The organism is Verrucomicrobiia bacterium, assembly GCA_019634635.1.
In the GTDB taxonomy this organism is placed as follows: Bacteria; Verrucomicrobiota; Verrucomicrobiia; order Limisphaerales; family UBA9464; genus UBA9464.
Genome location: JAHCBB010000004.1, coordinates 1 through 230,686, shown reverse-complemented (window position 1 = coordinate 230,686; position 230,686 = coordinate 1). Strand labels below are relative to the sequence as shown.

At 66.2% G+C, this 230,686-nt stretch carries 169 protein-coding genes, 1 tRNA gene and 2 pseudogenes (1 of these 172 cut by a window edge); 81 read left to right on the top strand and 91 right to left on the bottom strand.

Annotated features, from left to right (window positions below):
• The 5 genes in view from KF791_04605 to phnA are tightly spaced (at most 20 nt apart) and all read left to right on the top strand, a layout consistent with a single transcriptional unit that may run on beyond the window.
• Positions 1–128, top strand: partial view of an FtsX-like permease family protein gene (locus tag KF791_04605; GenBank protein ID MBX3731858.1) — the end only. 1,024 nt of this gene lie to the left of the window's left edge; the window shows 128 of its 1,152 coding nt (coding positions 1,025–1,152); the start codon falls outside the window, past its left edge; the stop codon is at positions 126–128.
• 4 nt (positions 129–132) lie between these two features.
• The gene (locus tag KF791_04600; protein MBX3731857.1) at positions 133–813 is read left to right on the top strand and encodes an ABC transporter ATP-binding protein; all 681 of its coding nucleotides are present in this window, start codon (positions 133–135) and stop codon (positions 811–813) included.
• Positions 810–2,240, top strand: a complete 1,431-nt coding sequence (locus KF791_04595; protein ID MBX3731856.1) for a PQQ-like beta-propeller repeat protein — start codon at positions 810–812, stop codon at positions 2,238–2,240. The genes KF791_04600 and KF791_04595 overlap by 4 nt, the downstream gene beginning before the upstream one ends.
• Positions 2,241–2,252: 12 nt before the next feature.
• Complete coding sequence (locus KF791_04590; GenBank protein MBX3731855.1) at positions 2,253–5,195, top strand: PQQ-binding-like beta-propeller repeat protein; 2,943 nt, start codon at positions 2,253–2,255, stop codon at positions 5,193–5,195.
• Positions 5,196–5,215: 20 nt separating this feature from the next.
• A complete protein-coding gene (gene phnA, locus KF791_04585) occupies positions 5,216–6,475 on the top strand; it encodes a phosphonoacetate hydrolase (protein ID MBX3731854.1) in 1,260 nt (419 codons plus the stop codon).
• Positions 6,476–6,482: 7 nt separating this feature from the next.
• On the opposite strand, the gene KF791_04580 is transcribed toward phnA, so the two are convergent.
• From KF791_04580 to hisN, 5 genes are all read right to left on the bottom strand, one after another.
• Positions 6,483–7,895 (bottom strand): HAMP domain-containing histidine kinase, encoded by a 1,413-nt coding sequence (locus KF791_04580; GenBank protein ID MBX3731853.1) that lies wholly within the window; start codon positions 7,893–7,895, stop codon positions 6,483–6,485.
• A gap of 109 nt (positions 7,896–8,004) precedes the next feature.
• Positions 8,005–9,156, bottom strand: a complete 1,152-nt coding sequence (locus KF791_04575) for a hypothetical protein (GenBank protein MBX3731852.1) — start codon at positions 9,154–9,156, stop codon at positions 8,005–8,007.
• A gap of 158 nt (positions 9,157–9,314) precedes the next feature.
• A complete protein-coding gene (locus KF791_04570) occupies positions 9,315–9,779 on the bottom strand; it encodes a hypothetical protein (GenBank protein ID MBX3731851.1) in 465 nt (154 codons plus the stop codon).
• A 187-nt stretch (positions 9,780–9,966) separates the two neighbouring features.
• Complete coding sequence (locus tag KF791_04565; protein MBX3731850.1) at positions 9,967–11,484, bottom strand: sigma-54-dependent Fis family transcriptional regulator; 1,518 nt, start codon at positions 11,482–11,484, stop codon at positions 9,967–9,969.
• A 289-nt stretch (positions 11,485–11,773) separates the two neighbouring features.
• Complete coding sequence (gene hisN, locus KF791_04560; GenBank protein ID MBX3731849.1) at positions 11,774–12,544, bottom strand: histidinol-phosphatase; 771 nt, start codon at positions 12,542–12,544, stop codon at positions 11,774–11,776.
• A gap of 129 nt (positions 12,545–12,673) precedes the next feature.
• Between hisN and KF791_04555 the strand changes: the two genes are divergently transcribed.
• The 6 genes from KF791_04555 to KF791_04530 all read left to right on the top strand — a co-directional run bounded on the left by KF791_04555 (position 12,674) and on the right by KF791_04530 (position 20,872).
• Positions 12,674–16,327 carry a DEAD/DEAH box helicase gene (locus tag KF791_04555; protein MBX3731848.1) on the top strand — a complete coding sequence of 1,218 codons (3,654 nt, stop codon included), beginning with the start codon at positions 12,674–12,676 and terminating at the stop codon, positions 16,325–16,327.
• Between the two features lie 124 nt (positions 16,328–16,451).
• Positions 16,452–17,219, top strand: a complete 768-nt coding sequence (locus tag KF791_04550; protein ID MBX3731847.1) for an OmpA family protein — start codon at positions 16,452–16,454, stop codon at positions 17,217–17,219.
• A gap of 292 nt (positions 17,220–17,511) precedes the next feature.
• Positions 17,512–18,975 carry a transcription termination factor Rho gene (gene rho / locus KF791_04545; protein ID MBX3731846.1) on the top strand — a complete coding sequence of 488 codons (1,464 nt, stop codon included), beginning with the start codon at positions 17,512–17,514 and terminating at the stop codon, positions 18,973–18,975.
• 328 nt (positions 18,976–19,303) lie between these two features.
• Positions 19,304–20,149, top strand: a complete 846-nt coding sequence (locus KF791_04540) for an SPFH domain-containing protein (GenBank protein ID MBX3731845.1) — start codon at positions 19,304–19,306, stop codon at positions 20,147–20,149.
• Between the two features lie 7 nt (positions 20,150–20,156).
• Positions 20,157–20,675, top strand: a complete 519-nt coding sequence (locus tag KF791_04535; GenBank protein ID MBX3731844.1) for a hypothetical protein — start codon at positions 20,157–20,159, stop codon at positions 20,673–20,675.
• Complete coding sequence (locus KF791_04530) at positions 20,675–20,872, top strand: hypothetical protein (GenBank protein ID MBX3731843.1); 198 nt, start codon at positions 20,675–20,677, stop codon at positions 20,870–20,872. Before KF791_04535 ends, KF791_04530 begins: the two co-directional genes overlap by 1 nt.
• Positions 20,873–20,902: 30 nt before the next feature.
• On the opposite strand, the gene KF791_04525 is transcribed toward KF791_04530, so the two are convergent.
• The 5 genes from KF791_04525 to KF791_04505 all read right to left on the bottom strand — a co-directional run bounded on the left by KF791_04525 (position 20,903) and on the right by KF791_04505 (position 27,759).
• Positions 20,903–22,498 carry an arylsulfatase gene (locus tag KF791_04525; GenBank protein MBX3731842.1) on the bottom strand — a complete coding sequence of 532 codons (1,596 nt, stop codon included), beginning with the start codon at positions 22,496–22,498 and terminating at the stop codon, positions 20,903–20,905.
• Positions 22,498–23,745, bottom strand: coding sequence for a hypothetical protein (locus tag KF791_04520; protein MBX3731841.1), 1,248 nt, complete (start codon positions 23,743–23,745; stop codon positions 22,498–22,500). The genes KF791_04525 and KF791_04520 overlap by 1 nt, the downstream gene beginning before the upstream one ends.
• Before the next feature lie 14 nt (positions 23,746–23,759).
• A complete protein-coding gene (locus KF791_04515) occupies positions 23,760–27,044 on the bottom strand; it encodes a PAS domain S-box protein (protein ID MBX3731840.1) in 3,285 nt (1,094 codons plus the stop codon).
• Positions 27,045–27,157: 113 nt separating this feature from the next.
• Positions 27,158–27,541 carry a hypothetical protein gene (locus KF791_04510; GenBank protein ID MBX3731839.1) on the bottom strand — a complete coding sequence of 128 codons (384 nt, stop codon included), beginning with the start codon at positions 27,539–27,541 and terminating at the stop codon, positions 27,158–27,160.
• Positions 27,514–27,759, bottom strand: a complete 246-nt coding sequence (locus tag KF791_04505; protein ID MBX3731838.1) for a hypothetical protein — start codon at positions 27,757–27,759, stop codon at positions 27,514–27,516. Before KF791_04505 ends, KF791_04510 begins: the two co-directional genes overlap by 28 nt.
• Before the next feature lie 538 nt (positions 27,760–28,297).
• On the opposite strand from KF791_04505, the gene KF791_04500 reads away from it, so the two are divergent.
• The 4 genes from KF791_04500 (at position 28,298) to KF791_04485 (ending at position 32,910) form a co-directional block, all read left to right on the top strand.
• Positions 28,298–28,474: a hypothetical protein gene (locus KF791_04500; protein MBX3731837.1), complete on the top strand. Its 177-nt coding sequence runs from the start codon at positions 28,298–28,300 to the stop codon at positions 28,472–28,474.
• 343 nt (positions 28,475–28,817) lie between these two features.
• The gene (locus KF791_04495; protein ID MBX3731836.1) at positions 28,818–29,369 is read left to right on the top strand and encodes a hypothetical protein; all 552 of its coding nucleotides are present in this window, start codon (positions 28,818–28,820) and stop codon (positions 29,367–29,369) included.
• A gap of 157 nt (positions 29,370–29,526) precedes the next feature.
• Positions 29,527–30,324, top strand: coding sequence for a hypothetical protein (locus tag KF791_04490; GenBank protein ID MBX3731835.1), 798 nt, complete (start codon positions 29,527–29,529; stop codon positions 30,322–30,324).
• 129 nt (positions 30,325–30,453) lie between these two features.
• The gene (locus KF791_04485; protein ID MBX3731834.1) at positions 30,454–32,910 is read left to right on the top strand and encodes an ankyrin repeat domain-containing protein; all 2,457 of its coding nucleotides are present in this window, start codon (positions 30,454–30,456) and stop codon (positions 32,908–32,910) included.
• An 88-nt stretch (positions 32,911–32,998) separates the two neighbouring features.
• Here the strand turns inward: KF791_04485 and KF791_04480 are convergent, their stop codons facing one another.
• Complete coding sequence (locus KF791_04480; GenBank protein ID MBX3731833.1) at positions 32,999–36,343, bottom strand: transketolase; 3,345 nt, start codon at positions 36,341–36,343, stop codon at positions 32,999–33,001.
• Between the two features lie 1,189 nt (positions 36,344–37,532).
• On the opposite strand from KF791_04480, the gene KF791_04475 reads away from it, so the two are divergent.
• From KF791_04475 to KF791_04440, 8 genes are all read left to right on the top strand, one after another.
• Complete coding sequence (locus tag KF791_04475) at positions 37,533–38,066, top strand: sigma-70 family RNA polymerase sigma factor (protein ID MBX3731832.1); 534 nt, start codon at positions 37,533–37,535, stop codon at positions 38,064–38,066.
• Positions 38,063–39,514 carry a FecR domain-containing protein gene (locus KF791_04470; GenBank protein ID MBX3731831.1) on the top strand — a complete coding sequence of 484 codons (1,452 nt, stop codon included), beginning with the start codon at positions 38,063–38,065 and terminating at the stop codon, positions 39,512–39,514. The genes KF791_04475 and KF791_04470 overlap by 4 nt, the downstream gene beginning before the upstream one ends.
• Before the next feature lie 94 nt (positions 39,515–39,608).
• Positions 39,609–42,731, top strand: coding sequence for a hypothetical protein (locus KF791_04465; protein ID MBX3731830.1), 3,123 nt, complete (start codon positions 39,609–39,611; stop codon positions 42,729–42,731).
• Between the two features lie 31 nt (positions 42,732–42,762).
• On the top strand, positions 42,763–43,569 hold the full coding sequence (locus KF791_04460) for a prepilin-type N-terminal cleavage/methylation domain-containing protein (protein ID MBX3731829.1): 807 nt from the start codon (positions 42,763–42,765) through the stop codon (positions 43,567–43,569).
• Between the two features lie 107 nt (positions 43,570–43,676).
• Positions 43,677–46,940: a PSD1 domain-containing protein gene (locus tag KF791_04455; GenBank protein MBX3731828.1), complete on the top strand. Its 3,264-nt coding sequence runs from the start codon at positions 43,677–43,679 to the stop codon at positions 46,938–46,940.
• 12 nt (positions 46,941–46,952) lie between these two features.
• A complete protein-coding gene (locus tag KF791_04450) occupies positions 46,953–48,434 on the top strand; it encodes a DUF1501 domain-containing protein (GenBank protein MBX3731827.1) in 1,482 nt (493 codons plus the stop codon).
• 466 nt (positions 48,435–48,900) lie between these two features.
• Entirely contained in the window at positions 48,901–49,140 is a 240-nt protein-coding gene (locus tag KF791_04445) for a hypothetical protein (protein ID MBX3731826.1), read from the top strand.
• A complete protein-coding gene (locus tag KF791_04440) occupies positions 49,121–49,543 on the top strand; it encodes a PIN domain-containing protein (GenBank protein MBX3731825.1) in 423 nt (140 codons plus the stop codon). Before KF791_04445 ends, KF791_04440 begins: the two co-directional genes overlap by 20 nt.
• Positions 49,544–49,675: 132 nt before the next feature.
• Here KF791_04440 and KF791_04435 read toward each other — a convergent pair whose 3' ends face one another.
• The 24 genes and pseudogenes from KF791_04435 to KF791_04320 all read right to left on the bottom strand — a co-directional run bounded on the left by KF791_04435 (position 49,676) and on the right by KF791_04320 (position 85,742).
• The gene (locus KF791_04435) at positions 49,676–50,461 is read right to left on the bottom strand and encodes a delta-60 repeat domain-containing protein (protein MBX3731824.1); all 786 of its coding nucleotides are present in this window, start codon (positions 50,459–50,461) and stop codon (positions 49,676–49,678) included.
• 213 nt (positions 50,462–50,674) lie between these two features.
• A complete protein-coding gene (locus tag KF791_04430; GenBank protein MBX3731823.1) occupies positions 50,675–51,169 on the bottom strand; it encodes a winged helix-turn-helix domain-containing protein in 495 nt (164 codons plus the stop codon).
• 152 nt (positions 51,170–51,321) lie between these two features.
• On the bottom strand, positions 51,322–52,764 hold the full coding sequence (locus tag KF791_04425) for a DUF1254 domain-containing protein (protein ID MBX3731822.1): 1,443 nt from the start codon (positions 52,762–52,764) through the stop codon (positions 51,322–51,324).
• A gap of 84 nt (positions 52,765–52,848) precedes the next feature.
• Positions 52,849–53,261 (bottom strand): annotated as a pseudogene (locus KF791_04420) (DUF1214 domain-containing protein).
• A gap of 117 nt (positions 53,262–53,378) precedes the next feature.
• On the bottom strand, positions 53,379–55,958 hold the full coding sequence (locus KF791_04415; protein ID MBX3731821.1) for an arylsulfatase: 2,580 nt from the start codon (positions 55,956–55,958) through the stop codon (positions 53,379–53,381).
• Positions 55,959–55,998: 40 nt separating this feature from the next.
• Positions 55,999–56,766 (bottom strand): neuromedin U, encoded by a 768-nt coding sequence (locus KF791_04410; GenBank protein MBX3731820.1) that lies wholly within the window; start codon positions 56,764–56,766, stop codon positions 55,999–56,001.
• A 148-nt stretch (positions 56,767–56,914) separates the two neighbouring features.
• A complete protein-coding gene (locus KF791_04405) occupies positions 56,915–57,592 on the bottom strand; it encodes a hypothetical protein (GenBank protein MBX3731819.1) in 678 nt (225 codons plus the stop codon).
• 469 nt (positions 57,593–58,061) lie between these two features.
• On the bottom strand, positions 58,062–58,382 hold the full coding sequence (locus KF791_04400) for a response regulator (protein MBX3731818.1): 321 nt from the start codon (positions 58,380–58,382) through the stop codon (positions 58,062–58,064).
• A 205-nt stretch (positions 58,383–58,587) separates the two neighbouring features.
• Positions 58,588–59,208, bottom strand: coding sequence for a response regulator transcription factor (locus tag KF791_04395; protein ID MBX3731817.1), 621 nt, complete (start codon positions 59,206–59,208; stop codon positions 58,588–58,590).
• A gap of 14 nt (positions 59,209–59,222) precedes the next feature.
• Positions 59,223–62,486, bottom strand: a complete 3,264-nt coding sequence (locus KF791_04390; GenBank protein ID MBX3731816.1) for a hypothetical protein — start codon at positions 62,484–62,486, stop codon at positions 59,223–59,225.
• A 122-nt stretch (positions 62,487–62,608) separates the two neighbouring features.
• Positions 62,609–69,832, bottom strand: a complete 7,224-nt coding sequence (locus KF791_04385) for a S8 family serine peptidase (GenBank protein ID MBX3731815.1) — start codon at positions 69,830–69,832, stop codon at positions 62,609–62,611.
• 24 nt (positions 69,833–69,856) lie between these two features.
• A complete protein-coding gene (locus KF791_04380; GenBank protein ID MBX3731814.1) occupies positions 69,857–74,203 on the bottom strand; it encodes a hypothetical protein in 4,347 nt (1,448 codons plus the stop codon).
• Positions 74,200–75,198, bottom strand: coding sequence for a prepilin-type N-terminal cleavage/methylation domain-containing protein (locus KF791_04375; GenBank protein MBX3731813.1), 999 nt, complete (start codon positions 75,196–75,198; stop codon positions 74,200–74,202). Before KF791_04375 ends, KF791_04380 begins: the two co-directional genes overlap by 4 nt.
• Positions 75,199–75,206: 8 nt before the next feature.
• Positions 75,207–76,172 (bottom strand): hypothetical protein, encoded by a 966-nt coding sequence (locus KF791_04370; GenBank protein ID MBX3731812.1) that lies wholly within the window; start codon positions 76,170–76,172, stop codon positions 75,207–75,209.
• Positions 76,169–77,104: a prepilin-type N-terminal cleavage/methylation domain-containing protein gene (locus KF791_04365; protein ID MBX3731811.1), complete on the bottom strand. Its 936-nt coding sequence runs from the start codon at positions 77,102–77,104 to the stop codon at positions 76,169–76,171. Before KF791_04365 ends, KF791_04370 begins: the two co-directional genes overlap by 4 nt.
• Before the next feature lie 736 nt (positions 77,105–77,840).
• Positions 77,841–77,948 (bottom strand): annotated as a pseudogene (locus KF791_04360) (prepilin-type N-terminal cleavage/methylation domain-containing protein).
• A gap of 11 nt (positions 77,949–77,959) precedes the next feature.
• Positions 77,960–78,721 (bottom strand): type II secretion system protein, encoded by a 762-nt coding sequence (locus tag KF791_04355; GenBank protein MBX3731810.1) that lies wholly within the window; start codon positions 78,719–78,721, stop codon positions 77,960–77,962.
• 27 nt (positions 78,722–78,748) lie between these two features.
• Positions 78,749–79,030: a hypothetical protein gene (locus KF791_04350; GenBank protein ID MBX3731809.1), complete on the bottom strand. Its 282-nt coding sequence runs from the start codon at positions 79,028–79,030 to the stop codon at positions 78,749–78,751.
• Complete coding sequence (locus KF791_04345) at positions 79,030–79,317, bottom strand: hypothetical protein (GenBank protein ID MBX3731808.1); 288 nt, start codon at positions 79,315–79,317, stop codon at positions 79,030–79,032. Before KF791_04345 ends, KF791_04350 begins: the two co-directional genes overlap by 1 nt.
• Before the next feature lie 135 nt (positions 79,318–79,452).
• A complete protein-coding gene (locus KF791_04340) occupies positions 79,453–80,814 on the bottom strand; it encodes a type II secretion system F family protein (protein ID MBX3731807.1) in 1,362 nt (453 codons plus the stop codon).
• Between the two features lie 21 nt (positions 80,815–80,835).
• Positions 80,836–82,536: a Flp pilus assembly complex ATPase component TadA gene (tadA, locus tag KF791_04335; protein MBX3731806.1), complete on the bottom strand. Its 1,701-nt coding sequence runs from the start codon at positions 82,534–82,536 to the stop codon at positions 80,836–80,838.
• Between the two features lie 3 nt (positions 82,537–82,539).
• Positions 82,540–83,649, bottom strand: coding sequence for a type IV pilus twitching motility protein PilT (locus tag KF791_04330; GenBank protein ID MBX3731805.1), 1,110 nt, complete (start codon positions 83,647–83,649; stop codon positions 82,540–82,542).
• Positions 83,650–83,725: 76 nt separating this feature from the next.
• On the bottom strand, positions 83,726–85,447 hold the full coding sequence (gene tadA / locus KF791_04325) for a Flp pilus assembly complex ATPase component TadA (GenBank protein MBX3731804.1): 1,722 nt from the start codon (positions 85,445–85,447) through the stop codon (positions 83,726–83,728).
• A 79-nt stretch (positions 85,448–85,526) separates the two neighbouring features.
• On the bottom strand, positions 85,527–85,742 hold the full coding sequence (locus KF791_04320) for a hypothetical protein (GenBank protein MBX3731803.1): 216 nt from the start codon (positions 85,740–85,742) through the stop codon (positions 85,527–85,529).
• 182 nt (positions 85,743–85,924) lie between these two features.
• On the opposite strand from KF791_04320, the gene KF791_04315 reads away from it, so the two are divergent.
• The 5 genes from KF791_04315 to KF791_04295 all read left to right on the top strand — a co-directional run bounded on the left by KF791_04315 (position 85,925) and on the right by KF791_04295 (position 91,940).
• Entirely contained in the window at positions 85,925–87,073 is a 1,149-nt protein-coding gene (locus tag KF791_04315) for a hypothetical protein (GenBank protein MBX3731802.1), read from the top strand.
• A gap of 34 nt (positions 87,074–87,107) precedes the next feature.
• Positions 87,108–89,174, top strand: a complete 2,067-nt coding sequence (locus tag KF791_04310) for a PQQ-binding-like beta-propeller repeat protein (protein MBX3731801.1) — start codon at positions 87,108–87,110, stop codon at positions 89,172–89,174.
• A gap of 52 nt (positions 89,175–89,226) precedes the next feature.
• Positions 89,227–89,967, top strand: coding sequence for a protein-tyrosine-phosphatase (locus KF791_04305; GenBank protein ID MBX3731800.1), 741 nt, complete (start codon positions 89,227–89,229; stop codon positions 89,965–89,967).
• 94 nt (positions 89,968–90,061) lie between these two features.
• Positions 90,062–90,790: a DUF2490 domain-containing protein gene (locus KF791_04300; GenBank protein ID MBX3731799.1), complete on the top strand. Its 729-nt coding sequence runs from the start codon at positions 90,062–90,064 to the stop codon at positions 90,788–90,790.
• 154 nt (positions 90,791–90,944) lie between these two features.
• The gene (locus tag KF791_04295; protein ID MBX3731798.1) at positions 90,945–91,940 is read left to right on the top strand and encodes a helix-turn-helix transcriptional regulator; all 996 of its coding nucleotides are present in this window, start codon (positions 90,945–90,947) and stop codon (positions 91,938–91,940) included.
• Here KF791_04295 and KF791_04290 read toward each other — a convergent pair.
• From KF791_04290 to KF791_04280, 3 genes are read right to left on the bottom strand one after another with little or no spacing between them, the layout of a single operon-like run.
• Complete coding sequence (locus tag KF791_04290) at positions 91,923–92,606, bottom strand: M50 family metallopeptidase (GenBank protein ID MBX3731797.1); 684 nt, start codon at positions 92,604–92,606, stop codon at positions 91,923–91,925. The two genes, KF791_04295 and KF791_04290, sit on opposite strands and share 18 nt — an antisense overlap.
• Before the next feature lie 39 nt (positions 92,607–92,645).
• Positions 92,646–93,233 (bottom strand): hypothetical protein, encoded by a 588-nt coding sequence (locus KF791_04285; protein ID MBX3731796.1) that lies wholly within the window; start codon positions 93,231–93,233, stop codon positions 92,646–92,648.
• A gap of 59 nt (positions 93,234–93,292) precedes the next feature.
• A complete protein-coding gene (locus tag KF791_04280) occupies positions 93,293–94,117 on the bottom strand; it encodes a YdcF family protein (protein ID MBX3731795.1) in 825 nt (274 codons plus the stop codon).
• Positions 94,118–94,308: 191 nt separating this feature from the next.
• On the opposite strand from KF791_04280, the gene gcvP reads away from it, so the two are divergent.
• The 5 genes from gcvP (at position 94,309) to KF791_04255 (ending at position 102,780) form a co-directional block, all read left to right on the top strand.
• On the top strand, positions 94,309–97,191 hold the full coding sequence (gcvP, locus tag KF791_04275; GenBank protein MBX3731794.1) for an aminomethyl-transferring glycine dehydrogenase: 2,883 nt from the start codon (positions 94,309–94,311) through the stop codon (positions 97,189–97,191).
• A 121-nt stretch (positions 97,192–97,312) separates the two neighbouring features.
• The gene (locus KF791_04270) at positions 97,313–100,144 is read left to right on the top strand and encodes a tetratricopeptide repeat protein (protein MBX3731793.1); all 2,832 of its coding nucleotides are present in this window, start codon (positions 97,313–97,315) and stop codon (positions 100,142–100,144) included.
• Between the two features lie 43 nt (positions 100,145–100,187).
• On the top strand, positions 100,188–101,351 hold the full coding sequence (locus tag KF791_04265) for a glycosyltransferase family 4 protein (protein ID MBX3731792.1): 1,164 nt from the start codon (positions 100,188–100,190) through the stop codon (positions 101,349–101,351).
• Between the two features lie 11 nt (positions 101,352–101,362).
• Positions 101,363–102,346 (top strand): undecaprenyl/decaprenyl-phosphate alpha-N-acetylglucosaminyl 1-phosphate transferase, encoded by a 984-nt coding sequence (locus KF791_04260; GenBank protein ID MBX3731791.1) that lies wholly within the window; start codon positions 101,363–101,365, stop codon positions 102,344–102,346.
• Positions 102,343–102,780 (top strand): cupin domain-containing protein, encoded by a 438-nt coding sequence (locus KF791_04255; protein MBX3731790.1) that lies wholly within the window; start codon positions 102,343–102,345, stop codon positions 102,778–102,780. Before KF791_04260 ends, KF791_04255 begins: the two co-directional genes overlap by 4 nt.
• A gap of 46 nt (positions 102,781–102,826) precedes the next feature.
• On the opposite strand, the gene KF791_04250 is transcribed toward KF791_04255, so the two are convergent.
• From KF791_04250 to bioB, 3 genes are all read right to left on the bottom strand, one after another.
• Complete coding sequence (locus KF791_04250) at positions 102,827–104,074, bottom strand: PQQ-like beta-propeller repeat protein (protein ID MBX3731789.1); 1,248 nt, start codon at positions 104,072–104,074, stop codon at positions 102,827–102,829.
• 180 nt (positions 104,075–104,254) lie between these two features.
• Positions 104,255–105,196, bottom strand: coding sequence for a cobalamin-binding protein (locus KF791_04245; protein ID MBX3731788.1), 942 nt, complete (start codon positions 105,194–105,196; stop codon positions 104,255–104,257).
• A 153-nt stretch (positions 105,197–105,349) separates the two neighbouring features.
• Positions 105,350–106,522 carry a biotin synthase BioB gene (bioB, locus tag KF791_04240; protein ID MBX3731787.1) on the bottom strand — a complete coding sequence of 391 codons (1,173 nt, stop codon included), beginning with the start codon at positions 106,520–106,522 and terminating at the stop codon, positions 105,350–105,352.
• Positions 106,523–106,531: 9 nt separating this feature from the next.
• Between bioB and KF791_04235 the strand changes: the two genes are divergently transcribed.
• The gene (locus KF791_04235; GenBank protein MBX3731786.1) at positions 106,532–107,314 is read left to right on the top strand and encodes a M14 family metallocarboxypeptidase; all 783 of its coding nucleotides are present in this window, start codon (positions 106,532–106,534) and stop codon (positions 107,312–107,314) included.
• Here KF791_04235 and KF791_04230 read toward each other — a convergent pair.
• Both KF791_04230 and KF791_04225 read right to left on the bottom strand, forming a co-directional pair.
• Complete coding sequence (locus tag KF791_04230; GenBank protein MBX3731785.1) at positions 107,311–108,582, bottom strand: MFS transporter; 1,272 nt, start codon at positions 108,580–108,582, stop codon at positions 107,311–107,313. The genes KF791_04235 and KF791_04230 overlap by 4 nt on opposite strands.
• Entirely contained in the window at positions 108,579–109,484 is a 906-nt protein-coding gene (locus tag KF791_04225; GenBank protein MBX3731784.1) for a dihydrodipicolinate synthase family protein, read from the bottom strand. The genes KF791_04230 and KF791_04225 overlap by 4 nt, the downstream gene beginning before the upstream one ends.
• Before the next feature lie 192 nt (positions 109,485–109,676).
• On the opposite strand from KF791_04225, the gene KF791_04220 reads away from it, so the two are divergent.
• Complete coding sequence (locus tag KF791_04220; GenBank protein MBX3731783.1) at positions 109,677–112,553, top strand: PQQ-dependent sugar dehydrogenase; 2,877 nt, start codon at positions 109,677–109,679, stop codon at positions 112,551–112,553.
• 230 nt (positions 112,554–112,783) lie between these two features.
• On the opposite strand, the gene KF791_04215 is transcribed toward KF791_04220, so the two are convergent.
• Complete coding sequence (locus tag KF791_04215) at positions 112,784–113,317, bottom strand: DUF5069 domain-containing protein (GenBank protein MBX3731782.1); 534 nt, start codon at positions 113,315–113,317, stop codon at positions 112,784–112,786.
• Positions 113,318–113,499: 182 nt separating this feature from the next.
• On the opposite strand from KF791_04215, the gene KF791_04210 reads away from it, so the two are divergent.
• The 3 genes from KF791_04210 to KF791_04200 all read left to right on the top strand — a co-directional run bounded on the left by KF791_04210 (position 113,500) and on the right by KF791_04200 (position 115,975).
• Positions 113,500–114,216, top strand: coding sequence for a DUF1275 domain-containing protein (locus KF791_04210; protein MBX3731781.1), 717 nt, complete (start codon positions 113,500–113,502; stop codon positions 114,214–114,216).
• Positions 114,188–114,646: a Rid family detoxifying hydrolase gene (locus KF791_04205; protein ID MBX3731780.1), complete on the top strand. Its 459-nt coding sequence runs from the start codon at positions 114,188–114,190 to the stop codon at positions 114,644–114,646. The genes KF791_04210 and KF791_04205 overlap by 29 nt, the downstream gene beginning before the upstream one ends.
• Positions 114,647–114,709: 63 nt before the next feature.
• Positions 114,710–115,975, top strand: coding sequence for an MFS transporter (locus KF791_04200; protein MBX3731779.1), 1,266 nt, complete (start codon positions 114,710–114,712; stop codon positions 115,973–115,975).
• Positions 115,976–116,085: 110 nt separating this feature from the next.
• Here KF791_04200 and KF791_04195 read toward each other — a convergent pair whose 3' ends face one another.
• The 3 genes from KF791_04195 to KF791_04185 form a co-directional block, all read right to left on the bottom strand.
• Entirely contained in the window at positions 116,086–116,595 is a 510-nt protein-coding gene (locus KF791_04195; GenBank protein MBX3731778.1) for a hypothetical protein, read from the bottom strand.
• Complete coding sequence (gene lepB, locus KF791_04190) at positions 116,592–117,110, bottom strand: signal peptidase I (protein MBX3731777.1); 519 nt, start codon at positions 117,108–117,110, stop codon at positions 116,592–116,594. The genes KF791_04195 and lepB overlap by 4 nt, the downstream gene beginning before the upstream one ends.
• A 359-nt stretch (positions 117,111–117,469) precedes the next feature.
• Entirely contained in the window at positions 117,470–119,005 is a 1,536-nt protein-coding gene (locus KF791_04185; protein ID MBX3731776.1) for an arylsulfatase, read from the bottom strand.
• Positions 119,006–119,144: 139 nt separating this feature from the next.
• Between KF791_04185 and KF791_04180 the strand changes: the two genes are divergently transcribed.
• Positions 119,145–119,660 carry a sulfite exporter TauE/SafE family protein gene (locus KF791_04180; GenBank protein MBX3731775.1) on the top strand — a complete coding sequence of 172 codons (516 nt, stop codon included), beginning with the start codon at positions 119,145–119,147 and terminating at the stop codon, positions 119,658–119,660.
• Here the strand turns inward: KF791_04180 and KF791_04175 are convergent.
• Entirely contained in the window at positions 119,599–120,387 is a 789-nt protein-coding gene (locus KF791_04175) for a LamB/YcsF family protein (GenBank protein ID MBX3731774.1), read from the bottom strand. The two genes, KF791_04180 and KF791_04175, sit on opposite strands and share 62 nt — an antisense overlap.
• Before the next feature lie 122 nt (positions 120,388–120,509).
• Between KF791_04175 and KF791_04170 the strand changes: the two genes are divergently transcribed.
• The 4 genes from KF791_04170 to shc all read left to right on the top strand — a co-directional run bounded on the left by KF791_04170 (position 120,510) and on the right by shc (position 125,239).
• Entirely contained in the window at positions 120,510–121,979 is a 1,470-nt protein-coding gene (locus tag KF791_04170; GenBank protein MBX3731773.1) for a hypothetical protein, read from the top strand.
• Positions 121,980–121,983: 4 nt separating this feature from the next.
• Positions 121,984–122,757, top strand: a complete 774-nt coding sequence (locus KF791_04165; protein MBX3731772.1) for a pyridoxine 5'-phosphate synthase — start codon at positions 121,984–121,986, stop codon at positions 122,755–122,757.
• The gene (acpS, locus tag KF791_04160; GenBank protein MBX3731771.1) at positions 122,754–123,131 is read left to right on the top strand and encodes a holo-ACP synthase; all 378 of its coding nucleotides are present in this window, start codon (positions 122,754–122,756) and stop codon (positions 123,129–123,131) included. Before KF791_04165 ends, acpS begins: the two co-directional genes overlap by 4 nt.
• Positions 123,132–123,244: 113 nt before the next feature.
• Positions 123,245–125,239, top strand: a complete 1,995-nt coding sequence (gene shc, locus KF791_04155; GenBank protein ID MBX3731770.1) for a squalene--hopene cyclase — start codon at positions 123,245–123,247, stop codon at positions 125,237–125,239.
• A 19-nt stretch (positions 125,240–125,258) separates the two neighbouring features.
• Here the strand turns inward: shc and KF791_04150 are convergent, their stop codons facing one another.
• The 4 genes from KF791_04150 to KF791_04135 are packed head-to-tail and all read right to left on the bottom strand — an operon-like array spanning position 125,259 to position 127,990.
• Entirely contained in the window at positions 125,259–126,080 is an 822-nt protein-coding gene (locus KF791_04150; GenBank protein ID MBX3731769.1) for a prepilin-type N-terminal cleavage/methylation domain-containing protein, read from the bottom strand.
• Between the two features lie 56 nt (positions 126,081–126,136).
• Positions 126,137–126,781, bottom strand: coding sequence for a thiamine phosphate synthase (gene thiE / locus KF791_04145; protein MBX3731768.1), 645 nt, complete (start codon positions 126,779–126,781; stop codon positions 126,137–126,139).
• Positions 126,782–126,794: 13 nt separating this feature from the next.
• On the bottom strand, positions 126,795–127,658 hold the full coding sequence (locus KF791_04140) for a type II secretion system protein (GenBank protein MBX3731767.1): 864 nt from the start codon (positions 127,656–127,658) through the stop codon (positions 126,795–126,797).
• Between the two features lie 11 nt (positions 127,659–127,669).
• Positions 127,670–127,990, bottom strand: coding sequence for a tetratricopeptide repeat protein (locus KF791_04135; protein MBX3731766.1), 321 nt, complete (start codon positions 127,988–127,990; stop codon positions 127,670–127,672).
• 217 nt (positions 127,991–128,207) lie between these two features.
• On the opposite strand from KF791_04135, the gene gatA reads away from it, so the two are divergent.
• The gene (gene gatA, locus KF791_04130; GenBank protein MBX3731765.1) at positions 128,208–129,686 is read left to right on the top strand and encodes an Asp-tRNA(Asn)/Glu-tRNA(Gln) amidotransferase subunit GatA; all 1,479 of its coding nucleotides are present in this window, start codon (positions 128,208–128,210) and stop codon (positions 129,684–129,686) included.
• A gap of 6 nt (positions 129,687–129,692) precedes the next feature.
• Here gatA and KF791_04125 read toward each other — a convergent pair whose 3' ends face one another.
• Entirely contained in the window at positions 129,693–131,234 is a 1,542-nt protein-coding gene (locus KF791_04125; GenBank protein MBX3731764.1) for a PQQ-binding-like beta-propeller repeat protein, read from the bottom strand.
• Positions 131,235–131,338: 104 nt separating this feature from the next.
• Here KF791_04125 and KF791_04120 point away from each other — a divergent pair, with 104 nt between their 5' ends.
• Entirely contained in the window at positions 131,339–132,586 is a 1,248-nt protein-coding gene (locus KF791_04120; GenBank protein ID MBX3731763.1) for a Na+ dependent nucleoside transporter domain protein, read from the top strand.
• 370 nt (positions 132,587–132,956) lie between these two features.
• Here the strand turns inward: KF791_04120 and KF791_04115 are convergent, their stop codons facing one another.
• Both KF791_04115 and KF791_04110 read right to left on the bottom strand, forming a co-directional pair.
• Positions 132,957–133,325, bottom strand: coding sequence for a hypothetical protein (locus KF791_04115; protein MBX3731762.1), 369 nt, complete (start codon positions 133,323–133,325; stop codon positions 132,957–132,959).
• A 30-nt stretch (positions 133,326–133,355) separates the two neighbouring features.
• The gene (locus KF791_04110; protein ID MBX3731761.1) at positions 133,356–133,514 is read right to left on the bottom strand and encodes a hypothetical protein; all 159 of its coding nucleotides are present in this window, start codon (positions 133,512–133,514) and stop codon (positions 133,356–133,358) included.
• A 314-nt stretch (positions 133,515–133,828) separates the two neighbouring features.
• Between KF791_04110 and KF791_04105 the strand changes: the two genes are divergently transcribed.
• The 3 genes from KF791_04105 (at position 133,829) to KF791_04095 (ending at position 135,607) form a co-directional block, all read left to right on the top strand.
• Entirely contained in the window at positions 133,829–134,023 is a 195-nt protein-coding gene (locus KF791_04105) for a hypothetical protein (GenBank protein MBX3731760.1), read from the top strand.
• Between the two features lie 119 nt (positions 134,024–134,142).
• Complete coding sequence (locus tag KF791_04100; protein ID MBX3731759.1) at positions 134,143–134,445, top strand: hypothetical protein; 303 nt, start codon at positions 134,143–134,145, stop codon at positions 134,443–134,445.
• A gap of 262 nt (positions 134,446–134,707) precedes the next feature.
• A complete protein-coding gene (locus tag KF791_04095; protein ID MBX3731758.1) occupies positions 134,708–135,607 on the top strand; it encodes a DUF1559 domain-containing protein in 900 nt (299 codons plus the stop codon).
• Positions 135,608–136,499: 892 nt separating this feature from the next.
• Here the strand turns inward: KF791_04095 and KF791_04090 are convergent.
• From KF791_04090 to KF791_04080, 3 genes are all read right to left on the bottom strand, one after another.
• Complete coding sequence (locus KF791_04090; protein ID MBX3731757.1) at positions 136,500–137,873, bottom strand: hypothetical protein; 1,374 nt, start codon at positions 137,871–137,873, stop codon at positions 136,500–136,502.
• Between the two features lie 362 nt (positions 137,874–138,235).
• Positions 138,236–138,970 carry a prepilin-type N-terminal cleavage/methylation domain-containing protein gene (locus KF791_04085; GenBank protein MBX3731756.1) on the bottom strand — a complete coding sequence of 245 codons (735 nt, stop codon included), beginning with the start codon at positions 138,968–138,970 and terminating at the stop codon, positions 138,236–138,238.
• Positions 138,967–140,664, bottom strand: a complete 1,698-nt coding sequence (locus KF791_04080) for an immunoglobulin domain-containing protein (protein ID MBX3731755.1) — start codon at positions 140,662–140,664, stop codon at positions 138,967–138,969. Before KF791_04080 ends, KF791_04085 begins: the two co-directional genes overlap by 4 nt.
• Before the next feature lie 202 nt (positions 140,665–140,866).
• Here KF791_04080 and KF791_04075 point away from each other — a divergent pair, with 202 nt between their 5' ends.
• Positions 140,867–141,109: a hypothetical protein gene (locus KF791_04075; protein ID MBX3731754.1), complete on the top strand. Its 243-nt coding sequence runs from the start codon at positions 140,867–140,869 to the stop codon at positions 141,107–141,109.
• A gap of 512 nt (positions 141,110–141,621) precedes the next feature.
• Here KF791_04075 and KF791_04070 read toward each other — a convergent pair.
• From KF791_04070 to KF791_04060, 3 genes are all read right to left on the bottom strand, one after another.
• Positions 141,622–143,004 (bottom strand): ClC family H(+)/Cl(-) exchange transporter, encoded by a 1,383-nt coding sequence (locus KF791_04070; protein ID MBX3731753.1) that lies wholly within the window; start codon positions 143,002–143,004, stop codon positions 141,622–141,624.
• Positions 143,005–143,085: 81 nt separating this feature from the next.
• Positions 143,086–143,955 (bottom strand): pantoate--beta-alanine ligase, encoded by an 870-nt coding sequence (panC, locus tag KF791_04065; GenBank protein ID MBX3731752.1) that lies wholly within the window; start codon positions 143,953–143,955, stop codon positions 143,086–143,088.
• Between the two features lie 67 nt (positions 143,956–144,022).
• Positions 144,023–147,220, bottom strand: a complete 3,198-nt coding sequence (locus KF791_04060; protein MBX3731751.1) for a hypothetical protein — start codon at positions 147,218–147,220, stop codon at positions 144,023–144,025.
• Between the two features lie 586 nt (positions 147,221–147,806).
• On the opposite strand from KF791_04060, the gene KF791_04055 reads away from it, so the two are divergent.
• From KF791_04055 to KF791_04045, 3 genes are all read left to right on the top strand, one after another.
• Positions 147,807–148,850: a substrate-binding domain-containing protein gene (locus tag KF791_04055; protein MBX3731750.1), complete on the top strand. Its 1,044-nt coding sequence runs from the start codon at positions 147,807–147,809 to the stop codon at positions 148,848–148,850.
• A 33-nt stretch (positions 148,851–148,883) separates the two neighbouring features.
• On the top strand, positions 148,884–150,407 hold the full coding sequence (locus tag KF791_04050) for a sugar ABC transporter ATP-binding protein (GenBank protein MBX3731749.1): 1,524 nt from the start codon (positions 148,884–148,886) through the stop codon (positions 150,405–150,407).
• Between the two features lie 109 nt (positions 150,408–150,516).
• Entirely contained in the window at positions 150,517–151,602 is a 1,086-nt protein-coding gene (locus KF791_04045) for an ATPase (protein MBX3731748.1), read from the top strand.
• A 13-nt stretch (positions 151,603–151,615) separates the two neighbouring features.
• On the opposite strand, the gene KF791_04040 is transcribed toward KF791_04045, so the two are convergent.
• Positions 151,616–151,999, bottom strand: coding sequence for a hypothetical protein (locus KF791_04040; GenBank protein ID MBX3731747.1), 384 nt, complete (start codon positions 151,997–151,999; stop codon positions 151,616–151,618).
• Between the two features lie 14 nt (positions 152,000–152,013).
• The gene (locus tag KF791_04035) at positions 152,014–152,823 is read right to left on the bottom strand and encodes an SDR family oxidoreductase (GenBank protein MBX3731746.1); all 810 of its coding nucleotides are present in this window, start codon (positions 152,821–152,823) and stop codon (positions 152,014–152,016) included.
• Positions 152,824–153,003: 180 nt separating this feature from the next.
• Here KF791_04035 and KF791_04030 point away from each other — a divergent pair, with 180 nt between their 5' ends.
• On the top strand, positions 153,004–154,293 hold the full coding sequence (locus KF791_04030; protein MBX3731745.1) for a sodium/glutamate symporter: 1,290 nt from the start codon (positions 153,004–153,006) through the stop codon (positions 154,291–154,293).
• Between the two features lie 23 nt (positions 154,294–154,316).
• Here the strand turns inward: KF791_04030 and KF791_04025 are convergent, their stop codons facing one another.
• A complete protein-coding gene (locus KF791_04025) occupies positions 154,317–155,366 on the bottom strand; it encodes an alcohol dehydrogenase catalytic domain-containing protein (protein ID MBX3731744.1) in 1,050 nt (349 codons plus the stop codon).
• Between the two features lie 65 nt (positions 155,367–155,431).
• Between KF791_04025 and KF791_04020 the strand changes: the two genes are divergently transcribed.
• The 5 genes from KF791_04020 (at position 155,432) to KF791_04000 (ending at position 161,677) form a co-directional block, all read left to right on the top strand.
• Entirely contained in the window at positions 155,432–156,127 is a 696-nt protein-coding gene (locus KF791_04020) for a DedA family protein (protein MBX3731743.1), read from the top strand.
• A gap of 61 nt (positions 156,128–156,188) precedes the next feature.
• The gene (locus KF791_04015) at positions 156,189–157,439 is read left to right on the top strand and encodes an efflux RND transporter periplasmic adaptor subunit (protein ID MBX3731742.1); all 1,251 of its coding nucleotides are present in this window, start codon (positions 156,189–156,191) and stop codon (positions 157,437–157,439) included.
• A 6-nt stretch (positions 157,440–157,445) separates the two neighbouring features.
• The gene (locus KF791_04010; GenBank protein ID MBX3731741.1) at positions 157,446–160,625 is read left to right on the top strand and encodes an efflux RND transporter permease subunit; all 3,180 of its coding nucleotides are present in this window, start codon (positions 157,446–157,448) and stop codon (positions 160,623–160,625) included.
• Positions 160,626–160,632: 7 nt separating this feature from the next.
• On the top strand, positions 160,633–161,379 hold the full coding sequence (locus tag KF791_04005; GenBank protein MBX3731740.1) for a lipoate--protein ligase family protein: 747 nt from the start codon (positions 160,633–160,635) through the stop codon (positions 161,377–161,379).
• On the top strand, positions 161,366–161,677 hold the full coding sequence (locus KF791_04000) for a hypothetical protein (GenBank protein ID MBX3731739.1): 312 nt from the start codon (positions 161,366–161,368) through the stop codon (positions 161,675–161,677). The genes KF791_04005 and KF791_04000 overlap by 14 nt, the downstream gene beginning before the upstream one ends.
• 152 nt (positions 161,678–161,829) lie before the next feature.
• Here KF791_04000 and KF791_03995 read toward each other — a convergent pair whose 3' ends face one another.
• The 8 genes from KF791_03995 to rplA all read right to left on the bottom strand — a co-directional run bounded on the left by KF791_03995 (position 161,830) and on the right by rplA (position 175,450).
• The gene (locus KF791_03995) at positions 161,830–164,151 is read right to left on the bottom strand and encodes a serine/threonine protein kinase (GenBank protein MBX3731738.1); all 2,322 of its coding nucleotides are present in this window, start codon (positions 164,149–164,151) and stop codon (positions 161,830–161,832) included.
• Between the two features lie 63 nt (positions 164,152–164,214).
• Complete coding sequence (locus KF791_03990; GenBank protein MBX3731737.1) at positions 164,215–164,769, bottom strand: RNA polymerase subunit sigma; 555 nt, start codon at positions 164,767–164,769, stop codon at positions 164,215–164,217.
• A 344-nt stretch (positions 164,770–165,113) separates the two neighbouring features.
• Positions 165,114–165,206 (bottom strand) — tRNA-Ser (locus KF791_03985).
• A 134-nt stretch (positions 165,207–165,340) separates the two neighbouring features.
• A complete protein-coding gene (rpoC, locus tag KF791_03980; GenBank protein MBX3731736.1) occupies positions 165,341–169,483 on the bottom strand; it encodes a DNA-directed RNA polymerase subunit beta' in 4,143 nt (1,380 codons plus the stop codon).
• 37 nt (positions 169,484–169,520) lie between these two features.
• Positions 169,521–173,441 carry a DNA-directed RNA polymerase subunit beta gene (gene rpoB / locus KF791_03975; protein MBX3731735.1) on the bottom strand — a complete coding sequence of 1,307 codons (3,921 nt, stop codon included), beginning with the start codon at positions 173,439–173,441 and terminating at the stop codon, positions 169,521–169,523.
• A 232-nt stretch (positions 173,442–173,673) separates the two neighbouring features.
• Positions 173,674–174,066 carry a 50S ribosomal protein L7/L12 gene (gene rplL, locus KF791_03970; GenBank protein MBX3731734.1) on the bottom strand — a complete coding sequence of 131 codons (393 nt, stop codon included), beginning with the start codon at positions 174,064–174,066 and terminating at the stop codon, positions 173,674–173,676.
• A gap of 151 nt (positions 174,067–174,217) precedes the next feature.
• On the bottom strand, positions 174,218–174,739 hold the full coding sequence (gene rplJ, locus KF791_03965; protein MBX3731733.1) for a 50S ribosomal protein L10: 522 nt from the start codon (positions 174,737–174,739) through the stop codon (positions 174,218–174,220).
• A 15-nt stretch (positions 174,740–174,754) separates the two neighbouring features.
• Complete coding sequence (gene rplA, locus KF791_03960) at positions 174,755–175,450, bottom strand: 50S ribosomal protein L1 (protein ID MBX3731732.1); 696 nt, start codon at positions 175,448–175,450, stop codon at positions 174,755–174,757.
• Positions 175,451–175,676: 226 nt separating this feature from the next.
• On the opposite strand from rplA, the gene KF791_03955 reads away from it, so the two are divergent.
• The 6 genes from KF791_03955 to KF791_03930 all read left to right on the top strand — a co-directional run bounded on the left by KF791_03955 (position 175,677) and on the right by KF791_03930 (position 184,476).
• Positions 175,677–176,156 carry a hypothetical protein gene (locus tag KF791_03955; GenBank protein ID MBX3731731.1) on the top strand — a complete coding sequence of 160 codons (480 nt, stop codon included), beginning with the start codon at positions 175,677–175,679 and terminating at the stop codon, positions 176,154–176,156.
• Between the two features lie 150 nt (positions 176,157–176,306).
• Positions 176,307–178,460, top strand: a complete 2,154-nt coding sequence (locus KF791_03950; GenBank protein MBX3731730.1) for a hypothetical protein — start codon at positions 176,307–176,309, stop codon at positions 178,458–178,460.
• 23 nt (positions 178,461–178,483) lie between these two features.
• Positions 178,484–179,434 carry an ABC transporter ATP-binding protein gene (locus KF791_03945; protein MBX3731729.1) on the top strand — a complete coding sequence of 317 codons (951 nt, stop codon included), beginning with the start codon at positions 178,484–178,486 and terminating at the stop codon, positions 179,432–179,434.
• A gap of 21 nt (positions 179,435–179,455) precedes the next feature.
• Positions 179,456–181,132, top strand: a complete 1,677-nt coding sequence (locus KF791_03940; GenBank protein ID MBX3731728.1) for a hypothetical protein — start codon at positions 179,456–179,458, stop codon at positions 181,130–181,132.
• An 18-nt stretch (positions 181,133–181,150) separates the two neighbouring features.
• Positions 181,151–182,845: an ABC transporter permease subunit gene (locus tag KF791_03935; protein ID MBX3731727.1), complete on the top strand. Its 1,695-nt coding sequence runs from the start codon at positions 181,151–181,153 to the stop codon at positions 182,843–182,845.
• On the top strand, positions 182,842–184,476 hold the full coding sequence (locus KF791_03930) for an ABC transporter permease (GenBank protein MBX3731726.1): 1,635 nt from the start codon (positions 182,842–182,844) through the stop codon (positions 184,474–184,476). Before KF791_03935 ends, KF791_03930 begins: the two co-directional genes overlap by 4 nt.
• A gap of 13 nt (positions 184,477–184,489) precedes the next feature.
• On the opposite strand, the gene xylB is transcribed toward KF791_03930, so the two are convergent.
• The 4 genes from xylB to gltB form a co-directional block, all read right to left on the bottom strand.
• Positions 184,490–186,037 carry a xylulokinase gene (xylB, locus tag KF791_03925; protein ID MBX3731725.1) on the bottom strand — a complete coding sequence of 516 codons (1,548 nt, stop codon included), beginning with the start codon at positions 186,035–186,037 and terminating at the stop codon, positions 184,490–184,492.
• A gap of 102 nt (positions 186,038–186,139) precedes the next feature.
• Positions 186,140–186,994, bottom strand: coding sequence for a bifunctional DNA-formamidopyrimidine glycosylase/DNA-(apurinic or apyrimidinic site) lyase (gene mutM / locus KF791_03920; GenBank protein MBX3731724.1), 855 nt, complete (start codon positions 186,992–186,994; stop codon positions 186,140–186,142).
• Positions 186,995–187,020: 26 nt separating this feature from the next.
• Positions 187,021–187,314, bottom strand: a complete 294-nt coding sequence (locus KF791_03915) for a hypothetical protein (protein ID MBX3731723.1) — start codon at positions 187,312–187,314, stop codon at positions 187,021–187,023.
• Positions 187,315–187,377: 63 nt separating this feature from the next.
• Positions 187,378–191,946 (bottom strand): glutamate synthase large subunit, encoded by a 4,569-nt coding sequence (gene gltB / locus KF791_03910; GenBank protein ID MBX3731722.1) that lies wholly within the window; start codon positions 191,944–191,946, stop codon positions 187,378–187,380.
• Between the two features lie 237 nt (positions 191,947–192,183).
• Here gltB and KF791_03905 point away from each other — a divergent pair, with 237 nt between their 5' ends.
• The gene (locus tag KF791_03905; protein MBX3731721.1) at positions 192,184–192,972 is read left to right on the top strand and encodes a 16S rRNA (uracil(1498)-N(3))-methyltransferase; all 789 of its coding nucleotides are present in this window, start codon (positions 192,184–192,186) and stop codon (positions 192,970–192,972) included.
• An 11-nt stretch (positions 192,973–192,983) separates the two neighbouring features.
• On the opposite strand, the gene KF791_03900 is transcribed toward KF791_03905, so the two are convergent.
• Both KF791_03900 and KF791_03895 read right to left on the bottom strand, forming a co-directional pair.
• Positions 192,984–194,141, bottom strand: coding sequence for a deoxyguanosinetriphosphate triphosphohydrolase (locus KF791_03900; GenBank protein ID MBX3731720.1), 1,158 nt, complete (start codon positions 194,139–194,141; stop codon positions 192,984–192,986).
• 212 nt (positions 194,142–194,353) lie between these two features.
• A complete protein-coding gene (locus tag KF791_03895; GenBank protein ID MBX3731719.1) occupies positions 194,354–194,788 on the bottom strand; it encodes a VOC family protein in 435 nt (144 codons plus the stop codon).
• Between the two features lie 323 nt (positions 194,789–195,111).
• On the opposite strand from KF791_03895, the gene KF791_03890 reads away from it, so the two are divergent.
• Positions 195,112–196,371: a DUF2130 domain-containing protein gene (locus KF791_03890; GenBank protein ID MBX3731718.1), complete on the top strand. Its 1,260-nt coding sequence runs from the start codon at positions 195,112–195,114 to the stop codon at positions 196,369–196,371.
• 198 nt (positions 196,372–196,569) lie between these two features.
• Here the strand turns inward: KF791_03890 and KF791_03885 are convergent, their stop codons facing one another.
• Both KF791_03885 and KF791_03880 read right to left on the bottom strand, forming a co-directional pair.
• Positions 196,570–198,222, bottom strand: a complete 1,653-nt coding sequence (locus tag KF791_03885; GenBank protein MBX3731717.1) for a M48 family metalloprotease — start codon at positions 198,220–198,222, stop codon at positions 196,570–196,572.
• Positions 198,219–198,602 (bottom strand): BlaI/MecI/CopY family transcriptional regulator, encoded by a 384-nt coding sequence (locus tag KF791_03880; protein ID MBX3731716.1) that lies wholly within the window; start codon positions 198,600–198,602, stop codon positions 198,219–198,221. The genes KF791_03885 and KF791_03880 overlap by 4 nt, the downstream gene beginning before the upstream one ends.
• A gap of 208 nt (positions 198,603–198,810) precedes the next feature.
• On the opposite strand from KF791_03880, the gene KF791_03875 reads away from it, so the two are divergent.
• A complete protein-coding gene (locus KF791_03875; GenBank protein MBX3731715.1) occupies positions 198,811–199,647 on the top strand; it encodes an HAD family hydrolase in 837 nt (278 codons plus the stop codon).
• A gap of 28 nt (positions 199,648–199,675) precedes the next feature.
• Complete coding sequence (locus KF791_03870; GenBank protein ID MBX3731714.1) at positions 199,676–200,779, top strand: hypothetical protein; 1,104 nt, start codon at positions 199,676–199,678, stop codon at positions 200,777–200,779.
• A 26-nt stretch (positions 200,780–200,805) separates the two neighbouring features.
• Here the strand turns inward: KF791_03870 and KF791_03865 are convergent, their stop codons facing one another.
• The 3 genes from KF791_03865 to KF791_03855 form a co-directional block, all read right to left on the bottom strand.
• Positions 200,806–202,197, bottom strand: a complete 1,392-nt coding sequence (locus KF791_03865; protein MBX3731713.1) for a PQQ-dependent sugar dehydrogenase — start codon at positions 202,195–202,197, stop codon at positions 200,806–200,808.
• Between the two features lie 618 nt (positions 202,198–202,815).
• Positions 202,816–203,670, bottom strand: coding sequence for a prepilin-type N-terminal cleavage/methylation domain-containing protein (locus tag KF791_03860; GenBank protein ID MBX3731712.1), 855 nt, complete (start codon positions 203,668–203,670; stop codon positions 202,816–202,818).
• A gap of 127 nt (positions 203,671–203,797) precedes the next feature.
• Complete coding sequence (locus KF791_03855; protein MBX3731711.1) at positions 203,798–204,319, bottom strand: hypothetical protein; 522 nt, start codon at positions 204,317–204,319, stop codon at positions 203,798–203,800.
• A gap of 273 nt (positions 204,320–204,592) precedes the next feature.
• On the opposite strand from KF791_03855, the gene KF791_03850 reads away from it, so the two are divergent.
• From KF791_03850 to KF791_03830, 5 genes are read left to right on the top strand one after another with little or no spacing between them, the layout of a single operon-like run.
• A complete protein-coding gene (locus KF791_03850) occupies positions 204,593–205,006 on the top strand; it encodes a VOC family protein (protein MBX3731710.1) in 414 nt (137 codons plus the stop codon).
• Positions 205,007–205,024: 18 nt separating this feature from the next.
• Positions 205,025–205,873, top strand: coding sequence for a dihydropteroate synthase (folP, locus tag KF791_03845; protein MBX3731709.1), 849 nt, complete (start codon positions 205,025–205,027; stop codon positions 205,871–205,873).
• The gene (cdaA, locus tag KF791_03840) at positions 205,870–206,700 is read left to right on the top strand and encodes a diadenylate cyclase CdaA (protein ID MBX3731708.1); all 831 of its coding nucleotides are present in this window, start codon (positions 205,870–205,872) and stop codon (positions 206,698–206,700) included. The genes folP and cdaA overlap by 4 nt, the downstream gene beginning before the upstream one ends.
• A 1-nt stretch (position 206,701) precedes the next feature.
• On the top strand, positions 206,702–207,124 hold the full coding sequence (locus tag KF791_03835) for a hypothetical protein (GenBank protein ID MBX3731707.1): 423 nt from the start codon (positions 206,702–206,704) through the stop codon (positions 207,122–207,124).
• Positions 207,121–208,512, top strand: coding sequence for a phosphoglucosamine mutase (locus tag KF791_03830; protein MBX3731706.1), 1,392 nt, complete (start codon positions 207,121–207,123; stop codon positions 208,510–208,512). Before KF791_03835 ends, KF791_03830 begins: the two co-directional genes overlap by 4 nt.
• 36 nt (positions 208,513–208,548) lie before the next feature.
• On the opposite strand, the gene KF791_03825 is transcribed toward KF791_03830, so the two are convergent.
• The 3 genes from KF791_03825 to KF791_03815 all read right to left on the bottom strand — a co-directional run bounded on the left by KF791_03825 (position 208,549) and on the right by KF791_03815 (position 212,515).
• Positions 208,549–210,066 (bottom strand): TolC family protein, encoded by a 1,518-nt coding sequence (locus KF791_03825; GenBank protein MBX3731705.1) that lies wholly within the window; start codon positions 210,064–210,066, stop codon positions 208,549–208,551.
• Positions 210,067–210,177: 111 nt separating this feature from the next.
• Entirely contained in the window at positions 210,178–211,500 is a 1,323-nt protein-coding gene (locus KF791_03820) for an FAD-dependent oxidoreductase (GenBank protein MBX3731704.1), read from the bottom strand.
• 28 nt (positions 211,501–211,528) lie between these two features.
• Positions 211,529–212,515, bottom strand: coding sequence for an acyl-CoA desaturase (locus tag KF791_03815; protein MBX3731703.1), 987 nt, complete (start codon positions 212,513–212,515; stop codon positions 211,529–211,531).
• Between the two features lie 1,148 nt (positions 212,516–213,663).
• On the opposite strand from KF791_03815, the gene KF791_03810 reads away from it, so the two are divergent.
• From KF791_03810 to recO, 3 genes are read left to right on the top strand one after another with little or no spacing between them, the layout of a single operon-like run.
• Positions 213,664–214,659 (top strand): PhoH family protein, encoded by a 996-nt coding sequence (locus tag KF791_03810; protein ID MBX3731702.1) that lies wholly within the window; start codon positions 213,664–213,666, stop codon positions 214,657–214,659.
• Positions 214,660–214,663: 4 nt separating this feature from the next.
• On the top strand, positions 214,664–215,131 hold the full coding sequence (gene ybeY, locus KF791_03805) for an rRNA maturation RNase YbeY (GenBank protein MBX3731701.1): 468 nt from the start codon (positions 214,664–214,666) through the stop codon (positions 215,129–215,131).
• Complete coding sequence (gene recO / locus KF791_03800; protein MBX3731700.1) at positions 215,128–215,796, top strand: DNA repair protein RecO; 669 nt, start codon at positions 215,128–215,130, stop codon at positions 215,794–215,796. Before ybeY ends, recO begins: the two co-directional genes overlap by 4 nt.
• A gap of 34 nt (positions 215,797–215,830) precedes the next feature.
• Here the strand turns inward: recO and KF791_03795 are convergent, their stop codons facing one another.
• Both KF791_03795 and KF791_03790 read right to left on the bottom strand, forming a co-directional pair.
• Positions 215,831–218,044 carry a bifunctional rhamnulose-1-phosphate aldolase/short-chain dehydrogenase gene (locus KF791_03795; GenBank protein ID MBX3731699.1) on the bottom strand — a complete coding sequence of 738 codons (2,214 nt, stop codon included), beginning with the start codon at positions 218,042–218,044 and terminating at the stop codon, positions 215,831–215,833.
• Between the two features lie 418 nt (positions 218,045–218,462).
• Positions 218,463–219,869 carry a hypothetical protein gene (locus tag KF791_03790; protein ID MBX3731698.1) on the bottom strand — a complete coding sequence of 469 codons (1,407 nt, stop codon included), beginning with the start codon at positions 219,867–219,869 and terminating at the stop codon, positions 218,463–218,465.
• 148 nt (positions 219,870–220,017) lie between these two features.
• Between KF791_03790 and bamD the strand changes: the two genes are divergently transcribed.
• The 3 genes from bamD to KF791_03775 all read left to right on the top strand — a co-directional run bounded on the left by bamD (position 220,018) and on the right by KF791_03775 (position 222,971).
• Entirely contained in the window at positions 220,018–221,121 is a 1,104-nt protein-coding gene (bamD, locus tag KF791_03785; GenBank protein ID MBX3731697.1) for an outer membrane protein assembly factor BamD, read from the top strand.
• Positions 221,122–221,207: 86 nt separating this feature from the next.
• On the top strand, positions 221,208–221,696 hold the full coding sequence (locus KF791_03780) for a hypothetical protein (protein ID MBX3731696.1): 489 nt from the start codon (positions 221,208–221,210) through the stop codon (positions 221,694–221,696).
• 15 nt (positions 221,697–221,711) lie between these two features.
• Positions 221,712–222,971, top strand: a complete 1,260-nt coding sequence (locus KF791_03775; GenBank protein MBX3731695.1) for a PQQ-binding-like beta-propeller repeat protein — start codon at positions 221,712–221,714, stop codon at positions 222,969–222,971.
• A 29-nt stretch (positions 222,972–223,000) separates the two neighbouring features.
• On the opposite strand, the gene KF791_03770 is transcribed toward KF791_03775, so the two are convergent.
• Together KF791_03770 and KF791_03765 are read right to left on the bottom strand one after the other, a co-directional pair.
• Positions 223,001–224,893 carry an ABC-F family ATP-binding cassette domain-containing protein gene (locus KF791_03770; GenBank protein ID MBX3731694.1) on the bottom strand — a complete coding sequence of 631 codons (1,893 nt, stop codon included), beginning with the start codon at positions 224,891–224,893 and terminating at the stop codon, positions 223,001–223,003.
• Between the two features lie 6 nt (positions 224,894–224,899).
• A complete protein-coding gene (locus KF791_03765; protein MBX3731693.1) occupies positions 224,900–226,156 on the bottom strand; it encodes a hypothetical protein in 1,257 nt (418 codons plus the stop codon).
• Between the two features lie 304 nt (positions 226,157–226,460).
• Between KF791_03765 and KF791_03760 the strand changes: the two genes are divergently transcribed.
• Both KF791_03760 and KF791_03755 read left to right on the top strand, forming a co-directional pair.
• The gene (locus KF791_03760) at positions 226,461–227,825 is read left to right on the top strand and encodes a PQQ-binding-like beta-propeller repeat protein (protein MBX3731692.1); all 1,365 of its coding nucleotides are present in this window, start codon (positions 226,461–226,463) and stop codon (positions 227,823–227,825) included.
• A gap of 134 nt (positions 227,826–227,959) precedes the next feature.
• Complete coding sequence (locus tag KF791_03755) at positions 227,960–229,714, top strand: PQQ-dependent sugar dehydrogenase (protein ID MBX3731691.1); 1,755 nt, start codon at positions 227,960–227,962, stop codon at positions 229,712–229,714.
• Positions 229,715–230,068: 354 nt separating this feature from the next.
• Here KF791_03755 and KF791_03750 read toward each other — a convergent pair.
• Positions 230,069–230,686: DUF4276 family protein (locus KF791_03750; protein ID MBX3731690.1), on the bottom strand; the 618-nt coding region annotated here is incomplete at its 5' end.

Here is a 230,686-nt window from a genome sequence, read left to right as displayed (position 1 = left end):
TGGCACCCGATCCGGTCCTGATGGTCTGCATCGTTGTCCTGACGCCATGCGTCGCGGCGATCGCTGCGGTGTTTCCCGCCCTGCTGGCGGTGGCCCAGGATCCTGCGGAGTGCCTTCGAGCCGACTAGCCCGATGATCTCCTGCTCGCGATTGACCCGTGAATTCCGCGGCCCGGCCGGACCGGTTCGGGCCCTCGATGATGTGATGCTGGCTTGCGAACGCGGCGAGTCGCTCGTCATCCATGGCGCCAGCGGCTCCGGCAAGAGCACGCTGCTGCTGACCCTGGGCGGCCTGTTGCGACCGGATTCGGGGACGGTCGTGCTGAACGGCCAGGACCTGTATGCTCTGGACGGGCGTAAACGGGCGTTGGTTCGCGGACGCCAGATCGGATTCGTGTTTCAGCTTTTCCACCTTGTTCCCTACCTCAGCGTGCTGGAGAACGTCATGGAGGGGGGGACTGATCCTGGCGAGGCTTCACTGCGCCGACGGGCCTCCGCCCTGCTGGAGGAACTCGGCCTTGCCAACCGGAGCGCCCACCGGCCGTCCGAGCTGAGTGCCGGTGAGAAGCAGCGCACCGCGCTGGCGCGCGCCCTGGTCAAATCGCCGGCCGTCATCCTCGCCGACGAGCCGTCGGGGAACCTGGATCCCGACAACGCCGCCATGGTGTTCCGCCGGCTGGAGGCGTTCCGGGCGGCCGGGGGCACGGTGCTCACCGCGACCCATGGCCACGAGGCCGACGCCTTCGCGACCCGTATTTTCCAAATGAAGGGCGGCCGTCTCATGGCGGCCGACGCCAACGCCGTGATTGCATGACACCGCCCGCCACCCATCGCGCCGCACGCCTGCTGCCACTCCTCGCAATTCTCGCCTTCCGGCTCCCGGCCACGGACTGGCCAACGTACCGGGGCGACTATGCCCGCAGCGGCGTCAGCCCGGACCCGTTGCCGGCCACCCTGGACGAAGCGTGGGTCTGGCGCTCCCCCCAGCCGCCCCGTCCGGCGTGGCAGGGGGAAGCCAAGTGGGATGGCTGGAACAAGGTCTTCGACCTCAAGGCGCGCCAAACCTTCGACCACGCCTTCCATGCCGTGGTCGCCGGCGACCGCGTTGTGTTCGGATCCTCGGCCGACGACCAGGTGCGCTGTCTGGACGCCCGGACCGGACGCGAGCTGTGGACCTGCTTCACCGAGGCACCCGTGCGCCTGGCGCCAACGATTCACGACGGGAAGGTCTATGCGGGTTCCGATGACGGCCATGTGTACTGCCTCGACCTCGCCGATGGACGGCTGCTCTGGAGGGTGCTCGTGGCGCCGGAGGACCGGCGGATCCCGGGCAACGGCCGCCTGATCTCGACCTGGCCGGTGCGGACCTCGGTGGTCGTGCAGGACGGCCTGCTGTACACGACGGCCGGCATGTTCCCCTCCGAGGGCGTTCATCTGGTGGCGCTGGACGCCGCAACAGGCGCCGAACGGTGGCGTCAGGTCCAGACCGACCTCCCCGCCCAGGGCTACCTGCTGGCCTCCCGCACGCGGTTGTACGTGCCGGCCGGACGTGACAACCCGGCGATTTGCGACCTGAGTGACGGGCGAAGGATTCGTGTCGTCGAGGGTGCCGGGGGCACCTACGCGCTGTTGACGGGGGATCTGCTGGTGTTCGGACCCGGCAAGACCGGGCAGCTGGGAGCCGTCGAGGAGGGCCAGAGCGATCAACTGGCCACCTTCCAGGGAAATCACATGATTGTGACCGCGGACCGCTCCTACCTTCATTCGGACACCGAGCTGAGCGCCCTCGATCGTGCCCGCTATCTGGCCATGGCACGGGAGCGGAAGGCGTTGTCCACGCGTCAGTCGGAAATCACCAAACAGCTTCGCAAGCTTGGGAATGCCCCGGCCGCGGCCGCCGAGCGCGACCGGTTGAAGGAGGACCTCGCCGGCATCGGACGGGAGATTGACGCGCGGACGGCCGCGATGGAGTCGTGCATCTTGTGGAAGATCCCCTGCCGCTGGCCGGTTTCTCTGGTGCTGGCGGGCGAAACGCTGGTGGCCGGTGGTGAAACCGAGGTGGCGGCATTCCAGGTCTCGGACGGCAAGCGCCTCTGGATCCAGCCGATGGCGGGTACCGTCCACGGCATCGCCGCGGCCGAGGGCGCCCTGTACGTGAGCACCGACGCCGGCACCATCCATTGCCTCCGCGCCCCGTCGCAACGCGCCGACGTTCAGACCTCTGCTTCCCAACGCCCCTGACACGGTCTCCCCATGACATCCCTGGTCCCCTCCCCTCCCCGCCACACGCGGCCGTCTGCCTCGCGAGCCCCGGGCCTGCTGTTTTCCGCCGTCCTCGCCCTTTTGCTCCTCGTCCCCGCAAGGGCTGCCACCCCGGAGCCGGGACTGCTGGCCCGATGGCGGTTCAGTCCGGAGTGGAAGCAGGGTACCGACCTCAAGGCCATGACGGGCGGTCCGGGAATCCGCCTGACCGGCCCGATGCGTTTCACCGCGGACCCGCCGCCCGGCCGCCTCGAACTGGCAGGAACCGAACCCGACTTGGTGATCGCTCCGGACGCCTCACGGGCAATGTTGCCGGCGGAAGACTTCACCATCGAAGTCTGGGTCCGGGTGGACGAGCCGGTGGCGTCCGGGGGGATCGTCGGACTCCTGAATGACGACGGCGAACCACCGATCGGTTGGCGACTCGGCCATCGGGACCGCCAGTTTACATTCGTCCTGGGGATGCCGGGACTTCGACAACCGGTGGAGTTGACGGCGCCCAGCCCCTTCGATCTCCGCCGCTGGTATCAACTGGCAGCCACCCGGTCCGGCACCGATCTGCGCCTGTGGATCAATGGCGTCCCCGTCGCCACCGCCGTCGTTCCCGAGGGCAGGCTGCACTACCCTCCCGAGACCCCCTTCGAGGTGGGTGTCCGCCGGCGGGACACAGAGGTCGCTCGCCTGCGGGGCGCCCTTCACGAGATTTCCCTGTTTCAACGGGCGCTCACGCCGGACGAGCTGGGGGAACGCAGCCGCAGACGTCTGCCGGCATTCCCGGAACCCGCGCCACCCGCGCAATTGTTGCGGTTTGCCTATGGGCCTTTCGCAGACTGGCGCGACCGCCATACGGTCCTCGTCACCTGGGAGACCGACACGCCGATGCCCACCCGCTTCGAGCTCGAGAACGCCGGGACCGCCCGGTTTGAGGTCGGATCGGAGGTTCCCGTCAAGCGCCACGAGGCGCTGCTGACCGGACTTCAGCGCGACCGCGAATACCACTACCGCATCAATGCCCCGGACGCCTCCGGCATCCCGGTGCGGTCCCGACGCTATCTCCTGGACACCAGCTTCCATTACGCCCTCCCGGAATTCCCACCGTCCGCCGGTGCGAGCCCGGATGCCGGTGGCGTCTCCGCGGATGCGGAATGGATCCTGGATCAGACCGGAATCCGCGATGGGTATTGTCTCGTCGTTGGTGCCGTGGACGGCCGCCTCGCCGCGGCGCTTGCGGCGCAGAGCCACCTTCAAGTGGTCGTCGTGGATCCATCCGCCGACCGGATCGCGCGGGTCCGCCGCGAGCTCTCGGCGTCCGGGGCCTACGGCGTCCGGGTCAGCGCCCAGGTCATCCCCGGAGACTCCCTTCCCTTTGGAGAGCTGTTTGCCAATCTCATCGTCTCCGAAGCGGCACTGGCGACCGGCGAGCCCCCCCCGCTGCCAGCCGCGGAACTGCATCGCGTGCTGCGTCCGCAGGGCGGCACGCTGCTGGTCGGGTCGCGCGCGCCGCGGGAGACGGCGTGGAAGGCCTGGCGGGAGGCGGCCGCGAATGTCGCATCGCTGGACCAGCCACGGCCGGGCTGGGTGGCGATCCGCCGCGACCCACTGCCGGGGGCGGGCGAATGGAGTCATCAGTACGGCAGTGCGGACAACACCTCGACCAGCCTCGATGAACTCGTGGACGGGGACCTGCGGGTCGCCTGGTGGGGGAATCCCGGGCCGCGTCCGATGCCCGACCGTGGCAACCGGAATCCGGCGCCGCTCAGCGTGGGCGGACGGCTGTTCATCCAGGGCGACCGGATTCTGTTCGGCCTCGACGCCTACAACGGCACCATCCTGTGGTCGCTGTTCGCGCCCGAAGTCCGCCGCGCGAACGTGACCCGCGATTGCAGCAACATGGCGGCTGCGGGCGACCGGCTTTATGTGGCCCACGGCCGCTGGTGTCTGGCGCTGGACGGACAGTCGGGGGAACGCGTCCAGCGCTTCGCCGTCACGGGCGACGGCACGGAGGCCCGCCACGATTGGGGCTATGTGGCCGCGGTCGCCGGCCATCTGGTGGGCAGCCGGCAGCTCCGGGATGCCAACTACCTCGGGGATGACGGGGAGTGGTATGAAGACTTCGACACCCAGCAGACCAGCCGCGTGACCAGCGATCAGATCTTCTCGACGGATCCGGTGGGCGGGGCCCGTCGTTGGACGCACTCCGGGGGGGCCATCCTGAACTCCACCATCACCATCGCCGACGGCATGGTGCTGTTCCTTGAAAGCCGGGATCCCGCGGCGGTGGCCCAGGCGGGTGCCCGGCTCCCGCACGAGCGCCTCACGGACCAGGTGCTGGTGGCGCTCGATCTGGAGACCGGAAAACCGCTTTGGGAAAAGTCACACGATTTTGGGGCCTGCGAGTTCATGACGTACCTGGTGTACAGCCAGGGCACGGCGGTGGTCACCGGCACGGACCAGAACAAGAACTTCCACACGTTTGCCTTTGCCGCACCCTCCCCAGGACGCACCGGCGGCGACGACCTGGATTCCGCGATCCCCGGGCGCCTGCTGTGGGCGGATGCCCACAAGGAGGACAAGGGACACCACAGCGGCCACCTGCAGCATCCGCTGGTGATTGACGACGTGTTCTACTCCGACCAGCGGGCCTTCGATTTGCGGAGCGGCAGGCTGTTGCGCACGGACCTTCCCGAGCGTCGTGGCTGCGGGGTGATGTCGGCCTCGCGCCGGGCGGTGTTTTTCCGCCACTATTTCCACGGCGTCTGGGACCTCGCCTCCGACCGCCGTTCGCAGTTCTCGGGGATCCGAACCGGCTGCTGGCTCGGGTTGATCCCCGCCGGGGGCCTCCTGCTGGCCCCTGAGAGCAGCGCCGGCTGCTCCTGCACCCACGCGATCCAGACCTCGGTCGGCTTCCTGCCGCGCGCCATGTCGCGCCGCTAGGCCCCTTTTCCCTTCAAAACATGCCCGCCTGTTCCCGCACTCCCTTCACCGTCAACCACCGCACCTACACCCCCCCGGGCCGCCCGGCGGTCGCCATCTGTCTGGATGGTTCCGCGGACGAATATCTCGACGCCGCGATGGTGCGCGGCCGGATGCCCCATCTCGCCCGGATGAGCAGCCATGGCTGGCGCGGTTTCGCCCGTGGGGCGATGCCCAGCTTCACCAATGTCAACAACACCTCCATCGTCACCGGTGTGCCGCCTTCGGTGCACGGCATTGGTGGCAATTTCTTCTACGACGCCGCCCGGGATGCCGAAGTGATGATGAACTCCGCGTCCTTTCTCCGGGCGGACACCCTGTTTCCCGCCGCCCAGCATGCCGGCCGGCGGGTGGCGGTCGTCACGGCCAAGGAAAAGCTCCGCGACATTTTTGCCCACGGACTGATCGCCGAAGGCGGCATCGCTTTTTCCTCGGAGAAGGCGGGGCAGGCGCGGCCGGAGACGCACGGCATCGGCGATGTGGAGGGGCTGGTGGGGGAGACGCCGGCCATCTACAGCGGCGAGGCCTCCCTCTATGTGCTCCGTGCGGGCGTGCGGCTCCTGGCGGCCGGGCGCGCCGACCTGCTGTACCTGTCCACCACCGACTACATGCAGCACAAATATGCACCGGAGGACCCGGAGGTGCTCGCCTTCTATGCGGCGATTGATGAAGAACTCGGCGCGCTGCTCGCCAACGACGCCATCGTGGCCCTCACGGCCGACCACGGCATGAACGCCAAGCAGCTTCCGGACGGCTCTCCCAACGTCGTCTACCTCGAATCGGAGCTGACAGCGCATTTCGGTCCCGGATTCCGCGTCATCCTCCCGATCACCGATCCGTACGTGGTGCACCACGGCGCCCTCGGCTCCTTCGCGCAAGTGCACCTTCCGCCCAATACCAGCGCGGAGCGGACCGTGGAGATCCATGGCTGGTTGCAGGCGCGCGAGGGGATCACCGAGGTGCATCCCAGGGCGGTGGCCGCCCGCCTGATGGAACTTCCAGCCGACCGCATAGGCGACCTTGTGGTGTGCGCGGGGCGCCACGTCGTGCTGGGGCGGACTCCGGCCCACCATGACCTCAAGGCGCTCGAGGGTGGCCTGCGCTCGCATGGTGGCCGCTATGAGGAAATGGTGCCGCTGGTCTTGAGTGAACCCCTCACCGCCCGGCACCGTGCGCTGGCGCAGGGTGATCCGCGGAACTTCGATCTCTTCGACTTCCTCCTCAACGGCACCGCCGGCTGACGGAACCTCAACCCAGGCCTGCCGGAAGGACCCGGACCGGCGCCTCGGAGGACGCTCCGGTCGTCATCCGGGAGTCCATTGCCCCCCGGGGCATCCGGAGCATGAACTCGGTTCCCAGCGAACCCGACTCGACCAGTTCCAGTTGCGCGGCCAGGCAGCGTGCCAGCTGCTGGCTGAGCGCCAGGCCCAGGCCGGTGCCGCCCTCCTTCGTCGTGGCCACCGGGCTGAACAGATTCCGCCGGACACGTTCCGGCAGGCCTGTGCCCTCGTCCCGAACCCGGAACACAAGATCCCCGGACTCCTCATCGGCTCGAACGCGAACACAACCCCCCTCCGCGCAGGCCTGGACAGCGTTGCGCACGAGATTCTCGAGGATGAGGAGGGCGATGTTGGCGTCCCGGTTGGGCAGCGGACGGACGGCATTGCAGGCGATCGCCAGCGTCACCGAGGCCTCCCGTGCATATGGCCGCTCGCGACGCGCCAGCTGGTCCAGCACCTCCCGGGGGGCGATCTCGTACTGGATCATCCCGGACTCCTCCCGCAGCACCCCCGTGACCGCGTCAATCATCGCACGCATCCGCTGCGCCGTCTGAGCCGCCTCCGACCAGTCACCCATCGTCTCGGCCGATGCCGGATCGGATGCGGACGCCACGAACTGTTGCAGGCCAGCCAGGGGATTCTTCAGCCCGTGGATCAGGTGCGCGGTTACGGCTCCCACCGCCGCGGTCTTGGCGGCAAGCGTCAGCTCCCGATTGGCGCCCACCAGATGACGCTGGGTCTCGACCAGCCGGTGAAACACGAATGCCAGGGCCACCGTCATGGCGGCTCCGGCCAGCAGGAAGGCCGTGAGTGCCTGCCAGCCCAGGGTGCGATCCAGGGCGGCGTACTCCTTGGCCAGGTCGGAACCATCCAGGACAAACCGCGCATACCCGACGAGGGGTCCCTGTCGCGGAGGCACCCGAAGCAGCACCTCCAACACCGGTTCATCGCCTCCAATGCGCCCGGCCAGCAGGGCGGCCAGCGAGTCGGTTTCCAGCTCGGAGGATTTTCCGAAACGGCTCACGGGCTCCCCGTCCGCCAGGGAGGGCAGCACCGAAGGCGGCAGGTCCGGCTCATCTCCAAACAGGCTGAGCGCCGCGATGAAGAATCCGTTGGTGTCATGAAGACTGATGGAACGGATGCCGGGGATGTCGGGCTGATCGGCGGCCTCCAGGAGCGCCACCAGATCGTCGGACGTCGCAGAGCTCGCCGTCAGAAACCGCTCATTGAGCAGGCCGGACACCAGGGCCACATCGCGACGCGCCAGTTGCGCCCGGAACTCGGAGCGGAGGAAGCCGTGGGTGAGGAGGACCGCTCCGGCGAGCAGCCCGAGCGCCAGCACGATGCCCGCCACCGGCAGCGACCGCGATGACAGCGCCACCTTCAGCCACCCCCTCCATGGCTCAGGGGGACGGCGGCACCGCCTCCGTCCCGGTACCGGGCAACATCTGCAATTTCCCGTGGTGGACCCATCATTCCGGGACACCCACCTAGAACTCGAATTCGAATCCCGTGGACGCGACTTTCGCGTTGTAGGTGTCTTGGGGAATGTTGGCGACGGAGTCGTCCCAGGTAAAGCGAACGAGCCACCGGATTCTCCGGTTCACCTCAAATCCCATCTCCAGCCCCAGGTTGTATTCCTGGCGCTCGCGCAGATCGGTCTCCTCGGGTGCCTTCGTCTGTTCAATGTAGTCGTACCACTGGACTCCGCCCTCGACCATCACGCGCCAACGTCCCCGGCGGAACTGGACCGATCCACCCACCCGGTAGCGGTTGTAGTCGTAGTAGCCGAGTCCGTTGTCCCGCGCCGCGATGAACCCGCTGAACACGGTGGTGCGCCACTGGCGGTCCCTGCCCCAGAAATGCTGCCAGCGGCCGTTCACGCTGTTGTATCGGAGCCGCTCCAGGGTCCCAGGGATGATCTCCCCCCCCGGAGTCAGCAGTGGCGAGCTGTCATATGGCCTCCAAACCCACGAATACCCGAGCGACACGGTGGAGTCCCGCCCGAGCTGTCGCGTCAGGAGCAACTGGGATCCGACCTCAAAGAATCCGTCGGCCGGCTCGGAAAACCCCTGCCGCATCAACGGAACCTCCAGGGTCAGCACCCAGTTGGTCCCCAGCCGCGCGGAAAACTCCGGGCGCAGGATCACGGTCTGTCCGGTCACCTGGGCGGTGCCGACGCCGGTGTCGAAGTTCGACAGGTCCAGAACCTGGTTGAGATACATCCATGTGAGATTGCCACCGGCACTCCACCAGGTGGGGGATTCGTGCTCGAACCGGAACTGCGACAGGAAGTTCTGCTGACCCGGGACCTCCTCGACGTTGAAGTAGCGCCGGTCGTCGCCGCTGAGGAACACATACACGCTGTTGTTGTCGGTGGGGGCCCGGATCAGCATCAGGTCGCCACCGTACTCGAAAAACGGCGCGGGCTGCCGGAACTCCTCAAGGTAGGCCAGTGACGGATTGCTGTTGAAGCCGCCGGAGGTCCGGATGGAGAGGGAGGCGTCCCAAAGACCGAAGGGCGACATTTCCGCCATCTGCACCGGGAACTTGAACTCGCCGGCGTTTGCCGACAGCAACCCGGACACCGGCACGCAGACCAGCGCGAGCACCGAGGGTCGGATCCTGAGTTTGCGGCTCAATCGGAAGGAAGGCGCCGAACTCTGCGGAGCCCTTCCCCCGGGTGTCAAACAAACCGGGCCGGACCTCCAGACGACCCCAACGACGCGTCCGGGCTACGACGGCCGCCACCCGGTCGGCCAACTCGCAGGGAGACAGAGGATTACCCCGCAAGGATTCCTCAGCGACCGCCGCGCAGGCGCCCCCCACGCTCGGTCAGGCCGTCGTCAATGGGACGCGAATTGCCGATGCTCTTCTGCAACTCCTTGATCCGTTCCTTCAGTTCGGCACGCAACTGGCGGGTCTGCTGGAGAAATTCAGCGCGATTCTCCTTCAACTGTTCCTTGAGGCGGTCCCGCTCCCCCTGGGTGGCGGTCTCCGCCCGCTTTGAGATCTCCTTTTGACGTTCCACATAGGACTGCGCCCGGCTTTTGAACTCGGCCGCAAGTCCCTTGACCGTTTCCGGCAACTCCACGTCGGTGGGCAGGCGGATCTCGGGAATGTCCTGTTTTCCGGGCGCCTCCGCCGCCGCCACCCGGGCCTCCGGCTTGCCTGCAGCCGGCACGGCATCCGCAGCGTGCAACGCACGGGCGGCCAGCAGCCCCACAACCAACAAGGCCGTTTTCAAGTGCGCGACAAGCTTCATGTTTTCCCGACCATCCTCCGACCGGGAAGATGGATGTTGGGAACGACCGTGAACGATCATCCGGAATTCAATGGAGCTTGCGCGGTGCCAAGATTCGATGGACCGGCCCTTTTGTTATCCAACCCAATAAATCTGAGGAGTTTCCGGGCACGAACCGTCCAACTCAGGCGTTGGGGCTCCCCAAAAATCAGGGTGAAGCACCTCGATTCGCCTCCGGCTGGGGAACTGCCCCCATTTCGTCCACGGACCGTGACTCTCCCGCCTTGGTGCCGTCCTTCCAGCCCCCCAGCCGGTAACGCAAATAGTCCCTCGAAACCCCCAGCTTCCGCGCCGCCTTGGAGACGTTGCCCTGTGTTTCGGCAAGTGCATGCTCGATCAGGCGGAGAATGGCCTCCTCCAGGGAGAACCCCGACTCCGGGAACCGGTACGACACGTTGAACCAGTCCGCGGCCGGCGCGCTTGCGTCTGCGGACGCCGCCATCCCCCCGGAACGACTCTCGGGCGGATGCCCGACGGCGCCGATCAGTTGATCCAGGTTCAGCCCATCGCCGTCCTCGAACACCAGTGCCCGCTCCAGTTCATGCGCCAGCTCCCTCACATTTCCGGGCCACCCGTAACCCATCACCCGGCGCCGCCCCAGGTCGGAGAGGCCGCGTGTTGGCAGCCGGTGCCGGCGGCTCAGACGCGCCAGAAGCGCATCGGCCAGCTCAAGAATGTCCTCTCCACGGTCGCGCAGCGGCGTCAGGACCACGCGGAACAGGTCGAGGCGGTGGAAGAGATCTTCGCGAAACCGTCCCTCACGGACCAGTTCCCGGAGGTCGCGGTTCACCGCGGCGATCACCCGCACGTCCACCGGAATGTCGCGATTCCCCCCCACGCGCCGGACCCGACGATCTTCCAGGACCGTGAGCAACTTGGCCTGCAACGGGAGGCTCAACGAGGCCATCTCGTCGAGAAACAGGGTCCCGCCGTTGGCCGCTTCAAAGAGTCCCATCCGGGCGCTCCGGGCGTCGGTGAACGCCCCCTTTTCGTGACCAAACAATTCCGACTCGGCCAGACTCTCGGGGATGGCGGCACAATTGGCCTCGATCAGCGGCGCAGAGGTCCGCGGACCCTGCCCATGGATCCACCGGGCAATCGTGGTCTTGCCGGTCCCGGTTTCTCCCTGGATCAACACCGGTGACGGGGTGGCCCCACCCTCGTGCAGGCGCCGATCGGCGGTGAGGATCCGTTGGAGCTGTCCTTCGAGCCCCGCCAACGAGGCCCCGAAGAAAAACGAGGAGATCGGGGCATCCGCCCGCCGGTGCTCCGCCGCCCGGACCGCCTGGCGCTGCTGCCGCGCACGCGCCAGACTCAGGGCCAGGGCTTCGGGTTCGAAGGGCTTGGTGAGGTAATCCAGGGCGCCCAGCTTCATGGCCGCCACGGCCCCCTCGACCGCCCCCATGGCGGTCATCATGATGACCCCGGTTCCGGAGCCAAAAACCCCCTCCCCCAGCAGGTCGGTTCCGGAGCCATCCGGCAGATTCACGTCCACCAGCGCGAAGTCGAACCCCAAGTCCCGCACCAGCTGGCGCGCCGACGCCACCGAGTCCGCCTGGGCCACGTCGGCACCCAGGCGCTCCAGCGTGGCTGCGATATGCCGCCGCAGCAGCGGCTCGTCATCCACAACCAGGATGTGGAAACCGGTCAGTGCGTCCGAAGGCATCGGCGGATCGTGCCGGGAGCCCGGCGCATTGGCGAGCCGGATGCACACAACCCTGCGTCGCCTTCGGACGGAACCGCTGGTGTGGCCGGAGGCCGGCCGGGTGCGATTGCTTCCAGCCGCGGTGCCACACCACTGTCGCGCCAGAAACCCGGCTTGATATGGGTTGCCGCTCCGCAACGTTTGGGCACCCACATCGCGAAGACGACGATTGAACACCTGCAACCCGCTGCTCAAAATGGACTGAAATTCTCGGGCAAGGCCGGACGCTTCAGCGATGCGCACCCGGAAGTCAGGGATTGAGCATCCGGATGACCTCCCCGTGCAGACCGGGGGCACAGGCGACGGCGGAAAGCGGACCCTCTCCGAGAACCGGGCCACCCTGCCAGTTGGTGATCTTCCCGCCGGCTCCCTCGATGCAGGGGATCAGCGGGAGCAGGTCCCAGGCGTTCATGACCGGGTCCACCATGATGTCCGCCCAACCCGCGGCAACCAGCAGATAGCCATAGCCGTCGCCAAATGTCCGGTAGAGCGCCGTGCGATCGGCAAGGGTGGCGAACGCGGCGCCGTTCTGGTAGCGCGCCGGGAACGCCGGGTCGGTGGTCAGCAGGGTCGCCTCGGAAAGGGTGCCGGTGGTGCGAACGCGCACCGGACGCCCGTTGAGCGTCGTGGAGCGTCCGTCTCCAATCATCAACTGACGCAGCACCGGCTGCTGGATGGCCCCCAACACCGGACGCCCCCGGTGCACGAGTCCGATCAGGGTCACAAAGAGCGGCACTGCCGTGACAAACGACCGGGTGCCATCAATGGGATCGAGAACCCAGACGAACTCCGCATCCTCCCGCACCGTGCCGAACTCCTCCCCGATGATCCCGTGGTCCGGGAAGCGTTGCTCGATGATCTCGCGCATCACGTGTTCCGCACCCCGGTCGGCCTGCGTGACGGGTGAGGCGTCAGACTTGAGCTCGACCCCGAGGTCCAGCCGGCCAAAATACGGCAAAATGACCTCGCTGCTGGCGGCGGCGAGGTCCCGGATGCAGGCAAGGTACGGCTCCAAATTCATTGGCACCAAGCCAACCAGCACGCGATCCCAATGCCCAGTCCGGATCCCGGCCCCGTGGCGCCCGCCGGCAACCCCTCCGACCCGCGGCTTGTTTAACCCCGACCCCATTGGCTAGGGTGGCCCCCTGACATGGAACCTGGAGACTTCGCCGGCTTTGACCCTGCAGCGGCGCAGCAGTTCCTGAGGGAGCTGCCGCCGGAGACCCGCCGGCGCGGCGAGCAGCTGCATGCCGACGGCATCGTTCAGGACCTCCGGTGTGTGCGTCCCGGCGAGGAGTACGTGGCCGACATCCAGGACGGCACCCTCCTCCAAACCACGCTGTCCTTCGACCGCGACACCGCAGCCTGGTGGGAAGCCTGCTCCTGTACCGCGGGCGGCGGATGCGAACATGCCGCCGGCATGATGCTGTCGCTGCTGGCGGAACACAGCGCGACGTCCGCCCGCTCGCTGAGTGCAGGCCGCAAGAGGCGACGAACGGAGGAGCGCCCGACAGCCTCCGGGGTGTTGTCACGTCACGTTGCCGAAGCCCTCGACCGTGCCCTCTCCCGGGCGGAGTCCGACTTCGTGCGCAAGGTCGAGGAGCGGTTTGCCCAACTGCGTGAAAAGCCGACCCTCACCGGGGACGATCTGGTCGCGCTCGGCATCCGCGCCACGGGCAACACCTGGGAGAAGCTGGACCTCTGGTCGTCGCCGCCCCGGGACGAACTGGAGTTCTGGCGCCACCTCGCCCTCGCCGCCGAGGAACGTGAACTGCCCTGGCCCGAATTCCTTCGGCCGGTCACCGACCTCACCGAACTGCGGGCCAGGGTCCAGGCCTGGCGCCGCAACCGCGACGTCGAACGTTGGAGAACGCTGCTCGGCAACCTGCAACTGGGCCCTGCCGAGGACGCGCGATCCGCCGACGAAGTCGAGCTGCGGTTGCGCTTGACCGAGTCCGAGGGGTTGATCGAATTCCGGAAGCCGGGAGCCCTCGAGTGGACCCCGATCAAACCCGGCAAATTCCGGGACTTTGACGAGAAGCACGGCGATCAGCTCGCCCCGGAAGTGGCACTGCTCTGGCAACCCCTCGCCCAGCGCGCCCGGTATGGCCATCCAGTCAATCTGGTGTACCACGACCAGCAGACCCGCCGCCTGCTGAACCGGCTCCTGCGGATGCCCGCCCTCGAACGTTTCCTGACCGGCACGGATGGGGGTCCGCTGGTGCGTCCGGAGGCACCCCTGCGATGGCAGTTGGATTCCGCAGTGGACGAGCGGGACGACTACCAGCTACGACTCGTGCAGCCGGACGGGGCACCCGCGCCAAGGATCCTGGGAGTGCTGCCGGGCCGGCCGACACTGTATCTGACCTCCGATGCCGTCTGGGCCGGTCCTCCCGTCGAGGACCACGTGCTCGACCCGGCGGCGGTGACCCTGATCCCCGCCCCCTCGCTGGAGACCGCACCGGGCGTCCGATTCCTGCACTATCTCGGGGTGCCACTGCCCGCCCGGCTTGCGGGCCGGGTGGAAACCGTGTCGCTGGAGCCGGTCATCCAGGGGGAGCTGCGAGCGATCGCCTTCGGCAACGACACCGAGTACGCGGTGATGGATGCGCTGGGCCTGGCACCGGACGCCCACTACACCGAGCGGTGGAACGGCACCGCCTGGCTGGAGGTCAAACCCGCCGAAAGCGGCGCCGATCCCGCGTCCGCCGCGAGACCCCAGACTGCGGAGCGTCTGGTCACCTTTGAACGCAACCGCCTGGCCGAGGTGCCGCGACTGATGGAGGCGGGTGGATTCAAATGGGATTTCGCGCGACAGCGCTGGCTCCTGCGGATCACCGCACGGTTTCCCGAGCAGTTCATGGCCTGGAAGGACCTGGTGCCGGAAAGCGTGCGGCTCGATCTGCGGGGCGAACTCGGATCCTTCTCGCAGGCCACCGTGGCGGGGCGTGTCCGGCTCGACGTGGCGGAAGCCGGGATGGATTGGTTCGACCTCAAGGTGGTCCTCGAGGTCACCGACACCCAGCTGACATCCGAGGAGGTGAAGGTGCTCCTGGATGCCCGCGGAAAATGGGTCCGCCTCGGAACCAAGGGATGGCGCAAGCTGGAGTTCAAGCTCTCGCCGGAGGAGGACCTGCAACTGGCGCGCCTCGGCATCAATCCCCACGAACTGACGAGCGAACCGCAGCGCTTCCACACGCTCCAGCTCGCCGATGCCGCCGCGCGATCCTTCGTCACCCCGGAAAAATACGAACTCATCCGACGCCGCGCGGCGGAAATCCAGGCCCGCGTCACCCCCGAGGTGCCCGTTGCCCTGCACGCCGAGCTGCGTCCCTACCAGCGGGAGGGCTTCCACTTCCTCTGCTACCTCGCGACCAACGGATTCGGCGGCATCCTGGCCGATGACATGGGGCTGGGCAAGACGCTGCAAACACTCGCCTGGCTGACCTGGCTGCGCTCCGGGGAAGCCGGGGAGACGATCTCCGCCGAACCGCCCGTTCCCGCTCCAGCCCGGGCCGGCGGCCGTCGCCGGCCAGGCGCCCCGGGCCCGGCAACTGCCGCATCCCAAGCCGCAGGCAACGCGGGGCCGGTGCTGGTGGTGTGTCCAAAATCCGTGACCGACAACTGGCGGGCGGAAACCGCCAGGTTCGCGCCGCACCTGCGCGTCAGCGTCTGGCGCAGCGAGCAGGTCAAGGACCTGGCAGCACTGGTGACCCAGGCCGACATCCACATCATCAACTACAACCAGCTCCGAATGCTCGGCGAGGACCTGGGCCGCATCGCCTTCCACGCCGTGATTCTGGACGAGGGCCAGTACATCAAGAACCCCTCGAGCATCACCGCACAAATCGCACGCGGCCTGCGGGCACGGCACCGTCTGGTCCTCTCGGGCACCCCGATCGAAAACCGCCTTCTGGACCTGTGGAGCCTCATGAGTTTTGCGATGCCTGGAGCCCTGGGGAGCCGGTCGGATTTTGCACGCCTGTTCGACACCAAGGGCGACACACTGACCCGCCAGCGACTGGCCGCCCGTGTGCGCCCGTTCCTGCTGCGGCGCACCAAAGCCCAGGTGGCCCGCGATCTGCCGGACCGCATCGAGGAGGACCTGTTCTGCGAACTCGAGGGGGAACAGCGAACCCTCTACCGCGCGGAGCTGAAACGGGCGCAGGCCATGCTGCTGCGGGTGACCACGCCGGCCGCGCTGGCCAAACACCGTTTCAACTTCCTCACCTCCCTGCTCCGGCTGCGCCAGATCTGCTGCCATCCGCGTCTGGCCAAGCCCGACTCCGAGGCCGAGAGCGCCAAGACGGAGGCCCTGCTGGAAACGCTGGAGCCCCTCATGGAGGAGGGGCAGAAGGTCCTCGTGTTCTCCCAGTTCGTTGAGATGCTGGATCTGCTCCGTGAGGCCATCGCGGCGCGGGGCTGGAGCACCTACTACCTGGTGGGCGGGACGGAAAAGCGCGGGGATCTGGTCCGGCAGTTTCAGGCGCACGACGGCGCCGCCGTCTTCCTCATCTCGCTGAAGGCCGGCGGCTTCGGACTCAACCTGACCGCGGCGAGCTACGTGGTTCTGTTCGACCCCTGGTGGAACCCGGCGGTGGAGGCCCAGGCCATTGACCGCAGCCATCGCATCGGTCAGGCGCAAAAGGTCATCGCCTACCGCCTGCTCATCAAGGATTCGGTTGAGGAGAAGATCCGGGCCCTGCAACGCCAGAAATCACGCCTCGCCGGCGACATCCTGGGCGAGGAGACCTTCGCGCAGAACCTGACGCTGGATGACCTCCAATTCCTGCTGACCGACTGACCCGGCGACCGGGTCGGGCTCCCGGCACGCGCGTCATCCCGCGCGATGCGCCCGTGGCGCCACGCCCGTCAGAAGTCGGGGAAGGTTCCTTGACCGCGCGGCCCGGGACGATTCCATCCCCGGCATGCCAAGAAGCACTTGGATCATTGCCGCGTTCCTCTCGGTGATCGCCGTGGCTGCGGTGGGCGTCCTGCAGCTGCGCAACGCCGCGGCGGCCCGCCAGCGCGCCGAGGAGTCCGCAAAGGTGGCCCGGCAGGAGTTCGCCGCAGCCGAGGAGGCCCGCGCCCTCCAGGCCGCGGAGCTCCAGGTCGCGCAATCCCGGGTCGCTGAACTGGAGGAGGCCGTCGCGAAGGTCGAGCAGGCGCAGTCCGGCCTCGAGCAACAGCTTCGCACGGAACTGGAGTCCCGTGAGATCACGATCTCCGAGCTGCGGGGACGCCTCACGGTCAACATCCTGGACCGGGTGCTCTTCGACTCGGGCGAAGCCCGCCTCAAGCCCGAGGGCGAAGCGGTGCTGCGAAAGGTCGCAGAAGTGCTCACCCAGTTTCCGGAACGTGCCGTTCAGGTGGTCGGCCATACCGACACGGCGCCCATCCGGGGTCGCACCGCGGAAGGGTATGCGGACAACTGGTCCCTTTCAGCCGGACGCGCGGTCGCGGCGGTCCGCTTTCTTTCGGAGTCCGCCGGTGTGAGCCCGAAGCGACTGAGCGCCGTGGGATGCGGGGAATTCCATCCCGTGGACACCAACGACACGGTGGAGGGACGGGCACGCAACCGCCGGATTGCGGTGGTGGTGCTCCCCCAGGAATTTGCGGCGCCCGACGTCCGGGAAACACCAGTCCCTCCTCCGGCCGACACCATTCCGCATCCCGCGCAGACGCCGGAGTTTTGAACGGAGCGCCATCGGGGATGGATTCGCGGGCGACGGATCCCTCCGCCGCATCTTCCGGCAAAAATGCCCTTGCGCCCGCGACCCCGCGGTTCATTTTGCTCCTGCACCAAGGCCGGGCTCCCCCCCGGCTCCGCACGTCTCCCTCTTTTTGGTCCGCGCGGCCTCCGTCGAATTCCGTGGGTACGGAAACGGAACCGCCAGACGTTCCACCATTTTTCAACACATGCCTCGTGCCACCAAAGATCCGTCGGCTCCCAAAAAGCCACGGACTCCACGAAAGAAACCAAGCCTGATGGACAGCGACGATGAGACGCCCAAGGCGGTCTCTCCCGCCGCCGAAACGGAAATCGGGGTTCCCGGCCCGCTGGCGCCACTGGCGCCGCCCGCCTTTTCCAGCCGGACCCCGGCACCGGGATCCGAATCCTCCGGACCCGCTCCCGGCGACGATGCGGAACCTGAAGCGGCGCCACCCGCGGCGTTTTTCGAACCCAGGACCCTGCAGTTGCACCAGCTGCAGCCGATGCCGATCACCCGGCTCAGCGAGCTGGCGAAGGAGTTCGGCATCGAGAATTACGGCACGCTCAAGCGGCAGGAGATCATCTTCCAGATCGTCCAACGTAATTTGCAGGCCGGCGGGACCATCTACACCCGGGGCACCCTGGAAGTCATGCCCGAGGGATTCGGCTTCCTCCGGTCCGCCGCGTTCAACTACCTGCCCTGCCCCGAAGACATCTATGTCTCGCCCTCGCAGATCCGCCGGTTCGATCTTCAGAGCGGCGACGACATCGAGGGCCAGGTTCGCCCCCCCAAGGACAAGGAAAAATTCTACGCGCTGCTCCGCGTTGAGAAGGTTGCCGGCAACGACCCCGACGTCGCCAAGGAGAAGACCCTCTTCGAGAACCTGACACCGCTGTTCCCGAACCAGCGCGTCATCCTTGAAACCACCGGTGAGGAGCTCAACACCCGGGTCGTGGACCTCGTCTGCCCCGTCGGCAAAGGCACCCGGGGCCTCATCGTAGCCCCCCCCCGCACGGGCAAGACCGTGCTGATGCAGAAACTGGCCAATGCCGTCCTCAAAAACAGTCCCGACATCTACCTGATCATCCTGCTCATTGACGAGCGCCCGGAGGAGGTCACAGACATGGAGCGCACGTGCCGGGGCGCCGAGGTGGTCAGCTCCACCTTTGACGAACCACCGGAGCGTCACGTCCAGGTCGCCGAGATGGTCATCGAAAAGGCCAAGCGCATGGTCGAACACAAGCGGGATGTCATGATCCTTCTGGATTCCATCACGCGCCTGGCCCGCGCCTACAACACCGTCCAGCCCCACTCGGGCAAGATTCTGTCCGGTGGTGTGGATGCCAACGCCCTCCACAAGCCCAAGCGCTTCTTCGGCGCGGCGCGAAACATCGAGGAGGGCGGATCGCTGACCATCATGGCGACGGCGCTCGTGGACACCGGCAGCCGCATGGATGAGGTGATCTTTGAGGAGTTCAAGGGCACCGGAAACATGGAGATCCACCTCGACCGCGCCTTGGTGGACCGGCGGATCTTCCCGACGATCAACATCGAGCGTTCCGGAACCCGCAAGGAGGAGCTGCTGTATCACCCCGACGAGTACTCGCGCATCGCCGTGCTGCGGCGGGCGCTGGTCGGCGTTCCTCCCGTCGAGGCCATGGACCTCCTGCTGACGAAGCTCAAAAAGACGCCGAACAACATCATGTTCCTGCTCTCCATGGGCGCCCAGGCCCGGTAGGCGGCCGGCTGCGCCGCGGGCCCGGTGCGACGTCACCGCCCCTCCCCGGAGCCCCGCTCCCTCGCCATCCACCCGGCCGGTTCGCCAACGCCGGGTGGATGGTCCTTTGCAGGTCCACCGGCATTCCACACGCCGGAATTGGACCCACCCCCGAAATCGGCGCCTCCAAATTTGTACACCAGCCAGGAATCGCTTGACGCCTACTTTGATTTCTGTTTGATATCACTTAAATATTTAAACGAAATCTAAACGATTCAAGACCATGAACCCCGAACTCCCTGCCCCATCCAACGAGGAAACTCCCGGCCGCGCGGTTTCCGGCTGGCCCATGTTGTTGCTGAACCTGGCCTTCATGGGGGGGGCAATCGCCCTGATTGTCCGGGCCATCATCGGGGCCAACCGGGACGAATCCTTTGTCGCGCTCCTTGTGATCGGATTACTGGGTCTGGCCCTCACCATCGTTGTCTGGGCCGGCTTTTTCACCCTGCAACCCAACGAGTCCAGAGTTCTGATTCTCTTTGGAGCCTACCGCGGAACCATCCGTCGCAGCGGGTTCCACTGGACCAATCCCTTCTATTCCCGGCACGCAAAGATCTCCCTGCGCCGGCGCAACCTGAACGGCGAGCGCCTCAAGGTGAACGACAAGCGGGGCAATCCGATTGAAATCGCAGCCGTCGTGGTCTGGAGGGTGCGCGACACCGCCCAGGCGGCCTTTGATGTGCAGGACTACGAGAACTACGTGGAAGTCCAGAGCGAATCCGCCGTGCGACATCTGGCCTCCCGCTACGCGTACGACCACGGCGAGGACGATGAATTCACCCTCCGCGCCGGCGGCGACGAGGTGAACGCGGCACTGACCGGGGAGTTGCAGGAGCGGCTGGCGCTGGCCGGCGTCCAGGTGGACGAGGCGCGCATCACCCACCTGGCCTACGCGCCGGAAATCGCCCAGGCCATGCTGCGCCGCCAGCAGGCCGAGGCCGTGATCGCTGCCCGGACAAAAATCGTGCAGGGCGCCGTCAGCATGGTCGAAATGGCGCTGAACGAACTCGGAGCCCGCGGCGTGGTGACGCTCGATCCCGAACGCAGGGCTTCCATGGTCAGCAACCTGCTCGTCGTGCTGTGCGGTGAGGCCGAGGTGAGCCCGGTCATCAACACCGGCACCCTCTATCACTGAGGCGGCGATGAAACGCTCCGCCTACGCAGCCCCCTGGGGACGCCGGGTCTGGTGGATCACGCTCGGCATGGTGGCCTTCGCCTCGACCGCGGCGGTGGCCCTGCCCCTGCTGGCCGGCCGTCCCGGAAATCGTGCCGCGCTCCTGCTGCCCGCCGCGGCCCCCTTCCTGATCGTCGCCGGCACCTCCCTGTTCGCCATCCGGCGATACGAAGTCTCCGACGACACCTTGATCGTCGTCCGCAGTTTCTGGGTCAACCAACTCCCGCTGGCCGGACTCGAAAGCCTCGCGGCGGACCCCAAGGCCTGCAAGGGAGCGTGGAAAACCATGGGGAACGACGGTCTCTTCGCCATGCACGGGCGCTTTCGCAGCCGGCGCCTCGGATCCTTTCAGGCGTTCGTCACCAATCCTGAAAATGGCGTGATCCTCCGGTGGTCCAACCGCACCGTCGTGGTCTCCCCGGAGCATCCAGCCCGGTTCGTCGTTGACATCGAACGCCGGCTTCGGCGCCTGAAGGAGGGCCGCTGATGGCCGCCGAGCCCCGCAAGGCATTCCTGTTGCGCATGGATCCCGGACTCTGGTCAGAGCTCGAGGCCTGGGCTCAGGAGGAGCTTCGATCAGTCAACGGCCAGATTGAGTTCGTTCTCAGGGATGCCGTCCTCCGCCGGAGGGCACGGCGTGGGTCGGAGGAGGGCGATCCACCGGATTTCGGCACGGTCCGGTGAAGGCCCCGCCTGGGTGGATCCAATCCCGGCTCACGGGGACCCGCGCGCCGCGCGGATGAAGGACTCGCGGAGTTCTGTCCACCGGGCGTCGAGGTCGCGGACCCGCCCCGGATCACGCACCGCCAGGTTCACCACCTCCCCACGGTCCACGGCAAGATCGTACAATTCCCACGGAACCCCTTCCCCCGAGGCCACAATCTTCCAGTCGCCAAGCCGCAGGGCCCGGTTCCCTTCATGTTGCCACCACAAAGGCTCGGGGCGATGACCGATGTCCGCCTTCAACTGCCCGATCAGGCTCCGGCCCGGACGCCGCGCCACCCCTTCGTCCACCCCTGCCGCTGCCTCTGACACTCCCGCCAACTCGAGGAGCGTGGGAACCACATCAATCACGTGCCCCGATCCACGCCGCAGTTCGCCCCTCCCCGGAATGCCCGCCGGCCAGCTGGCAATGAGCGGGGTCGCAATGCCCCCCTCATGAACCCAGGTCTTGTGCCGGCGAAACGGTGTGTTGGCGACGCCAGACCAGCCCGGTCCAAGGCAAAGATACGATCCCACAGATCCAGGCACGGCGGCCGGATCATGTCCGGCACCACGCACCATCAGCTCCGCGGAGGCCCCGTTGTCCGACAGAAACAACACAAGGGTATTGTCCCCCACCCCCAAGCGGTTCAGGAGCGCCATGAGCCGTCCGATCTCGAGGTCCATCCGCTCAATCATGGCGGCATGGATCGCCATCTTCTTCGCTTGAAACGCACGCTGTTGCGGTGACAGGGCGGTCCAGGGGATCGGAAGCCGGACCTCGGCCGCTCCGAGGGAGGCCAGGGACTCCGAAAAGTCATAAGGCGGCCCGATTCCTGCCTCCACTTCAGGAGGCTCGTGACCCACCAGACCGAGATCGCGGATCCGACGGGCCCGCGCCGCACGCAAGACGTCCCAGCCGGGTCCATAGCGATCCTGCACCCGGACGATATCCTCCGACGGCGCCTGCAGGGGAAAGTGAGGTGCCATGAAGGCCAGATACGCAAAGAAGGGTTGCCCCGGATGGCCGGTCACGTGGTCCTCCAGATACGTCGCCAGCCGGTCCACGATCGCCGTGGTGGTGTAGTAGCTCCGGCCCGGTTCAACCGGGGGCAACGGCCGGTCATCTTCGAAACGGATCAGCGGACCGAAGTAACGGTCATGATCCTCGATGCGGTACGAGCGGTCGAACCCGCCATCCCGGGAGCCACCATCGAGGTGCCACTTGCCGGCATGATAAGAGCGGTATCCGGCAGGACGCAAAAGCACGGGCAACAGGGGCGCCCAGGTGGGCCGCACCCCGCCGGGCCCGCTCCGAACTCCGGGAACGGTGTCCCGCCGGATCTGTTGGGCGTAATACCCGGTCAGCAGCGCCGCCCTCGACGGCCAGCACCGCGACGTGTTGTAAAATTGCGTGAATCGCAGCCCGCGCGCCGCCAGGGCGTCCAGATGGGGTGTCAGAATCTCCCCCCCGTAACAGCCGGTGTCCGAAAACCCGAGGTCGTCAGCCAGGATCAGCAGGATGTTGGGACGCGGCGACGCAGCCGCCAGGAACGAAGGCTCACCAGCCAGCGTCCACAGCACGATCATCGCCGTCAGCACCCGCATCACGGTTGGCTCCGTTCCGGCTCCCTGAGTTGCGCTCGTCCCCCCCGATGCCCGGCGTCATCAAGATCCACTTGGTCACTCCCCTCCGCGAGTTGCCGCTCCAGCCAGGGAGCCAGTTCCCTGGACCACAGCAGGGCATGCTCCCTCAATCCCGCTGCGGAAAAATGCACCCCCTGGCCGCCCGAATCCCGAAACGCGCCGGTCAACGCATCGGTGTCGGGACCCGCAATCGCCAACCCGTCATCGCAAATGACCCGCTGCGCCGCACGAATGTCCTCGGACCCGGGATCGTCCGGCGAATGATAGCTGGCCCGCGCCACAAACCACGGCACCCGCCAGCCCGCATCGTTTCGAGATTCAACGATGAGCTTCCGAAGATGCTCCAGGTAGTCCGCCCCGGCCAGGGTGCACGACGGGTCGGCCTGATTGGCGTCCGACTCCCCCTGATGCCACAGCACGGCACGGATTCCGAGGGGACCCGCCGTGCGGAGGCGTCCGGCCAGCACCTGATACAGGGCGCCATCCGATTCCCACAAGCCGTCTGCCCGTTGTCGCACGCGGGCCTTGACGGTCGGAGGATTCAAAAACCGGCGGTCCACAGGCAGCCACTCACGGACGCTGGTGCCACCCGCAGCGAGGGCGATCCAGCCGACGGGCACCCCGAAATGCTCGACCAGCAAATCGCCCAACGGCGGCAGGAAGCTGCCCCCGTTCCCGCTGGCACCCGGCTGGGGGTCCCAGGCCGGCCGCCACGTCCGTCCGTCATACGTTGCGACAAGCCCCGTGCGGGGTTGCAGCCGTTCCTCGCCATGATTGGCTGCGTTGGACTGTCCCGCCACGAGGAACACCTCGCCCACAGCCACATGTTCCACCCGGGCCACCGCCACCGCGGATGCCTCCCCGTCCCGGCGCACCCGGACTTCCAGCCCATACCAACCACCCGCCGGCGCCTCGAGGGATCCATGAAAGGTCCGCTGACCCGCCGTCAGCGGGGTCAAGAGTTGCCAGTCACCTCCCCCGGGCGCGCCCCGCAAGCGGGTCTCCACCACACCGGCATCCAACCCCGTCCCCAACGTGCCCGCCACTCGAATGGTTCCCGAGGCGCGCCGGACCCGCTGGTGAACCTGATAGTCCAACGGCGCCTCGAGGCGGACGCCCCCGGACGGTTCCGCCCATGTCCCCGCGGGCACCCCAAGGGACACCAGGACCCAGCGCAGGATCCTGGGGAGGCGAAGGGATCGTTTCATGGGGCACCATCCGCTCATCGGGACTTCTCCGCTTCCAGCGCCGCGACCAGTTCACGGGCGGACGCTTCAATCGCCTCCACGCCTGCCTGCCATTCGCCGCCCCTGCCTTGGGCAACCTCGGATTCCAAGTGGGCGCACAACGCCGCCAGGCGGCGCCCGCCGATGTTTCCGGCGATGCCCTTCAGGGTGTGCGCGGCGGCAAGCACCGCGGTAAAATCTCCCACGACCGCAGCCGACCGCAGGGCGTCCAGCCTCGGCCCGAGATCCGAGACAAACAAATCCACAAGCTCCGTCACCGGATCGGGCTGGCCGGGGGTCCGCAGCGGACGAAACCGGTCGAGCAGGGATGGATCGAGCACCGGCTCGGCGGGCTCGGGAACTTCGCCCGTCGCTGCCACTGGCGCCGGGGCACCATCGCGGGCACCTCGGGCCCGATGCAACGCCGCCCGCAGCAGTCCCTCATCCAGAGGCTTGGTGAGGAAATCGTCCATGCCGCAGGCCAGGCACCGCTCCCGGTCGCCGGCCATGGCATTGGCCGTGAGCGCCACGACATACAAAGGTCGGCCATTGCCCAACTCTCCGGCGCCTTCCAATCGTCTCAACTGGCGGGTCGTCTCATACCCATCGAGTTCCGGCATCTGGCAATCCATCAGCACCACGTCATAGTTCTCCCTGCGAACCGCCTCCAGGACCTGCCGACCATCGCCCGCCAGGTCCGTCACCTGCCCCAGCTTCTTCAACAGGCCGACGGCGACCTTCTGATTGACGAGATTGTCCTCCGCCAGCAGCACCCGAAGCGGCCGTTCCGCCCCGGCGCGCCCGGCCACCGCGGAGACGGTCCGCTCCTCGGATATCGCCAGCACATCCTCACCCCGAAGCAGCCGCCCGACCACCTCCCGGAGCCGGGCCTGCCGCACCGGTCGTGCCAGCGCTCCGGCACATCCAACAGCACGCAGCAATCCAGGATCGAGGCGCTGTCCGACGGGTGACATCAGAATCACCCTCAGGCCCTCAAGTCCGGGGCGCATGTGGGCGTCATGGACGAAGGTCAGGCCGTCCATGTCCGGCAGCTGAAGGTCGGCCAGCACGGCCACGTAGGGATCGCCGGCCGCGTGGGCCGACTCCAGGAGCAGCAGCGCCTCGTGGCCCGACGCCACCGCGTCGGCCCGGAAGCCGAAGCCCAACAAATCATATTGGAGCGACTCACGGGTGGCCGCATGCTCATCGGCCACCAGGAACCGGGGCGGGCCGCCGGTGGTCGCCGCCAGGGGGAGGCCCGCCGGAGGGGCCGCCGCCTCGACAATCCCCACCCGGACGCTGAAGCGGAAGCAGGATCCCCGGCCCTCCGCGCTTTCGAATCCGATGCGCCCCCCCATCCGCTCCACCAGTTGCTTGCTGATGGACAGGCCCAGTCCCGTGCCCCCGAATCGTCGGGTGGTGGACATGTCGGCCTGCTCGAAGGCCCCGAAGATCGTGCGCTTGGCGTGCTCGGGAATCCCGATGCCGGTATCGCGGATCGCCACCTCCAGCGTGACCTGGTCGCCCTCGCGGGACACCTCTTCGACGCGCACGGTCACCTCGCCCTGGAGGGTAAACTTGATCGCGTTGCCCAGGAGGTTGGTGAGGATCTGACGGAAGCGCGCCGAATCCCCCCGCACCTTGGCGGGCAGCCGGTGGTCCACCCACACCGCGAAGTCCAGTCCCTTGTGGTACGCACGCTCCGCGAGCAGCTCGGCAACATCCTCCACGGTCTCCCGCAAGGGAAAGTCTTCGGTCTGCAGCGAGATCTTTCCGGCCTCGATTTTCGAGAAGTCGAGCACATCATTGATGATCGTCAGCAGCGCCTCCGCGCTGTGCTGCACGGTCTCGGCATACTCGCGCTGTTCCGGCGTGAGGGGCGTCTCCAGGAGCGCCCGGGTCATGCCGATGATGCCGTTCATCGGCGTGCGAATCTCGTGGCTGGTGTTGGCCAGGAAGCGCGACTTGGCCTGCGCGCTCTGGAGGGCCGCGTCCCGCGCCGCTGCCAGCTCCGTGTTGGCCCGGCTCAGCTCCTCCTCGGCGCGCTTCCGGGCGGTGACATCCTCAACCGTCCCTTCGTAGCAGACCACGCGGCCCAGGGCGTCCCGCACCGCGCGGGCGTTCTCGGAAATCCAGATGATGCTGCCGTCCCGCCGGAAGATCTGGCTCTCGAAGCCGTCCAGCCGGTCCGAGCGCTGCAGGGCCTCCACAAACTGCTGCCGCCGGCCCGCCTGCAGGTAGAGTTCCCGGCCGATGTTGCGCCGGGACCGGATGAGCTCCTGCGGGGAATCAAAGCCATAGATCCGGGCGAGGGCCTGATTGGCACGGATGTACTGCCCATCGGGCGTCGTCTGGAAGATTCCCTCACCCGCGTTCTCCACGATGCTCCGGTAGTTGCTCTCGGCCTCGGCGAGCTTCTCCGCGGTGCGTTTCTCCCGGGTGACATCCCAGAAGATGCCCTGCAGTCCGACCGGCTGGCCCGCCGCGTCGAGGATGGGCGTCTTGATGACATGCACCCAGTGGGTCTCGCCGTCGGGCGTCACATGCGCCTCGGTGGTCTCGAAGGGCTCCCCGCTCGCCAGCACCCGCCGGTCATCCGCCTGGTATTGGGCGGCCAGTTCCTTGGGAAACAGGTCAAAATCCGTGCGTCCGATGATCTCCTCCACCGGTTTTTTCAATGTCGCGGCAAACCGCTTGTTGACGAAGGTGAAGCGGCCGTTGAGGTCCTTGCGCAGGATGTTCTGGGGCAGGCTCTCCACCAGCGCCTGATAGAAGGCCTCGGTCCGCCGCAGGGCCGCCTCCATGCGCCGCTGGGATTCCTCGGCGGAGGCCACCGAGGAGGCATGCTCCCGGTACTCCAATTGCAGCCGCACCTGGCGCGCAATGGTCTGCATGGCCGCCCGCTGGCTGGTCGTCAGCCGCCGTGGGGACCGGTCGAGCAGCACCAAGGCCCCAAGACCATCATTGACCGTGGATTCCAGGGGCAGCAGGGCCACCCATCGAAATCCGGTTCCCGTCAGCTCCGTTGGCTCGCGCACCTCCTGCCACTGACCGCTGTCCAGAAGCCGACGGCAAAGTCCGAGCAGCGCACCCTCATGCTCCTGCGAGAGACCATATTGCCCCTCGATCCGCAGTCCATCCTCCCCGGAAAGCACCACCAGGGAACCGGTCGCCAGCACCACCTGGGCCGCCAGATTGGCCAGGTCGTTCATCGGCCCGCCGGAAGGGCCCTCAAGTGCTCCGGCCGCGCCATCCATCAGCCGACTCTTTGCGGCGGGCATTCGGGTGTCAATCCACCCGGACCTCGATTTCCGAGGAGGGGTTCAGGACAAAAACCACGAAGTGGAGTGAAAAGTTCATGGATTGTTGATTGGGGGGATCGCCAGCGGTCCGGTCACCGGGATCCGGCACGGGCGCGGGCCCGCCGGCATCGGAGGAAATCGGCGATGAGCCGGACATGAAGAAGGTCCTTGCTGCGTCCAATGGCGCGCTTGCTTTGGACAATACGGCGGAGGTCCAACACATCCACCGACGCCCCCCGGAGCGTCATGGAATGGGTGTGCCGCCGTTCCGAAGCGAAGGGCCCAAGTCCGGTCACCCGATAAACGAAATTCACCGGTGTGCCGTCCGGGAGATAGACCACGGTGTTCGCTGCGATCGTGGCGCCCGCCTGCACCGCGATGTTCTGCACCCGCAGGTACTGGCGGGGCGGCAGATTGATCCAGAGGTCAATGTCCACCGTCGAGCCCATCACCCCTTGGGCGATCGCGGCCGACATGCCGATGAGGACGCATTCGACGCCTTCCCGTTGAAGGGCTTCCAGAAGCCGTTGGAACGTATCTGCTTCTCCCAGAGCGCCCACCGTTCCTCCGGAGTGGCCGCCAATCCGAGCGCGTGAAGGGACTTTTCCCCCTCGTCGAGGCCGCGCAGCGCGCGCAGGACGCGGGCGGCGCGAAGCGGCAGGGGATCGTTCGGACTTGAGCGGCTTCTTGCCATCGGGTACGGCCCAATCCTAGGAGGACCTCCCCGGCATGCAACGCCGCCGATCAACTCCGCCACTCCCAATCCACCGCAAATCCAGCGGGCGGGGCCGGAGTCCCACCGGTTCCGCCCCCCGCCCGCAATCCTTCTCAAATCGCAAATAGCGTGACAGGTGCATCACCGGCCAAAATTAGTGTTGACTACCTTGAACATTAGTGAAACAACGTCCCCATGGTTCGGACCCCGAAGACAACCCTCTCTCGAACAGTGCTGGGTACGCTCCTGCTCTGGGCGACGCACCTTGGATCGTACGTGTGGGGACAAAACCGCCCGATGACGCACTACTGGGTCAAGGCAACCGGTACCAACGGGGGGGGGGGAATGAATGTGACGCAAAGGTCTTCAGCCTGTCCGATCTCAACTGCAAATTGAGGCCCACGACGCAGTGCGGTGCCACTCCGGCGGAGGTAAGCGATCCACCCGACATTACATTCCCATTCCCGATGCGCCGATTGGGGCGGGAGAACCTCCGGTAACCCCAATCGCCACGGAAGTGACGGATCAGGGACTCCACCTCTCCTGGTCGCCCGGCGTGGCCACCTGGACCCTGGAGTCCACCGCAGAGCTGTCCGAAAACCCGGTCTCGGCACCCGTTCTCGCGGCGACCGGCTACGAGGCGCTGCTGGAAATCCCCGGGACCAGCCGGCATTTTCGCCTGAGAAAGCCTTGAAGTGAGGACTCGCGCCCATCGTCGCCGAACCGTCCGGGAAGGCCCCGTAACCGGGGCTTGGCGGCCACCGGCCATATCGGGTCCGAGGGTCGCATCGCCCGGAAACGCCGGACGTCGAGGATGGAGTGTCGGGATGATCCTGCTGTCTGCAATGCTACCCCTCCTGAAAGGATACTCCTTCGACTACGCCCCACCAATTTTGGAGTCCAGTCAGGAGGCCTCATTAGATTTTGGTGGTGAAGAACGAGTGTTTCACTATAGCATTATATCTCAACTGATTGACCCATTCGGCCAACCATATTATCGGATATCTTTGGTGTTTGCAAGCGAGGGGAGTGGGCGAGTGCTTCGATCGGAACCAAGTCGGATACAGTTCTCGGACGAGGAGGAAGCGTCTGCGTCCAGTCAGGAATATCGCCCCGCGGGCGGTGCCAGCCTCCTCGGGCTCGGCGGCTATGATGCCATCGACGCTCCAGATGGTTGGTTCTACAGCGACAGATTTCAGGGAACTGGGCTGGATTGGTGGCGCCGGTTCACGGAGGTCCTGATTGGCCTGCGATTCCGACTGGACGACGGCGTCCATCATGGCTGGATACGGTTTTCGCGGGCCGACACCCACTTCACCACGGTGTTTCAGCCGCGGGAGTACGACTGGAATCCCATTCCCGATGCGCCCATCGGCGCAGGACAACCTCCGGTGATTCCCATCGCCACAGAAGTGACGGATCAGGGGCTCCACCTCTCCTGGTCCCCCAGCGTGGCCACCTGGACCCTGGAGTCCACTGCAGAGTTGTCCGAAAACCCGGTCTGGGTACCCGTCCCCGAGGCGACCGGCTACGAGGCGCTGCTGGAAATCCCCGAGACCAGCCGGTATTTTCGCCTGAGAAAGCCTTGAGGTGAAGATTCGAGCCCATCGCCGCGGCAGCCAGGCCGGGGAATTCCATCACCGGGATCGGGAGCATGACAGCTTGTATTGCTCCGAGGGTGGCAAAGCGTTCAAGGGTGAAATTCCGCCGCACAGGGCGTTTACCCTCATCGAACTCCTGGTCGTCATGGCGGTGATTGCCATCCTGGCCGGGTTGCTCCTGCCCGCCTTGGGGCGCGCGAAGGAGCGCGCCCAAAGCGCTGGCTGCCTCAATCACCTGCGACAGTTGCAGATCGGGTTTCACCTGTATGCAGACGACAACGCCGACCAGCTCAGCCCGTCTGAGATTCATGCCGCTTTCCTGGACTTGCCGCGCTGGGTGGCGGGAACCATGTCCGCAACCAACCCCCGCGACCTGACGGAGTTGACCAACCGCCAGATCCTGATCGCGCCCGGGCCGGGGCACATCGGCCCCTATGTGCCTTCTGCGGATGTCTTTCACTGCCCCGGTGACCGCAGCCGGACCAACCTGCTCCTTCCACGGGGTCCGCCCCGGGTGCGCAGCTACTCCATGAACAACTACGTGGTCGGAGCCGACGGGGTGGGATTCGTCGTTGGAGGAGGGTTCCACTACTCGCCCACGGCCTTCCTCAAATGGTCGGACTTCAATCGGACGTCACCGGGTCACACCTGGATTTTCATTGATGAACACGAACTGACCATTAACACCGGCGCCTTTGGCACCCAATGGATGATGGGGCCAGGTTGGAAGTGGTCCGGACACTGGCCAGCCCGGCGTCACGGGGGCCGCGGTGCCTTGAGCTTTGCCGACGGACATGGCGAACTGCCCCGATGGCGTGAACCGACCACCGGACCGCCGGTCAAGACCTGGGAGCAGGCCTTCGAAAGTGGATTCGAAACGGGCAACCGCGACTATGCCTGGCTCTGGGAGCGCACCAATGGCCCGTGGCCGTTCCCGGAGTGACCTGCGGGTCCGTGTCTGGAAGTTGACCCTTCCTGCGCCCTCGGCTTCCATCGGGCGAACCTCGTCCGTGATCACCCAAGGTCGAAGCGATCGTGGCCTGTCCTCCCCGACCCTCATCCTCCTGCGTCCATGAACTCACTCATCGCAATCGCACTGATCGGCTGGCTCGCCGGTGGCTCGCTTCTGGCGGCGGGACCGGGGCCGGACGGAACTGTCCTTTTTCAAGCCATCCGGGAGGGTGATTCCAGGGCCGTCCGGAAATTGCTAAAGGCCGGGGCGGATCTTCAATCGCGCGACGAAGCCGGCGACACGCCGCTCATGGCCGCCGCCCTGCATGCGGACACCGGCCTCCTGGAACGGCTCCTCCGGGCGGGCGCCAAGGTGAACGCGACGAACCAGGCCGGGGCCACGGCCTTGATGCGCGCCGCGACGTTCCGGGACAAGGCGCGCCTGCTCCTCGGGGCCGGAGCCGACCCGGGCGCGCGTTCCGCCATGGGCAACACCGTGCTCATCCTTGCCGCGCGCCAACCCGGCAACGCCGCCACCGTGAAGCGGTTGCTCGACCGGGGCGCGGACGTGAACGCGACGAATGCGTTCGGCGCCACCGCGCTCATGGCCGCCGTCGCGGCGGAGGACCTGACCATGGCGCGCCTGCTGCTCGACCACGGTGCGGAGGTCAACGCCGTGCCGGCCATGAATGAGGATGGCTTCCTCTGGGGCGGCGGCCGCACGGCGCTCGGCTGGGCTGCGTTCCGCGGCCACGAACCGCTCGTCAAACTCCTCCTCCGACACGGCGCGCGGACAGACGTCCCGGCCATGGCGGGCACTCCCCTGACGCAAGCCGGCTGGGCGGGACACGCGGGGGTCGCGCGGCTCCTGCTGGATGCCGGCGCCCCGGTGGACCAGCGCGACCTGTTGGCCAACTACACGGCACTGCACTGGGCGGCTTCGTCGGAGCATGCCTCGCCCGCGTTGGTCGGGTTGTTGCTGGCCCGGGGCGCGGATCCGAATGCCGAAGGCGGACAGCCCGTGGACAACTACCTCGGCGTGGCCCAGACGCCGCTGATGCTGGCGCGCAGGCGGGGCGACACTCCCATTGTGCACGCATTGCTCACGGCGGGCGCCCGGGACGCCGCCACACCGGCGGGCCGCAGCAAATCCGCCGGGACGACCGCCGCCGCGCCACGCTCCGCTTCCGCTGCCATTGAACGCGCCTTGCCGGCCCTGGCCAGAACGGCGGAGGAATCCGTGTCCAACTTCCGGCGTCACGCGAGCCACCAGGAGTGCATCTCCTGCCATCAACAACAGCTCCCCCTGGCGGCGATCAGTCTCGCGGCCTCGCGTCAGTTCACCACCGATCCGGGCGTGCAGCGGCGCCAACTCGACCTGCTGACGCAGTTCATCTCGTCCACGCCCATCACGCTGGCCCACCCGCAGTTCACGGCCTTGGAAATGAACCTGCAATCCACGTTTCATCCGGAGCCGGCGATCTCCGACGGCTATGCCTCCCTGGATTTCCAACTGGCCCGTCAGCCCGCCACCGTCGTCACCGACGCCCTCGTTCATCAACTGGCCACCATCGAGGCTCCGGACGGCCGGTGGCACTGCAATCTTCCGCGCCCACCCATCCAGGCGAGTGACATCACGGCCACGGCGCAGGCGCTCCATGCCCTCCAGTCCTACCCAATCCCGGCCCGACGGAAGGAACTGAAGCAACGTGTCAACCGCGCACGGGCCTGGCTGGCGAATGCCCCCGCGGAAACCAATGAGGAACGGGTCCACCAGTTGCTCGGCCTCGCCTGGGCCGGCGAGAAACCCGGCACCCTGGGCATGCTGGCGGAGGGCCTGATCCGGCAACAACGCGCCGACGGCGGCTGGGGCCAGTTGGCCGGCCTGGAGAGTGACGCCTACGGCACCGGTCAGGCGCTGTACGCCTTGATGGAGGGAGCCGGGATCGCGGCGAGCCATCCCGCGGTGCAGCGCGGCACAGAATTCCTGCTGCGCACGCAACGCGCAGACGGTACCTGGCATGTCCGCACCCGGGCGCATCCGTTTCAACCCCCGATGGACAGCGGTTTCCCCCACGGGCGGGACGGCTGGATCTCCGCCGCCGGGACCAGTTGGGCGGTGATGGCGCTGGCGACCACCCTCGATCCGGCGCACAGGCCCCAGGCGACCCCGGCGATCGCGAACGTGGCGGCAGCGGCGTCGGAAATGGCGGCCGCTTCGACGGACAACTCCGGGTCGCCCGTTGAGTTCATCCTCGAAATCCAGCCCGTGCTCGAACGTTCCTGTCTGGACTGTCACAGCGGCGAACGACCGAAGGGCGGTTTCGCCATGAGCGATCGGGCGTCGCTGCTCAAAGGCGGCAATCGCGGTGAACCGGTCGTTGTTCCCGGCGACCCCGACGCCGGCCAACTGATCCACCTGGTGCAGGACCAGGTCGAGGATTTGGAAATGCCGCCCGTGGCCAAGCGCGGGAGTTTTCCCGCGCTGACACCGGAGGAGGCGGCGCGTCTTCGCGCGTGGATCGTTCAGGGCGTCGCCTGGCCGGACGGCGTGACTCTCAAGGCATCCGGGAAGTGACGCCATCGCGGCCCACCGCGGGCCTCCACTGTCCCGAGTGTGCGGATGACATCGGAAGCGCGGACGGTACCCGCCGGGCGCCGTCCGCTCAGACAAACTCCATCACCGCAGCCCCGAACGTGAACCCGCCACCAAAGGCGCAGAGTCCCGCACGCCCCCGGGGCGCCGGCGTCTCACCCAGCAGTTCCGCCAGCACGATGGGAATGGTGCTGCTGCTCGTGTTGCCACTGTGCCGGACCCGGTTGACCAGCCGCCCCTTGGGCATCTTGAGGCGCTGGTCCACCGCCTCCAGGATCCGCCCGTTGGCCTGATGCGGGATGATGTAGTCCAGGGATTCCACCTCCACGGCACTGCGTGCACAGGCCTGCTTCAGCAAGGCGATCAATTGCCGGACCGCCATCGGGAACACCTTCAGGCCGTCCATGTTGACGTTCGGGTCTCCCCGCCGCCCGTGGTGCAGGATGGTGCCGTCCTCACCCCGGGCACTGAGCACCGGACGGTGCAGCAGCGCGCGCGCCCGCAAAAAGCCGGGCGACCCCGGCCCGTGAACCACCGTGGCCGTCGCGGCATCGGCAAACACCACGGCCGTGTCAAAGTCATCCGGATTCGTGAAGGTGCTCATCGCCTCCGCGGTGACCACCAGCACCGTGGCCCCGGGCTCCGAGCGACAGAAGTCGAAGGCCGACTGCAGCGCATACAGATAGCCGGTGCATGCCGCCAGGATGTCGCTGGCCGCCAGGTCGCGCGAGGGCCCGTCCTGGGACAATTCGTGATGCAGCAGGCAGGCCAGGCTCGGGCTGATCGAAATCGGGGAGCTGGTGCTCACGAAAATCGCATCCAGGTCCGCCAGGGTCATCCCGACCTCCTTCAAAGCCGCCCTTGAGGCTCTTGCCGCCAGCGTAAGCGCCGACTCCCCCGGCGCCAGGAGGTGACGGGACTCTATGCCCGTTCGCTGAAGCACATCGTGAGCGGACCGGCCGGCAAACCGCCGCACCAGCTCCTCGTTGGTGACCACCCTTCCGCCAGGGGCCGCAACAATCGAGGACAGCGCCACCACCGGGTGGTCGGAACGTGCCGCGACACGCGGACGCCTCTGCTCCTTCACCTCGTGCGCGCCGCCCGGGGCGTCATCTTCCCGCCGCCGCAATCGCGCCCGCGGTTCCGGGGGAATCCGCCGGGGCGCCATCGTCCGGGAAAGCGCGGTGCGAATGCGCGCCAGCGGCGCCCCAACAGGCACCTTCTCATCAACGGCGATGAGGTCGCCAATCACACCGTCCACAGGGGCGCGCAGTTCGAAGGTTGCCTTGTCCGCCTCGCAATCCGCGATCAGGTCGCCGGCGGCAATGGTCTGCCCCGGGCGCACCTTCCATTCCACCACCGACACCGTCTGATCCGCGGGACTCGACCCCACGGCCTCCAGCACAAATTCCCCGGCAACCGGCACCGCCTCCGCCTCCCAGTCCACGACGACCCCGGTCATGGCCGCCGCCGCCTCCAGGATGCGGCGGTGTCCGGGGAGCACCTCCAGCTGGTTGGCGTAGTTGCAAGGGACGTAGGTGTCGGGGCGCGTCACGCGCCGGGACTGGACCGGTCCCGCCACCCGCTCGGCCACCGTGGCCAGCACCTCGGCGCCAAACCCGCAGGTGAGGTTGTCTTCGTGCACGACAAGCAGGCGTCCGGTGCGCCGGACGCTGTCGCAAACCATGTCGGCGTCCCACGGACTGAGCGACCGAAGGTCGAGCAGGTCGGTGCCCACTCCGGCCTCGTCGAGCGCCGCGGCGACCCGGGCGCACAGCGGGACGGTGGCACCCCAGGTCACCAGGGTGAGGTCCTTTCCGGACCGCACCCGCCGGGCCTTTCCCGGCAACACCAGTTGTCGGGCGACATCAGCACTGGTGGCCAGGGCCGGATCATTCAGGCAGACCTTGGGATAGAGGAGCACGGTGGGACGCCCGCCGCGCAACGCGGCATTGAGCAGTCCGGCGGCATCGGCCGCCGTGCAGGGCATCACCACATCCACCCCGGGGACATGCGCCAGCACACTCTCGAAGGTCTGGGCGTGGAAGGGCCCGAGGCCCGGACGATACCCGCCGCACGGCATCATCAACACCACCGGCGCCCGCCAGCCACCCAGGGTGCGCCAGTACAACGATCCCAGCTCTGCGGCGATCTGGTTGAACGCCAGCGGTACGAAGTCGGCGAACTGGATGAAGCCCACGGGGCGTCCACCGGCCAGGGCACGCCCGATGCTCACGCCCGCGATGGTGCTCTCGGAGAGCGGGGCATTCACCACGCGCCCGGGAAAGGCGCGCGACAATCCCCGGGTGAGCCCGAAGACATCCCCCTTGGGATCCTCAATGTCCTGACCGTACAGGCTGATCCGCGGATCCGCTTCGAGATGCACCCGCAGCACTTCGCGCAGCGCCTCCAGCAGGGTCAGCCGCGGGGCACCCACCGGGTCGTCCGTGCCCCGATATTCCACAGCGGACACCAGATCCGACGGCAACGGCGGCCGGGCATCCAGGTTGGGGGCCGGATTGGGCGCCACGAGCGCCCGGTCCGCTGCCGCCCGGACCTCGCGAACCACCCCGGCCTCCAATTCATCGAGGGCGGCCGGGGTCATCCCGGAGTCCACCAGGGCATTCCGGAGCGCAGCGATCGGGTCCGCCTCCCGGCGCACCCGCTGGATTTCCTCCTCACCGCGGTACACCCGCTCGTCGTCGGCGTTCGTGTGATGCGTCAACCGCTCCACCTGAAGGACCACCAAAGCGGGCTCCCCGGCGCGCACGCCGGGAACGATCCCCTCCAGTTGAACGTCGCACTGCACCGGATCCCGGCCATCCAGCCGGTGCACACGCATGCCGTAAAACGAATCCGCCGGGCCGCCGGGAAGGTCGTAGCAGGTACGTCCGGCGGTCTGGGTGGAGATCGCGAGTTGGTTGTCCTCAATCCAGAAGAGCACCGGCAGCCGCGACCTCACCGCCTCGGCGACGGCTTCGAGGAACTCCCCCTGCTGGCTGGTGCCGTCGCCCACGGCGCACACCACCAGCGGCAGGCTGCCGTTGTTGGGGTGACGTTGATGCCGGGAAACCAGCTCCTGGGCGACCCCCACCGCCTGGAGGGCATTGTTGCCGACGGGACCCACGAGGCTGAGGATATTCAGGTGCGGGGCGCTGAGGTGGGCGCTCATCTGGCGACCCGCGGAATGGGAGGGTCCGGTGCAGAGCAGGCTGTGGAAGAACTCCTCGGGAGGAAGCCCCCGGGCCAGCATGAGCGCCTTGTCGCGATAGTGAAGATGCAGCCAGTCGTCCGCGGTCAGAAACCGGTGGAGCACCGCGCCGGCCTCGTGCCCGGCGCCGCCGACGTGAAAGAACGCCTCGCCGCGATGGACGAGCTCCATCTCCACCTGATCCACCGCCCGGGCCGCCACCATGGCGCGATACGCGTCGAGCAATCGGGGCACGACCGCGCCCCCCGCCGATGGCGCGGGTGCCGGATCGTTGCGTGGGGGGGCGACGGACCGATTTCGCGACACCAGACCGGAATCCACGGGTCGGATGCTGCCGGATCCATGCCGTTCGCGGAAGCGGAAACCTCTCGATGTGGCGGGCGCGGGCCCTTCTCAGAATCTCGGTGGAGCCTCTCGACGTGCGGGTCACCTGGTGCCCGACCCGTGGGGACTGACCCGTGGGGACTGCACACGTGGACGGCTCGCGAGGACTCTCGACCCACAACACACGGGGGCGGGAGGCGCCCCACCATTGACCTGTCCCTTTGTCGCCCCCCCGCGCGGGACCATTGACCTGTCCCTCTGTTGTTTTGCGGAACTATGCCGAGGTTCCGGGGGGGCGATCGGTGAGTTGGTGGGGTGAGGCTCCCCATGAACCGTACGTGTCGCCGCAAGCCGGGCCTTTGGGGACCCCACACGCGGACGGCTCCGCGGAGCGTCGCCCCACCGGGTTGGGGAACTGATGGGCGGTCTGATGGGCTGCGGGTCCAACCTGATGGGGTGAGGCCGTTACCCGGTGGGGTGAGGCTCCCCATGAACCGTACGTGTCGCCGCAAGCCGGGCCTTTGGGGACCCCACACGCGGACGGCTCCGCGGAGCGTCCCCACCGGGTTGGGGAACTGATGGGCGGTCTGATGGGCTGCGGGTCTAACCTGATGGGGTGAGGCCGTTACCCGGTAGGGTGAGGCTCCCGCCGAACCGTACGTGTCGCCGCAAGCCGGGCCTTTGGCGACCCCACACGCGGCTCCGCGGAGCGTCGTACCGGGGGGTGACCCGGTGGGGTGAGGCTCCCGCCGAACCGTGCGGGCAACCTGGGGCCTGACCCGTGGGGACTGCATACGCGGACGGCTCGCGAGGACTCCCATATTGGTGAGGCGCTTCTCAATCGGGAGTCCCTGGACCGGGAGACTTTTCCGCCTCATCCAAGAAATGGAAATGCGCCCGGCGGGAGCCCCTTCGACCCGCCACCTTCGACCCTCCCCGCCATGGCCTCCCATCCGCAGCCTTCGCTCTCCCGCCCCACCCGGCCTGCAACCGGCCCGCCGAAATCTGGTTCCTTCCCGGTTTCTGCGTTAAAGACGGCCGGTCGGCGGAGAATGGTCATTGAGCAGTCGTGTCCCCAGCCGAAAGTCAGCGTCATCACCAGTTCCTGCGCAGCTTTACCGCGCATGAGGCCGCCATTCGCGCCTACGTGCGGCGACTGGTGCCAACCCGCGCCGATGCCGAGGACGTGATGCAGGAGACTTCGGTGGTGCTCTGGGAGAAGTTCGACACCTTTCGTGAGGACGGTGATTTCCGGTCGTGGGCATTTGGAGTGGCACGATTTGAGGTGCTGGCGTGGCTGCGTGACAAAGGGCGCGACCGGATGGTTCTGGACGAGGAGGTGATCACGAAGCTGGCGGACGCGGCAGACGACGATGAACCGCGTCTTGCGCGCCAGCGGGAGGCGCTGGAGGCCTGCATGGAAAAAGTGGGCACCGATCAACGGGAGCTGCTCCTGCAGGCCTACGGCGAGGATTCGCAGATCCGGGAGGTGGCGCGGCACAGCGGGCGCACGATCCCGGGATTTTACCAATGGCTGCACCGGATGCGGAAGCTGCTGCTCGATTGCATCCGCCGCTCCATGGCCGGGGAGACCCCATCATGAACGAGAACGCGACGCGACTCATCCAGCGCTACATTGACGGTTCGATCTCGGCTGCCGATCTGGCGCAGCTCAATGCCCGCCTGTCCGCAGACACCGGGTTGCGCCGCGAGTTTGCCGATCTCCTCAATCTGGATTCGGCCCTCGCCGCGGCTGCGGCGGGCCGGCCCCGACGACCGGCCGCCCGCCCCAGGGTGCTCGCGTTTCCAATCGCCGTGCGATGGCTCGCGGCCGCCTGCGTGGCGCTGCTCGCGTCCGGATGCTGGTGGTGGCAGGCGCAGCGCGTGTTTGCGACGGTGGTGAAGGATGCCGGCGTCGAGGAGCTCCCGATCGGCGCGGCGCTTCGCGGCGAAACCCGCGCGCTCAAGGCCGGCAGCGTCGAACTGCTCACAACACGCGGGGCGCGTGTGGTGATCGAGGCTCCGGCGGAGTTCCGATTCGAGTCGGCGCAGCGCCTGCGCATGGTCCGGGGGCGCCTCTCGGCGGAGGTGCCGCCTGCGGCGAAGGGTTTCACCGTCATCACCCCGTCGGGCGATGCCGTGGATCTCGGCACCCGGTTCGGTGTGGATGTCCCGGCGGCGGGTGCGGCGGAGATTCACGTGTTTGAGGGCGAGGTGATCGCGAAGGCCACCGGCGAAAGGACGGGGCAAAGCCTTCGCGGCGGCGATGCGGTGGCCATGAACCGGGGAGCCAGCTCCACGCGCGGCTTCCGGTCCGCTGCCTTCATCCAGACTGACGAATTACCGGAGCTTTCCGCCGCCCTCGCCGCCGGCCAGCGCGCCCGCTCGGATGCGGCACTGGCGGCGCTGACCCAGGATCCCGCGCTGATCGCACTGCTCGATTTCGAGTCCGACGCACCGGAGCCGGGCACGTTCCGAAGGGTCCAGGGCCGCTGGCCGGGATCCCGTGCGCCGGAATTCGTCAATGTTGGCGATCACCTCAAGCTCGACGCCGGTGGGGACCGGGTGTGGCCGCAGCTCACGCTCGCCGCGTGGGTGCGTCTCGATCGCCTGGGCGCCCCATTTCAATCGCTGCTCCACACCGACGGCTGGAACACGAGCAACCCCGGGCAGGTCCACTGGATGGTGACGCACGATGCGACGATGCGGCTCGCGCTTTTCGACAACACGCTCGCGCCCGGCTCGAATGAATTCAGCGGCTTCCCGAATTCGCGCACGCCGGTGCTGCCCGAGCAGGGCCGCTGGGTTCACCTGGCGACCGTTTACGATTCCGCACAGCGGAGCACGCGCTTTTATCTCAATGGCCGCCCCGACAGCGAAAGCAGGCACATGACCGCGCATCCCGCACGCCTCGGCCCCGCGCAAATCGGCAACTGGGACAGCCAGGATCGCAAGCTCAGCGGGCGCATTGACGAGCTGCTGATTCTCGGACGCGCGATGAGCGACGCGGAGGTGATGGCCCTTTTCTCGGCAGGGAACCCGTATCAGTAATTGCGGACCCGCCGTCCATTCCGCGCCTCTTTCCCGGCGAAGCATGAAACCAAACTCCCGGATGCCAAAGACTTCACCAAACGGACATCTCAAAATGAAACGATCCCATCATCCTCACACGGCAATGGCATGGCTCCTCGGCTCGATGGTGGCATCGAGCTCCGGAGGGCTGCAAATCCGTGCCGCGTATCCCGACGAGGTTCTGGCCGACGCGCCGCTGGTCTATTATCGCTTTGAGGAAACGGGCGGACGTCCCGCCCAAAACCTCGGCACGCTCGGCGCGTACGCGGACGGGCTGTACAGTGATGCGGGGGTTCGCTGGGACGATCCTTCGGCTGCATCCCCGCTTGGCCGCTCGGTCTGGCTTGACGGCGAAAACGGCTTCGTCGCCGTTCCCGACCTGAATCAACAGGCCCTGGGACAGTTCACGGTGGAACTATGGCTGCTTCGGACCTCCGACAGACCGGGGCTGACCGCTCTCTTTGCCAATGATGGCTGGGCCGAAGGATTCCTGCACCTGAACCTGATCAGCACGGACAACGACCCCCTGCTCGAGTTCGCGGTCAATGGCAACGCTCCCCAGATCCGCTTCTTCCCCGAGTGGCCGCTGAACGAATGGAGCCACCTGGTGGTCACCTACGACACGGAGCGGAATCCCGCCCAGGCGAAGTTCTACCTGAACGGCATCCTGCACTCCGAGGTCACCCTCGCGACCGCGGCCCCGATCCGGATCACCGGCGGACGGCTGGGGATGTGGGAAACGGGCCGGCAGTTGGAGGGGAATCTCGATGAGGTCGCGTTTTACCCGAAGATCCTGGGCCCGGAACGCATCGGGGCCCATTTCAGCGAGGCCCGCACCGAACTCAATCTTGCCCGGCCTCCGGAGAATGTGTCGGTGCTCGCGGGCCAGACGGCAACCTGGACCGTGATCGCCACCGGACGAAACCGCAGCTACCAATGGTTCCGAAACGGCGAGGCGATCCGGGACGCCACCGATCCCGAATACAGCCTGCCCAACGCGCAGGCGGCGGACCATGGCGCCCGCTTCAGCGTTCGCATCAGCAACGGCACGGATCACATCCTGAGCGACGAAGTCGTCCTGACGGTGATTTCGGCCGCCGAGATCGTCCGTCCACCGGCCGATGCCCGGGTCGTGGAACGTCTGACGGCGACGTTCCAGGTTGAAGCGATCGGGCCCGACCTCAAGTACGAGTGGTTCAAGAATGGTGGACTGATCCCCGGGGCGACCGGGGCCGTTTACACCACCCCACCAGCCACCCTCGCCGATGAAGGCGCCCTCTTTACCGTCCGCGTCAGCAACGACGCGGGAAGCGCCCTCTCCGAAGCGGCGCGTCTCCGTGTCACCCCACTGCCCGCGGACGCCTACGGCCGCTCGGTCCTCCAGGATCAACCGCTCGTTTACTACCGGTTTGAGGAACCGGACGGAACGGTGGCCCGGAACTTCGGCAGCCTCGGCTCCGCCGCAGACGGCGTTTATCCGGATGCCGGCATCGCTCTCGGTCAACCGTCCGCGTTCAGCGAACTCGGAACCTCGGTCATGCTGGACGGCATGAGCGGTTCCATCAGTGTTCCCGGTTTCCACCCGACGCCGACGCCGCAGTTCACCCTCGAACTCTGGCTGAACCGCACCTATGATTGGCCCGGACTGACGGCGTTGCTCGCAAACACCGGTTGGGAAAGCGGCTTCCTTCACCTCAACCTGGTCTCGTCGGATTCAGGGACGCAGGTCGAGTTCGCCATCAATGGGAATCCCGCGCCGTTCCCCCGGCATTCACCCGGATGGAAGCTGGACGAGTGGAATTACCTGGCGATCACCTACAACGCGGAAACTCAGCCAGGCCGGCTCCGGGTCTTCCTCAACGGAGCCCTCCGCTTCGAACAAGCCATCGCTGGCGCTGTTCCCATGCGCTTCACCGGTGGACAGATCGGCATGTGGTCCGATTCGCGCCAGTTGGAAGGCCTTGTGGACGAGTTCGCCTTCTACGACATCGCCCTCGACCCGGCGGCCATCCAGGCCCGCTACGGCACGGTGCAAGCCGGGGTGGAAATCGTCGCCGATCCGGCCGACATTGCCGTTCTCGAAGGCCGTACCGCCCGGTTTCAGGTGGTCGCCACCGGCCCGAACCTCCACTACCAATGGCTGCGCAACGGAGGGGAAATTCCGGGAGCGAGCGGTCCGGAGTACGCCTTCACCGCGCAGGCAGACAACCAGGGGGACCGGTTTGCCGTCCGTGTGGGCACCGGAGCCAACGCGGTCACCAGCGCGGAAGCGGTGCTGAGCGTGGTCACCGTTCCCCCCACCGATTACGCCACGACCGTGCTTGGGGCCAGTCCCCTGGTCTATTATCGCTTCGAGGAGACGAGTTCCGCCTCCGCGGCGAAAAACATGGGAACGCTCGGGCCTGCGGCCGATGGCTGGTTTTCCGCGCCGGGCCTGATTCTCGGCGGCGGTTCCGCCAGCCCGGATCTGGGCAATGCTGCCGAATTCAACGAGGGCCATGTGGAAATGCCGGACCTTGGCCTTGAACCGCTCTCGGAGGTCAGCATCGAGTTCTGGTTGAACCCGCTGGCCAGCCCACCCCCCAACGGGTTCTTTGCCCTCTGGGCCAATCATGGATGGGAGCCGAACCTGCTCCATTTCAACATCTGGGGCGGACCCGCGCCCGGCGGTGAACTGATGGAGTTCGCAGTGAACGGCAATCCAGCGCCGACGCCCCGGTGGGCGCCGGGCCAGGCCGCGACCTGGAGCCACTGGGTGGCCACCTATGACAGCGGGATCGAAACGGGGGCCCTGCGCGTGTATTGGAACGGCGACCTCGTCCTGGAAAGCCCCGACGTGGCCGCCCCGATCCTGTTTACCGGGGGGCGCCTGGGCATGTGGGGTGACGCCAGGCCGTTCCGCGGCTTGATGGACGAGTTCGCCATCTACCCGGCGGTGTTGAGCCATGAGCAGGTGCTTCGAAACTTCGCCGCCGCCCGCGTGCCCGAGGCTCCCGGGGACGTGGAACTGAAGTTCTCCCGGGTGTCCGCCAGCCAGCTGGAACTCTCCTGGACGGGCCCGGGCTTCGTCCTTCAGTCCACCACCGCCTTGTCCCAGCCCGATTCCTGGGCGGCGATTCCTGAAGGAGGAGCCAGTCCGGTGACAGTGGACCTTCAGGAGGAACCGCGATACTTCCGGCTCCACCGAAACGAGTGAGGCGCAGATCCACACTGATATGAATCCGGCCATGATTGATCCCAGCCGCCATCGCGTCACGTTCTCCAGGACCGCCCGGTTGCACGTTCGCGGTTTCACCCTGATCGAACTGTTGGTCGTCATCGCCATCATTGCGATCCTCGCCAGCCTGCTGCTCCCGGCGTTGTCCAAGGCCCAACGGGAGGCGCAGGGGGCCAAATGTCTGGGCAACCTCAAGACCCTCGCGACCGCGTGGGTCTTGTACTCCAACGACAATAACGACCGGATGGTCGGGGCCTCCACCTACAGCCTGGATCCGCTCGTGCGCGCCGACTGGGTGTACATCCCGCCCGAGGACCGCCAATGGGCCACTCCGGAGGAACATCGCGTCAGCCGTGAAGCGCGCATCAAGCATATCACCGACGGATTCCTCTGGCCCTACGTTGGCGCCGTCGGGTCCTACAAGTGCCCGGGGGACAAGAAGGTCCATCTCCGCAGTTATAGCATCGCCAACACGATGAATGGCGAGCCCGGCTGGGACAACGCGGCGTATCTCGTTCAAAAAACCAGCCAGATCATGCAACCGACGGAGAAATTCGTGTTCCTCGACAACGACGACCCGCGCACCTACCGGCTTGGCCCCTGGGTCTGCTACATCGAGGTCGAATCCTTCGTTGATCCCCTCAGCCTGTGGCACAACGACCGCGGAAACCTCGGCTTCGCCGACGGCCATGCCGCGGCCCGTCGCTGGCGTGATCCGCGGACCATCCAGATTGCCCGGGAGGGCCAGTTCTTTCAGCGAAGCCGCGGAAATCAGGATTTGGCCTGGATCCAGCGCGCATACCGCCCCGGGCCTTGAGGGATCGAGGGAAGCGATTCGCCTCCTGATCCCCGTTCGGACCGGTTTCCGGCACGCCGTGCGGCTTACGCGCCGCACCCATCCGACTCGTCATGCAACGACTCCAACTGAATTCCGTCCTCATCATCGCCTCGGTCGCCACCCTCGCGCCCGTTGCGGCCGCCGAACCCGGCGCCGATTTCGTCGCCGACATCCAGCCGATCTTCGCGAGGCACTGCATCCCGTGTCACGGACCGGACGAACAGAAAAGCTCCTTTCGCCTGGATGTCCGCGAGGTCGCCTTCAAGGGGGGCGATACGTATGGAGTCGCCATCGTCCCGGGCGACAGCGCGGGAAGCCCCCTCCTGCGGTACGTCAGTGGCCGCCATGAGGAATTGACCATGCCGCCGAAGGGCCCGCTGCTTTCTCCGCGCGAAGCCGGCCTGCTCCGCGCGTGGATTGATCTCGGGGCTCCCTGGCCGGACAGCGCCACCGCCACCGTGGTCCATCCCGGGGACCATCACTGGGCGTTTCAGCCGCTCGAACGGCCCGGGGTCCCGGACGCCCTGGCGGACGCCTCCGGGAACGTCACACCGATTGATGCGTTCATCGGACGGGACCTGCAGCGGAACGGTCTGGCCTTCTCGCCCGAGGCGGATCGCCGCACGTTGATCCGGCGCCTTCACTTCAATCTCCATGGACTCCCCCCCTGCCCGGAGGAGGTGGATGCCTTTGAGTGCGATCCGGATCCCCTGGCCTATGAAAAGCTCGTGGATGCGTTGCTCGCCTCTCCGCGGTACGGAGAGCGATGGGCCCGCCATTGGCTCGACATCGTCGCGTTTGGTGAGACCCACGGTTTCGAGGTCAATACCCCCCGGGACAACGCCTGGCCTTACCGCGATTATGTCATCCGCGCTCTCAACGAGGACAAGCCCTATCCCGAATTCATCCGGGATCAACTCGCCGGAGACCTCACGGGGGCGGATGCCGCGACCGGGTTCATGGTCGCCAAGGCAGCCCTGCTCCCGGGACAAGTCGGCCGGGATGAGGAATCCATCCGCCTCGCCCGGCAGGACGAACTCAACGACATGGTGCTGGGCGCCGGGTCCGCATTCCTGGCGCTCACCGTCAGTTGCGCACGCTGCCACGACCATAAGTTTGATCCCATCTCCCAGGCGGATTACTACGCCATGCAGGGGATTTTCTCCGGCGTGCGCCATGGAGAACGTCCCTGGCGCACCACGGAGGACGAGGCAACGACCCGGAAATCCGCAAGCCTCAGCCTCGAGTTGGCCCGCGTCGAACGGCAGCTCTCGCCGTTTGAACCGCCGGCCAGGCCGGAGGCCGGAGCCGCCGTGGAAACCCATCCCGCGCTCAACGAGGAATGCTTCGCTCCGGTGGATGCCGACTTCGTGCGCTTCACCATTTACCACGCGAATCTTCATCCGACGCTCGGCTTGATCGAGCCGTGCCTCGACGAGCTCGAGGTTTTCACCGGCGGCGCGGAACCGCGCAACGTGGCGCTCGCCTCCGCGGGCGCCCGCGCCACCGCCAGCGGCAGCACCACGTCGGCGCGGCACAAACTCGAGCACCTCCATGACGGCCAGTACGGCAACGACCGGAGTTGGATGTCCAGCGAGGCGGGCCGCGGGTGGGTGCAGATCGAATTCGCCGCCCGCGAAACCATCAGCCGGATTGTCTGGTCCCGCGACCGCCAGGGGCACTTTTCCGATCGTCTGCCCACCCACTACGTCATCGAGTCCGGACTTCGGAACGGCTCCGAAATCGAATGGAAACCGATCGCGGGAACCGGGCCCATCCGCCCTCCGGTCCATCCCCGCCTGACGGTGGAGCGATTCGAGCCGACCGACGCCAAACGGCTCCGGTTGACCGTCTTCGAAACCACAGGCCTCGCACCCTGCGTTGATGAACTGGAGGTGTTCACCGCCGGAGAACCTCCAAGAAACGTCGCCCTCGCCGCCACCGGCGCCCGCGCCACCGCCTCCGGCCCCCCCCCCGATTCCGCCCTTCACAAGCTCGAGCACATCCATGACGGAGAATACGGTAACAGTCACAGCTGGCGTTCCGGCGAAGACGGCCAGGGATGGGTGGAAATCGAATTCCCGGAAGCCGTCCGGATTGACCGGGTCCTCTGGTCCCGGGATCGGGAGGGGAAATTCACCGATCGTCTGCCGGTGCGATATGAAATCGCCGTGGCTGGCGAGGCGGGACACTGGCGGGTGGTCGCCTCTTCCGTAGACCGCCAACCCTATGTGCCCGGGGCTGAGATCCACCCGATTTACGAGACCCACATTGCTGATGAGCAACGCCGGGAGCGCCTGGAAGGGTTGCTGGCCGAACGGAGGCGGATCGCCACCGAATTGGGGAGGCTTCAAATCGCGCCGATGATCTATGCCGGGCGTTTCGAGGCCGAGCCGCAGACCGTCTGGCGGTTGCACCGCGGCGACCCGATGCAGCGGCGCGAGGAAATCGCACCCGCGGCCCTGTCCCGAATCGGTCCTCCGTTCCACCTCGCCCCGGATGCCAGCGAACCGCAACGCCGTCTGGCGCTGGCCGCCTGGCTTGCGGATCCGAAAAACCCCCTGCCCGCCCGGGTGCTGGTCAACCGGCTGTGGCATCACCATTTCGGCGAGGGAATCGTCAGCACACCGAGCGATTTCGGGATCAATGGCGCCCGTCCGACGCATCCGGGTTTGCTCGACTGGCTGGCGACCGAATTCATCGCGCAGGGCTGGAGCCTCAAGAAAATGCACCGGCTGATCTGCCTCTCCCGCACCTTCCGCCAAAGCAGCCGCCCGGATCCCGTGGCGCTGGCGGTGGATGCGGAGACCCGCCTGCTCTGGCGCTTTCCCCCGAGGCGCCTCGAAGCGGAGGTCATTCGAGACGCCATGCTCGCCGCCGCCGGCACGCTCGATCTGGGAATGGGCGGCCCCGGCTTCAGTGCCTTCAAGCCGAACGACAACTACGTTCGCGTCTACGAGCCGAAGGAGGTGTTCGGTCCGGCGGAATGGCGGCGCATGGTGTACATGACCAAGGTCCGCATGGAACAGGACGGCACGTTCGGCGCCCTCGATTGCCCGGATGCGGGGCAGGAACAACCGAGACGGCCGCGGTCCACCACGCCCATCCAGGCGTTGAACCTCTTCAACAGCACCTTCGTCGGTCAGCAGGCGGCGCTGATGGCGGAACGCCTCGAGCGGCAGGCGGGTGCCAGGCCCCCGGCACAGGTCCGCCTCGGATTTCAACTCGCGTTCGCCCGGACACCCGACGCGGAGGAGGAAACCCTCGGCGTCGAATTCATCAACGAACACGGCACGGCCCAGTTCTGCCGCGTGCTGCTCAATGCGAATGAATTCGTTCACCTCCCCTGAGAACCCCATCCCATGGCACCCCTGCTTTCAATCGGTGGACGGCAGTTGCTGAATCGCCGGCGCTTCCTGGAAAGCGCCAGCTCCGGCATCGCCGGCATCGCCCTGGCGCAGCTGCTTGCCACCAACCGCCTCCTCGGCGCAGAAGGCGCTGCGTGGCGCCCGGCCATCCGGCCGGACCGCCCGCTTGCACCGCGTCCCCCCCATTTTGCCCCGAAGGCCAGACGCGTGCTTGTCATGTTCATGTCCGGCGCGGTCAGCCACATGGATTCGTGGGATTACAAGCCGGAACTCTACCGCTCCCACGGAAAGCCGATGCCCGGGCAGGCGGAGAATTTTCTCACCTTCCAGGGGGAGAACGGCAACCTCGCCCGGCCCCTCTACGATTTCGCCCCGCGCGGGGAATGCGGCAAGATGGTCTCCAGCCTCTTCCCGCACCTCGCCGAACTTGTGGATGACATGTGCTTCATTCATTCACTGACCGCGAAGAGCAACACCCACGGGCCCGCGGAAAACCAGATCAGCACCGGGTTCACCCTGGATGGCTTCCCCAGCATGGGCTCCTGGATCAGCTACGGCCTTGGATCCGAAGCGGAGGACCTTCCGGCCTTTGTTGCGCTGCCCGATCCACGTGGTGTCCCCCAGGCCGGGGTCAACAATTGGAACAACGCCTTCCTCCCCGCGGTCTTTCAGGGCACCGCGTTCAACGCCCAGAGACGGGTGCTCAACATCACCCCGCCGGCCGGCGTGCCGCCGAAGTCCGACCAGGCCGCCCGCGACCTCCTGCGCCGGCTCAACGAAAAGCATCTGGAGGCCTTCCCCGGCGACTTCGAACTCGCGGCCCGCATCGCCAGTTACGAACTCGCCGCGCGCATGCAGCTCTCGGTCCCCGAAGTCAGCAATCTTTCGAAGGAATCACCCGCCGCGCTCAAGGATTACGGCGCGGATGATCCCGACCCGATCCGCGCCGGATTCGCCCGGAATTGCCTCCTCGCCCGCCGGCTGCTCGAGCGCGGGGTCCGCTTCGTCGAATTGTTCAACGGCGCCTACGCCATGGGTGAGGGCGTCGGCAACTGGGATGGCCACCGCAAACTCAAGGAGCAATATGACATCCACGCCCGCATCTTCGACCGGCCGGCCGCGGCGCTGATGCGCGATTTGAAACAACGGGGGCTTCTCGAGGACACCCTGGTCGTCTGGGTCACCGAGTTCGGCCGGATGCCGACCTTCCAGAAGGATGCCACCGGCCGCGATCACAATCCAAATGGCTTTACCGCCTGGCTCAGCGGCGCGGGCGTCAAGGCCCCTTTCAGCTTCGGCGCCACCGACGAACTCGGATTCAAGGCGGTGGAGAACGTCTGCACCCTTTACGACTTCCACGCCACGCTCCTCCACCTCCTCGGGCTCGATCACGAACGCCTCAGCTACTACCACAACGGCATCGAGCGCCGTCTCACCGATGTCCACGGCCATGTGATCAAGGAAATCCTCTCCTGATCCCGGGGCTCGGATATCTCACCGCCTTTCCACCTCACCCCCCCGCGGGAGGCCAGACAACGACTGACCCGGTGGAGGCTTCCGACGAGCCATCCGCTCAACCACGAACCAACCCTGTGGAAACCCCACACACCGACGGCTCGGGAGGACCCTCCACCGGGGGAAGCCAGACAACGACTGAAGTGGCCCCCAAGCTCGACGGCTGGGCTGACGACCAGGTGGCCAGCTCCGAGAAAACACTCAGAAATATCAAAAGCGCATCCGCGAACTCCGGAACGAATCGGGGAAATCTCCCGACCCCGCCCAACAAGCGCGCCTCCAATGGGAGGTCGCCGAAACCGGGCGCGACCGCCTTGCGCCAACGTTCGCAGCAAACTCAGCCCCGTTATCCAGAAGCAAATCTTGTTCGCCCTGCGCTGGAGGCTTGTTTGACAGCTTGGCTGGCTAACTGTATTGCTTTCCAGACATGAAAACCACCTTCGATTTGCCTGAAAACCTGCTCCATCGGGCCAAAATCACCGCCGCCCAGCGCAAGACCACCCTCAAGGAATTGGTCCAGCAGGGGCTCGAATACGTCACGACGCATGAGATTCCTGATTCTGAGTTCCGGCGTCACGCCCACTCCCGGAAACTCCTGCAAGCCCTCCAAGCCTCCAACACCGAGCCCATGCAACCCCTGAAGCGGGATGAAATCTATGACCGCTGAGCGCTTTCTCGACACCAACATCCTGCTCTACGCCGGTTCCCGCGCTCCGTCCGACGCGGCGAAACGCCGCATCGCCTCCGACCTTGTCGCCAGCCTGGACTTCGCCATCTCCGCCCAGGTGGTCCAGGAATACATCTCCAACGCGCTCCGCAAAGAGGAACTCGGACTCACTGAACTCAACGTTCAAGCACTGCTGGAGTCCCTGGACGGTGTGACTGTTCTTCCCGTCACCGTTTCCCTCATCCGTCGCGCCTGGGCGCTTCGCCTGGCGCACGCCATATCCCACTGGGACGCCGCCATCATCGCCGCCGCGCAGGATCTGGGCTGCCACACCCTTTACTCCGAAGACCTCAACCACGGCCAGGACTACGACGGCGTGAAGGTCATCAACCCCTTTCTCTGAACCACACCATGCCCGAAACCGCCGCACCCATCCCTGCGACGATATCGAGGACGCTGCCGCGCCCAGGGCGAGGAATTCCTTTCCAAGATGCGCGCTATCCGCCGCTGCGCCCCTCCCGCCACCCACACAAAGTCATGCAGAGTTCTGGTCGCCGCAATTACTGTGAAATTTACGCTGGGCGAAATCCGCCAGTCCGTCGCCAACCGCATCCGCAGGATCTCGGTACTTCTTAAAGTCGTTGTCGAACATGGCCGCAGGGATCGTCCCGGGGTCGCTGGGAACCGCGGCCGTCACCGTGTAGTTTGAGAGCTGTCGGGACGCACCCGGCAGGGGCATCTGAAAGCTTCGGTCCACATCGCCCCCCTCCAGAATGCGGAACACTCCGGAACTCGGGTGACCTTGAACCAACGTTCCCCTGCCAAAGAGAAAATAGCCGGCCGGGTCGGCAGCCATCGGGGGCGGATTCCATGGAGAACCCTCCACTGTGGACACCCGGAACTCGGAATCCACGTACCCATCGGGAAGAAACCGCCGGACGACGCCCGACGCGTTGACCGTCAACAGACGCGTTCCGGGCAGAAAGGCGAGGATCGAGCCCGTCGCCTGAGGGAAGACGGTCAGGCGGGCGCCATTGGCATCAAGGCGAACCATGCCGGACGTTGGCGTCGGCCCCCCTGCCCCAGGGCCAGATCGGCACCACCCACCCAGTAGCTTCCATCGTCGCTCCGCGACACCTGGTACACTTCGCTCCGGCCGTCCAGGGCCGGAATCAAATTCCGGATCCGGCGTCCCATCCTCCAGCAGGCGCACCATCGCCCGTCGCGCCATGCCCCCCACGGCGCGAAAGGCACCGCCCACGATGAGCCGTCCGCCCGGCTCCACGACGAGGGCGCGCACCTCCGCCGGCGCCAGGGCCACCCGGTACGACCCATCCAGGGTGCCGTCCGGATGCAGCCGGACAAGGCTGCGGGCAGATCTTCCAATCCAGATCGCCCTCTCGTGGACTCACCGCTCCATAGACGTACACGAATTCTCGCTCGTAGCCGTTGAGCATGACCGGCCGGCACGGTTTGGGCGCCCAACACCGCCGGGGCTTGGCCATCCGTCCAAAGCGTGCCTCGTCCTGGAAGATCAATCGAATCCTCCGTTCTTTGACGGCGCCCCTACAGAGCAAGGCATCCAGCGTCTTGGGGAGTTTTTTTTCCAGGCCTGCATGACACGCGGATCGTTCCTCGGATGCCGGGTATCCGGCGCCACTTTGCGCCACCCGTGCCGTGCTAACAGTCGCCAGACCACCGAGGCTTTGACCGGACGCCCGACTCGCTGGGCCAGCGCCGCTCGAATCGGTGAAAGGACCAGAAGCCCGGCGTCCCGCGCTTGCTCCGCCCACGGCTTCAGGAACTCCACTTCTTCTTCCCGCGTCAGCAATGACTGCCGCCGGCCTCCCCAGTTGCGTATTGCGGAGCCGGACGTCCGGCCGGATCGGACCCGAGCCTGCATCCGATTGATCGAAGCCGTTCCGACACCGAGCATCTCGGCGGTTCGCTCCAAGGTCAGTCCCACCTTGGCCGGGAGTAGGACAGCCAACGCGGAGCGAAACTCATCCAGATTGTCGGTGCTCTTCACCGTCTGTGACGCCCGAGCCACTAGTCTCAGATCAATTCGAATCGGTCTTGCCATGCGTGATCGATAACATGATTTCGATCATCTTGAAAGCAAATTGGAATAAGCGGGCTGCTCCTGGCGAAGCGGCCCGCGTGGTTCATGGGCGATTCAAATCACTCCACGGCCTTGACCTGCGGAATCCTCCAGGTTCCATCCAGGATCGAGGGATTGGTCTCGCTCGGCCAGTAGAGCCGGAGCATGAGGACAAACTTGTCCTTCGGCGCAGGGAGCCAGTTGGACTCCTTGTCCGCCCCCGGACTTTGGTTCTGGATGTAGAGATCCACCGAGCCATCGGCATTGGGCTTCAAGTTCTGGCGGGCGCTGATGCTGTAACGGTTCAGCGGGTTGGCCACGAAGAAATAGTCCTGGTCGTACATGGTCAGCGACCAGAAGCCCTTCGCGGGCGGGAGCTGGCCCTTGGGGAAGTGCATCACATATTTCTTGGCGCCGGAGTAGGATTCGAGCGCACCCGGCCCCTCGGAGGTGGGGTAGATGGCGTCCTGCGGGCGGTTGGCCCCGAGGCCGATGGCGGTGATCAGGGCGCGCTGAATGTAGTTCACCCCGTACCCGCCGGTCTTGGTGGTGAAGAACCAGCCATTCTCCAGCTTGGCATCGCCGGTCACCAGGGCTTCCTTCATCCAGAGCATGACCTTTTCGTTGGCGATCTTGGGAACCTCGGAGAAGGCCTTCCTCGCCGCCGGGCCGAGTTTGCCGCTGTCGAACGGCTGGCCGGGCGCGATGCCGAGCTTCGCCATCTTCGCCAGCATCGGCTGGTCGGCAGCGCCGGGCGGGTTGTCCTTCATCAGCCGGGCCAGCAGGTTGAAATAGGCGTCCGCGCTCAAGGCGTTGACCTGCTCCCGGACGGCGGTCTTCATGTCAATGGCCCGATCCAACTTGCCGGGCGGCGGCGTATAGGGCTTGCCGTACGAGCTCAGCGGCACGACCGAGATCTGGTCCTGCAGCTTGTGAACGGCGGCGTAATCCTCCGTCGTGCCGGTGCAGTAGATGCGACCCAGCAGCCACACGATGGAGGTGGGCGATTTGTATTCCACCACGCCGGCGGGGAGCGTGCCCTGCCAGTTCGGGCCGGTGATGGCGTATTTCTGCGGGCCCGTGCCGGTGGTGCGCTTGCCGGGAACCTGGAACACGTCGGTCCACCCGGAGAGCATGGGGAACAGGTAATACCGGTCCTGCGCGTCGGGCAGGGTCAGCACCCACGGCTCCTTGCCGACATCAATCCAGGCCGTGGTATACAGCGTGTCGGCATTGGGGGCCGTCACGTCGCGGTAGCTGGAGTCGGGGTAGTGGCGCATCCGCACGAACTGCCCCATCGGGGCGTGCGAGCCCTTGGGTTGTTCCACGTTGGTCATCACGCGGCGGGTCATCTCCATCGTGACGAGCGGATACCCGTAAATGTAGGCCTCGATGCCGAGAGGCACGGCCTCGAGGACGTTTTCCTCGGCGTGAACCCGGTTGCTGTTGAAACCCACCGCGGCGCAGGCAAGGCCGGCCGCGAAGACGGATTGAATGAATGTTCGAGTGTTCTTGTGAGGCATGGTGTGTTTATGGCATCTCTCTGGTGGCTTTGAAAGCGTGGGCTGTCCGTTGCCCGCAGCCGCTAGTTTCAGCGGCGAAGCAGTTCAGTTGGTCAGTTCGAGGTCGCCCGGCTGCCAGGTCTGGTTAAACCAGGGTTCCAGCGGACCGTAAAGCTGTAGAATGGTGAAAATAGCCCCAGCCCGGCATCGTTTGCACCCAGTTCGCCTTCGTGGCCGGTGGGAGGCTGGGGGCCGAACCAGACCGTGGCGCCGCCGTCCGGGCTCTTCTGGAGCTGGGGACGGTTGCTGTCCAGGCCGGCCGACCTCTGATCGGTGGAAAGGAGCGACCGCGTCTGGTTGTCGTAAACCGTGAAGGCCCAGAATTTGTTCACCGGGATCGGTCCCGGTAGGGTCATCTTGTAGGTGCGGCCGCCATCGAAGTAGCTACCGGCGGAGTCGCGGAAGCTGGCCGCCCAGGCAACGCCCGGGGTCGCAACGGTGCCGAAGGCGATGGCCATGGCAAGGAGGGACTGACTGTTCATTGGGCTGTGGTTCATGTTTCGCCTGTGAATTCGCGGGCCGCTCCTTGCGGAGCGGCCCGCGCGATTCACGATCGAAGCGAACGGATCCGCCGGTTACAGGGCGTCGGCGGCGGCCCTCATGCCTGCCTCGAGTTTCTTGATGTCCTCGGGTGAGAGCTGCGGGCGGTCCATCTTGATCGTCAGTTTGTTGAACTTGGCGGTCAATGGGAACGGCGGCAGGTAGTCCGCGTCGTCAATTCCGGTGATGGTGTCGGAGCCGATGTCAAAGCTCTCGTCCCACTGCAGGATGATGGGGATCGTCCGCTCCATCTTCCTGGTCTCGACCACCTTGCCGTCCACCTTCAGGGTGCCGGTGCCGCTTCGGCCGATGCCCGAAAAGTTGTTGAACGCCATGGTGCCCACACCGAGCCCGTCATACTTGAAGTCGAACTCGATGGTGTGCCGTCCGGGCGCGAGCGTCTCCGGGCTCCGCCACTTGACCCACTCCAGATTGAGGAGGTTCCAATTGAACACCGGCTTGCCCTTGAGGAGGTAGAAGCCCCAGCCGGCGAAGCGCCCGCCAGAGGTGGCAATCATGCCTTCCGCACCCCCCTCCGGCACGGTGATGTCCGCCGTGAGGGTGTAGGAGGTATTGAGCAGGTACGGCGCGTCGCCCTGAGGTACGCCGGTCATCGGTACCGTGTAGACGAGCTCGGTGAGTCCAGCGAGGACGCTCGGACGCTCGGACGCGACCCTGGCCCCCACCGATGCGTCCAGCGGGAAGACCTGATACTTCTTCGCCTCTTCGACGAACATCGCCCGCAGCTCCTTGACCTTGTCCGGATGCCGGGCGGCGATGTCCTCGGACTGGTTCCAGCTCTGGTTTAGATCGTAGAGCTCAAAGACCTGGTTGTTGAGCGGGTCCGGGTTGGCGGCGCTGAAGGCGTCCCATGGCGCCCGGTTGACCTTGGTGGAGAGCAACCAGCCATCGTGGCAGAGCGCCCACTGGCCCATCATCTCGAAATACTGGGTCTTGTGCCGGGACGGCGCCTCGGCGTTGGCCGCGTCGAAGGTATAGGCGAAGCTCGTGCCCTCGATCGGTTTCTGCCGGATGCCGTCCACATACTCGGGCGCCGCGATTCCGGTGACTTCGAGCAGCGTCGGCACGACGTCAATCACATGCATGAACTGATCACGGAAGCCGCCCTGGTCCTTGATGCGGGCCGGCCACGAGATGACCATGTTCTGGTTGATGCCGCCGAGCCGGGAGGCGTTCTGCTTGAACCAGTCGAACGGCGTGTCAAAGGCCCACGACCAGCCGGCCGACATGTGGTTGTAGGTGAACTCGGTGCCCCAGGCGTCGTAGTACTTCATTTGCACGTCCACTGGTGGCCGCACGCCGTTGAAGAAGGCCACCTCGCTGAAGGTGCCTTCCGGGCCGCCCTCGGCGCTGGTGCCGTTGTCGCCGCTGATGTAGATGATCATCGTGTTGTCGAGCTTGCCAAGATCCTCGAACGCCTGGATGACCCGGCCGATTTCGTGGTCGTTGTAGGCGACATAGGCGGCGAACACCTCGACCTGCCGGATGAAGAGCTTCTTCGCGTCGGGCGAGAGCTGGTCCCACGGCGTCAGGATGTCGGCCGGCCAGGGCGTAAGCTTCTGATCGGGCGGAATCACGCCAAGCCGCTTCTGGTTTTCAAAGATGCGTTCGCGCAGCTTCTCGTAGCCATCATCGAACAGGTGCATCGCCTGGATCTTGTCCACCCACTCCTTCGTCGGGTGATGCGGCGCGTGCGAACAGCCGGGCACGTAATGGAGGAAGACCGGCTGTCTGGGGTCGGTCTGGTGGATGCGGGACATCCAGCCGATGGCGTCGTCGGCCATTGCCGTGATCATGTTCCAGGACGATTCCTTCCCGGTGATCGGCCAGATCTTCGCGTTGGGATCCGATCGGTCCAACTTCAAGGTGCTCGGGTGATCCTTGAAGGGGTAGATCTGCGTCGTGTTGCGGAAGAGGTTCGGCCCCCACTGGTTCGCGTCGCCGCCGACAAAACCGTAGAAGTAGTCGAAGCCCATGCCGGTCGGCCACTGGGTGAACGGCCCGACCTGGCTGGCCTGGTAGGCCGGGGTGTTGTGATCTTTGCCGAACCAGCTGGTCGCGTAGCCGTTGTCGCGCAGGATGCGGCCGATTGTCGCGTTGTCCGCGCCGATGACGCTGTCGTAGCCCGGAAAACCGGTGGCCTGCTCGGCGATCACGCCGAAGCCGACCGAGTGATGGTTGCGCCCGGTGATGAGCGCGGCGCGCGTCGGCGAGCACAGCGAGGTGGACATGATCCGGTTGTAGCGCAATCCGGTCTTCGCGAGGCGCTCCATGGTCGGTGTCGGGATCACGCCGCCGAAGGCGCTGTTGACCGCGAAGCCGGCGTCGTCGGTCATGATCAGAAGGATGTTGGGAGCGTCCTTCGGGGGCACGACGCGCGGCGGCCACCAGGGCTTGGATTGCAGCGCGTCCTCCTTGATGATCCCGCCGAATTTTGGGGCGGGCGGCGGCAGTTGGTTGCCAGGGATGGTGGTTGTGGCGCCGGGTGAACCGGGAACGCCGGTGGTCTGGATTTGTGCCGTTGTGGGAAGTGCGACCGCCAGGGTGACGGCTGCGAACATCCCGTTCAGTCGGACGTGGTTCGTCGTTTTCATGGTTTTGACGGTGCTTTGCGGTTGCAGGACGGAGGCGGTCTCACTTGGGGAACAGGAACTGGATCTGGGCCCGGAGCTGCCAGTCGGGGCCGTCGCTCGGCGTGCGGACGTTGTAGTAGGCGCCCAACTGGCAGTTCAGCGGCAGCTTGCCGAGGTGGACGATCTTGCCGGCCCCGCCCCCGACCGGGATGACCCAGGCCTCGCGCGCGGACTCCTTCCAGTTGGCGGTGAGAATGGGCGAGGAAGTCAGGTACCAGCCGTGCGGCAAATTGTAGTTGATGAACGGCTGGATGAGCATCGCACTCACGTCCTCGTCGCCCCAGCCGGCGAAGGACCATTGCTGATTGGCCAGCGCCCCGACGACCCACGGGCCGTGCATCGTGAGGGCCACGACCGCCGGGCCGGCCGCCCACAGGCCGTTGCCGAGCAGCGGATCGGTGGCGGTCGGCAGCGTCATCGTTGGGCCAACACCCCAGATCAGCTTGCCCGTTTTGGCGGGGGAGAGGAAGATCGTGGGATTGATATCGCCCAGGCCGGACGCGGGCGAAATTCCGGGCGCGGGCGACGGCTGGTTGATGATCGGAATGATGGTTCGCGTGATCAAGTTCCAATCCTCGTTGAGCGAGATCGGAATGACGGGCTGCACGTTGAGGATGTACTGCGTGACGTCCTTCGGACCGACGCCGAAGTTGAAGTTGTTCTGGAACGGCACGCTGATCAGGTTGGCGACCGGGTTCTGCGCGGCCTTGGCGAGCGCCTCGGTCCGCAGTGCCACGCTGCCTTCGGCAGGATCGGCGGCCGCCGGCAGCGCGAGGCTGCCGGCGAACAAGGCGGTGACGGCAAATCTCCGGGCGGGTTGCATCAATAAAATCTCCGATATTCCAAAACGTCGTCCGCAGAGGACCTCCGGGCAGCCGCAGCCGGTGATCCGAATGCGGCGACAAAGCCAAGGGTCCTCAATTGTCCTGGTTGATGTAGTCGTAGTTCTGGATGAGGACGGTCAGGTTTTTTTCGGGGCCATGCACCTGCACGTACGCCGGGTAATTCAGGCCCGTGGCCAGGGATTTGAACGTGGCGGTGACGGTGACCTCGTCCCCCTGGAAAAACGTCATCAGGGTCATTCGCCGGGTCAGGCGGCTCGGAGCAAAGATGGACAGCGAAACCGTGTCCCCGGGGACCACGACGCTCGATCCGCTGACCTGCAGCGTGCCGTCCGGGCCCGGCTGAATGGGATTCGTGCTGATGAGATTGATGATCTGGCCGGCGTTGGGCGATGTGTATTGGTGAAGGAAGGTCCGCAGACTGTTCAAGTACGCCTCCGACTCCTGCCGTTCCCGCTCGGCAAACCTCCGGCGGAAAAAGCCCCGCGGCAATGGATTCGCCTGATCATTCAGGAGGGCGTGCTGGGGCTGTCCGTCCGGTCCCCAGGTGACCGCATCAATCCGCGTGTCCTTGGGAATGCCGCTTTCCAGGACCTCCGTGCGGCAATTCCAGGAGTATTGCTTCATCAGTGCGGCGTTGCTGTTGCGGGCGGCGATGATGGAATTGGCGAAGCCTTCATTGGGGACCTGCGCCTGAAGCAGGAGCAGGGAGACAAGAGACATCCCGATCGCTGCAAGCGTTTTTCGATTCATGATAGAGGATGATTTCTGGTGATGTTGGAGCGGGATCAAAGGCTTGGATTCAACGAGGAGGCCGGGGGACCGGGACCACGACGCAGCAGGTTCCGCCGGAGCCGACATTCATCTGATACCAGTTGGGGCCATTCTGGCAGCATTCGATGCCGTCCGCGTTGGGAGTGAGGGAGCCCGCAGGCAGGCTCGGGACCGTGCTCCCTTGAGCATGCGTCCTCCCGGGTCGGTGTGGTCGTCGTCGGGGCGTCCAGAACGCTGCAAGCGTCACGGCGTCACCCCTGTGGCACGCGTCAACGAAGGCCATCGGTGTCCTTCGAATCCCCTCCGGTGGTGCTGGGTTGGGCTGTGTCGGCCGTGGCTCGGCCCCGGCGCGTGGCATCAGGCAAAGCCCGGGCAGGCCCGAGGCGGCGATGGAGACGAGTGCCTTCATGTTCAGCCGTGTTCGGGTGGGGTGTTCAGGGAGTGGACTTCAAGATTTGGCGGATCCGATGGCCGCAATCACGGCATTCAGCAATTCGTCGTCCCTGATGGGTTTCCGCAGCAGGTGGCGCGCACCTGCCCTGAGCGCTCGCGGTTCCGCGGTCTCGTCGTCGAGGGCCGTGATGACGATGGTCGGGACCTGCAATCGCCGGGATTCGAGCGCCAACAGCACGTCGAAACCCGTCATGCCCCCCATTTGAATGTCCAAGACCAGGCAGCCTGGCGAGCCCGTGCTCAATGAATCCAGAAACTCGACCCCCGATGCGAAGGTCTCGACCTGGAACCCCGCCGAGCGCAACAGCCGCTCCATCGCCCGACGAATGGATTTTTCGTCATCAAGTACTGCGACCCATCTGTGCGCGGAGGACACCTGTAAAGACAGGCTGCGTCACCGGCCGCCGGGATGACCATTGGACCTTGGTCCAATGACCGCCGGACTTCGCGTACCCCGGGAGCGGGAGTAGATCCCGGCCCTGCGATCGGCTCACGCGGGCCTCCTGCACGCGCGCTCGTCATCACGGGGGCGGCAAAACCCCGGCCCTCGCAGCGAGACGCACCAGCTCGGCGAGCGAGCCGGCGCCCATCTTCTCCATCACCCGGGCACGGTGGACCTTGATGGTTTTCTCGGCCGTCCCCAGTTGGGAGGCGACCTGTTTGTTCAGCCGGCCGCTGACAACGAGCGCGAGCACTTCTCGCTCGCGCGGCGTGAGCGTGGCGAGCCGGCCCTCCAGCACTGCAGTCCCTGCGCGCTCCTGCCGGCAGATCCGGTCCTTCTCGACGGCCAGGCGGATGGCGTTCAGCAGATCGTCGTCGCGCACCGGCTTGGTCAAGAAATCCACGGCGCCCGCCTTCATCGCCCGCACGCTGGTCGGGATGTCGCCGTGCCCGGTGAGGAAGATGATGGGCAGCAGGCAGTTCGTTTCGCCAAGCATCCGTTGCAACGCCAGGCCGTCCAGCCCGGGCATGGACACGTCCAGCACCAGGCAACCAGGGACCGCTGGATCAAGGCGGTCCAGGAACTCCGCCGCCGAGGGAAACGTCGCCGACAACCACCCGGCCGCACGCAGCAGACGCGACAACCCGCGCAAGACGGCGGGGTCGTCATCCACCAGGAAAACGGTGGGAGGAGTCGTCATCGTAGGCCCATGACCTATGTCCCGTGATGGCCCGACGCCCTCGCCTTTGGAAGCACAAAGGAAAACGTCGAACCCGCTTCGGCATTGTTGCGGACCTGGATCCGTCCGCCATGCGCCTCGATCAGGCTGCGGCTGATGGACAAACCCAGGCCAAGCCCCTGTTGTTTCGTGGTGACGAAAGGCTCAAAGATGTCCGCCAGCCTGTCCGGGGGAACGCCGTGTCCGCAATCCACGACCGATACCTGCACGCCACCGCCGTCCGCCGGTCCGGTGCGGACCTCCAGGCGGCGTCTCTGGGGATCCTGGTCCGCCATGGCGTCGCAACCGTTGAGAATCAGGTTGAGGAACACCTGTTGAAGCTGGACACGATCTCCCTGGACGGGTGGAAGCCGCGGATCGAGCTCCGTCAACACGGTGACGTTCCGGGTGACGAGGTCGCTGTGCACCAGTTTCAGGGTCTCGAGCACCAGATCATTGAGGTTCAGGGCCTGAAGCTGCACCTCACCCCGCTTCAGCAGCAACCGCAACCGGCGGATCACCTCGCCCGCGCGCTGATCATCCGCCGCGATGTCCTCGAGGATTTCGCGGAGCTCGTCGAGGTTGACGTTTCCGGATTTGAGGAAGCGCAGGGCCGCCTGGGCGTTGTTGAGGATGGCGTTCAGCGGCTGATTGAGTTCGTGGGCCAGCGATCCGGAGAGTTCACCGAGAATTGCAACACGCGTCAGATGGGAGAGCTTCTCACGGGCCTGGCGCAGGTCCCGTTCATGGGCCAGACGCTCGGCCTGCCTGCGGACCTTCGCGCGCATGATGCCCCACACGCCTCCGCCGACTCCCCCCATCGACGCGGCCCAGGCCAGCCCCTGAAACCATCCGGTCTGCCAGTAGAACGGCTGGACCAGGAACGCGAGACTGGCACCGGTCTCGTTCCAGACACCGTCATTGTTCGCCGCCCGAACCCGGAAGACATACTCGCGTGGCGGCAATTCATGGTAATAGGCCGTTCTCCGACTCCCGGCGTCCTGCCACCGGGAATCGCGGCCTTCGAGCTTGATCTGGTAGCGCACCTTCCCTGGCGCCACCAGACTCAGGGCCGCATAGTGAATCTCGACCCGACGACTTCCCCGGGGCAGCGGCACCGGCACGGCAAACGGCGGGGAGACCCGGGACGGAAGCTCTCCCGTGCCGTATCGTGAAGTGGCGTGTCCTGTCGCGACAGACACGGGCCGATAAAAGGAGATGGCCTCCACCGCAACGGGCGGCGGCAGGTCGTTGAGGCGCAGTTTTGCCGGATGAACCATCGTCACGCCCTTCGAAGTCGCAAACCAAAGGCGTCCGCGTTCGTCGCGGGCGATTGTGGGTTGCCGACCCCGGCTGAACTCGGCTTCAGGCAAACCGTCGCTGTCATCAAAGCGCTGCCACGCAATGAGTCCGTGCCCGCCGTCGGCCGCCGCCAGGAGATCGCCGCGACGCGCTCGTACGAGGTGCCGGGCGGAGGTCATCCAGAAATATCCCAGATCGTCCTCAACGATCGCCAGCAATGGCCCAACGGGAAATCCATCCTGGGCCCCGACGCCGGAGAGCCGTCCGTCCTTCCATCGGAGCAAGCCCCGATCGAACGATCCCAGCCACATCGAACCATCGGGATCCGCTTTGAGGCACGCGATGCCACCGATGGACCGACCGTTTTCCGTCACCTCAACGACGGATTGATCCCCGTCCCAGCGGAAAACACTGCCATCATTGGCTGCCCAGAGGTCACCGGCGGCGTCCTCGGCGAAGCAGGTGACCGCCAGCCGGCGGGAGTCCCCCATCAGTTCAAACCTTCGGAATCCCTGGTTGTCGCAAACAGCAATTGAACCACCGCCCCCCCCGATCCAGGTCCGGCCCTGCGAGTCCTCAAAGAGTGCGATCGGATTCACGCCCCCGATCAGTTCCCCGGGCACGTGCCGGACCCGGGAATCTTCCACAACGCGCAACGATTTGGAGAAGGTACCGGCCCAGAGCCGGCCTGACCGATCTGCCATGACGCTCTGCAGGTAGGACGAGCCGTCCGTGGGATCCAGCAGGGGCGCCGGAGTGGCACCGGCATCGCTGACGCGGAACAGGCCGCGACCATAAGTGGCCACCCAAACCCCGCCGGCGAAGTCCGGAGTGACCGATCGCACGGCGAGGCCCTTGCGGCCCTCAACCAGTCCGAAGTGTCGGAACCGCCTCGGCGTGAGCCGCAACAGGCCGTCGCCGCTCGTCCCGATCCAGAGGCTGCGTTCACGATCCTCAAACACGAAGCGCACCTGGTCGGATCCGCCGTTGGTGGCGTTGATCCGGGTCACCCTGCCCGCAGTCGTCACGCGGCGAAGGCCCTCGTTGTGGGAGGAGATCCAAAGGGTTCCCTGACTGTCCTCTGACAGGCTCCACACACCGCCGGGGCTTTCCGGCAGCGACACCCGCGCGACCTCCACACCCCGTTGCAGCTTGAGGAGTTCGCCGCCCAGCAGCAGCCACAGGGCGCCGTCCCGGGCTGCCGTGCAACCGACCGCATCGCCCTTCACCCCGGGTGGTGGGATCTTCGCCGCCCATGAGCCGTGCTCCAAACGACCAATGAACCCACTTTGCACCGCCCACCAATGCCCGTCCGCGTCCACGCCGCCGAAGTATCCCTGGCCCCTCGCGCCGGGGGGCGAAGGGAGTTCCGTCAGCCTCCCGTTGGAGAACTCGAACAGCCTCCCGTCAAAACTGGTGATCAACAGATCACCATTCGGACGTTCGGTGAACGTGCGCACGTAGCTGTCCGGCCAGCCCTCCACGGGCCGGAATTCCGGTGCCGCCCCCGCCTCCCCCACCACCAGGCCGCGATAAGTGCTGACCCACAGCAGGCCGCTTCGATCCAGATGAAGATTGACGATGCCTGCGCCCGGAAGCTCCGGCGTGTTGCGGGGGTTGAACACTTTGAATTCGACGCCGTTGAAGCGCACCAGTCCATCGAATGTGCCGAACCAGAGGTAACCGTCGGCAGACTGGGCCATGGCGGTCGCGGAATCCTCCGGCATCCCATCTGCGACTCCCCAGGTGTCAATCCGGTGGTCCGCATCGGAGTGATCTGTCCCCCGGGCCGTCAGGATCCCGACCGGGGCCAGACCGTTGATCCCAACGGCCACCGCCAATGCAAGAAGGGCCCGGGAACCCAGCATTATGAGGGCCCTCCCCATGACCTGGGTCAGAAACAGTTCGATGGCTGGGCCGCTCAAACGGTCCCCGCAGCGGCAAACGGGAGCGTTCAAGCAGGTCACCTCGAAACGGGGAGAGATGCGCCCAGTATTCAAGCGTCCGAATGGTCACAATGGGCAGCCAGAGTCGCTTCCTCGAACGACGCCGTGTCCCGGCGGATCGCAAAACCCGCCACCTACTGGGGCAATTGGTCAATTCGGAAATACCGCTGTTCCAAATCGTCACTGGCCTCCGGGAGCTCCACGGTGAGCGTGTCCCCGGTTGCGCGGATCACGGTCGTCCCGGAACCGGGAGGATCCTGCACCGGGATCCAAAGGTCGAACGGGGTCGTGAGTTCGTCCGCGTAGGTGATCCTGTAGAGCTCTCCCGGCACGGTGTCGAAGATCAGCAGGGGCGGAACAATGTCCACCAGGGTCCATTGAAACGGAGCCCCGCTCAGGAGCAGCCCATCCTGCTGGGTGGCAACCCGCACCGTAAAGTCCACCGGGGCCACCGAATCCGTCACCACTTCCAGGAACCAGAGCCCCGCGAGATCGGGAACGAGATTCGTCCGCACCACCACCCGCTCGCCGAGGGTTCCCGGCTGCGGTGAGGAGAAGATGTTGTCCGCCGCGGCGAAGGAAGGGAGGACCCCTTTTGACGCCCGCAGGGTGGCCGGCCCGCTGAGCCCGTAGGTCTCGAACAAAAGCGCTCCGACATCCGGCGGCGACTCGAAGCTGAAATAGGCCGGGTTCCCGGAGACGAGCCCGAGGAATTCAAACGGATCATCGTCGTTGAGGGCGATGATCGTCACTCCCGCCGGCACATAGGTGCCGATCACGGTGAAGGTCACCGGCACCCCGGCAACCGGCATGACCGCAAGGAACCAGCGTCCGGTGTCAAGCCGCACCGGCTGGCTTCCCGGGGTCAGCACAATCACCTCCGGGTCAAGGCCGGGATTCTCGCTGGCATACGCGTAGTTTTCCGGCGATGGCAGCGGGAGCCCGCGCCGCAGATACAGGTTCACGTCCGCGGTCATGTTGGTGACCACGAACGACGCCACAGCGGGCTCCTCCAGGATGTCGAGGAAGAAGTAGCCGACCTCGTCTGGAGCGGACAACGTGGCCTCCAGCGGCACCCCATTGTCCAGACGGATCACGCTGCCCGCCGACTCGATTGCCAGGATGGTGTAGGGGATTGGCAGCAGTGGCGGCGGCCCGGGATCGGCCGAGTAAACAGCGAGATACCAGGTCCCCGGCGTCAGTGGGACCGGCTGGCTGGCCACGTCAATGCGGACGACCTCGGCCTCCACTCCGGCGTTGGTGGAGGCGTAGTCGAACTGGGTGCGGGTCGGCAGTTGCGGCGCCCGCCGGACAACCAGGTTCAGGTCGGTCGTATGATTGGTCAGCACAAAGGTCACCCCCACGGCATCCGGGGAGACGTCGAAGGAATAGTAGTCCAGGAGGCCGTTGTTCTGATTGGTGGCCTGATACGGAATCGCGTTGGTCAACGGGATGATCGGCACCCCGAGATCCACTTGAATGGTGAACGGACTCAGACCCGCGAGGTCCAGATTCTCCACCGACAGATAGTAGCGCTGTCCGGGAACCAGCAGCGGGGGCAGGTTGGTGTTGAGGACGGAGAACAGGAAATTGGTGCCCGTGGTCGGGAGGATGAGCGGTGCGTCCTCCGGCAGAGTGCCCTCTCCGGGAATTCCCAGGGGGTTGTACCAGAGCCCCAGCGCACCGCCGCCGACACTCTGGAGCAGGTTGGTCGCAGTCGAGGCCTCCAGAGGAACATCAATGTAAAAATAGCGGGGTTCGCCTGAGGCCACGTTGGTCGAAAAGGGGACGCCGTTGGTCAGGCGGATCGCCGGGGCGCTGGTGGGCGCGAACGTCAAGGTGAGCTGCCACCCGAGCAGATCGCCGAAAAACGGGGTGCGATTGTCGTTCAATTCGAGGACCCAGGTCCCCTGCCCCGCCCCGAGCAGCGATTCCATCGGCTCCTCGGGAAGGTAGGTGAGGCTGCCCCGGGTCTGGAGAAAGGCCACATCGTCGAGCAGGAGCCCCGGGGATCCGTCCGGAGTGGACATCCCGCTGAACTCGAGGTCCACCGTCGGGCGCGTCGCGCGGATCTCAAAGGTGTTCGTCGTCCAGAATCCGGGCACCGCCTCCACCGGCGGGGGTGTCACGGCCACGCCATCAAGAAACACCGTGGGGGCCATGACATTGGTCTCCCCGGGATCAAGCCGGGCCATGAAGGTGATCCGGTAGCGTTCGCCCGTCACCGCCTCGAAGCTGCGGCGGACCACCCCGTTCGACACGGCCAGGTAGTTCAGTCCCCGGAAGGCGACCGTGCTGTCCTCGACGATTGCCACGGAATTGCTGAGGACCTTCCAAGCGGTGCCAAATCCATCGCCGGCGACATAGGTTCCGGGGCGCACCGCCTCAAAATCATCCACCAACAGCAACTGCTCCCCGGTCACCTGGCCCGCAAACGGAGGCCGCACAAACTTGATCTTCTCAAAGGCCCGGTTGGTGTTCTCGCTGAAGGTGGCGAACAGGGTGTTGGTGACCCCCACACCCGAATCCAGTTGCCCGGGTCGCGACGTGATCAGGATCTGATTGCCCTGGGAATCGGTAAGCACTCCCGTGACGGACCCGCGACCGGCACTGGCATCCGACACCAGGCCGGGTCCGAAGAATCCCCGGCTCGAATCGCCCCACCACCCGGCAATCACCGCGTTCGTTGCGGGTGGCGGAATGGACACCCAACCCTCGATGGTGAACTCGCCGGGACGAGGCAGGACCAGGGCGTTGGTCACGATGCCAAAGCCCGGGCTCGGGAACAGCAGTCCCTCCTCGCCGGGGAACGCCCCTGGCACGGCGCGGACCTGGTGCGTCAGGCCAGCGCGGTTGGCTCCCAGCACATCGTCGCCATTGCCATTGAACGGCCAGAGGGCGAACAACCCGTTGTTGCGGTCGGCCCGCTGCTTGGCCTCGCCGTTGAGTCCGTTGAAGTAGATGTCGCGAATTTCCTGGGGGCGCAGGGCACGCCGCCAGACCCCGAAGTCATCCAGCTGAACCTGCTGGCTCCGGAACTGGAATCGCGGATCCAGCGCGAAAAGGAATTGGTTGCTGGTCACCGGCAGGAACCCGGGCGGAAGGTTCTGCTCCGCCACCACCATCCCGTTGACATACAGCGCCGCCCTCCGGCTGGCCGGTTCAAAGCTCAACGCGACGTGTTGATACCGGAGATTGGTGGAGACGACCGTCGTCCCCAGGCCCTCCGGCGTGTAGCCTCCCCGATCCTCGAACACCACCGCACTGTAGCCCCGGGGATTCTGCAGCCGGACCGAAAGGTCGGAGACGCGCGGATGGTCAATCCTCAACCCGACATCCATCGCCGACACCGGCCGGGCATCGTCCACGAGGAGGGTCGCATACCGCCGGGCCGAATCGGGAATGATCCCCAGATCCTGGGTCTCAAACGTCCGGGTGAACGTGGAGTCCAGCGCGCGTTCAATCTCGGCGCGGATTTCATAGCACACCCGGAAGAGCGCCGGGTTGTACACGGCGATGAAATAGCGGCCCGCCTGGAGCGGGGGGACATCCCGGATGCCCATGGAGATGCTGCCACCCGTGGCCGGGATCTGGGCATACTTGTCATTGTTGAGCGGGTCCAGAATGTCCGGGAATTCATCCCGGCGAATGAACACTTCCAGGGGGACGGCCGGATCAATGTTCCGGATGGTGATGGTCAGCCGGCTGGCCTCCGGCGGAATGAGGATCACCTCAAGGCTGATCGCGCCACCATTGACGCATCGCTCGACAAAGGTGTTCCCGAAATCGTTGGGAATGACCGTCAGTGTGAAGTTGTCAACGCTTCCCGTGTTGCCGAGGGTGTTGTCCACGGTGTTGAGAAACCAGACGCCGGCACCCGAATAGCCGAGAAAGTTGATCAGCGAACCCGGACCATCCGACGGGATCACTCCCGGTTGCCCCGAGCCCGAATCGTCATAGGTGGTGACCACCCGAACCCCGCCGTCAAGTCCGTTGAGCGGCGTATGATTCTGAAGGACCACACCCTGGCCATTGTAATTGAGTTCGCTCAGCAGGTCCGGAAAATTCTCATGGGTCTTGGTCGTGGACACGGTGAGTAACCGAATCGGGTCGGGAACGATGCTGATGGCCAGGTAGGTCTGCACTCCGGGCTCCGCCGGGGTGCCGTCCGGAATGGCATTCCCAAGCGGGATCGTGAACGGCTGGAGGCCGGAGCCATCAGTGGCGAAGAGGGGTTCATCCGTACTGATGCCGATGAACCCATACTCCCCGGCCTGGTGGTCCTCGGACTTCACCCCGACGTAAAACACATTGTCATCGCTCACCGGCTGATTGAGATAGAACAGCAGCTCATTGCCGCCCCGCGTCGTGGACTTGTCCGCCGCCGCAACCGCCTCGGGATTGAGATCCAGCAGGCGCGGATCGCGGGAAACGTAGAGATCCACGTCGGGACCGTTGGTCCTCGCGCGGGAAAGGTTCCCCACCGGAAACGTCAGAAAAACCACATTGCTGCCGTTGAAGTTCGTCTGCCCCGGGAACTCCGTGGGCGCAAAGCCGTTCGTGAACGTGTAGAAACGCCACTGTTTGAACCAGCCATTCGTGCCCTCAACGAGGGGCGAGTTTGCACCGGCCCGCTGGTTGAGCAGCGGCAGACCATTCGAGACCGACCCCACCGGAGGCCGCACAAACTCCAGCGCGATCGGATTGAAGGCCGGGGGCGCCTCAAGGACGCCGATCGAGTTGGTGCTTAACGGATCCAGGTCCGAGGAAAACGCCAGCGCAAAGTCCTGGACGATGTTCGTGGGCGAATCCCTGCGGGCATTCACGTTCACCCGATGGCCCACCACGGTGACCACATAGTTGGATGCCAGGGGCGGCGGCAGGATGAGCCGCTCGACATTGTTGATCCGGTCGAGCGTCGCCACGCCGTTCTCCACAATGTCGTTGGTGGGATGGGCCCTGGAGAACCCGGTCTCGGGATCGAAATCATTCCCCCAGTAAATCTCGCCGGTAAACGTGTTGGAGACGATCAGGTTCAGGTCATTGACCAGCTTGGGGCCCGCCAACGGATCCCCGGGCGGATCGGTCCACACCAGCGCCATGCGCAGGGGCAGATCCAGCGCCTCGGGCGCGGCAATTCTCAGCTGCAGGTCCACCGACTCGCCGGTCGCCAGGCCGGAAGCGAAGTCCACCCCGATGACATCCACCTCGCTCCCGCCGATGGACGCCTTGAATCCGCGGCCCAGGGCGCGCTGGAGGTTCGGACGGCCCCAGCCGGCATAATTGATGAAGGTCTCCTCGGTCGGGACATAGCTGGGGCTCGTCGGCCGGGCGGAATTGATCAGAAGCGCCTTGTAGGCCGCCGGGGACGGGAACAAGTTGACCCGCTGTTCGAAATATTGCTGCAACTGCGCCAGCAACCCCGACACGGCCGGGGTCGCCATGCTGGTGCCCAGCTCATAACGGTAGTCCGGGAGCGTCTGGAGGTTGATCTCGTCATACAGCACCGCATCGGGGAAGAAGGGGGAATCGCGGGGGGGCAGCGGCTCCGGCGTCCATTGCAGCGACCGGGTTGAGATGATGAAACTGCCCGGGGCGACGACGTCGGGCTTGTACCGCCCGTTGGGTCCCTCAATGCCGATGCCGACATTGCCGCGACTGGAATAGAAGGCGACCTGCCAGTCGGTATCGCTGAGGGGCAGCAGCGCCTGGTTCGTGAAGAACGGCCCCGGATTGGTCTGCCAGCCCGGCTGGATCACCAATCCCCCGATCTGCACGGGCTCCGCATTCGTGTTGTACACGATGGCGTTGGTGAACGCGCGGGGACTTTCCAGGGCGCCCACCGTGACCACGTTCTTGCCGTTGCCGGGCGAAACGATGGTGTCGGGAGCTCCGCCGGCACCGTTGTTTCCGCCAAAGCCATCGTTGCCCGCGGCGAAGACGTAGAGAATCGGCTGGTCGCCAGGCTCCAGGGGGAGCGCATCCCGCACAGCCGCATCATAGCTCGCCGAGTGGGTCGAGTACTCATACTCATCAAATCCCGCGTATCCCCAGGAGTTGTTCGAAATCAGGACATCCTCGCGGGTGTTGAACCGTTCCGGGGCCTGCGCGGCGGTCTCCTGGAGGAAGGCGTCCCCGGATGCCGGACCAAACAGCAGGTCCACCGGCAGCACAAACAGCGAGGCGCTTGGCGCCTTGCCCTTGAAATTCGCATTGGTGAGCGACCCGGACGGCGGGCCGTCCGGCGGCTGATTGATGGTCCCGGACTGCGTGCCACTGCCGGCAATGATCCCGGCAACATGGGTGCCATGACCGCTGGGATCCGTGAGGATCTGGGGCTCGTTCGGAATGGTGTACACCCGGTCCATCAGATCCGGCTGGCTGGCATCCACACCCGAGTCGTTTACATTGACCAGCACCCGGTTGCCATCGAGGCCATCGAAGGAATCGGTGTTTTCCGGCACCGTGGTGGAGCCGAGAGCAAACGCGGTGACATCGTTGGCCAGGCGCACCGACCTTCGGGGCTCGACGCGGTGCACCATTGGAAGGGCCGCCACCGCCACGAGCGCATCTGCGGGCGCCTCCACCAGAACCAGGGTGCCAAAGGGTCCGCGCTGGCGGGCCACCTCTCGAATCCCCATTGCGGTCAGCTCCGGAAGTTCCCGGCCGGCCTCGGGGATGGTGAGCATGAGTTGCTGCCCTTCCGGAAGCGGTTCTCCGCGGAGGGCGTGATCCAACAGCCGGGGTGTCAGTTTGAAGTAGGGCTCCAGTGGAAGCATCGCGGCGGTGTCCGGCGCGACGGCCAGCCGGTCCGCGACGTCCGAGGACGCCCGCACCAACAGGGCGTTGTTCGGCACGTAGGAGACGATCGTCCCCCCGGCCGCAGTGATCGCGGACCGGAAGGCCGGGGTGATCGGGCCGGCGGACTGGAGGATCCACGCTTCGGCAGGCCTTGTGGAGCGCAGTGCCGCCGGAATTTCGAGGGGCTCCCCGGTCGCGGTATCCACCAGCGCATTTCGCAGAAGGATGGCCCGGTCGCTGGCCATGAGCTGCTCCAGCGGCGCCGCCGTATTCCGAAGCCGGTTCGTGACCTGGGAGTCCTCATGCCGCGGAACCCCGCCCGGCGGCAGACTGTGGATGGGCAGCCATTTGGGAACCGGTGGGGCGGGGGGAACGGTGGCCATCCGGGGCACCTCTCCCCGCGGGGCGTGGGACTCCGGCGACGGCGACGCCGTCCCTGCCGCACGCGGCACGCGGTCGTCTCGCAACAAACCACGATCATGGACGCGCCAGCCCAGGATGGCGCAGACAATCGCGAAGATCAGGAGGGCCAGTTGATCACGGCGGGAAAGGCGCATGGAAGGCGGGGACTGGGGCGGCGGCTAGGGGTTCGAAAACACCACACGCTGGCTTTCGATCACCGGCTCCAGGCGGCGTGGATCGCCATCCAGGCGCATCACCGTCTTGGTGACGTACTCCCCGGTGATGGTGTAGTTGGTGGTCATTCCGTAGAGCGGTCCCGGCCGCAAATTCACGGCGTTCGGCGCCGGCTTGAGGGTCTGCCCGTAGGAATAGATCACGAACCGCGGATCATCGGTCCGCAGCAACGAGAGGATCTGCTGGGGCAGTCGTTCCAGCACTTCATCGGTGACATTGCGAACGAGCGGCCAGTTCAAATTGCCGCGAAGAAACGGGGCGCGATCCGACAGCGTGGGCACCTGCAAAATGGAGCCAACATTCTGGAAAACGCCACCGGGATTGATCAGCACATCCCCGTTCTGGGGATCGCGCGCCTGAAGCATGTCCAGGAGCCCGGGAACCGGCTCGCCGGAGGCATCCACATAGCCGGCCAGCACGGCACGCACCTCACCCGAGTACGGGTCGAGAAAGTGGGGCCTCGGGTCGTTGGCGGGCGCAGGATCGGTGTTCTGCAGCACGGGAACACCGGTGAGCACCGCGGACCACGCCGCCAGGTTGGTCTGGTTGACCCCCATCTGACCCCGGGCGGCAGTTTCGCTGAGCGCCGTGGTGAAGAGGTCCACAAACTTCCAGTCGTTGGTGGGGACGGTGCGGCGGTTGCCCGCCCAACCGGCCCACGTCACCTCACCGGCCCCATACCGGGTGTAGGCCGATGGCTCGTTGCCCGGCTTCTCCGGAGCCGGCCGCGACTTGAGGTAGAGCGTCTGCCAGGGGGTCCCCCGATGAACCCGTCCCAGTTCGCCAACACCTGCGTATCGAAACTGCGCGTTGGTACTTACGGGAAAACGCCACGCATCGGAGGACTGGATCTGGGGGTCCTTGTACGCGTAGTTGTAGGCCGCCCCGGAAAACGGGTCGCTGGGCGCACGAATTCCAGTGAAGTTGGCATTCGTTCCCCAGGGTGCGTACGCGGACACAAACTTCCGCTGCCGCCCCACATCAAATGCGATGGTGTTGGTGGTCAACTGGATCCCCCGGTCCGATCCACGCACCCAGCCGAAAAACTCGTCCGGAATCTCCACATACTCCGCCTCGGTCAGCAGCGCATATCCTGGAAACAAATCCTCCTTCGTGTAATGCACGAGCGGATCGTTGGCCATCCGCCGGTCGGTCAGGAAAATCCGGGGCGATGGGTTGAATCCCACCTGCACCTGGAGCTTGGAACCGAAATCCGTCTCCAGCCGGGTCTGATTCTGCCCCCCGGGCGGCAGGATCCCGTAGAGGAAATAATTCAGGCCATCAATGGAGTAGTCCTTTGCCGGCACCACCCCCCCGCCGCCCGGGGTGATCAGGTCGCGCCACAGGGTGCTGTTCAACGGGATCTGCCCGATGGACGCCCGCATCTGGTTTTCCAGGCCGATCGTCCGGTTGCCCCCGGCCAGAAGGTTGGTCCGCCAGAAGGACGGCATCGTGGTGGTTGCCGTACCCCCTGCAAGATTTGCGAAAAAGGGACGCGACTGGCCATCGGAGTCCAGCCCCAGCGTGGACAGGAGGTTGGTGCGGATCATCACGCTCTCCTGCGTGACGAAATCCAGCAGCCGGCCGGTCTGCACGTCGGTGATGGCAAAGAGGAACCGGTTCGTGACATAGGCCGAAATGACGGGTGTCAGGAAGCGCTGATTGGCCTGGGAGACCTCCACCCAACCTTCATTGGTCCGGCTTGGTGGAAGCGCCAGCCGCCGGAACGGGTCGTAAATGAAGCTTGTGCCAACGGCAAATCCCCCGGGGATGGGTCCGGCAAAGCTCGCGAGTCCGGGCGGAAACTGCAGAAACTGGGCGGAGGCGGCGTCCCGGACTAGCCCCGGGGCGACATAGGCGCGCGGCGCCCAACCGCGGGGCACCACCATATTGGTGCTCAACATCTCCCGCCGTCGCATCAGCAACACCGAAGCCCCGCCCGAAGTCTCGTCCGTCAGCGCGAAATCCAGGACGTTGGTCGCGAAGATGCGGACTTCCCGGTTGAAAGGCCGTGCGTACGAATTCCAGGCCTCAAACCCGACGAGATTCGTGAGATTGATAAGGAACTGGTACTCGGTGCTGAAACCTGAGCCATTGGAGCCGGCAAACGGCAGGTCGCTCTGCGGCGAGGCCATCCGCGCAGTCTGGTTCGGACGCCGGACTTTCAACCGGCGGGTGGGTTGCACAACGGTCTGCCAAAGCGCCTGGTTGAAATTGGGCAGGCCCTCCTTGGCCCCCACCACCCACGGCATGCCATACACGTTGAAGTCCGCCAGGGAGGTTTGGTCGCTCTCCGGGCGGCTCACCGAAAGGCGGTTGATCGCCTGATCCGCGGTGATCCAGTCGCGCCGCAGCAGGAAGTCGGGAGTGCCGCCAAGAATCTCTTGGAATCCATGCAACCGGAGGAGATTCGGCGTCCGGACATCCCGGTAGAAGACGGGCCGGTACACTGATGGAAGGGCAACCCGGTCCGCCCCCGAGCCCACGAACCGGTTGTTGGCCGCGTCGTAAATGTTCGCAGCCACCTGCAGCAGGCGATGAACCTGGGCATCATACACGTGGTTTGTCGCCACCGGACCGGAGGCCGAGTTGACGACGGTGGGTCCATGGACGGCCAGACCCGGGACCATGTTCTGCAGGCCTGGCGGGAGAAAGGGGAGGCCGTTCGTGAACTCACTCAGCAGAATCCGATGTGCCGCATTGGTGAACCACTCCGCCGGCTCCCACGGACGGAAGCTGCTGATGTTCGCGGAGGAAAGGCTGAGATCTCCGGGAACGTCCGGGGCGTAGTTCAGGTGCAGCCTCGGGCGCCTGTAGAATCCGTAGGGATTGACCGACGGACGTCGCGGCCGTGCCGCCGCGGCCTCGGCAACGTCGCTGTATGCCGGATGAAGCCCCGTCTCGACGCGGGCATCACCAGAATCGGTGCCCAACTGGCCCAGGAGGCGGTAAAACGTGTGGCTGTCGTACGAGCTGAGCAGCGACGTCTGCCGGATCCCGGAATTGTTGGTGTATTGACCGGTCACCCGATGGGCGATTCCAAGGCGCGGCTGGAACAAGTCGTTGAGCTCGACGACGTGGTTGGTGAGGTCCGAACCCGGCCATGGGCGCGCGGCGACATCGTTGTCGTCCAGCCGGCCACGGATGTCCTCGAGGGTGAGCACCAGCGGCCCGTCGGAATAGCCGTCCACAAAATCCCGGCGAAACAAGTCGTTGATCCGGGCTGTGTCCGGACGGCCGGACGCCACCCCGGACGACGCGACCGCGGACATCGGAACAAAACCGTCCTGTCGAAACCGCCAGAGCCGTTCGGCGTCGGAGAACGCGAGCCCGATCGAGGGGGCGTTCAGGTTGGTCCGGTACACGTAGTCATTGACCGTGGCCAGCCAGATGTTGGTGTTCAGTGCGGCAAAGAATCCGGCAGGATTGATCTCCCAGGTCCCCACACCCTGATTTCGCAGAAAGCCGCTGGGCAACAGGGGCGGATTCAGCGTCGCAGGCGGCAGCGGGGCGGCCAGATTCAACCGCTTGGCATCATTGCCCAGGTGGTTGATGTCCAGCGTCCGGTCGGCCGGCACCACCACATAGGCAAAGCGGCCGACAAACGGGTTGGTGCCCGAGTGGGGCACATCGGGATGCTGCAACAGCCCGATCCACTCCGGATCGCCCCACATCCACTCCAGTTGCAACCCATTGGTCCTCCCGAAGGCGTCCCGCTGGATCTGGAGACCGTTGGTCTCGAATTGTCCGTTTCGATTCAGATCGAGGTAGAAGCGGAAATCCCAGGGCGACCTCGGGAACACCTGGGGGTTTCGGTTGGTCTGCACGAAGACCGGCGGACGCGGGTCATAATACAGGTTGCCGAGCATGCGGGCGTAGGCGGCACGGCCGTTGTCGGTCGAAAGATCGAACAACGGCGAGCCATCGGCGCGCGCGTAGGCCACGTTGGTCAGCGCCCGGAAATTGCGGGTGTCCGCAAAGGAAAAACCAAACCGGAAAAAGGGATTGATGAAGTTGGTGGACACCATGAACCCACCGTGCGCGGCGCGATTCGTGAGGGCGGACATGCGGCTGGCCAGGCGCGCCTGGGCGTGGTTCAACCCGGCCTCGGCGACGTACCGCGCATCCACCTGTTCGGCGAAGGTCGTCACCGAATCGCGCTCGCGACGGCTGACCGCGAGGAACGCGACCGCCGTGATCGTCACGACCGACAGCATCAGCAGCGTGATCACCAGGGCGATGCCCCGGCGTGCGGCCGGCGGCGTTGCGTCATGGGGGCTGGGGAACGTCATCGGGACTGGGCCGGCGCGGCCGGCAGGGAGATTCGCTGGCGGAAGACCAGGACGTTGGGCGCGTTGTTCGCGAGGAACCGCTCGCGAACCGAGGGGGCGTCGAGATTCCGGTATTGCTCGACCAGCTGGGTCGGCAGAATGCCAAGTTCAATCTCCACGGCCGAGGGCAGCGCCCGGTTCCGGAAGAACGTGCCGTTCACCGGAAACGGCGGCGGCCCGGATCCGGGTCCGATCACCACGTCCGGCGGCACCGGAAAAGCGGACCGCCCGAGCTGAATTTCCCGCAGCAGCTTGTCGTCCAGCGGCTGGCCCTGCGGGCCGAACGGCGTCACCCGGAAAAACACCACGCCGTCAATCAGACGGCTCACGTGATTGGTGCGATAGGCGGTGTTGTTGAGGAACCGGTTGTTGAGAATCCCCACCTGATTCCCGGCCAGCGCCCCCCGGACGGGCATCGGGTTTTCATCCTCATAGCGCCAGAGCGTGCCCACGCCGTCCACCGTGGTCATCGGGTCCTCACCCGCGACGAACAGGCCGGCGCCAACCCAGCGTCCAGGCTGCTGTTCCACCAGGTAGAAGAGCTCGTGCAGCGCCGTGTCGCGACGCCAGTCATCGCCAAATACCGTCGCCCACCGGGGGCCGATCAGGCCGGCCGCGGTCCGCATGACGACGAGGTTGGTGCCCGGCGGAACCACACGCTCAATGTCCACCTGCCCCCGGCGCAGGACAGGATCCACGACGAAGTTTGTGGTGACTCCCGTCACCGCGGCGCGCCGCACATCCCGGACCAGCAGGTCCATCACGGAACGGCCTCCTTCCGACACATCCACCTGGTTGATGTTCGCCCGGAGCGCCTTCTGGGTCTGGTCAAACAGCGCATACAACGCCAGCACCACAACCGAGAGGATCCCGATGCCCACCAGCATCTCCAGCAGCGAAAAGCCATGGAGACTGCGCCTGCGGGGACGCGGGGCCTGGAAGGGGACGGTTCTCATCGGAGGCCTCAGGGGGTCAGATCGCGATTCAGCGCCGACGGGTCAAACCGACGGGGCCGGATGCTGGTGCCCGGAAGGTACACCGTGTTCGGAGTGTTGTTGGTCAGGCGGGCAAACACCGGGCGGCCCACCACCTGGGTGCGAAAGGTCCGGCGCCCCGGTCCAATGCGCTCCTCGGCACCCACGCGGAACACCGGCCAGCGGAAGGTCAGCCGGAGATCATAAAGCGTTCCGGCAAAGGCATCCCGGTCCGCCCGATTCTCGGCGGGACTGAGCAGCAGGGCGCGAACGCTGTCGGAATCGAGCCTGTAGGCGTTGAGGTACCCCCCCATGACCAGGTTCTGCAGGGTGGTCAGGTTCGTGAACGACGGATTGGGAGCCGTCATGTTCAGCGTGGGGGTCGGGCTGTTCGGGACGAGCTCGACCTCCATCTGATAGCGGAAGGCATCCTCCAACTGGACATCCTCGGGCATCGCCCCGGAGGCCGCAGCCCTCCGGATCTGCGTGTTTTGAGCGCCCGAAAGCGATCGGAACACGGCGATCACACGGTTGCTGTAGACGACGCCCGAATCCACCTCGTACTTGGGAATGGACAGCAGGCTGATCAGTTCCGCGGAGGAGGTGATGCGGGCGGGTGGTTGTGGACGTTCAAAGGGCCCGCCGAGCCGGACCACCTGCCGGCCCGAGGGAACATTCACCGGCGTGTGCTCGACCTGAATGTGGTCCAAATAATTGGTCAGATCCCCCCAGCCCGTCTGCCCCTCGCGGAGGATGTTGATCCATTGCGATCCGTCCTGATCAATGAGGGTGTCCTCCCGGTTTTGCTTTTGCACCGTGAGGCCGGACGGCAGCACGCCCATGATGGCGACCATGGCGAAGGCGATGATGCCGATGCACAGCGCCAGCTCGACCATCGTGAAGCCCGCGCGGCCCCCGGAGCACCGGGCCCCGTTGCTGGAGGAAGGAAGGTTCACTGCGGCGGTTTCTGGTGTTTCACCCGGCCGGTCAGCGCCGACACCCGGAGAATGTGGTTGGTGTAGTTTTTGCGCGGAGTCTCCACGACGTCCGGAACGGCGTCGAAATCGAACTGGTTGGTCTGGCCGGGTCCGAACCTCCTTGAAAACACCGCGCTGCCAACGCCGACTGCGACGAAGCGGTCCGAGAGGGTGATGCCGCTGCCACGGGGCTGACCGTTGGGCAGGAAGTTGTAGAGGCGCCCCTGGGCGTCGAACCCGATTGCCGGCAGGTTGACGTTGGGCAGCTCCAGGGCGTTGCCCGCACGATCGGGGCCGACCGGAAACGGCACCGTGAGCGTCGAAAGGTTGGTCAGCACCACCCGGCCCGGGATCCCCGATGCAAACGGGGGCAGCTCGATCTGCACACCGTTTGTGGGAAACAGGGCCCCCTCCGGAAGCGACCGCCATTCCGTCAGATACCGGCGGCGCCGCACTCCCGGCTGTTCGCCCACGCTGGCCTCCGTGTAGATCGCGTATCCCGAGTGCTGGAGCGGAAACACATTGGTGAAGACGCGCAACGCGGATTCGCGAAAGCGCCGGTCTTCCTCGGACCCCTGCGGCAGCTGCAGGAGACGCTGGTGCGCAAAGGCCAGTTCACGCGGGAAATTGGCCTCCGCCTGGAAGGGCGGCTGCAGGAAGACCAGATACACCGGCGCCCGGTTCTTGATCGCCTGCAGACGGGCATAGGCGAGGTCGTCCTGGAGCTGCCGCTGCGCCGATCCGATGATGTTCTCCTGACCAAACCCCCGAAAGGCCGGGACGGCGATGAACGCAATGAGCGAGATGATCGCCATCACCACCAGCAGCTCCGTCAGCGTGAACGCACGGGAACCCTGCCGGCCACCGCGCCGGATTCGGTCCGCCTTCAAGCCTGGGGGAAGTTCAGACATGGGAGCGATGGGATTGGCAGCGAGTTCAGCGCCAACTGTAAATATTGTCGAAGTTGACGCCCCGGGCGCCGGACGGCTGGGCGGGGTCCCAGCGTCCGTCCGGCCCCAAGGACATCACGAGGACGGGTTGCGATACGAAACGGGCGTTCGGACTGGTGGCCGGTGGATTGATGCCCGCCTGCCCCGCCTGCGGGAAGAAGTCGAGCACCCGGTTGTCGTAATCGAGGTCCATCCGGATGATGTAGGGGTTGCCCCAGGGATCCCGAAGGACGCGATCCAGCTCGCTGACACCGTTCGCCCCGGTGCCCCGGGCGACCTTCGCGTTCAGGAACACGGTCCGCTTCTGATTGAGGTTGTTGTTGAAATTGATCGGCTGGGCCGGCGCGGTGGGACCCGGGAGGTCCATCTGGACGGCGTACGGCGGCGCACCGGCGCCAAAATTGGCAAGGTCGGTCCCGGTGAGAATGGCCATCACCTCGGCGTTGCTGATGTTCCAGTTTCCGGCCGGGTTGACCACCGTTGCGCTCTGGAGCGGCTGCTTCTTCGGATCCCACACCTGCATGCCTCCCTGCTGGGTGCCGTAGGTGAAGTCGGGATACAGTTCGGAAATGGACGCACGGGTGCGGCGCGACGCCGGCATGCGCGTGTAAGCGGCGTTGTAGGCGTTGATGGCCGCCACGAGGTTGGCGATGTCCACCTCGGCCTTCCTGATCTTGGCCTTCTTGCTGGCCCCCGCGAGGGCCGGGAGCAGCATGCCGGCGAGGATGGCGATGATGGCGATCACCACCAGCAGCTCGATGAGCGTAAAGCCGTGGCGCTTGCGGGAGGCGGGAGGACGTTTCATGGGAGCAGGAGTTACCAGTTGCCGATGATCAAAGGGTCTGCACTGCGACCCACGGGCAGTTCCGCCCAAAGGTCATAGCGGCCGGGGTTGTTGGTGGGATTGGTCGAGACATACCGCCAGGGATTCAGTCCTGGATTGGTCGGCACGGGATGCAGGTGGGGGGCGATGCCCGGGGGCCAGGGGACACCGGTGCCGCGTTTTCCTGAGGCATCCCCGGAGTGCCCTACGGCAAGGACCTCAAGATCCGCGTACCCCGGGGTGTTCCGGCTGCGAAACAGCTCGGCGAACTGGGAGGGCTTGAACTCCCGGCGCATCAGGAGCTTCATTTGCTCCCGATCCAGGCGCACCTGGTCGTTGGGGCCGCCAAAGACCCGTGGAGCGCTGTTCAAAACCCCCTCGCGTCCAAAAAACCGGAGAAACACATCGGGATCAATGACTTGGGCGTCGTCGGAGGTGACGAGTTGGCGGTTCTGATTGTCCGCCAGCACGCCGGTCAATTCATAGAATAGGGAATGCTGCGCCGGATTGCTTTGCCGGCGGACCGGGTCGTAGTTGTCCGGAGGGTACACCCCGAATTTGGACTTGTAGGCCTCGATGGCCCCGACGAGCGCGGTCATTTCGGTGCGGATCCGCGCCTCCTTCATCCGGCGGTTCACCGCCGGCGCCAACCCCACCACCAGCCCGGCCAGCACCCCGATGATCGAGATCACCACCAGCAGCTCGATCAGGGTGAAGGCCGCGGTCCGGGAGGGCTGGAAGTACTTGCGATCCATGTGGGGCGGGCCCGGCGAACCGGGCGTTCAACGATCCTTCAATTCCTTTTCCATCCGTTCACTGAGCCACTGCTTGATCATGCTTTGGTAGTTGAGATAGCGCTCACGGGCGAGGCGTTTGATCCGACCGAGCATGCGGGGATCCATGCGCAGGGTGATCGTCACCGACTCCGTCTGGCCGGCAGAAGCGGCCGTCGCCGCCTCCATAAGCCGGAGGTCCACCTCGGCATCCATCCAGAAGTCCGCCTCCGCCTGTTCGCTGTCGAACAGCGGGACCTCCTCCCAAGACGTCACCACCGTGGCTGCCATCATCCCTCCAGAGTCTGGCGAAGCTTCCGCTGGTAGAAATACGCCTCCTGCTCCGTGAACCGCCGGGCGCAGAGCACCCGGACCAGCCGACCGTTGGTTCGATAGACGCTGAAAATGCCCGCTCCGGCCCCGGTACGCCCCAGATTGAAGTAACGCGATTGAGCCCCGAAGCGGGGTGAATCCGGCAACAACTTGGATGCAAAAGGGTCCTCAAAGGACTCCTCAATGTCTCGAACCGTCAAAGAACCTTCCAAAGCAAACGGCGGATTGTTCCAGTCGAACTCCACGCGGAATACGGTAAATCAATCTGCCATGCAATGTAACTACTTTGTATTTACGCCCCGAGCGGCGGGCATGTCAATCACGGCATTCGATAAATTCGAAATTTTCCGCCGCGGCCGTTGAGCCGGCCTTGCGAACCCTCAATCCCCCGCACCACCGCCATCGCTGCCGCCCAGCTTGTCAATGAGGGAGATCAGCGGAAGAAACAGCGCGATCACAATGCTGCCCACGATCACGGCGAGGAAGACGATCATGATTGGCTCGAGCAGTGACGTCATGGCGGCAACGGCATTGTCCACCTCATCGTCATAGGTGTCGGCGATTTTCAGAAGCATTTCCGGAAGCGCACCGGTCTGCTCGCCGACGTCCACCATGGAGATCACCATGGGCGGGAACACCCCGGATTTCTCCAAGGGCGCCGTGATGGTTTCGCCCTCCTTGACGCTTTCGTGCACGGACTGCACGGCGTTGGCCACCACCACGTTGCCGGCGGTCTCGCGGACGATGTTCAACGCTTGGAGGATCGGCACACCAGAACTGACCAGCGTCCCCAGGGTGCGGCAGAAGCGGGAGACGGCCACCTTGCTGATGACGCCGCCGACCACCGGAAGGTGCAGCTTGGACTTGTCCCACAGCCATCGGCCCTTCTTGGTGCGGACCCCCACCTTGAACGCGATGATGATGCCGACGATGATCCAGATGACAGGGCCGGGGAACACCGGCAGGCCCATGGGGGCCGCCTCGCCCAGGAGGATGGTCTTGGTCTTGATCGCGTCGGAGATGGACAGCACGAACTCCGTGAAGCCCGGCATTTGTCCATCACCGAGGAGGTCGGCGAAAATCGTCCGGAACTTGGGCACCACGACCACCATCAGCAGACCCAGGATTGCGACCGCGACGGTCATGACCGCGGCCGGGTAGAACATGGCGGCAACCACCTTGCCCTTGATCTTCTCGGCCTTCTCCATGAACTCGGCGAGCCGGTTCAGCACCACCTCGAGCACGCCGCCCAACTCGCCGGCCTTGACCATGTTGACAAACAGGCGGTTGAAGATTTTCGGATGCTGCGCCAGCCCCTCCGAGAACGTGCTGCCCCCTTCGATGGACAGCGACAAATCGTCAATTGTGTTGCGCAGGGTGGGATTTTTTTCCTGCTTCTGGAGCACCCGAAGGCCCCGCAGCAGGGGGAGACCGGCATCCACCAAGGTCGCCAGCTGACGGGTGAAGGTGGTCAGCACCTTGGTCTTCACCTTCCCGCCGAACCCCGGGATCTTGATGTTGATGCTGCCGGCCCTCTTTTTCCCGCCTCCGCCGCCACCGCCTCCACCGCCGCCCTTCTTCGCGTCCTTCTTGTCCTTGGGCTTTTCGGCCTCAATCACCTTGGTCGGGAAGTAGCCCATCTCCTTCAGGCGGTTGATGGCATCGGCCTGAGAGGCCACTTCCAGGGTCCCTTTCTGCTCCTTGCCACGGGAGTCCATGGCGACGTACTGAAACTTGGGCATAACCGTCCTTTCCCAGGGCTGTCAGGTGTACTTCAACACTTCCTCCACTGTGGATTCACCGGCGTAAATGTTGCGAAGACCGTCATCCCGAATGGTCACCATGCCAAGCTCAATCGCCTTTTGTCGGATCACCACGGTCGGGGCGCGGTCGTTGATGAGGTTTCGGATGGGGTCGCTGACCACGAGGAGCTCGTAGATCCCCTTGCGGCCCTTGTAGCCTGAGTCGTTGCAGTTGGGGCAGCCCCGGCCGTAGAAAAACGTGCGATCCCCCAGATCGTGGGCGGACATCCCAAGCTGCCCCAGCTGCATCTCCGTCGGCTCGAACGGCGTCCGGCACTGGGTGCAGATCTTGCGGACCAGGCGCTGGGCCAGCACCCCCAGGAGCGTGGAGGAAATCAGGAATGGTTCGACCCCCATGTCCACCAACCGCGTCACGGCGCCCGCGGAGTCGTTGGTGTGCAGGGTGGACAGCACGAGATGACCGGTCAGGGATGCCTGGATGGCAATCTGGGCCGTTTCCAGGTCACGCATCTCGCCGATCATGATCACGTCCGGATCCTGGCGCAGGAACGCGCGCAGGGCCTTCATGAAGGTCAGCCCCGTGCTCTCGTTGGTCTGGACCTGCATGATGCCCTCGATGTCGAACTCGACCGGGTCCTCGACCGTCAACAGCTTGGAGTCAATGGTGTTGATCCGGCGGAGGGCGGAATACAGCGTCGTGGTCTTGCCGGAGCCCGTCGGCCCCGTGACCGCGAAGATGCCGTTGGGCTGGTTGATCGTCTCGACCGTGAACTCGTAGATTTCCGGCGGCAGACTCAATGCCTCGAGCTCCATGTTGACCGCCGAGCGATCCAGCACCCGAAGCACAACCGACTCGCCGAAGGCCGTGGGCAGCGTGGACATGCGCAGATCCACCTGCTTTCCCCCGATGTTGACCGAGATGCGGCCATCCTGGGGCAATCGGCGTTCCGAGATGTTCAGGTTGGCCATGACCTTCAACCGGGAGGTCACCGGGCTCGCGAGATTTTTCGGGGGGGGCGCCATCTCGTAGAGGGCGCCGTCCACGCGGTACCGGATCTTGAACTCGTCCTCGAAGGGCTCGAAGTGGATGTCGCTGGCGCGGTCCTGAACGGCCTGCATCAGCACCAGGTTCACGAACTTGACGATGGGCGCGTCGTTCAGCGCCTCCGATCGGAGGTCCGGTCCGCTCGGGCGGTCGTCGTCGTCGGAGGACTCCCCCGCCCCTCCCAGTTCCTTGAGGACGTCCAGATACGCCGTCCCGGACTGGGCCGGATAAAACTTGGCGATCGCCTTCTGAACCTCCCCCGGATCGGCCACGACGAGCTGGATCTCGTGCTTGACCGTGAATCCCAGCTCGTCAATGACCGCCGGGTTCAGCGGGTCCACCAGTGCCACCTGGACGCTGTCGCCATAGATCGCCACCGGCATGCACTGGTACATGCGGGCGCTTTCGGAGGGGATCGTGGCCACGACCTCCGGGGTGATCGCCTCCAGGTCGAGTTCGACCACGGAGGTCCCCATGTGTTCGGCCATCAACTGCAGCACCGTATCCCGGTCCAGCAACCCGTAGTCCTGGACGATCTGGGCCACCGGCTTCCCGCTGCGCGCCTGCTCCTGGACGACCTCCTCCGTCTGGAGGTCATCGAGCATGCCGCGCTCCCGGAGCAGCAGCAGCAGGGGGTCGGAGACGATTTCGGCCATGGGTCAACGGCGGTTCTCAGTCGCGGCCGCAGCGGCCTTGGCCGCCTTGAGCTCCTGGAGCTTCTGAAGGATCGTTGCCGGATCCTGCGCCTTGGTGATGACCTCCTCCTCGGCGATCATCCCCGCCTCGAACTTCTCGATCAGGAAGCTGTCGAGGGTCACCATGCCAAACTTGGCTCCCGTCTGGATGTCGGACTGGATGCGGAAGGTCTTGTTGTCGCGGATCAACGCGCCAATCGAGGGCGTGTTGACCATGATCTCGAAAATCGCGACGCGTCCCGGCTTGTCCACGCGGGGCAGCAGCAGCTGGGAGATGACCGCCTGCAGCACCGTGGAGAGCTGGATGCGGATCATCTCCTGCTGGTTGGTTGGGAAGGCGTTGGTGATGCGGTCAATGGTCTTGGCAGCGCCGGTCGTGTGCAGGGTGCCGAAGACCAGGTGGCCCGTTTCGGCAGCGGTGATGGCCGCCTCCATGGTCTCCAGATCCCGGAGCTCCCCGACGAGGATGACATCGGGGTCCTGCCGCAGCGCACGCCGCAGCGCCTCGGCGAAGTTCGGCACGTCCACGTTCACCTCGCGCTGGGTGACCACCGCCTTCTTGTGCTTGTGGTAGTACTCGATCGGATCCTCGACGGTGATGATGTGGGCCTCCTCCCGCTCCTCGTTGATGATGTTGATCATCGAGGCCAGCGTGGTGGTCTTGCCCGAGCCGGTGGGCCCGGTCACCAGGATCAGTCCGCGAGGTTTCCAGAGCAGCTCCCGCGCGCTGGGCGGGATGCCAATCTGCTCCATCGTCAGCAGTTTGCTCGGGATCTGCCGCAACACGAGGGCGAAATTGCCCTTCTCCTTGAACGCGCTGACCCGGAAGCGGGCCATCTCGCCGAACGCAAACCCGAAGTCGGCACCCCCCTTTTCGCGAATCTGCTGGATGTGGTCCTCCGACGTGATGGAGCGCATCAGTTCCTCGGTGTCTTCCGGCTTGAGCACGGGACCCTCCACCCGGTGCAGAATGCCGTGCAAACGGATGACCGGCGGAATGCCCACCCGGATGTGAAGATCGGCGGCACCCTCCGAGACCATCAACTGCAGCAAATCCGACATCTGGTACGACATGGCGAAATCCTTGGGCTGATCGTCAATGTGATGCGAGCAAACTAACCATAAGCAGGCGCAGTGCCATCGGTGGACCTCAATGCTCGCTGACCGTGGCCCGGATGACTTCGTCCACGGTGGTGAGGCCGGCGAGCACCTTGCGGGTGCCATCCTCGCGCAGGGTGCGCATCCCCAGCTCGAGCGCCTTCTTGCGGAGCACGTTGGACGGCACCTTGTCGAAAATCAGGCGGCGGACCTCGTCATTGACGATGAAGATTTCGAAGATCCCGAATCGGCCCCGGCATCCGGTCTTGTTGCATTCGCTGCAACCCCGGCCCTTGCGCGGGGTTCCCTGGGCGAGCTGTTCCGGGGTGATGCCCAACGCCTTGGCATCCTTCTCCGGAAGCTCCATGGGCGCCCCGCAGCTCTTGCACACCTTGCGGACGAGCCGCTGCGCCATGAAGCAGCGCGCCGAGGACGCCACCAGAAACGGTTTGACGCCGATGTCAATCAGCCGCGTCACCGCTGACGGCGCGTCGTTCGTGTGAAGCGTCGAGAAGACCAGGTGACCGGTGAGCGAGGCATTGATGGCGATCGTGGCCGTCTCCAGGTCGCGGATTTCCCCCAGCATGATCACGTTCGGCGACTGGCGCAGCATGGAGCGCAGGGCCGCGGCGAAGGTGAACCCGATGTGCTCGTGCACCTGAACCTGGTTGATCCCCGCCAGCATGTATTCCACCGGATCCTCGACCGTGATGATCTTGCGGTCGGGCCGGTTGATGTAGTGGAGGCAGGAATAGAGCGTGGTGGTCTTGCCCGAGCCGGTGGGTCCCGTAACCAGCAGAATCCCGTCCGGAAGCCCGATCAACCGCTCGAAGGTCGCCTGGTCATCGGCAAAGAAGCCCAGCTCGGCAAGCCCCAGCCGCAACCCGGACTTGTCGAGAATACGCATGACGATGGATTCGCCATGCTGCGTGGGAATCGAGTTGACGCGCAGGTCAATCGTCTTGCCGCCGACGTTCGTGTTGATGCGCCCGTCCTGCGGGACGCGCCGCTCGGCGATGCTCATGCCCGACTGGATCTTCAGCCGGGCCAGGATGGGGGCCTGGAGCCGCTTCGGCAGATCCGGCTGTTCCACGCACACGCCATCAATGCGGAACCGGAGCCGGAACCGTTTGGCGAGGGGCTCAAGATGGATGTCCGACGCCCGCTTCTTGAACGCATCCACGATCACCTGGCTCACGAGCCGGATGATCGGGGCATCGGCGTCCACCACGTCGGTGTCTTGCGTGACATCCCCCTTGAGTCCACTGACCTCGACCTCCCCCTCGGTGATGTCCTGGATCATCTTCGCGATGCCGCCGTCATCACGTCCGCTGCCGCCGCCGCCGTAAAACTTCCCCAGGCCCTCCTCAATGTCCGCGGCGCTGGTCACCCGCAGTTCGACGTCTCGATTCAGGGCGTGGCGCAGGCCGTCCACGGCGTCAATGTCGGACGGATCGCTCAAGGCGACGATCACCGCGCCGACATCGTTTTCCCCGATGGGGATGACGTTGAATTTTTTGGCGACGTGCCTCGGAACCAGCGCAATCGCCTCGTCCGAGATCCGCAGTTCATTGAGGTTCACCGATTCCACCCCGAAGTAGGTGGCCTTGGCCATGGTGACCACCGCACCGTTCAGCACCCCCCGCTTCACCAGGGTGTCGAGCACCCCCTCCCCGGCGGCCTCCGCCTCGACGCGCCCCTCCTCGACCTGCTCCGCGGCGAGCAGGCCCGTGTCGAGCATCGTATCAATCAGGTAATCGTCCTTGGCAGCCACAATCGGTAAAACCCGCTCCCCGCACCGGTCTTCGGCCGGGGAACGCGCGCAGGAGTAAAACGGAGCGATCAATCCAAAGTCAAACGTTGAGCCGCGAACCGCCGCAGGAGACGACACCGGCTTCCGGATCGAGGCGCCAGATCCGGGTGCCGTAGAATGGTTCAAGACGAATGGCCGCCTTCAACGGGCCACCGACGGCCGCTTCCGGGACCTCCTCCCGTCCCGAGTCGCCATCCCGTCCGCCACCCCGCTTGTCCGCCGCGGGCTTGATGCGTCGTGGCGCCGGAAATTCCATCGCATTCGCAGGGGTCCCCTCGGACCGCGCAATCCTGACGCCGCAGTGGCGACAACTTTTTTCGTGCAAAGAGCCGGGAAAGGAGTCCGATGCAGGTAAGGCCAAAATCGCCAGCCCGCCGACAGTGGATTGGCGGACGGCTGAACCTACCGACAACACCAAACAGGATCCCTGGAGCCGCCATGAAACCGCAAGTACCGTGGGTGATGGGCGTTGCAACCTTTCTGGTTGCGGCCTCACTTGTTTCCGTCAGGAACTCCTCTGCCACCCTCCCGCTTCTCGGCGATCCAGAGGACACAACCGACCCCTATCAGGAGGAATTGAGGGCTGCGGAGGTGTCACGAGCCAAGGATCCTGCATGGAAGCCAACCTCGACGGAAACGGGCGTCATCCAAGTGGGCGGTGGCAAGTCTCCGGGGATTCTCAAGAATTTCTCCCTCGATGCGGAGGGGAACGTGCTCGCCTGCGTCGCTCCCCCGCCGGAGTCGGGTTCTCCCGGCATCCGCGTCTATTCCCCCGAAGGCACTTTGCTCCGGACCCTGCCGCTCAAGATCCGTCCCGGCGCAATTGACGTGGCACCGGACGGCTCCATCTACGTGGCCGGTTCCGGCATGCTGCTCCTTCTTGACGCCTCCGGCCGGGAACTGGCCTCCGCCGCTTCGCCGGTGGTGGATCTTCCGGTGGCAATCTCGGGCGAACTGGAGGAATTCATTCAGGAGTCGGCCCGCGAGACGCGGCGCCCGCCCGAAGAGGTCCGCAAGGAAATGCTGGAAAATCTCGAACGCCGGCGTGCGGAGGTCACCGGGCTGGCCGTTTCCGGCGAGGACGTTTTCCTGGCCGTTCCCACCCCGGATGAATTCACGTACCGGGTGTACCGGTTCGGGCCCGGCCTGTCGAATCCCCAGCTGGTCGTGGAAAAACTGCGCGGCTGCTGCGGGCAAATGGACATCCAGGCGCTGGCCGGCGAGCTCTGGATCTCCCACAACGCCCGTCACACCGTCGAGCGCCGCGATCGCGACGGCAAACTGGTCGCGAAATTTGGGAAGGCCGGAAAAGTCCGCCCCGCGGATTTTGGCGGCTGCTGCGAGCCCAAAAACTTGTGTGTCCTGTCCGGGGACGAATTGCTCGTGGCCGAGTCCGGCCCGCCCACCTGCATCAAGCGCTTCTCTGCGGACGGCCGTTTCATCGAGGTCGTGGCCATCCTGAAGGGCAAAGGGGAATGCGTTCGGGTCTCCGTCGCCGCGAGTCCGGACGGCCGCAGATTCTATCTGATGGACACGGCGGCGGACGCCATCCGCATCTACACCAATGAGCGATCAAGTCCCGAGTAGACCGATTTTGGCGCAACACAAATGAGTTCCCCCCATGGTACGTCCATCGCCAGAACCACCGGCCGGGCGAACGTTCTGCGGGCGGCCGGTCCGCTGGATCACCTGGCTGCTCCTGACCGCGGTTCCGCTGTGGCTCAATGGGGTCTTGGGGGCGGTGGCGGAAGGGACGGGTGATCCGATTTCGATGGTGGTGATGGACCCGCTGGCCGCCGAACTGGCCTGTGTCTGCGTCAAAGGACACGGGCAGCGCAACTATCGCCGCCTGGCTTCGCGGCTGGAACACTCACTCCAGGAGCGCATCGGCATCGAGTTTTCCGACGATCTCAAGGACACACTGGCGCATGGCGGTGTCTCCAGTCAGCTGATCCTCATTGGGGATCGCTCGCTCGTGAATCACGCCGCGGAGCAGGTCGGATTGAAATGCCGGCCGCTGTGCGAATTGACTGACCGGGATGGAACGACATCGCAGCCGGCAGTGTTCCTGGCCCGGTCCGATGATGCCGTCCGCAGCCTTTCGGACCTCGCCGGGCGCACGCTGCTGTTCGGTCTGCCGCCCGCCGACGCCCGGCATGCCGCCGCCTTGCGCGCGCTCCGCGGCGCTGGCGTGGAGGCTTCCGTCACCCTGGAACTTCGCGACACCTTCTCCACCGCCGCGCTGGACCTATTGGACGCCGAAACCGCACCACTGCCGACGATCGTGGTGCCGGGTTACGCCCTTCCCATGCTGGAAGGCTGCGGCACCGTGCCCCCGGGTCGCCTGAGGGTGGTCGGACGTTCGGATCCGGTGCCGTTCACCACCGTGTTCGTCAGCGAAGCGGTGTCCGCCGGCCGCCGCACTCAACTGCTGAAGGCGCTGCTCGACGTCAACCAGGACTCGCGGCTTTTGGCGCTCCTGGAGAGCCGCGACGGCTTCAAAGTGCCGCCGGCCTCCGCCGGTCCAACCACGGACTGGCCGGATTGGCGGGGTCCGGGTCGCGACGGCCGGGTGCCACGGCTGCCCTTCCGGCTGCCAGAATCGCCACGGGTTGTGTGGCGAAAGGCTGCGACTCCCGAGGGCCTGGCCGGATTGAGCCTCCGCAACGGCCGGCTCGTTGTTGCCGGACGGGATTTCGCAGATGAACGGGACGTGTACCGCTGCCTGGATGCTGAAACGGGCCGCGAACTTTGGCAGGTGTCCTTCGCGGCACCCGGACGGCTGGACTACGGTCAGGCGCCCCGCGCCACCCCGATGCTCGACGACGAGCGCGCCTATCTGCTGGGGGCCTTCGGGGATCTCCGATGCGTCCGGCTGACGGATGGTCGGGTCCTGTGGCAGCGAAATCTGGCGGGTGAGTTTCATGGTAAAATCCCGACCTGGGGGGCTGCGGCCACGCCACTCCTGGTGGACGGCCTGCTCATCGTGAATCCCGGAGGTCCGGAAGCGGCGCTGGCCGCGCTGGACCCTGCAACGGGAAAGACCCACTGGACGTCCCCCGGGAATCCAGCGGCCTATGCCGCCTTCCTCTGCGGGGAGTTCGGCGGACGCCGCCAGCTGGTCGGTTACGACGACCGCTCGCTTGGAGGCTGGGACGTGCAGACCGGCAGACGCCTGTGGACCCTCGTCCCCGAGCACCCCGGTGACTTCAATGTGCCGACGCCGGTCGCCGCCCCTGGCGGGCTGATCCTCTCCACGGAGAACAATGGGACCCGATTCCATCAGTTCGACCCGGCGGGTCGGATCCTCCCGCATCCCACCGCGGTGAGCGAAACCCTGGCTCCGGATACAGCCACACCCGTGCTCGGTGGCGGCAGGCTGTTTGGGGTGCACCGGGGACTGCATTGCCTCGACGTGAAACAGGGACTGCGGACCGTGTGGCATCTTCGGGATGCCGCCCTCGATGAATTCGGCACCCTGTTCAGCGATGGGGAGCGGGTGCTGGCGGTTGCATTGAGCGGTGAGTTGATCCTTGTGGATGCCCAATCCGACGAGGCCCGCATTTTGTCCCGGGCCCGGATCTTCGATAATGATGTGGAATCGTACGCCCATCCCGCCCTCGCCGGCTCGCGCCTATTTCTAAGGGGCGGCTACAGCGTGGTGTGTGTCGCACTGGACGACCCCTGAAGACGGCCTCCGAATCCCGCAACCGAAGGACCCATCTCCTTCCATCCTCGCCATGAACTTCCGGCAATGCGCCCCGCTGGTCCTCCTGTTCGGTCTGCTGCTCCACAACCCCCGTTCGTCGGCGGAACCCGGGGGAGCGCCGTCTTGCGATCGCCTGCTCCCCGGACTTCGCCCTTACGTCGGGGCTGTTGTCCGCGAATTGGATCAGGTGCCGCCGGAGCGCCGGAAGGTCCTCGACGAAATTGCCGGTTCGATCGCGACGCAACTCAAGGACGTCGGACGGTCCGATCTCACGTTCATCTGCACTCACAATTCCCGACGGAGCCACATGTCACAGATCTGGGCAGAAACGGCTGCGTGCTACTTTGGACTCGCCCAGGTGCAGTCCTGGTCGGGCGGCACCGAGGTCACCGCGTGCAACTGCCGGACCGTGACGGCGATGCGCCGGGTGGGCTTTGACATCACGGATGTCACCGACGGCGACAACCCGTTGTATCTGGTGCGCTACGCACCAGACCGCCCACCAATTCGAGCGTATTCCAAGCTCTACAATGCCGATGGCAACCCGGATCGGGGATTCATCGCCCTGATGGTGTGCAGCTCGGCGGATCGCTCGTGTCCCGTGGTCGCGGGCGCCGCCGCGCGCCACGCCATTCACTTCATGGATCCCCGCCTCTGCGATGACACTCCCGCCGAAACGGCCGCGTACAACGAACGATGCCGCGAGATCGCACGAGAGATGTTCTTTCTCATGTCGGAGGTGCGTCGCAAAATCCAGCCGGTGACGGAATAGGCGCTCCCGGTGTCGGACCGTTGCATTGCGAATCCGAATTCGGAGCGGTCCGGATTGCCGACCGGGGAGGCCGCATGGTAGCCCATGCCCCTCCATGTCGTGGTTTCGCCCGATCGTGCTGATGGCTGTGGCCGGCCTCGTCCACGCCGAGACCCATGTTTCCAACCGGAATCTATGGATCAACTACGTGGGCGACCATCCGTTGGAGAACCCGCGATGGGGGGTGCACCTGGAGACCCAGATCCGGCGCTCCGATTTTGGCGGCGCCTGGCAGCAACTGCTGCTGCGTCCGGGGCTCAACTACGCCATCAACCGCACGGTCAGTGTCAGTGCCGGTTACGCCTGGGTGGAGACGCATCCCTACGGCGACCTGCCCCTTCCCACGGAGGTCCCTGAAAACCGGGCGTGGGAGCAGGCGCTTTTCCGACAGCAGGCCTTGGGACTGGACTGGATCCACCGGGTCCGGCTGGAACAGCGATTTCTTGGTCAAATTTCGGTCCAGGACGGGCAGGCGGTCGTGGATGGATGGCGGTACGAGAACCGCTTTCGCTACCTGCTGCGCACGAGCGTGCCCCTCAGCGGGGACCGGCGCTGGTACCTGGCATTGTGGGACGAGGTGTTCGTCAACTTCGGGGCGAACGTCTCTGGAAACCACTTCGATCAGAACCGGATCTTCCTCGGCCTTGGCTGGCGAATCAATGACGTCACCCGGTTGGAAACCGGGTTCCTCGAGCAGACCCTGCAACGTCGCGGCGGCACCGTGTGGGAGTTCAATCAGACGCTCGCAATCTGGCTGCTGTCGCAATGGCCCGGCCGGCAGTAGCACGTGCTCCCGCGGCCCCGGCGATCGCTCCGCTGCCGGGGGCCGGGTTGCCAGTCCCCCGCTGGGAGGCACCGCAACGCGTCGCCATCCGGCGCAATCCACCGCCAACCGGCGTGGTTGCTGGCCCCCGGGGCGCACCGTAGCGTCCCGGTCTGTGGACACGTCCGCTCCCGCACTGCGCAGTCGCCCGTTGCCACCGGGCGGCGAGGCGGCCGTGTGGAGGGCCGTGGGCGCCCGCTGGCGCCAGCTCTTTGGCGATTTTGCAACGCTTGGGGTGAGCTTTGAATGGCATGAATTCACTCCCGACCAGGAGGTGGACTGGGGACGCAGTTTCCATCCCAACAGCATTGAGCTGTGCCTCAACCTCGCGGGAGTCGGGAGGGTTGCGGCTGACGGTTCCGCCATGCAGTTCGGCCCCTGGACCGCTGGATTCTACCGGCAGGGCCGCACCGCGCTGCGCGCGGGACGTCGCGCAGGCGAGGCGCACCGGTTCATCACCGTCGAGATGGCGCCCCAGTTTCTCAACCACCACCTCGATGCCGCCGCCCCGGAGTTGCATCCCCTCATCCGCAGCGTCGCCGCCGGGGAGCGGGGGAATTCCGCGGTGGGCACGGTCGAGCCGATGAACACGCGCCAGCGCGATCTGGTCACGAGCCTCCGCCAACCCCCCGTCCTCGCCAGCGCCCAGTCGGTGTGGTACCGGGCCAAGGCGGCGGAGCTGATGGGCGAATTCTTCTTCCAGCCAGCCTCGGACACGGAGCTGTTTTGCCACCGGCAGCAGCGCGTCGCCCGCGACCGCGTGGACGCGGTCATGGCGCTTCTGAAGCGCCGCCTCACCGACCCGCCCTCGCTCGAGGAAATAGGACGCGAGGTCGGATGCAGCCCGTTCTACCTCAGCCGCACGTTCTCCAAGGAAACCGGCGTCACCATTCCCCAGTATCTGCGCCAACTCCGGCTGGAGCGTGCCGCGGAACTGCTTCGTTCCGGCGAATACAACGTCACCGAGGCCGCGATGGAGGTCGGCTACAGCAGTCTCAGCCACTTCAGCCAGGCCTTTCATCAACAATTCGGTTGCTGCCCCGGGCTCTACCCCATGGCCACACCGACCCAGCGCGCGGCGGGGGCGGCACCATCAAGGCCCGAGGCCTGACCCCAGCCACCCAAGGAACCGGCCCGTCCGTTCCAGCATCCACCCAAGCGCGGTGCCCACGGTCACCCGGCCAGTCAGCAGCGGGAGTGTCACCAGCAGGATCCACACATTGCCCAGCCAGATCACCGGCACCGAGACCACCCAGCCCTCAGCTTCGATGTCGGGCTGACGGAGACGCAGGATGTATCCGCTCAGCGTAACGTGAAACGCATAGGTGAGCCCCAGGCCGAAATGAAACCAGGGGGTCAGGTCCCTGCCGTCCAGCAGCCACACCGCCAGACCCCAACCCGCCGACCAAAGGACCGCATAGAGCGGGAAAAAGTATGGGGCCAGGACGATCAGCGTATTGGTCCGGGTCACCACAACCTGACCGCCGCGCGACGAAGCGCGAAAGGACTTCACGCGCCCGCCAAAGAGCCAGGTCCAAATCACATGGGTCAGCTCATGTCCGATGACGTAGAGCCAGAGCGGTTTGGGCAGCAGCAGGAAGATCGCCACCCAGCAGGCGGCACCACCAAGGAATGCGACCCAGAACCCCGCAGCGGCTTCAGAGGCCCGCAGGACCGGAACCAGGGCCCACGTGGCGCCGACACACCACGGGAGCAGGGCGAGGGCCAGGAGCCATCGCCAGATCCTGTGGCCCGTTCTGCCCGGATTCCGGTTCATCGCCGCGCCGTCGGATTGCCGGAGTTCCGGCGACCGATCTCACCGCGGGCTGCCGGCATCGGGTTCCCGGGTCGGCGAGGGTTCCGGGAGTGGCTGCCGTGGCAAGGCCCTTGGCGTGACCAGAAAAATCCGATCCCCCAGCAACTGACGGGCGCGCACCACGGCCACCTCACGTTCCAAAGCCGCCGCGCGCCCGGGGAAGAGCCGCTCCGCCGAGATAATGATCCGGTCACCGGCCGGACTGTCCGCTGCCGCTGCGGTGCTCACGAGAGATCGAAGGCATTCCGGCCGGGCTTCAGAGGCCGCCAGGATGACGGCGTCCGCAACCTGGGGTGCCGCGCGAACCGCCGCCAGCACGCAGGGCCCGACCGTGGCGGGGTGAAACCGGGCGGCGGCGATCACCACGGTGGTTGCGACGGCGGCCTGGTCCGCCGGAGCGGCCGCCGAAACGAGTTCCGAAACCGCCGCCGGTGCCTCAGGCGCCGGCGTGCGCCCCAGGCGCCGCGACAGTGTCTCCAGGTCGGAGGCCTCCACGGCGCGGGCACTGGTCACCAGCATCCCGGTGGCAAGCGCCAGCAGAACCAGGCCACGCCGCCAGCGACGCCGTTCACCATGTGGACTCTTCACTCGATCAGGCCGGGTACCGTGCATCTGCAACGCCTCTTTGCGCGACCGGTGCTCCGGCGTCAATCCAGGACCGGCGCGGGCCCCGCGGCCTGCGCAGGTTCCAGGACGACCGTCGCAGGAGCGTCTCCACGGGGGCCCGGCGCCCCGGATTCAGTCCCCGGCACGACGGGCGCGCCCTCAGCGCCCTCGACCGGAATTGGCTCCGGATGGAAAGCCAGCGCAACGTAGGCGTAGGCGATCAACTCCGACAGGACCGACCGCACTCCGGCGCTGGAACTCCACCAGCGTCGGGGGTCATAGGTCGGATCGGCGGCCGAGATGATTCCCATTTCGACCTCCGGTCCCATGGCCATCTCAAACAACTTCCTCGAACGGCGGGCGTGGGCCCCCACGGTGACGAGGTTGATTCGTTCTGGCGCCTCGCCCCGCGCGTCAAACCATTGGCGCAGGGCCACTGCCGTCGAATGGGTCCGGTCACGGTCCACGCGTGCCGCGGGCACCTCAAGGATTGGAATCGGGACCGGGGCGTTCGACGGAGCCATCGTGCGCAGGGTCGCGGCTCCTGCCTCGGCATAGGTGCGGTACCCGCTCAGCGGCCCCCCGACCTCCACGGGCCCGCCGGTCACCAGCAGCCGCGTATACCCGCCCCGTTGAAACTCCCGGAGGGCGGCCCCAAGCACCGGATCGTAACACCAGCCTTCGACGACCAAGGTGTCGGTGGCCACGGGACGCGTCACCGCCAGAAACGGGTGGACCGTCAGTGCCAGCCCGATGGCCCCACCAACGGCCAAGAGCAATGCCAGCGTCCACCCCTGCCAGGTCGGCACCCAGCACACCCGTTGCCGCCAAAACCACCCGGATGGCGCTGTCTCGTTTCTCTGCACCCGCCGAGCGTATCCGATGACCGCACCGCAATCGAGCCGAAGGCGCCGCGAGAGCCGGGGGGTCTGTGCCCGCTCCGGAATTCCCGCCCAAGGCCTGCGTGAACCGGCACCGGAATCCAAACGGCACTTGCACGCGGAAAGTCGGCCCGTAACGTGCGTCCCGGGCCCGGAACCCCGGGCCCCGAAAACTGATGATTCATCCGTCCCCCGCCGCCGCAGCCCATCCCCATACCGACCGGTTTGAGACCCGACACATCGGTCCCGGCCTGGCCGAGCAGGCCGCGATGCTGGAGCGTTTGGGGTATGAGTCCCTCGAGGCCCTGGTGAACGCCGCCGTTCCCTCCGCCATCCGCCTGGAGCAGCCGCTGGAGCTTCCGGGGATCCTTCCGCTGACCGAGCATGAGGCCCTGGAGCGGCTGCGGACCATCGCCTCGCAGAACCGGGTCTTCCGGTCGTTCATCGGCATGGGCTATCACGACACGCTCACGCCGCCGGTCATCCAGAGAAACCTCCTCGAAAACCCCGGCTGGTACACGCCGTACACGCCGTACCAGGCCGAGATCTCCCAGGGTCGCCTGGAGGGGCTCTTGAACTTCCAGACGCTGGTCACCGACCTGACGGGCCTCGACATCGCCAACGCCTCGCTGCTGGACGAGGCCACCGCCTGTGCCGAGGCGATGATGCTCTGTCACCGGGTTGCCGAGGCGGCCGCCGCGCGCGGCGGGGTTCGAAATATCTTCTTCGTTTCGGATGCGTGTCACCCGCAGAACGTGGACATCGTGCGTCACCGGGCGCGGGCACTGGGCGTCGAGGTTGTGATCGGAGACTGGCACCAGTTTGTGTTCACTCCCGACGTGTTCGGAGCCCTGGTGCAATATCCGGCAACTGATGGCTCGGTGCCGGAATACGCTGGATTTGCAAAAGCCGCACATGATGCCGGAGCCCTGGTGGTCGTGGCCGCCGACCTTCTGGCCCTCACCCTCCTCCGGCCTCCCGTGGAGATTGGGGCGGACGTCGCCGTCGGCAGCGCCCAGCGCTTTGGAGTTCCCTTGGGATACGGCGGACCCCATGCGGCATTCTTTGCGACCCGGGACGCCTTCAAACGCCAGATGCCCGGCCGTCTCGTCGGGGTCTCCCGCGACGCACAGGGGCGTCCGGCCCTGCGGCTTTCCCTGGGCACGCGCGAACAGCACATCCGCCGTGAGAAGGCCACGTCCAACATCTGCACCGCCCAAGCCCTGCTTGCGAACATGGCGATGGCCTATGCGTGCTACCACGGACCAGAGGGACTCCGGAACATCGCCCGGCGCATCCATGCCCTCGCCGGGGTGCTGGCGACCGGTCTGGACCGGCTCGGGTTGCGGGCGGTGAATGACACGTTTTTCGATACGCTCACCGTGTCCGTGCCACAGGCCGCCGAGGTTCATCGCGCGGCGGAGGCCAGGCACATCAACCTGCGCCGGGTGGATGCCTCCCATGTCGGGATCGCCCTGGACGAACCCACGACCCTGGCAGAGGTGGTCGAGTTGCTGAAGATCCTCAATGGCGGCCGGGAACTGCCGTTCGAGGTCGAGTCGCTGGTGCCGAAGGCCTCCCCGCATCCGATGCGCACCTCAGGGTATCTGGAGCACCCGGTGTTTCACCGGCATCGCAGCGAGACGGAGTTGTTGCGCTACCTGCGCCGTCTCGAGTCCCGTGACCTTTCGCTCTGCCACGGCATGATTCCGTTGGGGTCTTGCACGATGAAGCTCAATGCCGCCGCCGAGATGTTTCCGGTGAGCTGGCCCGAATTTGCGCGACTGCATCCGTTTGCCCCCGTCGGACAGACCCGGGGGTATCAGCGACTGTTCGAGGAGCTTGAAGACTGGCTCGCCCGGTGCACCGGGTTCGCCGGGGTCTCGCTCCAGCCCAACGCCGGATCGCAGGGAGAGTATGCCGGCCTGCTGGTGATCCGGGCATGGCACGAATCACGTGGCGAGGCCGCCCGCACGGTGTGCTTGATCCCCACCAGTGCCCACGGGACCAATCCAGCCTCCGCCGTCATGGCCGGATACACCGTGGTGCCGGTGGCCTGCGATGCCGGGGGCAACATTGACGTCGAGGACCTGACTCGAAAGGTGGACGGCCACCGCCAGCGCCTGGCCGCCCTCATGATCACCTATCCAAGCACCCATGGCGTGTTTGAGACCCGCGTGAAGGAAATCTGTGGCATCATCCACGCCGCGGGGGGACAGGTGTACATGGATGGCGCCAATCTCAACGCCCAATTGGGGCTCACCTCGCCCGGGGCCATCGGCGCCGACGTCTGTCACCTGAACCTCCACAAGACGTTTTGCATTCCGCACGGAGGCGGCGGACCCGGCGTCGGTCCGATCGGTGTCGCCGATCACTTGGTGCCCTTCCTGCCCGGACACGCGGTGGTCAACCTCGGGGGCGAGGAACCCATCGGCGCTGTCAGCGCCGCCCCCTGGGGCAGCGCCAGCATCTGCACCATCGCCTGGATGTACATCGCCATGATGGGTGCGGGCGGCCTTCGCCGCGCCACCGAAGTGGCGATCCTGAACGCCAATTACATCGCGCGGCGCCTCGAGGGGTGTTTCCCCACGCTCTACCGCGCCAACGGCCTGGTCGCCCACGAATGCATCCTGGATCTCCGGCCGTTCAAGAAGGTGACGGCCGAGGACGTCGCCAAGCGGCTGATGGATTACGGATTCCACGCGCCCACGCTGAGCTGGCCGGTGGCCGGCACCCTGATGGTGGAGCCGACCGAATCCGAGTCGAAGGCGGAACTGGACCGGTTTTGCGACGCCATGATCGCCATTCACTCCGAAATGCTTGCCATCGAATCCGGAGCTGCCGACCCCGACAACAACCTCCTGAAGAACGCCCCGCATCCGGCGGAGGTCATCGCCGCGGACTCTTGGGACAGGCCCTATTCCCGCCAGCAGGCGGCGTACCCGGTGCCCGGCCTGCGGGACTTCAAGTTCTGGCCTGCCGTGGCGCGGGTGGACAACGTCTTTGGGGACCGAAACCTCGTGTGTTCCTGCGCGGGCATGGAAGCCTACGACGGATAAGCGGTCCGCAATAATTCGACCCTCCCGTCCAGCAGCCCGCGGGCTTCGGGCATGGGCCGTCGCCCCGGCGGTTTTGCTTTGCCTCGGATTTCACTGCGGACCACCGTTCGGAAACGATCCTATGGAAGACTCCTCTGCGCTGCAGCGTCCCTTCGTGGCGCGATTCCTGCCTTGGGTGCTTGGGGCGCTGTTCCTCGCGCTGTACCTGGCCACGTTGCATCCCTGGATCGGGGTCGCCAATGCGGCACTCGCAGGGCAGCTGGGGGGCTGGGATCCGGATCTCGCCTACACCGAACCGGTGCTGTGGTTCCTGACCCGTCCCCTCCTGCTGCTCCCGCCGTCCGCATTTCCAGCCGGACTGAACGTGCTTGCCGCGCTGTTTGGGGCTTTGACGATCGCCCTCCTGGCGCGGTCGGTCGCCCTGCTGCCCCACGACCGGATGCGCGAACAACGGATCCGTGGCCACGGGGAAAACCCCACGCTGCATATCCGCCTCGCGTGGGTTCCGGTGGTGTTCGCAGCGGGCCTGCTGGGCCTCCAGCGCACCTTTTGGGAGAATGCGACCCTGCAGACCGGCGAGATGCTCGATCTGCTGCTCTTCGCCGCCGCGGTGGCCGCGCTGGTGGAATATCGGCTGGATCTGCGGGAGCGCTGGCTCTGGATTGCCGCCTTCACGGTCGGCGCCGGCGTGAGCAACAACTGGGCGATGATCGTCTACGCGCCCCTGTTTCTCATCGCGGTGATCTGGCTGCGCGGGTGGTCCTTTTTTGACGCCGGCTTTCTGCTCCGGATGACGATCTGCAGCGCCGCCGGGCTCGCCTTCTACCTGCTCATGCCGCTGGGAACCGCGATCGCCGGGATCAGCGATCTGGGATTCCTCGGGACCCTGAAGGCGAATTTCACGCTCCAGAAAGCCTTCCTCCTCGGCATCCCCCGCGGCCGGGCCCTGCTGCTCGCCATGGTGACCGTGCTGCCCCTGGGGCTCATCGCCATCCGGTGGCAGGGCGCCAAGGGGAGCAGCCTCGAGCGGTTCGCCGGATTCACCGCACTCATCCTGCTCCAGATCCTCTGGCTTGGCCTCGCCGTCTTCCTCGCCTTCGACCCTCCCTTCAGTCCGCGCCGGCTGGTGTACCTCGAAAAGCCTGCCGGCGAACTCGCGCTCCTCACGTTCAGCTTCTGCTCCGCCCTGGCCGCAGGTTATTTCGCGGGCTGGTTCCTGCTGGTCGGCGGCACGGACCCCGACAAGGAGTGGGACCGGCCAAACACCGGGCTGCGTTTTCTTGGAAGGGCCGCCGCAGGGACGGTCCTTGCCGCCGGCATCGCCGTTCCGGCTGGCTTGGCGCTGGTCAATTTCCCGGGGGTTCGCGCCCAGAATTCATCGGGCACCCGCGACCTCGCCAACGCCCTCGCCGACGCCCTGCCGACCCGGCCGGCGCTCGTGCTGGCCGATGACGTCACCGCAAGCCGACTGCTGGCGGCCGCCCTCCGACAGCGTCCGGACGCCCCGCAGCACATCGTCGTGGACACCCGACGCGGGCCGGACGCGCGGTATCGCCAGTGGCTGGCCCGAAAGCACCGCGACGCGCTTCCCGAACTCAACAGGTTCGCCGAGGCCCGTGAGAATGTGGCCGGCATCCTCACCGACCTTGTGGTCCGCACCGCGGCGATGGCACCGGTGGTCTACCTCAACCCAAGCTTCGGCTTCTTCTTTGAGCGGGTCCGCTCCCATTCAGAAGGCCTGGTTCTGAGCGTGACACCCGCCCCCGAAGCGTACGTCATCCCCGCTCCGGACGCCGCAACCCTGGCGCGCGCCCTGGCTCTCTGGAACCGCCAGGCTCCGTTCTGGGAAACCGTGGTCCGCATGCGCGAAGCGGACGCCCCCGACGCCCGTGACCTCGGGATGTTCTGGTCGCGCGCCGGCAACACCCTCGGGGTGGATCTCCAGCGGGCGGGACAGCTTGAGGAAGCCGGAGCGGTGTTTGCCCAGGCCGAACGTCTCAATCCCGGAAACCAGCTCGCCTGGATCAATGGCCGGGTGAATGCATCGTTGAAGACCGGCGCTCCCATTGCCACCAACCTGCTGGTGGCCCTCTCCCGAAGCCCGCTCGTTCAGACCCTCAACACCGATGGCCCCGTGGATGAACCGATGGCCCTGCTCAACTACGGGCGGGCACTGCTGACCTCAACGGACCGGCTGCCGCGACAGGCCTGGGAGGCACTCCATCGTTCCGCCGCGTTGAACCCGAATTCACTGGAGGCCCGTATCGCGGGAGTCGAGGCGCTGATCCAGGGTTTCCAGATTGAAGACGCCCGCCGGGAACTGGACGCGCTCGCCGCGGCCCACCCGCCCGGCACCCTGAGCCGCGAGGACTTCGCCGCCCTGACCCGGCTGGAGATCTTCCATGCCCTGGCCCGGCAGGACCTCGCCACCGCCGAAAAGCTAATCGAAGGGGTGCGCGGCCAGTTCGCGACCGACACCTCCCTGCTGGACCTGCTCACCGCCCTGTATATCCGGCAGGGACGATTGAACGATGCCATCCCGCTCCTGGAACAGTGGCGCACCCTCCGACTCGATGACCCGGCCGCCACCATCCGGTTGTCGTCCATCCTCATCGGACGCTCCCAATACGACCAGGCGCTGCGCGTCCTGGACCAGTTCCTTGCCCGAAAGTCCGACAACGCCCCGGCGCGGATCAACCGGGCCATCTGCCTGCTCCGCATGGGCCGCCTCGACGATTCTCGTCGCGAGTACCAGGGGCTCGTGGAGAAGCTGCCCGACCTGCCCCTGCTGCACTACGGCCTTGCCGAGATCGCCGTCCGCCGGAAGAGCACCAACGAGGCGGTCGGCCACCTGGAGAATTACATGAAGCACGCCGCCACGCTCCAGGCCACCAACACCACCGAGTACGCCGAGGTCGCCGCCCGGGTCCAGGAATTGCGCGGCGGCCGGTGACTGGCGCCCTGCGCCCACCCTCCCAATGGTCCCCGGGCGCCCCCTGCGCGTGACGCATGTCATCACGCGGCTGATCGTCGGCGGCGCCCAGGAAAACACCGTGGACTCCGTCCTCGGTCTCCGCCTCAAGCCGGACCTCACGGTGGACCTCATTTCCGGACCGACCACCGGCCCCGAGGGTTCGCTGGAACCAGTGATGCAGGCGGCGGGCGGCCTGACCATTGTGCGCCCCCTGGTCCGGGCCATCCGTCCGGTCTCCGACCTCCGGGCCTATCTTGAGCTGAGGCGCCTGTTTCGCAGCCGCCGCCCGGACGTCGTGCACACCCACAGCGGCAAGGCGGGCATTCTCGGCCGCCTTGCCGCCCGCACCGCCCGGGTCCCGCTGGTGGTGCACAGCATCCACGGTCCCAGCTTCGGCCCATTCCAGGGACCGCTCGCCAACGCCGTGTTCACCGCAGCGGAACGGGTTGCCGGCCGGGTCACGGACCACTTCGTGACCGTGGCCGATGCCATGCGCGACCAGTACCTCGCGGCGGGAATTGGACCGGCGGAGAAATACACGCGGATCTTCAGTGGATTCCGGCTGGAACCCTTTCTTGAGGCCGTTCGGGACGCCGCCCTTGCCGAACGGCTTGGCATCGGTCCCCAGGACTTTGTCGTCGGCAAAATTGCCCGCCTGTTTGAGCTGAAGGGGCATGACGACCTGTTCGCCGCCGCGCCCGAGCTGATCCGCCGGATTCCGGGGATCCGATTTTTGCTCGTGGGCGATGGCCCATGGCGATCCCGCTTTGAGGCGATGGCGGCCAAGGGTGCACTCCGCGGCCGCTTCCTCTTCACCGGCCTCGTCCCCCCGGAATCCGTCCCCTCCCATGTCGCCCTGATGCACTGCCTGGTCCATCTGAGCCGCCGGGAGGGACTTCCCCGGGCGCTGCCCCAGGCGCTGGCCGGGGGGCGTCCGGTGGTGGCCTGCGATGCCGATGGCGCGGGTGAGGTCTGCCGGGAGGGCGAGACCGGGTTTCTGGTGAAACCGGGGGACGTCGCGGGCCTCGTGGACCGGCTCACGCGGCTGGCATCGGATCCCGCGCTGCGTGACCGCCTGGGGGCCGGCGGCCGTGCCTGGGTGTCGGAACGGTTCAGCGTCCGCGCACTCGTGGACGCCCAGCACGCGCTCTATCTCCGGCTGGCGGCACAGCGAGCGCAACCCTGAAACTCCCGGTGATGAACTTCCCCGAAAACGCCTACCTGCTCGCCTTCCTCGGCGGCCTGTGCGTCACCGCCGCCGCGGTGCCCTTGTGGCGGGCGTGGTGCGTGCGTCATGGCTTCGTGGATGACCCCGGCCACCGCAAGATCCATGCGGATCCCATCCCGCTCGCGGGCGGGCTCGCGGTCTTTACCGGAATGGCCCTGGTGGTGCTCGGGGGGGTGGCGGCGGTCCGTTGGCAGTTGCTCGATCCGGTGGCCGTCGAGCGCCTCGCCTACGGTCTCGGCCGCCGCCGGATCGAGCTGGCCATCATTTTCCTCGGAGCCCTGGGCATGCTGGTGCTGGGCGGCTGGGACGACCGGCGCGAACTGCGTCCTGCAGTCAAACTGGCCGGCCAGACCCTGGTCGCCCTGATGGTCGCCGCTTCCGGGCTGCGAATCACGCTGTTCATTCCCAGCGTGACCTTCAGCTACGCGATCACGGTTCTGTGGATTCTCGCCGTCGCCAACGCCGTGAACTTCAACGACAACATGAACGGCCTGTGCGCCGGGCTTGGTGTGATTGGCGCTGGCTGGATCGCGTGGCATGCCGCCGGCGCGGGACAATACCTCGTCGCGCTGCTCGCCCTGCTCGCGGCCGGCTCCCTGCTGGGGTTTCTCCCGTACAACTTTCCGCGGGCCTCGGTCTTCCTCGGGGATGCCGGCAGCCATCTGGTGGGTTACCTGCTGGCCGTGCTGTCCATTCTGCCCCATTTCTACACCGAGCAACTCCCGGCACCGAGCCGCTGGGCGGTTCTCAGCCCGCTCCTGCTCCTGGCCGTCCCCCTGGCGGATCTGGCCAGTGTCGTGTGGATCCGCACCCGCGCCCGGAAGCCATTCTGGATCGGTGACACCAACCATTTCTCGCACCGCTTGGTCCGCGCCGGTTGGAGCCGCCCCAACGCCGTCCTCCTCCTCTGGCTCCTTGCCTTCGCCGCCGGAGCCATGACGCTGTGGCTGTGACGCAGGAATCCCATCTGGGCGGCGGCGTGATCCGACACCGTCTGCCGGTCCGGCCCCCCGAAACCGGTGCGGACGCCACCGAGCCCAGACGCCTCGCATTGCCGTCGGGCGAGCTGGCGCAATTGACCGACGGCCGGACTGCCTTCCGCCACATCGCCTGTCTGGAGCTTCGGGAAGGCACGCTTCGCGGCAACCATCGGCATGAGCAGAAGCAGGAATGGTTTTACCTCGTCGCCGGCCGGGTCACCTTTTTCGCCGTGGACCCCGACTCCGGCCAACGCATGGAACTCAAGGTGGAGCCGGGAGATCTGCTTGAGGTGGCGCCTGGCGTGGCCCATGCCCTGAGGGTCGAAGCGCCCGGCCTTGCAGTGGAGTTCGCCCCCCAGCCCTTTGACCCCGCTGACACCCGGCCGCATCCGGTGTTCATCCGCTAGCCCGACTTGGCGAACTGGTGCGGGTTCCTGCGACACCTCCGATCCCTCAGCGGGCAATTTCCGCCGCGAAGACACTGCGGGAGTCCTTCACGTAAAGGATTCCCTCCACGTAGGCCGGGCTGCACCACGTCTTGCCGGCGATCTGGACCCGCCCGAGCTCCTCGTAGGCCTTTGGATCCGCCTTCACCAGGATCAGTTCTCCGGTGGAATTCAGCACCAGCAGCGCGTTGTTCACCGCAGTGATGCTCGCATAGTCGGCGAATCCCGGCTCGGCCCAGGCTTCGCGACCCGTCGCGAAATCGAGACAGATGAGCGAGGTCCTCTGGCCGGGTCCCAACGTGTACAGGTGGTTTCCAATCCGCGTGGGCGTGGCGATCACCGTCCGGCACTCCGGGTTCTGCCAGAGCGTCGAGACGGTGAACGATCCGTTCGTTCTCCCGATGTGATATCGAATCGTCCCGATCGTGTGCGAGGTCACGGTGACGGTGTCTCCAGACAGCAGCGGCGTGCACGCATGGCGCTTGGAGGTCGTGCGGATCGGCTCGCGCCAGAGGATCAGCCCGGTCGAGACATCCACACCCATCAGCGCATCCGCCGTGAGGTGGACCACCTGACGCACTCCGCCGAGGTCGCCGACCATCAGCGCGGAATACGCGGTCTCATCGCGACCGCAGCGCCAGACTTCCCGTCCCGTCGCGGTGTCGAACGCGACCAGGGTGGCGCCCCGGGTGCTCCCCACGGGAACAAAGACACGACTGCCATCCACGACCGGGCTCCCATTGTGCCCGTGACGGCGGGACGCCGTGTCCTTGGGGTAACCCTCCCCCGCCTTGTTGCCGAGGAACGACACCCCGTAATCGCGCTCGAAACTCCGCTGCCAGAGCGTTCGGCCGTCTTCAAGCGCGAGACAGCGAAACTCCCCACCGCTGGTCTGGACGAAAACCCGGTCGCCGGCGAGGACCGGCGTGCATCGGGGTCCCGACCCGTAATTCGAAAAGGCGACCAGCGGTCCTGCCGGCACGCTCCAGATCCGTTTTCCGGACGCGGACTCCACGCAGTGGACCGTCTCCTGCCCCCCCTGCGAATCGAGGTACACCAGATGCTTTCCGGACACCACGGGCGACGCATGCCCCTCGGTGGACTCCAGTCGCCACAAGACGCGCGGCTCTGATGGCAGGTCGAGGAGCATTCGCGCCGGATCCACCACCACCGCATCACGCCGGGGACCGCGCCACTGGGGCCAGTCGGCAGGCGCGGCGGCAATGCTCTCCACCAACCCGATGAGTGCGATCATGCCGTGGAGCCTGCGGGGGATGAATCGCGCCGCCGACCACAGGGAGGTTGGAGGCAGCGGAGCCACGACCCCAGAACCCCTGAACCGCGGGTGCCCGTCAAGCGGGATTTCAAACGACGCCCGGTCGCGCGATTGCCCAGACGACCTGCCGCCGGTTCCGTCCGGAACCGATCCGGGGGCTCAGCGGGCGACCGCCCGCCATCCGGTGTCACGATGCCGGGGTCGCGGAAACAAGTCGGGGTGCAGCAGCTCGGCAAGCACCTCGATCGAGTCCACAAGCCGCGGGCCCGGACGTGTGAAGTAGGCGTTGCCATCCGTCGCCGCCACGCGGCCGGCGCGCACCGCCGGCAGCAGGGTCCATTCGATCCGGCTCCAGAGCCGCTCCAGTTCCGCGCAGGTTCTCTCCAGATCGAATCCGCAGGGCATCGCCACGATCACCTCCGGTTCCGCGTCTGCCAGGGCGGTCCAGTCCAGACGCCGTGACGGTTCGCCCGCACGCCCGCAGACGGGCAGGCCGCCGGCCAGTTCGACCAGTTCCGGAATCCAGTGGCCGGTTCCCATCAGCGGATCCAGCCACTCGAGGCAGGCCACCCGCGGCCGGTGTTCCACCAGAGCCACCTGCTGCAGTACGTTCACCAGGCGGGTTTTCAACCCCTGGATCACCTCACGCCCCTCGTCCGGCAAACCCAACGCCAGGGCCACCCGATGCAGGTCATCCCAAAGATCCGGCAGCCGGCCCGGACACAGCGCGACAATCCGGGGGGCCGGCCCGTCCCACGCCGCCACCATTGCCTCCACCTCGGCGAGATCCACGGCACAGACGGCACACTGGGTCTGGGTCAGAATCAGGTCCGGCTTCAAGGATCGGACCCGCCCGGCATCCAGCCGAAACAGCGTGCGCGGCCTCTCCCGGGCCCCGAGCACCGCCTGGTGGATCGCCGGTCCGGATGCCCCGACGGTCACGGCCGAGGCGGTAACAGCCGGAAGACCCCGGATGGATTCCGGATGGTCACAGGCATGGCTGCGGCCCACGAGGCGGCTGGCCGCACCCAGAGCACAGGCCAGTTCCGTCGCCGCCGGCAGCAACGAAAGAATCCGGTGCGATGACTCCAATGGCTCCATGCCGAAACCATGCGTCATCCCGGTGGCCGAATTCACACATTTTCCATGCGACACTCCGGCCCGACACCGGGCGTCCGCAACGGCCGGACCCCACGGGACCCCGTGCCGATTACGTCCCGGGCGATCCCCGCGCCGGTCGTCGTCGGCAGCGCCTCAGGCCGGCACGGCGAGAGCCTCCGCAAGCGCCGCCGCCCTCGGAGCGTTGGGATTGTCGAACGGCGCGCGCGCCTGCAGGCCGAGAACACGCAACAGTTCGCCATCCGCATCATAGCTGGGGGAAGGCACTGCGGACGTGAGCATGAACCCGGTCTCGCTCGAGAAGATCGAATTGGCCCCGGCAAGGAAGCACAGCGCCTGCTCCGTCGCGTTCAGGTTCGCGCGCCCGGCGGTCAGGCGGACGTCGGACGCCGGCATGAGGATCCGCGCCGTGGCGATCATGCGGAGCACGTCCCAGAAGGGCACGTCGCCGGCCGCTTCCAGCGGCGTTCCCGGAACGCGGCTGAGGATGTTGATCGGGACGGACTCGGGATGCGGGCGCACCGCGGCCAGGGTCTGCAGCATGAGCAAGCGGTCGTCCACACCTTCGCCCATGCCAATGATGCCCCCGGAGCAGACCGTCACCGCCGTTTTGCGGACATTCTCAATCGTCTGCAGACGGTCGGCCTGCGCACGGGTCGTAATGATCGTCTCATAAAACCCGGCGCTGGAATCCACATTGTGGTTGTAGGCGTAGAGGCCGGCCTCCTCAAGGCGCCGGGCCTGCGCCTCGGACAGCATGCCCAGGGTGCAGCAGACCTCCAGCCCAAGCCCCGTGACCTCGCGCACCATGTCCACCACCCGGTCAAACTGCCCGTTGTCCCGAACCTCCCGCCACGCGGCACCCAGGCAAACCCGGGAAACTCCCGCCGCCTTTGCCTGCTGTGCAATCGCCACCACCTGATCCCTTTCGAGCATTCGCTCCGGGGCGATGCCGGTCTGATAGCGCGAGGACTGCGCACAGTACGCGCAGTCCTCCGGACAGGCGCCCGTTTTCACCGAGATCAAACGGCAGACCTGCATCTCCCGCGGATCATGACGCTCCCGGTGACAGGCCGCGGCGCGAAAAACCAGATCCAACAATGGCGTGTCATGGACTCCCCGGATCTCCTCTAGGGTCCAATCATGGCGCAGCACCTCGGTCACGCGCTCAGGATGTGGACCCGTCACCTTGTTGTAAACCTGGGATTGATCCAAGGTTGACGCACCGGACCGGGGATCCGCCGGTGAGACTTCGAAACGCGCCCTGCGGCTGGCAAACTGCTTCACGGTGATTTGAGGTCCCGCCATGCTGTCCGGGTGGAACGTCTGGGACACAACCGTGGCGGCTATCGCGGCGAAACGATTCCTCCAGAAGCCGTCATTGCCACGTGCGAGCTGGCGGCGTCGGAACATGGCTGGACGCGCGATTCCCTGGCGCCGGACCGGCCCTTCCGGCCGGCCTATCAGCGCCGATCGCGCCGGCCCTCGGCCCCGCGGATCTATCTGTCCGCCGGAATCCATGGCGATGAACCCGCCGGTCCGCTGGCCATGGCCCGCCTGCTGCGGGACAACGCGTGGCCCGACGCCGACCTGTGGCTGGTGCCGTGTCTGAACCCGGAGGGTCTGAGAATCGGACGCCGCGAAAGTGGAGCCGGATTTGATCTGAATCGCGACTACCGCGCCTGTCGGTGCCCGGAAACCCGCGGTCACGTGGACTGGTTCCGCCGGCAGCCGGATTTCGACCTCACACTCCTGCTCCACGAAGACTGGGAATCGCACGGATTCTACATCTACGAGGTCAACCGGGGCGGGCAGCCCTCGCTCGCTCCACAAATGATCTCCGCTGTCCGGGCCGTGTGCCCGGTGGATGAGTCTCCGGTGATTGACGGGCGCGATATCAGCGAGCCGGGCATTCTTCGGCCGCTGCTGACGCCGGAAGAGCGTCCCGACTGGCCTGAGGCGCTCTGGCTGATCACCCACAAGGCCCCGCTGAGCTACACCTTGGAAGCTCCCAGTGACTGGCCGTTGACGGTTCGCACCGACGCCCTCGTCGTCGCCGTCCGGACGGCCCTGGCATCCTTCCTCAAGTCGGAGACCTAGCGCGCCTCAGTGGGCGCGGATTCCCGCGGTCGGATGCCCATCAGCATCAAAAGTGCGACGACACAAAATCCGGCGAACACGCCGAAGACCACATTCAGGGGCGTGCCCCGGTCGCGGAGCCATCCAAACCCCCAATCCGCAAACCCGCCGAAACTGATCGCCACCAGGTTCATGAAGCCGTATCCGGTGGCCCGAAGCTCGGGACCAACAATCTGGCAAAGGATCGGCATATTGTTTCCATCAAAGAAGCCCCACCCGATGCCGAACAGCACCAGCGATGCCACCGCCAGAGCAAATGAATGGATCGCCGTGGAATTGCCCACGCCAAAGATGGCCGGGATGATGCAAAGCATACCCAAGGCGCTGACATAAATCCGCCCGCGCGGACTCCTCCGGATCCAGCGGTCCGCCAGCCAGCCTCCACCGATCGCCGACCCCATCGCGGCCGCCTGCCAGTAGAGGGTTGCCGACACCCCGGCAACACCCTGGCTGATGTTGAAGGACTGCTGGAGGATCGCGGGCATCCAGTCACGAACGACCCAGCCGGCCAGACCCGGCAGGGTGAAATAGCCCACCAGCAGCAGAAATGAGGGGTTCGAAAGGAGGGCCCGCAGCGAGGCGGCTGGCGAAGGCCGCGCCGTGGAAATCCCCGGGACGGCCACCGGAGCCACGTCCCTCACCAGCCAGAACAACGGGAAGGCATACAGGATGCCGATCAGGCCGATGTACTGGAACGCCACCCGCCAGCCCGTGGGCCCGGCGTCCGCCGCAAACCCGCCAAATCCGCCAAGAATCACCCCGAAGTAGATGCCCATCTGGTGAATGCCCACCGCGCGGGATCGGGTGCCTCCGGTGTGATGATCGGCGATGAGGGCCAGGGCTGCTGGAATGTAGAACGCCTCGCTGACGCCCATCAGCGTGCGGGTCCAAAGCAAGCCCTGGTAGGTGGTGACCTGTCCGGTCATCCACGTGACAAAGGACCAGGCGAACAGACTGCCGGCAATCGTGGCGCGCCGGCTGAACCGGTCGGCCAGATACCCACCGAGGGGGCTGAGGAACGCATACACCCACTTGAACTGTCCCAGCATGTAACCCCAGTTGGCCTCAAGCCCGATGTCGGTGATGTCCCGCATCACCGACATCTTCATCGAGGCAATCATCTGCCGGTCGAGGTAGTTCAGCATCGCGACCGGGAACAACAGCCCCACCACCCACCAGGCATAGGAACCAGGGAGGCGGGGCAGCGGAAACGTGTCGCGAGTCATCATGTCCAGCCCCAGGAACGGAACAGGGCCTCCAGCCGGGTCCGGGCGTGCTCGACCGCCAGACGGGACCGCTCCGACATCACCTGCTTGGGCTCGCCGGTGACACGGCCGCGCGCCGCCATCCCGGCCGCGATGTCATGCGGAAAATTGAGACCTTCAAATGCCGCCGCCATCTCCTGCAACTGGCGGGTGGCGGGTGCCGCTGCGGCCGGGTCACCCGAGTGCATCGCCCGGAATACGGCCAACACCGCCTCGGCAGCGAAATTGGCCAGCCCGCTGATGCAGCCCGAACAGCCCAGGGCCATGGCATCGGCGAGCCGCGTATCCCATCCGGTCCATACCGGAAACCCGCGCTGGCGTCCCAAGGCGACGACCTCGGCGTGGAGCGCCCAGGCGCCGCCGCTCAGCTTGACGCCCCCCAACGGCATCCGATCGGCAAACGACGCCAGGGTTTCCGTCGCAATCCCGGTGCCCACCCGTTCCGGAAAATTGTACAGCCAGACCGGGACCGGCGCCGCGGCTTCAGCGGCCCGCAGGAAGAACTCGAGGAGGTCCGCCTGACTGATCGCGAAATACCACGGCGGCAGCACCGCCACCGCGGCGCATCCGGACTCGCGGGCCGCGCGCGCCAGGCGCGCCACGACGGCCGGCCGGATGTCGCTGATGTTGGCGATCACCGGCAGCGGCGCCGCCAGTGCCACCAGACGGCGCAAAAGGTCCTCACGTTCCGACGCGCCGAACAACGGAAACTCGCCGGTGCTTCCGAGAATCATCAAGCCGTGGACTCCGGCGGCCCGCAGGTGCGCGATCTGCTCACGCACGCCGGCCTCCAGGAGGCGCCCGCCAGCATCGGTCGGGGTCCAGAGCGCCGGGAAGACTCCAGACTGGGGAAGGGTGTTGTTCACGACAGAAATGCGGCGCGGAGGTTGCCTCTTCCGGGCCCGCTTGCGAAGGGATTCCTTGCCCGAACCCGGGTCGGATCCGGATGTTCCGGCGCAAGGAAGTGGCCGTCGGCCGAGGTGGAGGAACTGGAAGGCTCCTTGAAATTGCGTGGGCGTCCGGAAACGCTGCTCACCATGAAGTTGAGAGCGCTTCTAATGGCCCTTCTTGGTTTTGCGTCGCTGGGAGTCGTCGAGGCCCAGTACCTGGTGTCGAGCCCGCCCCGGCTGCCCTACACGGCATCCTCCGCAGGCTATCAGCTGGTCAACGCGATGCCCAACCTGAATTTCCCGATGATCATATGCCTGGCGGTGCCGCCGGGACGGACCAATGAGCTTTTTGTCGTCGAGCGGGCCGGACGGATCTTCGCCATCACCAACCTGGCCTCCCCGACCCTGACGGTATTCCTCGATCTCCGGTCCCGGACATTTACCGCGGGGGAATGCGGCATGACGGGCCTGGCGTTTCACCCCAACTATGCGGCAAACCGCACGTTCTTCGTCTTCTACACGCCGACCAATCAGGCCAGGGGTCGCATGGAGAACACCGTCGTGCGTTTCCAGACCGATCCGACGAATCCGTGGCGCGCCCTGCCGGCCTCGGAGCAGGAGTTGTTCGCGCAGCACGACACCAATGACGTCCATCAGGCGGGCGACCTTCACTTCGGGCCGGATGGCTACCTGTACGTGGCCCTCGGAGACGGCGGTTGGTCCACGGGCTGGTCCAATGTCCAGCGGATTGACCGCGATTTCTTCTCCGGAATTTTGCGACTGGACGTGGATCAACGTCCGGGAAGTCTGGCGCCGAATCCGCATCCTGCCGTGGTGGGCGGATACCGGATCCCTCCGGACAACCCGTTTATTGGGACGACGTCCTTTGCCGGATCCGCCGTCAATCCGGCAGCCGTGCGCACTGAGTTCTGGGCGGTGGGCATGCGGAATCCCTTCCGATTCAGCTTCGATTCGGCCACGGGACACCTGTACGCCACGGACATCGGAAATGTGACCCGCGAGGAAATCAACCGGGTGGTGCGCGGAGGCAACTACGGTTCGGATCGCTACGAAGGCTCGGTGCAGCTCAAGACGCCAACGCCAGGCGTCACCTACCGGCCGCCGCTCTACGAGTATGGCCGCTCAGGCGGAGATCCCAACTTTCAGGGAATTTGCGTGATCGGTGGCGTGGTCTACCGCGGGACGCGCCATCCGGAGCTGATCGGCCGGTATGTGTTCGGTGACTATGGGACGAGACATATCTGGGCACTTGATCCCGGACAGCCGTCCGGGCCCGGGGTCACACGGCTCCTCACGGCATCCGGCGCTCCCATTTCGTTCTTCGTACATCCGGGCACCGGCGACCTTCTGGTTGTGGAACGGAACGGATCCACCGGGCGGATCTCCCGCCTGCAGCGCACCGAGGGGGGCGGCGGGCCCGCCCTGCCCCAGACCCTGAGCGCCACCGGCGTCTTCGCGGACTTGCGGTCGCTCGAAGCCCGGGAGGGCATGCTGCCCTACGAGGTGAATCTCCCATTCTGGTCCGACCACGCCGTGAAGTACCGCTGGTTCTTCCTGCAGGATCCCAGTGCGGTGATCACGCGCGATGCCACCGACCGGTGGTCCTTCCCCGCAGGCACGGTGTGGGTCAAGCATTTCGAGCTGGATCTGGTGCGCGGCAATCCAGCCACACGGCGGCGGCTGGAAACCCGCTTCCTCGTCAAAACCGCAGGCGGCGCCTATGGCATCACCTACCGATGGCGTCCGGATGGCACCGATGCAGACCTCGTGCCCGAAGGCGGTTCCGACGAGACGATCCTGATTCAAGACGGCGGGGTCTTCCGCGGTCAGCACTGGAGGTATCCCGGACGGGCCGAATGCATGGTCTGTCACAACGGCACGGCAGGTGAGGTGTTGGGGTTCAGTACACGTCAACTGAACCGCTCCGTCCTGGTGGGTGGCACACCGATCAATCAGCTCACCGCGCTGGGGAACCTCGGTGTCCTTCAACCGCCACACTCCCACCCGGAGACGTTGACACGCCTCGCACCGCCGGGAGACCTCACGTCATCGCTGGAGCACCGCTTCAGGTCCTATTTGGATGTCAATTGCGCCTACTGCCATCTGCCGGGCGGCGTGGGTCGCGGGCTGTGGGACGGGCGCCTGGAAACGGCCTTCCATGAGGCGGGCATCGTGAATGGGGCCGTCCTGGAGGATCTCGGCATCAATGGGGCCCGGGTGATCGCCCCCAATCAACTGACGCAGTCCATGATCTGGCACCGCATTTCCCAGATGGGCGACCGCCATATGCCGCCTTTGGCGACCTCTGAACTCAACGCCGAAGGCATGGAACTGGTGCGGGAGTTTGTCGGGGAATCTCCCGCCTTGAGAACGACCTGGATGGTCGGCACCCGGCAGGGTCCGACAGCACCGGGCTACCCGGGGTCGGCCTTTGCCGAGTTCTCAGTACAAAACCAGAAGGCGGATCCCGGGCCCGGGGCGGTCACGCGGCTTCCAGGGGATCCCCAGTTTTCCGCCTCGGACAATCCCGGTGCGGACGATAACTTCTACTTTGCCGGGACCTATCCCGCCGGTTTCAACGGGCTCACCGCCCCGCTGAACGTCCCCAACGACGAGCCGCCCGTTGCCTGGGAGCGGGCCCATTCCGGAGCCGACCGGACCAACCGCGTCCTTTTCGTGCTCTCCGGAGCCCACGTGGTTTCCGGGGCCAGGCTGCGCTTGCAGTTCGAAATCTGTTCCGGAGCGGCCTCCACTCCCGGTTCGCCCGTGACCTTCGGCGAGCACCACGTCCTCGTGCGCTACATCAATCCCACCGGCCAGGTGACCCCGATCCTGAGCCGGACCCTTACGGCGCCCGGACCCGTGGAGGTCGTCTTCCCCGCGAGTGAAGTGTCCGCGGCGGCCGGACCCAACGCCATCGAAGTGATCCGCACAGGCCCCTCCGCCGCCGGAGTCTCCTATTGGCTCATCTATGACTATTTGCGTGTGGACAGCGATGTCGCCGGCGGATTTCCCCTGCCCTGACACGGCTCGCCACCGATGGCCGCTGGCGTCGCGGGTCCCCGCAGGAATTTCGCCTGCCCTGCCGGATGCAACCGTCCACAGACATCCTCATCCCGGAATCGCCGTTGGTTCGGTCTCGGCGCTCGCGCCCGCGTCGTTTTGACAAGCCGCTGCCGTCATGCCCACGAACGAGCCGGGACGACTCCCGAACGACGGCCCAAGGGTGACCTCGGAACGCGGCGGCAATCCGGTCAACGCGATGCCGCTCCGCGGGTCTCCTGGACCGCCTGAAGGATCGCCGTTTCGTCGGGGTCAAGGTCCCGGACGAGCTTCAGGAACTGGGGCAGGGACATCCCCATGCTCCGAACAAATTCCCGGTCCCCACCACAACCAAACATCAGGTCTGCCGGCAGTTCCCCACGCAGCTTCAGCCGCGCCTTGGCAATAATCCTGGGCAGCCACGCGATACCCCCCAAGGTCGCCGACTTTGACGGCAGGGATTCCATGGAGGTCACCCGGGAGACCGCCGCCCCCCCGGTCACCCCGAGCAAATGGTCCCGGCGCAGCGACTGGATGGCCAGCACCGTGTCAAAATCCGGTTCACCATACGTCAATGAGTCGTCCACGAAATCAAACAACTCCTGGGGCGAGCAACCGATTTCCGACAGAAACGCGGCGTCGGACGCGGTGACCATGGATCCCGGACTGCGCCGCCCCATCTTCCATGCCTCCACGCCCCGGTCGTAAACCGCCCGCAATTCAGTTTCCCATGCCGCATTGCCCATCGGCGGAGGCTATCCTGTTCGGCGCGCAATGCAAAACCGGACGATCGCCCCCCCCGGTTGTTTCGCCATCATACCGACGACTCTCCGTCGTACGGCCGTCTGTCCGTGGCTGGTTCCTGCGGGGTGGCATCGGCACTGCCCTCCCGCATTCAGCTGCCAACAATGGGCACGACTCCCGGGAATTGGCTCGCGGAACGCCGGTCAAGCCCTTCTCCTCGGAGCGGATGATGGCCCGGTTGCCACAGGGACAATTCCTGCCCGCGGTCGCCGGTGGCGCCGTGGACGCCATCGTCATCATGGGATTCCGGGTCCTGACTGCGGCACAGACCGGGAATACCATCCTCCTGGCCGTGGCGGTCGCGCGTGGAGATCTGGCGGCGGGATGGAGCGCGGCGCTTTCGTTGGCCGGCTTTGTGTCCGGGGCCGTGCTGGGCTGGTGGCTGGCCGGGCGACCCGGGCTCCCGCCCTCCTTCACCCTGTTCCTTGAAGCCACAATCCTCTCCGGCATGCTCGTCCTCTGGCTTCGAGCGGGACCGGAGCCCACCGCCGCGATTGGCAACACGATCATCACCGGCGTCGCCGCCGCCATGGGCATCCAGAGCGCCGCCGTGTTGTCGCGCAAGGTTGGGCCACCCACCTACGTGACCGGCGTGCTGGAGTCCTTTGCACACGGATTGGTCTCCGGCCGGACCGGCGGCGGCAGTGTCGGGAGCCCTCCAAGGCTCCACGGACTCGCCTGGCTCGCCTATTTTTCCGGGGCTGTCGGCGCGGGCTGGGCCTTCCGCGCGGCAGGGCCTGCGGCGTTGGCAATTCCCATCGGCTGCCTGGTGGTGGCGGCGTGCGCCACCAGCCGCCGTCGCCCTGAAAGTCATGGCCCGAATCCGTCCGGCGAGGCATGATCGCCGCCCTGTTGTCCTTCAAAACTACGCTGTACCGCACGTGGCCAAGATTCCCGTTCATCCCTCCGGCGCCGCTCCAGCACTTGGGCCCTACACCCACGCCATACGCCTCGGCAACCTGCTCTTCTGCTCCGGCCAGGTGCCCATAGACCCGGCACATCCAGGCGGTCCGATCACGGGCGACATCCGGGACCAGACGCGGCTCGTCCTCGAAAACGTGAAGCGGATCCTCGACAGTCAGGGGCTGGGATTTGCGCAGGTGGTGAAGACGACGGTGTTCATGACCAACCTGGCCGAGTTCCAGGGCATGAACGAGGTGTACGCCGCGTACTTTCCCGCCCCCCATCCCGCCCGCTCGACGGTGCAGGTCGCGGCCCTGCCCCGGGGCGCTGCGGTGGAGATCGAAGTCACGGCAGGCGCCGACGCCTGAATGCCGTCGCGACCACCGCACTTCGGTCGCCGCGATCGGCAGCCCCCCCCGGTTCCAACGCGCATGGCGAACCGCCCGCTTGGCATCCTGTTCCTGACGGTCTTTGTGGACCTGATCGGGTTCGGCATCGTGCTTCCGTTGCTGCCGACCTACGGCGAAAGCTTCGGTGCCTCCGGTCTCACCATCGGCGCCCTGATGGCCAGCTACTCGGCAATGCAGTTCCTTTTTTCGCCGGTGTGGGGGGCATGGTCGGACCGCGTCGGACGCCGTCCCGTCATCGTGATCAGCACCCTCGGCTCCACGCTGAGCTATGCGCTCTTCGCCTGGGCTTCCACCGGCGCCGGCGCAGCGGCCCTTTGGGGCCTGTTCGGGTCGCGGATGCTGGCGGGGATCTTTGGCGCCAACCTGACGGTTGCGCAGGCGTACATTGCGGATATCACCCCTCCGGCCGATCGGTCGCGACGGATGGGATTGATCGGCATGGCGTTCGGGCTTGGATTCATCCTCGGACCGGCCCTCGCGGTGCTGGCGTTGAACACTCTTGGCAAACCGGGGCCCGGGCTGGCGGCCTCCGCGATCTGCGGCGTCAACTGCCTGCTCGCCTGGGCCCGCCTCCCGGAAAGCCGGCAACCCGGCGGCCCGTCCGGACCCCGCCGCCCCCGCCTTGCCCAGGTCCGCCACGTCCTGGAACTCCCCTGGGTGGGATTTCTGGTCATGATCTTCTTCCTTGCCACGTTCGGCTTCACCTGCTTTGAGACCACACTGGGCATCCTGGTGGCCCGAAATTTTCAGCTCAGCGAGCACGCGTCCCACAACACCAACGCCATCCTGTTCTGCTTCGCCGGGCTGATCGGCGCTGTGGTACAGGCGGGCCCGATCGGCCGCCTGGTCAAACGCCTTGGGGAACCCCGGCTGATTGCGTTGAGCCTCGTGGTCTTTGCCGTCGGCCTCGCCCCCCTGCCGTGGGTGCGGGGGCAGGGGACGCTTTCGCTGGCGACCTTGTTCTCCGCGAACGGCGCCGGTTGGTGGGCCCTGCTGCTGCTGGTGGCGCTGATCGCGGTCGGCTCGGGACTGACCCGACCGCCTCTTTTCGGTCTGGTTTCCAACCTGTCTCCGGAGAACGAACGGGGCGGCACCCTGGGAGTGGTGCAAAGCGCGGGCAGCCTCGCGCGGATCCTCGGTCCCCTGCTGGCCGGACTGCTCCTCGATCGCCATCCGGCCTGGCCCTACGTGTTCTGTGCCGGGATCACCCTGATTGCCGGTCTGATCTCCTGGGGGCGGCTCGTGGGTCGGGTCACACTGCCCCAGCCATCACCCGCCGCCCCCTGAGTGCACCATAGGCGGATGGGGAACGGGAGGAGGCTGAGGACCGCCGTTGTCATCGTCCCAACGTTCCCACCCGCCTCCTCCACCTCTCCCGGGCTCCGGCTGCTTCAGGGCTATTGCTTCAGGGTCTGGATGGTCTCCACCTGCCGCACTTTCCAGGCGCCGTCCACCTGCTCCAGGAAGAACCGGAATTCCATGGCCTCGAACCCCTCCTGACGTCGGCGGTTGCCGGTGATTTCCGCGGTCGCGGTGAGATGCGCCACCGAGGTGCGTCCATCAGGACCGAGTTCCACGACGATGTCCAGAAACCGGACCTCCAGTCGTCGCGCCTCGCGACGGGCCACCCACATGGCCTGCTGGATCTCGCCCCGACCGTTGAGGTTGAAGGTTCCCACCCCGAGAATTTCGACCTCGATGTGGGCCTCGGCCGAGAAGTGATCCACCAGCCGGGAAATGCGCCGGCCGGCCGCGATGCCCTGCTCCGACGGCTCAAAAGACACATCGGCCGCCACGGCATCCAGGACACGGCGCACGCGGACCACCTCGCCGGGGAAGAGACGCTCCCGCCAATGCCATCCGGCAAGGAACAGCACCAGCACGGCAGCCAGCCCCCAGCGCCTCATCGCACCACCTTCCCAAGAATCCGGTTCCGGTCCGCCAGGCCAAAGTAGTGGGCGTCCTGTGCCATGCTCCGGTTGTCCCCAACGACGAAGAATTCCGACGGCCCGATCACGCGATCCGTTCCATTGGTCGGCCAGGTCCACGCAGCGGGACCGGGCGCAAGGTACGGTTCCGACAGCGGCTCACCGTTGATCCGCACGACGCCGCGCTCGATTCGCACCCGTTCCCCGGGAAGTCCCAGAATCCGCTTCAGGTACAGCGTGTGCCGCCCGCTCGTCTGGATGGCCACCACGTCCCCACGCTGAAGCCCCTGGACGCGGGTCAGCGCCGGACTGATCCATCGGCGTTCGCCATCGCGGAACGCGGGCACCATGCTGATCCCGCTCACCCGCACCGGCACGAGCCCGTACCGGAACGTCCACAGGGTCAGCGCCACCAGCACCACCAGACGGATCAGCGTCAGACGCGGGTTTCGTCCGACTGCAATCACCTGCCACCACGGGGCCGGAGGTCTCACCTCGGAAGGAATCAAGGTCTCCACAGAAGCGCCGGAAGGTAGGGTGAAGTCGCCCTCCACCAAAAGCGCGATTTCACTCCGGACCCGCCGTGACGCGCAGCGCCGGTTCGATGCGGGATTGGTACGGCACTTGAGGCGGCTGGTGGCGCCGGCGTCACACGCGGCCGGCGCGCCGTCCATTCAGGAACCCGATGCCGCCGCCGGGACGGTGGAGACGTGAACGCGGCGAACCACACGGGTCCGTCGCCAAATTCAGCCACCCGGCCCGGGGTCACGCCGCCCTGGCCCGTTACGCGCCCCGCGACCGGCGGGGCGGACGTTCCCCGTGGGAAGTTGACGCAGCGTGACGTACTGGGGGCCTACTGCCTGGACCCGGCGGTCACGGCCTCCATGACCCGATCGAGGTTGAACGAGCCTGGCTTTTGACGCGGCGGGAACTCCCTGAAGCTCTGAAGCCACTGACCGACATAGGCCCCGGCCGGGGCGATCGCGAACATATGCTCCAGGTACCAGCGCTGGAAGCCCATGGCATTTTCCTCCTGGGCCCGTTCAAACGGATCCATCCGAAGATTCGTGAGCGCCGGTGCGCGCAACGGAGTGAAGGGCATCTGCCAGACATTCATCCCCTGCGCTTCCTGTCGCAGGAACGTCACCTTCCAGTTGCCGTAACGGAGGGCGGCGACGCTGCCGTCGTCGGTCCAGTAAATGAACTCCTTGCGAGGCCAGTCCGCCTGGCCCTTGAGCGCCGGCCCCAGGTCGTAACCATCGAGGTGCACCTTGTACGACCGCCCTCCGATCGTCCGCCCCTTCCTGAGATCCTCCACCACGGTGGCATCACCCGCGGCCGCCAGGAACGTCGGCAGCATGTCCTCGTGTGCCGCAACGTCATTGATCACCGTCCCGGGCCGGATGACGCCTGGCCAGCGGATGAGCGTGGGCACCCGGTATCCCCCCTCCCACTGGGTGTTTTTTTCACCCCGGAACATGGTGGTGCCCCCATCGGGCCAGGTGAACGTCTCCGCACCGTTGTCCGAGGAATACATGACGAGGGTGTTCGCCTCGAGGCCAAGCTCCTTGAGCTTGTCCAGCAGCAGGCCGACATGACCGTCATGCTCCACCATCCCGTCGGCGTACACGCCCAGTCCGGACTTGCCGTCGGATTCCTGCTTCAAGTGCGTGAAGATGTGCATGCGGGTGGAGTTCCACCAAAGGAAGAAGGGCTTGTCCGCCTGCTTCGCGCGCTCCATGAAATCCAACGCCCTCGCATTGACTTCCTCGTCAATGGTTTCCATGCGCTTGCGGGTCAGCGGGCCGGTGTCGGTGATCCGGCCATCGGCAAAGCTGTGGATGACTCCGCGCGGTCCAAACTTCTTCTTGAATTCCGCGCCCCTGGGGTAGTCGGGATTCTCCGGCTCCTCTTCGGCGTTCAGGTGATACAGGTTGCCGAAGAACTCATCGAATCCGTGTGCGGTTGGCAGGGTGTCGTCGGTATCGCCAAGGTGATTCTTGCCAAACTGCCCGGTCATGTATCCCTGGGCCCGGAGCAGCGTGGCGATCGTGGGATCCTCCTTCTTCATGCCTTCCGGCGCACCGGGCAGGCCCACCTTGGTCAGCCCGGTCCGGATCGGCGACTGTCCGGTGATGAAGGCCGCGCGCCCGGCAGTGCAGCTCTGCTGCCCGTACCAGTCCGTGAACAACGCGCCTTCGCTGGCGATCCGGTCAATATTCGGCGTCCGGTATCCCATCATGCCCCGGTTGTAGGCACTGATGTTGAACTGCCCGATGTCGTCCCCCCAAATTACCAGGACATTGGGCTTCCGGTCGGCGGCTCGGGCGCCCAATGCGAGACCAGCGAGGCCGAGGGCGAGTGCGACGAGGGTCAGGAACGGCTTCATCAATGTTGCTGGGGCGAATTGAATGCCGCTCAGAGTTACGCCGTCAACGGCGAACCGGACATTGGGTCTCGGCGCACGTGTCCGACCTTTCGGGCAACAGGGGTCCGTGCGGCAACCGCAGGCAGACCCGGCCTGAACGATGCCCGCAGTCCCGATCCCACGCTGCGTCCCCCGATGCGCCCCCCGTCCGCGCCGGGGCCGCATCCGGGTGTGGCGACGCACGGCGCGCCTGAAGCTCGCCAATCCGGGCGATCCCCGGCACGTTCGCGCGATGCTCAACGGACTTCCGGCGACACTGGCGGCGGCCCTGCCCCTGTTGTTGATCGGCCTCTTCGGAGGCCTGACCTCGGGACTGCTCGGGGTGGGCGGCGGCATCATCATGATTCCCGCCATGAACCTGATCGCCGGCATCCCCATCAAGACCGCGATTGGCACCTCGCTCGCGGTGATCATTCCGACAGCGCTCGTCGGCGTCGGCGAACATCATCGCAACGGGAATGTGGACTGGCGGATCGCCCTGTGGATCGCCGGGACGGCCATCATCGGCGGATACCTGGGGGCGCGGTTCGCGGGGACCCTGTCCCCAATGATGCTCAAGCGCGCCTTCGGCGTCTTGATGGTGGTCGTCGGCTTCCGGATGGTGCTCGGGCGCTGACCCGTTCGCCGGCAGGCGCCCGGGGAAACCATTCCTGCGCCGCCATTCGGGCGATACGCACGGCTCCGGGGGAATCCGCGTGCACGCACCAGGTCTCCGCCTGCACCTCAATGCGCCGCCCGTCCACGGTCGGAATCCCACACCCCTCCCGGAGATTCCGCAGCCGGACTTCAATCAGCGCGGGTTCCGAAACCACAGCGCCCGGCGTCCCGCGCGGCACCAACGTACCCTCGGCACGGTAGCCCCGATCGAGAAACCCTTCGGCCCAGGCGGGGACGCCTGCCGCCCGCGCTGCGGCCACCACCCTGCCGCCGGCAAGCCCGATGATGCGAACTCCGGGAAACCAGCGACCGACCACGGCGGCCAGCGCGGTCGCCAGCCGGTTCTCGCGTTCCGCGGCGTGATACAGGGCCCCGTGGAGTTTGACGTGCACCACCCCGGTCCCCGATTGGCGGGCAATGGTGTCGAGAGCCGCGACCTGCTGGAGCACCAGCGAGCAAAAGGCATCCGTCGTGAGCGTCACCGGCAGTCGTCCGAATTCGCCGGAGATTCCCGGATGCGCCCCAATGCGCACCGAGTGTTCACGCGCCAACCGGACGCACGCCTCCATGGAACGGACGGATCCTGCATGGCCTGCGCAGGCGATGTTTGCCGAGGTGATCAGACGCATCAGGGCCCTGGTCCTCGCCAGGGGCTCTCCTTCGCCCAGGTCCGCATTCAAGTCCACAAGCCGGCAGTCCCGCCCCGGGAATTCCGTCGCGGTCCCCCAGTAGACCGCTTCGGCGGACGCCGGGCAATGGCCCGTGGTTGCCTAACGGTCTCGGACGTGCGAGGAAGTCCGCACTCGTTATGCGGAAATACGGCCTCGTCACGTTCGCAGGGATCCTATTGGCCGCCACCGGATGCAGTCGCCCGGAGGCGCCCTCGGAGCTTTCATGGCACTTCGCCGGGGGCGCCGCATTGAAGGCACAGACCAATGCTCCAGTTCTCGCAGAAAGTCTCTCCCTTCCGCAGTCCGCCGCCGTCGTGGGGCCGCTGTCCCAGCGGCTCGCGGAGGCTTGGTGGCACGTCGGCACCCGTGGCCGACCGGCCACACCCGCGGACCTGGGCTCAGGCATTGCCTTGATTCCTGACCTGCTGGTGCAGGAGAGCCGCGGTGCCATTCGGACCCGTCCGCAAGGCGGCCTCGAATTCGCCGTCGCCATCCGGGGTCTCGGCACCCAGACACCGGCCTGGGAGGCCGCCTGGACCGCCTGGGTGCGCGCCATGCACGCCGCGAGGGGCGGCGGCGATGCCGCGCCCGCCACGCTGCGGCAGGCCGATTGGTTGATTGCCGTCTCCGATGCAACGTTCCTGCCGCCCGCGGCCGCATGGACGCTGCTGCAGGAGGTCCCCGGCGATCCGGATGCGGTGGCCCGGTTCGATGTCCGCTACCCGGGGCGCCTGGGGCTTCAGGCCTCCATGACCTGCCGCGACGGCGCTGCCCGGTGGGCCGGCAAGGCCACCCTGCCGAAGCCACTTCCGGCGGCGCTCCCCGCATGGGAGATCCCCCGCGGAATCCGGGAGCCCCTCGTGATGTTCACCGCGGTCCGCGCGGTTCCCTCCCTGATCGAGAACCTTCCATGGCTGCAGTCCTGGACGGGGAAGGTCGTGCCCTCGGAACTGTTCGTCTGGGGGCAGCCCGGCCGGCCGCAGTGGGGGCACACCTATTTCGCCGCACGCATCGAGGATCCGGGGGCCGCCGTCAGCGATATTCAACGGCGGCTCGCCCCGCTGTTCGCCACCGGCGGGGACACCCGGTTCCGCGGTGAGGTCCAGCACGATCCCAAGGCGGCCCGCCTGATTCTGAATGGCAATCTGCCCGTCGTGCCCACGTTTGAGGCCCAGTCCGATGGGGGACGGGGCTACCTGACGTTCGGGTTCATGCCAGCCCGCAATGCGACCAACGAACTTGCCCCGGAGATGCTGGTCCAGATGAACCGCTCGAACCTGGTGTACTACGACTGGGAATTCACCGGCGCGGCCGCCCATCACTGGCATCTGGGCAACCAGTTGGTGGACCTGTTCGAAGGGCGTCAGGCGGTGGTGGACAGCCCCGCTACGCAGTGGCTGCTGGCGGCGGCACCCCGGATGGGGGAATCCGTCACGGAGGCCCTCGTCATCGGCCCGGGGGAACTCTCCCTCGCCCGCAAGTCGCCCATGGGCCTTTCCGGATTCGAACTGGCCGCGCTCGCGCACTGGATTGATCCCAAGCCGCCCATGCGTCACCGGCCCTCCGCCGCCGCCACCAACCGCCCCGCGGCCCGCCCGAAGCCCTGATCTCATGCTCAAGCTGGGGGTCAACATTGACCACGTCGCCACGCTGCGGCAGGCCCGATATCGCGGAGAGGCCGAAACGTCCCGGGCGGAACCGGATCCGGTGCTGGCCGCAATCCAATGCGAGGCGGCGGGATGCCACGGGATCACCGCCCACCTGCGCGAGGATCGCCGCCACATCGTGGACCGCGACATCCATCGCCTGCGGGCGGCGGTCCGGACCCGTCTGAACTTCGAAATGGCCAACACGCCGGAGATGGTGCACCTCGCCATTGAGGTGCGCCCGGACATCGTCTGCCTGGTGCCGGAACGCCGCGAGGAAGTCACCACGGAGGGCGGACTGGATGTTGTGGCCGCACGCGAAGCGTTGAAGATCACCTGCCGAAGGCTCGGCGAAGCCGGAATCCCGGTCAGCCTGTTCATCACCCCGGACGCCTCCCAGGTGGACGCCGCCCGCGAGGTGGGTGCCCGCTACATCGAGCTGCACACCGGGCGCTACGCCGGGGTGTACACCGATCCAGCGACCCGCTTCGCCGAACTGGAGCGCCTGGCGATCGCGTCCGGACGGGCGCACACCCTTGGGCTGGGCGTCAATGCCGGCCACGGGCTGACCGTCGGCAATGTGCCGGCGCTGGCGGCAGTGCCGCACCTGGAGGAATTGAACGTCGGCCACACCCTCGTCAGCAGAGCCCTGTTCGTCGGCTTTTCTGCAGCCGTCGGCGAAATGCTGCAGGCCATGGCCGCCTACCCGGGCAAACACCGGGATCCCGGGACGCGATGATCCTCGGAACGGGCATGGACCTTGTGGAGATCGCCCGTATTGAGCAGATGATCGAGCGATTCGGACCGCGCTTCATCCACCGGATTCTGCGTCCCCCGGAGGCCGCCTATTGCCAGGCCCAGGCGCGGCCGGGTCCACACATTGCGGCCCGGTTCGCCGCCAAGGAGGCCGTTGGCAAGGCCTTTGGCACCGGTATCGGACGGGACCTGGCGTGGCACGACATCGAGATCGGCCGGATGGAAACCGGCCAGCCCTCGGTGCAGCTCCACGGCGGGGGGCGCCTCCTTTGGAACCGGCGTCAGGCCGTCCGACTGCACCTCAGTCTGACCCATACGCCTGTCGTTGCGGGGGCGGTGGCGATCCTTGAGGGCTGATTCCACGGCAGGCCGGAATACAGGGTGCCAGCCCTGCCCGGACTCGATCCGCGCTGTTTCGGAGTCGAAACAAGACCTTTACAGTCCGGGGTCGGCTCCCATGCTAGCCCGGCATGTCGGCTTCCACGGTTTTGACCGTTGCCCCCAATGCGGACCCGCGGACGGGAACCGCCCCACCTTCCGGTTTCCGGCCCCTCGACGAAGCGATCACCCGATCCCAGTCCTATCTCCTCTCGGAACAACGTCCGGAAGGGTATTGGGTGGGAGAACTCCTGGTGGACGTGACCCTCGTGGCGGACATGGTCGCGTTTTATCATTGGTGGGGGAAGGTGGACCGCGACTGGGAGCGCAAGGCGGTTCACCACATGTTCGAACGGCAGCTTGCCGATGGTGGCTGGAACATTTACCCGCACGGCCCCGCCGAGGTGAACGCCACCGTCAAGGCGTACCTCGCCCTCAAACTGGCGGGCGTCCCGGCCACGGACCCCAGGATGTTGAAGGCCCGCGAATGCGCCTTCGCCCTTGGCGGTGTCCCGCGGATGAACACCTTTTCCAAGCTCTACCTGGCCCTGCTCGGGCTGGTGGAGTGGAACCATGTCCCCACGGTCCCGTGCGAAGTCCTCCTGATCGGCAAATGGTTCCATGTGAACTTCTGGGACATGAGCAACTGGTCCCGGGCGATGCTCATCCCCCTGGCCATCATCAATCACTTCCGTCCCACCCGGCCGCTGGGCAACGGCGTCCACCTCGACGAGCTGTATCCCAACGGGAAATGGGAACTCAACGAATCCCTGCGTCCGCGGTACTTCGATTTCACGCTGCGCAATGCCTTCCTGTGGCTCGACCGCCTGCACAAGCTGGCGGAATGGTTCGCGCGAAAACGGCTGCATCCGTTCCGGCGCCGCGCCCTCCGGCGTGCCGAGGCCTGGATGATCGCGCGCTTCGAGGGCAGCGATGGCCTGGCCGCCATCTTCCCCGCCATCCTGAACTCGCTGATCGCGCTGATCGCGCTGGGCTACCCCGATGACCACCCGCTGGTGATCCGGACCCACGGCGAGCTGCTCAAGCTCATGCATCTGGAGGCGGACACCCTCCGCATCGAGCCCTGTCTGTCCCCGGTGTGGGATTCCGCCATTGTTGCCATGTGCCTGCGCGAGTCGGGGGTGCCCCACGACCATCCGAAGCTGCGAAAGTCGTGCGGTTGGCTCCTGGACAAGGAGATCCGGTTTCGAGGCGACTGGATCCACAAGAACCCGGCGGACGTTGAGCCCTCGGGCTGGGTGTTCGAGTTTGCGAACCAGTGGAACCCCGACGTGGATGACACGGCCATGGTGCTGCTGGCGCTGCGACAGATCCCCGGGGACGACCGGGCGCGGCGCGACGCCTGCCTTCAACGGGCCATCCGTTGGATGCTGACGTTCCAGTGCCGCGATGGCGGCTGGGCGGCCTTCGACAAGGACTGCACCAACAGCATTCTTGAGAAGGTGCCCTTCGCAGACCACAACGCGATGCTCGACCCGGAGTGCGCCGACATCACGGCACGCATCCTCGAACTGCTGGGGTACGAGGGCTACCCGGTATCCCATCCCCAGGTGCAGGATGCCCTGCGATTCCTGCGCAAGACCCAGGAAACCGATGGTTCGTGGTTCGGCCGTTGGGGCGTCAATTACATCTATGGCACCTGGCAGGTGCTGCGGGGCGTTCAGGCGCTGGGACTCGACATGGGCGAACCATGGCTGCTGAAGGCACGGGACTGGCTGCGCAGCGTGCAGCAACCCGACGGGGGCTGGGGCGAGCGATGCAACACCTATGACGATCCCATCTTCAAGGGCACCGGTCCGAGCACCGCGTCGCAAACCGCCTGGGCCGTCATGGGACTCTGCGCCTTTGGTGACCTCGAGGATCCGTGGCTCCGCCGGGGCATTGAGTACCTGATCCGGACCCAGAACCCCGATGGCTCATGGACTGAGGATGAGATCACCGGCACCGGCTTCCCCCAGGTCTTCTACCTGAAGTACGACATGTACCGGAACGCCTGGCCGCTCCTGGCCATGGCCACCTACCGGAAGCTCCTCCGGGGAGGCCGCCCCGGCGACGGCCGGGCCTGATCAAATGGGCCCGGGGGGCTCATCGAAAGTGCGGTTCGTTGTCCCGGTTCCAGAGACGCGCGACCTGTTGGCGTTTTGCGGGATCCCGGTGCAGTTGACCGATCAGGTCGAGCCGCCGTTTGGCTTCCACATGGCCGTCACAAAAGGCGATGGAGGCGCGGCCGGCATGAACCTCGAGAGGCCACTGCCGCTCGTCGTACATGCCGATGAATCCACTCCAGTCCCGATCCCCCTTCTTTTTCAGATCCCAGTTGCTGTCGCCGTAGGAAATCATCCCTGAGGGATTCACGACCGCCGACTCCCGGGTCTCGCCCCAAACCGGGTCTCCCATGTAAACGCCCAGACCCGTGTTGGGGTTCTGCCCGGCGAAGGCACCCCAGACGTTGTAGCCGTAGCTCATGAAGAAGGTGCCGCCGGGCTTGAGGCGCACCTCGTCGTCGAGATACCCGAGCCTCGCGGGCAGCCCGCTCCCGAACTTCGCGATCCACTGGGATTTCGGCGGTGCCGCCGGGCAGTGAAAGACCGCCGTGTTCTTCCCGCCGTACATGGATTTGCGGAGCAGCGCAGGCCAGATCCATGTGTTGCCGTCCGCCCCATCAATCCCCACGGGATACACCCCGGTGTCCATGATGTAGGTCGCCGTCGCCAGCCCGAGTTGTCGCAGGTTGCTGATGCACTTGGTCCCCTGCGCCTTGGCCTTCGCCTTCCCCAGGGCCGGCAGGAGCATTCCGGCCAGAATCGCGATGATGGCGATGACGACCAACAGTTCGATGAGGGTGAACGCCCGCAAATCACCCGGCGGGGGCCGCCGGGCCCCGGGTCCATCCACCGGAAATTCCATGCTCCGGATCGAATCCCGGCCGCGGCGCGAAGGCGAGTCACAAATCCAGCTCCCGGTCAGATCGCACCCATCCGCCGCCGGAACTCCCGACATGCGGCGGCCGGGTCGGGATGCTTCAGGATTGCCGACACCACGCAGACACGGGAGGCGCCCGCGGACAGCACCGCGTCGAGGTTGTCCAGGGTGATGCCCCCGATGGCGAACCATGGAATCGCGAGGTGGGCCGCCGCCCATCGCACGTAGTCCAGTGTTGCCGGCGGGCGGCCCGGCTTGGTGGGTGTGGCGTGGACGGGACCCACAGCGACATAATCGGCCCCCGCCTCCACCGCGCGCCCCGCCTGATCGGGCGCATGGCTGCTCAGACCGAACTCCATCCAAGCGCCGGGAGGCCGCAGCGCCTCAACCCGGGTATGTCCGGCATCAAAGAAATCCTCCTGTCCCAGATGGACACCATCCGCCCCCACATCCCGGGCCAGTGCCACATGATCGTTGATGACCAGCCGCACCCCGGCCTCGCGGGTGACACGCAGGATGCCTTCCGCCAGAGGCCGGACCGCATCCGGATCGAGATCCTTCGCCCGCAATTGGATCAGGTCCGCGCCGCCGCCGGCGAGCTGCCGGGCCACCTCGACTGGCGAACGGCCGTCGAGCCAGGCGGTATCCACAAAGGCGTACAGGCGGCAATCCTTGAGAGGCTTCATCCGTGCTCCCACCCTACCGGCGCCGCGTCGTGCGCTCGCGCAACCATTGGGTGTCTGCACGGCCGGTCGTGCCCGGAACACCACCATGTGCCTGATGATAATCGCCACGGAACGGCGGATTGTTGAAGCGGCTGTCGGCCCAGCGATGCGCCTCGGAGTGGCCGTCCGCAAAGGAAAAATTGGAGATCCGCCCGTGATAGTTTCCGGGAACATGATACACGCCACCGCTCCCGGACATGTTCACCCCAAAGAACGGACGGCAGATGCTCTGGGGATGGATCTCACCAAAAATGAACGTCTCAGAAGGTTGAAGGACCTCGCCAGATTTCATCGGAACCACCCAGGTGCGGCGCTCTCCCTGGCTGTTGTAGGGGTTGCCCGTCCACGCCACGAAGGCGTTCATGCTGTAGCTGCGCGGATTGCGCTGCTTCCGACCGTTGATGGTGTGGGTGTAGGTGTCGCCCGGGCACTTGAAACTCCCCTTGGCACGAAGGTAGGGGGCGATGAGGGACACCCGCTCGTTGATCAACCCGTTGGCGGAACCCTCGAGCAAGTTGCTGCCCTCGCGCCCCTCCACCCAGAGGCGTGGGACGAAGTTGGGCGGCGGGTTCGTCAGGTTGACAGTGGCGTCCCCTTCCCCATTGGGCGGCAGGGAGTCCTGAAAGTCGGCCGCGTAGACCAGGGACGCGGTGATGAGCTGGCGGGTGTTGTTCAGGCAGGAAGCCCCGGTGGCCTTCTGTTTGGCCCGGGAAAGCGCCGGCAGCAGCATGCCCGCGAGAATCGCGATGATGGCAATGACGACCAGCAGCTCGATCAACGTAAATCCGTTGCTCGAGCGACCGGCAGGACCGGCGTGGCGGCGGCGGGCGGCGGGCATTGCATTGGAGCTCACGAGGTGGTGGGTGCGGTGGCGGGGAGATCGGCCAGCAGGGCCTCCACCTCGGCAAGGGGCCCGTCATGATGTTGCAGAATGGCGAGTTCGCGCGCCCGCTCGAACGCCGCGCGCGCCGCGGCAAGATTGCCGAGCTCCAGGTCGCAGCGGCCGATCAGGATCTGTACCGCCATCCAGTCCGGCCGGCGCTCCAGCGCCGCGGCCAGGTGCCCGCGCGCCCCGGCGTGGTCCCCCCGATCCAACAGCGCCCTGCCGAGGCTGAACCTCGCGAGTTCATTGTCGGGATGCTTTGCGGCCAGTTCCCGGTGTCGCTCCATGGGATCCACGGGGAGCAGTCTGGCACAGGATCCGGATGCCCCCAAGACCAACGTGAGGCACGCTGCCGGTCCGGAGTCCGGCAGACCGGGCCAATCGGCGCGGAGGGCCCCGCCGGGTTGCCAATGCCTGAACCCCGTTGCCATGGGGCCACCGGGTTGCCACGGCTTTCCCCTTTCTCCGGACGCCCGATTCGCTGAAGGTCCGCCGTTCGTTTTCATGTTCCGACACCTCACCATTGCAGGGCTCACCGAGGCGCTCACCCGGCGCGAATGCTCCGCCCGCGAGGCCCTGCAGGCCTGCTTCGACCAGATCGCCCAGGTGGACGGCACCCTGCGGGCCTTCCTGAGCTACGATGTCGCCAATGCCGAAGCCCAGGCCGATGCCGCCGACCGCGAGCTGGACGCCGCCCCACCCGCTCCCGCAAAACCACTGCTCGGGGTTCCCGTGGCCCTCAAGGATGTGCTCTGCCACCAGGGACAGCCCTGCTCCTGCAGTTCCAAGATCCTCCAGGGTTTCGTCGCCCCCTACGACGCCACCGTGGTGGCCCGGCTCAAGGAAGCCGGTGCCGTGGTGTTTGGGCGTCTGAACATGGACGAGTTTGCCATGGGCAGTTCCACTGAGAATTCGGCCTTCTGGACCACTGCCAACCCCTGGGATCCAAAACGAATCCCGGGCGGATCGTCCGGAGGATGCGCCGCCGCGGTCGCCGCCCATGAATGCTTTGGGAGCCTCGGTTCCGACACCGGCGGCTCCATCCGCCAGCCGGCCGCCTTTTGTGGCGTGGTCGGCGTCAAGCCGACCTACGGCCTCGTCTCGCGCTACGGGCTGGTCGCCTTCGCCAGCTCCCTCGACCAGATCGGCCCGTTCGCCCGGACGGTTGGCGACGCCGCCCGCCTGCTCCAGGCGATCGCCGGCCACGATCCGAGGGATTCGACGAGTGTCCCGCGGCCGGTTCCTGACCTGTCACGGTCCATCGGCCGCGACCTCAAGGGCCTGCGCATCGGGTTGGTGAAGGAGTTCCAGATCGGCGGCGTGGATCCGGAAGTGGATGCCGCCGTCCGCGCCGCGGTTCGCCAACTGGAAAGCCTCGGGGCCACGTCCGTCGAGGTCTCCCTGCCCCACAGCGAATACGCGGCGGCCACCTATTACATCATCGCGCCCGCGGAGGCGTCCGCGAATCTCGCGCGGTTCGACGGCATCCGGTACGGACTGCGCGTGGACGGCCGCGACCCGGAGGAACTGAACTCCCGGACGCGCGGCGCGGGCTTTGGGGCCGAAGTGAAGCGCCGCGTCATCCTGGGGACCTATGTGCTGAGCTCCGGATACTATGACGCCTTCTATCTGCGCGCCCAGAAGGTGCGCACGCTGATCCGGAACGATTTCCTCAAGGCGTTCGAGCAGGTGGACGCCATCGTCACGCCAACCACCCCGACCGCGGCGTTCAAGGCGGGGGAAAAGACCTCGGATCCCCTCCAGATGTACCTGAGCGACATTTTCACGATCTCCTGCAATCTGGCGGGCAACTGCGGCATCAGCGTGCCCTGCGGCTTCACGGCGGCGACCGCGGACGCCCCGCGTCTCCCGGTCGGTCTCCAGATCCTGGGCCGTCCTTTCGACGAGGAGACCCTCTTCCGCATTGCGCACGCCTACGAGCAAAGCACCTCCTGGCATCGCGAGCGGGCTCCGATGTCCTGATCCCGGTCACCGCGGCGGGGCGGCCGTTGAACCGACGGCATACAACCGGTCCATGGCGGTGACATACAAGACGCCGTTGGCCGCCACCGCAGTGGCGCTGATCGGTGCCCCCAGGGATACCTGCCCCAGCACACGCCGCTCCCGCGAGGCCTCGAAGATCCAGAAGTCCCCGCGCCGCGTCCCGAGGTACACCTTGCCATCCGCCACCAGCGCCGACGCCCAGACCTCACCGCCGAGCTCCTGGGTCCACAGCGATGATCCCGTGGTGATGTCCACGCAGTGCAGCACCCGCATGGAATCCGCCACAAACGCCAGCCCGTCGTGGACCGCCGGCGTGGACATCGAGTGCCGGTTGACCGGATAGGTCCACAGGAGGTTCGAGGCGGTGATGTCCCCGGACCCCGCGGGGTTGAGGCACTTCAACCAGGCCTCATGTTTGCCCCAGAACCAGTCACCACCGCCGACCACGTACAGCCGTCCTTCGTGAAGCACCGGCATGCCGTAAATGTTGCTCGGGCTGACCGCACGGTTGCCGTTGTACCGGTGGATGTCGGTCTTGGGAGCCGCCGGATCAAAGTCGAATTCCCAGACCTTCTTCAGGACGGCCGGCCTCGACGCGGTGGCATCGGGTCGAAACCCGGCCGGCAGCGGCTCGAAGGCGTACACGATGCCATCGCCCCCGGCGAAGAAGACGAGGTCGCGATCCCCCACGCGCCCCAGGGACGGCGCAGACCAGGTGCAGTGGAAAATGCGGGGGGCAATCCCCAGGCCGTCGGTCGCCAGCACGCGACCGGTCGCCTTGTCCAAGACCACCAGGCTGGGAGCGTCCGGCGTCCGGATCACCTTGTGGGTGTTGTCCACTCCGGTGCCGCTGTTGAGATAAAGGTGGTCTCCGTGGATGAGGATTGAGCTGTGCGCCGCGTCGTGGGACCAGATGCCCAACTCGCGGGTGAGATCGAGTGCCCAGATGATGTCGGCGTCGAGCGGTCCGAGAGGAACATCCGCCGCAGCGGCGTTGGTGCTGCCGGGGGTGAAGTAGGCTGCCTCCCCGACGAACGGACCCTCGTTGCCGTTGGCGAGGCCCGCCGCATCCAGGCACAACACCACGCCGCGGTTGTCCACCAGGTAAACCCGGTCGCCTTCCACGGTTGGCGTGGAGGAGATCCCCGACTTCGGCCAGTCGAAGTAGGGGTCCTCTTCGCGCTTGGGCACCACCAACTGCCACAGGAGCCGGCCGTCGTGCTCGTTGAGGCAGAACAACACCCCCCGGTCGCCCTGACGCCGGGAATCCCTCGGCTCGCCATTGTTGGTGCCCACGTACACGCGACCGCCCGCAATCACCGGGGTTCCGTGCGACTCGCTGCCGAGCGCGGCCGTCCAGCGGATCTGGCTCCCCGAAGCGGGATCAAAATGGGAAGGCAGCCCGCGCTCCGCGGATACCATGTTGCGCGACCACGCCTGCCCGAACTGCGCCTGGTCTGCCGCCACCGCCATGGACAACGCCCCGGTCAACGGGATTGCGATGCCCAGAATCGTCCGTTCTGCCATGGGACCAGAATACCGGGAACCGGGGGCGTTCGCGACCGTGGATTCCGGGCACGGAATCCGGGCAATCCTTCCAATTCCACTTCGGCTCTCTACCCTCCTCGCCGGTGAGCCTCCGGATTGTCAGCGCGGTGGGAATTGCCGCCATCCTGGCGACCGCCTGGGCGGTTTCGTCCCGGCGCGACCGGTTCCCCTGGAGGATCGCGGGCTGGGCATTGTTCCTCCAGTTCACCTTTGGATTGCTGATCCTGCGCACCGGGCCCGGCCAGGCGGTCTTTCACGGATTTCAGCGCGCCGTGGACCGGTTCATCGGATTCGCCAATGAGGGCACCCGGCTGGTCTTCGGGCCGCTCGCCGAGTCGGAGCCGATGGCCGCCGTCTTCGGAGCCGACCGCGCGGTCGTCCTCGCGATCACCATTGTTGGAACCATCATCCTGACCGGCACGGTGTCCTCGCTGCTATACCACTTCGGGATCCTCCAGCGGGTCGTCCTGGCCATGGCGTGGCTGATGCGGCGCGTGCTGGGCACCAGCGGCAGCGAAACCCTCGCGGCGGCGGCCAACATCTTCATGGGCCAGACCGAGGCGCCCCTGGTGATCCGGCCCTATCTGGAACGTATGACCCGGAGCGAGCTGTTTTGCCTGATGACCTCCGGGTTCGCGACCATCGCCGGCGGCGTGCTGGCCGTGTACACCGGCGTCCTTCGCGTGCCGGCCGGCCATCTCCTCACCGCCTCGGTGATGAGCGCCCCGGCAGCCATCCTCATGGCCAAGGTGATGCTGCCGGAGACGGAGGTGTCCGAAACCGCCGCCGGCGCCCGGCACCTCCCGGAGCGGACGACGATCAACGCCATGGATGCGGTCTGCACGGGCGCCAGCGATGGCATGAAGCTTTCAATCAACGTACTGGCCATGCTCCTGGCCATCACGGCACTGGTGGCCCTCGTCAATGCGCTGCTGGCCGGCGCTGCCGGCTGGGTGGGCTGGGAAACCACCCGACCGCTCCAGCAGGTCCTCGGCTACCTCAACGCCCCGTTCGCGCTGCTGATCGGCGTGCCACCCAGGGACGCCCTGACCATCGGACAGATCCTCGGGGAACGCATCGTGCTGAATGAGTTCATCGGGTACCTCTCCCTGACCGAGGCCCGGCCGCAGCTTGAGGCGCGGAGCTATCTGCTGGCCACCTACGCCCTGTGCGGCTTTGCCAACCTCGGGAGCGTCGCGATCCAGATCGGCGGCATCAGCGCCCTCGCCGCCACGCGCCGCGGCGACCTCGCGCGCCTGGGCATGCGGGCCATGGCCGCCGGCATCCTTGCCTGTTACCTCACCGCCTGCGCCGCCGGCGTGATCACGTGATCCGGGGGGGATGCGCCCCCCCGCGGGCCCATCGTCCCTCGGTTTTCCTGAACGAGAAGGATCGGCGTCGCGTCCCGGGGCTCGGGAGCGTTTCGGACCGGATGTTTTCAAAGCGGATTACGGATCCGGTGCGAGAGTATCAGTTGGAGGGCACCGCGACGCGTCATCGGCGTTGGCGCCTTGCGCAGGTTGTCAGGGATTCCTCGGGACCTGGGCATGCTGTCGCGGCCCAGGTCGTGAACCGGTCCGGCGCCGCGCTGTCCATTCACCTTGGAAACCGCAGTTGAGAGCAGGCTGCGCCGTAGCCGGCGATGATCGGAGCGGCTTGGCGGTGGGATGAATCGGTGTGAGGAGGCTCCGGGGCGCTGAGTCATCCGCTCGGGGCGCCGAGCAAGGCCTGCGGCCGCAGCCAAGGGGCCAAAATCCGCTTCCAGATGCGTTCCCAGCACGCTTGGGGGGTCAACGGCTCCGCAGCATTCTTCAGCCCGCTTAAGAACAGGCTCAGTCCGCTCAAGAGTCGCTGCGCCTGGGCCGCAACGGCATGGGTGCTGGTCAGCCGGATGGTCACCCGGCGGCCGGACTCCACGACCCTCCCCACCGCACACAGCAGCAAGGGCCGGCTGGTGATGGCCTCCCGGCCCCGGTCCGGTTGCGCGCAGGCCATGAACAGGCTCCACCAGTTGCACACCAGGGCCACGGTCCGGGCCGCCACCTGGCAGCGCAACAGATCCCGGGTCATGAATCCGCTCACCCCCACGGGTTCTTCAACTCACACCAACTGACCCAACGGGGTCACCGGCGCCTGCGAATCCCACTTCACCTGGAACCGCCGCCTCTGCGTATCCACCACCACCGGCCCCGCAGGCAGCCCCGCCGGAACCCGCCCCACGCTCACCTCACCCCCCAGGGTGAACCGCTGGAGAATCACTCAGGCCGATCATCCCCAATCGCTCTGCACGGTTCCTTAGGCAAGTCTTCAACTGTCGTTTCCAGGTTTACCCTCGAACACCCGCACAAGAGTCCGGCAGGTCATGGAGTGCGCCAGCCCTCTGGCGCCTTGGCACCGTGCCCGGGCGGCACAGCGGGCAAATCCCGACTCCCGGGTCCCTCCGGGCACCAGGGTGACCACACGCCGCAATGCCCATTTCGGACATTCCTGCCGTCATGTGCCCGCATCGTTCGAACTCACTACGGGTGGCTTTCCCATGAACTCGGAGTTGTCCCTCGCCACAATTGGGGACCGTGGCAAAAATCGCTTCAACGGTGTTGCCGGAGTCCCCGGAGACGCCCCGAGGAGGGTGCCGTCGTGATCTGGCGCAATATCCGACGAACCACTTCTCCAACAGCCTCGTTTCCAACCTGTTCGAGAATCTCTCGCCCATTGTGATATTGATCTCACGGCAGCACCTCGCCATGCCCGTCGTGGCTGCGCCCTGATATCCAGCACGCTCGCGGCATAACTTTCACGTTGACAACACGTTGCCCAAAGTCAGGATCGTCGCGATATCAATATCGCGACGCGCCGCCGTTGCTCAATCAAACTGTTGGGCCACTTAATGACGAACGTCTCTTCTGCGATCTTGTCATGGTCACTCGCGCCGCTTACCGGGGCTTGGTTGGTTTCGGCGGCGGTCTTCCAGCATTACCGCAACACGGGGTCGTTGACGGATGTGCCATTTAGCTGGCTTATTCTCTATTTTGTAGTCGGTCCGATTGCGATGTTCGTGGCGGGAATGCTGATTTTCGTGCGCTTGCGGGAGCGTCGAAGATTTCCGCTCGTCGACCGCGTCGCACTTGGCGTGTCTGCGGTTTGCGGTGCTTGGTGGATATGGCTAGTGACGACCCTGGCTACGAGATGAAAGAGACATGGCCCAACAAGATCACTGGAGCCAACAGCCGCCCCGCTTCGCAGTTCGACATTCGCGGGCTTCGGGGAGGCGCTCCGGTTGTCGGAAGTCACGGGCGTTATCACGGCGGGGCGGCTGTCGCTCAATTCTGTCGTTGCCCAGTAATTCGAGAATCGCCCGAGTCCAGAATCGGCCCCTCGCATCAACTAATTTTAATTCCAGTTGATACTCCATAGCTTTCGTGAATGGCCAGTTTGTCTAGGCTCCTCAAAGCATGTCGCAAATTTCTGCTCGTCGATCTCCTTTGACCCTTTGTTGCCGCTGCTTCAGGAAACCTTCTAGAAACTGGATAGTTTCCCCGAAACCTTGGAAACATGGAGACCTCCATCTATCGTCGTCGGCATTCTCCCAAGTGGAATTGCTAGTGGTTGTTGCGATTATCGGAGTTCTAGCCGCCATACTGCTGCCGGCCCTGGCACGCGCCCGGGCGGCCGCGCATTCGGCGGTATGTAAGAACAACTTGCGTCAACTCGGTGTCGCGCTGAATCTCTACATCGACCAGTTCCCAGAGTTTCCAGGAGATCCTCCGTCGTTCGGAGGGGTGATGCTGGAGGGCCCGGGACGGATGTCCGGTCGTGGTTTACTCTATCTGGCGCCCTTTGTCTCGACCAGCATCTATTCGACGGATAACGAAGGACGGATTGAGAGCCTGCGGATGTTGAGGCAACCCTCCGTTTTTCACTGCCCGGCCAAGGGCTGGGGTGACGCTCCATTTCGGGATCCGGGGGGCACGCGGCAACGCTGGCTTCCCTATGGATATGGTTATAACGGACTGGGAACCCGGCTGAGGCCGCCGACGGACATCCCTCTGGGCCTTGGTCCTGTCGAGTGGCAGGGCACGGTGCAGCGCGTCAAAACCTCGGGAATTCGATCGCCGTTCGGGATGATTGCGATCGGCGATTCATCTGAAGATCTTTTGGGATTGCTCCACCCGCATTCGAAGCTGGACGGCCATCCAATTCTCAGGGTCGGTACTATGCACTCTGCCGGCGCCAACGCGGCATTCTGCGACGGGCATGTTGAGTACGCCAAGACCGCCAAGTGGACCGAAGCCTCCGAAGCGGCGCGCCGCCGGTGGAACAACGATCACGAGCCACATCCGGAAACTTGGTAAGGCCGCGCTTCCGCTCGAGGAGAGCCAACGATGTCTGGCGACGAACTAAAACCCTCATTCATGGGGGGGGAAGCCACTGGGGTCAGGCGTGCAACTTTGACAATTGGTTCAGCGAATCCTCTCGTGAACTCCGAGATTCGCGGAGCGATCGGGACTTGCGCCCAAAGCAGTCGGATCGCTTGATTGAAGTGCCAGTTCCAAATACACTATCTGAGGAAATCAGAACCGACTTCGTCAGCAGAATTTGTGGGTAGGAGGCGGTTCGGGTAGTCGGCCAAGAGTATGATAGAGTGCGACTTTCATGGCTTTGAAGGTGCGAAAGCCGTAGCCGCGCCTGGGAGGAACAACAGGGTCGCACCTAAACCTTTGATATCTTGCGACAAACTAACACACTTTCCCATTTGCCGGGCGCGGTGGCCTTTTGTGACGGCCCGCGGGTGCGGAGTGGGAGCGATTTTCCTGAACGAGAAGGATCGGTGGCGCCCCCCGGGGCTCGGAGGCGTTTCGGACCGGATGTTGTCAAAGCGGATTTCAGACCCGGTGCGAGGGTATCGGATGGAGGGCACCGCGACGCGTCATCGCCGTTGGCGCCCTGCGCAGGTTGTCAGGGATTACTCGGGACCTGGGCATGCTATTGCGGCCCAGGCCGTGAACCGGCCCAGCGCCGCGCTGTCCGTTCACTCCGGCAAGCCCCGCATTGTTGTCCCGACCTCGCGATAAGTGGTCATCGGATTGGGTTCGAGTCCTTCGCCGAAACGCACCGTCCGGCCAACAACGCCATTCAGACTTTGATCCCTGCACTGATGAAGGGCACAGGGGCCACGCGGCCTAAGTTTCCCCCGAACCAGCAGGAGGTCACTTCCATTGTTGCAAAGCCATCGCGATGCTGCCCTCAAGGATCGGTTCCATGGTCAATTGGCAACAACAAATGTGCGGTGGCGGTGGCGGAAAGTGTTCGGGCGCGGTAGAAGCGGGCACCGGGCAGACTGGACAATTCGTGCACGGCGATGCGCACGACGGGATCGAGAACTGCGGGAAACAGACGGCCCATCACCCAAGGGTAGGGCTCAAGGTTGGCGGGACTGGTTTCCCAGGCGACTCCGTCCGGCCACTCACCAGCAGATTTCAGTGGCAACGCCGACCAATTCTGCGTCGGATCATCGCTGAACTCCACCGCGATCAATTCGCCCGCTGGTCCTCGGATGGTCAACTCGGGTGGCACCCCGAGATTCAGTTCAATTTCCAGAGGCACAGGTTCGGTCACTGAGTGAATGATCCGTCCCTGCGTGCCCACAACGACGTATGCATGCCCATCCCAGGCGACGTCATTGTAACCATGCAGATCCCAGTCCGTACCGTCAAACGGGACGGAAGTTACGACCCGATCTTCCGACCAGTTGAGTCCATCTGATGAGGCTTGGATCGCAAATGCATGACCGCAATAGTCATTCGCACCGCCGACCGCCACGAACTTTCCTCCCAGATGGCGCAGGCGGGAAACCCGCCGCAAGCTCGTATGCCACCACACCGGCGACCAACTCTCCGCATCACTGGACACCACAGCCGCCTGCAATGTGGGCAGGCGGCAAGGATTCTGCCCGGCGTCTCCCAATCCCGGACGCCCCCGGAACAACCAGCGGCCGGCGGCATGCACAATCGCCGGACTGCTAAACGAAACCTCTTCATACTTCCACCCCCCTTCCGTAACGTTTGGGCTGCGAAGGAGCTCCCATTCCACTCCATTGGTGGAGCAGAGCAAGGTCGTGTGTCCGATGGCAATGAACCTTCCAGCGCCGAAAGCGACCTGAACCATGCTCGATCGCGTCGGACTGGTGCCCACCGACCAATGGATGCCGTCCGGAGAGGAGAGAAGCGTCCCCAGCATCCCGACGGCCACAAATTTCCCGTTTCCGTGGGCCAGGCTTACCAGTGCATTTGTCACGGGCACCGCCTGCCTTTCCCATGCAATACCATCGGAGGAAATCAGAATCGTTGCCGTCGAAGGATGATCAAGGAATCGTGGTCGTTGACCGCCAATGGCCACAAACCGACCTCCGGCAAAAATCACATCGGCGAGTCCGCTGGCGTCCCCCGCCTCCTGTCGGAGCCAATGCTCGCCGTCGGGCGATGTCAGGATGACAGCGACTTCATCGCCCCCCACCGCCACAAATCCCGAGGGCGCATGGACAACGGCCCTCAGTGTCTCGGCGGTCCCCGACTCCCGGAACCTCCAGTGCACTGGCAGCGGATCCTCCGGAATCTTCATGCGGGCCGCCGATTGAGGACTCCAACCATTTTTCCCATTGTCACCGCCCAGAGGTTGGTCCAATTGAAGCTTGATGGTCCCATCTGGTTCCGCCCAGCCCTGCCGCCCAAAGCGAATACTTGGGGGCATTGCTGCGGACACGGCGGCAAACATGCAAGAAGAGTGCAGCAGGAGGCCGGCCAAGGCGGCACGGCCTACGACGGGAGTGGATTTCATAGGCAGGGGTATCTTCAACCGCTACAGGGAAAACGCCGCTAACAGGTTTCAGGAAATGACCTGCGAATCCCGGCGGCCCCGCACATGGCTCAGTCCAGGTTGGGATTGGTGTCCGGGTCCACGGTCCAGACGAGGCGGGTCTGCGGTTAGTAGGCGAGGCCGTTGGTGATGATCTCGGGGCCGCGGCGGGTCTCAAAGTGACCGTCCATATAGGCGAGGTTGTCCCGACCGCGATGGCGCGCTGCGAATCGGTTGGCGTAGGTGCTGGGCTGCCCAAGCTGATCCGACGCCTGGCCCGGAGCGGCAGGCGCGTCATCCTTCAGGCGTTTTTCCAGGAACGCCACCGTGACCGAAGGGCTTCGCACCTGCGTGATCCGGACGGTCGCGTGCGGCCACATGATGAGCTTTGAGTTCATGGCCAAGGAAAAAAACACCGACGGATCCTCCAGCCGCTGGCGCGGGAACGGCGCCTGCGGACAGTGGAAGATCCTGGCGCGCCCGTAAAAGCCGGGACGCGCCGACCGCAGCCCGTACTCGGCGGCACGTGTCACGCCCATCTGAACGGCCAGTGCATTGTACCAGACGTCGCGTGCGAAGGGATGGGTGACCTCGCCCCACGTGTTCAGCGAAACGCCGTTGGGCTCGAAGCTTTCCCGGGAGATCCGATCGTCATTGTCCACGGCGTAAAGCGTCTGGGCCAGCGTCCATTGCCGCACGCGTCCTGCACACTCCACCTGCCGCGCCAAGATCTTTGCTCGGCCCATCACGGGCAAAAGCAGTGACGCGAGCACGCCGACGACGATGATGACGACGAGCAGCTCGACCAGCGTGAAGCCGTCTGCCGCGCCCGCGCGCCGCCGCCGAAATCGCACCCGTATCATGGTGCTACGGGCAGCAGCACGACGCGGTAAAGGAGCGCCGTCGCCGCGACCGGGGTGTCTCTGTATCCCGCCGCACCCGTGGCAGCCGTGACACGTGCGATGGGGCTCCACGCCGCAGGAACCAGGGCACTGCTGCGCTGCACCTCATAAGCACGGCCAAGCAGCGCAGTCCACGTCAGTTCAAGGCCGCCGCCAGCGCCGGCGATGGCAAGCTGTGGCCGCCCGAGGTGATCGTCGTTGCTCAGCCAGCCGGGCGAGCCCACATCGTCTGACAACGCGGCACGGAAGGCGCCGCGCTCGCCCGCAACGCTGTAGTTGAACCCCAATTCGGCATCAGGGTCCTCCGGATCGTACCAGCGGCTTGCACCGCAGGGACAGGGGTCTGGAAACTCAAGACAAACCCTCAATTCGAACTCCAGGATGAAATCAGCGTCTTCACGCGCCGCCGAGTTCCATCGCGTGATGGATTCCGTGAAGTCGTTGCCGAAGCCGTTGCCAATGTACGAAACAATCGGGAGATCCGACGGCAGATTCGTCGGGCCCCACCAGCGTCGAAAAGCGCCCGCATCCAGATCGGAGACAAAGATGACGGATCTTCCGGGCAGAACCCACACGTCATTCGTGATGGTGAAGGCTCCGTCCAGCACGCCGGGATGATCGTCGAATCGCCAGCCGCGGAGGTTCACCGGACGTGTGTCCACGTTGACCAGCTCCCACCAGTCGTTGCGATCCGCCGTCGCGGCGCTGGCGGACGGGCAAAGCATGGCTTCGGCGACGATCAGCCGGGGCGCCGGCAGCACGGAAAGCGAGGCTGCGACTGCGGCGGCGCAGAGCGGATTGCGCACCTCCACGGTGTAGCGGCCAGCGCGGCCCGGCGTGACATCCGGAATCTCAAGCAGGGCGTTGGCCGCGCCGGGGATCGCTTCACCATCGTGAAGCCACTGCAATTCCGGGAGCGGATAGCCGCGCACCTCGACACCGAACGAAGCCGTCTGGCCCGGCGTGACCTCAAGGTCGACGGGCGGACGCACGATGGTGGCGCAGCGCGCCTTCCGGTTGACGATGAGAGCGGCCGGGGCGGTGACGAGGCTCTCCACGCCATTCTCGAGCCGCACCGTGTACACGCCGCCGTCCAAGGCAGGCGAGACGTTCGAGAGGACCAGCATGGATGCCGTGGCGCCCGGCAAGTCACTCGCACCCCGGCACCACTGAAACCGCGGCCGGGGTAGGCCGTGGGCCACCAACCTGAAGACAGCGGTGGCTCCAGCGTCGGTCTCCACATCGGCCGGAGCTCGTATCACGCGGAGGGGCACCGGACTGCCGACCGAACCCGGAGAGCCGACGTCACCACCGACCGCAGCGCGGAAGGCCTCCGCGTCACCCTCGCGGCTCAACGCGCCGAAGGCGCCGGTTGAGGCGGCGCTCGTGAAGGTCACCCCGCGATCAGCGCCACCCAGCGGAACCCGATCCAGTTGGTTGGTCACGCCCGCGGTGGCGTGCCACAAGCGCAACTCGTCCCGGTTGGCGCTGAGGCCGAAGCCCCAAGGCGCGGTGATAATGCACCGATCGGCCAGTCGCGCCTCCCTCCACCACGCCCGAAACTCGGTCTGACCGGGAATCCCCCGGCTTTCGCGCACAAAAACCAGCGACTCGCCGGGATGCAGAACGGGGACCTCGCCAGCATGCCTGGCCAAGTCGGAAAGTCGGTGTGCCGCGCCCCAACCTGCCTCATCCGCGAACCAAAGGGCGCCCAAGTCCACCGCGTCGGAGCCGTAGTTCGTCAACTCGAAGAAGTCCTCCCCCGCCCCGGATGGTGCGCCAGCCCTCTGGCGCCTTGGCACCGTGCCCGGGCGGCACAGCGGGCAAATCCCGACTCCCGGGTCCCTCCGGGCTCGGTTGGCGAAATGGGCTCCAGGCCTGACGCCCCGTTCGCTGATCGAGCAACGGTCCGCCCTCCAGATGCTCGATGTCCACTTCCCGACCACCGACGGACGCACCCTCCTTTTCCAACGCTATACCTCACCCAATAAGACCCAGAAACTCCTGCTGGCTCAACTCGGACTGGGGCTTCCCCCGCAATCCCCTCCGCGCATTTCATCCCACCGCGCCATCGAGCCGCTACCGGGGTCCGCCCTGTAGTGAAGACCTTCCACCCCAATCTTCAGAATCAGGTCCATTCTCTCGCTTCCCCTTCTCCAGTTGCGAAAGTCGGGCTGCCGCACGCACCCGCGCTGGCAGCTCATCGGTTTTCCCATCAGAAGGTCGCCCGCTGCACGACACCCTCTGGCAACGTGCCCGCGCCGCAGACTTCGCCTTCCGCAAACTCTGCGACGCCCGCTCCGCCCTCACCATGACCTCGCAAGGCGTGACTGAATTCGCGACGGTGAACGTGAAGGACTTCAAGAGGCTGGGCGTTCGGAAGGTGGGGAATCCAATCGCTGCATGAAATCCCGCCCAATGCCGTCACAAGCACAAGCTTCCGAAGTGTGCTACGAGTTGCACACGGTGGAGAATGGCCACAGACCTTCGGGGAGCACGTACTGATCTCCAAAGGCTTATGCAGCTTCCAACCCTCCAGTCGCGAAAGTCGGGCCCGACGCCCCCGGGGCGGGAACTGCACTGGGCACGAACGCTCGGCAGGTCGGTGAAGGTCAACTCAACTTGGAATTCGACGACGGTGTGGGTGCCGTGCGCGGTGCCGCCCTTGCGAAAGAATTCCCGGCCCGCTGGACGGTGCGTTCCTTGAGCACGTCGTAGATGGGACGGACGCCCAGCATCGAGGGAACAATGGATGCGGTGACGGCTCCGACCAGCATCGGCAGCAACAGCGAATGGTTCCCGGTGAGTTCCGCCACCAGCAGGATGCCCGTGAGTGGCGCACGAACGACCGCGGTGAAGAAGGCCGCCATGGCCACCACGGCAACGGCCGCCGGTGGGATGCCAACAATCAACCCGGCGGGGCAGGACGCCGCCAGCAGTGCGCCGATTTGTGCGCCCAGCACCAGCATCGGCGCAAAAATGCCCCCGGGAGTCCCCGCCGCATAACACACCGGGCCGAGCAGGAATCGAAAAACGAACAGACCCGTCATGGCCGTGATGGCCGTCCCGCCCGTGACACCGGAAAGCGCCTGCTGCGTCAGGGGATCCCCGCCACCCACCGAGCCGGGAGCAAACCACGCCACGACGCCCACCCCGAAGCCGATCAGCACCGCCGGTGCCCATGCAGGCCAGCGGGCACACCGGTCCGCCAGCGCGAGTGCGCGCAGGATCGCCCACTGGTAGGCCACGCCGGCAACCCCGGCCGCCAACCCGACGCCCGCGAACAGGACGCCGGATCCCAGGTCCGGGGAGGCCAGTGCGGGCGTGCTGAAATCCGGCGCCGCCCCCAGCAGACCACGCGACAGGGTGATGGCCCCCGCAATCGCAGCCAGTGACGCCACCACCACCCGCGCATCGAAGCGACGGGTCAGTTCCTCGAACACAAACACCAGGGCGGCCATCGGGGCGTTGAAGGCCGTGGCCAGGCCGGCACCCGCACCGGCGGCAATCAAGGCGCGCAGGTCCGACGCGCCCCATCCCAGCCGACGTCCGAGCAGGCCGGCCAGGCTGGCACCCATCTGCACGCTGGGCCCCTCCCGGCCCAGGGCCAGCCCGCCGCCAATCGCCATCCATCCGCCAAGGAATTTCACCGGCAGCAGTCTCAACGGCGCCGGGGGCAGCTCGCCGCCGACCACCGCCTCCGCATGGGGCACACCGCTCCCCCCGGCCTCGGGGGCAAACCGCCGGACCAGCCACGCCGCCCCCCCCGCCAGCGTGGCAACGGTCCCGGCCACCATGAGGACGCCGACGCCCGGAAATCCATGCGACCACCCGATGAAGGCGTCGCGGGAACGGTCGGCCCAGTCCAGCGCCATGCGAAACAGCGCCGCCGTCCCGCCGGACAGCACTCCGACGAGCGTGGATGCCAGCGCCAACCGGAACCATCCGGGCGCTCGCGGGAGTGTCGTCGGCCGGGTTTCCGAGGCGTCGTGCATGCGAGGTTCAGCGTGCAGCCGCCCGGTCGGCTCCAGCCACCTGGCCGGATCGTCCGGGGATTCCAGGTTCGCACCGTCGCCTCACGACAACCCCCCATTGTCAATCAAGCGGGTCCGCCCCAGATGGACCGCGAGGGCCATGTGACTGTCGCGACCCACCGCGGTCACCGGGGTGAGCGTGTCGGGATCGAAGAACTCCACGTAATCGAGGCGCGCCCGGGGTCTCGATGCGATCAGCCGGCGCACGCCGCGCTCCAAAGCCGATGCCGGCACGCGGCCCTTCGCGTCACGCACCGCCTTGCGGCAGGATTCCAGCGCCTCCCAAAGGACGGTGGCCTCCGCGCGTTCGGCCGAGGTGAGGTGGGCGTTTCGCGAACTCAAGGCCAGGCCGTCGGGTTCCCGCTGCGTGGGGGCCACGACGATCCGCACGGGGAAGTTCAGATCCGCCGTCATCCGCCGCACCACCGCCGCCTGCTGCCAGTCCTTGGCCCCGAAGACCGCAACGTCGGGTTGGACACAATGAAACAGCTTCGCGACCACGGTGGTCACGCCCCGGAAATGGGCGGGTCGCGAGACCCCTTCCATGCCCCGGGAGAGCCGCTCCTCCACCACGTAGGTCGAGTACCGGCCCACGGTTTTCCCGGGATACATCACGTCATCGGACGGGAGGAACAGGACATCCACCCCCTCGGCTCGACAGCGGCGGCGATCCGTCGCCGGATGCCGCGGATACCGCGACAGGTCCTCGGTGGGACCGAACTGGGTGGGGTTTACGTAGACGCTCACGACCACGATGCCGGATGGTCCCACCCGGCGACGTGCCTCCCGGATCAGGCGGGAATGCCCGTTGTGCAGGGCGCCCATGGTCGGCACAAGGCCGACCCGGCGTCCCTGACGTTGCCAGGACCTTGCCATCCGCTGCATGGCCGAGGGTGTCTTGACCGTCCGCATCCGGTGACCATGCACCGGGGTCCCCCGCGGGAACAACCCGGGGATGGTGCCGGACTTTTGGGCCCGCTCACGGCAGGGCGATCAGCCGGAAGTATTGCGGTTCATTTCCGGCCGGGAGGACCCATTCGGTGAAGCCGCGTTGTTCCTCGATCGGGCCGCCCATCCGTCCCCAGTCTCCCAGATTGGGCGCGACCTCCAGCTGATACCGGTTGCGCGGCAGGGTGAAGTAGCGCAGCACCACGGCGGGGAACGCAGTGACGGTACCATCCACCGCCTCCGTGGGAACCGTGGGATCGAATCCCGCGAGCAACTCCAGGGCGTCGTCGAGGCCGTCCCCGTCGGTGTCGCGCAGGAACGGATCCGTACCCAGGCGGCGCTCGAACTCGTCGTCGAGCAAATCGCCATCACTGTCCTCGGGGAGTTTGAGCGCCATCACATGATACCCGCCGGCGGCAACGCGGCCCTCCACCGGATAACCGGCAAGCACCCCGTTCAAGTAGTCCGCCGCCTCCCCCCAGACGATCACCCGCCCCTCCGCCGTCTGTGCCAGGCTCCGGTTGAACCCTGCGGTCACCGAGACCACCCCGGACAAGCCGGGCGGCGGTACGCACTGGCCGTCTTCATTGTTCCCCCAGCACGCCACCCGGCCATCCCGGAGCAGGGCCAGCGTGTGCCCATTACCCGCCGCCACGGCGGACGCTGGCGGCAGTCCGGACGGCACGGCAGATTGCCCGAACCGGTTGTCCCCCCAGCACCAGACCCGTCCATCGGCATCGAGGGCCACGGAATGCGACCAACCGGCCGCAATCCCCACCGCGGGCCCAAGGGCTGCCGGCACATCGGCCTGACCCTGGGCGTTGTTGCCCACGACCACCACCACACCGTCCACCGTGAGGAGCACGCTGTGCAACCCGCCTGCAGCAATCGCCTCAAAGGGACCTTCGAGCTGGGGAGGGCTTTGGCCGGACGAGTTGCGTCCCCATCCCGTCACCGAACCGTCCTCCAGCAATGCCAGGGAGTGATGTCCGCCGCCGGAAACCGCGGTCACGCCTTCGAGTCCGGCCGGGGGATTGCATTGGCCGTCCGAGTTCAAGCCCCAGCCACGCACCACGCCTCCCTCGGAGACCGCCAGACCATGCCAGGCACCCGCGGCGATGTTGACGACGCCATGGACGTCGAGCGGCACATCCCGTTGCCCCAGATCGTTGTTGCCCCAGACAGCGATGGTTCCGGCGATGCCCGGAAGGAGCGGCGCCTCCGGATCCCCTCCGGATCCAGTGCCACCGTTGCCCAGCGGCAGCAGTCGAAACGCAAGCGCAGTGGCCGGCAGGTCGGCGCGATTGGTGATGAACGAAACCCCACGCGGTGCCACGAATGGCTCGTCAAAGTCCTCCCATGTCAGGCCATCGGGCGACGTCTGCATCTGGTAAGTGCCCGTGCCGAGGGCGAACACACGCAGCTGCACCCCGGGGGCAATCGCCAGGAAGCCGTCCGGGGCCTCGGTCGGGACCAGCGGGTCAAAGCCGTTCTCCAGTTCCACCCGGTCCGGCAGACCATCGCCATCGGTATCCGCAGACAACGGCGACGTGCCCAGCGCCAGCTCGATGCCGTCCTCAATGCCATCGCCATCGGTGTCCCACAACACCGGGTCCGTGCCGACGGCACGTTCGAAAAGGTCATCCAGCCCGTCGGTGTCCTGGTCGGCCTCACCCTGTATGGCCACGGTGTGGAAGTAACCGGCGGCCAGCCGCACCGGGTTGGTCAGCCCGGGCGGCGGGATGAGCACCGCCGGCGGCTCAAATCCGAACAACACCACGCGACCGTCCGGCCGGACCGCAGCCGTGAAGCCGTACCCCGCCGCGACGAGGACCACGTTGCCCAGGTCCTCCGGGACGTCGCACTGGGTGAACAAATTGTCGCCCCACGCCACCAGCGTCCCGTTGCGCAGCACGGCCACGGTGTGGTTGCCGCCGGCCACAATGCCCGCGACTTCGGGAAGGTCCTCAGGGACGTCGCACTGGCCGAAGTCATTGCTGCCCCAGCAGTGCACCCGGCCGTCCGCCGTGAGCGCCACCGTATGAAAAACTCCGGCCGTCACCGCCACCACGTCGCGGAGTCCCTGCGGCACGCTGCACTGGCCGCGCCCATTGTCACCCCAGCACACGACCGTCCCGTCGCGTCGCAGCGCTGCCGCATGGAAGTAGCCGGCCGCCAGTGCGGTGACCTGGCTCAGACCCGGCGGGAAATCCAGCTGGCTGAATTGATTGGTGCCCCAGCCGACCACCGTGCCGTCTGCCCGCAGGCCGAAGGTCTGGACCGCCCCAGCCACCAGGTGGGTGAGATTGGTGGCCTCCGGGGGCACATTGGTCTGCCCAAATTCCCCGGAGCCCCACACCACCACCGAGCCGTCGGCCTTGAGCACGGCGGAATGGGCCAGTCCTGCCGCCACGGCCACCACCTGGGTCGCCACCAGCGGCACATCGGTCTGGTCATACTCGTTCAGGCCCCAAGAGAAAATGTCGCCCCTGGGCTGCGGCACCCACACCCGTCGCTGGAAGTCCAGCACCTCGACCCTCACCGGACGCCCCATCTGGCGGCTGTTGATCAACTGCGCCTCGAGCCGGTAGGTCCCGACGTCCTCCATCCGCGCGCGATGCACCACCAGCGACGGAAGTGTCTGCGCCTCCAGCGGAACACCATCCCGGTACCATTGCCACGACACATAGTTCGTGACGATCACCTCGTTGGTCAGAAGGTCCCCGGGCTCGGGACACCGACCCTGAATGTCAGCAACCCCGTCGCCATCCGTGTCGCAACCGTCATTCACACCGTCACCATCGGTGTCCACCGGATCTCCAAATGCCACCTCGTTGGTGATGACCACGAAGTTGGTGGTCAGGAGGAAGGGTCTGAACGCCTGCGCCCGGAGCACGAGCAACTCACCCGCCAGCACCTGACGGTCCCGCGCCGATGGCAACTCGCCGTCAAATCCGATCCCCTCGACACCCGGCAGGGTGAAAATCGGAAAACTCTCCGGATCCCGGGGATCGGTGCCGGCATCGAATTCCGCCTTGTCATCCCAGCCATCGCCATCCGTGTCCTTGACGCGCGGATCACTGCCAAACCGGATCTCGATCAGGTCCGGCAGCCCATCGCCATCGAGATCGGACCCTTCGAGGCCAATCGGCCCCACGCCGGGCACCGCCGCGCCTGCAGCGCTCGATGCGCGAAGGACGGCCCACCCCGCAATTGGAAGCACAAGCAACAAGAAGCAAATTCGCAAGCGATTCATTGTAAACTATTTATAAAGTGTCCACTTTCAAGTGTGAGCGGGAACGATCACCGCAATGTCGTGCAGGTTCCCTGCCAGTCCAAAGTCAATCGGGCAACGATTTGGCCAAGATTCCGGGCCTGTGGCTGGCTGGCATCTGGCGCTTCGCGAGGCACCTGATAGGGATTCACTTCAGCTCCGCGGCGCCCGTGCAGAGACGATGGGGAACGCGGGAAGCCCCATAGCGAAACCCTTCCCCCGTTCTCCGCGACGACTCCACCCGCACTACGGAGGAAGTCGCGGACGTGCGGGAGCCCATCCCACACTTGGTAGGGGCGTGTTCCACCGCGACCCACTTCAACTCCGCGGCGCCCGTGCACAGACGATGGGGAACGCGGGAAGCCCCATAGCCAAACCCTTCCCCCGTTCTCCGCGACGACTCCACCCGCACTACGGAGGAAGTCGCGGACGCGCGGGAGCCCGTCCCTACCAGCCCGTGCCACAGATTGCCTGCCGGGTTTTTCAACTTGGCCCAATCGCCGGCCCCGGTGTTCCCTGACCGCATCGCCACCCACCTGTCATGAATCCCCGCATCCTGCTGGTCACCGGCTCGCTGATCCTGAGCGTCCTGATCGGACTGGTCCTGGCCCGTCGCGACCGGGCCGGCACCCCTGCGGACGCCCGGGCTTCCGGCCGGGTGCGCATCGGCCTCTCACTGGACACCCTCAAGGAGGAGCGCTGGCAGCGGGACCGCGACCGCTTTGTGGAGGAGGCCGCCCGGCTCGGGGCCGAGGTGCTGGTGCAATCGGCCAACTCCGATGACGCGGCCCAGATGCGGGATGTGGAGTCGCTGATCAGCAGCGGCGTGGCGGTGATGGTCATCGTACCGCACAACGGCGAAGCCATGGCCAAGGCGGTTCGCGCCTCCAAGGCGGCGGGCATTCCGGTGATCGCCTACGACCGCCTCATCCGCGACAGCGACGTGGACCTGTACGTGAGCTTCGACAACGTGCGCGTGGGTCAACTGCAGGCGCAGTACCTCGTGGATCAGCTTCGCGGACGTCGGGCGCGTATTGCGAGGATCTACGGGTCGAAAACTGACAATAACGCAGCGCTGTTCAAAGCCGGGCAGGACCAGGTCCTGCAGCCGCTGGTGGACCGGGGCGAATTCGAGGTGGTGTTTGAGGACTGGGCGCTCGATTGGAAGCCGGAAAATGCGAAGAAGATCGTGAACGCGGCCATCACCGCCCGCGGCCGGGGCATTGACGCCATCCTCGCCTCCAACGACGGGACCGCGGGCGGGGCCATCCAGGCGCTGACCGAGGAGGGGCTGGCCGGAAAGGTCCTGGTGACCGGTCAGGACGCCGAACTGGCAGCCGTCCAGAGGATCCACCGGGGCACCCAGGCCATGACGATCTACAAGCCGCTCAGCCGCCTCGCCGCCCGGGCGGCGGCGGCTGCCGTGGCCATGGCCCGCCGCGAGGTGTTGATCGCCAACGGGGCGGTGGACAACGGCTTCAAGGAGGTTCCGAGCATCCTGGAGGAGGTCATTGTGGTGAACCGGACCAACCTCCTGGATACCGTCGTCAAGGACGGCTTCCACCGGGCGGAGGATTTCCAGTAAACGTCCGGCCACCACCTGCCTCCCTGTTGCGGCATGCCCCTGCTCGAAGCGCGCAATCTCACCAAACGGTTCTCCGGTGTCACCGCCCTGGATCGGGTGAGCTTCGACCTGCGCGCCGGGGAGGTGCATGCCCTCTGCGGGGAGAATGGCGCTGGAAAGTCCACGCTGATCAAGACCCTGTCCGGACTGCACCCGGCGGGAACCTACGAGGGAACCATCCTCGTGGACGGCCGCGAGGTCCGTTTTGAGTCGTCGCGCGACGCCGAGGCGGCCGGTCTTGCGGTGATTCACCAGGAACTGGCGCTCGTGGACGGCCTGTCGGTCGCCGAGAACATCTTCCTCGGACACGAGCCCCGACGCGGCCCCTGGGTGGACTGGGACACGGCGCAGGTGGAGGCGGCACGCCTTCTGGAGCGATTTGCCATTGACCTCGATCCCGTCACCCCGGTCGGGGAACTGGGCGTGGGCCAGCGTCAGTTGGTGGAGATCGTCAAGGCCCTCGCGCGGAGCTCCCGGATCCTGATTCTCGACGAGCCAACGGCCGCCCTCGCCGGAACGGAGGTGGACATCCTGTTGCGCATCCTGCGCGATCTGCGCGCCAACGGCGTCGGCTGCATCTACATCTCGCACAAGCTTGGCGAGGTCCTGGCGATCGCCGACCGCATCACGATCCTGCGCGATGGCGCCAGCATCACCACCCTGGACGCCGCAGGCGCCGCCATCCCGGAAGTCATCCATCACATGGTCGGGCGCGAAATCCACGACCTGTATCCACGGGATCGCACCGCGCCCGTGGGCGACCTCCTGCTCAAGGTGCGGGATCTGCACGTGGCGCCGGCGTCCGGCGCCCCGCCCCGGTTGCGCGCGGTGGACTTCGAAGTCCGCGCCGGAGAGGTGCTGGGCATCGGCGGCCTGATGGGTGCCGGACGTTCGGAGACCCTCCTGCACCTCTTCGGCGCCTGGGGCCACCGCATCTCGGGGCAAGTGGCCCTGCACGGCAGGCCGTATCCGGAGCCATCACCGGGGGAGTCGGTTCGCCGGGGACTGGTCCTGGTCACCGACGACCGGAAGCGCTACGGCCTGCTGATGGACCGGACGATCGGATACAACCTCTCGTTGTCCGCGCTGCATCGGGTGACGCGTCACGGGCTGGTGGACGAGGCGCTCGAGACGCCGTTGAACCGGCATTATTTTGAAGCCCTCCGGGTGAAGGCGCCCGGACTCGACACCGGGGTGGCCGGCCTTTCCGGCGGCAACCAGCAGAAGGTCGTCCTCGGCAAGGCGCTGATGACCGAGCCGCGCGTGGTCCTTCTCGACGAGCCCACCCGCGGCATTGACGTCGGTGCGAAACTCGAAGTGTACCACTGGATCAACCGGTTGACGGCCGAGGGCTGTGCCGTGGTGCTGGTCTCCAGCGAACTCCCCGAGCTCATGGGCATGAGCGACCGGATCCTGATGCTTCACGACGGGACCCCGGGCGGCACGTTCACGCTGGACGACTTCGATCCCGAGTCCCTCATGGCTGCGGCCATGGGACATTCCCCAAACCTGGTCTGATTCCCGGTCCACGCCTCCCATGATCTCCCCCGCTGCGGTGGCCTCCGCCCCTCCCGCCCCTCCCGCCCCGGTCAACCCTGCAATCCTGCGCAGCCTCGCGCTGCCGGCCATGCTGGCGCTGATCTGGGGACTTTTTGCACTGCTCTCGCCGCAGTTCCTGAGTCCGCGGAACCTTTCGATGCTGATGATTGAGGTGTCCATCACCGCGACGCTCGCGGTGGGGGTGCTGCTGGTCCTGTTGCCGGGACACACGGATCTGTCGGTGGGGGCCGGGGCCGGGCTGACCGGGGGGATTGCGAGCGTGCTGATCTTCCGGCACGGCTGGCCGGCACCGGCGGCCCTGCTGCTCAGCCTCGCCGTCGGCCTGATGCTCTACCTGGGCATGGGCTGGTTCATCGTCCGCAACCGGATCCAGGCGTTCATCGTGACCCTTGGGGCCCTGCTGGCCTTCCGCGGCGCGTTCTGGCTGACCATCGGCAGCGCCACCACCCCGGTGGTTCGCGGCGGCGAGAGCAATCTGTATTCCCTGCTCACCACCTATTATCTGCCTCCCATTGCGGGGTTGATCCTCGGGGCGGCGGTGATCGCCGGGATCGTCTGGACTGAAGCGCGGGCGCGTCGCCGCCGCCGGGCCGCCGGGGTGGCCGTCGAAGCCTTCGAAACCCTGTTCCTCCGGCTGTTCGTCGCCGCCCAGGGCGTGCTGCTGGTCGTGCTCGTTTGCAACCAGTACCGGGGTCTGCCCCTGGCCTTTCTCATCCTCTGCGCGGTGGCCATTGCCGTGCACGTCGTGACCCGGCACACGCCGTTTGGACGCTACCTGTATGCGATTGGCGGCAACGAGGAGGCTGCCATCGTCTCGGGCATACCTACGCAGCGCGTAGTGACCCTCGCGTTCCTCATGCTCGGAGCCATTGTCGCCATCACCGGGTTCATGGCCACCGCCTATGCCGGGGCCTCCACCACGACGGTGGGCGACCTGATGGAACTCGATGCCATCGCCGCGTGCGTCATCGGCGGGACCCGGCTGAAGGGTGGCCGCGGCACCGTCCTGGGCGCCCTGTTCGGTGCGCTGATCATGGCCAGCCTGCTGAATGGCATGACCCTGCTGAGCGTGCTCCCCGAGACGAAATTCATCGTCCGCGGACTCGTCCTCGTCCTGGCGGTGTGGATGGATGTGCGCCTAGGACGCCGTTGAGCGGCGCGCCGGACTATCGGGGAGCCCAGAAGACCAGACGCCCCTCGCGGAAGACCAGTCGTCGCCCACCCGAGGTCACCTCCAAATCGGATTTCATCGGCGGCAGCAGCACCCCGCCGGCCCCGCTGGAGAGCTTCGCCCGCGACCGGACTTCGGCGAGCTCGCGTTCCGCGATCCGTTGCTGTTCCCGGGCCTCCAACAAGGCTTCATTGAGCTCCGGATCCGTGGGGCCCACGCGGTGTTGGACTTCGGAATAGGTCATCCCCTCCCGGAGCGACTCCCAACCGCCGGCTGGAGATGTGGTACATCCGCCGGCCAGTCCAAGTCCGAGCAGCAGGACCCAGACGGTGACCAGGGCCACCGGACGCCCCTTGGGGTCAGAGGCGCATGCCGTCATGGTGTGAACGACCATCAAATGGTTTGAGCGAGAAAGCCGCCATCCACGCGCAGGTCGGCACCCGTGACAAACGAGCTCGCCCGCGGACTGGCGAGGAAGATCGCCGCCCCGACCAGCTCATCGGGTGTGCCGAAGCGCCCCATTGGAGTGTGGCCCCAGATCGCGCGCGTCCGATCGGTCGGAGAACCATCCTCCTGGAACAGCAGGCGACGGTTCTGCTCCGCCGGGAAAAACCCCGGCGTGATGGAATTGACACGGACACCGCGGGGCGCCCATTCGCGGGCCAGAAACTGGGTGATACTCAGCACCGCCGCTTTGGCCGCGGAATACGCGACCACACGGGACAGGGGGACATGCGCGGAGACACTGGCGATGTTCAGAATGCTGCCGTGTCCGGCGGCGCACAGGGCTGGTCCGAACACCTGGCAGGGCACCAGGACACCTCCGGCGAGATTGAGATCAAAATTCGCACGCCAGTCTTCCAGCGCGATGCCCTCAAACGGCCGGGTGTCCGTCACGGTCACCTTCAGGTCGTTGCCTCCCGCGGCGTTCACCAGGACGGTCGGCTCCCCGAAGGCCGCGACGATCCGATCCCTGGCCCCCGCCAACTGCTCGCGGTGGAGGGCATCCGCCGCGGCAAACATCGCCTCTCCGCCCCGTTCGCGAATGGTGTTGGCGCGGGCTTCGCCCCGGTCGGCGTTCCGGCCGACCACGGCCACCGCAGCCCCGGCGGCAGCGAGGCCCTCGGCGATGGCCCCTCCCAGCACACCGGTCCCGCCGATCACCACGGCCAACTCCCCGGTCAGATCAAACAGTGTCCTCATCACAAACCCGCAGGCCGGCTGCCGGCGACTGCGAGGGACGCAGGCTACGCGCCGCCCGGGCGCGGAGGCAATCGCAACGGAACCATCCCGCCGAACGGCGGTCGGCGTGTCGGAACCGCGGTGTCCATGGACAATGCCTGCCCGCCCTGTTCCACTCGCCGCGGTTGACTCCCCGGCGGCATGATCCGCCGGATCCGGCTTGTGGACGTCCTCTCCATCAAACTGAACGCAATCCAGGTCCTCGGCATTTCGGGCGTCGGGGTGGTGCTGGGGCTGTCGCTCCGAAGGCGGGTGGCACTCTTCGATCGCCTGCACATCCCGGCACCGGTCCTCGGTGGACTGGTGTTCGCCCTGATCACGCTGGCGCTCCGGGACCGGGTGGTGAACCTGGAAATGGACCTCGTGCTTCGCGAGGTGATCATGGTGGCGTTTTTCACCACCATCGGCATGAGCGCGAGCCTGCGGCTGCTGCGGGTGGGCGGACCGCAGGTGCTGCTGTTCTTCCTGCTCGCCACCGGCGCGGTGATCCTCCAGAACGTCGTCGGGCTGGTGCTGGCGCGGCTGTTCTCCCTCAACCCGCTGCTGGGACTGGTCTCGGGATCGGTGTCCATGGCCGGCGGACCCGCGACGGCACTCGCATTCGGAGGCACCTTCGAGAACATGGGGGTCACCGGCGCCTCCACCCTCGGGGTCGCCGCCGCCATGTTCGGCATCGTCGCCGGCGGCCTGATCGGGGGGTACTCCGGAGGCTGGCTGATCCGGCGACACGGACTCAAGCCCCCGGGTCCGATGACGGATCCCACCTCCTCACTGTCCGCCGCCGAGGCCATCGTTTATGCGGGCGACGCCTCCCCACCGCCCCAGGCCACACCCCTGGAGCCCGAGGAACCCGCGACGCATTCGGCGCTCATGGACAACGTCATCGCGCTCACCCTTGCCATGGGCATCGGCACCCTGATCAGTCTCGGGTTGCAGAGGCTCGGCATGACCCTGCCCTCCTACGTCGGCGCCATGCTGGCGGCCGCGGTCCTCAGAAATCTGGATGACCACTGTCATTGTTTCCGGATTTCCCAGCGGACCATGGACGCCATCGGCAGCGTCTCCCTCTATTTCTTCATCGTGATGGCACTGCTGACCCTGCAGCTGTGGGAACTGGCCCATCTGGCGCTGCCCCTGCTGCTGATGCTGATCGCCCAGGTCCTTCTCGTCGCGCTGCTTTCCGTCACGGTCGCCTTCCGGCTCATGGGACGCGACTACGAGGCCGCCATCATGGCCGGCGGCTTTTGCGGCTTCATGCTGGGCACGTCGGCCAACGCGCTGGCGTGCATGGACGTGCTCACCCGCAAGTTTGGCCTCGCTCCCCGGGCGTTCATTGTGGTCCCGCTGGTGGGGGCCTTTCTGATTGATTTCACGAACGCGCTGCTGATTGCCAACTTCACGGATTTTGTCCGTCACTTTTTCCTGCGCTGAACCGGGCCCGGCGGTCGGGCCCCTCAACTGGCCTCCGGGACCCCATTCACCTGGATCGCGGTCTTGATCGCCCCGCCCGGGGACGCCATGGATTCGAAGACCCGTGGCAGATCCCGAAGGGACGCCTCGGCATCCACGAGGTCGGCGGTTCGGAGGCGGCCCTCCTCCAGGATCTGGAGCGCCCGCCGGATCGTCCGGGGCGTGTGGTGAAAGCTCGCCATCAAGGTCAGCGCCGAGTAGTGCACCAATTCGGTATCCACCGTCACCGACGTGTCGGCGGGGCATCCACCAAACCAGTTCACCCGTCCGCCCTTCCTCGCGAGCCGGGTGCAGGCCGCCCAGGTGGCCGGGGTGCCGACGGCTTCGAACACCGCGTCAAACCGGGCCTCCTCGAGCGTGGACTTCACCGCCCACTCGACGTCGTCCTGACCCGTGACGTTCACCACCGCCCCGACCCCCAGGCGCCGGGCGGCCGCGAGGCGCCGGACGCCCCGGCCGGCAATCGCCACGTCGGCGCCAAGGTCCGTGGCCACGGCGGCGGCCAGAAGGCCGATCGGCCCGGCGCCCACCACCAGCAGCCGCTCCCCGGGCTGGAGGCGGAGGTCGTCGAGCCCCTGGAGCACGCACGCCAGCGGTTCCGTGAGCGCCGCGTCGCGAAACGCAGTGCCCGCACCCAATCGCAGGAGGTTGCGCTCCACGATGCGGGCGGGAATCACGAGCGACTCGGCGTAGGCACCGTTGAGGAACACCAGGTCGTCGCAGAGGTTTTCCTGACCGCGCCGGCAGGCGGGACAGCAGCCGCATGGCGCGGAGTTGGCGGCCACCACCCGGTCCCCGGGCGCCCAACCGACCGCTCCCGGTGTCACCTCGCAGATCACCCCGGCGAACTCGTGTCCAAACCGGCAAGGGGGCCGCAGCATGCGGGCATGGTACCCCCGGTCCCAAACCTTGAGGTCCGTGCCGCACGTCAGCGCCACCGCGACGCGGACGCGCACCTCGCCGGGGCCAAGGACCGCCTCCTCCAGCGACTCAACCGTCAGGTGGCGGCGGCCATGAAGCAATGCGGCGAACATGCGGCCAGTAATCCGACAACCCGCTTGCCGGGCAAGGCGAAGTTCCCGCAACGTCGCGCCCCGTGATGGACTTTCTCAAGCAGACGCTCGATGTCGTGCTGCACCTCAGCGACCACCTGTTTGAGTTGACACGATCGCAGGGCCCATGGATTTACGGCATCCTGTTCCTGATCATCTTCTGCGAGACCGGACTGGTGATCACCCCGTTCCTGCCGGGCGATTCGCTGCTCTTCGCGGTGGGGGCGGTGGCGGCGAATCCGGAGTCCGGACTCAATGTCTGGCTGGCCGGCGGGCTGATGCTGGTGGCCGCCATCCTGGGGGATACCGTGAACTACTGGATCGGGCGGTACGCCGGGAACTGGATGGTGGTGTCGTTTCCCCGGCTGATCCGCCGGGAGTACCTGGATCGCACCCACGCCTTCTTTGAAAAGTACGGTCCCAAGACGGTGGTGCTCGCGCGCTTCGTCCCGATCGTGCGCACCTTCGCGCCGTTCGTCGCCGGGATGGGCGCGATGACTTATTCGCGCTTCATGACGTTCAACGTCCTCGGGGCCCTCCTCTGGATCGGCCTCATATTGCCTGTCGGCTGGTACTTCGGAAACATCCCCCTGGTGAAGAAAAACTTCGAGCTCGTGGTGGTGGGCATCATCGGCGTAAGCCTGCTCCCCATCGTGTTCGAAGTCTGGAAGGCCCGACGTGACCGGCAGGCGCCTCTTGACGGGACGCCGTCATCCGGCGACCGCCCCGCCGGATCCCCATGAATCTCCCGAGGCCGCCTTCGTCTGGCACGGGTATGGTGTCCCGGTCGCTCCAAGAGCCCGCATGACGTCGAGCCGTCCGCAAACGTTGTGGATTCCGGCCGTGCTGGCCGCCGGACTCTTCGCCGCCGGCTGCCGTCGCGACGCTGCGGACTCCGGCGCCGCCGCATCGCGTCCAACGACCGCCGTGTCCCTCGCCGGAGCGGAACTGCGGCCCATGGAGCGCACGCTTGCCGTCCTCGGATCCCTGGTGGCCATGGATGAGGCCACGGTCGGGATCCGGACGACCGGCAGGGTCCGGACCCTCTCCGTGGATGTCGGCAGCCTGGTGCGGGCCGGAGACGTCCTCGCCCAGGTGGAGCCCCGTGACTACGAACTGCGGGTGCAGCAGTCCGCAGCCCTGCTGGGCCAGGCCCGGGCGCGGCTGGGGCTGCCCGTGGAGGGCGACGACGACACCGTGGATCCCAACCGCATCAACATCGTCCGCGAAACCCAGGCAAGGCTCGAGGAGGCGCGACGCAGCCTCGATCGTTCCCGTGCGCTCCAGGACCAGGGCATCGCCTCGGAGGCGGAACTGGAGCGCGCCACCGCGGAATACGAAGTGGCCCTGAACCGCTTTGAAGCGACCCTCCAGGACGTTCGCGAACGTCAGGCCCTCCTTGCGCAGCGCCGCGCCGAGTATGACATCGCGCGCCAGTTCCTGCAGGACACCGAGGTCCGCGCCCCGTTTGACGGGGTGATCCAGCAGCGGTTGACGAATCTCGGTGAGTTCCTGGCGGCAGGCAGCCCGGTGGTCCGGATCGTCCGGATCAACCCCCTGCGCCTGCGGCTGGAGATTCCCGAACGTCAGTCGGCGGAGATTCGTGAAGGGCAGCCGGTGCGCGTCCGCCTGGAAGGGGATCCGACGGGCTACGATGGCCGGATCCTGCGCATCAGTCCCGCCCTGGATGCACGCACCCGCATGCTCGTGGTGGAGGCCGAGCTGGCGAATCCGGGACACCTCCGGCCCGGCGCCCTGGCCAAGACGGAAATCGTCCTCGCGGAGGCCCGCCCCACGTTGGCCATCCCCGAGGAATCCCTGGCGACGTTCGCCGGCAGCGAAAAGGCCCTCGTCGTCGTGTCCAACCGTGTGGTGGAACGTCCGGTGCAAACCGGGCGGCGGCTGGATGGCTGGGTGGAGGTCACCTCGGGGCTCGATCCGGGCGAGTCCATCATCCGTCGCCCCGGTGGCCTGCGCACCGGCGACCCCGTCCGGATCGCTACGGAAGTCGCCACTCCCCCCGAGCCGGCGCCGGTCCCCGGCAAGAACTCCTGAGCGTCCATGCAGAAACTGGCTGAAGTCTGCATCCGGAGGCCGGTCTTTGCGCTGATGCTGATCCTTGCGCTCGTGGTCGTGGGCGCGGCTGGCTATGTGCGCCTGGGGGTGGACCGCCTTCCATCGGTGGACCTGCCCACGGTGCGGGTGAGCACCGCCCTGCCGGGCGCCTCGCCCGCCGAGGTCGAAGCCCAGGTGTCGCGACCGATCGAGGAGGTCGTCAACACGGTGGCCGGCATCTCGGAGCTGCGCTCCATCTCGGGCCCCGGCATGTCGCTGGTGCTCGTGACCTTCGAGCTCGACCGCGACATTGACACCGCGACCCAGGACGTCCGGGACCGCGTCGCCACGGTTCTCCGTCGCCTGCCGCGCGAGGCGCTTCCCCCCGTCATCTCCAAGTTCGACAACGACCAGTCGCCGGTCCTGACCCTGTCGCTTTCCGGCCCCCGTCCGCTCCGGGAACTCACCGAACTGGCCGACAAGGTGGTCAAGGTCCAGATCGAGCGCGCGTCCGGGGTCGGAGGGGTGCAGGTGGAGGGCGGCGCCGAGCGCGCCATGAACCTTTGGCTCGACGCCAGCCGCCTCGCCGCCTACGGGCTGCCGGTCACCGCGGTCCGTGACGCCCTCAACCGTCAGAATGTGGACATCCCGGGCGGCAACGTCACGGGCGCCATCCGCGAGTCCTCGCTGCGGACTCCGGGCCGGATGACGAGCGCGGCGGAATTTGACGACCTGGTGATCGCCTACCGGAATGGCGACCCGATCCGCCTGCGGGACGTGGGCCGCGCCGAGGATGGCGCCAAGGAACAGCGCTCGGTAACCCGCCTCAACGGGGAACCGGCAGTCATCCTGGAGGTGCGCCGCCAGTCCGGGGCCAACACCGTGGCGGTCATTGACGCCGTGAAGTCCCGGCTGCCGGCACTCGCCGCGCAACTCCCGCCTGACGTCCGGTTCGAGGTGATCCGCGACCAGTCGCGCTACATCCACCAGGCCCTGCACGAGATCAACGTGCACCTCGTGCTGGGCTCGGTCCTCGCCTGCCTGGTGGTGCTGCTGTTCATGCGCGACTGGCGGTCCACGCTGATCGCCTCCGTGGCCATTCCCGCCTCGGTCATCGCCACCTTCGGCATGATGTGGGCCCTGCAGTTCACGTTGAACAGCGTCACCATGCTCGCCCTCGTCCTGATGGTCGGCATCGTGATTGATGATGCCATCGTGGTCCTTGAGAACATCCACCGGTTCGTCGAGGAGAAGGGGCATTCCCCGTTCGAGGCCGCCCGCCTCGCAACCGCGGAGATCGGACTGGCGGTCATGGCGACGACGCTGAGCCTGGTGGTGATCTTTGTGCCGGTCTCCTTCATGTCGAGCCTGTCGGGACGCTTCCTGTTCCAGTTCGGCATCACGGCGGCGGTGGCGGTGCTGGTCAGCCTGCTGGTGTCCTTCACCCTCACGCCGATGATGAGCGCGCGGCTGCTCCGACGCCGCCCCGGTGCCACGCCCACGCCGGAGTCCGGCCGGCCGCGATTCTACGCCGCCATGGAGCGAAGCTACCTGGCGCTGCTGGACCGCTGCCTGCGCCACCGGGGCTGGCTGCTCGCCACCGCGGCCCTCGTGGTCGCCTCCTCCGTGCCCCTCTACGCCCTCGTACGCCAGGAGTACGTGCCCACCGACATTGACGAGGGCGAGTTCGAGGTCAGCGTCACGGCCCCCGAGGGGACCAGCATGGCCTCCATGAACGCCGCCCTGCGCGAGATCGAGGACGAGGTCGCCCGCACGCCCGGTGTGGCCACGGTCCTTGCCACCGCGGGCGGAGGCTTTCTGGGCAGTGTGAACACCGGGCGCCTCTTCGTCCGGCTCGTGCCCTTCGAGGAGCGCCGGTTCACGGGGTCGCGATTGCTCGCGGAAACCCTGCGGCTGCGTCCCCAGCAGTCCTGGCAGGGCAACCGCACCCAGCGGGAGGTCATGCAGGACGTCCGGGAACGGCTCAGGCGGTTCGGCCTTCGCATCGGCGTGAACAACGTGCAGTCCTTCAATTTCGGCGGATCCCGGTGGGACATTGACTTCGCCTTCCTCGGTCCCGACCTGGAGCAGCTGGCGGCCTATGCCGACGGCCTGCGCGCGCGGGCACCGGAACTGGGACTCCAGGATGCGGACACAACCCTCCGGCTCGACAAGCCGGAGCTGCAGGTGGTGATTGATCGGGACCGTGCGGCCGCGTTGAACGTCTCCACGGCCAACATTGCCGATGCCCTGCGGCTGATGGTCGGAGGCGACGACCAGGTCTCCCGCTTCCGGGACCCCGGGATGAACGAGGACTACGATGTGACGCTGCGCCTCACCGAGGGGGACCGCCTGGATGGCGACGTCATCGCCGGGCTGTTCGTCCCCGACCAGAACGGGCAACTGGTGCGCCTCGACAACCTGGTCCATCTCCTGCCCACCCAGGCCGCCTCCCGCATCGACCGGCTGGACCGCCAGCGTCAGGTGAGCCTGCGCTCCAGCATCGCGCCGGGATATGCCCTCGCGGACCGTCTGGTGGTGCTGCGCCGGGAGACCGAGGCGCTCCGCATGCCCCCCGGCTACACCACCCGGGTCGCGGGGCGCGGCCGCGAACTGGAGCGGACCTTCAGGGAGTTCCTTTGGGCCTTCGCGCTTTCGGTGGTGTTCATGTACATGATCCTGGCCGCGCAGTACGAGAGCCTGGTCCACCCGTTCACGATCCTCCTGTCGCTGCCGCTTTCGGTGCCCTTCGCCCTGTTCTCCCTCTGGGCGACGAATCACACGCTCAATCTCTATTCCGCGCTCGGGCTGCTCGTGCTGTTCGGCGTGGTGAAGAAGAACGCCATTCTCCAGATTGACCACGCGAACCAGTTGCGGCGGAAGGGACTTGACCGCCATGCGGCGCTGCTGGAGGCCAACCGTGACCGGCTGCGTCCGATCCTGATGACCACCCTGGCCCTGGTCGCCGGCATGCTGCCCCTGGCGCTGGGGACCGGGCCCGGCTCGGACGAACGCCGCTCCATCGCCATCGTGGTCATCGGCGGGCAGTCGCTCGCGCTGCTGCTCACGCTGCTGGTGACGCCGGTGATGTATTCGGTGCTGGATGATCTCGGCCAGCGGTTCCGGCGCGCTCCCGAGGCGCCCCCGGCCACGACCGCCCTGCCGGCCGGAATTCCGACGCACTGACCCGGCGATGCCCCCCCTGACCGTGCGGTACGTCGAACTGCCCTCCCCCGGCCCTCCCGGCTGCCTTGCCTGGGAAGAGGCGCTGCTGGAAGCGGTCAACGACGGCGCGGAGGAGGTCCTGTGGTTCTGGGAGTCCCCCGTGCCCTTCGTCGTGGTGGGCTACGGACAACGCCGCGCCGTGGAGTCACGGCTGGACGCCTGCGCCGCGCTGGGCATCCCGGTGCTGCGCCGGTGCTCCGGCGGCGGCACGGTGCTCCAGGGCCCCGGTTGCCTGAACTACGGCCTCGCCCTGCGCCTCGATCCGGGAGGCGAACTCGACACCATTACCGGCACAAACCGGGCCGTTCTCTCCCGCGTTGCCCGGGCGTTGGGCCCGCTGATCGGGGTTCCGGTATCCATGGAGGGACACACCGACCTCACCCGGACCGGACCCGACGGATCGCCGCGAAAGTTCTCGGGCAACGCCCAGCGGCGCTGTCGCAACGCACTCATGGTGCACGGCACCCTGTTGATCGCCCTCGATCTGGATCTCCTCGATCAGGTGCTCCCGGCACCCTCCTGGGAACCCACCTACCGCGCCGGCCGCACCCACAGGGATTTCCTCATCAACACGGGCCTTGATCGGGAGGCCGTCCGCGCGGCCCTGAAGGCTGAATGGGGCGTCGGGCAACCGCTGGACCCCCTGCCCTGGGACCGGCAGCGACAGGCGATGGCGGACCGGTTCGGCCACGAGGAGTGGCATGGGCGACGGTGAACCGGCGATCCGGACCGCCGGGCTCGAGATCCCGCAACTGCCGGCAACGGGCAGCTGCCAGATACCCGGGCTTTTCGTTTGCCGGCTGGCGCCAGCCCGCGTGCGCGTCGAAGAAGCAGGTGGCCTCGATGCCGGAGGTTGGCAACCTTCGCGCGATGCTGTTGCTTCGGCAAGCGAGGGTGAGCGCGGGGATGTTCCCGTAGGAACGGACCTCGCCGCTGGCGTCGGCGATGGCCACCGCAATGGTTTGGGCGTGGACATCCAGCCCGACATGTTTGAGCTTCTGTTCTGTGGGTGACGGGTTCATTGGGCTCTTCTCGTTGACTGGCTGGCGGAGTGATCCGTCCGGCCACAACTCTTGTGGCTCTGGAGGCCGCCAACGCGGCTTCTAACCCACGTTCGCCTGGCCCGTCACCCACGCTCAACTCGTCCGTTGTTGAGCCATAGGGTCTACCAATCCTTGGTAGGGGCATGGTCCTGCACGGCGCGGTCCAGCGCGTCGAACCCCTCGCCACCGCCGTGCGCCTTCCACTGATTGCGGGTCGTGAGGAGGTGTTGACGGGTGGATGCGATGAGTTCCCGATGCTCGGGCGATGTGGCGGACAGCACGCCCAAGAGCGCTTCGGCCGCCTCGGGATACCGCCCCAGGGAGGTCAGCACCCGGCCGGCGTGCTCGGACCGCAGCTCCAGGGAGAATCGGTGATCGCGTCCGCTCAGACGCTGCCGGGTCGCGATCAGTTCGCGGAACTCCCGGTCGGCATCCTCGAGGCGTCCGGATCTCGCCCAGGTCTCGGCGATCAGCCCGCGGCTCCACAGGACGCCGCTGCTTTCCGGTCCCGACTCGGCGAGGGAGATGCGCAGGCCTTCGTCAAACTGCTCCAATGCCCGACGGGCGTCCCCCTGCTCCAGGTACTGTCGGCCCAGACGATTGATGAGGCCGACCAGCATGGAATTGGTGAGGCCCGCCCTGCGAAATCGCCGCACGATGTCCTCCAAGGCGGCGACGCTCTCCGTGGTCCCCAGCCCGGGAACCTGCGCCATCACAAGCCAGGCCTCCGCCTCCAGGACCGACGGAGTGTGGGCGGCCGGACTACGGGTGCGGATCTCCAGAGCCTGGCGGAAGACCTCAGCCGCCTCGGGATAGCGGGCCTGGAAGTTCCGCAGGTTCCCGAGGGCCAACAGGGTCTCCACCAGCCGCTCGTCCGGAGGGGACACATGGGTCTGCCGGAGCTGCAGGGCGCGGACCAGAAGCGGCTCCGCGGCCTCGAGATCGCCCAGTCCGAAATAGGCCCTGCCGTAGATCAGACGTACCGCGGCCTCCGCCAGCGGATGCCGCGAGGTCCGTGCGGGAATCTCCGCTTCGGACCGCCGGACGGCGTCCTCCAGCGACACGGCCCGATTGGTGTGCTCCCAGGGCGTGAGCTGCTTGAAGACTGCCTTCCAGAAGAATTCAGACACCTGCTGTGCGGTTGCGGCCTGCAGGCGCGCCTCCGCTTCGGCGCGCCGGGCGCGGACCGTCAAGATCAGGCTGATCACGGCGACCATCACCAGCAGCAGCGCCGCGCCGCCCACCGCCGCCACCAGGGTGCGATGGCGCCGGTAGAACATGCGGACCTGATAGCCGACCGTCGGCGGCGCCGCCGAGACCGGCTGGTGGTCCAGGTAGCGCTGGAGATCCGCGGCGAGGCCGTTGGCGGTGGCGTAGCGGCGATCGCGATCCTTCGACAGCGCCTTCATGACGATCAGGTCCAAGTCGCCCCGGATCCCCCGGGACCGGACCCGGTCCGCCCGCCGGTCTGGAGACGCGGAGGGGGAATCCCGGCGGGACAGGCGCGTGCTGGGACGCGGCGGATCCATCTCCAAGAGGGTCCGGCGCAGGGTGTCGAGCCCTGACCGCAGCAGTTCCCGGGTGTCGAACGGCGGCGTCCCGGTCAGCAGCTCGTACAGCAGCACCCCCAGGCTGTAGATGTCGCTGCGCGTGTCCACATCCAGTCCGCTGAGCGCCAACTGCTCCGGGCTCATGTACGCCGGAGTCCCCATCAACTGGTGGAACAGGGTGAACACCGTCTGATCGGTGAGCGGCTGTTCGATGGCCTTGGCGATGCCGAAATCAATGACCTTGGGCACCGGGCGGTCGCCGTGAAGGGAGACCAGGATGTTGGAGGGCTTGAGGTCGCGGTGGATGACCCCCTTCTGATGCGCATGCTGCACGGCGGCGCACACCTCGATCGCGAGCCGCAGCCGCGCGGCGACATCGAGTCCCTGCTCCGTGCAGAATCGGGTGATCGGAACCCCGCGGACCAGTTCCATCACGAAGTACGGACGGCCCGCCTCGGTGGCGCCGGCGTCGAGCACCTTGGCGATGTTGGGATGCTCCATCAGGGCCAGGGCCTGACGTTCAGCCTCAAAACGTCCGATCACCTGCCGGGAATCCATGCCCGGCTTGATCACCTTCACCGCCACCCGGCGCCGGATGGGTTCGGACTGTTCGGCCATGTACACCACGCCAAACCCGCCCTCGCCGATCTGTTCGAGCAGTCGGTACCGATGGAGCACCATGCCCGGCGCAAGCGGGGGATGGGCGGGGGGCCGCCGCGGTGTCCCGGGCAGGAAGTCATCGTCCCGCTCCCCGGCCTCGATCACGGCCCGCACCCGACGCCACAGCGCCTCATCCCCGGCGCAGGCCTCGCGGAGGTACGCCTCCCGGGCGTCGCGACCGGATTCCTCCAGGGCGCGGTCCACTATCTCCTTTTCTCGATGGGGGTCGGCCATGGTCACCGGAAGCTCTCTTCACCCAGCGCGACGTTTTGGGACGCCCTGGGCCAGGAAACGGGGTCACGCGAGACGGCGGAGCTCTTCATGCAGCCAGCCACGGGCATAGGTCCACACCCGCTTCGCGGTGCGCTCGGACAGTCCCATCAGGGCCGCTGCCTCCGCATTGGACAACCCCGTGAAGAAGCGGAGCCGGATCAGTTCAGCGCCTGCCGGGTCGTGTCCTGCAAGACGGTCCAGCGCCTCCCCCACGAGTTCCACCGTGTCCCCGTCGGCCTCGGTGGCGAGATCCAGATCCTCGAGCGACGTGCGGCGCAAGCCGCGCCCATGGCGCACCCGGCCCGCGCGCCGGGCGCGCTCAATCAGGATCCGCCGCATGGCCTCCGCCGCCGCGGCAAAGAACTGCCGCCGACTGGCCCAGGGATGATTCTCTCCGGCCAGCCGGATCCAGGCCTCATGCACCAGCGCGGTCGGTTGGAGGGTGTGCCCGGGTGCCTCCTGAGCCATGCGGGCCGCCGCGAGCCGGCGCAGCTCCGGATAGACCAGCGGCAGCAGGTCCGCAGCCTCTGCACCGCGGACGGCAGGCGTCGGGATGCTGGGTGGAGAATCTCCGGCCATGAATAGGTTCCATTGAGCCAGTTTGGGAACCAGTTTCCAGCCTTCTTCGTCTGGCCTCTCCGCGCGGCATGCCATGTGCAGATCCGGCCCCGCTACAGCCATTCTCAGCGTCCCTGTCAGGTTTACGACCAGTTCCCAGCCCTGCGTTGCCGGCAGGTGTCTCAGTGGAACATCATGTAATGGCAGTACTACGCGCCGGCTTAGCCCCTTTCAGCAAACGTCCGCCGACCCCATTTTGGGCACAAAGGAGGCCGACGGCACCCCATTATTTGCGACAGAAGGGTGGGCTCGAATGCCGCGAACTGACGGCAAAAATCAAACGCCATCAAAAACCCCAACAAAAATGGCGGAGAGGGAGGGATTCGAACCCTCGTTACGGCTTTTGACCGTAAACCGGTTTAGCAAACCAGCGCCTTCAGCCACTCGGCCACCTCTCCGTGACCCGGGAGCAAACACGGAGAGCGGGATCGGGTCAAGAGGGGCAGTGCCTCGCAACCGGACTCCCGGGCCTTCAACGGCACAAAAAAAGCGGGCGGCCCGATCGGGCCGCCCGCGAGCTTCGTGAAGGGAGTTACAGGGACAACGGCGATGTGCCCGGCTCGTCCTGCTCCGGAACCAGCGGCGTCGAATCCGCGACCACCTCCACCAGCGGGCGGATCTTCATCGCGCGGTGGCCGCCAAACCCGGTGCCCGACGGGATGATGTGGCCCATAATCACGTTTTCCTTGAAGCCGCGCAGAGGATCCGACTTGCCCATCGTGGCTGCCTCGGTCAGCACGCGGGTGGTGTCCTGGAAAGACGCCGCACTCAGGAACGACTCGGTCTCGAGGGAAGCCTTGGTGATGCCCAAGAGCACCGGCGCCCCTTCCGCAGGCTTGCCCCCGAGCTTCTCGACCCGCGCGTTCTCATCCTCGAAGGCCACCTTGTCAATCTGCTCGCCCCACAAAAAGATGGTGTCTCCCGGTTCCGTGATCCGCACTTTGCGCAGCATCTGACGGATGATGATTTCGACGTGCTTGTCGTTGATCGTGACGCCCTGGAGGCGGTAGACCTCCTGCACCTCGTTCACCAGGTGCTCCTGCAGTTCATGGGGCCCGCACACATCCAGGATCTCATGGGGCACCACGGGCCCGTCGGTGAGCTGCTGGCCCTTCTTCACGAAGTCCCCCTTGTACACGATGACGTGCTTGCTCATCGGCACCAGGTGTTCCTCTTCGGTGGCCGTCTGCGGATCCTTGACGAGGATGCAACGCTTCCCGCGGACCGAAGGCCCGAAGTCCACGACGCCGTCAATCCGGGCAATCTCGGCGGCATCCTTCGGACGCCGCGCCTCGAACAATTCCGCCACGCGGGGCAGGCCCCCGGTGATGTCCTTGGTCTTCGACGCCTTCCGCGGCGTCTTCGCCAGCAGGGAGCCGGCACCGATCTCGTCGCCTTCGCCGACCACGAGGTGCGCACCGGCCGGAATGGGATACTGCGCCCAGGGCTCACCCCGCTCGTCCTCGATGACGACCTGCGGGTGCAGGTCCTCCTTGTGTTCGATGATCACCAGGTCCTCCTGGCCGGTGGTCTCATCCACCTCCTGCTTCATCGTGACGCCCTCGATGATGTCCGAAAACCGCACCCGGCCCTGCTTTTCGGAGATGATCGGCACGTTGTAGGCATCCCATTCCACAAAGATGGTGCCCTTCTTCACCTGGCCCCCATCGGGCACGGTGATCACGGAGCCCACCACGATGGAGTGGGACTCGAGTTCCTTGCCATCCGGCGAGACAATGGTGAGGGAGCCGTTCTTGTTGAGGACGATGTTGCTGCCGTCGTCCAAGGCCACCACCCGGAGCTCCTGGTACCGGACCAGGCCGTCATGCTTGGCCTTGATCTGGGGCTGCTTGTAGGTCTGCGCCGCGGCACCACCGATGTGGAACGTTCGCATCGTGAGCTGGGTTCCGGGCTCGCCGATGGACTGCGCGGCAATGATCCCGACCGCCTCGCCCGGCTCCACGAGCCGTCCGGTGCCCAGGTTGCGTCCATAGCAGCGGGCGCACACGCCGATCTTCGTCTCGCAGGTCAGCACCGAACGGATCCGCACCTTTTCGATGCCGGCCCGCTCAATGGCCTTGGCCTTGTGCTCGTCAAACTCCTCACCGGCACCGATCAGCTTCACATGCAGGTCGGACGGATCGTGGATGTCCACCGCCGAGTATCGGCCAAAGATGCGCTCGCTGATCTTCACGACCTCCTCCTCGCCCTCATAAATTGAGGAGACCTCGATGCCGTTGCCGGTGTGGCAGTCCAGCTCGCGAATCACGACATCCTGCGCCGCGTCCACCAGCTTGCGGGTCATGTATCCCGAATCGGCGGTCTTGAGCGCGGTGTCGGCAAGCCCCTTGCGGGCTCCGTGGGTGGAGATGAAGTACTCGAGCACCGTCAATCCCTCCCGGAAGTTGGAAAGAATGGGCTTCTCGATGATCGAGCCGTCGGGCTTGGCCATCAGGCCCCGGAGTCCCGCCAACTGCCGGACCTGCGCCTTGTTGCCCCGTGCGCCCGAGTCCACCATGAGGAACACGGGATTGTACTCCCGCTTGTTCTGGTTGGCCTCGAGGGTCTTGAGCATGACGTTGGCGATCTGGTCCGTGCAGTGGGTCCAGATGTCAATCACCTTGTTGTAGCGCTCCTGGTTGGTGATCACGCCGCGCTTGTGCTGCTTCTCCACGTCGGAGATCTGCTTGTGCGCGTGGTCAATCTCCCGCGATTTCTCCGTCGGGATGATCATGTCATCAATTCCGATGGACACGCCGGCACGGGTCGCCTCGGCAAATCCGATCTCCTTGAGGCGGTCCAGCGTCACGACGGTCCGCTCGTGGCCACACACCTTGTAGCAGTTGAAGATCAGGTCCCCGAGCTTCGACTTGCCCACGGGGAAGTTCACAAAACCGAGTTCGTCAGGCCAGATCTCAGAGAAAATCACCCGCCCGACGGTGGTCTCGATGACGGACGCATCCGGGTTGCCGTAGGGGGTGATCCGGCCCCGATCCGGGTTGCTCAACCGGATCCGGTCGTGGGTCTTCACCGCACCATCCGCGTGGGCAAACATCACCTCGCTCCGGGATCCGAACAGCATCAGGCGGTCGGTGTCGCGGCGGGCGCGCCGCGGCTCCGCCGTCAGGTAGTAGCATCCCAGGGTGATGTCCTGGGTCGGCGTCATGATCGGCTTGCCGCTGGACGGGCTGAAGATGTTCAGCGGGGCCATCATGAGCAGCCGGGCCTCCATCTGCGCCTCGACCGACAGCGGGACATGCACGGCCATCTGATCGCCGTCAAAGTCGGCATTGTAGGCTGTGCAGACCAGCGGGTGGATGCGGATCGCCTCGCCCTCGATGAGTGTGGGCTCAAACGCCTGGATCGAGAGCCGGTGAAGGGTCGGCGCACGGTTCAGCATCACCGGGTGCCCACGGGTCACCTCCTCGAGGATGTCCCAGACCTCGGGCGACTGGCGCTCGATCATCTTCTTGGCGGACCGGACCGTATGCACATAGCCGCGGTCCTTGAGCTTGCGAATGATGAAGGGCTCAAAAAGCACCAGGGCCATCTTCTTGGGCAGGCCGCACTGGTGCAGCTTCAACTCCGGACCGATCACGATGACCGACCGGCCGGAATAATCCACCCGCTTGCCGAGGAGATTCTGACGGAAGCGGCCCGACTTGCCCTTGAGCATGTCGGAGAGCGACTTGAGTGCGCGGTTTCCGGCACCGGTCACCGCACGACCGTGGCGTCCGTTGTCAAACAGGGCATCCACCGCCTCCTGGAGCATGCGCTTCTCGTTGCGGATGATCACCTCGGGCGTCTTGAGCTGAAGGAGATTCTTCAACCGGTTGTTCCGGTTGATCACCCGGCGGTAGAGGTCGTTGAGATCCGAGGTCGCAAAGCGTCCGCCTTCGAGCGGGACCAGCGGCCGAAGGTCCGGCGGGATCACCGGCAGCACCGTCAGAATCATCCAGTCCGGCCGGCTCCTGGACTTGATGAAGCCCTGAAACAGCTTGATGCGCTTGGCAATCTTCTTCCGGTTCTGCTTGGACTTGGTCTCCAGCATCTGCTGCTGGAGGGATTCCACGGTCTTTTCGAGGTTGATCTTGGCCAGCGCGTCCCGGACCGCCTCCGCGCCCATCCGGGCGACGAACGCGTCGGGTCCAAACGTCGTCCGCGCCTCGCGGAATTCGTGCTCGCTGAGCAGCTGCAGGTCCTTGAGGGGCGTGTTGCCGGCGTCAATGACCATGTAGTCCTCATAGTAGATCACCCGCTCGAGGTTCCGGGCGGTCATGTCGAGCATGAGCCCGATGCGGGAGGGCATGCACTTGAAGAACCAGATGTGCGACACGGGCACGGCGAGTTCGATGTGCCCCATGCGCTCGCGCCGCACCCGGGCGAGGGTGACCTCGACGCCGCACCGGTCGCAGACCACGCCCCGGTGCTTGATGCGCTTGTACTTGCCGCAGGAACATTCCCAGTCCTTGACCGGACCGAAGATGCGCTCGCAGAACAGCCCGCCCTTCTCGGGTTTGAAGGTGCGGTAGTTGATCGTCTCGGGGTTCTTGACCTCGCCCTTGGACCACGAGCGGATCATTTCGGGCGACGCGACCTGGATCGCGACGTGATCCACCTGATTGACCTTGTCCAGCCCCATCAACTCGCGGGCGGTTTCCCTGGAAGACATCATATGATTTTGGTTCTCGGTGCGTGTCGGTTTCGGCGATTCAGCTGAGTGCGGCCAGGAGCGCGGCGGGGTTGGCGGGAGTCTCGGAGGGGTTGGTGTATCCCACACGGACGTCGAGCCCGAGCGACTGCATCTCCTTGACCAGCACATTGAAGGACTCGGGGATCCCGGCCTCCAGCGTGTTGTCCCCCTTGACAATGCTCTCGTAGATCCGCGTCCGTCCCTGGACGTCGTCGGACTTGACGGTGAGCAGTTCCTGCAGGGTGTAGGCGGCGCCGTAGGCCTCCATGGCCCAGACTTCCATCTCCCCGAACCGCTGGCCTCCATATTGCGCCTTGCCGCCCAGCGGTTGCTGGGTGACGAGGGAATAGGGTCCGACGGCCCGTGCATGGATCTTGTCGGCAACCAGATGGCCCAGCTTCAACATGTAGATGTAGCCCACGACGACCTCCTGGTCGAAGGGTTCGCCGGTACGGCCGTCGTAGAGGGTGGCCTTCCCGTTTTCACCGACCAGCGGGGTGAGGCCCTGCTTCTTTTGCTCGTCCACCACCTCCTTGAGGAAGTCGCGGACCTGCTTTTCGCGGATGCCGTCGAAGACCGGTGTGGCAATCTTGATGCCGAGGACCTTGCAGGCCCAGCCCAGATGAGTCTCCAGCAGCTGGCCGACATTCATCCGGGAGGGCACGCCCAGGGGATTGAGCACGATGTCCACCGGGGTGCCGTCGGCCAGGAACGGCATATCCTGCTCCGGCACAATTGCCGCCACGACGCCCTTGTTGCCATGGCGGCCGGCCATCTTGTCTCCGACCGACAACTTGCGTTTCGAGGCCACGTAGACCTTGACCTGCTTGACCACCCCGCCGTCGGTCTCGTCACCGGACTCCATTCGCTCCATTTCCTCGGCATGCTGGGACTCGAGGTCGTCGAATTTCTTCCGGAAAACCCCGATGATCTCATTGATCTTGTTGCGGATCGGCGACGGATCAATCTCGATCCGGTCATAGACGGTCGCCAGCTTCTTGAGGAGGGTCTTGGTGATCTTGCGGTTGGCCGGGATGATGATCTCGCCGGTCTGGCTGTTGACGACGTCCAGCGGAATTTTCTCCCCCAGGAGGATGTTGGAGAGCGCCTCGGTGAGCTGTTCGAGGAGTTCCTCCTTCTTGGACTTGAAGCTGTCGTCGGCCTCCTTCTGCGCCTTGCGCGGGGAATCCTTTTCCTCCTTTCGGGAGGCGGCGGCCCCCTTCGCGCCGTCGGCCTTTGCGGAGACCTTGATGTCCATGACAATCCCATATGTGCCGGAGGGCACCCGAAGCGACGTGTCCTTCACGTCGGCGGCCTTCTCGCCAAAGATCGCCCGCAGCAATCGCTCCTCCGGCGCAAGCTCCGTCTCCGATTTTGGCGTGATCTTGCCCACCAGGATGTCGCCCGGCTTTACTTCGGCGCCGACGCGGATCACCCCGTCGAGCCCGAGGTTTCGGAGGGCCTCCTCGCCGACATTCGGAATGTCGCGCGTAATCTCCTCGGGACCCAGCTTGGTGTCCCGAGCCACCACCTCAAACTCGTCAATGTGGATCGAGGTGAACACATCGTCCTTGGCAATCCGTTCGGACAACAGGATGGCATCCTCGAAGTTGTACCCGTTCCAGGGCATGAACGCCACGAGGGCGTTGCGTCCCAGGGCAAGTTCGCCGCCCTGGGTGCAGGGCCCGTCGGCGAGCACCTGGCCTTTGCGAACGGCGTCGCCCTTGGCGACGAGGGTCTTCTGGTTGATGCAGGTGGCGGCATTGGAGCGCATGAACTTGCGCACCTGGTACACCCACACACCGGCGCCGGGGTCATGACGGATCCGCTTCTTCCCCTCGGGCAGCCGGCCATCCCGGGTGATGATGATCTGGTTGCCGGTCAATGCCGCGACCTTTCCGGCCTCCTCGGCGACAATCACCGCCCGCGAATCGCGGGCCACCCGCTCCTCAAGCCCGGTCGCCACGAAGGGCGCCTCGGTGAGCAGCAGCGGCACTCCCTGCCGCTGCATGTTCGAGCCCATGAGCGCCCGGTTCGCGTCGTCGTGTTCGAGGAACGGGATCAATCCCGCCGCAACCGACACGAGCTGCTTGGGCGAGACGTCCATGTAGTCCACCTTTTCGGGGTCCACGTCCACGAAGTCGCCCTTGTTCCGGCACGTCACCTTTTCGGTCAGAAACCGGCCCTTCTCGTCAATGGCGGCATTGGCTTGGGCGATCGTGAATCCCTCCTCCCGGTCGCCGGTGAGGTACTCGATCTGCTCGCTGACCCGGCCCTGAACCACCTTTCGATACGGGGTCTCGATGAATCCATAGTCGTTGACACGGGCGAACGTGGCCAGTGACGCGATCAGGCCGATGTTCGGCCCCTCGGGCGTCTCAATTGGGCAGATGCGCCCATAATGCGATGGATGAACGTCGCGAACCTCGAAGCCCGCGCGATCGCGGCTCAGGCCCCCGGGTCCAAGTGCCGACAGGCGGCGCTTGTGTGTCAGTTCGGCCAGCGGATTGATCTGGTCCATGAACTGGCTGAGTTGGCTGCGCCCGAAGAAATCCCGGACCACCGCCGACAACGCCTTTGGATTGATCAGCTTCTGCGGCGTCATGGTGTCAAGGGTCTGATCAAAGAGGGTCATGCGCTCCTTGACCAGCCGCTCGGTGCGGGCGAGTCCGACGCGACACTGGTTGGCCAGGAGCTCGCCCACGGTCCGGATCCGCCGGCTGCCCAGATGATCAATGTCGTCCAGGCTCCCCTCGCCCTTCTTGAGCTTGAGCAGGTATTTGGTGGCCTCGAGGAGATCGCGTCCGGTGAGAATCCGGGATTCACTCTCCGCGAAGTTGAGCTTCTGGTTGATCTTGTACCGGCCCACGCGCCCCAGATCGTAGCGCTTGGGATCGAAGAACAGGCGCTTGATCAGCGCCTTGGCGTTTGCGGCGGTCGGCGGATCCCCGGGTCGGAGGCGGCGATAAATGTCCTTGAGCGCCTCGTCGGCGTTCTTGGTGGGATCCTTCTTGAGACACTTGATGACAATCCCCTCATCCACTGAGGTGTCCACAACCCGGATGCGCGTCAGACCCAGCTCACCGATCTGTTTGACCACGGCCTTGGACAGCGGCTCGAACGCGCGCGCGACCACGATGCCCTTGTCGTTGTCCACCGCGTCCTCGATCAGCACCTTGTTCTGGATGTCCTCCAGCTTTTCGGCCTCCTTGAGCGACAGGTCCTCAATCGAGTAAAAGAGGTCGAGGATCTCGCCATCACGACCGACTTCCTCGGGAATGATCTTGGAGTCCGGCTTCGGGTGCAGACGGGCCTCGGAAATCGCGTACAGGGCACGGAAAAACGTGGTCGTCAGAAACTTCCGGCGCCGCTTCTTGCGGTCGAGGTAGACATACAGCAGGTCGCTGGTGTCAAACTGGGCCTCGTACCAGGACCCGCGGTCGGGAATGATGCGAAAGCTGTGCAGGAGCTTGCCGTTGGGATGCTGGGTGGTCTCAAACGCCAGGCCCGGAGAGCGGTGGAGCTGGCTGACAATCACCCGCTCCGCCCCGTTGATCACGAAGGTGCCCTGCGGGGTCATGAGCGGGATCTCGCCCATGAAAACCTTCTCCTCCTTGGTCCCCTTCTCATCCTTGAGCAGGAAGGTCACATACAAGGGAGCGCCGAAGGTCAACCCCTCGCGCAAGCAGTCGAGCCAGTCCACCTTCGGCTCCTGGATCTCATAGCTATGGAAATCCAGAACCGTCTTGCCATCGTAGCTTTCAATGGGGAAGACCTCGGTGAAGACCGCCTGCAGGCCGGTGTTCTTCCGTTTCGACTGGGGGACGTCGGCCTGAAGGAACTCCCGGTAGGAGTCCAGCTGGATTTCGATCAGGTTGGGGGGGGCGATGACCTCCTTGATCTTTCCGAAGTTGATGCGCTCCGTGGCTTTCTGTGGCATGGCGACCTTGATTTCAATGGGACCGGGGGACCGGCCTTAAGTTTCGTCGAAAGACAATACGACGAACCCGGATGACTTCCCGTTCGGGAAATCACCCGGACTCGTCTTACCGCCGGTTCTGATTCTGCAACGTACCCAGACGCTAACCTACGATGGGAAACCGGCAACGCAGGCGGCCGGCTCCCGTTGGGGATCGGGTGGCGGAACACAGTTCCGCCACCCGTGAAAGGGGCTACTTGAGCTCCACCTTGGCACCGGCCTCCTCGAGCTTCTTCTTGGCAGCCTCGGCCTCGGCCTTGGGAGCCGCCTCCAGGACGACCTTGGGCGCGCCCTCGACGAGCGCCTTGGCCTCGGCGAGGCCGAGGCCTGCCTTGACCTCGCGGACCGCCTTGATGGCGGCGATCTTCTTGTCCGCCGGCACCGAGGCCAGCACGACGTCGAACGTGTCCTTGGCCGCTTCGGCTGCCGGGGCCGCCGCGCCGCCGCCGCCGGCCGCCACCGCGGCCACCGCCACGGGTGCCGCCGCGGTCACGCCCCACTTGGTTTCGAGGGCCTTCACCAGGTCTGCCGCCTCCAGGACGGTCAGCTTGCTCAGTTCCTCAACGATTTGATTGATGTCTGCCATGATATGCTTAGTTGATGCGTCGTTTCGTTTCGTCGGCGGGAAGGCCTTCCCGGATTAGTCCGCGGCCTGCGGACAGACGAGGTGCTCTGTTGGTTTTCCGAGGGGGACCGCAAAGAGGTGGTCCGGACCCCTGAAAGTTGAAGAAAAGGGTTCAGGCACCCGGCGTTCCCTGTTCGGCCCGGGCCTTGATGACCCGGGCGAGCTGCGTGCCGGGCGTGCTGATCAGCGCGGCAAGTTTCTGGGCCGGTGCCTGCAGGACCCCGAGCAGCCTGGACTGCAGCTCGGGCAGTGGCGGCAGGTCGGCGATGGCCATCAGGTCGGCGGCGCTGAAACGCTGGCTGCCGAGATACCCAAACTGCACCTTCGGCTTGTCGAACTCGGCGTGGAAATTCTTGGTCACCTTGGCCGCGGCGGCGAGATCCTTGGATCCCGTCACCACCGCCAGCTGGCCCGCCAGGGTGCCCGAAAGATCGGCCAGCCCCGCTTCTTTGGCGGCGATGCGAAACAGGGTGTTCTTGACGACGTGCACCTCGGCCCCGGTCCGGGCGAGGCGCTTCCGGAGTTCCGTAAACCGGGCAACGCTCAAACCCCGGTAATCCAGCACCAGGAAGAATGGGGAGCCACTCAGCCGGGAAACGTATTCGGCAGCGATGAACTTCTTTTCGACGCGCATGGAGAAAAACAGGGGTTAGTGGGTTCCAAACTCCTTCAGGTCCAGGCGGACCGGAGGGCTCATGGTCAGGGACAGGGTGCAGGACCGCACGAACACCCCCTTGGCTCCGGACGGGCGTGCCCGGATCACCGCCTCGATCACGCCGCGTGCATTGTCCACGATCTGTTCAGGGGTGAATGTCGCCTTGCCCACCGGCACATGCACATTGCCCGCCTTGTCAATCTTGAACTCGACGCGTCCCGCCTTCACCTCCCGAACGGCCCTCGCCACGTCGTCGGTCACCGTTCCGGTCTTCGGATTTGGCATGAGCCCCCGGGGCCCGAGCACCTTGCCAAGCTTGCGGACTTCGGACATGGCCTCCGTGGTCGCGATGGCGACGTCGAAATCCGCCCAACCTTCCTGGCACTTTTTGATGTAGTCGTCGAAACCGATGTGCTCCGCACCCGCCGCGCGCGCGGCCTCCTCCTCGGCACCGGGCTTGGTGAAGACCAGCACCCGGACCTGCTTGCCGGATCCATGCGGCAGCGGGCAGGTCCCCCGAACCATCTGGTCGGACTGCTTGGGATCCACCCCCAAGCGGAAGGCGAGATCCACGGTCTCGCTGAATTTTGCCCGCGGAAATTTGGCCAGCACCTCGACGGCCTGCGTCAACGGATAGTTCTTGCTGGCATCGACAAGACCCAGCGCCTTTTGGTAGCGTTTGCTCGACATGAAGTGGTGCGGTGCGAACGGGCAAGGCCCTCCCGCTATGGATTCCCCGCTGGAAGGACAGGAACCGGCCGCTCCAGCGAAAGAGCGCGGAGTGTCGCGGGGCGCGACGTCCGGTGTCAAAGCCAATTTCCAAGATTGTTGCTCCGAAGTCTTGGAACAGCGACGATGCCGCAACTCTCCTGGCGCGATCACATCTGCCGGGACGGGGTGTTCTGCCCCTCCATCCATGAGCGCACCTCCATTCCCATTCCTGTTCCTCGCCAGAAGCCTCCGCCTCCTGGTCGTTGCGGGCATTCTCGTCGCAGTCTCAGGCTGCTCGCGGTCCGGTCCCGAGGAGTCTGCGGCCTCGCCCTCCCGACTCGATCTGGCCCGCCTCGAGCAGGTGTTTGCCTCCGCCTCGGACATCGTCCGCGCGGAGGCGGACCGGGTGGTGTTGGCGCTGCGCAACCAGGAGTACCCCGCCGCGCTCGCCCGCCTGAAAGCGCTTGGCGCGGAACCCGGACTGAGCGCCGAGCAGAAGGAAGCGATTCGCCAATTGATGGCCGAACTTCAAACCAAGGCCGGCGAGTTCCTTCAGGACGCCGCGGAATCCGCCGCCAGGGCCGTGGATCAGGCCCGCACGGTCACCGGCAAGGCGGCAGACCACGTCTCCGAGGCGGCGGGTGCGGCCGCAAAAAAGGCTGCGGAAGCGCTGTTGAAGCCGTGAGGATTTCCGCCACCGGGCGCCACATCTGAGCCGGGCGGCCACTGTCCGGAGCGTGAGGTCGCGGCAGCCGTTCCGCCGCCCCGGCGGAATTCGCGTTTGCCCCCGGCGGCATCCGGCGCCTAAAACTCCTCCGGTCCAATTCCTGCACGCATGCCCCGATCCAACGCCACGTGGTTGCTCCTCCTGGTCGTGGCGTTCGGAGCCGGCCGGTTCCCGGCAGGCGCCAAGATCCAGTTCGATGTCTTCCCGGGGTTTGACTCCGTGGCCCGCGCCGGGGCGTGGTACCCGGTGGGGATCGAAATCTTCAACGACGGCCCCGGCTTTGACGGTGTGGTGGAGCTGGATGCCGGCCAGGGAACGCTGCGCATCCCGATCGAACTCCCAAGCAATACGCGCAAGCGGTTCACCGTGCCGCTGTTCAATGTCTCGCGAAATTTCCTGGCGGTGGACGGGCGGCTGCTGGACGACCGCGGCAAGGTTCGCGACGAGCAACTGGCGCGCCGGGTCACGGTGCAGGGGTGGGAGGTGCCGCTGATGGGGGCACTGCCCGGAAGTTTCACCGGGGCGCCCGCATTCCCGGAGCTTTCGCAATCCCAGCCGGCATGGCAGCCCCGCGTCGCCCGCCTGCAACCGGAGCTGTTTCCCGATTCACCCATCGCGCTTTCGGGGCTGAACTCCCTCTATCTGAACACCGCGCGGGCGCTGGAGCTGAAGGAGCCCCAGGTGCAGGCGCTGGTCTCCTGGGTCGAGGGCGGCGGGCAGTTGATCGTGGCCGTGGACCAACCCACCGATGTCACCGCGACCCCCTGGCTCCAATCGCTTTTGCCCGCGAGTCCGTCCGGCCTTGCGGAAGCCCCCATCGGGCGTGCCCTTGATGATTGGGTTCGCGCCGGCAATTGGAGACCCGAGTTTGCCGCCCGGGTTCCCGACACCACCAGGTCGGGTGCAACGCCGTCCGCACAGCGGTTCCTCCGTCGAAGCCCTGAGGGGGTGGATCCCTTCGTCGCGCTCGTGTCGGATGGCACCATGGCATCGGCCGCGGTGCCGGTGCTCGGCCTGCGGCCCCGCGGCGGGCGCACCGCACTGTCCTCCGACGGCCGCGCCCTGATCGTCGAGGGCCGCCGTGGACTTGGGCAGGTGGTGGTGCTGGCGTTCAATCCGGAGCGGGAACCCCTTCGATCCTGGAGCCTGCGGCCCTGGTTCTTCGCCCGGCTGGCCGACATTCCCGCCCCGTTGCTCGCTCCGGGCGACCGCAATCCATTCGGGAGCCGGGGACTTGACAGCGTCTTTGGCGCCATGGTGGAGACGCGTCAGGTCCGCAAGCTGCCGGTCGGTCTGCTGCTCCTGCTGCTGTTGGGGTACCTCGTGGTCATCGGCCCCTTCGATCAATGGTGGCTGCGCCGCATCAACCGCCCGATGCTGACCTGGATCACGTTTCCGCTCTACGTGGTGTTGTTCTCCGGACTCATCTATTTCATCGGATACAAGCTCCGGGCGGGGCAGACCGAGTGGAACGAATTGCAGGTGGTGGATGTCGTCCCGCGGGGCGATGGCGGCCGGTGCCTGTTGCGCGGGTGGAGCTTCGGCAGCCTGTATTCACCGGCCAATGAAACCTACGCGCTGGGCAGCTCGCTTCCCGTGGCCGCGGTGCGCGGAGAATTCCGCGGGCTCTGGGGGGCCGGGCCCGACGCCTCCCGGATCACGGTCACGGCACGACCCCAGGGATTTGACGCCGAAGTGTTCGTGCCGGTGTGGACGAGCACCATGGCGGTGGCGGACTGGGAGGAGGACGACGCTCCCGCCCCGATTCAGGCCCGAAACACGGACAACGGTCAGATTGAGATTCGCAATGACTCGGGCCGAACGCTGGGTCCGCTCTGGGTCGTGGGTCCGGAAGGGATGCAGATGGTGCCGGAACTTGCGGCAGGCGCCACCCGGGTGATGGATCCGCGCGAGGGGGGAGCGGACCGGCTGGATCACCTCATGGCGTCATGGAACGGTCGCTTCCAGGGGGCCCTCAGCCAGCGCGACGAAACCTTCGGAGGTGGCGAACGGGTCTCCATTGACGACTGGCCCGAGGCCGCCGTGGCCGCCTCCTTCCCCGCGGCCATGCAGTCCCCGGGTGGCTCCTACGTCTGGCCGGCCGGATTCGATCTCGCCCCCCTGTTGACCCAGGGCGACGTCGTCGTCATGGCATGGTACCCCGATGCGACGCTCACCCCGCCATTGAACCGATTCGAAAGCATCCGCTCCCGCAAAGGCACCCTCCTGCGGATCGCCGTTCCGGCAGAGGGCCGACCCTGAACCCGGCTTCCACAAGGTCCCGAATGAGCGAACCCTCTGAAATCCCCGCCGTCCGCACCGAGAACCTGTCGCGCGACTTCGGCGGCATGTCCGCGTTGAGCGAATTGAACTTGACCGTCAACCGGGGCGACCTGTTCGGCTTCATCGGATCCAACGGTGCCGGGAAGACCACCACCCTGCGAATTCTCGCCACCTTCCTCACCCCGTCACGCGGCCGTGCCGAGATCCTCGGACACGATGTCGTCCGGGACGCCGACCGCGTCCGCCACCTGATCGGCTACATGCCGGACTTCTTTGGCGTCTACAAGGACATGGAGGTCACGGAGTACCTCGATTTTTTTGGGGCGTGCTACAAGATCCCGGCGGCACGGCGCGAGACCACGGTGGCGGACGTCCTGGAGCTCGTGGGCCTGAGCGAGAAGCGGGGCTCGCTGATCGGCACCCTGAGCCGGGGCATGCAGCAGCGGCTCGGCCTGGCCCGGGTGCTCATCCATGACCCCGCCCTGCTGCTGCTCGACGAACCGGCCAGCGGGCTCGATCCCCGCGCGCGCATCGAGATGATGGCCGTGCTTCAGGAGCTGCAGCGCATGGGCAAGACGATCATCATCTCGTCCCACATCCTCTCCGAGCTGCAGTCGCTGTGCAACCGCTGCGCCATCATTGAGCGGGGCCGGCTCATCTACAGCGGCCCGATCAAGGGGGTCAAGGCCTCGGCCTCGGATTCCCGGGCCTTCTGGGTGCGGGTGGATGGCGCGTCGGCCCCTGCGAGGGACCTGTTGTTGCAACGCCCCGAAACCGCCGGGGTCGAGAGCGTGGATGGACGCCTGAAGGTGACCCTGGCGGATGCGGCCGATGATGGCGGCTACATCGCCGACACCCTGGTCCGAGGGGGAATCCGGCTGCTGGAGTTGCGCGAGGACGAACTCGGACTGGAGGAGGTCTTCCTGCGGGTCACCAAGGGAGAGACCCAGTAGGATGAGGAGGCCCGCGCCGGCATGAACCCGGTCGTCCAGCGGGAACTGCGGGAGCAGGCGCGCCAGCCGGCAATGTTTCGGATGCGGCTGGTGGCGGCCGCGGTGGTCCTGGCCGGGCTGGCCTGGGGATTCCTGGTGCCCTCCACGACCGCCATCACCGCGTTCGGGGCACGGGCGATGTCCGAGGGTTCGGCGCTGTTCCTCCAGATGCACCGTGCCCTGGTGCTGATCATCCTCGCGCTGGCGCCGGCGCTGACGGCGGATGCCATCGCCCGGGAACGCCGGGAGGCCACCCTGGGGCTGCTGGGGCTGACGCCGCTGCGTCCGCTGGACGTCGCCCTCGGGAAGAGCGCGGCAAACGCCCTGCGGGCGCTGACGCTGTGGCTCGCACCGCTCCCGATGATCACCGTGCCGCTCCTGGTCGGAGGTGTCGGTGGCCTGGAGGTGGGCTCGGTGATCGCCTTTCAGCTCGTGCTGCTCGGTGTGGGTCTCGCGGCCGGACTGACGGCCAGCACGTTGGCCATCCCATTCCGACGATGCCTCGCGCTTGCCTACCTCCTGGAGGCCGTGCTGATCGGGTTCACGCTGCTGTTGAGCCTGCTCATTACCATGCTGGCGTGGCTGGTCGGCGTGCCTTTTGACGGATGGAGCTCCTCCTCCGGAGCGGCCTGGCTGGCCAACGCACCCGCGGTGATCTTTGGAAGCCCGCTCGCGGCACCCTACACCGAGCAACTGCCCCAGGTCCTGGCCAGGCTGAGCATGGACCATCGCGCGGACGCCTTCCGGTACTGGGCTGCAGGGCTTGCGATCTTCCTGGTTGCCGGGGCCACCGTGATCGCCCTCGCGCTCCTCGTGGTGACGCGGCGGACCGCCCGCGCGTGGCACGAGGAGCCGCCGCGACCGGAATTAATCCGATTGCAACGAACGCTGCTCACGCCGGTCCTGTTCGGGGGATGGCTCCGGCGCCGCCAGCAGCGGCGTCTGGGGCGCAATCCGCTCCTGTGGCTCCAGCATCGCACGGTGGCGGCGGCTCTGACCCGGTGGGGCTGGCTGGCGGTGGTGCTCGGGATCTGGGTGATCAGCCTGGGCGACCTGCTGTTTGTCCTGGGGTCCACGGTGGCTCCCCTCGTGCTCCTCGGTGGCATGGTGTTCAGCGCCGCCGGAGGCTTTCGCGCCGAACGGGAAAACGGGACCCTGGAACTGCTGTTGGTCACGCCCCTGCGCACCGGGCAGCTGCTCCAGAGCCGCTGCCTCGCCCATCTGCGGGAATTCATTCCACCGGTGTTGGTGCAACTCTTCCTGACGGAATTTGCCCGCGGCAGTTTCCGGCGCATGGGTGTGGAATGGACCGGCTGGAACTGGTGGCTGATCTCGTCGTTGCTCGCGCTGCCGTGGATTGGACTTTGGCGCGGACTTCGGGCGCAAAGCTTCCTCTCGGGAGTGGTGAGCACCGCCGTCTGGGCGCTGATGGTCCCGTTGCTGGCCACCCTTGCGATCCAGGCCTATCTCAATCCCCTGTTCTTTGAGACCCCCATGCGGGCCGGCGCGGCGGGGATGCGTTTCTTCCTCGCGACCCGGCTGGACTGGGGCGTCATACCCGCAGGCATTCAGGGGGTCGTCGCAGCGGTCGCGTCCTTCCGCGTCTGGCGTGAATTGTCCTCCCGACAGTTTGCCCTCGCCCCGGCGCAGCCCGGCTGACTCCCATCCCATGTTCCCGTGTGGCTGGTGATCCAACGCGAACTTCGCGATCTGGCGCGACAACCGTCGCTCGCCGGAATCCGAGTCCTGTCCGCCGGATTGGCCCTGGTCCTGTTCTGGCTGGCCTGGGAACGCGCCAGCCCGGGGACGATTGCGTCGGGACGCGGCTTCTTTCTCGGACTCAACCGCCTGCTCTTCGCCGGACTCTGGCTCGCGGGCCCGGTGCTCACCGCCGACTGCCTGAGCCGCGAAAAGCGGGAGGGCACCCTGGGCCTGCTGATGCTGACGCCGCTCCGTCCCGTGGATGTCGTCGTCGGCAAGGCCGTTTCGGAGGCGGCACGGGCATTTATGGGTCTTCTGGCGGTTTTGCCCGTCCTGATGATCCCGTTGCTCCTGGGTGGGGTGGGGTGGATGGATGCCCTGCGGATGTTCCTCCTCCAGGGCGCGGCGCTGGGCCTCGCCCTGGCCTCAGGCCTCGCGGCGTCGTCGCTCACCCGCACCTGGTGGCACGCGCGGCTCCTCGCCCTGGGCTTCGCGGTCGTGGCCGGCCTGGGCTTCCTGACCCTGCACGGATCATTGCGGATGGTCCCCGTGGCGCTCCAGGCGCCCGTGTCGTCGCGGCCTGGGATCCTGCTCGCCGGAGTCACCGCCGCATGGCAGGAGCTCCGGGGGCGTGCCGGCCTCGGACCGGCTGATGGCTTTGACTCCTGGTGGCACGACGGCAGCGGGGTGCCCGCCACTGGATTGACCGTGCTCCTGGCCGCCGGAGTCTGCCTCGTCGCCGGACTCCTCGTGATGGCGATGGGGTTCGCAGCCGCGGCGGGCATCCGGCACTCCTGGCGGCTGGAGCCGTCCTGGACCCACAAGCGGGCGGGGTTCTGGCGGTGGATGGCATCACCCATTTCCCCGGCGATGGCCGCCCGGCGGCGCTCGCACCTTCTGGATCAAAACCCGGTGCGCTGGTTGCAGTCCCGGGCATGGCAGGCCCGGCTCGGCGGCTGGGTCCTGGCCGGGGCGGTGGCGGGGTGCTTCTGGCTCTGGCCCGAGCCCGACCGGCGGGCCAGCGATCCCCTGCATCAACTCCTGCGGCCCGCGCTGATGGGCGTCGTCGCCTTCATGGCCACCGCCAGCTTCCGCATCGAACGGGAATCGGGCGGCCTTGAACTGTGGATGGTCACCCCGTTGAGTCCGGGAACAATCCTTCGCGGACGCTGGCATCCGTTGCTGGCCCGGGCGTCCGGTGCCTGGGCCCTGATGATCCTGCTGCCGTACCTGCCCTCGGCGGCCCAGTGGCTCGCCGGATTGGAACTCTCCCCCGGACGCCAACAATGGCTCCGGCAGCGCTGCCTGCTGGATCTGGACTACACGGTCTGGCTGATGGCGACGGCGCTGCTGGGCACCGCCCTCTCGCTGTCGTCCTTGTCCTTTCCCACGGCATTCGGGTTCACGTGGGTCCTCCATCATGCACCGCAATTCGCGGCCACCGTTGCCGAGTGGTACGTGCAGGAGCAGGACCAGCGACTGGGCCGTCCGCCCACGGTCTGGAATGCCCGCCAGGAATTCCTTTGGCTGGGCATGGGCTTTGCCGGCGCTGTGCTCGCCTGGAGTTGGTGGTTCGGATGCCGCCAGCTTGCCGAACGCCGGTTTCTTCCGGGGCTTCGGAGTCCCCGCTTGCCGCCACGGGACATCCCCGGTGAAGTGCGCGCGTCATGACGCCACTGCCCGTTGTTGCCCGTGAACTGCGGGTGGCTTCCCGACGCCCATGGACCTACTGGGGTCGCGCCCTGGCTGGCGGTGTCGCCCTGATGGTCTTCGCATGGATTGCCGCCGTTGCGCAGTTCGCCGGTGCGGCTCGATCCGGCGTTGTCCTGTTTTTCGCCCTCGCATCGCCCGCATTCGTCTTCGCGTTTTGTGCCGGGCTGCTCTACACGGCGGACAGCGTCAGCAGTGAAAAGCGGGAAGGGACCCTGGGGCTGCTGTTCCTGACCGACCTGCGGGGCCACGATGTCACCCTGGGCAAGCTTGCTGGAACCTCCCTGGGGGCGGTGTACGGACTCCTCTCCATGCTGCCGTTCCTGGCCATCACCCTGCTCCTGGGCGGGGTCACCGGGGCGGACTACCTGCGGATGGCGCTGGTGCTCCTGACCACGTTGTTCACCTCGCTGTCCACGGGACTCCTGGCCTCCGTTTTGTCCCTCGACTCCCGCCGCTCGGTGCTCGTGGCCTTTCTGTTCATGTTGGGGGTGTTTCTGTTCTTCCCGACCACCGTCGCGTCTGTGGAATGGGCTCAGAAGCGCTTCGGTGCTGAACCTGAAGCCGCCACGCTCTGGAGCCTGACCCCCTTGAAGGCCTTCGCGGTTTGCGCCGGCCGCCAGTTCACTGCGGAGGTTCCGGCATACTGGACCTCGGTGGGCTTCACGGGCCTCGCGGGACTCATGGCCCTCGGCGTCGCCAACTGGCGCCTCCCCAGAGCCTGGCAGCATTCCGGGGACCCGCCGGGCCGCCGGAGTCCGGGCGGATGGCTGAAGCGACTGCGATTCCGAACTCCGGACGCCTTCGCGCAGTTCCGGGAACCCATCCTGAGCCGCAATGCCGTCACCTGGTTGACGGCGCGCCACTGGTTGCGGCCGTGGCTGCCGTGGCTGTTCCTCGCGGGTGTCGCAGCCGTTTGGACCTGGCTTGCGGGGTGGTGGGATCCGGAGTGGTGGAGCGTGGAGGCCCTGTTCGCCGGGTCGGTGGGGATTCACGTGACGTTCAAGATCTGGATGGCCAATGAGGCACCCCGCCAGTTCCTCGACGATCGCCAAAGCGGGGCGCTGGAATTGCTTCTGGCGACGCCGCTTTCCCCCCGCGAAATTGTCGGTGGTCAACTAATGGCGCTCCGGCGCCAGTTTTTCGGACCGGTCCTCTGCCTCCTCGCCGCTGACGTCCTGGGACTGATCGCCGCACTCAAGGACTACGCCGATCCGGGCCCGCCAGTGCTCGCCACCCTTTGGGCGTTGCGGATCCTCCTGCTGCCGGCCGACCTCGCGACGCTGGCCTATGCCGGCCAGTGGGCCGGCATGTTTGGACGCAGCCGGACCGCGACGTCCGGACTGGTTTGGCGGGTGTTGAATCTACCGTGGCTCCTCTGGTTCATGCTCGTGACCACCACGGTCCTTCGGTCGGGCGGCGACAACACCCTGTGGTTCCTGATCGGCAGCTGGTTCGTGCTCGGGATCGCCACGGATGCCTTCTGGCTGCTGTATGCGCACAAACGCCTGACCTCCGGTTTCCGCGAAGCCGCCGCCCGACGCCCGGGTGAACGAACGCGATGGAAGTTCTTCCTCCGCACCACATCCTGATCCCGGACCAGCCTCAGCGCGGTCCGGCGGCCGTGTCGAGGTACGCGCGGTGACGTCCAAAGCTGTCGCGCAAGCTGCCGCCCAGCGCGTCCTGGATGTGCTGAAGTTCCCCGTACCTGGCCGCCGCGACGGGGTCCGGCCGGGCCGTTTCGCGGGGATTCAGCCGCACCATCGCATCGGTGACCTCCTCAATGCGCACCGCGTCGCCGCGGGTCAACCGCCAACACCACAGGGCCTGCAGGGCCGCGCCGAAGGCGGCCCCTTCGGCGACCTGCAGGGTGACCACCTCGACATTGAAGACGTCGGCCATGATCTGACGCCACAGGCGCGACCTGGCGCCGCCGCCGGTGGCCCGGACCTGTGCGGCCTTCACCCCGAGGTCCGCAAGGCGCCGCAGGCCATAATTCATGCCCAGCGTCACGCCCTCCATGGCCGCGCGGGCAAAGTGCGCCGCGGTGAACGTCGCCGGACGCACCCCGAAAAACACCCCGGTCCCCTGGGGCACATTGGGGGTTCGCTCTCCCTCCAGGTACGGCAGAAGCAGCAGCCCGTCCGAACCGGGCGGCGCTGCGGCTGCAGTCCGCTCAAAGGCGGCATGGTCGAGCCGGAAATCCCTGCGCACCATCTCCGTCGCCACGGTGACGTTCATCGTGCACAGGAGCGGCAGCCACCGGTTCGTCGAATCGCAAAACGCCGCAATCTCCCCCTTGGGATCCACCACCGGCCGGCTGGCGCAGGCGTAAATGGTCCCGCTGGTGCCGCAGCTGGCAGTGACCACGCCTTCCCGCGTGTTTCCGGTGCCAATGGCACCCATCATGTTGTCCCCGCCTCCCGCACTGACCACAATGCCGGGCGCGAGTCCGAGTTCACCCGCCGCGGCGGCGGTGAGGCGGCCGGCGGGACGATCGCTCGGCGACAGCTCCGGAAGTGCCGCTGGCAGGTCCGGATCAATTGCCGCAAGGGCGTCGGAACTCCAGCGGCGACGCCGCACGTCCATGAGCGCCGTGCCTGACGCGTCGCCGTATTCCATGGTCGCCTCCCCGGTCAGCCAGCGGTTCAGGTAGTCGTGAGGCAGGAGCACCATCGCCAGCCGCCGGAAGTTCCGGGGCTCATGCCGCTTCATCCACAGGATCTTGCCCGCCGTGAACCCGGGGAGCACCGCGTTGCCGAGCCGGCGGATCGCCCCGCGCGGGCCCCCAAGCGCCGCCGTGATCTCATCGCACTCGGCCACCGTGGTCGTGTCACACCAAAGTTTTGCCGGCCGGATTACCTCTCCGGACCGGTCCAGCGGTACGAAACCGTGTTGCTGTCCGCTGACGCCGATGGCCACCACGTCGCTGGAACGGGCTCCGGCCTTCCGAAGTGCCGACCGGACCGCCTTGACCGTCGCCTCACGCCACGTTTGGGGATGCTGCTCCTTCGCCCCCGGAGGAAGTCCGGGAATCAGGTCATAGCGGCTGCCTCCCTCCCCCAGCACCCGTCCGTTCCGGGCCTCCACCACGAGCGCCTTGGTGGATTGGGTCCCGGAATCAATCCCGACGATCAGCGTGCGCGAAGCCATCAGCCGCGAGCCTGCCGGACCATGCACCCGGGAGGCAATCCCTCCCGTCGCCCCCGGACTGGCCCGTTCGCAACAGGCAGCACGCCCACCCCGCACCGGACCTCAACGGGCGGACTGACACCGCGGACAAAAGAAGGTGCCCCGTCCAGCCTGCATCAGGCGGACGATTCGCGTCCTGCAAGCGGAACAGGGCTGTCCCTCCCGATCGTAGACTCGAAATCCCGTCGCCTTTCCGGAACGGACGCCTCCCCTGCCCCGCCCGAAGTAGAAGGCAGACTCCATGTCCCCAGGGTCTTCGAGCATCTTGCGGGCGCCGCGCCGGATCGCGGCCCGCAGCACCCACCGGATCGCGACCCACAGACGCCGGATTTGCGCCCTTCCGAGCTCGCAGGCCGGCCGCCCGGGCCAGATTCGGGACCGGAACAGCGCCTCGGAGGCGTAGATGTTCCCAACTCCGGCGACCACTTCCGGATCCATCAGGCAGACCTTCACGGGGCGGCGGGAAGGTCCCATGCGTTCGGAGAGCGTTGCCGGGGTAAACTCGGGGGATAACGGCTCCGGTCCCAGCCGATCCAGCACGGACCGGTCGCAGTGCATCCGCCCAAACTTCCTGGGGTCCTGAACGTCCAGCCTTTGGGGACCCAGCCCAAGGGACGCCACCGTGTATTGAGGGATATCGGACGCCACCGGGTTCAACGACAGGCGTCCGGACATGCCCAGATGCACCAGCAGGGCCGTGGCCCGGGGCTCCGGATTTCCGAACACCTCGAAAACCAGGTACTTGCCCCGCCGGGTGAGATCCCGGATGTCCCCTCCAAGGAGTTGCTCCCGAAGTCTCCGTGGCGTGAGGGGCCGGATCACCCGCGGGCTCCGGACGTCCACCTCCTGAATCCGGCGTCCGACCACGGCGGCCCGCAAGCGCCGGACCAGGACCTCGACCTCTGGAAGTTCGGGCACGTGCGATGCCACCCATTCGCGGGCGGTCAGGATCCCGGCTGGATCTTGGCAAGCTTCTTCGACGCCTCGTCGAGCTTCTTCAGGTACTTCTTGGTGTTCTTGTTGAAGTCCCTCACGCAGCTCTTGCAGCAGAACTTGATGGTCTGTCCCTCGACGGCCATCTCGTAGGGCGTCATGTCGCTCCCCTCGAATTTCTCATCGGAGACCAGGCAGAAATCGAGGGGGTAGGGCTTGGCCTTGTCAGTGGCCTTGTCGGCGGCTTGCAGGGCGGCGGTGGCGCCAAGGACGGCACCCAGAATGAGGAAACGTATGAAGCTCATATCGAGGGACAAGAGGTAACCAGCGCCACACGCGGGCGCAACTGCCGGAACGCCGGGTCTTGTTCAAGCCTTGGCCGCGGGGGTGGCGACCGGCACTGCGCCATTGGATCCGGCGACCGTCTTCTCGGGCTCGTTGACGGGCGGGGTCCCCGGTCCCGCGGCGGCCGGGTGCGGCACGACGACCCAGAACTGCTCGCGGGCATGACTCCAATCCTTGAGGATCTCGCTGGCGCGCGGTGATTCGGTGGCCTCGAGGTGGGCGAAGATGAGGGCCTCCACCCGTTTGACCTCGGCTTCGTCGCCAAACCGCTCCAAGCCCACCATCCCGGAGTTGTACCGATGCGGGAAGACTTGTCCCGGGTCGTACACATAGGCCCGGCCGCCCGACATGCCGGCGGCAAAATTGCGCCCGGCGTCGCCGAGCACCACGACCATGCCGCCGGTCATGTACTCGCAGCCATGGTCGCCGAGTCCCTCAACGACGGCTGTGCCGCCGGAATTCCGGACGCCGAAGCGCTCGCCAGCCCTCCCGGCCACCAGCAGGCGACCGCCGGTGGCGCCGTAAAGGCAGGTGTTGCCCACGAGACTGTTCTCGGCCCAGCAATACCTCACCCCATCCGATGGGCGCACGACGATTTCCCCCCCGTTCATGCCCTTGCCGACGTAGTCATTCGCCTCCCCGATGAGCTTCAGCCGCACCCCGTTGGCCAGAAACGCGCCCAGGCTCTGCCCTGCACTGCCGCGCAGGGTGATGTCAATCGAGCCGTCGGGCAGCCCGGAGTCGCCATACTGGAACCCGATCTGGCCGGAGACTTTTGTCCCGATGTTGCGACGCGTGTTGTTGATCTTGTAGCTCAGTCGCGCGACCCCCTTGCCCTGAAGCGCGAGTCGCGCGTCGTTGATGATGCGGTCGTCGAGCGAGCTGTCGCCAAACCGCTCGTTGCGGTCCCGGGTGTGAATGCGCGGCAGGGAGCCGCTGGGATCCACCTGGAACAGGAGCCGGTCGAGTTGGAGCCGGCCCACCTTGGCGCGGATCTCCTCCGGAAACTCCGACAACGGCCGCACCTCGACCAGGTCGGTCCGCCCGATGAGATCGTCGAGACGCCGGAGTCCGAGGGACGCCAGGATTTCCCGGACCTCCTGGGCGACGGCGTTGAAGAAGTGGACCAAATTCTCAGGCTTTCCCCGGAACTTCAGCCGCAGCTCCTCCTTCTGGGTGGCCACGCCGACCGGACAGGTGTTCAGGTGACAGACCCGGAACATGGCGCATCCGGCGGCCACCAGGGCTCCGGTGCCGAAGTTGAACTCCTCCGCGCCCAAGATCGCCGCCAGCACGATGTCGCGCCCGGTTTTGAGGCCGCCGTCCGTGCGCAGGACGATGCGGGACCGAAGGTCGTTGAGCATCAGGGTCTGCTGGGCTTCGGCCACGCCGAACTCGAACGGGCCACCGGTATTCTTGATGGAACTGAGCGGCGAGGCGCCCGTGCCGCCGTCATGCCCTGAGATGAGCACCACATCCGCAAACGCCTTGGCCACGCCGGCCGCCACGGTGCCCACGCCGGCGCACGCCACCAGCTTGACACACACCTTGGCCCGCGGATTGACCTGCTTCAGGTCGTAGATGAGCTGCGCCAGATCCTCGATCGAATAGATGTCATGATGCGGCGGCGGTGAGATCAGGGGCACACCGGGCACGCTGTACCGGAGCCGCGCGATCAGCGGGCTCACCTTGTGGCCGGGCAACTGCCCTCCCTCGCCCGGCTTTGCGCCCTGGGCCATCTTGATTTCGATTTCGGCCGCGCTGGCCAGGTAGGCGGGCGTCACGCCGAAGCGTCCTGAAGCCACCTGCTTGATCGCCGAATTGCGCTCGGTGCTGTACCGCAGGGCATCCTCGCCCCCCTCGCCGGAGTTGGATTTGCCCCCGATGCTGTTCATGGCAACGGCCAGGCACTCGTGTGCCTCGGGAGACAAGGCGCCCAACGACATGCCGGCGGTGGTGAACCGGCGCCGGATCTCCTCCACTCCCTCCACCTCGTCTACCGGCACCGGGATCGTCCCCGGCTTGAACTGCAGGAGGTCGCGGGGACTCACCGGTTCGCGGCGCTCGACGGTCTCCATGTACTTGAGGAATTCCTCGCGCTGCCCGGTCTTCAGGAACCGGTGCAACGTGCCGACCACCTGGGTGTTGTAGGCGTGGTATTCACCCCGACCCCCCTTCGCCACCCGGTAGTTTCCTCCGACATCCAACACCGCCGCCTCCGGCGCACCGTACGCCAGCCGGTGCCGTCGCGCCGCATCGTCGGCAATCTCGCGGAACGTGATCCCGCCGATCTGGCTGGTGATGCCGTAGAAGCACCGGTCCACCACGACCTGCCCGAGACCGATCGCCTCGAAGATCTGCGCGCCATGGTAACTGGCGATGGTCGAGATCCCCATCTTGGCCATCACTTTCAGCAGTCCGGACTCCACCGCCTTGCGAAAGTTCGCCAGCGCCTTTTCCAGGGTCAGCTCACCATAGCGTCCCGCCTCCACGGCCTCGCGCAGCGAATCAATGGCAACGTAGGGGTTCACCGCGCTCGCCCCGAACCCGATGAGGCAGGCGAAGTGATGGACGTCCCGGCATTCACCGCTTTCGCACACCAGGGAGCAGCGAAGCCGTTTGCCCGCGCGGATCAGGTGGTGGTGGACCGCCCCCACCGCAAGCAGCATCGGGATGGGCACGTTGCGGGCGTCCACGCCCCGGTCCGTCAGCACCAGCAGCGTGCGGCCGGCGTCCACGGCCGCCTCGGCCTCGGCGGAAAGCCGTTCCACGGCCGCTTCCAACGCATCCACGCCCTCGCCCGGATCAAAGTGACACGCGATCCGGACCGCCGCGAAGGCCGGGTCGGGAATCTGCAGCAACGCCATCAGTTCATGGTCGGCCAGGTACGGCGACGCGATCCGGATCTGACGCGCATGTTCCGGGGTCTCCTCCAGCCAGGACAGGCGTGCCCCCAGCGTGGTCCGCAACGACATCACGACCTTTTCCCGGATGGAATCAATCGGGGGATTGGTGACCTGCGCGAACAACTGCTTGAAATAATCGAAGAGGAGACGCGGACGCCGGGACAGGACGGCGATGGGCGTGTCGTCGCCCATGGACCCCACCGGTTCCAGCCCGGAAACGGCCATCGGCTCCAGCAGGACATCGAGCTGCTCCTGGTCCCAGCCGAAGGTGATCTGCTGCAGGGTGAGGTCCAGCAGGTTGACCGGCTGGTGGGTCGCGGCCAGCGGGAGCGCATGCGGCTCGAGGTGGAACAAGTTGGCCCGGAGCCAGTCGCCGTACGGTTGCTGCGAGGCGACAAAGGACTTCACCTCGTCATTGTCCAGGAACCGCCCGGCGACGGTGTCTATCGCCAGGATCTTTCCCGGCCCCAACCGCCCCTTGCGGACCACCCGCCGTTCATCCATCGCGACCACCCCGACCTCGGAGCCCATGACCATGAGACCGTCGTCATAGATCTTGTAGCGGGCCGGCCGCAGGCCATTGCGGTCCAGGGTCGCCCCGATGATCCGGCCGTCTGAAAACACCACCGCGGCCGGTCCATCCCACGGCTCGTTCAGGCAGGCGTGGTACTCGTAGTAATCCCGCACCTTCGGATCGAGATCCGTGCTGTTTTCCCACGCCTCGGGTGCAAGCATGGTCACGGAATGCAGCAGGTGGCGCCCGGACAGGTCCAACACCTCGAGCGCATTGTCGAGCGCCGAGGAATCGGAGCCCCCGGGCTGGATCAGCGGCCGCAGGGTTTCCACCTCGCGCCCCCACACGGCGGACTCCAGTTCCGTCTCCCGGGCGCGCGTCCAGTTCTTGTTGCCCAGCAGGGTGTTGATTTCGCCGTTGTGCGCCAGCATCCGGAACGGGTGCGCCAGGTGCCAGGTGGGGAAGGTGTTGGTGGAGTACCGCTGGTGATAGATGGCCAGCGCCGACACGAAGAGGGGGTCCTTCAGGTCGAGGTAGAACTTCGGCAACTGGGGCGCATTGAAGAGCCCCTTGTACACGATGGTGCGGGCGCTGAAGGAGGCGCAGTAGAACCCCTCCACGCGCTCGGCCATCGCCGCGCGCTCCGCATGGTTGCGCGCCAGAAACAGCTTCCGCTCGTACTCATCGGGACTCCAGGCAAGATCCCGCCCCAGCAGGCACTGCAGGATCTCGGGCATCGTGCTCCGCGCCTTGTCTCCCAGGCACCGCGGGTTCGTCGGGACCGGACGCCACGCCAGAAAATGAATCCCGTACCGCGCGCAGGCCTCCTCAACGAACTGACGGCACTTGGCGACGAGGTATTTGTTCCCCGCCGGCGCGAACACGAAACCCACCGCAAGATCCTCCTCCTCGACCGCCCGCACCCCAAGCTTCTCGGCCTCGCGCAGGAAGAACGCCGTCGGGAGCTGGACCAGGATCCCCGCGCCGTCCCCCGTCTTGGCGTCGGCATCCAGGGCCCCGCGATGGGCCAGGCTGCCCAGGGCCTCGATCGCGTACTGCACGATGCGCTGCTCCTTGCGCCCGCTGGTGTTCGCGATAAAGCCGACGCCGCAGGCGTCGTGCTCGAACTCGGGCCGGTACAGGGACCCGGGAAGCTGCGGATAGGAATTCATGAATCGTGTGAAGGCTTCAGACACCCACGGTGCCCCGTGGGCATCTCGAAGAAGCTACGGGACGCATTTCCCGCAACGCAAAACGTTTCTGGAGACCCGTTCAAAATCCCGTCGTCAGCCCGGGGAGCCCGCAGGATTAGCCGGAAGTCGCCCCGCCGGCATTCCACCGGGGTACGCCTAATGTCTTTCGGATCGCTTTGCCCTCCGCGGGTTCCTGCGATTTCCTCCCCGGGCGCCATGCACCGGTTTTTCGTTCCCGACCTCGATCCGGCCGCCGCTCAGATCCGGCTCCCGGATGCCGAGGCCCGCCACGCCCTGCGCGTGTTGCGTCTCCGTCCGGGCGCGGAGGTCCGCATTCTCGATGGTGCCGGACTCGAACTGGAGACCCGGGTCGGGCGTGCGGACCGCTCCCATGTCGTTCTGGAGGTCCTCGGCCGGGTGTCCCACACGCCGCCGCCCTGTTCGCTGCAGCTGATCCAGGCGATGGCGAAGGGGCCGGCCATGGAGGGACTGCTCCATCGTGCGGTGGAGCTGGGGTGCACCCGGTTGGTCCCCGTGTGCGCGACCCGCAGCGTGAGCCGCCCGGGGGACGCCGTGGCCCGGCAGGCACGCTGGCAATCCCTCGCCCACGAGGCCCTGAAGCAGTCCGGCAATCCGTGGTGTCTGCAGGTCGGGTCCCCCTGCACTCCCGCGGAATGGCTGGCGCGCGGGTCGCCCCCGGAGCTGCTGTTCATCGCCTCGCTCGCGGACCCGCCGGCCTCGCCGCGTGCGGCGCTCGGGGCGGCGGCGGAACGTCTGGGCCGCCCGCCGGCATCCGTTGCTGTGGCCATCGGCCCCGAGGGCGATTTCACCGCGGAGGAGTACGCCCAGTTCCGGGCAGCCGGTGCGGTGCCCTTCCGGCTGGGGCCCCACGTCCTGCGGGTTGAGACCGCAGCCATCGCCGCGCTGGCCATCCTCCGCCACGAGGTGGACGCCCTGGGCGCCGGGGATGCCGGCAGCCCGCCGGCGGCGCCCCGGAACTTGTGAACCGAATCCGGTCAGGGCGCGACGCCCAGGCCGAACAGCCGCCGGTGTTCACGAAGGAGAAACCGGTCGGTCATGCTGGCCACATGGTCGCACACCGCCCGGTGAAGGCCAACCGCCGCCACGCGCAGGCGTGCCCCGCGGCCCATCGTCTCCGGGTGTGCAAGAACGTGCTGGAACACCTCGCCCAGCAACCGGACCGCCCGCCGGTTGGGCTCGTTCACCGCCGGATTGTAGTAGAGGTTGCGATACAGGTACCGCCGCAGCTCAACGTTGGCGCGACGGCGGCCGGCGCTGTAGCCCACAAGGGGACGCCTCCAGGCGCGGACCTCGTCCGCGGAACCCGGCCCGGCGGCCTCCAGGTTCTTGAGCGTCGTTTCAACCACGTCGGTGACCTGTTCGTCAATCACCTGGCGGATCGTGTAATACCGCCGGCTCTCCGCGGGCGGCCTCCCAAACCGCCGCCGCACCTGTCGCGCGGCATCCGCCCACACGGTCACTTCCGCCTGGAGCTGGCGTTCATCCAGCAGGCCGCTGTCCAGCCCGTCGTCGAGGTCATGACTGTAGTAGGCGATTTCGTCCGCAAGATTCGCCAGTTGCGCCTCGAGCGACGGTTGCCGGAACGGCGCCTTCGGACGCCCACCCGGCACCTCCGGTCCGGGCGCGTGTTTGGCCAGCCCCTCGCGCACCTCCCACGACAGGTTCAGTCCGGGGAATTGCGGATACTTGCGCTCCAGCAATTCGACGACCCGGAGGCTCTGCCGGTTGTGTTCGAAGCCCCCGTGTCCCTTCATCAGACGGTCGAGGGAATGCTCCCCCTTGTGACCGAACGGCGAGTGCCCCAGGTCATGGGCCAGGGCGATGGTCTCGGCCAGGTCCTCGTTGAGCCCGAGCGCGCGTGCGAGATTTCGCGAGATGGCCGCCACCTCCATGGTGTGGGTCAGCCGCGTGCGCAAATGGTCCCCGGTGCCGTTCAGGAACACCTGGGTCTTGTACTCCAGCCGGCGGAAGGCCCGGCTGTGAATCACCCGGTCGCGGTCCCGCTGGAACTGGGTGCGCCATGCCGGAGGCTCCTCCGCGTGCACCCGGCCGCGCGAGTCGGCGCTCAGCTGGGCGAACGGCGCGAGGATGGAGCGCTCGCGTTGTTCGAGCGCTTCGCGCGTCACCGGCAACCGGAATCCAGAGGGCACGGTGCGCGAACCCTGCCGTCATCGCCCCAGGCTGTCACGTCACCGCTGGACGCCATCCGGTGCAATGAACCGGCCGGGAGGGCCGCCCGCCCGTACCGGAATGCAAAATGCCAACGACGCCGCCCGGACGTCGCGAACCGCCGCAAAACATCAATTCCATCGGGCGCTGCCGGCTGACGGCCCGTCTCACGGGTTCAGCCGCGCACGCAGGCGTCTTCAGGATGGCTCCACGGGGTCATGAGCCGCACATGGCGGCGGTCCGGGTCGAGCAGGGTGACATAAACCGTGTGCTCAAATGGACGCGGGGGATGCAGCGGAGACACCCCATGCGCCGCCAGGCTCGCGAGGCGCCCCTCGAGATCGGGCGTCGTGAAACACAGCTGCATCGAGTCGTGCCCCCGCTCGGGCACCTCGGAAAGATCCGCGGCCGGCTGGACGGTAAAGTACACCGTGCCCAACCGGCAGGCGTAGTGGGTGTGGCGTCCATCGTGACGCTCCGCCTTCAGGGGCACCCCCAACAGGTCCCGATAGAACGACGCCGTGCGATCCGCATCCGCGGACAAAAGCACCACGACCGAAAGATTCGGTGCGGCTTCTGCATCGTGGGAACCAGAACCGGACGGCGACATGCGGATCAGCCTGCCGGATGGCGATCCCGCCGTCACACCCGAAATAGCAGACGCATTTCGCAGACGCCGCCCACCACCGAAGTTCGAATGCCATCCGCCGCCACACCGGCCAAGCATCCGGAGAGTCCCACCACAAAGCTCTGTTCCTCGCTCCTTCCGCAGCACCCGGCCCCCGTTGAGAAGACCGCCTCGAATATTCAGGCAAGACACGTCATCCCGGCACACAACGCCAGACGGTTCAATGACTCGACATTGGCCCCCTCAATGTCGTCCCCCGACGTCCGCGGGCTGGGCATCCGGAGGGGTTCCTGTACAACGGACACGTGACCGACACGCCCATCACGTGCCCGAAGTGCGGTGCGGAAATCCCGCTCACCGAGGCCGTCTCCCACCACCTGCGCGAGCAGCTTCAGGCCGAGTTCGAACGTCAGCGCGCGGCGCTGCAATCCGCGCTCCAAAAACGCGAGGCCCAGCTCGCCGCAGACCAGGCCGCCCTCGATTCCCGTTCGCAGTCGCTCCAGACGGAGGTCGCCCGCCAGGTCGAGGCCGAACGCCAGCGGCTCCTTGCGGACGCCGCCCGCCGGGCGGAGGACCGCCTCGGACTGCAGCTCAAGGATCTTCAGGCGCAGCTCGCCGAACAACGCAGCCGCGCGCAGCAGTCGCAACAGGTGGAGCTCCAGCTCCGGGCCCAGGCCCGCCAGCTCGAGGAGGCCCGCGATGCCCTGAAACTCGAGGTGGCCCGGACCCTCGACGCCGAACGCCACCAGATTGCCGATGCCGCCCGGGCCCAGGCCGTGGAGGCCGAGCGCCTCAAGCTCGCCGACAAGGACGGGGTCATCCGGGGTCTCCAGGAGCAGATCGCCGCCCTCCAACAGCGCGCCGGCCAGGGTTCGATGCAGCTCCAGGGCGAAACCCTGGAGCTGACCCTCGAAAGCGACCTCCGGGCCGCCTTCCTGTACGATGACCTCGTCGAGGTGAAGAAGGGCCAGCGCGGTGCCGACCTCACCCAGCGGGTGCGCACCGCCAACGGCTTCGACTGCGGACTGATCCTCTGGGAGGCCAAGCGCGCCAAGATCTGGTCCGCCGACTGGCCGGAGAAGCTCAAGGCCGACCAGCGCCAGGCGGCCGCCGACCTGGCGGTGATCGTGACCACCTGCCCGCCCGCCGGCGTCCGGGGCTTTGGCCCCGTGGATGGCATCTGGGTGTGCGAACCGCCATTCGCCGTGGCCGTGGCCGCCGCGCTCCGCCAGGGCCTGATCCAGACCGCCGCCCAACGGGTCCAACAGGCCAATCGCGCCGAGAAGGCCCAGGTCCTCTACGACCACCTGTGCAGCGTCGGGTTCCGCCAGCATGTCGAGGCCGTCGTGGAATCATTCCTGGCCCTGCGCGAGCAGCTCGAGGCCGAACAGCGGGCCTTCGCCAGGCAGTGGAAGGAACGGGAACAACAGTTGCGCAAGGCGATCACCCACACCGCCATGCTGTACGGCGGCATCCAGGGCATCGCCGGGCGCGAGGCCCTGCCGGAAATCCGCACCCTCGCCCTGCCTGATGCGACCGGCTCGGTCACGACTCCAGCGGCGTGAAGGGGACGAATCACGACGACACAATCCTCGTGATTCATCTGTTTCACTTTGTTCGTATTGTTGGCGGATCCGTTGAACAGTCGCTCCTTTACCAGCCAACCATTTACGGGATCTCCACCTCCGAGTGGCCTGCCGGTAACGGCAACGCTTGGGCTGTCGGGCCACATCCGACCCGACCTGCAAGTTCTCAGGATGCGTTCAATTCCTCCAAGGCGCCCGCCGAAGACTCGGACTCGCGGGCTCGAGAATCTCGACGGGAGAACTCCATTCGATTTCCACGGCCCCCACATCGGCTTCCGCCAACTGGGTCCTCAAGCGGGTCAGCAGATCGTTGTAAATCTCGAGGTTTTTCTTCACCACGTAGTAGTCCGGAGGGGTTACGCCCGGGTTGGCAGCAGTCTCTTGGAGAATCTCCGTCTGACGACTGACCAAATCCGCCAGCCGGAGTTCACACCGATTCACCTTTTGCAGAAGGGTGCGCCGGGGCAGGTCCATAAGTTCACGGCGCTGGTTGGCCTTCAGGGCCATGAACTCGTGTACCAAATTGTTGGCGATGTCCGCCGCCCTGGTCTGATCCTCGCTCGCAGCCGAGACCCTCAGCAGGCTGGTGTTCCGAAACTGCACCACGCGAATCCGCTCCCGGAGTTGCTCCCGGACTTGCTGGCGCCGGCTGTCAGGATCGTCCCGATTATTTACCAGCCCCAGATTCGACGCTGTGGCATCCAGGACCGTTGCGGACCGAAGCCACTCCATGGCCGTCTGCAGCAAGTACGGGTCATTACCGCCCGGACTCTCCACCTTGATAATCGCCGTGGACACATAGAGCATCGGCGCCGTCCACCGCAGCCCAACCCAGGTCCCAGCCAGCACCGCAACGGCCAGAACGATCCCCATCCCCAACCGTCGGATCCGACCAGACGACGACGCACCCGCAGGCACGCCCAGCAGTCGTCCAACGCGTTGCGACACCGACCCCCCATCCGCCGCAAAGGCGAAGCCGGGATCGGTCGCCTCCTGCTCGGCCAGTGCGACCAGGGCACCCGCGAGCTGGGTCCGGTCGCCAATCACCGCTGCCGCAAGATCGTCGCAGCAAAACTCGCGCTCGATCCGGATCTGCTCGGACACCCACCACACCGCCGGATGGTAAAACAGCAGGGTTTCGACCACCCTCTGAAGCAGGTTCACCAGATAATCGCGCCGCTGCAAATGGGCGAGTTCGTGGGCCAGAATGGCATCCACCTGGACTGGCGACATGCCGGCCACAAATCCCACCGGAAGGAGAATCACCGGACGCATCCATCCGATGATCATCGGAGCGCGGATGCGTCCGGATTCCAGCAGGTCAACCCCTGTCCCAATTCCCATGCGCCGCTGCAGGTCCGAGAGTCGCTCCGGCCATGGAGACTCGATCGGCCGGGTCTCCCGGCACCGGAGCCGCTGAACGTGCCAGCAGCCGCCGGCCAGTCGCCCGCCAAGCAGGACCACGCCGGCAAGCCATGCCAGTGTCACCCACGGCAGCCATCCCCGGGAAATCGGACCCAATCCGATGACGGACGTCATCCCGCCCCCGGATCCCGCGGCAAGCGCTCGAATCCCGGCTCCGCCCTGCACCGGGTCATCGGCCACCAGCGCTCCATCCCCCAGCAACAGGGTAATGAGGGGCACGGTGGCCATCGCCGCGAGCGTGGCACAGGACAGGGCGTAGCGAAGCCTCGCCGATTGTCGTCGGGTCCCACGGAGCGCAACCGCCAGCAGGGCGGCCAGCGCGGCGCCCTGCCAGATGAAGTGCAGGAGTGTGGCGCCCAACCGGCTCGCGGCCGGATTCTGCAACAGGTCCAGGAATGGGTTCATGGCTTCCTTCCTTCGATCGTATCCAGCAGCCGGCGCAGGCCGGCAATTTCAGTCTTGCACGGCTTGCGCCCGGCCAGTGCCTGTTGCACCAGCAGTGCTGCCGAACCTCCAAAGGCGCGGTCCAACAGGTGGTCGAGCAACTGGCGGCGGGTCGCCTCGGCCGGATGCGCGGCGGCAAAAACATGCGTGCGCTCCGCATCATCCCGCGTCACAAGCCCCTTTTCCGTCATGATCTGCAGCAGCTTCAGCCCCGTGGTATAGCCGGTGTCCGGACCCAGCTCCTCCACCACCTGACGCACCGTGCAGGGCCCGCGACGCCACAGGATCTGCAGGATGGACAGTTCGGATTCGGTTGGTCGCGGAGGCTGCGGAGCGCGCACGGCGCACGATGGTACGAATGAATTCGTACAGTCAACGAAAACTTTCGTATCAATGCCGTTGGGACACGCTGCCGCGCGGAATCCTGGCCTGCGCACAGGACCACGCCGCCCCGAATTGCCGGCCGGTGCCGGGAGGTGCCGGGAGGACGAGGGGCCCCGGATCGGACTGGCCGCACGCCCAGGCCCACGGCACGCTCACCGACCGCGCATGGAGATACCGCATTCGTTCCTCGGCCTCGTGGAGTTCCGCCCGGAGTTCCGGCCCCGCACCGGGCTCAGCCACGTGTTGTTCGATTTCGACGGCACCCTGTCCCTGGTCCGGCAGGGATGGCCCGACATCATGGTGCCCATGTTCACCGAGGTGATCCCCCCCCTGCCCGGGGAGTCCGAGGCGCAGCGCAGCCAGCTTGCCTTCGAGGACATCATGCGCCTGAACGGCAAACAGACGATCTACCAGATGATCCAGCTCGCCGAACGGGTCCGGGAACGGGGCGGCGTGCCAAAGGAACCCCTGGAGTACAAGCGCGAGTACCTCCGCCGCCTCGACGAGCGGATCCACCACCGGGTCGCCGGACTCCGGGACGGCTCCATTCCCCGCGACGACCTGACCGTGTTCGGTGCCCGGGCCCTGCTGGATGCGCTGAAGGCCCGCGGGCTTCCGCTTTACCTCGCCAGCGGCACGGACGAGCCCTTCGTCCGCGCCGAGGCGGACGCCCTGGGCCTCACCCCCTATTTCGACGGGCACATCTACGGGGCGCAGGATGATTACCGCAAATTCAGCAAGAAGATGGTGATTGACCGCATCCTGGCCGAAAATCGCATCCCCGGCGGCTCGTTGCTCGCCTTCGGGGATGGCTACGTGGAGATCGAGAACACGAAGCAGGTGGGGGGCTTCGCCGTGGCGGTGGCCAGCGACGAGGCCCACAACGGTTCCGGCCGGTTCGATGAATGGAAACGACAGCGTCTGCTCGGCGTCGGCGCGGACCTGTGCATCCCCGACTACCGGGATCTCCACCCGCTTTTGGAACTGTTGTTCCCGCAATAGGGCTCCCTTCCCCTCCCCCTGCACCGCCATGCCCGCACTCGATCTTCGCCGGCTGCGTGTCCATCCGTTGTCGGAACGCCGCAGCCTGACCCGGGTGGAGGACATCCTAGTGCCTCCCGAAAGCGCCCCCCCGTCCGTCCCCGCGTCCGTCGCCGCGGCCATCCGCAGGGCGGCACAGGACCTCCGGGAGGCCCGGTCGCGCGGGGCGCAGGTGATCCTGATGTACGGAGCCCACCTGCTGCGGAACGGCGCGGCGACGATCCTTTCCGACCTGATGGCCCGCGGATGGATCACGCACCTGGCCACCAACGGTGCCGGCACCATTCACGACTGGGAGTATGCGTGGCTCGGGCGCTCCACCGAGGGGGTGGAGGAGAACGTGGCGACGGGAACGTTTGGCGCCTGGGATGAGACTGGCCGGAACATTCATCTGGCCCTGCTGTCCGGCGCCCTCCAGGGACTGGGATACGGGCGGGCCCTGGGGCGCTTCATCACCGAGGATGGCTGCGTGCTGCCGACCCGCGAGGCGCTCGGCGGGATGGTCGCCGGATTCCCGTCCGATCCGCTGACTGCGGCGGCGGCCGATCTGCTGGCGGTGATGAACCGGTTCGAACTGGCGGAAGGTCCCCACCCGGTCCTCCACCGCTGGAAGCACGCCAGCCTGCTCGCCGAGGCGTGGCGGCTCGGCGTGCCGGTGACCGTCCATCCGGGCATCGGCTACGACATCATCGCCTGTCATCCCATGTTTCACGGGGCCGCCATCGGTCGCGCCGCGGCGGAGGACTTCCGGTGGTTCGCCGGGGCGGTCGAGGGGCTGGATGGCGGCGTGGTGTTGTCCGTGGGCTCGGCCATCATGGCCCCCCAGGTCTTCGAGAAGAGCCTGAGCTGCGTCCACAACCTGCGGTTCCAGGCCAGCAGGCCCGCCGTGTCGGGCCATCGCATTCACGTGGTGGACCTGCAGGATGGCGGCGGCTGGGACTGGACCGCCGGGGAGCCGCCCAAGACGAATCCCGCCTACTACCTGCGATTCTGCAAGAGCTTCTCGCGCATGGGCGGCGCGATGCACTACCTCCAGTGCGACAACCTCGCCTTCGTGCACCACCTGCACCGGGAACTGGTGACGGCGGCGTAAATGCCGGCGGCGAGACTCCGGTGCCGTCAGTTCGCCGATGCCGCAGGCGCACCAAGGTGCTCGATGCGGACGATCTTGCTGTCCTTGTTGTCGCCCCAGTTGGTTCCGAACTCGATCAGGTAGAGGCAGCCGTCGGGCCCGAGTTCGAGGTCCATCGGGCGCTTGAAGGTCATCCCGGGGAGGAACCGTTCCATCCGCACCATCTGGTCCTTCTCGTTGAGCTTCACCGCGATGATCCAGTTGCGGGTCCACTCATAGATGAACAGCGTGTGGTCAAAGGCCTCGGGGAGTTTGTGGGGCGACTTCAATGCGGGATCGAAGTAGTACACCGGGCCGGCCATCGCCGTGCGGCCGCCGGACCCCACGACCGGGAAGCGGGTCGAGGCGGAGGCCGGGTAGTAGATGACGGCCGGCTGGGCGGGAGGCAGTGCACGGATGCCGGTGTTGTTGGGGGAGTCATTCACCGGGTGGGCGGCATCGTACAGCTCCGGTTTGAAGTCCGCCGCCATCCAGGGCCCGGGCTTGGGCGGCCACTCGTCCTCCGGTTTCCCCGCCTTCTTGGCGGCCTCGCGGGCGGCGTTGGCATCCTGATAACGCTGGCGCGCCACATAATCCACCGGCGCGTAGGGCCGGTTGTCGGCCACAAAATAGGGCCATCCGAAGAATCCGGGACCCCGGGCCTGGTTGATCTCGTCGAACCCTGCCGGGCCCCGTTGCGGATCCGGCCCGCCGGCATCGGGTCCCACCTCGCCCCAGTAGAGGTATCCGGTCCGCGGATCCACCGCGATCCGGAACGGATTGCGGTTGCCCATGACATAGACCTCGGGACGCGTGCCCGGGGTGCCCGGCTTGAACAGGTTGCCCTCCGGAATGGTGTACCCGCCCTCCGCCTTCGGCTTCACCCGCAGGATCTTGCCCGTCAGGGAATTGGCATTGGCGGACGACCGCTGGGCGTCCCACGGGTAGCGGCCGTCGCGGGGATCGTTGGGCGAAAAGCCATCGGAATCGAACGGGTTCGTGTTGTCCCCGACGGACACGTAGAGGTTGCCATCGGCATCGAACGCGAGGGAACCGCCCACGTGACAGCACTGCTCCCGCTGGACGGGGATGTCGAGGATTGGGACGCCGCCCGCGATGTCGAGGGACTCGCCGTGCAGGGTGAAGCGGGAGACGCGGATGATCCCGGCCTTGCCCTGCCCGTCATGGGTCGTCTCCGGGAGGGAATGATTGACGTACACCCAGCCGTTCGCCGCGAAGTTGGGGTCCAGCGCGATGCCCAGCATGCCCTCCTCCAATCCGTCGAACACGGGCAACCTGCCGATTTCGAATGCCTCCTCCACGCCGGGCTTGAGCATCTTGATCACGCCCTTGCGTTCGACGAAGAACACCCGGCCATCCGGCGCCACCGCCAGTTCCATGGGATCCACGAGGGTGTCGCGCAATTCGCCGTCCACGGTGCGGTCCTCATCGAGGACCACCTTGCGGAACGCCGATTCCGGCGGGAGCCATCCGGAGTCCTTGCCGGCCGGTGCGGCGCGACCGGCGGTGGGCGTTTGCGTTTCCTGGGCGGAAGCCGCAGGGAGGATCAAGGCGACGACGAGGGCGGGCACGGGCAGGCGCATGCGCAGCGATGGACTCCCGGAAGATCGAGGTTAATCAATGCGATTTTTCCGGTGCCGGAAACTCGGGCCGGAAGCGACAACTCCCTGGCCGCCCCCGCCTCGCCGGTAATCCGAGGTCCCTCCCGGCCACGGGTCTCCCACTCCTGGACAACGATGGCCACGAACGTCCGTTGTCGGAGCTCGAACGGCTCGCCTCCACGGCCCCCGACCAGCGCCACGCACAGCCTGCGGTCGCCACCGCCGTCTGACACGACCCCGGACCCTCCCGACGCCGATCCCGGTGGCGGTTGTGGCCTCAACTCGACAAACGGAACCTTCGCCGTGCCGGCAGGTCCCACCTTGCTCTCAAGGCGGCGATTGTTGGGCACCAGCCAGTCGCGATTGTCGTGCGCATCCAGGAATGGGACTGCTGGCTCAATCCCCCAGATTCAAATAGGTCTTCGAGAGGCGCTGCTGAATGTAGCGGAAATCGTTCAAGGGAGGGCCAAATAAGGACTTGCTACCATGCCCGTAGATTCCCGTCTCCGGTTCCTTCGTGGTCCGGTCCACCCAACGGTGCATCTCCACATGCCCATCGTGGTAGGACAGTGTGCCGCTTGAATTATGACGGCTGGCCGGCAACATACTGTAACTCCATCGCGAAATATCCCAGCTAATGACATAGTGACAGTCGCGAAGTGAATCCGCATGCGTGTCCAGGAAGATCAGGTACTCGGGGCGGGGTCCAGAATTGAAATCAGACAGCTTGAACGCAACAAAGGCATTCTCGTTGCGCCACTTGGAGCCAACAAAGTAATTCATGGCGAAACTGCGGGTCCTGGGCGTACGCATGGCGCCCGGAAGCTGCGCGGTGGACCGGTCGCTGGGGCATTTGAAGGTGGGTGGAGTGCTCAGGTAACTGCTCAACGAGTCGGGCCGCGGTCCCACAACGTAGTCCAGATTGGTGGCATCGGCAGATCCATAGCGAATGTCGCCCAGGGCCCACGAGGGCAGCCAGTCCTTCAGCGGACCGTAGCCGGTGCCATTGTTTCCCGCACTCATCAGGGTGGGATTGTTGGGCACCAGCCAGTCGCGATTGTCGTGAGCATACAGGGTCCACGCCAGAATGAGTTGCCGCTGATTGTTCAGGCACAGCACCCCCTGCGCCTTGGCCCTGGCCCTGGACAGCGCCGGCAGCAGCAACGCCGCCAGGACGGCGACGATGGCAATCACCACCAGCAATTCCACCAGCGTGAAGCCGGCGCGAATGGGTGAACCCGATCTCGACATGGGAGGTGATGGGGCGGCCCTTCGGGCCGCCCCGTTTCTACTTGCGTTTCATTCGACCGCTTTGGGGTAGAGAATCCAGCCTCGGATCTGGCTCGACTTGGTGCCAAACCCGGTGATGATGCCGCCATCATTGACGGCCACCGCATCTGCGAGGAGCCATCCAAGACTCGACGGGGTGGCCCCATTGTCCAGCACCTGCAATGTCAGATCGCTTACCTGGCTGCCACCTCCGGGGGGTATACACAAAGGCCCGGTAGCTGCCGCTGTCATTCTGGATGCGCCCGACCACTTGTCCCAGGCGATTCACGCTTCGGGCCTCGCTGTTGTACGCGGTGCCGGTGGTCCCGGCCAGTCGAGGCAACTCGTTAAATGGCTGGAGCGCGGTGGCTCCATGCTGAACATAGAAGGCTCTTCTTCTGTTGCTGGCATTGTGAGCCCAACCAACAGTGCCCGATTCGGTGCTGACATCCCGGGCTTCGCTCTCCAAGCCGCCGAAGGTGCCCAAGCCTGGGAGGGGAATATCTCCTTCAGGATCGGTGACATACGCTCGCCATGGTCCGTTGACGACATATTTCGCCCGGCCCGCAATCCGGAAGTCGTCGCTTAGGGAGAACGCTTGCGCTGAGTTTCCCGGGGGAGTGCTGTACACATTCGAGGTCGTCCCTTTGCGCCTCTGTCCCGGCGAGCGCATTGGTGGTTCACATCGAGCAGGATTGCCGGGGCACATCCCCCTTGGTGATGAGGGTTTGCTGTTGCGTGGAGTCGTGGATCCGAATGGGTTGTTGCAGTGACAGCTCAAGCGCGTAACAGACTTCCAACGATTCTGTCAAGGCTGAACGACACGGAATGCCTTGACGCCTTGACACGTCGCCTTTTTGCCTGTTTGCCTTCGAAAGCCGATTGGGGATAGCCTTCCGGTCCGATGAAGGTTTCCCGGCTCCTGCACACGCGATACCGCCTGAATGATCTGGAGCGGTCCGTGGCGTTTTACCGTGACGTGCTGGGCCTGGAGGAGGTCCGGCGCCACAAGTCTCCGCGGGGCTCCGAACTGGTGTTCCTCAAGGCGCCGGAGAGCGAGGAAACGATCGAGCTGTGCCACTATCCGTCCTCCGGCCCGGTGGTGGTGCAGCCCGACCTGACCCATCTCGCCTTTGAAGTGGCGTCCCTGGAGGCCTTTGGCCGGCACCTGGAATCGCTGGGCCTGAAGTACTCTGACGGCCCGCATTACCGGGCCGACGGCACCGGCGGGTTCGCCTTCGTGGATGCCCCGGAGGGCTACGAGGTCGAGTTGATCCAGCGGAGTCCGGAGGCACGCGCGGGTGGCGGGACGTATTAGCCGCATGGAGTGAGCCGCATGGAGTGGTCCGGACGGAAGTTTCAGTTCCAGTTTCCGCGTCCGACCCTGACCATGGGCGTTGTGAACGTGACGCCCGACTCCTTTTCCGATGGCGGACGGTTTCTGGCTCCGTCGGAGGCCATCCGGCATGGACTGCGCCTCGTGGAGGAAGGGGCGGACCTGCTGGACGTGGGCGGTGAGTCCACACGTCCGGGGGCAAGCCCCGTCCCCGAGGCGGAGGAACTCCGGCGGGTGCTGCCGGTCCTTGAGGGCCTCGCCGGGCGTTGCGGGGTTCCCGTTTCGGTGGACACCCGGAAACCCGTCGTGGCCCGGGCCGCCGTGGCCGCAGGCGCCGCGATCATCAACGACATCGCCGCGGCCGCAGACGACGGCGCCATGGCGGCGGTGGTGGCCGAAACCGGCGCCGGATACATCGCCATGCACATGCAGGGGACGCCCGAAACCATGCAGCGCGATCCGACCTATGGGGATGTGGTGGCCGAGGTGGACGCCTTTTTTTTGCGCCGGCTGGACGGCCTGATGGCGTCGGGCGTGCGCCGGGAGCAGGTCGCGCTGGATCCGGGAATCGGCTTCGGAAAGACCCCCGACCACACTTTGGATTTGCTCGGCCGCCTGGGGAAATTTACAACGCGGGATCGTCCGCTCGTCCTCGGCGTCTCGCGCAAGTCCTTCCTGGGCGCCCTGCTCGGGACGGCGGTGGGCGGACGCCTCGCCGGCGGCCTGGCCTGCGCGGTCTGGGCGGTGCTCCACGGGGCGCAGGTCATCCGCACCCACGATGTGGCGGCAACGGTCCAGGCCCTGCGCATGACCGAGGCCCTCCGGGCGAGACAACCCGAATTCCCATGAACCTCTGGGTCTGGATTCAGAACGGCTGGCGTCCCGCGGTGGAGATCATGATCCTCGCGGTGGGCATCTATTCGGCCTTCCAGTTTGTCCGCGGCACCCGTGGCGCCCAGATGCTCACCGGGCTGCTGGCCCTGCTGCTCTTCCTGACCATCGTTACGCGCCTGCTGGATCTGAAGGTGCTCAATGTCCTGCTGAACCAGTTTTTCGGGGTGCTGGCCCTGGCGCTGGTGGTGATCTTCCAGCCGGAGCTTCGCCGGATGCTGGCCGAGCTGGGCACCCTGCCCGTGTTCGTGAGCACCCGGCAGCAGCGGGAGAACATCGAGGACATCATCCAAACGGTGGACCGCCTCGCCCCGGTCAAGATCGGGGCGTTGATCGCCATTGAGCGAAACCAGCAGCTTGCGGAAGTGGTCGAGGGCGGGGTGCCGATCAACTGCGACCTCACCCCGGAGATGCTGGAGACGATCTTTTTTCCCAACAACGCGCTGCATGACGGCGGCGTGGTGGTGCGGGACAACCGGATTCTCCGGGCCGCCGCCATCTTCCCGCTCACGACGCGGCAGGATCTGCCCAAGTCGGTCGGCACGCGGCATCGCGCGGCGATCGGGCTGACCGAGGAGACCGATGCCGTGGTCGTGGTGGTGTCCGACGAGACGGGCAGCATCGCCTACGCGCAGCGCGGCCAGCTCACCCGGGGCATCACCGTGGAGGAATTGCGGGCCTTCCTCACCTCCGTGCTGGTGCCGCGGCTGCCGGCGCGCGGATTCGCCGCGTGGCTGGCCCGGCTCCGCGCCACGTTCCGGCCGCTCACCACCACCGAGTCTTGAAATGACCCTCGGCCCCTTTTTCCGGGAAAACCGGTGGCAGAAGCTCTTCTCGATCGGGATGGCCCTCATGATCTGGCTCACCGTCCGCTCCACCGAGGGGCTGCGGATTGCCAACGCCATGTCCGGTCCCTCGCGGGTCTTCGACACGGTACCGGTTGCCGTGCTGACCAGCGCCTCGAACCTGGGACGATACCGCGTCCTCCCGCGGACGGTGCGCGTCGAGCTTCGCGGAGATCCCATGGTGCTCGGGCGGCTCCCGGAGTCGGACCTTGAGGCCTACGTCAACCTGATGGATCTTCAAGCGACCCCCCAGATGATCGCGCTGCACATCAATCCGCCCCCCGGCACCCAACTGGTGTCCGTCGCCCCGGCCAAGGTGCTCGTGGACCGGCTGCCGGACGACAATCCCCCCGATTCTCCATGACCGCACACAAACGCATTTTTGGCACCGACGGCGTCCGGGGCCTCGCCAATGTCGAGCCGGTGACCGCGGAAACCGCGCTCAAACTCGGGCGTGCCGCGGCCCATGTGTTCAAGAACCTGCTCGGGACGGCGCGCAACCGGGTCCGGCACCGGATTGTGATCGGCAAGGACACGCGGCTTTCCGGGTACATGCTGGAGAACGCCTTGTCCTCCGGGGTGCTGTCCATGGGGGTGGACGTCATCTTCATCGGCCCCCTGCCCACGCCGGGCGTCGCCTATGTCACCCGGTCGCTGCGGGCCGATGCGGGCATCGTGATCACGGCATCGCACAACCCTTACGACGACAACGGCATCAAGTTCTTCCGTCACGACGGCTTCAAGCTCGACGATCAGATCGAGGCCCAGATCGAGCACCTGGTGTTCAGCGGGGAGATCGAGATGGTGCGTCCGACGGCGAGCCAGATCGGCAAGGCGTTCCGGGTGGACGACGCCCTGGGCCGCTACGTGGAGCACGCCAAGGCGTCGTTCCCGCGGCGGCTCTCGCTGGAGGGCATGCGCATCGTGGTGGATTGCGGCCATGGCGCCGCCTACAAGTCCACGCCTGAGGTGCTCCAGGAACTCGGGGCCGAACTGATGGTCTTCGGCAATCAACCGAACGGCACCAACATCAACCACGAGTGCGGCTCCATGAACCCGGGGCTGCTGTGCGCCAAGGTTCGCGAATACCGCGCCGACCTCGGCATCGCCCACGATGGGGATGCCGACCGGGTGCTGCTCTGTGACGAGGCCGGCCGGCTGATTGACGGCGACGACATCCTGGCGATCACCGGACTGGCGATGCTGGAGGCGGGGACGCTGGCAAAGAAGACGGTGGTGACCACGGTGATGAGCAATGCCGGTCTGGCGGCCACGCTTCGGGCGGCCGGCGGGGAGGTGGTCGCCACCCAGGTCGGAGACAAGCACGTCATTGACCTCATGCTGGCGGAGGGATTCAACCTCGGCGGTGAGCAGAGCGGTCACCTGATCTTCCGCGAGCACAGCACGACGGGCGACGGACTGGTCGCCGCCCTGCAGATCCTCAGTGCCATGAAAACGGGGGCGAAACGGCTTTCGGAACTGGTCCGTTGCTGGAGCCGCTATCCCCAGCTCACGGTGAACCTCCGGGTGCCGTCCAAGGATCGTCCGCTCGAGGACATCGGGGAGCTTGCCGAACGAATGCAGGCGGCCCGGGAAGCCCTCGAACCGCTGGGGGGGCGGGTGCTGCTGCGCTACTCCGGGACGGAATCCAAGGTGCGACTGCTGGTCGAGGGTCCGGACTCCGGGGTGATGGACCGATGGTCACGGGAGATCTGCGCCCTGCTTCGCAAGCATGTGAAGGCGGAGGGCTGAAGGTGGCCGCCTGGAGGCTGGAGGGGTTTGCCTGGATCAGTTGGTGGTGATCCGGACGCCGAGGCGGTCGAGCGTGGATCCCTCATCGCGGAACAGCACGCTCATCGCCCGGAAGTAATCGGCCACGGCGCGCACCTCATCGCGGCTGGCGGTGGTGAGGTCGCGTTGGAGACGCAGCACCTCGAAGGTGGTGCTCTTGCCGTTCTCCAGCTTCTTCTGTTCGGCATCGAGTGCCGCCTCGGCATAGATGCGGGCCTGCCGGGTGGCACCCACCCGTTCGTAGGAGGTCTGGGCCGCCAGAATTTCATTGTCGAGCGCCACCATGATGGACTGTTCCAGCTGCTTGTATTGGAGGATCAGGCGCTCGCGCTCGACCTTGGCCGCCCGGTAACTGCTCCTCGCGGAGCGGTTGCCGAGGGGGAAGTTCAATACCGCGCCGATGCCGTAGTTCTTGTACTCGACGTTGGCGATGTCGTTGAGGCTTTGGCCCACGATCCCATCGCGGCGGTAGTAATTGGTCCCGCCAACCTGGTTCTGCGCCTGGACGCCGAAACTGCTGGTCAGGTCGAGCGTCGGAAACAACTGGTTGCGCCGGAACCGCAGCGTGACGTTCTGCTTCTCCAGTTCGACCTGGAGCTGGACAACATCCGGCCGGAGCGTCAGTCCCCGCGACCAACTCTCCTGCCGGTTGAAGGGATATGGATGGGGGCGAAACGAATCCGACGGCTGGAACGTGGTCTCCACGATCTCGGAATAGTCCGAGGTCATCAGCCGCTTGAGGGTGTTCTGCGCCACATTGAACACCTGCTGGGCGCTGATGAGGTCGGCGCGGCTCTGGGCGACCTGGGCCTCGGCCTGTTTCTCTTCCAGGGGGGCGAGGGCCCCCACCTCCACCCGCTTGCGGTTCTCCATGAGCAGCCGCTCCGCGAGTTCCACGGCCTGCCGCTGCACCTCGATGCCCTTCACCGCCGCCGCCAGGTCATAATAGGCCAGCTGAACGTCGGCGGCCGTGGTGATCAACTGCGCCCGGATGCTCTGCTCCTCCTGCAGGATCGTCTTCTTGTTGAGCGCAATCGCCCAGCGTGCGCTGTCAATCCAGAAGTCCCGCAGCAGGGGCTGGGAGACCTGGATGCCGGCGCTGGCCGGGGCAAACGCCTGATACTGCTCGTTGAAGAAGCTGCGCTGGGAAAGCAGGTTGCCGAAAAGCCGGTAGTCGGCACCGGTCGGCAGCAGCCCGCTCAGGCCGAGGCTGCCGTTCTGTGACCAGCTGACGTTGCCCGGGATCGGGACCTGGCCCACGCCCAACTGCGCGGGCTGCTGGGAACGGTTGGCCCCGTAGCTGAACGAAAAATTCGGATCGTAGGCCCCGTAGCTTCCCATCAGGTTCAGCTCCGCCAGCTCCGGAGAGTAGCGGATGATCTGGATCTCCAGGTTGTCCTGAAACGCGCGCTGAAGGCATTCCTCAAGCGAAATGGACTGAACGGAATTCGGTGCTCCAAGGGCCGCGGTGCCCAGGGCGAGTGACACGAGACCCAACGACGTGGGGAATTTCATTTTCATCAGAGGGTGAGCCGATTGACGAAACCGGTCAAAACCGGAGTTCGTTGGCGAGCAAAGGACCCGCGTCCGGCGACTTCGGTTTCACCGGAACAACCCCCTCCACGGTCAGGCGGAACCATCGAGCGCCCGGATGCAGTCCAGGGCGGCGGCGAGGGCGTCCTCGTGGAACCCATGGCGAAAGTAACTGCCGGCGAACAGCACCGCCGGCCCGGGCTTGCGCCGATTGAGCCCTGGCAGGGCCTCCTGGGCCCGAACGGCCTCAAGACTGAACAGGGGATGCTCGTAGGGGATCTCCCGGAGGATGCGATCCGGCGCCACCGCGTGGCCACCGTTGATGGACACGAAATACTGGGTGGGTCCGGCCAGTCCCTGCAACCGGTTCATCCAGTACACGGTCTGGGCGCGCACCGCGCCACCGGCCGCCGATTCCACCCGGTGATTCCAGGACGACCAGGCCAGACGGCGGCGCGGCATGACGCCGGGATCGGTGTGCACCGTCGCGAGGTTGGGCTGGTACCGGAACGCTCCGAGCACCCGGCGTTCCTCCGGTTCGGCATCGTCCAGCAACGCAAGCGACTGATCCGCATGGCAGGCAAGAATGACCCGATCGAAGGTCTCGTTCCGGCCGTCGGCCGTGGTCACCACCGCCCCTCCGCCAGCGAGCCGCTTCACGGAGCGCACGGGGGTTTCCAGATGCACCCTGGCCCGGAGCCGCGCCCGCAGGCGCCGGACATATTCCCGAGCCCCGCCGTCCACGGTCCACCACGGATGCTGCGTGTGAAGACCGAGGAATCCATGATTATGGAAGAATCGCAGCAATGCGACGGCGGGAAACTCGAGCATGCGGTCGGCGGGCGTGCTCCAGACCGCACTGGCCATGGGGACGAGATACCAGTCCAGAAGGTCCCGCCCGTAGCCCTGACGTCGGACATACTCCCCGAGCGGCACCGCTGCCCATTGGGGATCCCCGAGGGCGGCGACGGCATCGCGGTTGAAGCGATGGATCGCCTGCAGCAGCCGCCAAAACCGGGGGCGCACCAGATTCCGGCGCTGGGCGAAGAGGTGGTTCCATCCGGAGCCGCAAAACTCCAGCCCTGCCGGCAGGTGCTGGACGCTGAAGGACATCGAGGTGGGCTTGACCGGCACGCCCAGGTCGTCGAACAGCCGGCACAGGTTCGGATAGGTGACCCGGTTGAAGACCATGAACCCGGTGTCGAATGCCACCGATGTCCCGCCGGCAGTCACCTCCACCGTGTTGGAGTGTCCACCGGCGTAGTCCGCCTGCTCAAACAGTGTGAGGTCGTGCCGCCCGTTGAGAAACCAGGCACAGCCGAGTCCGGCGATGCCGGTGCCGACAATGGCGACCCGGGGCGGGCTGCAGGCTGCAGGGGAACCGGCCACGGGGGGAGAGGGCGGGCCGGATGGAATCGGGATCGCGCCGGCCCGGACGGTCGCCTCAGGCGCCGCGGCGGGAATCGGGCAGCTGCTTGGTCCGGTCGTAGGCCTCGCCAGGAACGGCCCGCAGGTCCCAGATCAGTCCGGTCCACGACATCACCTTCAGGAGGTAGTAGGTGATGTCAATTTCCCACCAATAGAATCCCTGCCGCACGCAGCCCTTGTAGCGATGGTGGTTGTTGTGCCAGCCCTCGCCCAGCGTGATCAGGGACAGCAGGAAGCTGTTGCGGCTGTCATCCCCGGTCTCGTACCGCTTGCGACCCCAGACATGCGCCATGGAATTGATGCACGCCGTGCCATGGAACAGCGCCGTGGTGCTGATGAAGAAGCCCCAGACGAGCATCTGGAACCCGGTCGTCCCGAGCTGCGGGAAAAAGCGCCAGAGCACATGGCCGAAGAGGAACAGCGCCACGGCGAACAAGGCCGGGATCAGCACATCGAACCGGTTCAGGAACACCAGCTCGGGATAGCGGGCGAGATCCTTCACGCGCCGGTAGTCCGTGGGAAAATTTTTCGAACTGGTGATCCAGCCGATGTGCGACCACAAGAATCCATGCTGCCTCGGGGAGTGCTTGTCGGCCTCTTCGTCGGAATGGGCGTGGTGATGGCGGTGGGTGTAGGCCCACCAGAGGGCTCCCCGCTGGACGCAGGTGCCCGCCCAGACGGCCAGCACCCATTGCCACGCCCGGGAGGTGGAAAAGGTGCGATGGGAAAAGTACCGGTGCAGGAAGCCCGTGACCGCAAACATGCGGGCAAAGTACAGGAACACCGCGAAACCGACCGCGAACCAGCTCCATCCCGTCCAGATCGCCCCCAAACACCCGAGGTGCATGAAGGCGAAGGGAATGCAGCGCACCCACTCAATACGGTCGGGACGCGCCTTGAGCACTGCCGGGTCTTCAGCCCGGAAATCGGCGTCAAACCAATTGATGAGAACGGCGAGGAATCGCGGCAGAGATCTGGACGTCGCAGCGGCGGTGTCGGACATGGCAGGCAAGGCAATAAACGGGCCCCGGGATGAGGAATCCGACGCGGATCCCGCCATACCTATGGGCGCGCCGAGTGTGGCACCCCGGCTGGCGAACTCCAGTCCGGGTTATCAAAAAGTTGACGTGTTGGCTCGGCGGGGCCCCACCGAGGTCACCGGGTCGTGGGACTCCAACTCCCATCCCGGTGGTGGGGCAACTCCCATCCCGGTGGTGGGGCAACTCCCATCCCGGTGGTGGGGCAACTCCCATCCCGGTGGTGGGGCAACTCCCATCCCGGTGGTGGGGCAACTCCCATCCCGGTGGTGGGGCGACGCTCCGCGGAGCCGTCGGCGCGTGGAGTCTCCACAAGCCCGGCTTGCAGTTGCACGGACGGCTCGGCAGGAGCCTTGCCCCACCGAGGTCACCGGGTCGTGGGGCTCCAACTCCCATCCCGGTGGTGGGGCGACGCTCCGCGGAGCCGTCGGCGCGTGGAGGCTCCACAAGCCCGGCTTGAAGTTACACGGACGGCTCGGCAGGAGCCTTGCCCCACCGGTGTCACCGGGTCGTGGGGCTCCAACTCCCATCCCGGTGGTGGGGCGACGCTCCGCGGAGCCGTCAGCGCGTGGAGTCTCCACAGGCCCGGCTTGCAGTTGCACGGACGGCTCGGCAGGAGCCTTGCCCCACCAGGTTTGAGCTTCACCTGCGACCAAGATTACCGGGCGCTGCCCGACCCCGGTGGGGGTGAAGGTCCTCCTGAGCCGTCAGCGCGTGAAGGCTCCACAGGCCCGGCTTGCAGTTGCACGGACGGCTCGGCAGGAGCCTTGCCCCACCGAGGTCACCGGGTCGTGGGGCTCCAGCTCCCATCCCGGTGGTGGGGCAACGCTCCGCGGAGCCGTCGGCGCGTGGAGTCTCCACAAGCCCGGCTTGCAGTTGCACGGACGGCTCGGCAGGAGCCTTGCCCCACCGAGGTCACCGGGTTGCCCCACCGAGGTCACCGGGTCAGCGCGTGGAGTCTCCACAAGCCCCGCTTGCAGTTGCACGGACGGCCCGGCAGGAGAGCATTGATCGTGCGCCGCCGCACTCGCCAGATGCGCGCAGATCGGGAAACATCCGGCCAACCGAAAGGCGCTCCGGTTGCCTCCGCAAGGCACGGACGCCCCGGTCGCTGATGACTGAAATCCTTCACTTCGACTCGGCCCACGCCGCCCGGGCGCTGTTTGCCAACGACGACCGCAACCTGCGAATCCTCGAGACCGAGCTGGCCGTGAAGGCGTCCACCCGTGACGGCTGGATCCGCCTGGAGGGGGAGCCCGCCGGTGTGGACCAGGCCCGCCGCCTCTTTCTGGTCCTCCAGCGCCAGCAACAGTCCGGGGGCGGTGCCCGGCCACGGGAATTCACCGACGCCCTCAACGTGGTGAAGCATGGCGGGGTTGCGGCCTTGGAGCAATTGTTCGAAACGCGCGTGCAAACCTCGTCCAAGAAGGCCGCGGTGACGCCAAAAACGGTGGGACAACAGCGCTATGTCCAGGCCATCCGCGAGCATGACCTGACCTTCGGGATCGGGCCCGCCGGGACCGGCAAGACCTATCTCGCCATGGCCATGGCCGTCGCTTCACTCAAGGAGGGACAGGTCAGCCGGATCATCCTCACCCGCCCGGCCGTGGAAGCGGGCGAAGCCCTCGGCTTTCTGCCCGGAGACCTTTACCAAAAACTCGATCCGTACCTCCGCCCCCTCTACGACGCCCTCCACGACATGCTCCCGGCCGATGACATCCAAAAGCACATGGAACGGGGCGTGATCGAAATCGCCCCGCTGGCCTACATGCGCGGACGCACCCTCAACCAGTCGTTCATCGTCCTCGACGAGGCGCAGAACACGACAACCGAGCAGATGCTGATGTTCCTCACGCGCCTGGGCTTCGGATCGAAAGTGGTGGTCACGGGCGATCCGACCCAGATTGACCTGCCCTCAAGCCGCCGGTCAGGACTTCTGGAGGCCCAACTGGCCCTCCCCCAGGTCGAGGGGGTGGCCCTCATCCGGTTCGAGAAGCGCGATGTCGTCCGGCACCCGCTCGTCCAGCGAATCGTCAATGCCTACGAACAGCACCGCGCGGCGGCGGCTCCGCCGAGCCCGTCCGCGCCACCCTCCGGCCCAGCCACGTGACGCCGTGAGGCCGCCTCCGCCCACCCTCCGGATCCATGACGCCCAACGGCGGCGTCCCCTGCCCCAAGCGGCGATCCACCGGGTCGCCCGTGCCGTGCTGGAGGGCCAGGGACTCGACGCCGACATCACCGTCCACTTCATTTCTCCCCGCCGCTCCGCCGAGCTCAACCGCCGCCATCTCGGCCATACCGGTGCGACGGACATCCTCACCTTTGACCTGGGCAGCACCCCCACCCGCCTGTCGGGAGAGCTGTTCATCTGCGTCGAGGAAGCGGTCCGGCAGGCACCGGAGTTCGGCACCCAATGGCGCCAGGAACTGCTCCGCTACCTGATTCACGGGTTGCTCCACCTCCAGGGTTTTGATGACCGGGAGCCGGCCGACCGTCGCCGAATGAAACGTCGCGAGGACGCATTGGTCCGCCGCTGGGTGACCGGCAGCACTCCGGGCGGACGCGTCCGGGCCCGGCCATGACTCCAGAGTCCGACGAGGGATTCATCCTGCGGGTTCACGCGCTGACCGAGACGAGCCTTGTCGTTCGCTGGCTCACGGCGGACCACGGACGTCTGGCCACGGTGGCCCGCGGGGCCCGGCAGGCCCGGTCCCCCTTTCACGGGCGGCTCGACCTGTTTTTCTCGGCACGGATTTCGTTCCAGCGCAGCCGGCGGTCCGATCTCCACACCTTGCGCGAAGTTTCCGTCACAACCACCCATCCCGGAGTCCGGGCGGACTATCCGCGCCTGGCCCAGGCCTCCTATGCGGTGGCCCTCGTGGAACGGGTCAGCGAGCCAGAAACCCCGGTGCCCGAATTGCACCGCCTTTTGGGAGAATTCCTGGCCCATCTGGACGCCCGGCCGGCCCTCGCGCGAAACGTGCATGCCCTCGAGGTCCGCATGCTGGCCGCCGGCGGCCTCGATCCGGTCGAGTTGGCGCGGGATGCCGATGACGGGGTTCGCCGGTTGATGCACGCGCTCCGCGACCTCGACTGGGCGGATCTGGGCGGGCTGGAGGCGGCCCCCCCCGCGATCCGCGTCGTCAACCGGTGCCTCCAGGCGCAGATCGAATCCTCCTGGGGCCGGATCCCTCGCGGACGGGACGACGCCCTCCGGCGACCGGGATCCGCCCCACCCGGGCCCTGAACTCCTCCCGACCCCGGAGGCGGCAACTTCGCGATCAACGCAGGAACGCTTCGTGCAGGCCGCCGTCCACGGTGATGACCTGTCCGGTGGTCTTGCTCAACCGGTCGCCAACGAGGAGAAAGTACGCTTCGGCCTGGTCGGCCGGCGTGATGGGCGACCGGGTCAGCGTGCGATCCGCATAGAACTGGGCCAGCTTTTGAACGAGGGCATCGGTGGACTCGTCCTCGGTGTAGGCGATGCGGTATTTCGCGAGCGACCCAATGACCCGGTCGCGGGGGAACATGGCGGATCCCTGCACCACGGTCGCCGGAGCCACTCCGTTGACGCGCACCAACGGGCTCAGCTCCATGGCCATCTCCCGCACCAGGTGGTTCGCGGCGGCCTTGGAGCAGTCGTAGGCCACACTGCCGCGCTTGGCCACGACGGCGTTCGCACTGGTGGTCAGCACCAGGCTGCCCCGCAGCCCCTGATCCCTCCAGGTGCGCGCCGCCTCGTCGCCGACCAGGTAACTGCCGGTGACATTGACCTGGAAGGTGAAGCCCCACTTGTCGTCGGGGATGTGTCCGGTGGTGTCGCTGGGCCAGAACACACCGGCCGTCACGCAGATCGAGTCAAAGCCGCCATAGGCCAGGGCCACCTGATCCAGCATGGATCGGATGCTCGCCCGGTTCGTGATGTCGCAGGCGAGGCCGATCGCCGGCCCGCAATTCGAGATGCCCGTCCCGGCCACGCCAATCCCCTGGCCCAGACGGTCCGTGATCTCCTTTGCCGTTGCCTGGGCCGACTCCGCCTTCAAGTCCACGCACACGATCTGGGCGCCCTCCCGGCTGATCCGGAGGGCGGTCTCCCGCCCAATGCCCGAGCCGGCGCCCACCACCACCACCACCTGGCGCGCCAGTTCCTTTTCGGGCGGCATCCGCCGCAGCTTGGCCTCCTCCAGAAGCCAGTATTCGATGTCGAAGGCCTCCTGCTGCGGCAGCGCGATGTACCGGTCCACCGCCTCCGCGCCTCGCATCACCTCCACCGCGCAGTTGTAGAACTCCGCCGTCACCCGCGATTCCGACTTGTCCTTGCCCCAGGCAATCATCCCCAGGCCCGGGATCAGGACCACGGTCGGGTTGGGATCCCGCATTGCCGGAGAATCCGGGTGCCGGCAGCGTTCGTAGTACGCCGCGTAGTCCTTGCGGTATTGCCCGATCCCCGCCGCGAGCCGCTCCCGCAGCACCCCGGCATCCTCCGTCTGGGGATTCCAATCCACGTACAGCGGCTTGATCTTGGTGCGCAGAAAGTGGTCCGGACAACTCGTCCCCAGCGCGGCGAGGCGGGGCGCGTCCTGCGAATTGACGAACCGCAGGATCCGGTCGTCGTCCTGCACGGTGCCGATGAAGCGCCGCTGCTGGCTCACCTGGCCTCGCAGCCACGGCAGAATGCCGGCCAGCACGGTGTGCCGATCCTCCAACGGCAGGGTCTGGTATCGGGCACCGCCAAAAGCCGTGGCATCGCCGCCTTTGGCGGCATACTTCGACTCGATGTAAGCCGCCGCTTTTTCAATGCAGGCCAGCGTGTGCAGGTAGCACTCGCGGTCGTCATCCGCCCACGAAATGAACCCGTGCTGCGCCATCATGATGGCCCTGACCCCGGGTTGCCGCCGGCAGATTTCCTGCATGGCCAGCCCCAGTTCAAACCCGGGGCGCATCCAGGGCACCCACGCCATCTCCCCGCCGAAAATCTCCTGCGTGAGCGCCTCGCTGCGCTCGCAGGCCGCAATCGCGATGATCGCGTTGGGATGCATGTGATCCACGAAGCGGGCCGGGATGAAGCTGTGGAGCGGGGTGTCAATCGAACTGGCGCGGGGATTCAGGTTGAAGGTGGCATGCTGATAGGCCGCCACCATGTCGTCCTCGGCCGGCGACTTGAGCCCCTTGTCCTTCCGCGCCGCATAGGTCTCTTGCAATCCGAGCAGCCTGGCCTGATGGAGCGACGAAAAGTTCTCGCGAGTGCTGGTGCGCAGATCCCCGCCGGACCCCTTCACCCAAAGCACCTCCACGGGTTCGCCGGTGAGGGGATCCTTCTCGACCACCTTGGACGACGTATTGCCGCCGCCGGTGTTGGTGATGCGCTGGTCGGCTCCCAGACGGTTGGACCGGTACACCAGGCGGTCCACACCCGCCAGCGCCGACGCCTCGGCGTCATCCCAGAGATTGTGGACGTGAAGAAACCGGGGGGGCTTGGAGGAATCGGACATCATCAATTGGACCGGCGGCACCGTGAACCGGGACACCGGAGCGGGGAAATTCCCATCGTCGCCGCCGGCAGGGCAACGGGATTTTTGTCAGGATCCGGCGCGGGGGGTCCTCACGAGCCGTCCGCGGAACCACGACCCGGGCCTGTGGGGACTTCACTTGCGCACGGCTCGCCAGAGGCTCGCCCCACCCGAAGCGGCTCCGGCACCGCCCCGCCCAGTGGGTGAGAAGGTGGGGCGAGGGGCCTCACGAGCCGTCCGCGGAACCACGACCCGGGCCTGTGGGGACTCCACTTGCGCACGGCTCGCCAGAGGCTCGCCCCACCCGAAGTGACTCCGGCATCGCCCCGGCCAGTGGGTGAGAAGGTGGGTACGAGGGTCCTCCCGGGCCGTTCGCCAAATGCTCCCCTGAAACGTCAGCCCTTCAGCCCGCGGGGATCAGGATGAGCGAGATCTTCTGCGCCGTCAGCGGGATGACCAGCCGGCCGTTCTCCTGGACCACGCCTTCGTGGATCTCCTCCTTTGCGGCACCCTTGAAAACGAAGGTGTACCGATCCCCGTTCTTGCTCCACGTGCCCTCGGCCGCAAGATTGTCCACCGACCCGGGCCCCAGGAGCTTGGAGACGATCGCGGCAAATTGCTGGGCCGGGGAGGGGCCGGCGGCTGCGGCAGGGGTGCCCGGAGCGGAGCCTCCCGGACGGAGCCCAAGCCCGTAACGCGCTGCCAAAGCCGGATCCATGCCGGCAGGCAACTGGGCGGCTCCACCAAACCCGCTCCCATCGTCCTCGGCCGGTGCCGCAGGCGCCTCGAGGGCCGGCGGCGGGATCCGCAAGACGAAGCGGTTGTCGGGGTACACCGTCATGGTCGCATTGCCCAGGAGCAGCCCCAGGGCAAAACGCAGGTTCTTGAGATCCGCCAGCGCCATGTTCGCGCGACGACGCCGGGCGTCGGTGTTGATCGCCCCCATGTCCGTGCGCCAGCGTCCGAGCAACCGCTCGTCGTCGTATTTCGGAGACTTTCCGGTCTCGAGAAACGCCTGCAAGTCGCCCAGGTCCACCCGGCCCAGCACGTCGAGGATCTCGGCATCGTTCATGAAGCCCTGGGTGCGGGGATGGTTGACCATGGCCGTGAAGCCCGCCTGATCCTGAAGCAATTGCAGGAACTCCGTGTCGGTGAACACCTCGGCGACGTCCGGACGCTCAAACAGCGCAAGGAAGGGCGGATAATCCACCAACCGGTTGGTGAGGGCCGGGTTGGCGTAGATCAGGCCGAACAGGTCGGACACCGTGTTGAACCGCGCGGGCGTGCGGTCCAGGGCGGCAAAGGTTTTGTCCCAGCCCGTGGAGGCCATGCCGCTTCGCAGCGAGTTGACCACGCCGATCGGCGAGGGCTCGGCGTCGCCCGACGTCTGGGTGGTGAAATAACCCCGTGAATAGACCGGCTTGCCCACGGCCAGAAACAGGCAGACCCCGGTCAGCATGCCCACAAACAACCCGATCGCCTTGTTCATCCGCTCGAAGGCCTGACGCGTCGGCTCGTCCTCGTTGTACTTGAAGTGCAGCTCCACCGGCCTTTGGGCGGCGAAACTCGCACCAATGCTCCCCAGCCAGATCACGGCAAAGGCGATCAACGCCGGCACCACCAGCAGCCACGTGTAGCCGATCGTGAAGACCTTGGGCAGGACCGGGGCGATCCATCCTCCGAGCGTGGGCGCCAGCGCCAGTCCCAGAAGCGCGCCCACAAAGGCCACGGCGGCCCGGATGCCGCCGAGCTGCATCCCCAGGGCGGCAAGTCCCCCGACCAACACGATCGCCAACAACCACGTGATCATGGCCGGAAACGTAGGCGGGAACCCCGGTGGGTGCACGCCCAAAAATTCCCGTTGTGAACGTCCGGGAACCCCAAGGGGGTGACGCCCCGGAGACCGCAGCGGGGTCCGTTCCTTGACTTGCCGGACCCGCTCCCTAGCCTGCCGGCCCATGCAAGGCCGGTTCATCAGTGGCATCCTCCTGGCGACCGCGCTCGTCACCTTTTCCTTCACCTGTCCGGCGCCGGTGATCTTCCGGCCGGGCGAAGGGTGGACGTACGAGCCGGTCGGCGGCGGGAGCGGCAAGTGGCAGCGCAAACGCGCCAAGGACCAGCTGCAGGTCGCCCAGGAGGCCTTCGACCGCGGGAACTACCGCCTCGCCACCAAGGCCGCCAGCCGGGTGGTGTCCGTCTGGCCCCTGTCGGACTACGCGGGTCCCGCGCAGTACCTGGTGGGCCGATGCTACGAGGACCGCGGAATGGATGAGCGCGCGTTCAAGGCCTACCAGATTGCGCTCACAAAGTACCCCAAGGTGGCGAACTACGACGAAATCCTGGGCCGCCAGTACGCCATCGCCACGCGATTCCTCGACGGACAGCGGTTCAAGCTCTTCGGCTACATCCCGCTGTTCCGCAGCATGGAGAAAACGGCCAAGATGATGCAGGAGATCGTGGGGAATGGCCCCTACAACTCCACGGGCCCCAAGGCCCAGCTCGACACCGGGACCGCGTTCGAAAAGCAGAAAAAATACACGATGGCCGTCCAGGCCTACGAAAAGGCGGCCAACCGCTACTTTGACCGCCCTCCGGTGGCCTCCGACGCCATCTTCCGCGCGGCCACGGCCTGGGAGAAACAGGCGCTGACCGCGGAGTACGACCAATCCAAGGCCGGCTCGGCGATCGCCCTGATGCAGGATTTCATCGAGCTCTATCCGCAGGATCCGCGGGTTCCCGAGGCTCGCGACATCATCGCCACCCTCCGCGTTGAGCAGGCGCGCGGCGCGTTCGAAACCGGCCGTTTCTACGAACGGTACCGCCGGTGGCAGGCGGCGCTCGTGTACTACAATGAATCCCTGCAGCGGGACGCCAATTCCCCCTACGCCGAGGAATCCCGACGCCGCATCGAACTGCTCCGTCCGCTGGCCGAAACACAGGTGCAGCGCATCGCGGACTACGAACTGCGGGTCCGCCAGCGCGCCACCGCCCGGGCCACCAATGCCCCGGCGGTCATCCCGGCAACCGGCGCTCCGACCAACGCGCCCGCGGCCACGCCGTAAACCCGCTCCGCAACGCCGGACGCGTCCGCCGCATGCCGCCGCCCCCCACAATGCCGCCGCCGTCCCGGAGGCCCGTCCGTGCCCGGGTGCTCCTGCTCCTGGCCGCCGTCATGCTGATGCCCGGCTGCGCCTACCGGCTCGGCCCCACCAACGAACAGGTGGCCGGAGCCCAGACGCTCACGGTCGAACCCTTCCCCAATGACACGCTGCAACCCGGCCTGACGGACATCGTCAACAGCGCCGTCCGCCGCCAGGTCCAGCGGGATGGCACCTTCCGGCTGGACACCCGCGGGTCCGCGGACGTGGTGGTAAGCGGGCGCATCATCCGCTACGGGCGCCTGCCGCTCGGGTCCCGCCGGGACGACGTCATCACGCCCCAGGACTACGATGTGAGCATCACCGCGCGGGTGGTGGCCACCCGCGGGGGCCAGGTGATCTACGAAGGCGATGTCACCGGGCGCGCCCTCGTCGCCTCCACGGTGAACCTCAACGTGTCGGAACGTGAGAACATCCCGGTCGCCGCAGAGAACCTCGCCCGGATTCTCATCAGCGAAATTGCCAACGGGCGCTGGTAACCCGGGAACGGCATCATGGACCACGTTCACAAGCTCACCCCTACCCGGCTGCTCACCCTGATGGCAGCGTTGGGATCATTGCTCTCCCTGCCGGCCGCCGACTGGCCCCAGTGGCGCGGGCCGCACCGCGACGGTCACTCAGCAGAGCGTCTTCCCGCGGACCGTGACCCGCTCCAGGGTCTCCAGGAACCGCTCTGGCGCCGGTCCGTGGGCCGCGGATACGCCTCGCCGGTGGTGTCGTCCGGCACCCTGGTGTGGCTGGACGCGGTGCAAGACCAGGAGACGGCGCATGCTGCGGACGTCGCAACCGGCACGCCCCGGTGGTCGGTGACGGTGGGTCCGGTGTTCTCCGATGAATTTGAACCCGGCCCGCGTTGCACCCCGGTCGTGGACGGCGACCGGGTGTACGTCCAGACCGCGCTGGGTGAGTTCCAATGCCTGGATCTGCGGGATGGTTCCCTGCGCTGGCGGTTCCACTTCGGCGACTATGGCATGCGCTGGGTTGCGGATCGCGCGTCGAACATTGGCGCCGCGAGCCGGCGCGGGAACACCGGATCCCCGGTCGTGGACGGCGAGCGCATCCTGGTGCAGGTCGGCAGCACGAACGGCGCCTGCCTGGTGGCCTTCGACAAGCACACCGGCCGGGAATTGTGGAAATCGCAAAACGACCTCGCGTCGTTCGCATCGCCGGTGGTGGGCGCGCCGGGCGGCCGCCGGCAGTGCGTGACGGTCACGTGCGAAGGCCTGATGGGTGTGGCGCCCGAGGACGGTGCCCTGCTGTGGCGTCTGCCGTTCAAGACCGGCGCCAATCGGAACGTCCTGACCCCAATCCTCCTCGACGACACCGTCTATTATGCCAGCCACACCACGGGCCTGCGCGCCACACGGATTCTTCCGGACGGCGCGACGCTCCACGCAGGCGACGTCTGGCTGAATCGCGACGCGCGCATCAATCTCTCCTCCCCGGTCGCCGTGGGCGGCCATTTGTACGGACTGGGGGCCTCCAAGGACTATATTTGCGTGGTCCGCGAGTCCGGCCGCATTGCGTGGTCGCAGCCTGGATTCGGCGACGCCGCCTCGACGATCGCCCTCGCGGACGGCCACCTGCTGGTGCTCACGGACCTGGGGGAACTGCTGGTGCTCCGGGCCAGTCCGGATCGCTACGAGGAACGGTCGCGCCGCCAGGTGTGCGGGAAGACGTTCAGCCATCCGGCCGTCGCCAACGGACTGCTGATCGTCCGCGATCCCCGCGAACTGGTCGCCTGGCGGCTGTAGCCGCGCAGCGGCCGGATACCGCCCCGGCGTCACTCCTGCGACTCACGTTCCAGCCACTCCAGGCGGCCGGATGCCGTTTCCCAGGCGGTCGTCTTGGAGCCGATCTCCGCAGCGATTTGACGCAACTCCGTGTTCACCGCCACGGCGCGTCCCGGTGCCGCGTAGGTCTCCGGCAGTTGCAATTCGCCCGCCAGTGCCGCCTGGCGCTCCTCCAGTCGGGCGATGTCGGCCTCAATGCCCGCCACCAACCGCCGTTGCGCCGCCAGTTGACGACGCGTCTCGGCCGCCTGTTCCCGCCGTTCCTTTTGCGATTTCTGAGACTCCCGGGACACCGCGGGTGCCGGTGGCGGTGCCGGTGCCGGTGCGCGCACCGCATCCGCCGGACGCGCATTGTGGAGTCCGGACGTCAGGGCGGCCCGGGCGCACACCGCCTTCGATTTCTCCAGGTAGTAGTCATAGCCGCCGGCGTAGGGGGTCAACCGGCCCGCGTTGACATGGACCACGCGGGTGGCCAGAGCCCGGATGAAATGCACGTCGTGGCTGATGAACACGAGCGTTCCGGTGAATTCCGAAAGCGCGGCGATCACGGCGTCAATGCTCCCCATATCCAGATGGGTGGTGGGCTCGTCCATCAGCAGGAAATTGGGCGGGTCCAGCAGCAGTTTCACCAGCGCCAGGCGGCTCTTCTCACCGCCGCTCAACACGCCGACGCGCTTTCGAACGTCGTCCTCACGGAACAGAAAGCACCCCAGCAACGCCCGCACCTCGGTCTCCCGGACCAGGCGCGGCGTGTCAAACACCTCCTCAAGCACGGTGCGGCTGGCATCGAGCATTTCACTACGGTACTGGGAGAAGTAGCCGATCTTCACGCGCAGCCCGATGTCCCGAGTCCCCGCCTGCGGCCGCAGCACGCCCGCCAGCAGCTTGATCAGGGTGGATTTCCCGGCGCCGTTGGGGCCGACCAGCACCGTGCGGTCCCCGCGCTCCGCCTGAAAATCCAGCCCGCGGTACACCACATGTTCGCCGTAGGCAAAGTGCACGCCCTTCAGGGTGATGACGCGCTGTCCGCTGGACTCCGGCTGGGGAAACGCGAAGTCCACCGTGCCCGCCGCCGCCTCCGGCGCCTCGACGCGGTCCATCCGGGCAATCTGCTTCAGTTTCGCCTGCGCCTGGCTGGCCTTGCTCGCCTTGGCGCGGAACCGGTCCGCAAACTCCTGCAGCCGCGCGATCTCCCGTTGCTGGTTCTTGAAGGCCGCCCGTTGCTGCTGCGCCCGCGCCTCCCGCTGTTCTAGGAAGGCGTCGAAGTTGCCGGAGTAGCTGTAGAGCCGTCCGCTCCGCAGCTCCAGAATGCCCGTGACCAACTGGTTGAGGAACTCGCGGTCATGCGAGATCAACACGATGCCCCCGGGGTAGTCCTTCAGGTACTCCTGAAACCAGAGCAGGGTCTCGAGATCCAGGTGGTTGGTCGGCTCGTCCAGCATCAGCAGGTCCGGCTCCTGCACCAGCAGACGCGCCAGGTGGGCCCGCATGACCCAGCCGCCGCTGAGCTCCCGGGCCGGACGGTCATGGTCGCTGTCGCGAAACGCGAGCCCCTTGAGGATGCGTTTGGCCTGCGCCACCTGGGCGCCGTCCACAGACCCGTAGCCGTCGTCCTCCAGGTGGCGCGTCGCCAGCTCCAGCACGGTCTGGGAACCCACCGGCGCATTCTCCTGCGGCAGAAATCCCACCGTGGTCCCACGCTGGGACGTGATGCGTCCCGTCGTCGGCTCCTCCTGGCCCAGGACCATCTTGAACAGCGTGGACTTCCCGGCGCCGTTCGGCCCCACCAGCCCGAGACGGTCGGTGCGGTTGAGCGTCAGCGTGACGTCCTCGAACAGGGTCCGCCCGCCGAAGGACTTGGACACTTCCGTGAGGGTGAACATGACGGATCAACCGGCCTGCAGCAGCGACAGGTGCTTCACGAAGTGCGCCTCGAGCAATTCGACATGCAGCGCCGCATTGGCCTCCAGCGTCTCGAGAATTCCCTCCTTGAACGGGCGTCCCCGCGAGTCACATCCGGCGGTCAGCACCGACCCGAAGGTCACGTGCAGTGTCTGACGCCCCGCGACGTCATCCAGCCAGGCCGCCTCCTCCGTCCCGCCACGGAACGGGGGAAGACCGGCCACCTGGGCCGGAGTGGTCGAGATGTGGTAACTGGCCCGGTCGGTCTCGAAGCGCCCCCGCGCATAGGCCGCGATCTCCCCAAACAACGGGGCGTTGGCGCGCGCCAGCACCCGGAGCGCTTCCAGGTAACTGGTGCCGGCGGTTTTCACATGCAGCCGCTCCCGACACACCCGTCCGATCACCGGATAGGCCGAGAACTTGTCGGAGCCGCTGTGAATGCTGATCTTGTAGGGGCCGGCAAATCGCGCGATGGCGGCGTGGACCTCAAGGTCGCGCTCGAACCGATCCAGATCGCCCCGGTAATCCACCCCCTTCTCAAAGTCACCGACGAACCGGGGCGCCAGGCTCACGAGATTGGGTACACCCCGGCGCTGCAATTCGAGGGCGAAGAACAGGTGCTCCAATGGCGAGGTCGGGGAATCGGTTTCGTCCACGGACACCTCCACCTCGCCGCGGCCGCCCGAGGCCGTCGCAATGGCCCGGCCGAGGACCTCAGCATGGGCGGTGGCCCGGCCGTACTTGACCATCGCCCGCAGGAGCGACTCCTCGTCAAACCGAAGGGGCGGCAGCCGGCTGCTTACCGTGAACACGCGATCCAGATAATAGTCGCGCCAGGAAAATCCCTCGTACAACCCGTCGGCCTCCTGCCGGGCCACCTCGGATTGCAACGACGCCTCCTCAAGGGTGTCGGCCGCATTGTTCACATGGGCGCTGGGGTCAATCGTGAAGAAGCAGAAGCCCGCCCCGGCCACCGAGACGACGTCCTCCGGGGTCTTCAAATGATCCCCGTCCGCACCCCACGGCTCCCCATGGCCCGCGGCCTTCAGGGCGTTGACGGCGGCCGCCATCACTTCAGCGGGCGTCCGCCGGGTGCGGGTCATCTCGCGAATGGACTGCTGGGCGAACACCGGTGCGAACTCCGGAAACCGCCGCGCGGCCGCCAGATGGCCGGGCGTGGCCAGGCCGAGCCGGTCTCCAAAGCCGAACGATTTCCTGAGTCCCAGTGGGACGGGTGCATTCACAGGCCGGAGATCATGCGAACCCCCTCACCGTGGGGGAACAAGAAAAGCATCCGCCACTGCGGTCGCCGTGCATCCCGGTGACGGGGGCACTGCGGGCGGACGCGCGTCCCCGCCCGACGCACGGGCACACCCCTTCTTCGAATTCCGCCGGAGCCTCGATATCCAGAGCCAACTCCCGCCAACGGCGCCTCGCGATTTCGAGGCGCCCGCAGGAACAGGGCCGGGATCTGGGCATCCCTTGGAAGGAAACGATCCCCCGCGTTGCTGCATTGCCATGACCGGCCGGAACCCGTAGGCAGAGTGCATGTCCGCCGCCTCCCGTTGCCGATTCGCCGCCGGGCTGTCCGGCCTGCTCCTGGCCGTGACGCCCGCCCCCACGGCCGGCGCCCAGACCCACTGGCCGCAGTTCCGCGGTGCGGACAGCCGCGGGATCGGCACCTCGGACCGGCTCCCGTTGGTATGGGGCGCCGACACCAACGTCGCCTGGCGCACGGAGATACCCGGCCGCGGCTGGTCCTCACCCATCGTCTGGGGCCACCGGGTGTTCCTGACCACCGCCGTCAGCGAGGGCGAACTGGAACCGCCCAGGAAGGGACTCTATTTCGGCGGCGACCGGGATCAGCCGACGAGCGCACGCCAGCGGTGGCTCACGCTGTGCGTTGACCGCGATTCCGGCAGGACGCTGTGGACGACGGAACTCCACGCGGCGCCACCGGCCACACCCATCCATGTCAAGAACAGCTACGCGTCGGAAACGCCGGCGACCGACGGGGAACGCCTCTATGTGCTCTTCGGCTCCCTCGGATTGTACTGTCTCGATTTCGAGGGAGGCATCGTCTGGTCCCGGAAGTTTGAGCCGCGCAAGATGCGCTACGGCTGGGGCACGTCCGCCTCGCCGGTGCTGCACGGCGATCGCGTCTACGTGGTGAACGACAACGAGGAGGCGTCCTTCCTCGCCGCCTTCGACAAGCGCACCGGCAACGAGCTCTGGCGCGTGGCGCGCGACGAGCCGAGCAATTTCGCCACGCCCTTCGTCTGGCAGCATCCGCAACGCACGGAACTCGTCGTGCCCGGCCGCAACCGGGTCCGGAGCTACGACCTCGAGGGCGGGCTGCTCTGGCACCTGAGGGGCCTGTCCACGATTGTCATCCCGACGCCGTTCGCCGCCGACGGACTGCTGTACCTTTGCGCCGGCTACGTCGGCGACAACCTCAAGCCCAACAAGCCGGTCTACGCCGTGCGGCCCGGCGGCGCGGGGGACCTGACGCTGCCGGACGACGCCCGCGAAAGCCGCCTCGTGGCGTGGATGGAGCCGAATGCGTCGCCCTACAATCCCTCGGCGCTGGCCGACGACGGACGGTTCTACGTGCTGTGGGATTTCGGCTTTCTGAATTGCCGCGACGCGAAAACCGGGCGTGAACTTTACGACAAGCAACGCTTGAAAGCCGACGGCACGGCCGCCTTCACCGCGTCGCCCTGGGCCTACCGCGGCCGCGTGTTCTGCCTGAGCGAGGACGGGGACACCTACGTGGTCACCGCCGGGGACACGTATCAGCTCGAACACGTGAATTCGCTCGACGCGATGTGCATGGCCACCCCCGCCATCGCGGGCGACCGCCTGTTCCTCCGCACCAGCGACCACCTCTACTGCCTGCGGGAATCCCGATAAGGTGCCCGCAACGCGTGTGCCCCACACGCGCTCGCCCGTTCGCAAATCCCGTTGTCTTCCCCGGTCGCCCCGGCACAGATTCAGGCTTCGACCGCTGCCGCAATGTCCACCGCCCGGGGAAGCCTTTGAACGCCGTGACACGGAATGATCTCCGCCTCGGACTCACGCTTGCGCTGGCCGGTGTGCTGAGCCTTGGCGGAACCGCCCAAACGCCTGCCGGGTCGGGAGCAGCCGGGGGGCCCCGTCTGGAAGAGTACCGCCAACACGCGTTGACCCGTGAAGGTGACGCCGCCCAGGGGGCGCGGCTCTTCGCCGACGAACCGAAGCTCGCCTGCGCAAAATGTCACTCGACCGACGGCGGGGCCTCCAGGGCCGGACCGGACCTGTTCGCGGCCGGCGATGCCTTCACGCGCCGTGACCTGATCGAGGCGGTGCTGCTGCCCTCGGCAAGCATCGCTCCGGGTTACGGCACGGTGACCCTCGAGACCCGGGAGGGCGCGTCGTTCCAGGGGGTCCTGAAGCAGGCGGACGACACCGCCGTGCAACTGATGGGTGGGGACGGAATCCTGGTGCGCATCGCCCGGGGCGACATCGAGCGGCAGGACGGCAGCCACGTGTCGCTGATGCCGGAAGGGTTGCATGAGGGTTTATCGCTCCAGGAGTTCACCGACCTCATCGAATACCTGACCACGCTGCGCCAGCCGGAGAACACGCAAGTCAGCAACCGCGGAATGCCGGCACGCATTCCCGGGATTGCCAGGCCCATCGGACTGGAGCCGTTCTTCGAAGGCTCCTTCACGGTGCCGCGAACCCGCGCCCAAAGCGGGCTCACGGCGTTCGTGCAGGTGCCCGGTGCTCCCGACACCTTCCTGGTCCTGCACCAGACCGGGCTGATCTGGCTCGCCCGGAAGACCGCGGCCGGCGAGCAGCGATCTGTCTTCAGTGACCTCACCGGGCAAGTCTTCTACGAACGCGGGCCCAACGGCCTGCTGGGTGTCGCCTTCCATCCGAAGTTCCGGGAGAACCGGAGGTATTACCTCCAGCACCAGGTCTTTGAGGAGGGGACGGTCGCGACCGTTGTTGTGGAGAGGGAATTTTCCGGGGACTTCCTGGGCGACTCCGGCAGGCCGCCGCGCCGCCTCATCAAGATCCACAGCGTCGCCGAGGACCACAGCGGCGGCTGGCTGGAGTTCGGCCCCGACGGCTTCCTCTATTTCGCGATGGGCGACACCGGTCCGCACCACGATCCCAACGGCCACGCCCAGGACCTGAGCCTGCTCCTCGGCAAGATGCTGCGCCTCGACGTGGACCATCGGGATCCCGGACTCGAGTACGCCGTCCCCGCCGACAACCCGTTCATCGGCCGGCCGGAGGTCCGTCCGGAAATCTGGGCCTACGGACTGCGCAATCCCTGGCGCTTCAGCTTCGACCGCCTGACCGGCGACCTCTGGCTCGCGGATGTCGGACAGGACCGGGCCGAGGAGGTGGCCCTGATCCGGCGTGGCGAGAATCACGGCTGGAACGTTTTTGAGGGGTTCGAACCGTTCTCCAACCAGCATCGCGTCGCCGGACGGACCTTCACGCCGCCCGTGTTCGCCTACCGCCGAAAATTCGGCAACTCGGTCACCGGTGGTTACGTGTATCGCGGTGACCCCCAGTCCTCATTTGATGGCGTCTATGTGTGCGGTGACTTCACCTCCCGGATCCTATTCGGTATCACTCAGGAAAACGGGGTGTTGAAAGCCGTCCGTCAGCTCGGGGTGCTTCCCCAATCCCTGGTCTCGTTCGGCACCGACGATGCGGGCCAGCTCTACGCCGTTGGCTACGAAGGCATGATTTACCGGCTGGATTTCGCCGAATCGCGGTTCGATGAGGTCCAGGCGGAGTAACGGCACGTCACAAGTGCACGAGCCGGCACCACATCCTGGCAACCACCCAAACCGCTGTTGGACGCCATTCCCAGAAAGCCCCCGAAGTGTCCAGCAAGGCGACTGGAACGTGCGGCCAACTCCACCTTCTCCTCTCGAAACTTGATGAACGACCGGCCGCATGACCCGGCCTCCGCTGGTGACACGCCGGGTCACATGAAGTCCGTTTCCGTTCGCGAACTGCACTAGGCCAAGGGCGAGGTGCGCCAGATGGCCACGTCCGAGGAGACTTCCGTCACCGACCCTGGCCCGGCTCCTGCCGGAACATGACATCCCGGAAGTGCCCTCACGGCCTGTCAGCAGCCCCGGGCTCAATCACGCGTGGTGGGCGGGTCCCAGTGCGAACAGAATCCGCTCCAGCTCTCTGTAACACTTGTCGAAGGAACTCGCGCGGCGGGCGGCGTTCAGGTCGAGGGCATTCGTCAGCGCGGCTTGATCGAGGGTCTCCGTGTAGCCGTGCGGCCCGGTCATGTGACGGCTGAGCCATTGCTTGGCGCCACGGATGGCCTCCGGGTTGCCGGGGCTCGACAAATCTCTGGCGAGAGTCCGATGGCCGCGGAGGGATTCGGCCGCGGCAAGAATCCAGGCCTCGTACTCGCATTTCGCCAACACCACCCCGATGAGCATGTCACTTCTGGCTTCCGTCGCCTGTCTGAGGATCGCCGGGGCCAGCGCTGCGGGGCAATCGTCGTCGGCATTAATCAGGAGGAATATCGCTCCGTTTCTTCCGGCTTGTCTCGCCGCAAGCTCAACGGCGCGCCCGAGTTTTTCCGGACGCAACACTTCATCACGCTTGACCCGTATCGGGCGAGGCACGCGCAGGCGTAGCCCGGGAGCAACAACGCCCGCCACGCGACGGATCAGGACAGGCACGGCCTCGACCTCTCCACAGCGCGCATGCATGAAGGCGGAATGAGTGAGGAATGACGGGGA

Excerpts from the sequence above, each read along its gene's own strand:
- KF791_04600 (MBX3731857.1), top strand. The coding sequence starts at position 133 with ATGATCTCCTGCTCGCGATTGACCCGTGAATTCCGCGGCCCGGCCGGA.
- KF791_04595 (MBX3731856.1), top strand. The coding sequence starts at position 810 with ATGACACCGCCCGCCACCCATCGCGCCGCACGCCTGCTGCCACTCCTC.
- KF791_04590 (MBX3731855.1), top strand. The coding sequence starts at position 2,253 with ATGACATCCCTGGTCCCCTCCCCTCCCCGCCACACGCGGCCGTCTGCC.
- phnA (MBX3731854.1), top strand. The coding sequence starts at position 5,216 with ATGCCCGCCTGTTCCCGCACTCCCTTCACCGTCAACCACCGCACCTAC.
- KF791_04570 (MBX3731851.1), bottom strand. The coding sequence starts at position 9,779 with ATGAAGCTTGTCGCGCACTTGAAAACGGCCTTGTTGGTTGTGGGGCTG.
- KF791_04565 (MBX3731850.1), bottom strand. The coding sequence starts at position 11,484 with ATGCCTTCGGACGCACTGACCGGTTTCCACATCCTGGTTGTGGATGAC.
- hisN (MBX3731849.1), bottom strand. The coding sequence starts at position 12,544 with ATGAATTTGGAGCCGTACCTTGCCTGCATCCGGGACCTCGCCGCCGCC.
- KF791_04555 (MBX3731848.1), top strand. The coding sequence starts at position 12,674 with ATGGAACCTGGAGACTTCGCCGGCTTTGACCCTGCAGCGGCGCAGCAG.
- KF791_04550 (MBX3731847.1), top strand. The coding sequence starts at position 16,452 with ATGCCAAGAAGCACTTGGATCATTGCCGCGTTCCTCTCGGTGATCGCC.
- rho (MBX3731846.1), top strand. The coding sequence starts at position 17,512 with ATGGACAGCGACGATGAGACGCCCAAGGCGGTCTCTCCCGCCGCCGAA.
- KF791_04540 (MBX3731845.1), top strand. The coding sequence starts at position 19,304 with ATGTTGTTGCTGAACCTGGCCTTCATGGGGGGGGCAATCGCCCTGATT.
- KF791_04535 (MBX3731844.1), top strand. The coding sequence starts at position 20,157 with ATGAAACGCTCCGCCTACGCAGCCCCCTGGGGACGCCGGGTCTGGTGG.
- KF791_04530 (MBX3731843.1), top strand. The coding sequence starts at position 20,675 with ATGGCCGCCGAGCCCCGCAAGGCATTCCTGTTGCGCATGGATCCCGGA.
- KF791_04525 (MBX3731842.1), bottom strand. The coding sequence starts at position 22,498 with ATGCGGGTGCTGACGGCGATGATCGTGCTGTGGACGCTGGCTGGTGAG.
- KF791_04520 (MBX3731841.1), bottom strand. The coding sequence starts at position 23,745 with ATGAAACGATCCCTTCGCCTCCCCAGGATCCTGCGCTGGGTCCTGGTG.
- KF791_04515 (MBX3731840.1), bottom strand. The coding sequence starts at position 27,044 with ATGCCCGCCGCAAAGAGTCGGCTGATGGATGGCGCGGCCGGAGCACTT.
- KF791_04510 (MBX3731839.1), bottom strand. The coding sequence starts at position 27,541 with ATGTCGGCCGCGATCGCCCAAGGGGTGATGGGCTCGACGGTGGACATT.
- KF791_04505 (MBX3731838.1), bottom strand. The coding sequence starts at position 27,759 with ATGGCAAGAAGCCGCTCAAGTCCGAACGATCCCCTGCCGCTTCGCGCC.
- KF791_04490 (MBX3731835.1), top strand. The coding sequence starts at position 29,527 with ATGGCGGTGATTGCCATCCTGGCCGGGTTGCTCCTGCCCGCCTTGGGG.
- KF791_04485 (MBX3731834.1), top strand. The coding sequence starts at position 30,454 with ATGAACTCACTCATCGCAATCGCACTGATCGGCTGGCTCGCCGGTGGC.
- KF791_04480 (MBX3731833.1), bottom strand. The coding sequence starts at position 36,343 with ATGGTGGCGGCCCGGGCGGTGGATCAGGTGGAGATGGAGCTCGTCCAT.
- KF791_04470 (MBX3731831.1), top strand. The coding sequence starts at position 38,063 with ATGAACGAGAACGCGACGCGACTCATCCAGCGCTACATTGACGGTTCG.
- KF791_04465 (MBX3731830.1), top strand. The coding sequence starts at position 39,609 with ATGAAACGATCCCATCATCCTCACACGGCAATGGCATGGCTCCTCGGC.
- KF791_04460 (MBX3731829.1), top strand. The coding sequence starts at position 42,763 with ATGATTGATCCCAGCCGCCATCGCGTCACGTTCTCCAGGACCGCCCGG.
- KF791_04450 (MBX3731827.1), top strand. The coding sequence starts at position 46,953 with ATGGCACCCCTGCTTTCAATCGGTGGACGGCAGTTGCTGAATCGCCGG.
- KF791_04445 (MBX3731826.1), top strand. The coding sequence starts at position 48,901 with ATGAAAACCACCTTCGATTTGCCTGAAAACCTGCTCCATCGGGCCAAA.
- KF791_04440 (MBX3731825.1), top strand. The coding sequence starts at position 49,121 with ATGAAATCTATGACCGCTGAGCGCTTTCTCGACACCAACATCCTGCTC.
- KF791_04425 (MBX3731822.1), bottom strand. The coding sequence starts at position 52,764 with ATGCCTCACAAGAACACTCGAACATTCATTCAATCCGTCTTCGCGGCC.
- KF791_04415 (MBX3731821.1), bottom strand. The coding sequence starts at position 55,958 with ATGAAAACGACGAACCACGTCCGACTGAACGGGATGTTCGCAGCCGTC.
- KF791_04405 (MBX3731819.1), bottom strand. The coding sequence starts at position 57,592 with ATGAATCGAAAAACGCTTGCAGCGATCGGGATGTCTCTTGTCTCCCTG.
- KF791_04400 (MBX3731818.1), bottom strand. The coding sequence starts at position 58,382 with ATGGAGCGGCTGTTGCGCTCGGCGGGGTTCCAGGTCGAGACCTTCGCA.
- KF791_04395 (MBX3731817.1), bottom strand. The coding sequence starts at position 59,208 with ATGACGACTCCTCCCACCGTTTTCCTGGTGGATGACGACCCCGCCGTC.
- KF791_04385 (MBX3731815.1), bottom strand. The coding sequence starts at position 69,832 with ATGCGCCTTTCCCGCCGTGATCAACTGGCCCTCCTGATCTTCGCGATT.
- KF791_04380 (MBX3731814.1), bottom strand. The coding sequence starts at position 74,203 with ATGACGTTCCCCAGCCCCCATGACGCAACGCCGCCGGCCGCACGCCGG.
- KF791_04375 (MBX3731813.1), bottom strand. The coding sequence starts at position 75,198 with ATGAGAACCGTCCCCTTCCAGGCCCCGCGTCCCCGCAGGCGCAGTCTC.
- KF791_04365 (MBX3731811.1), bottom strand. The coding sequence starts at position 77,104 with ATGTCTGAACTTCCCCCAGGCTTGAAGGCGGACCGAATCCGGCGCGGT.
- KF791_04355 (MBX3731810.1), bottom strand. The coding sequence starts at position 78,721 with ATGGATCGCAAGTACTTCCAGCCCTCCCGGACCGCGGCCTTCACCCTG.
- KF791_04350 (MBX3731809.1), bottom strand. The coding sequence starts at position 79,030 with ATGGCAGCCACGGTGGTGACGTCTTGGGAGGAGGTCCCGCTGTTCGAC.
- KF791_04340 (MBX3731807.1), bottom strand. The coding sequence starts at position 80,814 with ATGCCCAAGTTTCAGTACGTCGCCATGGACTCCCGTGGCAAGGAGCAG.
- tadA (MBX3731806.1), bottom strand. The coding sequence starts at position 82,536 with ATGGCCGAAATCGTCTCCGACCCCCTGCTGCTGCTGCTCCGGGAGCGC.
- KF791_04330 (MBX3731805.1), bottom strand. The coding sequence starts at position 83,649 with ATGTCGTACCAGATGTCGGATTTGCTGCAGTTGATGGTCTCGGAGGGT.
- KF791_04320 (MBX3731803.1), bottom strand. The coding sequence starts at position 85,742 with ATGGAATTTCCGGCGCCACGACGCATCAAGCCCGCGGCGGACAAGCGG.
- KF791_04315 (MBX3731802.1), top strand. The coding sequence starts at position 85,925 with ATGAAACCGCAAGTACCGTGGGTGATGGGCGTTGCAACCTTTCTGGTT.
- KF791_04310 (MBX3731801.1), top strand. The coding sequence starts at position 87,108 with ATGGTACGTCCATCGCCAGAACCACCGGCCGGGCGAACGTTCTGCGGG.
- KF791_04305 (MBX3731800.1), top strand. The coding sequence starts at position 89,227 with ATGAACTTCCGGCAATGCGCCCCGCTGGTCCTCCTGTTCGGTCTGCTG.
- KF791_04300 (MBX3731799.1), top strand. The coding sequence starts at position 90,062 with ATGTCGTGGTTTCGCCCGATCGTGCTGATGGCTGTGGCCGGCCTCGTC.
- KF791_04290 (MBX3731797.1), bottom strand. The coding sequence starts at position 92,606 with ATGAACCGGAATCCGGGCAGAACGGGCCACAGGATCTGGCGATGGCTC.
- gcvP (MBX3731794.1), top strand. The coding sequence starts at position 94,309 with ATGATTCATCCGTCCCCCGCCGCCGCAGCCCATCCCCATACCGACCGG.
- KF791_04270 (MBX3731793.1), top strand. The coding sequence starts at position 97,313 with ATGGAAGACTCCTCTGCGCTGCAGCGTCCCTTCGTGGCGCGATTCCTG.
- KF791_04260 (MBX3731791.1), top strand. The coding sequence starts at position 101,363 with ATGAACTTCCCCGAAAACGCCTACCTGCTCGCCTTCCTCGGCGGCCTG.
- KF791_04250 (MBX3731789.1), bottom strand. The coding sequence starts at position 104,074 with ATGATCGCACTCATCGGGTTGGTGGAGAGCATTGCCGCCGCGCCTGCC.
- KF791_04245 (MBX3731788.1), bottom strand. The coding sequence starts at position 105,196 with ATGGAGCCATTGGAGTCATCGCACCGGATTCTTTCGTTGCTGCCGGCG.
- bioB (MBX3731787.1), bottom strand. The coding sequence starts at position 106,522 with ATGGCGGGACCTCAAATCACCGTGAAGCAGTTTGCCAGCCGCAGGGCG.
- KF791_04230 (MBX3731785.1), bottom strand. The coding sequence starts at position 108,582 with ATGATGACTCGCGACACGTTTCCGCTGCCCCGCCTCCCTGGTTCCTAT.
- KF791_04220 (MBX3731783.1), top strand. The coding sequence starts at position 109,677 with ATGGCCCTTCTTGGTTTTGCGTCGCTGGGAGTCGTCGAGGCCCAGTAC.
- KF791_04215 (MBX3731782.1), bottom strand. The coding sequence starts at position 113,317 with ATGGGCAATGCGGCATGGGAAACTGAATTGCGGGCGGTTTACGACCGG.
- KF791_04205 (MBX3731780.1), top strand. The coding sequence starts at position 114,188 with ATGGCCCGAATCCGTCCGGCGAGGCATGATCGCCGCCCTGTTGTCCTT.
- KF791_04200 (MBX3731779.1), top strand. The coding sequence starts at position 114,710 with ATGGCGAACCGCCCGCTTGGCATCCTGTTCCTGACGGTCTTTGTGGAC.
- KF791_04195 (MBX3731778.1), bottom strand. The coding sequence starts at position 116,595 with ATGAGGCGCTGGGGGCTGGCTGCCGTGCTGGTGCTGTTCCTTGCCGGA.
- KF791_04185 (MBX3731776.1), bottom strand. The coding sequence starts at position 119,005 with ATGAAGCCGTTCCTGACCCTCGTCGCACTCGCCCTCGGCCTCGCTGGT.
- KF791_04180 (MBX3731775.1), top strand. The coding sequence starts at position 119,145 with ATGCCCGCAGTCCCGATCCCACGCTGCGTCCCCCGATGCGCCCCCCGT.
- KF791_04170 (MBX3731773.1), top strand. The coding sequence starts at position 120,510 with ATGCGGAAATACGGCCTCGTCACGTTCGCAGGGATCCTATTGGCCGCC.
- KF791_04165 (MBX3731772.1), top strand. The coding sequence starts at position 121,984 with ATGCTCAAGCTGGGGGTCAACATTGACCACGTCGCCACGCTGCGGCAG.
- acpS (MBX3731771.1), top strand. The coding sequence starts at position 122,754 with ATGATCCTCGGAACGGGCATGGACCTTGTGGAGATCGCCCGTATTGAG.
- shc (MBX3731770.1), top strand. The coding sequence starts at position 123,245 with ATGTCGGCTTCCACGGTTTTGACCGTTGCCCCCAATGCGGACCCGCGG.
- KF791_04150 (MBX3731769.1), bottom strand. The coding sequence starts at position 126,080 with ATGGAATTTCCGGTGGATGGACCCGGGGCCCGGCGGCCCCCGCCGGGT.
- thiE (MBX3731768.1), bottom strand. The coding sequence starts at position 126,781 with ATGAAGCCTCTCAAGGATTGCCGCCTGTACGCCTTTGTGGATACCGCC.
- KF791_04140 (MBX3731767.1), bottom strand. The coding sequence starts at position 127,658 with ATGCCCGCCGCCCGCCGCCGCCACGCCGGTCCTGCCGGTCGCTCGAGC.
- KF791_04135 (MBX3731766.1), bottom strand. The coding sequence starts at position 127,990 with ATGGAGCGACACCGGGAACTGGCCGCAAAGCATCCCGACAATGAACTC.
- gatA (MBX3731765.1), top strand. The coding sequence starts at position 128,208 with ATGTTCCGACACCTCACCATTGCAGGGCTCACCGAGGCGCTCACCCGG.
- KF791_04125 (MBX3731764.1), bottom strand. The coding sequence starts at position 131,234 with ATGGCAGAACGGACGATTCTGGGCATCGCAATCCCGTTGACCGGGGCG.
- KF791_04115 (MBX3731762.1), bottom strand. The coding sequence starts at position 133,325 with ATGACCCGGGATCTGTTGCGCTGCCAGGTGGCGGCCCGGACCGTGGCC.
- KF791_04100 (MBX3731759.1), top strand. The coding sequence starts at position 134,143 with ATGACGAACGTCTCTTCTGCGATCTTGTCATGGTCACTCGCGCCGCTT.
- KF791_04095 (MBX3731758.1), top strand. The coding sequence starts at position 134,708 with ATGTCGCAAATTTCTGCTCGTCGATCTCCTTTGACCCTTTGTTGCCGC.
- KF791_04090 (MBX3731757.1), bottom strand. The coding sequence starts at position 137,873 with ATGAAGATTCCGGAGGATCCGCTGCCAGTGCACTGGAGGTTCCGGGAG.
- KF791_04085 (MBX3731756.1), bottom strand. The coding sequence starts at position 138,970 with ATGATACGGGTGCGATTTCGGCGGCGGCGCGCGGGCGCGGCAGACGGC.
- KF791_04070 (MBX3731753.1), bottom strand. The coding sequence starts at position 143,004 with ATGCACGACGCCTCGGAAACCCGGCCGACGACACTCCCGCGAGCGCCC.
- panC (MBX3731752.1), bottom strand. The coding sequence starts at position 143,955 with ATGCGGACGGTCAAGACACCCTCGGCCATGCAGCGGATGGCAAGGTCC.
- KF791_04055 (MBX3731750.1), top strand. The coding sequence starts at position 147,807 with ATGAATCCCCGCATCCTGCTGGTCACCGGCTCGCTGATCCTGAGCGTC.
- KF791_04050 (MBX3731749.1), top strand. The coding sequence starts at position 148,884 with ATGCCCCTGCTCGAAGCGCGCAATCTCACCAAACGGTTCTCCGGTGTC.
- KF791_04045 (MBX3731748.1), top strand. The coding sequence starts at position 150,517 with ATGCTGGCGCTGATCTGGGGACTTTTTGCACTGCTCTCGCCGCAGTTC.
- KF791_04040 (MBX3731747.1), bottom strand. The coding sequence starts at position 151,999 with ATGACGGCATGCGCCTCTGACCCCAAGGGGCGTCCGGTGGCCCTGGTC.
- KF791_04035 (MBX3731746.1), bottom strand. The coding sequence starts at position 152,823 with ATGAGGACACTGTTTGATCTGACCGGGGAGTTGGCCGTGGTGATCGGC.
- KF791_04030 (MBX3731745.1), top strand. The coding sequence starts at position 153,004 with ATGATCCGCCGGATCCGGCTTGTGGACGTCCTCTCCATCAAACTGAAC.
- KF791_04025 (MBX3731744.1), bottom strand. The coding sequence starts at position 155,366 with ATGTTCGCCGCATTGCTTCATGGCCGCCGCCACCTGACGGTTGAGTCG.
- KF791_04020 (MBX3731743.1), top strand. The coding sequence starts at position 155,432 with ATGGACTTTCTCAAGCAGACGCTCGATGTCGTGCTGCACCTCAGCGAC.
- KF791_04015 (MBX3731742.1), top strand. The coding sequence starts at position 156,189 with ATGACGTCGAGCCGTCCGCAAACGTTGTGGATTCCGGCCGTGCTGGCC.
- KF791_04010 (MBX3731741.1), top strand. The coding sequence starts at position 157,446 with ATGCAGAAACTGGCTGAAGTCTGCATCCGGAGGCCGGTCTTTGCGCTG.
- KF791_04005 (MBX3731740.1), top strand. The coding sequence starts at position 160,633 with ATGCCCCCCCTGACCGTGCGGTACGTCGAACTGCCCTCCCCCGGCCCT.
- KF791_04000 (MBX3731739.1), top strand. The coding sequence starts at position 161,366 with ATGGGCGACGGTGAACCGGCGATCCGGACCGCCGGGCTCGAGATCCCG.
- KF791_03995 (MBX3731738.1), bottom strand. The coding sequence starts at position 164,151 with ATGGCCGACCCCCATCGAGAAAAGGAGATAGTGGACCGCGCCCTGGAG.
- KF791_03990 (MBX3731737.1), bottom strand. The coding sequence starts at position 164,769 with ATGGCCGGAGATTCTCCACCCAGCATCCCGACGCCTGCCGTCCGCGGT.
- rpoC (MBX3731736.1), bottom strand. The coding sequence starts at position 169,483 with ATGATGTCTTCCAGGGAAACCGCCCGCGAGTTGATGGGGCTGGACAAG.
- rpoB (MBX3731735.1), bottom strand. The coding sequence starts at position 173,441 with ATGCCACAGAAAGCCACGGAGCGCATCAACTTCGGAAAGATCAAGGAG.
- rplL (MBX3731734.1), bottom strand. The coding sequence starts at position 174,066 with ATGGCAGACATCAATCAAATCGTTGAGGAACTGAGCAAGCTGACCGTC.
- rplJ (MBX3731733.1), bottom strand. The coding sequence starts at position 174,739 with ATGCGCGTCGAAAAGAAGTTCATCGCTGCCGAATACGTTTCCCGGCTG.
- rplA (MBX3731732.1), bottom strand. The coding sequence starts at position 175,450 with ATGTCGAGCAAACGCTACCAAAAGGCGCTGGGTCTTGTCGATGCCAGC.
- KF791_03955 (MBX3731731.1), top strand. The coding sequence starts at position 175,677 with ATGAGCGCACCTCCATTCCCATTCCTGTTCCTCGCCAGAAGCCTCCGC.
- KF791_03950 (MBX3731730.1), top strand. The coding sequence starts at position 176,307 with ATGCCCCGATCCAACGCCACGTGGTTGCTCCTCCTGGTCGTGGCGTTC.
- KF791_03945 (MBX3731729.1), top strand. The coding sequence starts at position 178,484 with ATGAGCGAACCCTCTGAAATCCCCGCCGTCCGCACCGAGAACCTGTCG.
- KF791_03940 (MBX3731728.1), top strand. The coding sequence starts at position 179,456 with ATGAACCCGGTCGTCCAGCGGGAACTGCGGGAGCAGGCGCGCCAGCCG.
- KF791_03930 (MBX3731726.1), top strand. The coding sequence starts at position 182,842 with ATGACGCCACTGCCCGTTGTTGCCCGTGAACTGCGGGTGGCTTCCCGA.
- xylB (MBX3731725.1), bottom strand. The coding sequence starts at position 186,037 with ATGGCTTCGCGCACGCTGATCGTCGGGATTGATTCCGGGACCCAATCC.
- KF791_03915 (MBX3731723.1), bottom strand. The coding sequence starts at position 187,314 with ATGAGCTTCATACGTTTCCTCATTCTGGGTGCCGTCCTTGGCGCCACC.
- gltB (MBX3731722.1), bottom strand. The coding sequence starts at position 191,946 with ATGAATTCCTATCCGCAGCTTCCCGGGTCCCTGTACCGGCCCGAGTTC.
- KF791_03905 (MBX3731721.1), top strand. The coding sequence starts at position 192,184 with ATGCACCGGTTTTTCGTTCCCGACCTCGATCCGGCCGCCGCTCAGATC.
- KF791_03895 (MBX3731719.1), bottom strand. The coding sequence starts at position 194,788 with ATGTCGCCGTCCGGTTCTGGTTCCCACGATGCAGAAGCCGCACCGAAT.
- KF791_03885 (MBX3731717.1), bottom strand. The coding sequence starts at position 198,222 with ATGAACCCATTCCTGGACCTGTTGCAGAATCCGGCCGCGAGCCGGTTG.
- KF791_03875 (MBX3731715.1), top strand. The coding sequence starts at position 198,811 with ATGGAGATACCGCATTCGTTCCTCGGCCTCGTGGAGTTCCGCCCGGAG.
- KF791_03870 (MBX3731714.1), top strand. The coding sequence starts at position 199,676 with ATGCCCGCACTCGATCTTCGCCGGCTGCGTGTCCATCCGTTGTCGGAA.
- KF791_03865 (MBX3731713.1), bottom strand. The coding sequence starts at position 202,197 with ATGGAACTGGCGGTGGCGCCGGATGGCCGGGTGTTCTTCGTCGAACGC.
- KF791_03860 (MBX3731712.1), bottom strand. The coding sequence starts at position 203,670 with ATGTCGAGATCGGGTTCACCCATTCGCGCCGGCTTCACGCTGGTGGAA.
- KF791_03850 (MBX3731710.1), top strand. The coding sequence starts at position 204,593 with ATGAAGGTTTCCCGGCTCCTGCACACGCGATACCGCCTGAATGATCTG.
- folP (MBX3731709.1), top strand. The coding sequence starts at position 205,025 with ATGGAGTGGTCCGGACGGAAGTTTCAGTTCCAGTTTCCGCGTCCGACC.
- cdaA (MBX3731708.1), top strand. The coding sequence starts at position 205,870 with ATGAACCTCTGGGTCTGGATTCAGAACGGCTGGCGTCCCGCGGTGGAG.
- KF791_03835 (MBX3731707.1), top strand. The coding sequence starts at position 206,702 with ATGACCCTCGGCCCCTTTTTCCGGGAAAACCGGTGGCAGAAGCTCTTC.
- KF791_03830 (MBX3731706.1), top strand. The coding sequence starts at position 207,121 with ATGACCGCACACAAACGCATTTTTGGCACCGACGGCGTCCGGGGCCTC.
- KF791_03825 (MBX3731705.1), bottom strand. The coding sequence starts at position 210,066 with ATGAAATTCCCCACGTCGTTGGGTCTCGTGTCACTCGCCCTGGGCACC.
- KF791_03815 (MBX3731703.1), bottom strand. The coding sequence starts at position 212,515 with ATGTCCGACACCGCCGCTGCGACGTCCAGATCTCTGCCGCGATTCCTC.
- KF791_03810 (MBX3731702.1), top strand. The coding sequence starts at position 213,664 with ATGACTGAAATCCTTCACTTCGACTCGGCCCACGCCGCCCGGGCGCTG.
- recO (MBX3731700.1), top strand. The coding sequence starts at position 215,128 with ATGACTCCAGAGTCCGACGAGGGATTCATCCTGCGGGTTCACGCGCTG.
- KF791_03795 (MBX3731699.1), bottom strand. The coding sequence starts at position 218,044 with ATGATGTCCGATTCCTCCAAGCCCCCCCGGTTTCTTCACGTCCACAAT.
- KF791_03790 (MBX3731698.1), bottom strand. The coding sequence starts at position 219,869 with ATGATCACGTGGTTGTTGGCGATCGTGTTGGTCGGGGGACTTGCCGCC.
- bamD (MBX3731697.1), top strand. The coding sequence starts at position 220,018 with ATGCAAGGCCGGTTCATCAGTGGCATCCTCCTGGCGACCGCGCTCGTC.
- KF791_03775 (MBX3731695.1), top strand. The coding sequence starts at position 221,712 with ATGGACCACGTTCACAAGCTCACCCCTACCCGGCTGCTCACCCTGATG.
- KF791_03770 (MBX3731694.1), bottom strand. The coding sequence starts at position 224,893 with ATGTTCACCCTCACGGAAGTGTCCAAGTCCTTCGGCGGGCGGACCCTG.
- KF791_03760 (MBX3731692.1), top strand. The coding sequence starts at position 226,461 with ATGTCCGCCGCCTCCCGTTGCCGATTCGCCGCCGGGCTGTCCGGCCTG.